This is a genomic window from Mucilaginibacter paludis DSM 18603 (genome assembly GCF_000166195.2).
GTDB lineage: Bacteria > Bacteroidota > Bacteroidia > Sphingobacteriales > Sphingobacteriaceae > Mucilaginibacter > Mucilaginibacter paludis.
This window is the reverse complement of sequence record NZ_CM001403.1, coordinates 2,915,781-3,146,466: the sequence shown is the minus strand read 5'-3', so window position 1 is coordinate 3,146,466 and position 230,686 is coordinate 2,915,781. Positions and strand designations below refer to the sequence as shown.

Below are 230,686 nucleotides of genomic sequence, written 5' to 3'. Positions count from 1 at the left end.
TTAAACGCGCCGGTAAGTTTATTTGCGGCTTTAGGATTTATAGCCGTATTTGCCGGAGCCACCAACACACCTTTAGCCTGTACGCTTATGGGCATTGAGTTATTTGGGGCAGAATATTCGCTCTTTTTTGCTGTTGCCTGTTTTACTGCCTATATTTTTAGTGGTAAAGCTGGCATTTACAGTTCGCAACGCACAGGCGTTTCCAAGTCTCAGAGTTTAACAATGGTGCAGCCCGAAGAAAAAATAATGAGCAATACCGATGCAGGATAACAAACTATATTTATAACTTCACCATCAAACATAACGCGTTTAATCTGTTATAATAATAAGTTTAAAGCAATTGCAGCATGAAATTTCAAAGAGTTTTAATTGGTATCGATGATAGTAAATATGCCGAAAACGCGGCGCAGTATGGTTTTGAACTCGCCCGCCAGTTTAATGCCGAAGTAGCGCTGGTTCATATTGTTGAACCCGTGGTTACTACCCCGCTGAACGACAGCAGCATGATGGGATCGATCATCCCATCATTGAGTGGCGGAGTAGAGGAAGCAGAAGTTATTAACGCCCAGCAGGAATACTCGCGAAAATTGATAAATGACACCATAGACAAATTAGGCAGTGGTTTAACAGTTACCCAGTTTAACGAGATCGGCTCAACCTCGGATACGATTATCGATTGCGCCGCCCGCTTCAGAGCCGACCTGATTGTAATTGGCACCCATAGCCGAACAGGTTTAGACCGTTTTTTAATGGGTAGCGTTGCCGAATCTATCGTGCGGCACTCGCCGGTAGCTGTATTGGTAATACCGATGAAAGAAGAGGAAGCTAAGCCTTGAGCCGGGAGTCATGAGTTCTGAGCCTTGAGCCGGGAGTTCTGAGTCTTGAGCCTTGAGCCGGGAGTTCTGAGTCTTGAGCCACGAGCCCTTAAAGTTGTGAGTCATTAGCAAAGTCCGGCACCGGAATGCGGACGCTGTATTTTTCTATTTAGGACTCCTGACTCAGAACTCCCGGCTCAAGACTTAGAACTCCAAACTACCCAACCTTAATATAACAGCCTGAACTTAATGGTATGTTCGATCTTTTTAAGTTCGGTTAATATTTGCTGATCATAACCTTTGTTAACATCGGTAATTACATAACCAATTTGAGCGTTGGTAACCAAAAACTCACCCACAATGTTGATATTGTGCTTGGCAAACACCTCGTTAATTTGAGCCAGGATGCCGGGCACGTTTTTATGGATGTGGATAAGCCTGTGCGCATTGTTAACACGGGGCGGCTGCAATTCGGGAAAGTTGCAGCTCATGTGCGTTTTACCCTCGTTCATAAAGTCTATTACCCGTTTAGGGATAAATTCGGCATTGCGGGGGTTATGTTTCGGATCGTCAAAAATAATAATTCCGTTTTCACCAGCCGTATCGGCTATTTTGCGGTTGCTTATCTTCCCAAAACAACCTATTACTTTTAATCTGCCCGCCTGCTCCAGTTGCATGGGTGTGGGTTGGTGTGCTTCGTCGCAAAATAATACGCCGGCTTCTTCCAGGTATTTTTCTTCGATGCTTTCACGCTGCCTGATGTTGTAACCCTCTTTGCGCATCATAGCCAGCGCTTCTTCGTCAATATTACCTACAACCAGGCACTTGATCCTGTTTTTGGGATAGGATATAGCCCTCGGCATCTTGTTGATGTACAAAAACTCATCAAAGCTGGGGGTAATATGGTCGGCTTTTTCGGCCACGGCCTTGCGTTCAATATTTTCAGTAAAGGCGAAAAACTTTTTAATCATCCCCGATTCCTTCAATTGAAAATCAGAGTGGCCGTCGCCAATGCCAAAAATCTCGCCGGGCAGATTCAGCTGCCTTAACAGGGCAACCTTGCCGCCTTCCTGCGAAAGTGGATTTTCGGTATCGTAGCCAATGATGTTACCTTCTTCGTCAAACTCAAAAGTGTTGGCGTAGATGTTTTCTTTTTTAATGTGGTATTCGGTAACAACGGGCGTGATAAACTCTTTAAAGCCGCCTGAAACAATCAGAACTTTATCGGCATTCTCTCTAAAAAAATCCTTATTGCGAGAAAACGATGCCGACACCTTCTTTTTTAAATGCTTAACAAGCTGCTTAAGATGGATCTGATCGGCCTGCAACAGCCTTACGCGCGCCTCAAGGCTTTCGGAGAACGACAAGCGGCCCTCCATAGCAGCGTTGGTTAAATTTTCAATCTGTTTAAATATCTTTTCCTTATCTAAACGGTCTTTTAATGAAATACGGGCTAACTCGTCTAAAGCTTCAACCTGTGTAAAAGTGCTATCGAAATCTATGATATAATATTGGCTCATTGAATGCGCGTTAATAATGCAAATGTGCAAATTTTTGCCAGAGCAATCCCATAATAACTACAGATTTTATGGTTAATATGCCTGTATCCAATGATGTAGTTAACCTACCTTTGCCTAAAGTATCCAGCGCGAATGCTAGAACACCAACATCATTCAACGAAGCGCTACCACAGACAAGTTTAAACAGCCACTATGAAGAATGCACCGACAGCGCCAGGCAGATCTGTTTAATGGATAGGCTTAGCGGTTTGAAGGTAATGCCTGTGGCCTTGATGAGCTTAGCATTATCATAATTGAGTTTTTTTGAAGCCGCTTGCGCCGATATTTTATCCACTCCTTTAGGCTTTCCACTCAGTAAACCCCAAACGGCCGAAAATCGCCAGGCTAAGTTAAGCATCCATGATTTAGCTTCGCTTGTGGGTGGCGGCACTTTAAAATTGCGGGCGGTTTCTGTAAACAGGTCTTTATAAAGCCAATTCTCGGCATTAACAATATATCGCTGTTCGGTAATGCCGCTATCCATCAGCAGGATCATGCTTTTGGCAACATCTTCAACATCTACAAAACCGCAACTGCCCGGGGTATAATATTTTAATCTCTTATAAACTGTCTGGAAAATTTTGCCGCTTCCGTTTACTCCAGCGCTGGCGCCAATAATAAGCGAAGGGTTTACAATTACCGCGTTTAAGCCTTCGGCAATACCCCGCCAAACCTCCATTTCGCTTTCGTATTTCGATATCGCGTAGGCGTTTTCGTGCGGAGTTTCTTCGAGGTGATTTTTTTCGCTGATCAACTCGCCCGGCTTGGCCTCGCCAATAGCGGCTATAGAGCTTACGTGTACCATCCGGATGCCATATTGGTTGCACAAATTAACCAGGTTGGCCGTGCCCTCCACATTGGTTTTGATCATCATTTTTTTGTGCGCCGGGTTAAATGATACCCAAGCGGCGCAATGGTAAACCTGTGTAATGCCGGTTAAGGCATCATCCAAAGCAAAAACATCCAATATATCGGCCTCAACCCATTTTATTTGTGTTGTAAAGGGCTTAAGTATATCCGGCACAACTGATGTGCCGCGTTTAATACAAACTAAATTATTGCCTTGAGCGGCTAATTGCTTCGCCAGTTCTGAACCCAGGAAACCTGTTGCACCTGTAACCAGTATCATGCCTTCGATTTTTTTTAAAACGGTGCAATTTAATGCAAAATAAGTTGATATTTGAGCGTTTTATTATAGGCCTATGTCGTTAGTTGATTTTTTGAGCCCCATCGATTTAGAAAAAATAGCCCCCAAGAAGGGCTATTATAGCAGTCACCTTGGCGTGAAAATCAATGTTTATACCGAATCGTTTCCAGATCTGGAAGAGATTAAACCGGGTATTGCCATTATCGGTGTAATGGAAGATCGCAACGCCGTTAATAATTCGGGGTGCGCCCTTGGCCCCGACTATATCCGCGAAAGATTATACGAGCTAAACGAAGGTGCCTATACCACCAATATTGTTGATTTAGGCAACATCCGCCAGGGGGCAAGTATTACTGATACCTATTTCGCGTTAAAAACAGTGGTGAGCGAACTTGTGAAGATGGATATTTTGCCCGTTATTATTGGCGGTGGCCAAGACCTCACCTACGCCCAATACCTGGCCTACGAAAACCTGGAACAAAAGGTAGATGTGGTAGTGGTTGACGCGCAATTTGACCTGGACGACGATGCCTATTACGAAACCATCGAAACCACATCAGCATCTTACTTAAACAGGATATTTTTACACGAGCCAAATTACTTGTTTAACTTTAGTAATTTGGGATACCAAACTTATTTTGCCAGCCAAGATAGTTTGCGGGTAATGGATAAGCTTTATTTTGATGTACACCGCCTGGGCGAGTTAAGCGGCAATATACAGGCTACCGAGCCTATTATCCGTAATGCTACCATGGTAAGCTTTGATATAGGAGCCATCCGTTCATCAGATGCGGTTGGCAACGCCAATGCTACCCCAAATGGACTATACGGCGAGGAAGCTTGCCAGATTTGCCGGTATGCCGGCTTTAACGACAAACTCACATCCATAGGTTTTTATGAGTTTAACCCGGCTTATGATAACAATGGGCAAACCGCCATGTTGCTTGCCCAAATGATATGGTATTTTATTGACGGATTTTACAACAGAAAAAAAGATTTCCCTTTACAGCCCCGCTCACAATATTTGATATACAAAACGAGTTTAAAGCATGATGATCACGAACTTGTGTTTGTGAAAAGCAAAAAATCCGACCGTTGGTGGATGCAGGTGCCCTATCCGTCGGGAGGCTCAAAAAACGAGCGGTCGCATCTGGTACCCTGCCGTTACGAAGATTATAATATAGCCGTATCGGGCGAAATGCCCGACCTATGGTGGCGAACATATCAAAAACTGGTTTAAGTTGATTAATTTATAGTAATGAAAAAAGTATTTTTAATGTTATTGGCAGTAATGCCGACTATCCTATTAGCCCAAACACCCGATAATTATACCATTAAAGGTAAGGTTGGGAGTTATAACCCTCCGGCACGGGCCTATTTGCTTTATGAACGTGGTGGCAAAAACATTACCGACTCAACAACAATTACCAATGGCGAATTTAAATTCCATGGTAACATTGCCGACCCGGCATCCGCCTATATTGTGATGGACCCTACAGCTATGGGCCTGGCTAAATTACAGCAAAGCAGAGGTGGAATTGATGCTTTGAATTTTTATATTGAAAAGGGGAATATTGTTTTAACCGATGCCGATTCGGTATCAAAAGCCAAAGTAATCGGATCAACGCTGAATGAAGATAACAAAAGGTTTATGGCTATGTTAGAGCCCTTCAACCAGCGTGCACAAGCCCTCAATAGCGAAATTAAGTCGACACCGGATGCCCAGCAAATTAGCCCGGCTTTCCAGGATACCATGCAGGCCCGGTACAGGCGCTTACAAAATGAGCAAACCGCCGCTGTAGAGAAATTTATACTGGGTAACTCTCAGAGCTTTATCAGCCTCATCGGTATGCGGGTGTTAATTAAATCGGGCATGGACTTTCTGGCGATAGAACAGTATTACAATGCCTTGTCGCCCGAGGTTAAACAAACCGAGCTTGGCAAAGGTTTTAGCAGTGCTATTAATGAGTTAAAGGTAACCGCAATAGGATCGCCAGCGCCAGATTTTACGCAGAATGATGTTAACGGATCACCTGTAACGCTGTCGTCATTAAAAGGCAAATACGTTTTAATTGATTTTTGGGCATCGTGGTGTGGCCCCTGCCGCCAGGAAAACCCGCACGTTGTTAGGGTGTATGATCATTATAAAAGCAAAAACTTCACAATCCTTGGTGTATCATTGGATAAAGCCGAAGAGAAGGCTTTATGGCTAAAAGCGATTAAAGATGACGGACTGGCCTGGACACAGGTATCCGACCTGAAGTTTTGGGCAAACGATGCGGCCGCTTTATACAAGGTAAGTTTTATCCCTCAAAACTATTTGATTGACCCTAACGGGAAAATTATAGCCAAAAACCTGAAGGGTGCCGACCTGGATAGCAAACTGGCAGAGATATTTAAAATGTAATTTTTAATTCCGGCTGGTTTTAATTCCCGGTAAAAACAATGGCCACATCATTTGATTTTGATGCGGGCCTTTGTTTTAATGTAAAATATCTGAATCGGATTGGCATTTTACGGCTTCAGTTGGATTAAAACCCAACCGGGTTCAATCATAAACGCTAAAGCTTAAGCGCCTTATATCAAATCAAAGCCAATATCTTTCCTAAAGTAAACGCCGTCATAATAAATTCTGGCGGCATCGGCTGTGGCGTGTTGCAAGGCTTCAAATAAATTATCCTGCAAAGTACTAACCGCCAAAACGCGGCCACCTGTGGCTTTAACTACATCGTTAACCAGTTCTGTTCCGGCATGGAAAACGATCGAATCGCGTACGTTATCAATACCCGTAATCTCTTTGTTTTTGAGGTATTCGCCGGGGTAGCCACCAGCCACGCATACAATGGTAGCTGCCGTTTTGCCTGATATGGTGAGTGTTTTAGTTTCCAGATCTTCGTTGGCAACGCCCAACAGCAGGTCAACAAAGTCCGACTCGATGCGCATCATCACGCTTTCGGTTTCCGGGTCGCCCATGCGGCAATTGTATTCAATGGTATAAGGGTCTCCGTCGCAATTCATCAATCCGATAAAAATAAATCCTTTATAAGGGATGCCTTCCTGCTTCAACCCTTCAACAGTAGGTATAACAATACGTTCTTCAACCTTGCGCATAAAATCAGCGTCAGCAAACGGAACCGGCGATACCGAGCCCATACCACCGGTATTTAAACCGGTGTCGCCCTCGCCAATGCGTTTATAGTCTTTGGCTTCGGGTAATATTTTATAGCTCTTACCATCGGTCATTACAAAAACCGAAAGCTCAATACCCTGCAAAAATTGTTCTATAACTACTTTTGAACTTGCCTCGCCAAATTTAGCTTCTGTAAGCATCTCTACCAGTTCTTGTTGAGCTTCCTGTAAGGTAGTACAAATCAACACGCCTTTACCTGCCGCTAAGCCGTCGGCTTTCAATACAATGGGTAAACCCGCGGTAGTCAGATAATCCAACCCCTGCTGCAAAGTTTCTTGTGTAAAAGTGTGCGAAGCAGCCGTAGGAATGTGATGCCTGAACATAAACTGCTTTGAAAAATCCTTACTGCCCTCCAACTGTGCACCATGCCTTTGCGGGCCTATTACTGGGATAGATCGCAGCATTTCGTCCGACAGGAAAAAATCATGAATCCCCTTTACCAATGGCTCTTCAGGCCCAACCAAAACCAGGTTAATGCCATTGGACAAAACAAAACTGCGGATCCCTTCAAAATCGGTAACCTTCAGGTTTACGTTTGTACCATACTGGCCTGTACCGGCATTACCGGGAGCAATAAATAACCGGCTGCATTGCGGGCTTTGCGAAATTTTCCAGGCAAAAGCGCTTTCTCTGCCACCCGAACCTATGATGAGGATATTCATGAGGCAAAGATAAAATTATATGAATGTGATTGTTTGAAGAATATTAAAATTTAGGCCGGCCGCATCTGGTATCGAAAAAGATAACAACCGAATTATACCTGGTACGATTTTAGCAGCCTGGTTGCCTATAATTGTTACAATGATTCACTTTTACGTAACTGTATAATTTTGAAAAACTCTTGTAAATAGCCATATTTGATTATTCCACTTATAGTGTCGTGTACTGTTACAATACAACCGGCAAATTTAAATTTTGAGCTTTGAAAAATACCTACGCTTACTTTTGTATTTTAATTTTAGCACTAATAATTGCCTCGTGCTCACCCAAAGGCCCTTATGCCGCTACCAATAAAGTGTATCAGCATCAGGTAGACTCTTTTGCCAGGGTTCTGCAATTGCAGCAACCAGCCATGCTGACAGATTCATCGGGTATGGCTGTACCTTCCGAATGGGTAGGCACCGTTAACCTGGGGATGCGCAAACCCAATTATGTAATTATCCATTATACCGCCGAGGGCTCCATTGGGCAAACCATACATACTTTTACCGTAAAGCGTACCCAGGTTAGCGCGCATTATGTGGTAGCTAAAGATGGACAAGTGGTACACATGGTGAACGATTATCTGCGTGCACAACACGCCGGCCTTGGCAAATGGGGAAGCGTAATTGATATGAACAGCATTTCTATCGGTATAGAAATTGATAATAACGGCAACGAACCCTATACCGATGCCCAGATTAAAAGTTTATTGGCCTTATTAGACCGATTGAAAAAGGCTTATGCCATACCCGCGGCTAACTTTATCGGTCACCAGGATTTTGCGCCGAAGCGCAAGCCTGATCCTGGTCCGTTTTTCCCATGGAAAAAACTGGCTGAAAAAGGATTTGGCTATTGGAGCGATGATGTGCTTGAACTGTCTCCCGAAAACTTTGATTACGCTATTGCGCTACGGCTGATTGGCTATGACACCTCTGATTTAAATGCTGCTGTTGTTGCTTTTAAAAGGCATTTTGTACAAACGGATATTAAACCCAAGCTAACGCAGCTGGATTTGAATATCCTGTATAACGTATATCAGAAGTATTAGGGATAGAACTTTATATGGGGCTATCATGTTCCGGAAGCCCTATATGGTTTGTTTTTCTACAGAGCGGCATAGAGAAGGAAACTTACTATAATTCAGTTTAAGTTGCTGATTTTCAGAGTATTTTTTTGCTATAATAATCAGTATTCTCAATTTACAGCATCGGCCCGCTCAGTCGCGGCGTAAAGGGCTCGTCTTATCTCCAACGCCATTCTCACCCCATCGTCATTGCGAGGAACGAAGCAATCTCTACATCAGCAGAGCCACTTTGCAAGGCCGCCCGTTTATAGAGATTGCTTCGTTTCTTATAACGATATCTTCTTAAGTTATTAATTATCAGCGTGTCTGTTTTTACTCCAATAATCAGCATTCTCAATTTAGAGCATCGGCACGCTCAATCGCCGCGTGAAGGGCTGTTACTTTTGTCTTGACACAAAAGTAACCAAAAAGTCAAGACTGCCCGATCCTTCCACCCACAGGCCAACACCCGGCCCGGCGTGCAGTCAGGCCTTTGCGCACTTTTGCCTGTCCACCGGAGTAGAACACGAAGCCCCAAACTTTATCCCTGTTTTTCTCCTATTGGCCGGCTTCGTTACTTATAAAATACAAAGATTATTTACGCTTTGTACAAAAGCACTATTGCTTTACAAACTTCACCTGGAATAACTTATCCCATTTTTTCCCGGTGACAAACAGACGCTTGCCTTTTTCGTCCCAGGCTATCCCGTTCAGTACGTTATTAGCCGGATCACTTTTAACGCTGTAAGGGCGGCTATCCATCGGGTACAGGTTTTTAAGGTCTACACTTTCTACAACGGCTCCGTTTTTAGGGTCAATTACAATAATGGTATCGGTGGTGTAAATATTGGCGTATATCTTGCCATCAATATACTCCATCTCGTTAATCTGGTTTACCGGGCCCTTATCGTCGTAAACATCCAGGTAGCCTTGGGGCATGTAGGTATCTTTATTTAATAACCAGATGCGGTTGGTGCTATCGTTATGCAATAGATTTTTGCCATCATACGTCATTCCCCAGCCTTCGGGAGCCCAGTTAAAATTAAAGGTGCTTAATATCTTGAAGGTATTTTTATCATATACAAAGCCCTTTTTTTCTTTATAAGTAAGCTGGATAATTTTATCGCCTACTACCGCTATACCTTCGCCAAAATACATCGGATCCATTTTTGCCTTCTGAACCACCGTGCCTGTATTCAGGTCAACCTTGCGCAGGCTTGAGTTGCCGTAATTGCCGGCGCTCTCGTACAAAAAGCCGTCCACGTATTGCAGGCCCTCGGTATACGAGCTGGTATCGTGCGGAAATACTTTTTCTATTTTAAAAGTATAAACCGCTGGTGCTTTAGGAGCCAGCAACATTACATTAGTTGATACTTCGGCCGGTTTTCCACCCGAAAATACGCGGGCCGTAATTAGCTTGGAGCCGAGCTTCATCGAGTCGGTTTTTATTTTAATGCTGAGCGTATCCTTGCGGGATAACACCCTGACAGAATCAACCAGGTATTGTACCGAATCGGCTTTGGTATCTGTCGGTACCGAAACGCTTACGGGAATCTGGTCGCCCAGTTTATAACTTGTACCTGCCTCGGGGCTGACGCTAAGGACAGCCGATTGTTTTTTTGTAAAGCAGCCTGCTACAGTTGTAGTTATTAAAGCAACGGCTATAATTCTATATTTCATTGGGTATTGTTAAATAGATGACGATGGCCAAAAGGCATCTTCAATATGTTTTAGTGTATGATTGTTTTGACGGTTAAACAAAATGGCAATAATGTCAAACCTTGCTTCGCCCTGATGATTCATCAGGTAAATATATTCATCTGCCGCTTCAGCTAATAATTTTTGTTTACGATTATCCACAAAATCTTCCGGCTCGCCAAAACCATTGCCACTTCGGGTTTTTACCTCTACAAAAATGATCGTTTGGTTGCGGTAGGCTATCAAATCGATCTCCGCTTTGCCGTAGGTCCAGTTTTCGTCGATAATTTCGTAACCCGCTTTTTCCAGGTAGGTTTTAGCCAAAGCTTCGCCCTGGCGGCCCAGATCGTTATGCGTAGCCATTATTTGGTAATTACAATGCCTAAATAATCGGTAATACTTTTTTCCACCTTTTTCATGTGTACAAACTGGCTCAGCAATATATCCTCGTCGTCGGCACTCTGGGTAGTTTTAAGCTGATTGCGGATATCCGCCAGAATTTTACCCACCTTTTGCTTTTTGAGGTGAAATATAGCGCCCAGGATGGTGGCCTTCATATCCTTCTCCTCGTCTACTGTGGCAATTTTATGCATATCGTACCAGTTGGGGCTCAACACATATTGCGACATTAAAATATTGATGGCAATATCCGTGATCTGCTTATCAGCATGGTTAATGTAAAACACCTCTTCGGGTAAATTACCTTTCTCGAGCTCCTGGTGGTAAATGGCAACAAAGTGCTTATACAGCGGCGTTTCAAACTCTACGTCGCTTAGTTCGGCAATAATAAAGGGGCCTATATAGGTATTGGCTATTCCATCCCAATTAATAATGCGGTTGCCATACATAATCAGCAAGCGCACAATTTCTTTTTCCTGGGTTTCGCCGGTCTCGCTGGATACGCGTTCAATTTTTTCGTCAACAAACAAATCGTCGGGCGGTAAATCTGCCCAGTCTGGTTTGGCCTGTTGCTGATGATGTTGCTGCTGGTAGTCTTTTTTGTGCTTAGCCTGCCGTATTTTGTTGAGCTCGGTGTTTAGCGATCGCTCTTCTATCTGCAGTAAAGTGCTGCACTCGCGGATAAATACGGCAGCCTTAATAGAATCCGGAATTTTGGCGATGCTCTCCACAATTTCCCTGATCACCTCTGCTTTCCTGATCGGATCATTACCGGCTTCTTTAAGCAGGATATTGGTTTTGTACAGAATAAAGTCTTTCTTATTCTGGTTAACATAGTTTTTAAACCCGGTGCTGCCCAGCAAACGCACGTACGAATCCGGGTCGTGCCCGTCGGGGAAGGATACTACTTTTACATTGAGGCCCTCCTCGAGTATCATATCCAACCCGCGAAGCGATGCCTTGATACCGGCGGGATCGCCATCGTATAAAATGGTGATATTTTTAGTTAGGCGGCCAATCAGCCTGATCTGCTCAACGGTAAGGGAAGTGCCTGATGATGCCACTACGTTTTCGATACCCGACTGGTGTACCGAGATCACATCGGCATAACCTTCTACCAGGTAACAATTATCCTCTTCGCGGATGGCCTTTTTGGCAAAGTTTAACCCGTATAAAACGTTGGATTTATGATAGATTTCCGACTCGGGCGAGTTAACATACTTGGGTACATTTTTATCGCTTTTGAGCGTACGCCCGCCAAAGGCGATGATCCTGCCAGTGAAATTATGAATCGGGAACATCACCCGGCCGCGATAACGATCATACAGGGTGCCGTTATCCCGCTTAACCGATAAGCCGGTTTCCTCTAAAAACTGTTGCTGGTAGCCATCCTTTAAAGCCTGGCTGGTAAAGGCCTCCCATTGATCGGGCGAATAGCCCAACTCAAATTTTTTGATAATTTCGTCGCGGAAGCCACGCTCTTTAAAATAACTCAGGGCAATGCTTTTGCCGGCATCGGTTTCCCATAAACTCTGCTGAAAAAACTTAGCCGCGTAGCCGGTAACTATCAATAAGCTTTCGCGATGATTTTCCTCTTCCCGGTTTTCAGGTTTGTCGTTCAGCTCCTCAACCTCGATACCGTATTTTTTGGCCAGCCATTTTAAGGCTTCGGGATAGCTGATCTTTTCGTGCTCCATCAAAAAGGTAACGGCCGAGCCGCCAATACCCGATGAAAAATCCTTGAAGATGCCTTTAGCCGGAGATACGGTGAACGATGGTGTACGCTCGTTAGCGAATGGCGAGAGGCCGATGTAATTAGCTCCCCGCTTTTTTAAAACCACAAACTCGCCTATCACCTCAACAATATCGGTGGCCTCCATTATGCGGTCGATGGTAGGTTTGGTGATCATAGCAAATACAAAGATAGATAACTGAAGCAAGATGCAGGTACGATACCCATTAAACGCATTAAAATATTTAAGTGCTGATTAAATAATGGGAGGTGGTGTAAGGAAAAAAAATGCTAATCCAGAAAACATTAGACCCATTTTTTACTCAGGGATCCGGACTTTTTGCTCCGGACTAATCGCAGTAAATTTTGATATAGAATAATCCGGGCGGGGTAGTTAAGCATTATTGATTATTCTTCAGCATCATCCACGCGGGCATCTTTTTAAAAATGTAAATCCAATACCTGCCAATACAAGCATACCGCCCAATATCTCGCGGATGTTTACAGCTTCGCCTAATATCCACCAGGCTAACAAACCCGTAGCCACGGTTTGGCTGAGCAACGCAATAGATACCTGGGTAGAATCGATATGCCTGATGGCGTAGTTGATGGTGATCCAGCCGAGCAGCTGGCAAAGCAGGCCCAGGCCAATGAGCAACAACCAGGTACGTGCCGAAAAGCCTGTTAAGGCGGCATGGCTGCCCAGGCTAAGCAGGCCTAAAAACAAAGCGGCAGCCAGCATATTGTAAAACATAAACACCAGCGTATCCACCCTTTGCAATATACCCCGGGTGGTGAGGATGTAAATAGCATAAAACACACTCGACATTGCAGCGAACAGTATTCCCGGATTGAGCCGAAGGCTCAAAAGGTTGCCGAGCCCTAAAAGTACAACCATGCCGCATAGCGCTATCAAAGCACCCAGCCAAAAACTGGCTCCAGGTTGTTTTTTATAAAGCACCAAGGTTAACAAACCCACCCATAGCGGCGTAAGGTTGGCTATCAGGGTGGCAATAGTTGCGGTTGATTGCTGGATGGCCATATTCCACGAAGCAATATCCAGCGCGAATACCAGGCCCGCCACGGTGGCTATCAACAGATCTTTTTTACCAATGCGCAGGTTTTTTGCCAGCAAACAGTATGGTGCCAAAAACAGCCAGGCAAACAGCAGCCTGTAAAAAGCAGCGGGTATTGCGGCCAAAGGCATTAGCTTGATAAATATCGGCGAAAACGCGATACAGATAATACCTATGGCCAGGCTTGTTTTGGGATTCATATCAATGAAATTGGCCCCGCAAACATATGAATGATAAGCCGACTGCAAAACATCAACTATTAAAATGCAAAGCAAACATGGCCGATACCTAAATAATTGTAATTTTGCTACTTAATAAATATAGATTACAATGAGTAAAAGAACTAAAATTAAGGCACTGTTAACCGGCGAACAAACCGGTATGGAGGTAACTGTTATGGGGTGGGTACGCGCATTCCGTCAAAACCGTTTTATAGCTTTAAATGATGGTTCTACCAATAATAACATCCAAATTGTAGTTGATTTTGAAAATACCGACCCTGCCTTACTAAAACGGATTACCGTTGGTGCGGCCATTAGTGTAAGCGGGATACTCAGCGAATCTTTAGGCCAGGGCCAAAAGGTGGAAATACCCGCATCGGTGATCGAAGTATTGGGCGACTGCGACCCCGAGAAATATCCGCTGCAATTAAAAAACCGACCAAGTTTGGAGTACCTGCGCGAGATAGCACACCTGCGTTTCCGTACCAATACCTTTGGTTCGGTATTCCGCCTGCGTAATGCCTTATCATTCGCGGTACATCGTTTTTTCCAGGAACGCGGTTTTGTTTACCTACATACGCCTGTGATTACCGCTTCGGATGCTGAAGGGGCCGGCGAAACCTTCCGGGTAACTACTTTAGACCCTGCCAAGCCACCACTTACGGAAAGCGGGGAGATTGACTTTAAGCAGGATTTTTTTGGCAAGGCTACCAACTTAACCGTATCAGGCCAGTTAGAGGGCGAGCTTGGCGCGATGGCGCTGAGCGATATTTATACCTTCGGCCCTACCTTCCGCGCCGAAAACTCCAATACTACCCGCCACCTGGCCGAGTTTTGGATGATTGAGCCCGAGATGGCTTTTTGCGATCTGGCCGAGAATATGGATACTGCCGAGGCGCTGTTAAAATACGTAATCAGCTATGCTTTAGAGCATAACCGCGAGGATATTGAATTTTTAAGTCAGCGTTTGCTGGAAGAAGAAAAATCGAAACCGCAGCAGGAACGTTCGGAGATGAACCTGGTTGAGAAGCTTCAGTTTTGTCTGGATAATGATTTTGAGCGCTTAACTTATACCGAGGCGATTGAGATATTGAGGAACTCACCTCACAACAAAAAGAAGAAATTCCAATACCTGGTGGAGGGCTGGGGAACCGACCTGCAAAGCGAGCACGAGCGCTACCTGGTTGAAAAACATTTTAAAAAGCCGGTGATATTAACCGACTACCCTAAAGAGATCAAAGCTTTTTACATGCGCCAGAACGACGACGGTAAAACGGTACGCGCCATGGATATCCTTTTCCCCGGTATTGGCGAGATTGTAGGCGGATCGCAAAGGGAAGAGCGCCTTGACAAGCTGGAACAACGGATGGACGAAATGGGCATCCCTAAGGATGAGCTTTGGTGGTATTTGGATACCCGCCGCTTTGGCGCCTGCCAGCATGCCGGTTTTGGTTTGGGCTTTGAGCGTTTGGTGTTGTTTGTGACCGGTATGGGCAATATCAGGGATGTGATCCCTTTCCCGAGGGCACCTAAAACAGCGGAATTTTGACCACTGATTTTTAGATGATTTTTTTGATTACACTGATTTTTTGAGCGCATTTTATGCGCTCATTTTTTTTGATGTGGGGCAGGGTAGGTTGTTGTTACATAATTGGATGATATTTAAAGATTTAAGTATTTGTAGCCATTGATTATAAACAATTTTCGTTTTATTTTTCAGAAGCTTTGGTCTCTTTCCCCGGGGGGCAGCTAAAACGGGAATTCGACCACTGATTTTGAATGTTTTTTGATTGCACTGATTTTTTGAGATCCATAGTGTCATGTCAAGATGAAATTGTTGGATAAAGGCATTTGAGTTTAATTCTTGCATCGTCATTTGTAAATTTCCAGTTAATGATAGCTTCTTTATTATTCCTGTGTATTTGCCAGGCCAATAGTTCTTTTTGCATCTTTTGGATATTGTCAATTCTCCCCATCAAAACATTTAACTCTATTTCAGGCATATTCAACCACCTGCCATTTTTGGGGGTATAAACAAATTCAAGATTGTCTCTTATGCGTTTGGCTTCTTTCGGCTCAAAGACCCTCATACAACGCAGCTGGTTTATGTGTGCCCAGGTTATTTTTGTGGCTTCCCCGTACCATTCGTCGGCTATTTAACTCGTTTTTTTACCACCTTTCTTATCGTTTCATAGGAAATATCTTCAACATATTTCGACTCTACCATTTTATCAGCCAATAGCCGTAGCGACCATTTTGAAAAACTTTCTGAGGCTTTCCCACAACTTATGCTATTAAATGTGCCTCGGCTTCACCGTCTATTTTTTTAGCTTTTGTTTTGATTATCGGTTTGCGGTCCAGGCAAGCTTCAAAACCGTCTTCGACAAAACGTTGCTTAACCCGATCTATCATCCGCATGCTTACTTTTAACACACGGCTAACTTCTTCGTTGATGATCTTTTCCCCAAGTCCACTTTCATCGCAATTCAATAAAATATAAGCATTGCGATATTGTTGGGCTGTGTGAGAACCCTTACTGATTATTGCAGTTAGCTATCCCCGTTCTGCTTCTGTTAAGGTTGCCTTATACTTTATCATATCCGTTTTGGATGATAAAGGATAATATTATACGACGATATCAAATTGACGTGACCCTATTTGCATAATCCGTTTCAAAATGTATAAATTGTGATGCTAAAGCAATTATCTGATTTTGAAAGTATTTCCGGAGAACATAAAATTTAAATATAGTTGGCGAAAATATCAGCAGCGCGTTCTGGACGGGCTTGATCAACACTTAAAAAATAATCATCTCCATGTTATTGCTCCACCCGGTTCCGGTAAAACCGTGTTGGGCATAGAAGTTGCCATCAGGATTAATCAGCCTACCCTGATTTTGGCGCCCACAATCGCCATCAGAAACCAATGGATCCAAAAACTTTGTGACCTGTTTCTACAAACCGGGATGGTTCCTGATTGGGTTTCGCGCGATATACGCCATCCCGAGTTCTTAACAATAGTAACTTATCAGGGGCTGCATGCTGCCTGTAACGATCTGAAAGTTGAAGAAAGTGAAACGGATATTGAAGAAGAAATTACGGAAAACGAAATTGGCGATTCATCCAATTACAACCTGGAAAACATTATAGCAGGGCTGAAAGAAAAACAAATCAAAACTATTGTGGTTGATGAAGCACATCATTTAAAAAATGAATGGTGGCAAACACTTATTAAAATTAAGAATAGCATTAAACCGGTTATTATCGGCTTAACGGCAACTCCTCCTTATGATGTTACGCCAAATGAGTGGCAAAGGTATCTTGAATTGAACGGACCGATTGACGTTGAAATTTCTGTACCTGAATTGATTATTGAAGGCGACTTGTGCCCACATCAGGACTATGTTTATTTATCGCATCCGACAGAGAATGAATTTCAGCAGATAGCGCAGTTTAGAGAAGGAATTGAACTGCTTTTCGAAGAAATAAAGAACGACGAAACCTTAAGCAGAGCGATCGAAAGCCATCCGGCTTGGATTAATCCCGGAGAAAATTTAGAGTGGATTTACAACAACCTTTCATCTTATTCTGCCTGTTTGATTTTTTTAAATACAATGGGAAGAATAATTCCGGAAACGCAAATTGAAATTATAGGCGACGCAACAATTGAGATACCGGATTTTGATTATAGTTGGGCCGAGATTTTGTTGGCATTTTATTTACTGAAGGAGAAAACCCATTTTAGAGCCTTTGAAGAGCATCAAAAAAATATTGAGAATAAGTTGCGAAGATTTGGTGCCATCGACAAACGCCAGATTAGTTTTTCACAAAATAAGCGAATTACCAGTGCATTAACATCAAGCATTAGTAAGTTAAACAGCATTAAACAAATAGTTGATTTTGAACATCAACAACTTGGGCAAACGCTCCGCCTTGTAATCTTAACGGATTTTATCCGAAATGAGTTTTACGCCGACAAACTTGAAAACACGTTCGAACTGAATAAAATTGGTGTCATCACCATTTTTGAAAAATTACGCCGCGAAAATAGTGACGCTATCAAAATTGGCGTTTTAACAGGTTCTGTAGTCATTATTCCACAAACTGCATTCAATCTGTTTCACGAAAGGGCAGAGCATTGTGGCTTAAGCAATATTAAACATACGCCGGTTCCGTTTGATGGTGATTATATCCTGATAGAAGAGTGTGAGCAACTGAAAAATGACATCGTTAATATGATTACTGAAGTGTTTCAACAAGGTGAAATACAGGTATTGATAGGCACAAAATCATTATTAGGCGAAGGCTGGGACGCTCCTGCCATTAACTCTTTGATTTTAGCAAGCTTTGTTGGCTCATTTGTGCTCTCCAATCAGATGCGCGGAAGGGCCATCAGAACTCAAAATGGCAATTTAAATAAAACGGGCAATATTTGGCATCTGTGCTGTATCGACCCAACATCTGCTACTGGTGGAGAAGATTTTGATATGCTCAAAAGAAGATTCAAAAGCTTTGTCGGTATCTCAGTAAAAGACGACTTTGTGATTGAAAATGGCATTGGCAGACTAAATATTTCCGGTGGCCTGCAACGGAAAGAAAACATTGCCAGTAAGAATGCCGAAACCATCCAATATGCCGGCAATAGACAAGCGCTGAAAGATTACTGGAGAAAAGCTTTGGAGAATGGTGTGAATTTAACGGAAGAGATTAAAATACCATTTGGAGAAAATCGGGAGTATAGGGCGGCCAAAAGCCTTTATCTTAACAAGACTATTGCGAATTTATTAACTGCGCTGGGCTTCGGTTTTTTAGAATATGTTTTTGAAATGCTACAATCTCTTTCCAAGAATGCCAGGTATATGAAAACGCTTGACGACTTGTATATTTATCTTACAATATTTGTTGTTATTGGCATTCTGATTTTTGGCCGTTTGGCATTTAAAGCATTCAGGCTGTACATTAAATACCGGGACATTTCAAAAGATATACAACAAATTGGAAACGCGTTGCTATACACGATGATCAATGCGAAAGTGATCAGAACCAATCCCCAGGAACTAAATGTAGAGGCATCTGTTGATGATTACGGCTCGGTTTATTGCCATCTGGACGGAGGGACGGCCTTTGAAAGATCAGCGTTTATCGGCATGCTGCAAGAGATAATCGAACCCATTGACAATCCAAGGTATGTGATCATCAGGAAAAACCTATTGATGTATTTTATCAAACAACGCGATTTTCATTCGGTGCCCGAAATTATCGGTCGCAACAAAACCCTTGCTCTTTATTTTGAGCAGGAATGGGCAAATCATGTTGGGCCATGTGAACTAATTTTTACACGGACGATTGAAGGACGGCAACTATTATTAAAGTCGCGGATTAAATCATTGGCCTCGCAGTTAGATAACAATGCAGAGCGGATTAGTAAGTGGAAGTAACCTACATCCCCGCTTCTACTTCACCAACCTCTCCGCCCTGAAAACATTATCGGCAGATTGCAGAATTTTAGCTTTTAGCTTCGGATTATAATTAGGGTTGTTAGCTAAAAACTGCCGGATAGTTGCCGCTGCCGACGGGGATTGGTACCAGTTAAACGTAGACTGCAACCAGCTTTGCGGAAAAAATATATCACCGGTGAGTTGTATCTCTGCTAACAAATTAAGGCTTTGCGGCAAATATTTCTCGGAGGCTTCGGTACGTAAAGGATGGTGCAGGTACGAAAGTGCTGTTGTTACCCAGGCTTCTTTACTTCGGTTTTTAGCTTCTTTTAACGTCTCGAAAAAGGAATCGCGCTCGGCTACGTTATTGGATAAGGCCGGCATTAAAAACTGCAAGCGCAATTTCCTGTCGGGATTTTGTATCCGGGCAAGCTGTTCATTTAATATCTCCTGGTAACCGGCATAATTACGGATAGCCAGCGTGGTTGCTAAACCAATATAATCATCTTCGGTTAACTTGATATCGGCGGGTTCCTGCTTTTTTTTCCATATTTCAAAAAGCCTGTCTTGCGCGGTTGGGGTCAGCGCTATACTGCTGTAGGTTTTAAAGAGCTGCTTTTTTACATTGGCGGTATTGGCCTGTTGCATCGCCTGCCATAAAGCGCTTTCAATACCGGGCGCCTGGCCGTTCCATTGGGCTCGTGGTGTAAAGCGCCAAAAGGCCGAGCTGAGCTGATCGAGTAAAATATTGATGTTCAATTCTTCAGTTTCCTTTAGTAGCGCATCCTCGTCAAATTTTAATAAACCAGCCGGGGATATGGCCAATCCGTTAAGCATATTTTCGTAGAGGTTGATATAGGCCGAGGCACGGCTGAGCGAACTTTTAAGCAACGGCAAACCATCAATCGATTTTTTATCTACCGGAAATACGCCGTAACCTTCGCCGCTGGAGTTAAATAAAACAGCTGCAGGAGCCGGTTTTCCCTGTGCTATTTTGAGGTTCACACTTGCCTGGTTCATGTTAACCGGCAGCACTTCCATATGGTCGGCATAAACCAGGGTTATTTCAAAATACTGGGGCCACACGCGGTTGCTGCCATCCTCGCCTTTCTGATTAATTACCAGGCTGGCTATTTTTTGCCCGCTGGTTTTAAGCTGATAGCTAAACAGCGGCCTGCCAGGTTGGTTTACCCAAACCTTGTTCCATGCTTGCAGATCTACCGGTGTACGGGCATCAAGTATAGCAATCAAGTCGGGCCAGGATGCGTTACCGTAAGCATACTTTTTAAGATATTCGCGCAGGCCATCCTTAAAAGCTTCGGGGCCCATCAGGCGTTCCAATTGGCGCATCATAATAGGCGCTTTGTGGTAAATAATATTACCGTACATGGAGCCCGCATCCTGTAAGTTATCCAGTTGTTGACGGATCGGGTTAGCACCGGTTGTGCGGTCAACACCATAGGCGGCGGGATAATGGTCGGTTAAAAATTTAAGGTCGTAATTATTGTTTTTCAGGGTGATGTTGCCAATCTTATCTGCCATAAAGTTGGCAAACACCTCTTTCATCCATACATCGTTAAACCAGCGCATGGTTACCAGATCGCCAAACCACATGTGCGCCGTCTCGTGCGAAAGTAAGTTAGACCGGGCAATCAACTGATCCTGTGGCGCACTTTCGTCTAAAAACAAGGTAGATGCTTTATACTGAATGGCACCTACGTGCTCCATACCACCGTATTGAAAATCGGGAATACCGATACAATCAAACTTTTGAAACGGATACTTGATCTGGGTATAGCTCTCCATAAACTGAATAGCGTCAGCCTGGATATTAAAAACCGGGTTAATGCTGCTTTTTAGTTTCGCAGTATCGGTTTCGCGGTAGTAAAAGTTGATGTCGCGGCCCTTTACCTGTTGTTGCGTGTGGAAAAACTTACCGCCCACAAACGAGAACAAGTAAGTACTGATTTTATCTGAAGGCGAAAAACGGTACGTTTTGCTGCCGTTCGCTTCCGTTACCGAATCCTTTAAGGGGCCGTTGGCTACCGCTTGCCAGCCACCCGGAACGTTTAAAGTTAATTTGAAAGTGGCTTTCAGGTCTGGTTGATCAAAGCACGGAAAAACCGTACGGGTACGATCTGGCACCAAAAGTGTGTATAAAAAATCGTTGTTACGGTTTAATGACGAACTACCCGCCATAAAAGCCACATGGATTTGATTGGTCCCTTTGCTAAGGTATTGTGCCGCGATAATTAAATGCTCATTACTATGGCTAACCGGTATCTGTTTTCCGTTTACGGTAACCTGTTGTATACGGTCGGCTTTTTGCTTAAAATCTATTTGTAAGCCACCGGATACATCGCTTAGCTTAAACTGCAGATCTTCCGAGGCGGGGATCAGTTCGCTCTTATCCGCCGGAATAGTAAATTTTAATGCATAGCTAACCTCGCTCAAAACCTGGGCCCGGTAAACAGCAAGAGCCGACGAAACCCCGTTTTGTACCGGGATGATGGTATCAGGCTTGCTTTGTTGCGCATAATTTAACAGCGGGAAAAGCACAAGTAACGCACTTATTTTAGATAACTTCATTTGTAAAGCCAAAATAGCGGTTTAAAGGGAAATAGTGAATCTTTTTTTGGCGACAGTGCAGAAACGAGCCATGATCCCACTGGTAGTGTTAAGTCACGAGTACTTAGTCCGGAGTCTTGAGTCAAAATTCGGCATTCCTAATTGATCATTAATAACTTTAGCTCAACGATATCCGACATTTATCGTTGACACGACAGTAGCACATTCATCCGGCTGGCCGAATTGCCGCCTTCCATTACTTCGGCAGAAACAATTTCAGGCAGCCACCATCGTAGCCCCAATTTAAATTCAATTTCACTACCCATATATTTTACAATCTTAGTCGTACATGTTTTTTCTCAAGTACCCCAGCCAGCCAAACCATCAGGAAGGCAAATATGAGGCATTTGATGAGTCCGCCGGTACCGTGGGTTAAAAAATCGGGGTAACCTATATCGGTCATTTGGTACAAGGGGTAAAATAAAAAGGGTAGCAAGTAGCAGGTTAAAGTGCTGGTTCCGGCGGGTTTAATGGCATCGAACCAGCCAGTTTTGCCTTTCATATCCATCAGGAACATAAATGCCCCATAGGCTATGATATTGATAGCGGTACAGATCATCACCCAGGATGGGGTATCGTTAGCCTTTGAAATACCTCCGCTGAAAAACCGGACTATAAAGCCCATATTGAACAGGATGATAGACAGCAGGAACAGCGCCACCCAGATAAGCTTGGGCTGCCGGTTATGGGTAAAGCGGTTATACAGCACAGAAATAACCAGCCCCGAAGCCGTAAACGCCTGCATGGCCCCATTACCGGCCAAGCCGATATAATTTTGTGTGCCGTTTAAAAAGTTAAGCCAGCCGAAATGAAAGTCGAGGTTAAAGAGCAGGAAAAAGATCCATGCGGCAACCAATACATACAGTTCGCCATCCGAGTAAAGGTAAATAAGCGCGCACATCAGGTAGGCCCAGCCTATAAGCCCTAATATACCCCACCATGTAAAGTGCAGCCAGGTGGGCGCTTCGGCGGTACCACCTTTATACAGTGCGCACATCACAATCAACAATATAAAACCTGCGCCGCGTAAACTATAGCTCAGCAGGCGCGGGGTATGTTTAGGATAATCTATCCATATTAAAAAGAAACTAAGCGTGATCTGGATCTCCCACCAGGGCTGGGCTATTACGGCAGTGTCGCTGTAGGTTTCCATATTGGCGTGGATAAAGCCGATGAAGATGAGCGCTAAAGCACGCATAACGATATATGCAGCTATTTTGGTTTTGCTATCGCCGCGGCTGATGCGGCTTTGGATGGCATGAGGTATGGAAAGGCCTACGATAAACAAGAAAGCAGGGAAAACAATATCGGCTAAACCCAGGCCATCCGTTCGTTCGCCTGCATGTTTAATCCATTCTGGCACCCCGGGAACGCCGTCAATGTCGTTCACAAAAATCATGAGAAACATGGTAACGGCTCTGAAAATATCAATGGAGTGAACGCGATTTATAAATTTTGAACTCATTAGTTAACTTTAATATACTATTTGAGGCAATTGTTTTAACTAATATGCAAGAACGACGAAAAAGTCAGTATAGTGCCGAAGAAAACAACTTAATAGTGAAGATTTTTTTAAGGGTAGGCTGTTTTTTTTTAATTTGACAGGTAGGCGAAGACAGATGATCCACTCCTCACAAGCATGCAAAGGCGCAAATAAGTGGCCGAAAATCAATAATATAGTGGGAAGCAAAAGCCTAACTGCGGCTACAACGCCATCAACTTAGGAATGGCTTGCTATAAAAATGGCAATGTGCTCACGCAAAGGCACAAAATGCTAACCATGAGGATAAAACACTTTGTACCTCTCCGTGAAAAAATCTATTTAACGTAATGGCATTATTTCAGGCCCGGTAAAAATCTAATCCCTGTCTCTGCTCAATTTGGCGTATACCAAAGTATTTTCTTGTAACTCGGCTGATTCCCTGCGGTGTTTTACAATATGAATAGCAGAAAACAAAGCCTCACGGAAAGAAATTTCGGATGCTTTGTTTTTTCCGGCAATATCGTAGGCCGTGCCATGGTCTGGCGAGGTACGCACAATGTTAAGGCCAGCGGTAAAATTAACACCGTTCTCAAAAGCTATTTGTTTAAAAGGAATCAGGCCCTGATCGTGATACATGGCCAATACGGCATCAAACTTTAAATAAGAGCCATTGGCAAAAAAGCCGTCGGCAGCATAAGGGCCCATAGCGAGTATGCCCAGGGCTTGGGCCTCATTAATGGCAGGGGTAATAACGTTCTGCTCTTCAGATCCAATCAGGCCGTTATCGCCGGCGTGCGGGTTAAGGCCCAATACGGCTATCTTGGGTTTTCGTATCCAGAAATCTTTTTTCAGGCTCTCGTTCATCAGCTTAAGCTTAGAAACAATGCCATTGATATTAATCTTCTGAGCAATTTCGCCTACGGGGATATGGCCGGTAACCACGCCAACCTTTAAATCGTCACTTACTAAAAACATCAACGAATCCTGGCCGCCTGCGCGTTCCTGTAAATATTCGGTATGGCCGGCAAAATTAAAGCTGTCGCTTTGGATATTGTGCTTATTAATGGGCGCGGTAACCAGGGCATCAATACTGCCTGCAACCAAATCGGTAACGGCTTTCTCTAACGACAGGAAAGCATATTTACCACCGTTTGCGGTTGATTGGCCCAGTTCTATCTTAACATCCTCTTCCCAGCAATTAATCAGGTTGGCGCGTTTGGGGTTAACCTGGTCGGGCGCGGCCACCACGTTGAAGCTAAAATCACTCAGGTTTAAGGCCTTGCGGTGAAAAGATGCTACCTTGGTATGGCCGTAAACGATGGGAGTGCAATAATCTAATATTTTAGGATCAGAAAGCGTTTTAATAATCACCTCAAGTCCTATCCCGTTTACGTCGCCTATGCTGATACCTATTTTTAATTTCTCGCTCATGTTGTTTATGATATATAGATGATTTCACTATTGTATTGTGATTTCACCGATTATATTTAATTATGATTTCACCGATTGCGTTGTGATTTCATCAATGATTTGTACGCTGTATTTGGCATAGCCGTAACCTCTCCAAAATACAAATAAAACATTTTTATGCCCATTATCTGAACAAAGCACAAATATGACGTTATTTGCGTTAAGTTTAAAAATTAATAATGAGCATCGTAAGGGCGAAAAAACATCTTGGTCAGCACTTTTTAACAGACAAAAACATTGCCGAAAAGATTGTGAACAGCCTTAAACTGCATGGTAACTACACACAGGTGCTGGAAGTTGGGCCTGGAATGGGCATCCTGTCGGACTTTTTGCTCCAAAAAACCGATTACCAAACCTACCTGATCGATATCGATACGGAGAGCTACCAATTTCTTCAGAAAAAATACCCGCAACTGGGCAGCCGGTTAATCAATGCCGATTTTTTGGAGATGGATTTCGGCAAAACCTTTACCAGCCCTTTTGCCATCATCGGCAATTTCCCTTATAACATATCTTCACAAATTTTATTTAAGGTGCTGGATAACCGCCAGCAGGTTTTAGAGGTTGTGGGCATGTTTCAGAAAGAGGTAGCCGAACGCTGCTCGGCTAAGCCCGGCAGTAAGGAGTATGGCATCCTCAGCGTATTTTTGCAGGCCTATTATAAAGTTGAATATTTATTTACCGTAAAGGCCGGTGTTTTTAACCCGCCGCCTAAGGTACTTTCGGCTGTGATCCGTTTAACGCGGAATGATACACCAGAGCTTAACTGCGACGAGAAACTTTTTTGGCAACTGGTGAAAGCCGGGTTTAACCAGCGCCGCAAAACATTAAGAAACGCCATATCATCGGTAATACCCAAAGAAAAAATAACCGACGACCCTTTGCTTGATCTCCGCGCCGAGCGATTAAGTGTGGCTGATTTTGTTACGCTAACCAACAAGGTGAGCGCCGAAAGATAAAGACCGTTTCAAAGTTTTCTTTTAAAAGCTTTTTTTTTGTTGAGCACCATCTAAAATTTGAATACCGCTTCGATATACTGAGGTCCCTTTAAATTCGCTTTTTTTTGCAGAAGCTTTAAGGTGCTGATTGCAGAATTATTACCATAAAACCGAACAAAGTATAGCTGCATTTTTTTAAATGCCGTATCGGGTTTAAAGTTGACGGCACTATCGCCCACGGTATAGGTACCGGGTTGCTCCTGTTGAAAATCTTTCATAGTAGTATCGGCAGGCATACTGTAAACCGGGAACAGACTTTGCCAGGCATCGCGCGTAAGCGTATCCTTTTTAAGTTGCTGCAATGCAGCGTAATCTAAGCCGCGGATGTAAACACTTTGAGAATCTTTACTCAGGTGGATGGTAAATGGATTAGGCGGCGTTGCCGATGGGCTATTACAGGCGGCGCAACCTAACAGAAAAAAACAAAGGTAAAGCCACCGCATATAATAAAAGCTTTTACTAAAATTGTAGTCTCAAATATACAACCATGAAATTTATACTCGAAATATTATTAACCGGGCTGGCCATTGTAATTGCTGCCCATATTTTACCCGGCGTACATGTTAACGGCTATTTTACTGCAGTAGTTGCCGGCATTTTACTGGCCTTAGTAAATGCCACTATTGGTTTGGTATTACGCGTATTAACCTTTCCGCTTAACTTTTTAACACTCGGGCTAATATCGTTTATTATCAGCGTATGTATGGTATTACTGGTGAGCCACCTGTTAGATGGCTTTTACGTAAGGGGCTTTTTTAGTGCAGCACTATTCGCCATTGTGTTAGCGGTATTGAAAATGCTTTTCCATACGGTGGAGAAAAATTAGTTGGATTGGTTTGGAGTCGGGAGCACTGAGTCTTGAGTCAAGAGTCAAAAAATAATGAGTTAGTTCTGAGTCTTGAGTCGTCAGCCACGAGTCAAGACTCAAAAAATGACTCATGACTCCGGGCTCGAGACTCCCGGCTCAGGGCTCCCACCTCAAACACCTTATTTTTCGGCCAGTAAATCGTCGTTCAGTTTTTCAAACTCGTTAATAAACTCGGCGTAGTAATTACCGGTACCGGGGCCGCTAAAACCGGTGTGTATTTTACGTACGTCGCCCTTTTTATCAATAATGATAGTGGTAGGGAAAGCTAAAAAGTTAGCCAGCATGGGCAGGCTTTTAGCCGGTTCGCCTTTATCATTGGTATAGCCTGTTACCAGGATGGGGTAAGGAACATTAAAACGGGCTTTTAATGATGACAGGCTTTTCTTTGATCGCTCAAAATCGGTAGTACGCTCGTAGGCCAGGCCAATTACTTCAACCCCTTTGGGCTGGTACTTTTTATAAAAGTTAACCATATAGGCGGTTTCGTCCATACAATTGGGGCACCACGATCCCATAATTTGCAATATCACCACTTTGTTTTTAAAGCGCGCATCGCTTAGGCTCACCTTTTTGCCATTCAGGTCGGTAAAGGTAAAGGCAATCTTTTTGTAGCCGGGCTTCAACGCCGTTAACGAGTAGGCATCGGGCAATTTGGCATTATCGTTTTTGTTGGCAAACCACTGGTCTATCCCGCTATAACCTGCATAAAACTTTCCACCGCTTAAAGTATGGTTATCGTTTATTTTGGCAGTAAATAAAAAAGCGTGTCCGCCGTCAAAGCACGATAGGTATAGGCTATCGGCAGCAACAATGCCTTCCAGGTAGCGGTAATCGCCGGTGGTGGTTAAAAAGGTGCCGGTTAAACGGGCGCCCTGCTGCTTCAATTCGGCTACGGTAGTATCGCCGCTGGCAAATATGGCCGACCAGCGCCCCTCAATATTAAACAATGGCTTTGCCGGGTTTTTAATCATGCGGTAGCTTTCGCCGGGTTGCGCGGCAAATTCGAGCTTTAAATCTTTTTGGGGCAGATGCCTTATCCAATAGCCTTTTAGGTTGGCGCCGTCAAAAGCCAGCCTCAACTCCGAATCAAACAGCGGCAGATGCACCAATACCGAATCCGACTGGATTTTTACGTCGGGCACTTGGAAATGCTCATCGCCATTTAAAATAGCCATTTGCTTTTTATCAACTCCTTTGATCTCAAAATTAAAAGGGATTAATTTTCCGGATGCTGTTTTAATGGATGCATGCCAGATGCCGTTAAGCAGTTTGCCCTGGGCGAAGGTTATTTGAACGCTGATGATCAAGAAGGCGATGATGGCCAGTGATTTTTTCATGTGTGATAAACAAAATATTAAAAAATGGTCGAAAATTAATCCTGCTGTGCTATGCAAAGTGTTTTACTGATCAATTTTAATGTTAACTGCTCTATTAATTTATAACCATGAAGATAGGCCAAAGTGCGGATTAACAATTCGTTTTAATGTAATAAAATACTACGGCATGGGGAATTTGTTTGCTTTGCTGAAAAAGATGAATGGTATATTATTCTTTCATGAATAAATTTTAAATTCCCCTGGAAATACCAGATGCAATGAGCGAGCTGAAACATAAATAAATTATTTATAGTATTACAATGAAAATATGCAGATACATTTTGTTCTTTATCGGAGCCTTTTTAATCAATATCACCATTGCAAGGGGACAGGGACAGGACTCCAGTCGATATATTAGTGAAAATGATACCACAGTTGGTATTCCGATTACTAAGGTTGAATTTGATAATAAGGTATCAAATTATATTAAACAAATGAGCGATTGGGCGAAGTTTACACCAAGTGATTATGTGGAGATGGTACGGATTTTTAATACTATTGGAGACTCACATCTTATAAAAATTGATTACTATAGAATGTATTACCATGTTTTTATGGTTATGTACATTAAAATTGCAGGTAAAACTTTGGATACTAAAATGATGAAGGGACTCTCATTATATTCAAAAAAATACAATCTTTGGATAGGTGACCGGCCTTTTGGCAACAATAATAGCGAGTTCAGGATAAATAAAAATAACTAATTATTCAGCCCTTTTGGTTTTTCTTCGATTGACTAACACTAAATCAATCATTCAAAACTCAATCAATAACCAGCGTTAGCGATAGAAGCGGATACCGGCCTTGTGGCTAAGGCCCTGCGCTGTATGAGCGGATAGCGCGGGCCGGAGGCAACGCCCCAAAAAGAAAGCGAGACTTTTAGATTTGGCAACTTTTAAAAAGTTGCCAAATCTCTCACCGCCGGGTATGCCGTATAGCCCCTCTCTTCAAATGCTAAACAATTACCTAACAGACAATTCCTTTACAATGCGCTAATACACGAGCAATACCAGGCAATTATATTTGTGTAAATAATTTAAGATGCACACAGCAATGTTTTGCCTTAAGCACCAGAGATTAATTGTAATAAGCCTGCTGCTGGTGATGATCGGCCAGGGCGCTCACCCTCAGAATATTCCTTTAGCCAACGCCTTCGCCCATAACGATTACTGGCACAAACACCCCTTGTACGATGCCCTGGATAACGGCTTTACACAGGTGGAGGCCGATATTTATTTAAGGCATGGCAAGCTGATTGTTGCCCATATTTTGCCGGTGCTTACCCGCAAGCGCAATTTGGAGGGCACTTACCTTAAACCCTTGCAGGATTTTTTTAACGGTAATAACAAAATGATTAGCACGGTACCTTACCCGATGTTGCTGATGATTGACATTAAATCGGGCGCGGAGAAAACCTATGCGCAGTTGCAGGTACTGCTCGAAAAATACCGCCCTATGTTATCGGGTTACGAAAACGGAAAGTTTACCCAGCGGCAGGTAACCGTGGTAATTACGGGGCACAAACCTTACGATACCTTAAAGGCGCAGCAAAGCCGGTTGGCATTTATTGATGAGGATTTAATGCAGGTTAAGCAGGATACGCTAACCGCCAATGTATACCAGACGGCCAGCTGCAAATATTCGCGCCTGTTAAAATGGACGGGCAAGGGCAATATCCCGTTCAACGAGCGGCAGCGTTTATGCGGTTACGTGATGCTTGCTCACAAATTTGGTAAAAGGGTACGGTTATGGGCTTCGCCGGAGAACCCGGTGGTTTGGAAAGAGTTGCTGGATTGCGGTGTCGACCTGATTAATACCGATCAGTTAGCTGAGCTTAAAAAGTTTCTGCTTACCGAACATCAGAATTACGCTAAGGCGGATTAGCGCATGCAGGCCAAATAAAAAACGCCCCCGGAGCTGCCCCGGAGACGTTGATCTGAGATATAGATGAGGTTAATCTGCTGCCAGGCTGAAATTTACCGGTACGGTATATTGTACCCGAACGGGTCTGCCGTTTTGTATCCCCGGCGACCAATGTGGCGAGCTTTTTAACACCCGAACGGCTTCTTCGCCCAAGCCGCTGCCCGGGTCGCGTAAAATTTTCATGTCGGTTAGGCTGCCATCTCGCTCTACCACAAACTGGATAAATGCGCGGCCCTGTACGCCGTTTTCTTTAGCTATGGCCGGGTAGCGGATGTGGTTTTGTAGAAATTTACCGAATGCGGCTTCGCCGCCTGGGAATGAGGGGTTAACTTCTGTAGTGATAAATATTGTTTTCTCATCCGAAGCCTCTGTAACACCCTCCATTACTTTAGGGCCAACTTTTTCGTCAATTACAATATCGGCTCCCGGGTTGCCTTTCATGGTTTGCGGGCCGGGATCGGTATCAATCAATTTGGTATCTGTTGGCGGTTCATCGCGTGCTTCATTGTCTGGCTTAACAATTGGCGGCGGAAAACGCACCATATCGTGTTGCGACTGTACTATTTTTTGCTGCACGGGTGGCGGTGTTATTTGTTGCTCTATTGGCGGCGGCGGCGTTATATTAACTTCTATGCTGCGATAAGGTGGATCGGCTTTGGGGATAAAGCCGCTGATGATATTAACAATAGTGGGTACAGATAGCACCAACACAAATACCGATGCGGCAATCAATAATGCCTTGTTGGTATTGCGTGAGTTTTCGCGGCGTAACTCGTAGGCGCCGTAGGCCTGGTTTCTGTCTTTAAAAACGACATCTATCCACTGTGAGCGCATGATGTCGATATTTGATCCTAACATGATTTTGATGTATTAAGTGATAAATTTTTGTTTACTAATTATGCAATTGAGGGCCTGTAGCGCATCTATAGCTTAAAGGCGTTGGTTGATGCTTTCAGGTATCATTATTAATGCGAATTGGTGTGCTCATATTGGCTGCTGTTTGTAATTAAGATGCAGGCCGAAAGCCGATTTCCATAAGCCATAAAAAAAATATATTTTACACCTCAACATGAAGTTTTTAAAAAGCTCCAGAAAACCGGTTGAAGCAGATGATGATACACTGCTGCGGAACTATCGCGAAACCGGCGATCTGGCTGTGCTTGCCCGTTTGTATGAGCGCTACATGAGCCTGGTTTACGGGGTGTGCCTTAAATATTTAAAGGACGAGGAGCTGAGTAAGGATGCTGTAATGCAGATATTTGAGGAGCTGCTGGCCAAGGTTAACCGCTACGATATTAAACAGTTTAAAAGCTGGCTGTATACGCTTAGTCGCAACTACTGCCTGATGCAATTACGCTCGGAAAAAAAATGGGAACAGGAAAGTTTAGATGGCGTTATGGAATTGGCTGTAGATTTGCATCCTGAATATGAGGCCCTGCAAGACGATTTGGCTGCGCTGGAGCGTTGTAAAGAAAAACTGCCCCCGGCGCAAAAATTAACGGTAAATATGTTTTACCTTGACGAAAAGTGTTATAAAGAGATTGCAGAGCATACGGGCTACAGCTTAAACGAGGTAAAGAGTTATATACAAAATGGCAAAAGAAATTTAAAGATCTGTTTAGAGAAAAATCGTGAGCGTTAATAAAACCGACATATCGCAGCAAATTAAAAAGTATCTTAACGGCGAGCTTAACGCTAAGGAGATGCATGCGCTGGAAAAAGAGGCGCAGAACGATCCGTTTTTAATGGACGCACTGGAAGGGTATGATATAATAGGTGCAGATCAGGAGGCCAATCTGGAGGAAATTAAGGACCTTTTTAATGAACGGGTTAACCCAACCGAAAGGCGCAGCCTGGTTTTATGGCGCATATTGCCTATTGCCGCATCGGTATTAATTGCGCTGAGCATCGGTTTGATTTGGTTTTTGCCGCGGAATGATGAGCCAAAGGCGCCTATAGCCCAAACACTTCATAAAATTGAAAATGACAAACCTGTTGTTGATAAGCAGCAACAACCAGCCAGCCAGGCAAACACACAGATAGTAAAGGAAATCCAAACAGAAACAGCACCTGTAAAGGAAAACCCGGCAGCAACGCAGCGTATTGCGTCCCATCAGCATAAAACAAAACTGAATGCTAACGGCGCAACTGCGGGTCATGCAGAAACCACTGATCAGCCTGCACAAACGATAGCACAGGTGCTTGCCAACCGAGCGCAGAGCCTGGAGATACAGAACACAGCACCAGCGGTGCCGGTTAAGCCCGTTGATAAAAAGATCAGCGGTATAATAACCGACCCAACCGGGCATGCCTTATCGGGTGTTAAAATTGCGGTAAAGGGAACGCCGCTTACTGCTGTCACCGATGCCAATGGCGCATTCACCATTACCGAACTACCCGCACAAGGCACTTTAAGTATTGCTTACGCGGGATACGAAACCAGGCAGGTACCGTTAAATAATACCGATAGCATTAAGGTGGTACTGAAAGAAAGCGCTACCGAACTGGCCACGGTATCTGTTCCGGGATATGTGGACGACGACAAGCCCAGCCATCAGAGTCACCCCTTAATGGGATGGAAAGCATTCCGCGATTATTTAAGGAAGAATGCCGTAATGCCTGATGGCGAAACCGGCCGCGTGAAACTGGCTTTCAAGGTAAGTGCCGACGGCAGCATCAAGGGCATCCGGGTGATCAGGGGTAAAAGCGATGCCATGAACCAAAAGGCGATGGAACTGGTTTTAAACGGCCCCGAGTGGAAAGGAATGGATGAGAGCAAGGAGCTGAAGCTGAAGATAAGGTTCCGCCGGGCGAAGAGTGTTTAGGGGTGTATCTTAGGGAGGTGGTATGATCACCTTAATAATCAAGCTCGAAAAAAATTGCCATCTCGAAATTTTGTCATTTTTCCAAAGTTCGTCGCAGGGCGAAACACACCCCCGCAGCCGCACTGCCGAGCCCGCCCCCTCTCAAGAGGGGAGCCCAATAAAAGCACTCATTATCAGTAAAATAAATAAAAAAAAGCGATGGAAAGCGCGATTCCCCTCTTGAGAGGGGCGGAGGGGTGTGTTCTATGCGAGCGACTATAAAGTGCAGTATTACCACCTAACGCCCCCCCTCACTCCACCCCCTTTACCAAAGTAGGCAAAACATAAACCGACTCGGATGCCGTAATAAACAAGACTGATCTATCCCTGCCGCCAAAACAAATATTGGCCGTCCATTTAGCCGGGATGGGGATGTGTAATATCTTTTGCCCGGCGGGGTTGTAAACTGTTACCCCGTTACCGCACAGGTAAACATTGCCGTGGTTATCCAGCGTCATCCCGTCCGATCCCTGGTTGGTAAACAATTGTTTATCGCTTAGCTCGCCGTTGCGCTCAATATGGTATTTATAAGTTTTATTGGCTCCAATATCGGCAACGTATAAATATTGTCCGTCGGGTGTACCTACAATGCCGTTGGGTTTAACCAGGTCGGCGGCAACAACAAGCAGCTCTTTTTTCCCTTTGGGCAGGTAATATACCTTTTCGCCAGCCAGCTCAGGCGCTTGCCTTTGCCAGTAGGGGCGCTGATAATATGGGTCGGTTAGGTAAATGCCGCCGCGGCGGTCAATCCACAAGTCGTTGGGGCCGTTCAGGTGCTTGCCTTTGTACAGGTCGATCAGTACCTTGATTTTGCCTTTAGGGCTAATGCTCCACAGCTGGTTATGCTCATCGGCGCAGGCTATCAGGTTGCCTTCCCGGTCAAAATAAGTTCCGTTGGAGCGGCCTGCCGGGTCTAAAAAAATAGAGAGTTTGCCGTTGATATCATACTCCCAGATCTTGTTGTTAGGCTGGTCCGTAAAAAAAATATTTCCTTGCCGGTCAACCGCCGGGCCTTCGGTAAAGCTAAATTGGCTGGATATCAACCGGGGGGCTGCACCGCTGGCCAGGATGCTATCGGCATGGAGCGCGGTATCACACCCGTTGTGATAAGCGGATGCCGTATTGGCCGTAAGGCAAAAAAATAAGAGGCCAATCAGGCGGAGGTATTTATTCATGGTCTTTTGCAGATGCTGTATTGCTAAGCTACAACAGAATATTTATACTTGCTAAAATCATCAGGATAATAATATGACTACTAACGGAGAAATAAAAAGATGGATTGTTTTGGAAGAAGAGGATGTATCGCCAAGCCCCTGGTTCCCGATACTACGCCACAAGGTGCAATTGCAAAACGGGCATATTATTGACGACTACTTTTTTTCTCCGCTGGGCGATGTAGTGATGATCATCGCCCTGAACAGCAAACACGAAGTAGCCCTGGTTAAACAATACAAACACGGCCTGAGCGATATTTTACTGGAAATACCCGGCGGCATGCAGCAAAAAGGCAAAAGCGTGATCGACTCGGCCCTGAACGAACTGGAAGAGGAAACGGGTATTAAAGTTACTGCCGATGACCTGATCCCCTTAGGGAAACTGGCCAACAACACTACCAAAACCAAGCAGGTTACCTACGGATATATTGTATTTAACGCCGAGGTTAACACCGTGCAAAAGTTTGACGTTACCGAATGTATTGAAGTAGTTAAAGTGCCGGCCACCAAAGTATTGCAAATGGTAAAGGACGGGGAGATCTGGACGGTGGATAGTTCGGCGTTTATTTTAAAGGCCGCTTTGATGTATCCGGAGGTGTTTGGGGTGTAAGGGCGGGATTATAAAAAATTGTCATTTCGACCAGAGGGAGAAATCTTTTGCAATTGTTAAGTCTGCACGCGATATTAAAATCAGACATTCCTTGCAAAAGATTTCTCCTCGTACCTCGTCGAAAAGACATGAGAGTGGATACCCCCCCGCTTTTTAAAAAAACTTAACCGCTACACCAAACTGCCAAACCTGGTTGTTATACTGCGGAATGTCAGACACGCCATTGATGGTTGTGCTTTGCAGGTCGATATAGTACCGGGCCCGTAATTCCACATTGGGGCTTACCTCGAAACCTACGCCTAATACACCGCCTATCAGGGTTTTGTTGTAGCCATCGGTGGCTTTGTTGTACACATCCTGGGTGGTGGTGCTGTAGCCGTTGTTAAAGGTGTTTTGGGTTGACAGCAGGAACGATACCTGCGGGCCCACTACAAAATTAAAACCTGGCACTACCTTAACCTTTAACAACAAAGGCAGATCGATCCAGTTGGTGCGCTGGCTAAACTGGCCCACCGGCGTGATGGCACTGTAGCCTTTGCCCGAATAAAGCAGCTCCGGCTGAAATGCAAACGGGTAGCTGATGGGCACCTCTAAGCTAACACCGGCGTTTAGCCCGGCCCTGGTACCTGTTGAAAAATTGGCATCGTTGGTGTTGATAATATTGGATACGTTAACGCCGCCAACTATACCAAATTTAATGGTGTTAAAATCGTTTTGAACCGGCCGGCGGTGATTAGGCTGAGGGCGGTTGCGAGGATAGTATCGGCGATGTTGCTGGGCACTAACCGACCCAGCTACCAATAACAAGCATATCGCTGTAAAAAGAATCTTTTTCATAGTTGAAAATTTTTGTTTAGTGATATAGAGTGGCGGTAGCGGCAAAGGTTTTACTGGATGGGGCATTTTAACAAATATTAACAATTGGATGATAAAAGTTGTAGGTCAATAAAACGAGTCAATAGATCTATATTATTAGCCCGAAAGATTTAGATGAGTGAAAATATATAGCAATTAAATGTCTATCAGGGAGTTATATGAGAGTTAACTCAAATCTCCAAAAAGCAGAATAATTATAATAGTAATTAGTAAAATTTTTAGTATTTTTGGAGCTTATCTTATTTGTTACAATATAAAGCACCTAAAAAATATACTCACGCTGTTGAGCTTGCTTAAGTTATCGCTAAGCCCCTCAGCCGGTAAAGCTTTTTAAGACCAAAAAGGTTGAGTAATCCTTTCCTGATTAGGAGAAAAAATATCAGAAAAGTGCGCCAAAGGACGCAGATTTAAGCTTTATGTCTCAAAAAGATAAAAAAGAAGAAGATGGTTACTACATTTACAGAATGACAATTACCGTAAAAGGAAAAGTAATTCGTAGAGCAAACGGTAAACCCTTCAAAATACTGATTAAAAACTAAGCCCCCCAGCATGGTTATTTCTCAGTAATAGAGGTGTTGGGTCTGGTCAACTCGACCCTCTTTTTTTATTCAACAAATTAGAGATGTCAAAGTTTTTCAATAATTTCTATTTTAAATTGTTCGTTATCACTAAAGGTTAAATCTATCCAAACAAATAATTCAATCATTTTTTCGTTGAGCCAATTTGTGCCTTCTACTTCTCCATTGTCCTCATTAAAGTAACATTTGAAGCCATAGATTTTGGCTATATGAGTGTATGATTTCATTATTGATTCCTCCAATAAAAACACATATTGTATGTTCTTCTATTAATTAAAACGAAATAGAATGCAGGTAAATTGTATAAAGTTTGCAAAATATATTCCCTTTAAAAAGTCCGCAAAGATAAGTATTTTTTATTTTATGCGCAAAGTTTATTTTACACATAAAATAAACTTATTGTATGTTTTATACGTAAATAAACCTTGTGTAAGTTACAGTTATTTTGATAAAAAAAAATTTTTTAACCCCTTTTTTTTTTACATGCTTTAGATGGCCCTTTGTCGTGGGTTTCGCACCAAGACTATACCTGTTGTTTGGGGTTGAAAACACAAAAACCCTTAGCTAATTAAAGCTAAGGGTTTTTCTATATTATAGAACCTATCGCATCGGCTATTAAAATTATGCGGAGCAGGTTACACAGCCTTCTTCCATCGAGCAAACCGGCCCGTCGGGTATTTCGTCAACTACGGCTACACCGTTTTCCGGTATTACAGGTTCCATTGATTTGCCTCCCTGGCTCTCAATGGTAAACTTAACCGCTTGCGATGCCGCTTGGGTGCGCAGGTAGTACATACCTGTTTTCAATCCCTTTTTCCAGGCATAAAAATGCATAGAGGTTAGTTTCGACGCGTTTGGCGAGCTGATGAACAAGTTAAGCGATTGCGACTGGCATACATAAGCGCCACGGTCGGCAGCCATATCTATAATGGTACGCATCTTAATTTCCCATACGGTTTTGTATAGTTCCTTGATTTCGGCAGGGATTTCAGGAATATCCTGTACTGAACCATTGGCGCTGATGATCTGGTTCTTCATGTCGTTGTTCCATAAGCCAAGTTCAACCAAATCGTGCAGCAGGTATTTGTTTACCACCACAAATTCGCCGCTTAATACCCGGCGGGTATAAATGTTGGAGGTATAAGGCTCAAAGCACTCGTTGTTACCCAATATTTGGGACGTAGAAGCCGTAGGCATAGGGGCAACCAGTAAAGAGTTACGCACACCGTGGTTCATCACGTCGCTACGCAGGTCTTCCCAGTTCCAGCGGCCACTATCAGGTGTAACATTCCACAGGTCGAACTGGAATTTTCCTTGCGATAAAGGCGAGCCTTTAAAGGTTTCGTAAGGGCCGTCTTGAATAGCCAGATCCTTCGAAGCCGTCATGGCGGCAAAGTAAATGGTTTCAAATATTTCTTTGTTCAGCTTTTTGGCCTCATCGCTTTCAAAGGGCAGGCGCAGGCGGATAAAGGTATCGGCCAAACCTTGCACGCCTAAGCCGATAGGGCGGTGGCGGAAGTTGGAGTTGCTGGCCTCAACCACCGGATAGTAATTATGATCGATGATCTTGTTGAGGTTCAGCGTTACCTGGTAAGTAACTTCGTAAAGTTTCTGATGGTCAAATACACCGGCTGTAATATACCTTGGTAACGCTAACGAAGCCAGGTTACACACAGCTACCTCATCGGCAGATGTATACTCGATAATCTCGGTACATAGGTTAGAACTTTTAATAGTGCCCAGGTTTTGCTGGTTTGATTTGCTGTTGGCGGCATCCTTGTATAACAAATAAGGTGTGCCGGTTTCAACCTGCGCATCTAAAATGGCAAACCAAAGCTCCTGAGCCCTGATGGTTTTACGGGCGCGGCCTTCGGCTTCGTATTTAGTATACAAAGCTTCAAACTCCTTACCCCAGCACTCATGTAATCCCGGTGCTTCGTGCGGGCAAAACAGGCTCCACTGCCCGTCTTCTTCCACACGTTGCATAAATAAATCGCAGATCCATAACGCGTAAAATAAATCGCGGGCGCGCATTTCTTCCTTGCCGTGATTTTTACGCAGGTCTAAAAATTCAAAAATATCGGCATGCCATGGCTCCAGGTAAATAGCGAAGGCACCTTTGCGCTTGCCGCCGCCCTGGTCAACGTAACGGGCGGTATCGTTAAACACCTTCAGCATAGGGATAATGCCGTTGCTGGTTCCGTTTGTGCCGCTGATGTATGAGCCTGTTGCGCGTACATTGTGTATGCTCAGGCCTATGCCGCCGGCGCTTTGTGATATTTTAGCGGTTTGTTTCAGCGTATCGTAAATACCATCGATGCTATCGTCCTGCATGGTGAGTAAAAAGCACGACGACATTTGCGGTTTAGGCGTACCCGCGTTAAACAGCGTTGGCGTAGCATGGGTAAACCAGCGCTCGCTCATCAGGTTATAGGTTTTGATAACGCTGTCGATATCCTCTTTATGGATGCCTACCGAAACACGCATAAATAAATGCTGCGGACGCTCGGCAATTTTGCCGTCTATTTTAAGCAGGTATGATTTTTCGAGGGTTTTAAAACCGAAGTAGTCAAAGCCAAAATCGCGGTCATAAATAATGGTGCTGTCTAACAGTTCGGCATTGGCTTCAATGGCCTGCCAAACATCATCGGCTATAAGCGACGCGTTTTTACCGGTTTTTTTATCAGTATAAAGGTAAAGGTTGCGCATCGTTTCGGAGAACGACTTAATGGTATTTTTATGCAGGTTTGATACCGCTATGCGCGATGCCAGTAAAGCGTAGTCGGGGTGCTTGGTAGTTAACGAAGCCGCGGTTTCGGCAGCAAGGTTATCCAGCTCTGATGTGGTTACTCCATCATACAGGCCTTCAACTACCTTTTTGGACACATCTATAGGGTCAACCAAGGATGGATTTAAGCCGTAGCACAGCTTCTCAATCCTGGCCGTAATTTTATCAAATTTTACTGTTTCTTTTTTTCCGTCGCGTTTAATTACAAACATAAGGTGAGGAGTTAAGGGTGAAGTGTAAGTTCATTAGGCAATGTATATTGTGTGTGTTTAGGGTAAAATAGAATTAATAGAGCCTTGAGGGCCATATTAACCGGAACAGCCAAAGCCGTTCTTTTTAACTGTAGTGATAAGGTGGTTTTTTCTTCAACAAGGTACCACACTTTCCGGCACAATTTTTTTAATAATTGTGATACCGGGGCATAAACAGCCGATGTGGTATAACCTGATTGTAAGAACATATATTAAAAACGATGAAAAATTAACAAACTATAATGGACAATTGTTATTTAACTAAGCTCTGCTGACAATTGACCAGGCTGTTAGGTCAGCTATAATTAGCAGTTAGCTCTAAGCCAAGGTTGATTAGTGAGGTAGTTAGCCTAATTGGCTTAACACTCCGGACTAAGTACGCTCAACTAACATTCGCCATCTAAAAATCTTCGTCCATTGAAAACGCCTGCGATTTGGCATCGTTGTTCAATACACCGCTTTTTTGATAATCACCTACCCGTTTCTCAAAGAAATTGGTTTTCCCTTGCAGGGATATCATTTCCATAAAGTCGAACGGATTGGTAGCATGATATAATTTATCGTAACCAAGCTCCTGCAACCAGCGGTCGGCCACAAACTCAATATACTGGCTCATCAGTTTGGCGTTCATGCCAATCAGGTTTACCGGTAAAGCATCGGTTACAAACTCTTTTTCAATTTCAACGGCATCGGCAATAATGGTGGTTACTGCCTCTTTGGATAATTTATTGCTCAACATACTGTACAGCAGGCAGGCAAATTCGCAATGCATACCCTCGTCGCGCGATATTAACTCGTTGCTGAACGTTAGGCCAGGCATTAATCCGCGTTTTTTGAGCCAGAAGATAGAGCAAAAACTTCCCGAAAAAAAGATGCCCTCTACAGCTGCAAACGCAACCAGGCGCTCGGCAAAGGTGCCGTTCTCAATCCACTTCAGGGCCCACTCGCCTTTCTTTTTTACACACGGAACGGTTTCAATGGCGTGGAACAAACGGTTTTTTTCGGTAGTATCTTTAATATAGGTATCTATCAGTAAGGCGTAGGTTTCGGAGTGAATGTTTTCCATCATAATCTGGAAACCATAAAAACAACGGGCCTCGGGTAATTGCACTTCGCTCATAAAGTTAACGGCCAGGTTTTCGTTAACAATGCCATCGCTGGCAGCAAAAAATGCCAATATATGTGATATAAAATGTCGTTCGCCGTCGTTTAAATTATTCCAGTCTTTCATATCGTCAGAGAGGTCGATCTCTTCGGCTGTCCAGAAACTGGCTTCGTGTTTTTTGTACATTTCCCATATCTGGGGATAATTGATCGGCAGAATAACAAAGCGGTCCTTGTTTTCTCTCAGCAATAATTCGTTTTCCTGGCTCATTCTTGTTACCGTGTTTACTTTTTTGTATTTCGTATTGATGGCAGATAGCAAATCCATTCTCTTTAAAAAGAGCACAGACTACAGACTTTCGTCAAATACTTTTTAATTGTGGTGGCGTTCAATCAAACTCAAAGTGATATGTGGCTTGAGTTTATAGTTCATTAGTAGCCTTTGTTTAACCGGGTAGTTATCCTGCTGATATAATAGATTAATATACAGCTAATTAGCTACCTTGTTTATGATCGGGACCGGCATTGTAAATTAATACACACAACCTCAATGTCATCATAAATGTTAATTTATCATGAATTTAATAATATGTTTGAAAGAACGTTCGTCAAAGTTACGGACTAAAGTCGATAGGTGAGTGTCATTTTTTATGCACATTCCAGTAAGTTTTAAACAGTGTGTTGATAGAAAAATAAGGAAAAATTGTTAGTTTATTATTATCGTTTTTTATCTGCCAATTAATTTTAATTACAAATAGTTTAACAAATAAATAGAAATTTTTTATTGTTAACATAGGCTTAACAACCAATCGTTTAAGGCAACCGTTTAAATTGGAAAATAAATAACAAACTATGAAATTTAACAAACTACTTATTTTCCCTTTAGCCGTAGCAGCCATGCTGGTTTCCTGCTCAAAGGAAGGGTCGGCACCAGCGTCTGATCAGGCTTTAACACCGTTTTCGGTTGAAAGCCCTACCGGCGGAACCATGCGTATCAGCGCCATTACGCAAACCTTCTCCGAAACTTTTGAATCGGGAAGTAAAACCGCTTATGCTGCGGCCGATGTAACTTTTAGCAGCGGCAGTTGGAATTTAAGCAACGCCCTGGTAGGTACCAGTACCTCGGATGCTAAAAACGGAAGTAAATCCGTTCGTATCCAAACCACAGGGGTACTGAGTATGAATTTTGATGTAACAACTGGTGCATCAACGGTTACTGTAAAACATGCCGCTTTTGGCAGCGATGGTTCTTCAACCTGGGGCTTATGGATGTCTGCAAATGGGGGGAGCTCTTATACGCAGGTTGGCTCAACCATCACCACTTCATCTACTACATTGGCTACGGCTACTTTCACGGTTAATACCAGCGGTACGCTCCGTTTCCAGATTCGTAAGGCTACCGGATCATCAACGAGGATCAACATTGATGATTTTACCATTAACAGTTATGATTCGGGAAGCGGCGGAACCGGCGGCGGCGCGGGTTCTACCGGCGATAACAGCAATATGTTGCTGGGTAATCCAAGCAACGCTACCACCAGTATTGTAACCGACTATAATAATTACCTGTACGACCATACCTACTATACCCAGAGCTACAACCGGGATAAAGGCGAACCTAACTGGACATGCTGGTATGTGGGCAGCACAAGCTTAGGCTCAACAGCACGGCAGGATGATTTTAGGGCCGATACCAATTTGCCTTCCGGATGGTACCAGGTTGGGGCTTCGAGTTACTCGGGCTCTGGCTTCGACAGGGGGCATAACTGCCCTTCGGCCGACCGTACATCTACCGTGGCGGCCAACCAGGCTACTTTTTTAATGGATAACATGGTGCCGCAAGCACCCAATAACAATCAGCAAACATGGGGCAACTTAGAAGACTATGGCAGATCATTAGTAAATGCCGGAAACGAGATTTACGTTATCATGGGTTCGTACGGAACAGGCGGAACAGGATCAAGCGGGAGTGCCAATACTGTTGACGGCGGCCACGTTAATGTGCCGGCGCATATCTGGAAAGTGATTGTTGTATTGCCTAACGGCGATAACGATTTAAGCCGTATTACCACTTCAACACGCGTAATTGCAGTTGATACTCCGAATATCAATACCGTGAGCAGCGATTGGACCCAGTACATCACCACCATACAAAGCATTGAAAATGCCACCGGCTACACCTTATTATCTGCCCTGCCCACATCGGTACGCACGGCTTTAGAAACCAAGGTAGACGCGGGGGTGGTCAATTAAGAGGCAAGATGTAAGAGGCAGGAAGCAAGAAGCCAAAGCGACTAATTGCTTCTATCCTGGTTCTTTCGGGCAAATTACTATGAAACAAACGCTGGGTGTAATAGCCCGGCGTTTTGCTTTTTATAGCTCAATGCTGATTTTTCAACAAATCATTAACGTTCTTTCCATTTTTTAAGTTTACGGATGTATTCCGTTAGTTCGGTAGCTATCATGCTATGGTCGCCCATATCGGGGTGATCATTGCATCCCGAGGTATAGGTTTTGGTGATGCTGTATGGATGCACTTTGGTGTCTCCGTTGGCTTCCATATAATCGCTGATGCCAACTACATAACGTTTCATGGCTGCGTTTAACCTGACATCGCCGGTGGGTATGTTGAGGCAAATGATTTCCGAGCGGGGGTAATACCTTCGCAAATCGTTTATAAAATTAACGTATGCGCCGCAAAAGGCCGTCGAGTCGAGGGCTGTAGCGCCATCGCTCTCGCCAAGGCAAATGCTAACCACATCGGGCTGGTAGGCGCTGAAGTTCCATTGCAGGCTATCTGTACGCATGCTGATCTTGTCGAAAGCCTCGGGCATGATGGGAATATTGCAGCAGCTGTTGGTAAGGCCGATACCAGATATAGCTGTGATTTGCCATTCGGCACCCAGGTTACGCGCGGTTACCGCCCCGTAGCTCATATAGGCGTTATGGTGTGCATACCACTCACCAAAATTGCATGGGTATAATGATCGGTCCAAATCGGCGCCACAGGTAATCGTTGTACCTATAAATTCTATTTTACGCTTGGGCCTTGCTGGCATGGGTAACAATTTTTCGCATTTGATGCCCACAAATTCAAGGTAGCCAATGCCGGCTTCGGTATCTTTACAAATGGTAATAATGTGCGGCTTATCGCTCAGGTTACCACCAATTTTAAAGTTGTCGGTTAAATCGGTTGTTTGCACGCGATAAGGCTTTTCATCGTCAACCGCGATGTTGATATAGTTGTGCGAATTGCCGTACAGCATTTCATCATTCACGGTAATTTCGCACCCTTTGCCCTTGAAACGCATTTTAATGTATACACCCGACGACCAGAAACGTGGTTTTAATTGGTCGGAGTAATCTATCCGCCCGGTGTATTGGATATACTTGTTGTTGGCTGGGTAAAATTTTAAGGCAGGCGCTGATGGCACTTTAGCCGAGGCTAAAAAACAACCCGTACAGATCAAAACAAGCAAAATAAAAAGGTGTTTCTTCATAACAAAGTAATGAACATGCCGCAATTTATAAAACTTTGGCTTGTTATGGTAAAATTAGACATTGGGGGCAAATTATTTGATGTTTTTTTTAATTACTTGCCATAAGCGCCCCAAAAGCCTATAACGCGGTAATTTGGCTCATAAATTGCAGGGGCATTATTTAAGCAATACAAACTATGAGTATAACATCAACTAAATCCGTACAGTTTAAATTTCCGCTGGTAACGCTTGCTGTTTTATTTTTTTTTAACATCATAAACCCGCACATGGCTTACAGCCAGATTGATTATTTTTATAAAAAGAATAACAGTGGCTTCAGGTTAGGCATAGGAGGTGGTATCACCACCTTAAAAACGCATTATTATGGTAAGCCAGTCAAAGGGGCTTTTGTTGGATCGTTGGATTATGACGTTAATCCCTATTTCTCTTTCGGCGGTGAGGCTCAATCTGGAATTTTAGAGGGTGTTGATAACAGCCACCGATTTTACTACAAAACCAGTACGGATAATTACCTGGCTGCCAACCTGAACGTGAGAGTGGCGCTGGGCCAATTTTATCACTACTTTTCGCGGAATAAACTTAACGACGCGATTAAGAGACTGTACATTGGTACGGGGATTGGTGCAATACATACCAGGATTAAATTTACTTATAACGACGATCTGGCCTATACTGTATATGGGAGTCCGATCACCAGTTCCAACTCCATTTATTTCCCCTTGAACGTGGGCACCAATATTGACTTGCCAGGCATTTTAGGTCGCGATAAGTTAGCAATTAACCCCAACTATCAACTCAACTATGTAAACTCGCTATACACCGATGGTTTCAGAACATCCCCGCAAAGCCACCTCAGGGGATTTTACAGCCTGGTATCGGTGCGGCTTAAATATAAATTTTGAGTTTGGTTAATGGTTATTGAGTTAATGGTTATTGAGTTATTGGTTATTGGGTTATTAAGTTGCTGGAATTGCTTTGAGCTATTGGTTATTAAATTACTGGTTAATGGAGTTTAGGTTATTGTTATACTGATAACTAATTGATGATCAGGCAAAAAAATCACTTCCTACCTGTCTCCAAACCCAATAACTTACTAACTTAATAACCCAATAACTAACAAACCAACCTACTGTTGCTGCTGTTGTTGCTGCTGAATCATCTCCAGGTATTCGCGGTAGCTGTTTCTGGCAACAGGTTTTGCTGCTTTGGTTACGGGCGGTTCTTCGTGCAGTACACTTTCATAGTCAAAGTGTTCCTCGGCATCATCGGGGCTCCCTACAGATACCGTAACTTCCAGTTTGTGATCACCTGCGCCTTTGTACACGCCTTTTACCGGCGAACAGTCCGTAAAATTACGACCAACAGCCAGGCGCACATGATTTTCGTTCGCTATGATATTGTTGGTAGGATCGAGGCCCAACCAGCCATAATTGGGGATGTACGCTTCGGCCCAGGCATGCGTTGCACCTTCGCCACGCATACTGCTTTTTGATGTACAGATATAACCGCTCACATACCTTGCCGGTATATTGGCCACACGAAGCATCTCCATTAAAATATGGGCAAAATCCTGGCAAACGCCTGCCTTTAATTTCCAGATCTCATCCAGGGTAGTTTCAACGGTGGTAACCCCTTTAATATATTCAAAGTTTTCGTATACGTATTTGCAATACCGGGATGCTGTTTGGTAAGGTGTTTCGTTAACTTGTTTTTCGGCCTCTACTACGGATTTCATTTCGTTTAAGCCCGCAAAATATTCCTGCCTTAAAAAATCGATATAAGGCACCTGGTACCGCAGGCTCAATAAATCGTTCCACTGGTGTTCCGCAAACATATCGTCTACCGGGAAGGGTCTGTGTGTGGTGCTCACCTTAATTTTCGAAGATATTTCCAGTTGCAGGTGTGGCTCGATATAAGTAAAACTGCCAATTTCGTTACCGTAATAATCGGTATGGATATCAACTATCGGGTCGCCGCTTATTTTAAGGTCATGTTTAATTACCTCCTGAAATTGATCTTTAATCGGGAAAAGAATAATTTGATTGGCGCTATCTCGCACCACGCTTTCGTAGGTGTATTTGGTAACGTGGTGAATTTTAAATTCGGGCATAACAAATTTTTTGCAACATTAAATTAATAAACAGGAACGCAAGAATAGGTTTATGATTACGAATAAGCAAAATAATGTTCATTTAACATATTTCCGATTTTAAACAGTTCATTACGGATATTGGTGAGATATTCGTGCAGGCCCTCTTGCTGGATAGTTTTTACCGAGCTGTATTTGATGCTGCTTTGCAGTCGGCCTATCAGGAACGATAATTCGCGAAACTCATCGATGTTGCTTTCGCTTTTGAGGCGTTCAAAGTAACGTTGGATATGGTTAACCGAGTAAAGAACCGAGCGCGGAAAGTCATTATTAAAAACCACCTGCTCTAAAACGTTTTCGGCCTCAAAGCCTTTGCTCCGGTAGGTTTTAAGATAAATCTCGTAGCCGCCGAGCGATAGCAGCAAATGCTTCCAATAGGTAGTATCTGTAAGCAGGTCGGGATCGTCGTCAATAGAGCCAAACTTGGTGTCTAATATATCGACTGACTGGATGCCGCGCTCCAGATAATGTCCGATATTCATAAAGCTGCGGCCCTCCCCACGCTCCATGGTTATTTCCGTGGTGCCATAATAGAGCATCCCTTGCCTGATCAGGATATCGAGCGCCGTAATGGGGTCATCCTTTTGAAGCCAGAAGTTGAGCTTAGGATCACGTACGGCATGGTAGTATTCGTTTAAACACTGCCATAAATCCTTAGTGATATGCTCTTGCACACCGCGGGCGTTTTCCCTGGCCTGGGTAATGATATTCAATATCGAGTTGGGATTATCCCGGTCCAGCACCATGTATTTTAAAACCGAGCGGCTATCGTTCTCCAATACTTCAATTTCATCATCCTGTACACCGGCAAATATCCTGATCACCGGTTCCCAGGTAAACTTTTGAATTGTATCCTGCGACGATGCGTAATTAATTTTCAGCATCCGCAATATACCGTCACTGCGCTCAATGTAACGGCTCATCCAATATAAACTTGATGCTACCCTGCTTAACATGTATGTATAATGTTGTTCAATAGTACAATTAATTAAAGTAAAACCCAGGTATCTTTACTACCGCCACCCTGCGAGCTGTTTACCACTAACGATCCCTCGCGCAAGGCCACCCTGGTTAATCCGCCCGGAACAATCTCTATTCCGTCAGGCCCGCACAGGGCATATGGCCGCAAGTCGATCCGTCGTGGCGTGAGTGAACCCTGCATATAGCACGGCGCTGCCGAAAGGCTGATGGTTGGCTGCGCTATAAAATCGCGCGGGTTTTTAAGAATCTCGTTTTTATAATCCTCGGTTTCGGCTTCAGTTGCTGCGTGGCCCATCAACATACCATAGCCACCACTGCCGTTGGTACGTTTTACCACCATTTTATTGATGTTTGAAAAAACGTATTCCTTCTCGTCGGGGTTGCCTAACTGGTAAGTGGGTACATTTTTTAACAGGGGTTCTTCGTTGAGGTAATAACGTATCATGTCTGGCACATATGAGTAGATGGCCTTATCATCTGCAACACCATTGCCTACTGCATTTACAATGGCCACGTTACCCTTCCGGTAAGCGCCCATAATGCCGGCCACACCTAATATGCTTGCCGGGTTAAATTCCAGCGGATCCAGATACTCGTCATCAACACGGCGGTAAATTACATCAACCTGCTGCAAGCCTGTAGTTGTTTTCATGTATACCTTGTGGTTATCAACAACCAGGTCGCGGCCTTCCACCAGCTCAACACCCATTAAACGGGCAAGCGTAGTATGCTCAAAATAGGCCGAATTATAAATACCCGGACTAAGCAAAACAATAACCGGGTGAGGTATTTGCCGCGGCGATAACGACAAAAGATTTTTATACAGGATGTTTGGATACTCGGTTACGCTGCGCACTTTGCATTGCGGGAGCAAGTCTGGGAACAGCCTCTTGGTAATTTCGCGGTTCTCCAGCATATAACTCACACCCGATGGGGTACGCAGGTTATCTTCAAGTACATAAAATGTTCCCTCGTGGTCGCGTATTAAATCAATGCCGGCTATGTGTACGTAAATATCGTAGGGTACTTTTACATTATACATTTCCCGCAAAAAGTGCGGGCACGAGTAAATAATATCGATGGGTACAATGCCATCCTTAATAATAAACTGGTTGCTGTATACATCCTTTAAAAACAGATTCAATACATGAAGGCGCTGTTTAATACCTTTCTCTACAAAGGCCCACTCATCCCCGGTGATGATGCGGGGAATAATATCGAACGGGAAAATTTTTTCTATCCCTTCGCCGCTGCTGTAAACGGTAAAGGTGATACCCTGGCTCATAAATAAGCGCTTGGCCAAATCCTCTTTCTTGTTTAGTTCATCAATTGATTCGCGGGTTAAATACTGAATAACCTTTTGGTAGTGGTCGCGGATTTTTGAATCGGAGCCAAACATTTCATCCCATGTACCAGGTGTTGGATGATAATTATTAAAATAAGCTGAATCTTGCATTGTTTAACCCTCCTTTCCGGTAATGATCTTTATCTACGGTTTAAAAATTGTAATTTATAAAGTAATTTTTAATAAAAAAAGAACCTATAATCAATAATGGTTATAAAATTTGAAAATTTATGCATTTAAAATGCATAAATTTTAAATAAAGGTCATAATTAAATACGGCTTCAATAATTTTAATTGAAATTATAAAATTTTCAATTCAATTACACAAAAAAAGGGGGCGTGAAATTAACACGCCCCCTTTTTTTAGATGGATAAATTTACTGATTATATTGTCCCGGTGGATTATTTGGAGCCCCTGGTTTACCCTGATCTTCTGGTACGCCTACTATTTTGTAGCTTGTTGATGTACCATCAGAAATTTCCTCGTAATAAACATCGTCAGGCGATACGAAGTATTTTTTACCTCCTATGTTTACGGTATGGCAGTCAGGCGGTAACTGAGCAACAATATCGCCAACCTGCGGCGGGGCTGGAGCTTGTGCCTGCCCGGTGTTTAATACACCATCCTTACCAACAATCTGGTAGCCTTTGGTTCCATCCTGATGAGCTACTTCTTTATAATAAACTCCGTTTAAAACATAGTACTGCTCATTGTTAATCATGATGGATTTGGCTTTAGCCGGAAGTTTTGGAACTTCGGCGCCCAGAGGTGGTGCTACAACCTGGTAATTGTCGTCATATTGCCTGTAATAAATTCCATCGTAACAGTAATACAGATCGGAGCCGAAATAAAACGGTAAATAGCCATAGGGTAAATAACCGATACTTAAGCCAATAGACGGATAGCCGTATCTGTAATAGCCACCCCAAAACGGGCGATAGCCAAAACCGATGCCTCCACGGAAACCAAAGCCAGGGCCACCGCGAAATCCGCCTCCACCCCTCATGCCGCCGCCACGTGGCCCTGGGCCCGCAGCGCTCGCGGCGTCAATAACCAGTAATGACATCGCCCCGATACAGAGCGCGGTCATGTTTTTTATAAAATGTTTCATGGTCTTAATCCTTTAATGCTGTTAACATTTATTTAACTAAAATATTGTTGCTGTATATGGCCTAAACGCACTTTTTTAATCTCGGTTTAATGTTGACACCTCTTTGCCGGAATTTCAACCGAAATGTTACAAAATTTCGGCCTTTTGGCCCTGTAGAATAAGGTTTTGCGCTGTTTGAGTAAGTGCAATATTATACTCGTTAGTTAAAGCGGCTTTGGAAAAATGTTGTTTTAAGCACAACAGGAAATTTTGTATAGCCGGGCTTTGCTTGCAGGTTGCCGCATACCAGGTGCGCCGGGCTATCGCTCTTGAAATGGGTATGGCTACTATATCCTTATGATCCAGGTATGGCTTCACAATCCAGTCGGCCATTACACCTATACCCAGCTCCGCGTTTACCATTTCAATGGTGGCATCGGTATAATGTATGCGGTGCAGGTTTTTTAATTTAACCTGTTGTATTTGTATCAAATGTTCTATCAAGGGGGTATCCTGGTACGAAGCATCGTACGACGGCATAATGAGTTCGGTATTTTCAAAATCTGATATCTCAAAAAAAGCCTTTTCGGCAAGCGGGTTGTTTTTAGATACCACCACCATTAACTGATCATCAAATACGGGTTCATAAAAAATATGCATGTTGGCCATTTGCGTGCGTACAATAGCCACGTCAAGATCTCCGCGAAGCAGGTACTCCAAAGGGCGCTTAGAAGCCTCGGAAACAATGTGGATATTGATATTTGGCGACGAGGTTTTATAGTTTTTAATAATGCCGGGTAGCCAGTGGTAAGCGGTATAACATTGGGTGCTGATGTTTAATTTGCCGGTTTTACCATTCTTTGAATTGCTGATATCCTCTTCTAATGACTTGATTTCGGTTAGTATTTTCTCTGCACTTTGTAAAAATCTTGTGCCAATATCGGTCAATTGCATCCTTTTACCCATCCGCTCAAATATTCTGGCGTCCGTTTCGCTCTCCAGCTCTTTAAGCTGATGGCTCAACGCAGATTGCGTTAAATGCAGCGCCAGGGCCGATTTGGTGAGTGTTCCTTCCTTCGAAATAGTTTCTATCAGCTTAAAATGATGGAGTGCAATATTCATTATGAATTTTATTAATAGTTTTTACAAATTTAATTCATTTCTTTCATACTTACACCAACTATACATTTGCGTCGTCAATCCGAAAATAATTTATTCTGCATGTTAAAAAAACGTAATATATGTTTAGCTGTCGTATTAATGCTTTGTGGATTAACGGCAAGCAGCCAACAAAAAGTACTCACCTTAAAAGATGCTATCCAAACCGGGTTAAATAACTACGGTACTATCAAGGCAAAGGCCAACTACGTTAGTGCGTCGGTATCAAATGTTAAAGAGAATCGCCGTGAGCAACTGCCCGATCTTAACATCTCCGCCCAGCAGGATTACGGAACCATTAACAGTCAGTTTGGTCCATCCTATGGTTACCGCGGTTTGAGTGTTTCCTCATCAGGGCCTACGTTGCCCAACCAAAATTGGAACGCCGCTTTTGGTTCATTATACCTGGCCAATATCAACTGGGATTTTTTCTCGTTCGGTAAAGCGCGTGGTAAAGTTAAAGTAGCGCAGGCTTCGTTGAATCGTGATCAGGCCGACCTTACACAGGAGCAGTTTCAGCACGAGATACGGGTATCTACCGCTTACCTCAATTTGTTAGCGGCCCAGCAGCTAAGCCGGGCGCAGCAAAAAAATCTGGATCGGGCCGGCGAAATACTAAAGGTGGTTGTATTGAGGGCCAAAAACGGCCTGAATGCGGGCGTAGATTCATCCTTGGCTAATGCTGAAGTATCGAGCGCCAAAATTGCCCTCACAAATGCCCGCGATTTTGAACAGACGCAGGCCAGCCAGCTGGCACAGCTGTTGGGCATCACGGCCCAGAATTTTAACCTGGACAGTTTATTTGTCACTACGATACCTAAGGCGATTGATCCGCAATCGCGCTTCAAACCGGAAGATCATCCTGTACTGAAGTTTTATCAAAACCGGATAAACTACAGCGACGCCCTTGCTAAGTACTATAAAACATTCAGCTATCCTACTTTCTCCGTCTTTGGAATTATGCAGGGGCGTGGTAGCGGCTTTGGATCGGGCTACGGGGTAAACAACCTTAACGATTATAGCTCAAACTATGGCGCCGGCGTAAACCCTACAAGAGGCAACTATTTATTTGGCATCGGGATGATATGGAACTTAACCAGCCCTTTGCGGGTACACCAGCAAGTGGAAGCCCAGCAGTACAACTCCTTAGGTTTAAAAAACGAGTACGATGTAGTTGATCAGAATTTGAGAAACCAGGCGCTGCTGGCAGAAACCAGGATAGAAAACGCGCTTAGAAATTACCGCGAGGCACCGGTAGGTTACAAAGCCGCATCGGATGCGTTTTTACAGAAAAGCGTACTCTATAAAAATGGATTAACCACCATTGTAGATGTTACGCAAGCTTTGTATGCCCTTAACCGTGCAGAAACAGATCGTTATATAGCCTACAATAATGTTTGGCAGGCCTTGCTTTATAAAGCGGCCTCAAACGGCGATTTCGGGATATTTATTAACGAATTTTAGTGTTTGGCCCTGGGCCGCTAATCCTTACATTTTGAGTATTTAATAATATGGGTTTAATTAAAAGTGCATTAAGAAAGCCAATTACCATACTGGTTATTGTAGCGGGGGTATTCTTTTTTGGTATAAACGCCGTACGCAATATTAAGGTAGATATTTTCCCCGATCTCAATCTGCCGGTAATTTACATTTCGCACCCTTACGGCGGCTATACACCCAACCAGATGGAGGCTTACTTTGGTAAGCAGTACGTTAACTTGCTGTTATATGTGTCCGGCGTTAAAAGTATCGAAACCAAAAACATTCAGGGTTTAACTTTAATTAAACTCACCTTTTACGAGGGCACCAATATGGCGCAAGCCTCGGCCGAGGTAACGGCATTTTCTAACCGGGCGCAGGCCATATTCCCCAATGGCTCCAATCCGCCTTTTATTCTGCGCTTTGATGCATCAACCCTCCCGGTAGGGCAATTGGTACTGAGCAGCCCCAAACGAACGAACAACGAGTTGCTCGACCTGGCTAACGTTTACGTTCGCTCCGGCTTTACATCCATCCCCGGCTTAATAGCACCTGCGCCATTTGGCGGTAATACCCGGGCGGTGGTTATTAAGGTTGACCCTCAATTAATGCGGTCGCATAACCTTACCCCAGATCAGATTGTTACCGCTATACGGGTTAATAATCAAACCTCGCCGGCGGGTAACGTTCGCGTTGGCAACCTTAACTATTTTACACCCACCAACACCACCATTAAAAATGTAAAGGATTTTGAAAACATTCCGCTGTTTAAAGGGGGCATTCAAACTTTGTTTTTAAAGGATGTAGCCACTGTTGAGGATGGTGCCGATATCACCAGCAGTTATGCCCTGGTTAACGGCAAGCGTTCGGTTTATCTGCCCATCACTAAGTCGGCTGATGCCTCAACCTGGGAAGTAGTTCAAAATCTAAAAAAAGCAATCCCCCGTTTCCAGGCTTTATTGCCCGATGATGTTAAACTCTCGTACGAGTTCGACCAATCAGTATACGTAATTAACTCGGTGAAGAGTTTAATTACCGAAGGTGCCATTGGCGCTATATTAACCGGTTTAATGGTATTGCTGTTTCTGGGCGACAGGCGCGCGGCTTTAATTGTGATCATCACCATACCTATCTGTATCATATCCGGGGTGATGTTTTTATACCTGTTCCATCAAACCATCAATATCATGACATTGAGCGGACTTTCGCTCGCCATCGGTATCTTGGTTGATGAATCCACGGTAACTATCGAAAACATCCACCAGCATATGGACATGGGTAAACCCAAGGCCCTGGCCATTTGGGATGCCTGCCGCGAGATCGCTTTCCCCAAATTGCTTATCCTGTTTTGTATCCTGGCGGTGTTTGCACCCGCCCTAACCATGAAGGGTATCCCCGGAGCTTTGTTTTTACCCTTGGCCCTGGCCATTGGATTCTCCATGATCACGTCGTACCTGCTTTCGCAAACCTTTGTGCCTATTATGGCCAACTGGTTAATGAAAGACCATAATGTAGATGCACAGCACCAGGAGAAGGATTATGTGCTTGATGAAGGACACGATAGTGCCGAACAAAAATTGGCCGCTTTAAATAGGGCAGAACATGAACCCGAAGAAAAAAAATCACGATTCGAGAGAGTTCGCGAACGCTATTTGGTGTTTGTAAGCCGTATTATTGTCTATAGCAAAAGTATTGTAACGGTTTATATCGTGGCAGCAACTGCCTTAGCCCTGTTATTGCTTTTAACTATCGGCCGCGATGTATTGCCTAAAGTAAATGGTGGCCAGTTCCAGGTAAGGCTACGTGCACCCGACGGTACGCGGCTTGAACGTACCGAAGTAGATATGGTTAAAACCCTGCACGTACTGGAAGAGCTGGTTGGCAAAAAAAACATTGCTGTTACATCGGCTTTTGTTGGGCAACACCCCGGTCAGTTTTCTACCAGCCCCATCTATTTGTTTATGGCTGGCCCACAGGAGGGGGTACTACAAGTTAATCTTGATGAAGATTATAAGGTTAACCTCGACGATTTGAAAGAGCGTTTCCGCCGCCAGATGAAAAAGGAATTGCCCGATGTTAAACTTTCTTTTGAGCCGATAGAGCTTACCGATAAAATATTGAGCCAGGGATCGCCAACACCTATAGAGGTGCAGATATCCGGCAAGAATAAAAAGTTACTGGCGGCGTATGCCGATACCGTAATTAACCGAATGGATAAAATTAAATACCTGCGCGATGTGCAGCTGGGTCAGGCCATCAAGTATCCGGCTATCAATATCAACATCGATCGTACCAGGGCAGCGCAATTGGGTGTTGGGGTTGATGATATTTCGCGCTCCCTAATAGCCTCCACATCCTCATCCCGCTACACAGAAAAAAACGTGTGGATGGACGAGAAGATAGGCTTAACTTATAACGTGCAGGTAGAAGTGCCCGAATATAACATGGCCAGCGTAAATGATATTGGCGAAATACCTGTATTAAGTAACTCAACAAGGCCGGTGCTAAGGGATGTTGCCGATATTAAGCGCGATACAACCTATGGCGAAAATGACGACTTAGGGGCTTTGCCCATTATGTCGGTAACGGCCAATTTAAACAACATGGATTTAGGTACCGCTAACACCGATGTGCAAAAAGCCATTAAATCTATTGGTAAACTACCCCGGGGGTTAAATATAGAAACCAAAGGTTTAACTACAACACTAACAGAAACACTGGATAGCCTGCAAAACGGTTTAATAGTGGCTATTATTGTGATATTTTTAATGCTGGCAGCAAACTTCCAGTCGTTTAAAGTATCGTTGGTGGTTTTATCAACTGTACCGGCGGTATTGTTAGGCTCGTTGCTGCTGCTGCGGTTAACCGGATCAACCTTAAACTTACAATCGTATATGGGGATGATCATGTCTGTCGGGGTATCTATTTCTAACTCCGTATTGCTCATTACCAATGCTGAGCAGTTGCGGATGCATAGCGGCAATGCTATTGAGGCTGCCAAAGAGGCCGTTGCCCTAAGAATGCGACCTATTGTGATGACCAGTTTGGCCATGATAGTAGGTATGATACCGATGGCATCCGGCTTAGGCGAAGGTGGCGATCAGGCATCACCCTTGGGCCGCGCGGTTATTGGCGGTTTATTTATGTCAACCATAGCCGCATTATTTGTTTTACCACTTGTTTTTGCCTGGGTACAGAGTAAAACAACCACACAATCAGTTTCTTTAGATCCAGAAGATAAAGAAAGTAAACACTACATTCCATCGCATCATGATCATAACTAATTTAAAAAGAGCATCCGTTTTTACAACAATAACACTGTTAGCCATTTCGGGCCTGAGTTCATGTGGGTCGAAAGATAAAGGCAAGGAGGCCGCTGACCAGCAAACAGACTCTATCCCGGCGCTTGCCGTTGTGCCTTTGCAGAAAGGTATATTATCTTCGGAATTAAAAATGCCTGGCGAGCTTACACCTTACCAACAGGTTGACCTGTATGCTAAAGTAAGCAGCTTTGTAAAAAAAGTTTATGTTGATGTGGGCTCCGAGGTAAAGCAGGGGCAATTGCTCATCAGCATGGAAGCACCCGAAATAAACTCGCAGCTGGCGGAGGCAAAATCTAAAATAGCTACCCAGCAAGCAATTTATATGGCCAGCAAAGCCAATTACGACCGCTTGTTTGAAACCAGCAAAACCCCCGGAACCATATCCGGTAACGATCTGGACCAGGCCGCTGCTCGTAAAAACTCCGACCAGTCGCAATTGGAGGCCGCCAAAGCCGCTTACCAGGCCGTTGCCGCAAACTTGTCTTATCTAAACATCCGTGCACCGTTTGATGCTGTGGTAAGTGCCCGTAACACCAACCCTGGGGCTTATGTAGGCCCAACTGGCAAAGGCTCGGATATGCCATTGCTGGTATTACAGCAACAAAAAAGGCTGCGTTTGGTGATCTCCGTACCCGAGGCCTATTCGGGTATTTTAAAGCAGAAAAACAAAGTAAGCTTTACGGTACGCTCTATGCCGGGGCAAAAGTTTCAGGCTACGGTTAACCGGATGGCGGGATCGTTAGATATTCGCCTGCGTTCTGAGCGATTGGAGATGGATGTGTATAACAATGATAAAACACTGTTGCCAGGTATGTATGCCGAAGTAAGCATGGATATGCCTGCTAAAGACAGTACGTTTATTGTTCCGCGGACAGCGTTGGTGATGTCGACCGAAAAAGTTTTTGTAATCAGGGTGGTTGATAATAAAGCCGAATGGGTGGATGTACAAAAAGGCCGCGAGGCCGATGGCAAAGTGGAAATTTATGGCGATTTAAAACCCGGCGACGAGATAATTACAGCTGCCAACGATGAAATACGTGATGGAGAGCCGGTGCGTAAGCGGAAAAAATAAACTAAATTGTTAAATAAGCCCTATCAGGTATAGGGTCAGGTTTTATTATTTTTATAGAGTACCAGTAAAGGTGAGTTAACCTATCCTCTATCATAATACGGCAGTGTTAGTTTTCTACAGAAACGTCAAATTCCGACGATTCGCGTATGAAAAGCTCCGTATCGAGCATCCTGGTTTCAAATTCGGTAACCGGGTATTTGCTTTCAATCAGTTGGATAAGCATTTCGGTGGCTATCTGTCCTATTTTAAAAGCCGGTTGGCGTACCGTAGTCAGCGCGGGACTAAACAGTTCCGCATAATCCGAATTGGTAAACCCGGCCATAGAAATGTCAGACGGTACCTTTAAGCCGTGTTTTTTAAGTGATATTAAACAGCCTGTACTCAGCCTGTCGCCTGCTACAAAAACAGAGTCGGGGCGATCTGGTAAAGTAATCAACCGTTTAACCGCCACTTCAACTTCCTCCTGTATCATCCCCCCGTGCATACAGTTTTGCAGATAGTCAGGGTTAAAAGGGATTTTGTACTTGGCCAGTGCCGCCTTATAGCCCTCAAGCCGCTCTATACTAATAGACAGTTGCGGCGAACTGGTTAGGTGGCCTATGCGGCGGAAGCCCGCCTTAATTAAATGCTCAGTGGCCGAAAATGCCCCTTCGTAATTATTGGCAATTACCTTGTGTGTGTCAATATCATTGGTTACCCTATCGAAAAACACCATAGGCAGCCCCTTTTCATGTAAATATTTCAGATGCGAAAGATCCTGCGTTTCTGATGAGAGCGAGATCAGCAACCCGTCTACAGAGCGGGATGCCAAATGTTGCACGTTTACCACCTCGCGCTCGCTTGATTCGTGTGTTTGAGTAATAATAACGTGATAGCCCCGGCTATAAGCAATGGATTCGATGCCATTAATAGCCTGCGAAAAGTAATTGTTGGCAACCTCGCACACCACCACGCCTATAGAATGGCTGCGGCGCTCCTTCAAACTCAAAGCTATCGGGTTAGGATGGTAGTTTATTTTTTCGGCGTATTCGAGCACCAGTTTTTTTGTTTCAGCGCTTATTTCGTACCCGCCCCTTAATGCCCGCGACACTGTAGAAGTTGAAAGCCCGAGTGCCTTTGCAATATCTTTTATGGTTATAGGCTCAAACATATTTTCTATTTAACTACTCAATATATGGACAAAAGGTTAAAAGCTCAAAATTCGTGCCTGGCAAATATAATATCAATTTTTTAAATAAACCCGGCAACGTTGCCGGGAACGATTGCACAAATAATTATGCATGCATTGCAGTTTTATTCAATTCAAGAACTATAATTTAGAGCTATCAATTTAAACAAACCCGATAATTAATAACCAATTAGGCTTAAGCTGTAACGGCTGAGTTGTTTTTATACCTTACAAAGACCAAATGAATGATGGATCTGAGCCCTGGAATCAAATTGTTTTGGATATAATTCAACCGATTGCAAAATTGTATTAACTGGTATTTTTATTAAAAAATAAATTGTAACCTAATATTCTAAAGCTCAACTTAACCACTTGTGCTGATGTTTGAATGCGTTTTGTTTATAAACTAAATTTTAAATTAATGAGAAAAGTTTTACTTCTTTTTGCGGCGTTATTTACATTGCTTTTAGTAAAAGCAAATGCCCAAACCCGGCAAATTACCGGTACCGTAATTGAAAACGGAACCAATGAACCCGTAATTGGTGCGTCCGTTTTAGTAAAAGGTACGTCGAACGGAACGCAAACCGATGTTGATGGTAAATTTAAACTATCGGTTTCCTCCAAAGGCGATATCACCTTAATAGTACGCTTTATAGGGTACAAAACTCAGGAAATTGCCCTGGCTGGCCGTTCTGCTATTAAAGTTACGCTTCAAACCGATGCTGTCGAACTAAACGAAGTTGTAGCTATCGGCTTTGCAACAGTTAAACGCAGGGATTTGGCAGGCGCCGTTTCATCGGTTACAGCAAAGCAGCTACGGGATATCCCGATTAACTCCGCAGGCGAGGCTTTGGCGGGCAGATTGGCCGGGGTCCAGGTAACCAAATCTGAGGGCTCTCCTGATGCTGATGTTCGTATCCGGATTCGTGGAGGAGGATCAATAACCCAGGATAATTCGCCGCTGTATATTATTAATGGCGTGCAGGTGGAAAATGGCCTGTCGTCGTTATCTCCACAAGACATTGAATCAATTGACGTTCTGAAAGACGCCGCATCAACCTCCATATATGGTGCACGTGGGGCCAACGGTGTTGTTATTATTACAACCAAGGGCGGCCACGAAATGCCTACAACAGTTAGTTATAACGGGTTTGTCGGCGTTAATACCTTAGCAAAGGAACTTAAAGTATTAAACCCGTATGATTTTGTGGTTTATCAGTACGAAAGAAACCGTTTCACCTCTGACAGTACAAGCTTTATCGCCGACTACGGCCCAACGTTCAGCGGCCTATCTGCCTATCAAAACGTACCTTTTGTTGACTGGCAAAAAAAGGCTTTAGGCCGCCACGGGTTTCAGCAAACACATAATATCAGTATAGCAGGTGGTACAAAAACCACTCAATTTAATGTGAGTTTTACTAATAATGAGCAGGCAGGTACTGTGGTTAATTCAGATTATTCCCGTAACTTGTTAAGTTTCAGGTTTGATCACACTGCAACCGATCATTTTAAGTTCGGCTTCAACGTGCGCTACAACAACCAGGTGGTAAACGGAGCCGGTACATCAAATGCCGGGAGCTCCACCTACAATAATTTAAGAAACAGCGTAAAATATCGCCCGTTTGATGTTCCAGGTATTCCCGATGATGTGATTGATCCCAATTATCTGGCCGAAACCAACGCTGCGGGTAATAATGTGGGTGTCTTAAATCCAATTGTAAACTCGGCAGCCCAATACCGGAAAAATACCACTACGGTAACAAATTTAAATGGATATGCCAATTATACCTTTAATAAATACTTGTCATTCAAGTCCACCCTTGGTGTAGATTTTAATGATCAGAAACAAAATGCATTTGATGATGTAATCACATTCAATGCACGTATTAATGGTGCCGGTTTGCCTATTGTAACCCTCACAAATTTAAACTTAAATACCTTAGATCTGTCGAACGTTTTGTCTTTTTCAAATGCGGCCAACAATCCTAAACACCACGATATCACTGTTGTATTAGGTAACGAGTTTTATAACCAGCATGCCGAGGGCTTAAGTTATACTTATAAAACTTACCCCAATGGCATATCTGCCACAGATGCTATCAATCAGCCTAATTTGGGTATTTTATCTCCGGGTAACCCAGTACCCACCAATTATACCAATCACTTACTGTCATTTTTTACCAGGTTAAATTATACATTAGATAAAAAATACCTGGCTCAATTCACCATCAGGGCCGATGGTTCATCAAAATTTAGCGATGGCAACCGCTGGGGATATTTCCCATCAGGCTCGCTGGCATGGAAAGTAAGCGACGAAGACTTTATGAAGGATTTTAAAGCCTTGTCGAACATTAAGTTAAGACTAAGCTATGGAACATCGGGTAATAACCGGATCAACGACTATCTTTACCAGACCGCATTTGCCGCTAATGCCATCTATCCCTTAAACGAAAATACATCTAACATAGGCTTTAGTTCGGCAACCCTGGCAAACTTAGACCTGAAGTGGGAAACCACCGTATCCAAAAACATAGGCGTGGATTTTGGGATACTGAATGACCGGATCCAGGTATCTGTTGATGCTTACAGAAACGTAACTAAAGACCTGTTACTGAGTGCTAATATCCCAACAAGCTCCGGTTACCAAACCCAGTATCAAAACGTGGGTAAAACATCCAATCAAGGGATTGAAACCCAGATTAATGCGACAGTGATCAGGAAAAAGAATTTTAACTGGACCGCCAACTTTAACATATCTTACAATACCAATAAAATTTTAGCGCTTGCATCCGGACAGGATTTTTATCTGCAATCATCCGGTTATGGAGTTTCGGGTACGCCTGCCGATTTTATCGTAAAGGTAGGGCAGCCGGTTGGTACTGCTTATGGTTATGTTGCCGATGGTTTTTACACCACCAACGATTTTACCTACGATGCCGCCACCAGAAAATATACCCTGAAATCGGGCGCGGGTTATGTTGACCCTTCTAAAATCATCGGAACACCAGTGCCCGGAATGGTTAAGTTTAAAGTTACATCGGCTAACCCTACCTACAATGCAAATGGTAACCCGGTGTTATCTGACGCGGACAGGACCGTGTTGGGCAATACCAATCCTAAATTTACAGGTGGCCTCAATCAACAGTTTACCTACAAAAACTTTGACATGAGTGTTTTCCTCAATTTTCAGGCAGGTGGAAAAGTATTTAACGCTAATAAAATTGAGTTTACCAACGGATACACATCAAATACCAATTTACTTGCCAGCGCAGCAGGCCGGTGGAAAACCATTGATGCTAACGGCAACCAGGTTGAAAATATAGCGAACGCCACCGGTGTTCCTCTTGATCAACTTGCAGCAATTAACGCCAACGCCACAACTTCTATTCCGGTTACAGGCAGCGCGGCCTTTTATTTAACATCCGATTATCTGGAAGACGCCTCATTTATACGTATAAACAACGTAACCATTGGATATACCTTTGCAAACCAATTTTTGAAAAAAATAAAAGTAAGCAAGCTTAGAGTTTACGCCACCGGAAATAACCTCGGCATTATAACAGGGTACTCCGGCTATGATCCTGATGTAAATACCAGGCGTTCAACCGGTGTTACACCTGGGGTTGATTATGCGGCTTACCCTCGCAGCAGGTCGTACATTTTTGGTGTAAATCTAAGTTTATAACATCCATCAATTTGATTCAAATGAAAAAGAAATTAATATATAGCATGCTCATGATAGCTGTTACGTCAACAGTATCCATGATAAGTTCATGTAAAAAATACCTGACTGAGACGCCTGCTGCCGCTTTCTCAACTGCCGCCGCGTTCAGTAACGTGGCTATGGCTACCGATGTGGTAATGGGAGTTTATGCAAGATTGTCTGGCGATTCTGGTTACGGTATCAGGTTGAGCATGTATTTTCCCTACGATAATGATGAAATGCTTGGAGCATCAAGCAATACTTCGCCCGATGGCGACAGGAGGGATATTGCCCGCTACGGTGCCACCCAAACCAACGGCCAGATAGAAGGACCACTCGAAAACTTATATACTGGCATTGAAAGAGCCAACATTTGTATTAAATACATCCCATTAATGAGCCAATATACCAATGGCAGCTCAAGCGACCAGGCCACGTTGAAAAGATTGTATGGCGAAGTATTAACACTAAGGGCGCAGTTTTATTTTGAAATCATCAGAAACTGGGGTGATATGCCCGCCCAGTTTATCCCATCTGCCGATATGCCTACATTGGTCATTCCTAAAACCAATCGCGATGTAATTTATGATCATATCCTGGATGACTTGCTTACCGCCGAGCCATTGGTACCCTGGAGGACGGATGCCGGGGTTACCAGAGACGAGCGTATTACCAAAGGAGCGGTAAAGGGGTTGAGGGCGAGGATAGCTTTATTTAGAGGAGGCTATTCTTTAAGAAACGATTCAAAAATAATGGAACGCCGGTCAGACTATTTGAAATATTACCAGATAGCCCTGAGCGAGTGTGCCGATGTGATTGCAAGTAATGCTCATGGCTTAAATTCGAGCTACCAGGCCTTGTTTAAAAATTATGTGGATGCACATACGCTTGACCCTACCGGCGAAATTTTATTTGAAGTTGCCATGGCTGGCGGAAGCGGTACTGCAGACAGTAAACTGGGTTATTATGATGGCCCGCGTTTGGTAAACGGATCAAGCAGCTACGGTAATTCAAGTATATATATTTTACCAACCTATTTTTACGCGTTTGATCAGAATGATACCCGCCGCGATGTAACCGTAGCGCCTTATTATGTAAATATTGATGGCACAAAAGTTTTGCAAAAGTTGGTATCGTTAACTACCGGCAAATTTAGACGCGACTGGATAACTAATCCTGGATTTGTTGGGCTGGCCTACACTGGTTCACAGTATTTTGGTATCAACTGGCCTATACTACGTTATTCGGATATCCTGCTGATGTATGCCGAGGCGGATAACGAAATTAACCAGAAACCAAGTGCAACCAGCATTCAATATTTTAACCAGGTACGTGCGCGTGGTTTTGGCGGTAACACGGCTTTAATAGGAACCACACCAACCACTTATGATGCGTTTTTTACCGCGATAATGAACGAAAGGTCGTTCGAGTTTGGTGGCGAAGGAATACGTAAATATGATTTGATCCGCTGGAATAAACTTTACACCAATATTTTAGCTACAAGGGCAAATTTAACTTTGATGATGAACAAACAGGCGCCTTATAATAACCTGCCACAATCCATGTACTATCTTACCGGCCAGCAGTCTATTGTGTACAGCAACTCTTTATATGCCCCTACGCCATCAGCAACACCTACCGGTTATACCAAAATAGGTTGGGTAAGTTCGCTTACCAATACAGGTACCATACCCTATATTGATTATGTTGCTAAGTTTTTTACGCCTAATAACGGTGAGCTATTACCCATCCCGCAGGCAACAATGCAAGCTAATCCCTTACTTTCGGGCCAGCAAAATCCCGGATATCAATGATAATATTACATAAAAGGCCGCTTTTTTGAAGCGGCCTTTTTTTAATTTTAGATCGGCAAAATAAAACCTGTCTTAAGTTAACTGTCCCATGAGATCACCCCTGTTTAAAATCATCCCCGCCTTGCTGTTATTATCGTTGGTATCTTTCACTGCCAGTCAGCAAAATAATATCAAAGTTTACCTCATCGGCGATTCTACCATGGCTAATAAGCAGGTAAAAGCCTATCCTGAAACAGGCTGGGGAATGCCCTTCGTTTATTTCTGGGATAGTACGGTTACGGTTGATAACCGTGCTCAAAATGGGCGCAGCACCAAAACCTTTATTAACGCTAAGCTGTGGGAACCCGTTGAACGCGATTTGCAGGAAGGCGATTATGTATTGATCCAGTTTGGCCATAACGATGAGGTGCCCACCAAAGGCAGTTATATTAATGAGGAAGGTTTTAAAACGAACCTGGTTAAGTTTGTAACCGAATCCAGAAATAAAAAAGCTATCCCGGTGCTGATTACGCCGGTTGCCCGCCGTAAATTTAACGCCGCCGGTAACATTGAAGAAACTCATGCCGTATATGCTGAAATTGTACGCCAGGTTGCCGCCGAACAGCATGTGCCTTTGATTGACCTGGATAAGGAAAGCCAGGAAGTATTGCAGAAATTAGGCCCGGATGCGTCAACCTTATATTATAACCACCTGGCTCCCGGCGAAAACCCCAATTACCCGGATGGCAAAATAGATGATACCCATTTTAGTGAATTAGGTGCCCGCAAAATGGCCGAAATTGTTTTGGCAGATATTAAAAGTTTAAAGCTTGAACTGGCCGCCAGAATATGGAAACCCGAAGTTAAACCTGTAACCAAGTAATATGCAACATCTATTAAAAAAAAAGCTTAACAGGTTATCCGTTTTAAGTTTGTTGTTGCTGATGTCGTTCAGCTTGCCCGAGCCCCCCAAAATCAAGGTATACCTTATCGGCGATTCAACGATGTGTTTGTATAAAGGCAAACAACTCCCGCTAACGGGCTGGGGAATGCCTTTTGCCGATTATTTTGATAGCGGCGTTAGTATTGATAACTGCGCCAGGGGTGGCCGCAGCACTAAAACCTTTGTGGCCGAGAACCGCTGGAGGCCTATAGCCGACAGCCTGAAAGAAGGCGATTATGTGATGATCCAGTTCGGCCATAACGATGAGGCTAAAACACCTCAGCACCCGGAACGATATACACCGGTACCCGATTATAAAAATTACCTGGTTGGCTTTATTAACGATGCGCGTAAAAAAAAGGCAAACCCAATACTGATTACCCCGGTAAGCCGCCGCAGTTTTGATAAAGATGGCAAGGCGCTTGAAACCCATGTTGAATACTCAAAGGCGGTATTAGAAGTAGGTGAGCAATACCACGTAGCGGTAATTGACCTGGACAGAAAGAGCCGTGAGCTGTTTCAGCAATTGGGGCTGGTTAAAACGCAGATGCTGTTTATGGACCTGGATACGGCCGAGCACCCTAATTACCCGTTGGGACGAAAAGATAATACTCATTTTAACGAAACAGGCGCCCGTATGCTGGCTCAAATTATCCTGAATGACCTAAAGGAAAAAAAGATAGCCCTGGCCGATCATATTGTAAAAGGCAACAATAAGCCAACCGTTAACCCCCAGGCAAAATGAAAAGGTTTATGCTGATAAGCGTTGCGCTGGCATGCTTTGCAGGGGCAAATGCGCAAAGGCGTTTAACCGTTGCCCAGGATGGCAGCGGCAACTATCAAACCGTGCAGGCAGCTCTTGATGCCATCCCGCTCAATAATAAAAAGCCTTTGGTGGTGTATATAAAAAACGGCTTATATAAAGAAAAACTGCATCTCGATTCGGGCAAAAATTTTGTCACCTTAACCGGCGAATCAAAGTTTAATACCATCCTTACTTATGATGATCATCCCGGCAAGGTATCCGCCAGGGGCGATAGTATTAACACCCGGACGTCATACAGTTTTTTGGTGGCGGCCGATAACTTTAGCGCCAGTAACATTACTTTTAGAAACGATGCCGGTTTTACCGCCGGGCAGGCCGTAGCCGTTGAAGCACGGGGCGACAGGGCCGCATTTACCAATTGCCGTTTTATTGGGAACCAGGATATTTTATTTATGAACGGCGAAAACAGCCGCCAGTATTATAAGGATTGCTATATAGAAGGTACCACCGATTTTATTTTTGGTGCAGCAACAGCCTGGTTTGAGCAGTGCCACATCCACAGCAAAAAAAACTCGCATATTACGGCCGCTTCAACCCCACAAAACCATGCCTACGGTTATGTGTTTAACGATTGTACCCTAACCGGGGACAGTACGCTGCATGCGGTATCCTTAGGCAGGCCGTGGCGACCTTACGCCTGGGTAACTTATATACATTGTTACATGGGCCAGCAGATAAAGCCCGAAGGCTGGTCGAACTGGAACAAAACCGAAAGCTTTAAAACCGCCCGGTACTTTGAATATCAAAACTATGGTCCCGGCGCTTCGGCATCGGGCAGGGTATCGTGGTCGCACCAGTTAACACCTGCCGAAGCTGGTAAGCTCACCCTAAAAGCGGTGTTAGGCGGAAAAGATAACTGGAACCCTGGGTTAACCAATTAACATACATCACTCATCATAAATAGATCTAATGAAAAAATTACTGTTTATTTCTTTTTGTATAGCAGCATGCGGCCTGGGTGCCCAAGCCCAAACTGCAGGCCCATACTCCTGGAGCAATTTGCCTAAGGCGGCAGTTCCCACGTTTAAAAAAGATACTTTCAACATTATTAAATACGGCGCCGTTGCCGATGGCATTACGCTAAACACCAAAAGCATCAACAATGCTATTGACGCCTGCAGCAAAAACGGCGGCGGTGTAGTATTGATTCCGCAAGGTTTATGGATGACGGGGCCTATCGTACTAAAAAGCAATGTCAACCTGCATATCGACCGTGCAGCCATGGTGCAGATGACCGACGATAAAAGCCAGTACCCTTTGGTAGAGGGTAATTATGAGGGCCACGCCGCGGTGCGTAATCAATCGCCGGTATCGGGCACCAATTTGGTGAATATTGCTATTACCGGTGGCGGTATTATTGATGGCAATGGCACCGGGGTATGGCGTGCCATTGGCAAAGACAGGCTCACCGAAAGCGAATGGAAGGAACTGGTAGCATCGGGCGGTGTGGTTAGCGAAAACGGCAAAAGCTGGTACCCATCACAGAGTTACGCTAAAGGCAATGCCATTAAGGATGTAAGCTTGCTTAAACCCGGAAAAAGCCTGAGCGATTACGAAGAGTATAAGGATTATTTCCGCCCCAATATGGTGGTTTTAACAGGCTGCAAAAAGATCCTGCTAAGCGGCACAACTTTCCAGAACTCGCCCAACTGGTGCCTTCATACTTTGTTGTGTGAAGATTTAACCTTGCAGGATGTGCATGTAAGAAACCCCTGGAACGCGCAGAATGGCGATGCGATAGATGTAGAATCGTGCAGGAACGTATTGGTGGAGAACAGCACTTTTGATGCGGGCGACGATGGTCTTTGCATTAAGTCGGGCCGGGATGAAGAGGGCCGTAAACGTGGTGTGCCAACCGAGAATGTAGTAATGCGCAACAATATTGTTTACCGTGCCCATGGCGGCTTTGTAATAGGCAGCGAAATGAGCGGCGGTGCCAGGAATATCTTTGTAAGCGATTGTACCTTTATAGGTACCGATATAGGCCTGCGTTTTAAAACCGCGAGGGGCCGGGGCGGTATTGTAGAAAATATCTACATCAAAAACATCAGCATGCGTGATATTTTGCACGAGGCTATTTTGTTCGATATGTACTACATGTCGAAAGCCGGATCAACGCTGGGTTTAAAAACCTTTCCGCCGGTAACCGAGGCTACACCACAGTTCCGTAATTTTTATGTGAGCAATGTGGCCTGCAACGGTGCCGAAACCGGGATTTTTGTGCGCGGCCTGCCCGAGATGAGTATCAAGAACATTTATCTTGAAAACATGGTGTTAAAGGCCGATAAAGGTGCCGAACTGATTGAAGCGAATAACATCAGCCTGAAAAACATCACCCTCGAAAGCAAAAATACCAAACCGCTCATCAATATCGAGAACAGTACACAAATTAAACTGGATAATATTAAATATACCCATGCCGAGCAGCTTTTAACCATCCAGGGCGAAAGATCGGCGCAGATCCAGCTGATCAATACCAATACATCGAATGCCAAAACTAAAGTTGAGTTTACTTCTGGTGCTGAAAGTAAGGCTCTGATAAAATAATACGGTAATGAAAAAGATATCGCTCTTTACTTTATTGCTGTTCGTATTTGCCCGTTTAACAGCTCAGGGTCCGGTTTACCCCAAAGAGTTAACCGTGGCCCCCGATGGAAGCGGCAATTATAAAACTATACAGGAGGCAGTTAACTCGGTAAGAGACTTTGGCCAGCGCGTGATTATCCATATCAAAAAAGGAATTTATCACGAAAAACTGGTTATACCGGCCTGGAAAACACAGATCAGTTTAGTTGGCGAGGATAAGGTAAATACGGTGATTACCAACAACGATTATTCGGGTAAGCCCAACCCCGGAGGTAAGGATGCCTTTGGCAAACCAGAGTTTACTACTTATACATCGTACACTGTATTGGTGCAGGGCGATGATTTTACTGCCGAAAATCTAACTATAGAAAACACTGCGGGGCGGGTTGGGCAGGCCGTGGCACTGGATGTGGAGGCCGACCGGTGTAAGTTTATCAATTGCCGGTTTTTGGGCAACCAGGATACGCTGTACCTATCCAACGAAAACAGCCGCCAGTACTATCAAAATTGTTATATTGAAGGCACTACCGATTTCATTTTTGGCGAAGCCACCTGCGTGTTTCAGAGCTGCACCATCAAAAGCTTGACCCCATCTTTCGCCACAGCGGCATCAACCACCGCAAGGCAAAAATATGGCTTTGTGTTTTTTGATTGTAAGCTGATAGCGGATACATCGGTTCACCGGGCTTACTTAGGCAGGCCGTGGCGCTCTTATGCCAAAACGGTTTATATCCGTACGGAAATAGGCGGTCATATCGCCCCTGAGGGCTGGAACCCGTGGAAGGGCGATGCCATGTTTCCGGATAAATTTAAAACGGCTTATTATGCCGAGTACAAAAACACAGGGCCCGGGGCAGATACTAAAAAAAGGGTAGAGTGGGCGCATCGGCTAACCGATAGGGAGGCTAAGGAGTACACGCTTGCTAATATATTTGCAGGTAACACGCCATGGGACCCTTTAAATCATTAACAATTACATTTTGCACAATGATTTTTGTATTTTGGGTTTACAATCATTTTTACATTTCATTGAGTTAAATATTCCGAATGATGATCAAAAGATGCCTAGTAGCAGCATGTACAGTTTTTACATTTGCGGCAACAGCCCAGCAAAAATTGGCAAAGCCAATTCCATCGGCTACGAATTACGTGTCGAAGGTTTGGGTAGCCGATCAGGGAAACGGAACCTATAAAAACCCAGTATTAAATGCTGATTATTCCGACCCGGATGCTATCCGCGTAGGCGATGATTTTTACCTGGTATCCTCCAGTTTTGAAGATATGCCCGGTTTGCCGATACTGCACTCAAAGGATCTGGTTAACTGGACGCTGATTGGCCATGCTTTACTCAGGCAGCCACCCTTTGATCATTTTGCCAAACCACGCCATGGCGATGGTGTTTGGGCGCCAGCCATCCGTTACCATAATGGCGAGTTTTACATTTATTACCCCGATCCGGATTATGGCATTTATGTAATTAAAGCCAAAAACGCGGCGGGCCCTTGGACTAACCCCGCATTGGTTTACGGAGGATCAGGATTGATTGACCCCTGCCCTTTGTGGGACGAGGATGGCGCCGTTTACCTGGTACATGGCTGGGCCGGTAGCCGCGCCGGTATTAAAAGTATCATCAGCATCAATAAACTTAACGCGGATGGCACCAAAGTAACTGATGAAGGGGTGATGGTTTTTGACGGACACGATACCGACCCTACCGTTGAGGGGCCTAAACTATACAAGCGCAATGGCTACTATTATATTTTTGCGCCTGCGGGCGGCGTATCTACCGGTTGGCAGCTGGTGCTGCGTTCTGAAAATATCTATGGCCCTTATGAGCGCAGGGTAGTGATGGATCAGAGTAAATCAGCGGTTAACGGTCCGCACCAGGGCGCCTGGGTTGATACAGAAACCGGGGAAGATTGGTTTTTGCATTTCCAGGATAAGGGGCCTTATGGCAGGGTAATGCATTTGCAGCCTATGAAATGGATAAACAACTGGCCGGTAATAGGCACCGATCCGAACCACACAGGGAAAGGGGAACCGGTACTGACTTATAAAAAGCCCAATGTAGGCAGGGTTTATCCCATCCAAACCCCGCCGGAATCCGACGAGTTTAACGGTATCAGCCTCGGTTTGCAATGGCAGTGGATGGCTAACCCTAAATCAACCTGGTATACCACAACCAACCTGGGCTATTTACGATTGTTCAGTTACCTATCGCCGGACACGGCAAAAAACCTTTGGCAAGCGCCTAATGTGCTGCTGCAAAAAATGCCGGCCGACGAGTTTATGGCCACCACCAAATTCACGTTTAAACCAAATGCTAAATTAGAGAATGAGCGCGCCGGTTTAGTGGTAATGGGCTTTAGCTATGCAGGCCTGACCCTGCAAAGCAAAAAGGATGGTATTTACCTCACTTATATTGATTGCAAAGATGCCGAAAAGGGAAAGCCGGAAAAGGCAGAAACCTTGATGAAGCTGGTTACCCCCACGGTTTATTTCCGAGTAAAGGTAACAGCAGGAGCCAAATGCCGGTTTAGCTACAGTTTGGACGGGCAGCAATATACCGATGCCGGACAGGAATTTCAGGCCGAGGTTGGGCGTTGGATTGGTGCCAAAGTAGGGTTGTTTTGCACCCGTACTACGCAAACAAATGATTCTGGGTATGCTGATTTCGACTGGTTTAGGGTAGAGTTGGTTAAATAAAAATCCAACCAGTAATGCCGCGTCTATTTTTTCCGGCTGTCGGGATCTGCTTATAATGATGGTTTATTAAGCTGTTGATTTATTAGTGCGCAACACATCACCTCCATGTCATCCCGACCGGAGGGAGGGACCTTTTGCGCGCGGTACGTATACAATATATAGGGTACGCTGATTGTCAATAGGCTTATTTTGCATTAATAATCAGTAGTACTTAACTTATAACATCGGCCCGCTCAATCGCCGCGGAAGAGCTTGTTCGTTATTCACTTGTGTTTGTTTTTGGTGTGAATGATTGCTATCGCAATTTTGTCTTGATACAAAAAGTAACCAAAAAAATCAAGACTGCCCGATCTTCCGCCCACAGGCCAAACCCGGCCCGGCGTGCAGTCAGGCCTTTGCCCGCTTTTACCCCTTGCGCCGAATAGATTCACGAGTTTCAAACGTCATCTCTGTTTTTTCCGGCCGTCCGGATCCTTACCCAGTATTACGCGCCCTTTTTTTGTGCGCGAAAGCTGTCCTCCTGAGCCTGTCGAAGGGCGTGCGGCATGGCCCTGTACGAGGTGTTTTTTGATGCGGAATTCATGAACACCTTGAAAAAACAAACAAAAGGTGAATAACGTCAATCCTCCCTGATCCTTCTCCCCGCGAGGCCAGCTCCCGGCCTCGCAGTTCGGGCCTCTATGCACTTGTGCGCTACTTTAGATCACGAAGTTCCATACATCATTCCCTCTTTTTTTCCGGTTGGTCGGGTCCATTACCTATAATGATATGTTAAAACACCCAAGTTGACTCCATGTAAGGTACTCACGACTTAGCAAGGTGCTTTTCGCCCCTCAATAACTCATCCTATTAACTTCAGGTTGATTGGCCCGTCGGGCGTCGGCCTATTGTGTGTAAACAGATAAATACTTAGCTTTAAACAGAATAGATCATTAAACCATTATTAGTTTTCCTGTCTAACCGTAAATCTTCATTTGTGAAAAACATGTTTACCAAGTCACTCCTGTTCCGGTTCTTTGTCTTTTTTAGTTTGGTTTGTACGGGCGCAATGGCCCAGGCCCCGGTTAGCGGCATCAATTCGCTCATATCCAAAATAAGCACCTATAACGCGGCCATGCCTACCGAAAAAGTGTTTATGCACTTTGATAAACCTTATTATTCTACCACTGATACCCTGTGGTTTAAGGTTTATTTAACAACAGAGGCCATTAATTATTCGCCACTAAGCAGCAGGTTATATGTAGAGTTATTAAATGATAGCAGCGCAGTTATTAAACGCTTTGTTTTTCCAGTGGGCGTTGGGCTTACCTGGGGCAGTATCCCTTTAGATGCAAGCTATGTGCATGAGGGTACATACACCATTCGCGCCTATACTAACTGGATGCGCAACTTCGGTGATGATTATTTTTTTAAACAAACATTTTACATCAATAACCAGGGCGAAAACACCTGGCTGGTGAATGTGCACCCCACTTTAGTATCTTCAGGGGGGAAGGATGACGTTAAATTATCATTAAAATTTGCAGGTCTTGATGATAAGGCTGCAGGCATGCGCGATATGCAACTCAAAGTGGTAAATGGCAAAAAAGTGCTGTTACGCAATACGGCCCAAACAGCGGCCGATGGGACCATGAATGTAGATTTCAACCTGCCCGCGCAAACTGCCTTAAAAAATCTAAATCTTGTTGCCCAGGATAAACTGGATAAATCGCGCAAGGCGATGATCCCGATTATGGTTAACCGCCCCCAGGACGTGGATATACAATTTATGCCCGAGAGCGGTCAGTTTGTTACCGGAATACCGGCGCACATCGGCTTTAAGGCTATTGGTGAAGAGGGCAAGGGCATCAGCGTAAGCGGAACAGTATACGATAATGACCATAACGAGATAGCCGCCATCAATACACTTCGATACGGTATCGGTACTATTGATATCACCGCCCAGCCAGGTAAGCTTTATACCGCCGAAATTAATTTACCCGGCGGATTCAAAAAAACGGCGCCCTTACCTGTTCCCGAAAAAACAGGAATTGTTTTAAGAGTACGGAACGCCATTGACCGGGATACCCTGTCGGTTTCCGTTTATAACACTACCGACCAAACCGCTAATAAATATTACTTGTTGGCTATGGCCAGGGGAGTGGTATGTTATGGTGCAACAATAGCCTTTAACAATAACTATTTCTCTACCCGAATCCCTAAAAACTTATTCCCAACCGGTACGGTGCATTTTATTCTGCTCAACCAGGCTCAACAGCCCATCAATGAACGGCTTACGTTTGTCAATCGTAACGACAACTTAAAAATAGAACTTAAAACAGATGCTCAATCTTTCGCGTCGCGTGATAGTATCCCTGTACATATTACTGTAAAAGATGAAGAGGGAAAGCCGGTAATAGGTAGTTTTTCGATGGCGGTAACGGATGATAACCAGGTGAAACCCGAAAGCGCTTCTGATGATAATATCCTATCGCACCTGTTGCTGGCTTCGGACCTGAAAGGATATGTGGAAGATCCTACCTATTACTTTCAACAAAACGAGCAGGCCTGGAAGGCTCTGGATGCTCTGCTGTTAACACAGGGCTGGGTTGGCTATGATCTGAAAAAAATAAACCAGCCCGTAAAACCTGCGTTTGATGCCGAAACCGAGTTTATGGTTAAAGGAACGGTAACTAATTTGTTTAATAAACCGGTTAGCAACTCCAATGTGATGTTATTATCAAAAGGTACACAAAACTTTTTTATGGATACCACCACCAATAAAGAAGGAAAGTTTGTGTTTAAAAGATTCCCGAGAATTGATAAAGCCACCTTCATCATCTCAGCCAGAAACGCAAAGGGCAAGGTAGTTAATGGCGGAATCAGCGTTGATGAGAAAAACCAATTGCCGGTAAGTGCCGGGCCCCCGATGCTTTTAAACCCTTGGAATGTAAATACCGATACAACCGTTTTAAACTATGTTAAGGCTAACAAAAACTATCATACCAGTTTAGATAAAGCCTTATACGGCACCACGGGCAGGCTGCTTAGAGGGGTTGATATTAAAGACAGGGCCGTGATTAAAAACTCGCAGAACTTAAACGGCGCAGGCGAATCGGACCAAACGCTTACCGAAGATGTGTTGGTAAACGCCGGGAGGGTGAGCCTGTTGGATGTGTTATCAAGTAAAATAAAAAACTTTCACTCCAGCTTTCATAAAGACAGTGCCAAGAACATGAACCTGGAGTATTTTATCAAGGATAAAAGGGTAAGATTTGTGTTTGACGGCGTAGACCTCGACCGGTTTTATGAACCCTTCGGCGGACAACCCAACGAGCATTATGAATATCAAAAACAATACCTGGACTATATATCTGCCGAAGATATTTTGGGCGTAGAAGTGATTTACAGCAACAATGGCCGGTATAATGTAGTCAACCTAACCAATACCGACGATCTGCTGGCTGCCACACCGACAGGCCCGCGCGGGTCTGATTTCGCCTACCTTGAAATTACTACCCGGGCAGGCAATGGGCCCTTCATCCAACGCGCCAATGGTATTTACCTGTACAAGCCGCTACCGCTTGCCGAGTATAAACAGTTTTACCGCCCGCGTTATCCCGTAAAGGATAACCTGAAAAACTTTGCCGACCTGCGCTCTACCATCCACTGGGAACCTAATGTAGTTACCGATAAAAACGGCACATCAACTGTATCATTTTATGCTGCCGATAAGCCTACCCATTATACCATTATGTTTGAAGGCAGCGATATGCGGGGCAGAGTGGGTTATCAAACCAAGCAGATTACTATCGGGGCTAATACGCATTAGGGAAGTATAAGGAACTTACAAGCCGTTACCGGTAGTGCTGTTAAGGCTCTGCCGGTAACGGCTTTTGCTTTTTAGATTCGCCCCACCTGAAGTATAATGCATTAACGAACAGGCCCAAGCAGCCGAGCATATCCAACGCTGGTGCGCGCGTGTCGCGTGTTCCCCCAAGGAACTTCCCGGCAATGTTGTTAATCATACCGTCAACCGGCGGAATTTCAACTTAATTCAGTATCCTGCTCACTTAAAAGGTTTTGGACATATTGCGGAACGCGCGACACGCGCGCACCAGCGATGGGGAACACCAACTTATTACAAACATTTCAAGGTGCCAAATTGGCTTCTTGAAATAGGATAAGCTCGATAAAAACACTTAATTTTAATTTTATGAACAATGATCAAATTATTATATATCAATTAACAGGTAGCGATGCAAAAATAGATGTACAAATTGCTGAAGAAACAGTTTGGCTTACCCAGCGTCAGATGTCAGAGTTATTTGGTAAAGATGCAGATACAATAGGTCTACACATTAGAAATATATTTAGAGAAGGGGAATTAGATGCAGGAGCAACTACCGAGGAATCCTCGGTAGTTCAAGAAGAAGCAGGTAGAAGAGTAGTAAGAAAGTTAAGGACATATAACTTAGATGTAATTATATCAGTAGGTTACAGAGTAAGATCACAAAGAGGAACACAATTTAGGATATGGGCAAATGCTATTCTAAAAACCTATCTAAAGAAAGGCTATGCGATTAATGAACGAAAGCTTAAGGAGAAAACTGAACATTTGGAAGAACTAAAGCAAATAGTAGGATTACTTGCTAAAGTACTAAAAAACAAAGAAGAACTTACAACGGATGAGGCTAATGGCCTACTAAAAGTAGTAACAGATTACAGTTATGCTTTAGATATATTAGATAGGTATGATCATCAGCAATTAGTACTTGAGGGGACACAAGATAATCAATTATTTGTGGCTACTTATGATGATGCTATTCAGGCGATAAAATACTTGAAAGATAAGTTTGGGGGAAGTTCTTTGTTTGGCAACGAGAAAGATGATTCGTTTAAAGGTTCTATAGGAACGATCTACCAATCTTTTGGCGGCGTAGAATTTTATCCTACCAGGGAGTGTAAACTAAACTGTGTCAACTAAAAATAAACTTGTTATTGTTTAAGATGTTGAAATGTGGGAAACTCCTTCAGTTTCCCACATTTCAACATCTATCCGTTATTTAGGTGACCAGCTATCCTATCGCCAAACATAATGTAAAGTTGAGATAAAGTCAAACTCCAGTTGTGCATTGGCATTGTCCATTTCTCAGAGATATTCTGGACTACCAGATATACCAGCTTTAACAAGGCTGTATCTGATGTGAATGCGCCCTTTGTTTTAGTTACTTTGCGTACCTGGCGGTGAAAGCCCTCAACCGCGTTAGTTGTGTAGATCACTCTGCGAATGTGTGCATCATACTTAAAAAAAGTTGACAGGTTTTCCCAGTTATTGTACCACGACCCGACCGGAACCGGATACTTTTTAGCCCATTTTTCATCCAGGGAAATCAGATTTTCGTAGCCCTGTTCTTTATTAATGGCTTGGTAAACCGGCTTAAGATCAGCCATGAATTTCTTCTTGTCTTTCTCGGCAATATAGCGCAAGCTATTACGGATCTGATGAACAACGCAGGTCTGTATCTCCGTTTTTGGAAAGATGGCTGCTATGGCCTCGGGAAAGCCTTTTAAACCATCTATGCATGCAATTAGCATATCCTGCAAACCACGGTTCTTTAGATCGGTCAAAACCGATAGCCAGAACTTAGCGCCTTCGCTTTCTGATAAATACATGCCTAACAGATCCTTTTGCCCACGAAGGGAAACACCAAGAATATTGTAAACAGCCCTGGTAATTACGCCGTTGCCTTCACGTACTTTATAGTGCATACAGTCCAGGTATACAAATGCATAAACCGATTCCAGTGGCCGCTGCCGCCATTCGTTCATGGCTGGGATAACTTTGTCTGTAATAGAGGATAAGGTAGTTGCAGAGATATCCATTTGATATATTTCCATGATATGTTTGGAAATATCCCGTGTGCTCAGGCCAAGCCCATACAAGCCGATTACCTTCTCTTCCAGTTCTTCGGTTATAATCACTTGTCGCTTTGGTAACACTACAGGTTCAAAGCTGCCAGACCGGTCCCGGTTGCTTTGCAGATCAAATTCGCCCGAAAGGCTCTTAACTCGTTTCGTGATTTTACCATTAAGGCGATTGGATAAGCCTGCGGCTTTTTCTTCCTGTAGATGGGTTTCTAGCTCGCCCTCAAGCGCTGCTTCTAAAAAATGTTTCAGTAAAGGCGCAAAGATGCCCTTTTCTCCGTTAAGGGGTTTACCAGCGTACATCCCCTTGATCGCCTCTCGTTTGAAACTTTCAAAATCGAAATTGTTGTTTTTGTTCATTCTACTATGTCTAAGTTAAAAATTCTATCCAAATTTTTAACTGACACAGTTCATTTTACAGTCTCTCCTACCATTGAAGATAAAGCAGCAAACCTGTTATACTTTGTGGTCAAAAACCATTCATTTTCTGATGGCAATAAGCGGATTGCTGCCTATTTATTCGTTTGGTTCATGGAAAAGAATGGTATCCTGTATCGCGAAGATGGCTCGAAAAGAATTGCAGATAATGCTTTAGTTGCACTAACCTTAATGATTGCAGAAAGTAGGTCGGATGAGAAAGATATAATGGTTAAAGTCGTCGTTAACCTTATCAATCCCAAAAACTAACGTGATTTAAAACAGATTCTAAGATAGCTTTTGGATTTAAAATCAAAAGTTAAAAACTTGAATCCCCACCTGGTGCGCGCGTATCGCGCGTTCCGCCCAAGCCAGTTTAACGAATTCTATAAAATAAACCTTCCTGTAACAACGTTAATCACCCCGGCAATCAGCTGAATTTCAACCCAATTCAACCTCCCGTTTCACTTAAACACAAGCAAAACATCGCCCAATCACACCATATTATCCACCCCAATAATCCTATTCCTCTTCATTAAATCCCACAAAACAATACCATATTTTAATAAAAAAAGGCGTTTGATTAAATAAATTATACTTATCGCCCCAAAAACATTGAATTTTTATCAAATGTTTAAATCTAATTTGTTTAATCGTTTAAACAAATTAGATTTACTTTAATTAACCAAGGGACTAACCATCATGACAAAGGTTTTACTTCGCGATGTGGCTTTAAGGGCAGGTGTATCTACCGCCTTGGTTTCTTATGTGTTAAATAATCAGAAAGTTGGCCGCATTAGTAAGGATGCCGAACAACGGATCAGAGCGGCTGTGAAAGAGCTGGGCTATCGCCCTAACCAGCTTGCGCAAAGCCTGAAGCGAAACCGGACGTTTAGCATCGGCCTGATTGTTGCAGATATAGCCAACCCATTTTCGTCGGCCCTGGCACGCATCATCAGTGATGAGGCCGAGCGGGCGGGCTATACCTTGATTATTGGCAGTTCGGACGAAAGCAAAGAAAAGTCGGAAAAACTCATCAATAACTTCCGCGACCGTCAGGTTGATGGCTTTATTATAGCCGCCGCCGAGGGCACAGAAGATACGATCAAGGCTTTACACGAGCAAAATATCCCATTGGTGTTAATTGACAGGCTCTTTCCGGGCATGGCGGTTCATAGTGTAACGGTAGATAACTATGATGCATCCTACAAAGCCGCTCAATATCTGGCTCGTTCGGGTAAGCAAAGGATTGGCATTGTTGCTTATGATACCTCGCTGTATCACTTGCAAGAACGTGTGAGAGGTGCCAACGAAGCGCTCGTTAATGCCGGGTTTAAGCAATCACAAATGATTACGGTTGCGGTAAAGGCTCAGGAAGTGGAGAGCGATATGCGTATGTGCATAGCGCAACTCAAAAATGAGCGGGTGGATGCCATATTCTTTACCAGCAACAAACTGGGTGTAGCGGGCCTGCGTTATCTAAACGCTTATCAATTGCACGTTCCTGAGGATGTATCCGTTGTGATGTTTGATGACAGCGAGGCATTTGAATTTTTCCCGGTAGCGTTAACCTTGATACGACAGCCATTGGAAAATATGGGGCAGACGGCGGTAAAACTGCTGCTCGATCAGCTTGGCGAGATGTCTGCGGCGCCGGTACAGCTGATGTTAGAAACTGTGTTCGTTACCGGCGAGTCGGTCTCATTTGCTAACTCCAAAAACAAATAAATTTTTATTTAACATATTGTTTAAACGTTTAAACAAGACCAATTATGATGAATCAACCTAAAATAGTTTGCTACGGCGAAGTTTTATGGGATATTTTCCCTGACGGAGAAAAGGCAGGTGGAGCCCCCTTTAATGTGACTTATAATTTAAAAAAGCAAGGAATTGACAGCCGCATCATTAGCGCCGTTGGTTACGACGAGTTGGGCGACCGGCTGCTGGCCCAAATAAAGGACTGGAATATTCCCCTGGATGAATGCCAGCGGTACCACAACATCCCGACGGGAACCGTAATGGCTACCATCGACGAAAAAAACGAAGCACATTATCAAATAGTTGAAGATGTAGCCTGGGACAATATAGCCTGGACACCCGAAAATGATGCCCTGGTACGCTCGTCCGACGCATTTGTATATGGCAGCCTGTCGGCACGTAACGAAACCTCAAGAAATACCCTTTGCCGGCTTATTGAGGCTGCACCTTTTAAAGTATTCGATATCAACCTCAGGCCTCCGTTTTATAATCCCGAACTCCTTTCCTACTTAATTAGTAAAGCCAATTTGGTAAAGCTTAACAAAGCCGAGCTGAGAGAAATATTAGACATCTATAACAAGCCATACATATCCGAAGAGGAGAGCCTCCGTTTTCTGAAAGAAAAATTTAATACCGACGAAATATTGCTTACCAAAGGTAGCCGTGGCGCTATACATTACAGCAAGGGCATAGCCACACCTTGCGATGCCATTACCGTAACGGTTAATGATACCGTAGGTAGCGGCGATTCGTTTTTGGCCGGATATCTTGCGGCCAGGGCAAGTAATGCATCCGTCGCCGAGGCGCTGTACAACGCTGCTGCAATGGGGGCGTTTATAACCACCAGGAGTGGCGCTTGCCCTCCGTACCAATTGGAGGATTTCGAAAAATTCAAACAGCAGAACCTTCCGCAGGCTCCATTTGATAAAACAGCTTAAAAAAACCAAACCCAATAATCAATTACTTAACCTTAATCAATTTATATATGGCAATGATGTCTGGGGCAGCGGAAACAAAAATCCGCCCCCTGCAACCCACCAACGCAAGCCTATCGGGTACAAAATTTTATATTTTCCCGCTTATACTGATTACCTGCCTGTTTTTCCTTTGGGGTATGGCTAACAACCTCAACGACATCCTTATCCGGCAGTTCAAAAAAGCGTTCGAACTTTCTGATTTCCAGTCAGGCCTCGTTCAGTCGGCATTTTACCTCGGCTATTTTGTGCTGGCCTTACCCGCGGCTTATGTGATGCGCCGCTTTAGCTACAAAACTGGCATTGTAATAGGCTTGGTTCTTTATGCTGCCGGAGCCTTTCTTTTTGTGCCTGCGGCTGATAGTGGTACTTACGGCTTTTTTCTGTTCGCCTTGTTCGTCATCGCGAGTGGTTTGGCTTTCCTGGAAACAGCGGCCAACCCTTATGTATCGGTTTTAGGCACGCCCGAAACGGCAAGCTTCAGGCTGAATCTGGCACAGGCTTTTAACCCGATAGGTTGTGTTACTGGCATTGTTGTGGGGCAACAGTTTATATTTTCGGGCATCGAGCACTCAAAGGAAACCTTGGCCCGGATGACACCGCAAGCCCTTAAAGCCTATTATTTATCTGAATCTTCGGCGGTAAAAATCCCTTATCTGTGTATCGGCATCGTGGTGATATTGTTTGCCGTGCTTGTGCTGCTAACCCGTTTCCCGGTAGTTAAGGACGAGGAGGAGGAAAGCGAAAACGCAAAATCAGGCGAAGGCAAGTTCGGTATATTAAAGATCAGGCACTTCAGGCTGGCCGTACTGGCGCAGTTTTTTTATGTAGGCGGGCAAGTATGTATCTGGAGCTTCCTGATCAGGTATATCCAGCATAACCTGCCCGGCACTCCCGAAAAGGCAGCCGCTAATTACCTCATCATTTCGCTGGTTATATTCACCGCTGGCCGGTTTGTGGGGACTGCGCTACTAAAAAAAGTGAAGGATCACCTGCTACTGGCCATATACGCCATAGCCAGCATGCTTTTGGTAGCCTTAGCGGTACTTTTACCGGGTACCATTGGGCTTTGGGCCCTGGTGCTCACCAGTTTTTTTATGTCCATTATGTACCCCACTATTTTTACGCTTGGCATTAGTGGCCTTGGCCGCCAGGCAAAACTTGGGTCGTCGGTAATTGTAATGGCTATTATCGGTGGTGCCGTGCTAACGGCGCTGATGGGTAAACTATCCGATGTTACCGGCATAACCACTGCTATGGCGATACCGTTGCTGGCATTTGCCGTTGTTGCCTTTTATGGCTTAAAAGGGTATAAAAAAACAGCGTAAACTTAACGCGTTGAATGGCTGAACAGGCTGAACAAAAAAGCCTGTTTAGCCACCGCTTTGCTTTAACCGAAACCATTTTTGATGATGAAACGATACCTTTTATTGATTAGCTTTTGCTTTATGGCGTGCATGGCACACGCGCAAATAGTCATCACCAACCAGTCTTTCTCCATGGGGACCACCGGGCGGATAGGCTCGGGCATATCGCCCTCCATACCTGGGCACACTGGCCGGCAGCTAAACCTTACCGGGCAGGGATCGTTGGGCAGCAGGCTTGAGCAGGGAGACTATATAGATCTTTTGCCCTCCTTCCACTTTACGCCGGTAAATGCCAATAAGGATAGCACCCGGATTGATTTCCAGGCCAGGCTGGCCTTTTACTCCACCAATGGCACCTTTTTGGGCAACGTGAATTCAAGCTCTATCGGTGGTATGGTAAGCAGCCTGCCCGAGGCTTTTGTTGAAGCGAGCAACATTGTTGGCAGCCATTGGAGCGTTTGGGCCGGGGCAAGGTATATGCGTTATGACGACATCCATATTTGCGATTATTTTTATTTTGACGATCACTCTTCGCAGGGCTTTGGCGTTAAATACAAAAACACGTCCTTCTCCATGTTTTTTCCTGCGGCTATCGATACCTCCTCATCTGGCATATTACCCTATTCGTATGAGAATATCATCTCCGGAAAAAAATCACTCACTTACCGCCAGCGCGAGATCTTTGTTTTGGAACACAATATCCGTAAATGGCCGGGGAACGATATTAAACTTTTGGGCGAATTTCATCTCGTTGCCGGATCTGCCGCCAGGGCAACCCCTTACTACCCCGAAGATAAGGGCTGGGTTGCGGGGATAAAATGGTCGCACGACATTAAAACCGAACAAAAAGGTTCGTTTAATCAATTCGCCATACGTTACGGCACAGGTGTGGCTAACGGCGGCGATAACGGCAACACGCAAACCTGGCGTACTTATGGCGCACCAGATCCCATAACCGGGCTTTATACCGGTGCTTACTCATTTACCGCGGTCGAACATTTTTTGCTCAACTGCTCCAATAAGTTCAGCTTGAACGGCTACGCGGTATATATCCAAAGCAAGGGTGGCGGCACATCAATAAACGAGGCCCTGGATTATTACGGACGGCTGATACCGAACTATAAAACAGATTTTGTAACCGGGGCACGGGGCATTACCTACCTCACTAACTGGTTTCACCTGATTACCGAATTGCACTATGCCCAGAGGCAGGATGGCCAGAACCCCGATGCGCAGATGTGGAAGTTCATCATCGCTCCAACCATCGTTCCAACCGCCGAACGCAGCGTCTGGGCACGCCCGCATATCAGGCTGATTTGCTCATTTGCCCGCTATAACCATTATGCCGCCGAAAACGGGTACTCGGATTTTTTGCAACAGGCAGGCAACCAAAGATGGGGCACGTATTTTGGAGTAAGAACAGAATGGTGGATTTTTTAAACCTTATATTACAACGATGAAAACACAATTTGGAGCCTCGCTACTATCGTGGGCATTACCGTCGTGGACGGCTGAGAGCGGCAACTACGCGATTATGAAGACCGCAGCCGCGGGATTCGACCTGCTGGAAATATTGCTTCCACCATCAATGGAGCTGGATGCGGATACGGTTAAGCAACAGCTCCGCAAGCATCAGTTAGGTGTGGTTTGCTCGCTCAACCTGCCGGCCTTTGCCCATATTCCATTCTACCCCAAAGCGGCAGCAGAGCTGATCAAAAAAGCCCTGGAGAAAACAGCCGCGCTCGACGCCAGCTTTTTAGGCGGAGTGCTGCATGGCGGCATCGGCGTATTCTCGGGCCATCCGCTCACGCTGGAGGAAGAAAACCGGGTTTGCGAAGTTTGGGCCGAATGTGCCGGTTATGCCCAAACACTCGGCATCACCATCGGTGTAGAGCCGATTAACCGTTACGAGAGCTATGTGTGTACAGCGGCTTCGGATGTGTTGAGAATCATTGCCAGGGTAAATGCACCCAACCTGGGCCTGCACCTCGATACCTTCCACATGAATATAGAAGAGAATGGATTTTACGAACCCGTGATTAAAGCAGGAGATTTGCTGAAGCACCTGCACATAACAGAAAGCGACCGAGGTATGCTGGGCGAAGGCAATGTGCGCTGGGACGACCTGTTTAGCGGACTGGCAGCCATCAACTACACTGGGGCGCTGGTGCTCGAGAACTTTTCGTCATCGATACCCGGCATGGCCGAGGCTGTATCCCTGTGGCGGAAATCGCCTTACAATGCCGAAGATCTGGCCAAAGACAGCCTGGCATTTATGAAAGAGAAGGCCGCTATGGATGGGCTATTATAGGTACTGGACCCGGCCAGCCGGAAAAAAATAGGTATGACGATGAAAACTTATAGATTACCAAGTGCAAGAACAAAGCTGGCAAGGGCCCCGACTGCACGCCGGGCCGGGAGCTGGCCTTGCGGGCGGAAGGATCGGGCAGTATTGATGTTATTCACCTGTTGTTTGTTTTTTAAGGTGTTCATGAGCTTCCTCCGGTCGGTTTTGGTTTTTTTGTGTCAAGAGAAATTGCGTTAGCAATCATTCGCACCAAAAACAAACAGCAGGTGGATAAGGTAACAGCCACGCGGCGATTGAGCGTGCCGATGTTGTAAATTAAGAATACTGTACATTAGAGCAATAGTGTACATAATTGACAATCAAAAACTTAACCAGGTAAAATGATAAGCCGCATCAAAAAACACCTCGTACAGGGCCATGCCGCACGTCCTTCGATTACAGAGCCTGACGAAGTATAATGATGACCGCTTTCGCGCACAAAAAAAGGACGTGTTATACTGAGTAAGGAGCCGGCTATAAATTAAGAATATTGATTATACAAGCAAAATAAGAATGTCTGATAATCAATAACTTAAGTGGGCGTCATTATAGGCGCCTTTAACTTTCAATACCTGTAGCGCGGCTACTTAATTTACCTTGTGTTTTTATATTGAGTAGTCGCGGGGTATTGACAGTTTATTTACTTTACTTGGTTTTTGTATTCCTCGACCTATGCACTTGTTTTATGCGCATTCGATCAGTAATGATGTGTAGCAGCTTATTTGTAGATAAGCTGGTTTGCCCGATTGTATTTAGAATTGGCAGGTGCATCACTAATCACCTTGGTAACGCTATAGCACCACCATAGGCTGAATAAGGTTTACCCTGCCTTGTAAATCTACCCGTTGTTATCCCAGATGCTCGGGCATGCCGTTGGGGTCCATCCACATAAATTCCCAATGATGGCCGTCCAGGTCTGCAAAGCTGTGCTGGTACATAAAGCCGTAGTCGCTGGCCGGATTCGGTATTGTGGCGCCTGCTGCTTCTGCTTTGTTTACTATTTCGTTAACGGCATCTTTACTGTCGGTAGATATGCAAATAGCGCACTCTACAGCTTTGTGAGCATCTACAATTTCTTTTGTAGTAAAAGTCTGGAAGAAAGTTTCTGTCAGCAGCATGATGTAGATGGTATCGCTTACAATCATGCAGGTGGCTTTCTCGTTGGTAAATTGTGGGTTAAAAGTATAACCGAGTTTGGTGAAAAACTGTATAGATCTGTCGAGGTCTTTAACCGGGAGGTTCACAAAAATTTGAGTTGCCATAAATGTTTTTCTGATTTAGTTTTTTCAAAGGTACAGCAATGCCACCTACATACGCGTGTGTAAAAAGGACAAGTTTAGGGGGCAATTGCGACTTGTGGGCGGATATTGGTCTGGACGGGGGAGGGGGTGAATAACAAGGATAGTACCACTTAATATCAATTTCGAGGCCCACCAACTCATCCTTGCATCCTATTTAAAAGATAAAGAAAAAAACTTCCAACACTCCTGACATACTGCTGTCACACCGCCCTATTACTTTTGCCTAACACAATTAATTAAACGGCAATACCATCATGAAATTAACATCTTTAAGAATTATAACTGCTGAAATTAAACCTTTAGTTTGGTTTTTTGAACAAGTAACCGGATTGCCGGCTCAATGGTACACTGATGACTTTGCAGAAATCACTACCCTTACGGCTACCCTGGCCATAGGAAGCACCAGAACAATGAGCTTATTTGGCGAGGGATTAGTAAAGCCAGCCAGTAACCATAGCGTAATTATCGAGTTTCGCGTGGCCAATGTTGATGATGAATTCGAAAGAATCAGAGATTTTATTAAAGACATTGTTCAAGTACCAACCACAATGCCTTGGGGCAATCGTTCATTGTTATTTCGAGATCCGGATGGAAATTTAATTAATTTTTTTACGCCGGTTACAGCCGATGCGATCCGGAAATTTAGCTAACAAAAAAAAGTATTCAATAGGTGGCTCTCCTGTTGTAAATTTAGAGTTTCAGATTCGCTTGGCTATTGCTGCAGGCAAAGTATATAACTGGATTTAGCTCAAACATCAACGAGGGAGGCATTTTTTTAATAAACTTAATACACCATCTTTCGGCTTTCCTTATAGTGTAGCACATTCGTGAAAATTTGAGCGTATGTTATATGTTTTACCTGCTGATTTTTAGATTGTCAGACGAGTCTTTATACCTGTTTTTAGTCCGGTTTATCGATATACATACTATTACCTCTAAACCACTGATTTTCCGTCGTCCTGCTTTCATTTATTGGAGTGTCTTGTTTTTTCCGGTCCAGCCTAAACTGGTGTGGTTAAAACTATCATTGTATTTTAACCCGTAGCCAAACATACGGTCGAAAGAGGAATGCGCGAATAATAGTATTCCGAGCGAGATCATTATCTCCTGGTGCAGTAAAAAGCCCGCCGCAGATAGCAGCAAAGCCAGGCCGCGATGGTGGAACAAGTTATAAGTAAGAGCACCTACACGGTTATTAAATAGATAACCCAGCATAGAAAGGTCTGGCATTAAGAATAAGGGTATCCAAACCCAGAACGAGAAACCCAGGCTATGCCGTGTTAAAAAATAAATGGCAACGCCAGTGATAGCGACTTCTTCGAATTTAAGATTTAAGGCCATCGGTTTGGTAAATGGCTCTTGAGGTTTATTTTGATCGTTCATGAATTTTGTTTTTTTTCAAAGATGCAGTGTAAAATGCCGTCTCGTTCTTAAAAAATCAAAAAACTATAGTTTTCCTATCCCATCATTTCATTTGCTCCGGGTTTACTTAATTGCTTTAACATAAAAGCAGGCGCAATCCGGCTCATTATTAATACTCTGAAATCGTTACCCTGTATCGGCGATCGATTTCTTGAGTGGCATCAACGTAGTTACCTACTTTTGCTTATTATTGGTCACCCAAGTAGGTACTCAGCCTCTTCGTCAGTTAGCCTCAACCCTGCCCTTTTTTTGTTTTTAACCATTTTGTTTTAAGCCATTCACGCATGGGTTCATCATACCATTTCAAGCAGGCATAAGCTATGGTCACTGCAACGATCAATAACAGGGAGCCAACGGCAAGGCCCATAGTTATTGGAACTTTATGACTAACCACCCAGGCGGTATAAAGATAAATCAAGGGATAATGAGTAATGTAAATAGGGTAGGAGATGTCCCCCAAAAGCCGGCACAGTTTATTGGCATAAAAACCGTTTAATGTGCCGCCAGCGCCAATTGCTATCACAACCGGGAAAACAACAATAATTACCAACGATTCATATAGCCCATTCATCCATAAATGCTGTTCGTCGCCTATGCGTGGCATACATAAAACAATGGCGACGATGAGGCTGCAAATCATAAATGCACCTTTGATGTGTATCAGCTTATCCATACGCGATAAGAGTACACCGGCAAAAAAGGGATAGAGCATGCGTGTAAAACCAATATTGAGCTGATCGCCATTTAACGACCAGCCGCCAATTACATCGCCGCGCGGCCCCATCACCGTATAATGGATCAGTAAACATGCCGCCAAAAGCACAAACACGGCCAGTGCTTTTTTAGAAAACTTGCGGATAACCAGCGCGTATAAAATATTAGCGATGTACTCGAAAAAAAGCGACCAGGCCGGCCCGTTCAGCGGGTGCATTTCCTGCCAGCCCCTGATATCCATCGATACCGGTAGCGGTATAAGGGTAAAGCCAACTAACATTACCAGCAGCATTTGCCAAAGCGGTGTTTGGGCAATTAAGGCAAAAACCTCACTTGCCTGGAAATAAAATAAAACAGCCCCTATGATAGTGCCTGCAATAAGCATGGGTTGTAAACGTATAATACGGCGCTTATAAAAATCCCACACACTCATTTTGGCCCAGCGGTCATCATAAGCGTAGGCCACTACAAAGCCCGAAAGCAGGAAAAAGAAATCTACAGCTAAATAACCATGATTAATAATCTGCTTAAAACGGTTGCCATCGGCAAAAGCCTCCATGATATGGAAAGCCACTACCAATAAAGCGGCAACACCGCGCAGGCCATCTAAAATTTGGTAATGGTTTTTGGGTTCAATAAGGCCTGTTGTTTTACTCATGTTATTAAGTATTGGTCCGTATTATTGGTAATGATGTAGCCGGTGTCATGTTAATCTGTTACGCCGACTAAAAAAGCCGGCTTATTTTACAGGAAGTAAATATGTTAAAAAAGTTTTACTTTATGGTTGCTTCTGAGCCCACGCTATCCGAAGTTTCTACCTTCGGATCACGATGCCCGTAGATCATCTGATGTTTTTTAGTAAAAGTACCTGTACATCAATCTTATTCTTTATTTTTTTAACGCTTGGTTTCGAATACGGCTAAGCGTTTCTTTAGTAATACCCAGGTAGGAGGCAATGATGTGTTGTGGAAAGCGCTGAAGGAAATCCGGATAGTTCTGTATGAGCTCATCATACCGGTATTCTGCTGTATAATTGATTGAAGAATGTAACCTGCGCTGCATGGCCATGTGATGGGCATCATCAAGCTTTTTTCGCAATTCACAAAATGCAGGAATGGCATTTACTTTATCGTACCAACCCTCTGTTTTGGGCAGCATCAACACTTCGGTTTCTTCCCAGGCATCTATGTTATAGATCGAGGGCGTTAATTTGTGATAGCTTTCCCTGTCGGATGTCCACCAGTTCTCTATACCCAAATTCAGCACATGTTGGTTTCCTTTATCGTCTACGGTATATTGGCGCACTGCCCCTTTTACGATAAACGAAATGTATTTGCATACCTCACCTTCCCGTAACAGGAATTGCCTTTTTTTAAACTGTTTAGGTACAAACGCTTTTTGGATCAACTGTATGTCTTCCTGAGAAAGAGGTATAGACGACTGCTTGCTAAAATAGTTAAAAAGAGATATGAACATTTACAAAGCTAAAAAATACCCCGCCTATTCCCATTGTCATACATCGCGAAGTCAACCATGTTAGCGTTCGTTGATGGACATCAACAATTTTACTATCGGCGATCATCGTTTAGCGCTTACCACCCGCCTAAATTTGTAAATTAAGATAGAAGAAATGCTCGAGTTCATAAAAAAGGGGGATTAACTCTAATTCTCCGCAGGTGCCATAAAAGCATATAAATGTTTCACTTTTTCATTTTCAATCAGAAAAAAGTCCATGCTGTTTAACATTCCTCCGCTGGTTTGGATATGCCCGAAAAGCCTTGCACTGTTCTGAAGTTCCTCAATTGGTTTGGCTGCGGAAAAATTAAATGCCGGATCCTCAGCAATAAGCTTTCCAATAAAATCCGACACTGCTTTTAAACCGTCAAGAATGAATTCTTTATCGTACATTTTAATGTCGTCTGAATAAATCTTTTTAAGCAGTTCATCCCGCTTCGCCCCATCTTTTTCATTCCAGGCGGCTACATGTATTTCTTGCAGTTCGCTAAATAATTTATTTGCCATTATAGTTTGCTTTTTTTCGGGAATTAACTGATATCATTATTGGGTAACAATACCCATAAACAAATTTACGCTCCCCATTTTAAAATCAAGTTGATGTATATCAACAAATGATATCAGCATGCGAAAATTTACGGTATAAACCCCAATAGCCGAAGTTTCTAACTTCGGATCACTCCCTGTCGGCTTCTTTTTGTTGTTTAGCTGTAAGCTTAACAGGAAAAACAAACGATTCGGCAAGTGCTTCGGGGGTATGCTGCTTTAACAATTTCTTATAACTTATATCTCGTATGTGTTAATCAGATAAATAAATCTGCTGTCCGGCTGGTTTGTACAACAACGGACTGACACATTACCAGGCCAAGCTGAATAGCCCTTTTCACTGGTAAGCATAGCCGTTCGTCGGAGACATTCGGACAACAGACTACGGATAACTGGGCATTGTAGAAATCAATTCAGATGGCAAGACGATTACTCCTTTCTGCAATAAGTATATCCATCAGTTGATAAGAGGCTCTCTAGAACTACTCACTGATAACTCACGTACTTGGAACAGTGGTTGATAAAAATTTCATCAACCTACCTAAAGGATTACAACAAGAAATTGATCCTTAATTTAAAATAACAAAAAAAAACACTTATGAAAAGATTCTAATCATAGTTATGATACTTGGATATACGGGTACAATTTCAGATATTACACGTCCGGAAAATAACCATATTCCCCAACTACTATGCTTAAAAACGACCAACTACAATCTGTTCTTAGTACCGCAATAGAAATTGCTCAGGCCGAAAACGCTGATCATATTCTGCCGCTACTTACTAAGGCAGAGTTGAGTATAGAGCAAACTGGGTATAATAACTGGAATAATGGCACCGATTATTTTACCATTTTTGTGACAGTCGACGTAAAGTCTTACGTTTCAGTTAAAAGCAACTTGAAAGCTATTGAGGATGATCTCCTACAAAGATTTACAGAAACCATACGACGATCCGAAAGCGAAGAACTTGTCCAAGTCAATATCATTCCGAGGGCCTCTTCGACTATCCCTGAAATGAATGTACACCGGCCACTTTCGGAGGCGGAACTTGAACGGAAGGCACTCTTGATTGGTTATCTTAACCAGGCATCCGAAGACGATCTTATCGGCGAGATCTTAATGCCATTATTCCGGTACATGGGTTTTCAACGCATTACTATAGCCGGTCATAAAGATAAAGCCCTCGAATATGGAAAAGATATTTGGATGAGATATGTACTGCCGACGCAAAATGTGCTTTATTTCGGGATACAGGCGAAGAAAGGGAAATTAGATTCCGCAGGTATGGGAAAGCCCGGCAATGCAAATATTGCTGAAATACATAATCAGGTGACGATGATGTTAGGACATGAAGTATTTGACCACGAATTGGGGCGAACTGCGCTCGTCGATCATGCTTTTATCATTGCGGGAGGTGAAATAACGAAACACGCCAAAAACTGGATCGCCCACGAATTAGACAGGTCAAAGCGGAGCCAGATCATGTTTATGGATAGGGAAGATATTTTAAACCTATTTATTGTAAACGGTATATCGCTTCCGCCAGCGGCGTTCCCGCCGATAAAAGACAACTCGGCTGACGACCTACCATTTTGATCATACACCAGATGATGACAACTGCCTTTTTTGAACTGCTTCTATCGTCGCCCGAAAGCAACACCTTGGATTTTAAAGAAAAAAGCTATAGGTTTGACCTGAACAAAGATACCGAAGACGCCAAGTTCGTTAAGGATCTTTTGAGCTTTGCCAATACGGTACGTGTTGTTCCTGCTTATATTATATCAGGAGTCAGAAGTAGTGAAGGTCAAAATTTCCCGGTAGGTATTGATTCTTTTACCGACGATGCTATTCTACAGCAGAAAGTAAAAGGAAAGATTGGCCCAGCAATTAATTTCCTAAGTTACACTTTCAGTTACCGAAATCTGCTTTTTGGCATTATCGAAATTCCGATCAAGTATTACCCAGAGCCTTTGTCTGCGACGTTGAAACTTAAAGGAATAGATGCCGGAATTATTTACATCCGTCGTGGGTCGTCAAACTCAGAGGCGAGCGGTAGAGAAATTCTGGAAATTGCCAACTGGATGAAATCCTTAATGATTAAAAATGATCTTGAGCCAGTACAGGAAGAAATATCCGCTTTGATACAAGACTTTTCGGATCACAAAATCCTTCTTTCTACCTCTTTTAATAAGACATTCAAACTATTAAAGAAGGTTCAACAGTCCGAATTACAGGAGTTTTGTATTAAAGAAATCACGGGGTACAAAAACGAAGAGGCCGAAGCAATGGACACGGCAACATACAGAATGGGATTAGTAATTGTAAGTCCCTATGAGGTTGAGCCGTCTTGGATTGGCTTTAGAACAAGCGATCAAGTAATCGATGAAATGAAAAGATCGGATGGCTTTCAGGATATGAAACTTTTTTTCAACCAAACCCTGGTTGAATTGGAAAATAAAATTAGATCGATGAAAGAGAAAAACAACCAGGCCGTGGCTACTTTTTCCGATAGCTCCAAAAAAATATTTCCTCACATGGATACGATGCCCGACGGCACCATTTTCGTCTACATAGGATTGGCTTCTTTTTTAAATGTTTACGAGGGTATCAGAAAGGCGGCAATTAAACGCCTTGTAAACTTACAATTAACCCTGAACTAAATGAATATCAGGAGAACAATTGAAGAATATCAAGACCTCGAAAAAGGTGACGTTTTTCTGTCAGTAGATTTTTTTAGCAACTCATTCGATTATATAACCCCGATAGCCGAAGCTTCTTAACTTCGGCTAACTCCCCTGTAGGTTTCTCTTTGTTGTTTAGGCGTGGGCTTAACAGGAAAAACAAACGATTCAGCAAGTTCTTCGGGTGTATGCTGCTTTAACAATTTATTATAACTCAGATCTCGTATGTATTAATCAGATCAATAAATAAACCTGTTGTTCGGCTGGTTTGTACAACAACAGGACTGACACATTACCAAGCCAAGCTGAATAGCCCTTTTCACACGTAAGTATAGCCGTCCGATTTCGGAGACATTCGGACAACAAACTACGGATAACTGGGTAAAGTATTATCTACAATATTTATATTAGATTTATATATTGCCTCAATAGTTATGGAAGTACAAATTCAATTATACGATAAGAGAGAAAAAGTTCTTACAACTACATGCGTGGAGAAATTGACCGAAAACAGATTCAGGATGGCTGAAAATGATATTTTTGATTGTCGGCTCACCAAGGGGACAGAATTCGAGACGCGGTTAAATCAGGATGGCCAGCATGTGATCGTTAGAGTCATCAAAAATTCTGAATATGTTACCCGAAGATTCCTGCTTCCAATTAATTTCAACGTTAATGACTACCGAATGCTTGGCGACGAACTTGGAAACCGCGGAGGATTTTGGCAAGTGGATTTTGGCGGATTCTTAACTATCAATATACCAAAGAATTTCGAGTTCGATATCGACTCCGTAATTAAGGAGTTCGAATTGAAAGTGTCGGAAATCAGATAACGGACATAATTGCCACTCTATCCGAAGTTTCTTAACTTCGGGATAGGATGAAAATCTAACCTCCTAACCCATAGACGAACGGGCCATTGTTGTATTTAATTACACCTATTATCGGGCTGGTTTGTACAACAACAGGACTGACACATTACCAAGCCAAGCTGAATAGCCCTTTTCACTCGTAAGCATAGTCGTCCGAAGTCGGAGACATTCGGACAACAAACTACGGATAACTGGGCAAAAAATCTCGGTTAACGAAGCTAATCTCAATGTATTTCAAGACAAGTATTCTCATTTGTACTGCATGTATGCTATAAACAACAGGATAGCACATAAGACTCACAGATTTAACGAAAGAAATATCAAATTTGGCGAATCAGCCATGTGAATCAAAAATCCGAATGTATTTATTGAGTGGCTTAAAACGGCGATTGCAAAACTGGATCAGGATTGCAAATATATATGCCTGTAATTTATTATAATGAGGAAAGCCGGCCAGCTAAATTAATTGGTATAAGGAAAGTCACCACAATAATCTGAATAGATAGTAACGAGGAGTACGCATAGTATTTAAAACTTAGTAACAAGAACAATAGGAAGAACAAGAAGAAAAAGAAAAACAGAAAGAACAGGAAATGCAACGAAACCAGCAAGAGCAACAAGAAAATTAGTTCCAAATGTTTCACTTTGAAACATTTTGTTATATCTTTGCTCAAGAAGAGTTAAGAGAAGTTAAGAAGGATTTCAATTATCAATAGTAACGAAAGTAAATTCTTCCTTCAAAGAAGATGCTATAGCAACAGTACAAATAGTATATACAGCAAAAAGGAAGAGAAAAACATAATTTGCAATTGCCAATATGGGAATTGAGAGGATACCGGTCTATCAAACAAGTGAACACTCCCAACCCCGTCCAAATGGCTACGTATTAACTGTCTTTACAGTTATATGCAAATATAAGCAAATAACCCTGAAGCTACAACTTTGGGGTTCTTTGTTTAAAAACATTCTACATATAACGGATCAAGTGACATAATGGGGGGGGTAAAAAAACTAAACCAGGTCATTCCACACTTCAAACCTTATGAATTATTCACCCTATCAAATTCAGTTCACCAAGAACCATATTATTTTATTCAATAACTTTTATAAAGTTATAAACTGGCAATCTTTCTTTTCTGATTTATATTGAAATGTTCATTTTATTTGGGGTTACCAGTGTAATTAATTGCCAGAAAATCCACCATCTCCTTTTGTAACTAATATCAAATCTTCTAAAGAAAACCAATCTTCTCGATGAATTGCCTCTGCACCACTAAAATGAGAGCACTTTGCTTGAATTCCATTTTCATGTATTTCAAGAACACTCATTTGTAATCCACCATTTATTGTAGGATTAATGTGTCTAACATAGTCACCTTCTTCTATGTGATTTTTCATATTATACTGATTGTTATATTGGTAAATATAGACAAAAATAATTTCAAAGATAGTGATAAGCCCCCCCGCTATCCGAAGTTTCTTAACTTCGAATCACTATGCTCGTAGTCTCCCTCCCCAAAACACAAAAGCCGCTCTACTTTCGTAAAGCGGCTTAGTAGCCCGTAGGGGAATCGAACCCCTGTTTCTAGAATGAAAATCTAACGTCCTAACCCCTAGACGAACGGGCCATTGCTTTTTCTGAGTATTTAGTACTGAGTCTTTAATCTTCGTATTTTCCCAAAGCCTACTCATTTGCTTTGGACTGATGATGATCAACTTATTATTTGTAGCCCGTAGGGGAATCGAACCCCTGTTTCTAGAATGAAAATCTAACGTCCTAACCCCTAGACGAACGGGCCATTTTTGTATTTGATTACTCCAATGGCGCTGCAAATTTTAATATCAAACTTGCAAACATTAAAAAGAACACCCTTATTTTGGGATTGCAAAGATATAAGTTTAAAAATAATTTAAAAATTTTATCTTAAATTTTTTATCAGTGTAATATCATAGTTTATTTTCAACACATTATTGGCTACCCTAAAACAAAAAAAGCCTCCGTTTCTTTCTTATAACAGCGCAGGCTTAGTACCCCGTTAATTACTTATGCTGATTGATAAAAGCGGCGCAAATAAATTCACCCCAATTATTTACTATATTCATATCATCAAATCAACCTTTATGAAAGCAGTTTGGAACAACCAGGTTATTGCCGATAGCAACGATACCATTGTGATAGAGCGTAACCATTATTTCCCCGAAAACAGCATCCGCAAGGAGTTTTTTAAACCTTCTGCCACACATACCACCTGCCCCTGGAAAGGGTTGGCTTCCTATTATACCTTGGAGGTTGACGGTGAAACCAACCCCGATGCCGCCTGGTATTACCCGGAACCCAAAGAGGCGGCCGCCGAAATTAAAAATTATGTGGCCTTTTGGAAGGGAGTAAAAGTAAGCGAATGAAAATTTACGACGCTATAGTAATTGGCTCCGGCCAGGCTGGCACGCCTTTGGCAAAAAAACTGGCCATGGCCGGCAAAAAAACGGCTATCATTGAAAAACGCATGGTGGGCGGCACCTGCATTAACGATGGCTGCACACCCACCAAGGCCATGGTAGCATCGGCAAAAATGGCTTACCTGGCCGGGCATAGCGATAACCTGGGCGTGCATATTAAAAATTTCACGGTTGATTTACCGCAGATCCTTAAACGGAAAAACGAAATTGTTAAATCGTTCCAGGGCGGCGCACAAAAGGGATTGGAAGGTACTGCTGGCCTCGACCTGATATTTGGCGAGGCCGTTTTTACAGGCCCCCAAGCCATCATGGTAAAGCTAAAAGATGGCGGTACCGAAGAGATGCAGGCCGATTTGATATTCATCAATACCGGGGCCAAAACCGCAATACCCGATGTGCCGGGTTTAAGCGATATCGATTACCTCACCTCAACCTCTATCCTGGAGCTCGAAACCGTGCCCCAACATCTGCTTATCATCGGCGCAAGCTATATCGGGATGGAGTTTGGGCAGATGTTCCGCCGGTTTGGCAGTAAGATCACTATGCTCGAAACTTCGCCGCGCGCGCTGCCTAAAGAGGATGAGGATATCGCCGAAGAGATCGTCAAAATACTGGAGGCCGAAGAGATTACCTTTCACGCCGATGCCAAAGTGACTAAAGTAAGCAAAAAGCCCAATGGCGATTTGGAGGCCGAAATAACGGTGGTGGGCGAAACCAGGCTTATAAGTTGTTCGCATATTTTGGTGGCGGCAGGCCGTAAGCCCCAAACGGAGGCTTTGGGGCTGCAAAAAGCCGGCGTTGAAACAGATGATAGAGGCTACGTTAAGGTGAATGATAGGCTGGAAACCAACATACCCGGCGTTTATGCCCTGGGCGATGTTAAGCCCGGGCCCGCCTTTACGCACATTGCCTATAACGATTATACCATTGTTTACCGCAATTTAATTGAAAAGGCCAACCTGAGCATTAAAAACAGGCTGGTGCCTTACTGCATGTTTACCGATCCGCCGCTGGGCCGTGTTGGTATCACCGAAGCAGAAGCTAAAAAGCAGGGTTTGAATTATAAAGTGGCCAAGCTGCCCATGCAGTATGTGGCCCGTGCCATTGAAGTTGGCGATACGCGGGGCTTTATGAAAGCCATTGTGGATGCCGATACCAAAAAGATATTGGGCGTGGCTATACTGGGTGAAGAAGGCGGCGAGATTGTGTCGGTAATGCAGATGGCCATGGTAGGCGGTATTACTTATCCCGAAATCAGGTATATGGTGTTCGCGCACCCTACCTACTCCGAATCGTTAAACAATTTATTCATGAAGTTGGATAGCCTCACCCAACCCTCTCCAAAGGAGAGGGCTTTTTAAAGCGGTGAATTTAGGGTAGCGGGACAGGGCGGCCTCACCCAACCCTCTCCAAAGGAGAGGGCTTTTAATGCGGTGAATTTTGGGTGCCATCTTTTTAAAGCAGTGAAGTTCAAGTCCTCTCCTTTGGAGAGGATTTAGGTGAGGCATTTATTTATTACTATATGATAGCCGTTAAAAACTTAAGCAAACATTTTGGACAGGTAAAGGCGGTTGATGATATTTCGTTCGGGGTGAACGAGGGCGAGAACATGATTTTGCTCGGCACCAGCGGCTGCGGCAAAACCACCACGCTAAAAATGATCAACCGTTTAATTGAGCCTACAAAAGGCGAGATCTCGGTGAACGGCAAAAGCGTTTATGAGCAGTCGCCCGAGGTGCTGCGCCGGGGCATAGGCTACGTTTTGCAGAATAACGGCTTATTTCCGCATTATACCGTTGCCGAAAATATGGCCATTGTTCCGCAGCTTTTAGGCTGGGATAAAAGCCGGATTGCCGAAAGGATTAACGAGCTGACCGGCAAGCTGCACCTGCAACCGGAGCAGCTTGCCGTATATCCCGATCAGCTAAGCGGCGGACAGCAGCAAAGAGTGGGCCTGGCGAGGGCGCTGATGGCCGATCCGCCGGTGTTGCTAATGGATGAGCCTTTCGGCGCGCTCGACCCCGTAACGCGCTTTAAAATACGCCGCGAGTTTAAGGAACTGGACGAGCTGAAACGCAAAACCATCATCATGGTGACCCACGATGTGCAGGAAGCCTTTGAAATGGGCGACCGGATCTGCCTGATGGACCAGGGCCGCATCGTGCAAACCGGAACACTCGCGCAGTTGCTGTTTAAACCGGCTAACAGTTTTGTACAGGAGTTTTTAAAAGAGCAGCGCCTGCAGCTGGAGTTTAAGGCAGTAACGGTAATGGATCTGTGGGATACCCTGCCGGATGATCTGTCAACGTCCGCAACCGGGCTGATCAATCCAAACTTTACCGTTTGGGAAGCGCTGGAAGTATTAACCGGCCGCCCTCAAAAAACGGCCTCCGTCGCTCATCCCGGCAACGGCCAATCAAAAACCCTGACTTTTGAGGGTCTGATGGCGGCTTTTTATCACTATCAAATTACGGAGGCTAAATGAAAGAAGGACAACAAAGCTTACTTGACTTTATGCGCCAGGAATCGGATAAAATAGCCGGGCAAACCTTAACGCATATCGGCTTAACATTTACCTCGCTGTTCATCGCCATCCTCATCGGTTTACCGCTGGGCATTTTTATCGCCCGTAAAAAACAATTTTCGGGTGCCGTTTTAGGCTTTGCCGGGGTAATGCAAACCATTCCGAGCATCGCTTTATTAGGTTTTTTGATCCCCATTTTAGGCATCGGCGCCAAGCCCGCCATCTTCGCCTTATTTTTATATGCATTGCTGCCCATCATCCGCAATACCTATACGGGCATTACCCAGGTTGATGCTACCATTAAAGAAGCGGCCAAAGGCATGGGCATGAGCTATAGTCAAATTTTATTAAAGGTGGAGCTGCCCCTGGCTATGCCGGTTATTCTGGCCGGTATCCGTACGGCTACGGTAATTAATGTGGGGGTGGCTACGCTGGCATCGTTAATTGCCGCGGGCGGCCTGGGCGAGTTTATTTTTGGCGGCATCTCCCTAAACAATACCAACATGATTTTGGCCGGGGCCATACCATCGGCACTGCTGGCCATTGTTTTTGATTTTTTGCTTTCGCGGATCCAGAACATCAACTTTAAAAAAATGAGGTCGGGTGCCTGGGCTGTACCTGCCGCTATTTTGTTCCTGGCCTCGTTTTACCTCATCCCCTCTGCTTACGGCGGCAAACTCACTGCCGGTTTCACGCCCGAGTTTATGGGCCGGAAGGATGGCGATCTGGGCCTCAAACAAAAATACGGCCTTAAAATCCATACGGTGGTGATCAGCGATGCCGTGATGTACAAAGCCGCTTACGAGAAACACCTCGACGTGATTAGCGGTTACTCTACCGATGGGCGCCTTAAAGCTTTTGATCTGGTGGTTTTAAAAGATGATAAAGGCATCTTTCCGCCCTATTATGCTGCGCCTATCGTATCCGGAACGGCGCTTCAAAAATTCCCAAAACTGGAAGCTACGCTCAATTTACTTTCGGGCCATATCACCGATTCCATCATGACGGAGCTCAACTACCGGGTTGATTACCTGCACCAGAGCCCCGAAGCCGTGGCTAAGGATTTTTTAGTATCCAAGGGCCTGTACAAACCGTCGCGCAATGGCAGCGCGGGCACGGTGCGCATCGGCTCAAAAATTTTTGGCGAGCAATACATTTTAGCGGGCATGTACAGCTTACTGATTAAAGGCAATACCGATTATGATGTAGCCACTAAAACCGGCCTGGGTGGTACTAAAATTTGCTTTGACGCGCTAACCAACAACCAGATTGATTTTTACCCCGAATATACCGGCACCGGTTTATTGGTGATGTTGCAGGCAGACAGCAAAACCATCGACTCGTTAGCTGGCGATAAACAGAAAGTTTACAATTACGTGAGCGGACAGTTTAAAACTAAATACGGTATATTGTGGTTAAAGCCTATAGGGTTTAATAACGCTTATGCGTTGATGATGCGAAGAAAACAGGCCCAAAGCCTGGATATTAAAACAATTTCGAACTTAAAACGATACCTGGATAATCAATAGAATGATGAGTTTAGCCGACTGTTATAAAAAAGTACGCCAATTAAGTGTCCGCATTTGCAGTCCGCTGCAAATTGAAGATTACGTGGTACAGCCGGTAGTGGATGTTAGTCCGCCCAAATGGCATATAGGCCATACCACCTGGTTTTTTGAAACCTTTATTTTAAAGCCCTATTTTATGGGCTACCAGGAGTTTAATGCCGATTATAACTATGTATTTAACAGTTATTACGAAACCGTAGGTAACCGGGTTATCCGTACCGATCGTGGTAACCTGAGCAGGCCCACCGTAGCCGATATTTACAAATACCGCACTTATGTGGACGATGCGATGGAAAACTTTCTGCGGGAGGAGCCTTCGGCAGCCATCAGGGAGTTGATGATCCTGGGCTTAAACCACGAGGAGCAGCACCAGGAATTACTTTATTACGATATTAAATACATTTTGGGCCATAACCCTTTGTTCCCGGCTTATGATGAAACCTATAGGCCACAGGTTTTTGAGCAACCAACTGCCCAATGGATCAGCATGCCCGAAGGTATTTACGAGGTTGGTTTTGAGGGCGAAGGCTTTTGCTTTGATAATGAGCTGAACCGCCATAAAGTTTATTTAAACAGCTACCAGATTAATACGGCCATGGTTACCAATGCCGAATACCTGGAGTTTATCAACGATAACGGCTACCACGACTTCCGTTTTTGGCATGCCGAAGGCTGGGATTGGGTAAAGAATAACCATGTTGAAGCCCCGCTTTACTGGCACCACATTAACGGGCAATGGTTTAACTATACCTACGCGGGCTTGAAGCCTGTTGATTTGGCCGCGCCGGTTTGCCACATCAGCTATTACGAAGCTTACGCATACGCATCGTGGAAAGGGATGCGCCTGCCTACCGAGTTTGAATGGGAAGCGGCAGCACATCAATTTAAATGGGGCAAAAGCTGGGAGTGGACCGAGAGTGCCTACCTGCCCTATCCCGGTTTTAAAAAAGCCGAAGGAGCTATTGGCGAGTATAACGGCAAATTTATGGTTAGTCAGAAGGTTTTACGCGGCTCATCCGAGGTAACATCGCCGGGGCATGAGCGCGTTACCTATCGCAATTTTTTTCATCCCAACTTACGCTGGCTTTTTTGCGGAATACGCCTGGCCCGATAATATACCATTGAAAAACATGAACACGCAAACATCACCGGTAACGCTAAACGGTTCAACCTATAACCATACGGCGGTTAATCATTTTTATGAAGATGTGCTTAAAGGGCTAACGGCAAGCCCCAAGCATTTAGATTCCAAGTATTTTTATGATGCCATAGGCGATCAGCTTTTTCAGGATCTGATGAATTGCGAGGAATACTATCCAACCAATTGCGAACTGGAGATCTTCTCGCAAAAAACCGAGGCCCTGGCAAGCGCCATCATAGGCGATAACAACGATGAGTTCGACCTGATCGAATTAGGTGCGGGCGATGCCATGAAATCAACCTACCTGTTAAAGCACCTTTTAGATCGGGGCGTAAACTTTACCTATCTTCCTATTGATATTTCGGCCCACGTAATTGATCAACTGGATGTTGAGCTAACCCAAAATTTGCCGGGTTTAAAGTTTGAAGGGCTCAATGGCGAGTATTTTAATATGCTGAGTAAGGCTGCCACGCTATCCAATAAACGCAAGGTGGTTTTATTTTTAGGCTCCAATATTGGCAATATGCCGGTTGCCGAGGCCGAAAGTTTCTGCGCCGAACTGCGCAACCACCTTTCGCCGGGTGATATGGTGCTCATTGGCTTCGACCTGAAAAAGAATCCTAAAACTATTTTAGCAGCCTATAACGATAAGGAAGGCATCACCAAAAAATTCAACCTCAATTTACTCCACCGGATCAATCAGGAGCTGGGCGCCGATTTTGTAATCGAACAGTTTGATCATTTCCCGGTGTACGATCCTGAAACAGGCGCGTGTAAAAGCTACCTCATCAGTACGGCCGATCAAATGGTACATATAGCCGATCATAACCAGTCGATCCATTTCCAGAAAGACGAATATATTTTTATGGAGATCTCGCAAAAGTTCACCGTTGAGCAAACCCGCGATATGGCTGCTAAAACCGGCTTTGATGTTGTTAACTACCTGTTTGATGATAAAAACTGGTTTGCTGATGCGATCTGGAAAGTTCGATAGTTATCGCTTATGCCCGATGGTATAGCTACAGTGTTATTTAAATTTTTTTATGTTGAAGAAGGCTAACCTATGCGAGGCGAAGTATTAAGGCTGATGTTTTTTATCAGTAGAGTTTGATAAATTGTTATATTTAACAAACTTAACTTTCACTTCATGAAGAAACCCATACTCGTCGTTTTAGTGAGCTTGCTATCGGCCAATGCCTTTGCTCAAACCACCTCAAAAGCCGAAGTGGCAAAAAAAGCTGAGGCCATCGAGAAAAAAGTAATAGGCTGGCGCGAGGATTTTCATGAGCATCCGGAATTAGGTAACCACGAGGTGCGCACTTCGGAGATTATCGCCAAACATCTGGAATCCTTAGGGATTACCGTTAAGCGGGGCGTAGCCACTACCGGTGTGGTTGGCTTGTTAACCGGCGGCAAGCCGGGACCTGTTGTTGCCCTGCGGGCCGATATGGATGGCTTGCCGGTCACAGAGCGTACGGCGGTACCCTTCGCCTCTAAAGCGACTACGACTTATATGGGCAACCAGGTGGGGGTAATGCATGCCTGCGGGCACGATTCGCACATGGCCATATTGATGGGCGTGGCCGAAGTATTAGCCTCCATGAAAAAGGACCTGCATGGCTCCGTTAAATTTATATTTCAGCCAGCCGAAGAGGGCTTGCCCCCCGGCGAAAAAGGCGGTGCCGAGCAAATGGTGAAGGAGGGCGTTTTAGAGAATCCGAAGGTTGATGCGATCTTTGGTTTGCATATCCAATCCTATCAGCCGGTTGGTACCATAGCCTACCGCCCGGGTGGCGACATGGCAGCGGTGAACGATATGCAGATCATCGTAAAGGGGCGTTCCTCTCACGGGGCCTATCCATGGTCGGGCGTTGATCCTATCGTAACCTCGGCCCAGATTATCAATAACCTGCAAACCGTGGTTAGCCGCAATTTACATATTACCGCCAATCCGGCGGTGGTTACTATTGGCGCTATTAACGGTGGCAACCGCTCCAATATCATCCCTGAATCCGTAAGTATGCTGGGCACTATCCGTACCTTTAGCGCCGAAGATGAAAAGCTGATTATCGAAAGGGTAAAGCAGATAGCCACCAAAACTGCCGAAGCCAATAACGCCATCGCCGAAGTGAAGATCCCCTACAGCAACCATTACCCGGTTACTTATAACAACCCTGCACTGGTAGCCAAAATGTTGCCCACTTTACAGGCCACAGCGGGGGTAGATAACGTAGTACTGCGGCAGGGAGAAACAGGTGCCGAAGATTTTAGCTTTTATGAGGAAAAAGTACCGGGCATATTTATTCATTTAGGAGGACTGCCTAAAGGTGGCGATCCGCTTAAGGCTCCGGCTCATCATACGCCCGATTTTTTTATTGACGAAAGTGGATTTACCCTGGGCGTAAAAGCCTTGTGTAATTTAACGCTGGATTATATGGGAATGGCAGCTAAGGGGAAGTAAAACGAATACATCAATGGCAAATACTCAATTTTTAACTTTCCGGAAATTTAATCAATTACCCTTGTCGGAGCATCTTGTTTCTACCCTCATCGCAAATCATATTGAATACGAGGTGGAGGATAATTCGATGGTATTTAACCCTTCGTTTATCAATAGCGCAGATGATTTATCTAAAGAATACCTGGTGAAGATTAAGCCGGAAGATTTTGATAGCGTAAATGAACTACTGGTTGAAGAAGAAGCCAAACATATTGACGAAGTAGACCCGGAATATTACTTATTCGGTTTTACCGATGATGAGTTAATGGATATCCTGATCAACTATAACGAATGGAACGCGTTTGATTTCGCACTCGCCCGCAAAATATTGAACGGGAGGGGACATGTTATAGACGACCAAGCCATTAAAACCATACAGGCAAACAAGCTGAAGATCTTAAAAGAACCGGAAAAAACTGAATCCGGATGGATCATAGCCGGTTACCTGACGGCTTTAATGGGCGGCCTGTTTGGCATATTTATAGGGTGGTATTTATCGACCGCGAAAAAAACCTTGCCCAATGGCCAACAGGTTTACACCTTTTTAGATACTGACCGGAAGCACGGAAACAGAATTTTCTTCATCGGTATCGTTGTTTTAGTTGGGGAGATGGTGTTGAGGATATTGCATGTATAGGCCCACACGCAACCAGACATGAAAATTGCGCTGTACCCGATTATTTGTTTTTTGATAGCTTGTCAACCACATCAAGCCGGTGTAGTACTAAGGCAGGCGGCAAGTAAATCAGATACTATAGAACATCTTTCGGAAATTAAAATTAATGGAGTAATAAATTTTATCGATAATTATAAAAGGGTTGTTGAAATTTTAGGTAGCCCCGATAGTGTTGTTAAGCCCCAGTATAGGAGTACGTCTTATTACCATCGGCCTTTCAAATATTGTTTTTTTAAAGATATTGTATTTGAAAAATATAATGACACGCTGGTACTGCTCAGTATTGATTTTAAAAAAAAGGCTAAAATATTTTTGTCGGCCAATAACATGGTTAAATTTGATTCTTTCACATCGTTAAAAAGCCTAACCCAATACTTTCCTAAGTCAGTAAAATATAAAGAGTTAATCAGGGGTACAGATATGGATAGCTTGCGGGATATATCTATTGAAGCTGAAAATTCTGTTGATCAATGGGTTTTGTATTTTGATACCGATAGCGAACGGTTATTGCGAATATATTATTGGGTGAAAGAAGAATAGATTTTTGTTGTAATGCTTTGAAGTTCAATGCTAAAATGACTCTCGTTGCTTCGGCATAAACTGACAATTGCTGCTTTTACAGCATCTCGACTTATCATCGTATCCTCTTCAATCGCCCTCATTCCCCAACCTTCTCCCAAGTCCTTGAGATCATAAAATCTCCATAAAAAGTTTTAGACTTTAAAGGCCGGTACCTATACTTAACAAACTGGGCTTCAATATTGGGCATTTTAAGTGTTTCAATACGGCATACTATTTTAAAAAGCAGGTACATGGTTTTGAGCATTACCTTTTGCCACAAACCGCCGGTTATTTGAAAGTCGGCACAGAGCCATAAACCTTTGGGCTTAAGCTGGTGGTGCATATGGCTGAATGTTTTTTGCAGGGTGTCTTCGGTAAAGTTATCCAGCAGAAAGGGGGTTATCAACACATCATACAAGGTATTTAAAGTGGTGTTCTCAATGGCTTCGTTAATATAGGTCACTTTGTTAATTCCGGTAAACCTTTTTTTGGCCAGGGCCGTCATCTGGGACGAAATTTCAACATAGGTAATTTGTAAGCCCGAATAATGAATGGCAGACAGTTCTTCCAATATCCACCCGGTGCCGCCGCCTACAATCAATACTGAAGAGTTGGGTGGTACAAAGCGCAACAAATAGATCTGGGCTTTGACTAAGGCATCGCCAAACACGAGCCGCGAAAGGCGGTCGTAAAAAATAGCCGAATTATCGTAGTTGGAAGTCATGGGCTATTCAGATTAAATGAAATGCGATCAGGATAAGGTATTGCAAAATAAGCACCCCATCCATTAAAAAAAAGTAATAGTATTCATTCTTTTCCCATTCCGATTTAAAAATGAGCCAGCCCATCAATAAGCTGGTGAGGCCAAGGGCAAAAAAGTCGCGGTTAAAGCCATTGCTTCTAAAAACAAACAGCAGCACTACGTAGCCGACCAATAGCAACTGGCAAAACAGGTAAGCCTTTCTCTCGCCGAAAACTACGGGGATGGTTTTTAAACCCAATTTACTATCCTGGAAAAGATCTCGGATATCAAACGGTATAGTAAGTGCAAAAATGAAAAGAAATCGCTTGGCGATCAGGATAACGGCATCAGTGTACGAAACAAAGGCCAGGTGGTGGCTTTCCGCTTCAAATATAGGTAGCAATACGCAGCTGAGGGTCCAAACCAGGGTGATCAACAATGATTTGAGGCCCGGAATATTACGCAGGCCGAACTTTTGAGTTCCTGACGAGAAGATGGGCAAGCTATAGCCAACCGATAGCACTGATAATACGATAAGCAACAACCTTGACTTTACCGAAAGCATCAGGAATAAAGGCAACAAGGCAGCTACCGATAATAAGGTAAAGGCAACCATGAGCCGGTTATTTTTAAAGAACCAGCGGATACGCCTGAATGAAGACTTTTGCGGATCGCGCGGTTTACTTAAAAAGATGCTGAAGTTGTAAAGGCAAAGCGTGGACGTAAATAACAGGCCCAGCAAGGGATAAACCGGCTTGCTGCCTATCAATTGCAACGTTACCATGGCCTGCGCTACCGAGCACAGCGCCATAAACAGGTTGCTGAATAAGATGCAATCAAGAAATGACCGATAGAGTTTACTCATTTAAGCAAAAATGGGCCCTGCCGGTGCTAAATTGTTGGTTTAAGATATGTTGTTTTTTAAAGCAGGATCGGCAGTTGCTTTAAGCGTAAATATCGTTATTTCGGGCAATATTCCAACCCTGCCCGGATAACCTAAAAAGCCATAGCCGGTATTTACATAAAGCTGCTGATTACCTTCGCGGTACAGGCCCGACCACTCTTTGTATACGTACTCGATAGGGCTCCACTGAAACTCGGATGTTTTAACGCCGAACTGCATACCGTGAGTATGGCCGGCAAACATCACGTCAACCTGCGGGTAATTTAATACCTGGGCACGCCAGTGCGAGGGATCGTGCGATAGCAATAATTTTACGGGTAGGTCATCCGTGTTTTTAACCGCCAGGTCAACCCGGCCATATTTGGGGAAGCGGCTAAAGCTGCCCCAGTTTTCAACCCCTAAAATTCCAATTTCTTCGCCATCAACTTTTAAACTGCGGTTGCTGTTCAAAATCAAATCCCAGCCCATGTTTTTGTGGGTGGCCTTTAAATCGTCCAGGTTTTTCTTTTTTGCTTCGGGGCTTGGCCATTCGGTGTAATCGCCGTAGTCGTGGTTGCCCAATGATGAGTATACCCCCAGTGGTGCTTTCACTTTGGCAAAAACATCCTGGTAATCTCTCATCTCGCTGCTTATCTTATTCACCAGGTCGCCGGTAAAAAATATAAAGTCGGCTTTTTCGCGCATCAGCATCTCAACGCCACCCAACACCGCTTTTTTATTGTAAAAACTACCCGAGTGAATATCAGATATCTGCCCCAGTTTAATGCCATCAAATGCCTTGGGCAGGTTAGGCAAGTATAGCGTATGGCGCTCAACGGTATAATCGTAAGCGCCCGAAGCGATGCCGTAAGTAAGCGAAGCAATGGGCAATGCACCGGCCAGCAAACCGGCTTTGATTAAAAATTCCGAACGGGGAATAGCATCCGGTGCAGGTTGTGCTGATACAGGTTGAAGTTGCTGCAGCGCCGTGTTTTTTTGCTTCCGGGCGGCGAACCACCTGCGTATGTCATCGGCAAATACAAAAGGCAGAAACAGGATTTTGCCCATCCAAACCAAAAAGAACACCAGTAAAAAAGCGCCTTTTGCACCGATGGTCATTTTGCAGTAAATACAAATATAAAGTCCAACCAGTAGCAGCACAGAAAACACCCAATAGGCTATTTTGAAACCTTTTTTATGAGGAAATTTCCATTTTTTTGAAGCTCCGCGCAGGCCGGATAAAACATAAAAATCGGCCGCAATAAGGCCGACTGTTATGGCTAACATAGTGATGAGCTGTGTATCCATTAATACAAAGGTATAAAATTAATAACGGTCGTCCTCAATATCGTCATCATCATCTGGCTGAAGGTTAAACAAACTGTTAAACATATCCGAGAAGGCGAAGCCGTTATCTAAAAAGCCCTTGTTCAATTGCGAAAACTCGGCCAGGCCGTGCAAAACAAACTCCATGAGCAAGAGCTGCTGATTTTCGGTTAGCTTAGGATGCATTTGTTTAACAATATCCTTTAAACCGGTAACCGAGTTTAACAGTTTTTTATATTCCTGGAATGGTAACCCGTCAATAACCGCAAGTGTATTACCGCTGCCAAACCAGTTGATGATTTCGACATATGGGTTTTTGGCCTTAGATTTTTTGGCTTTTTCAGGATCGGGGAAATACTGTAATAGCATGGTTTTGATAGCCTTGCCAACCAAAATATTGGCCACTTTGGCCGGTCCTTCCAGTTCACCCTCGTAAACCAACTCTATTTTTCCGGTAATGGCAGGTATTACACCTAAAAAATCGGAGATGCGTACAAAGGTACTTTTCTCTTTATTGATAATCATCCTGCGCTCGGCATTACTGATCAGGTTTTCGTAAGCAGATATGGTTAAGCGTGCTGAAACCCCGGATTTTTTGTCGATGTACTCGGAGTTACGGGCCTCAAAAGCAATTTGCTCCACCAAATTTTTAACCAGTCCGTCGGCCTCAACAGCGGTTTTTTGTTGTGGCGATAAGGAAGCTTCCTGCTGGGTTATTTTACGCGAAATTTCTACGCTGCGCGGATAGTGCGTTAATATCTGGCTCTCAATACGATCCTTTAACGGTGTAACGATTGAACCACGATTGGTATAGTCTTCGGGGTTAGCGGTAAATACAAACTGGATATCGAGCGGCAAACGTAATTTAAAGCCGCGGATCTGGATGTCTTTTTCTTGCAGGATGTTAAACAGCGATACCTGGATACGTGCCTGAAGATCCGGAAGTTCGTTAATTACAAAAATTCCCCGGTGTGCGCGCGGTATCAGCCCGAAGTGTAATACCCGTTCGTCCGAATAGGTAAGCTTAAGTGTGGCCGCCTTAATAGGGTCAACATCGCCAATTAAATCGGCAACGGTAACGTCAGGCGTGGCCAGCTTTTCGGTATAACGTTCGGAACGGTGTATCCACGCTATAGGGGTAGCATCGCCTTTGCTGGTAACCTCGTTATGGCCAAACCATGATATGGGTGCCATTGGGTCGTCAAATAATTCCGACCCTTCAATGTAGGGTACGTATTCATCCAGTAAATTAATTAGCAGGCGGGCAATGCGGGTTTTGGCTTGTCCGCGTAAGCCCAATAATAAAATGTTGTGGCGCGATAGGATGGCGGTTTGCAAATCGGGTATAACGGTATCCTCGTAGCCAATGATGCCTTCAAAGCCTCCTTCCTGTTTTTGCAACTGCGTTATCAGGTTTTCGCGCAGCTCATCTTTTACCGACCGGCTGATGTAGCCACTTTGTTTTAGTTCGCCTAATGTTGTTATGTTGGGTGTGCTCATTGTATAATGAAATTCTTTTTTTTAATTTTTTATTTTAGTCAATTTCGATCAAGATGCGTATAATGACATCTTGTTAAGTTGTTGATTATTAGTGCGTATATTTTTGCTTTAAAAATCAGTATTCTTAAATTATAGCATCGGCACGCTCAGTCGCCGCGTGAAGGGCTGTTACTTTTGTCTTGACACAAAAGTAACCAAAAAGTCAAGACTGCCCGATCCTTCCGCCCACAAGGCCAGCTCCCGGCCCGGCGTGCAGTCGAGGCCTTTGCCCACTTTTGCCTCTACACCATAAAGAAAACGGACTAAAGCCTTACTTGCCTCCCCGGTAAGGCAGGCTTAAAAAAAATCTCCCCTACCGGGGGAGATTTAGAGGGGGCTTAACGTACGGTCCTTCTGCGGTTACGGATATAATCTTCAAAAATATATTCGCCTAAGCCATTCAGCGAGCTGTAAAAAGCTTTACCGCCGTTTGTTTCGGTAAATGTACGTACAAACTGCTGCAGGTAAGGGTCTTTGGCTATCATAAAAGTAGTGATAGGTATTTTTAAACGCTTACACTGCGCGGCCATGTTGAGTGTTTTGTTTACCACTTTACGATCAAGCCCTATGCTGTTTTTATAATACTTGGTACCCTCTTTTAAGCAGGTAGGTTTACCATCGGTTATCATAAAAATTTGTTTGTTGTGTGTTTTACGTCTCCGCAATATATCGGTAGCCAGCTCTAAACCTGCGTAAGTATTGGTGTGGTAGGGGCCAACCTGCAGGTAAGGCAGGTCCTGCAAACTAATGGGCCAGGCATCGTTGCCAAAAACAACAATATCCAGCGTATCCTTAGGGTATTTGGTTTTAATCAGTTCAGCCAAAGCCATCGCTACCTTTTTGGCTGGGGTTATGCGGTCTTCGCCGTATAGGATCATAGAGTGCGATATATCGATCATCAGCACGGTAGAAGTCAGGGTTTTAAAATCCATTTCCTCTACTTCCAGATCACGTTCCGTTAAGTGGAAATCATCGATACCATGATTGATCTGGGCGTTATGAACAGATTGTGTCATGTCGATCTGGTCGAGGCTGTCGCCAAACTGGAACTCCCGCCGTTCCGAATTTTTTTCGTCGCCCTGGCCGGATTGCGGCGTACGGTGATTGCCTTTCCCCGACTTTTTAAGCTTGCCAAAAATCTCCTCTAATGCAGACTGGCGGATGCTTTGCTCGGTTTTAGCGGTGATATTCATATCGCCGCTTTGCTGATCCTCATTCAGGTAACCTTTATTTTTCAGGTCATCAATAAAATCGCCCATGCCATACTGGTCGTTGGTTAATTTATATTGCTTATCCAGCTCATTCATCCATTGCAGAGCTTCGCCTGCATCGCCCGCTGTGTAGTTGAGCAGCTCCAAAAATAACTTTAACAACTCATCGAAACCGCCCTTATTGATTTGCCGGGGTGTGTACTTTGAAAAACCAAAACCGCGCATAATATCCCTTTCAAATTTAATTAACGTTAAGGTAAGGCATATAGTTTGATAGTAAAACGTTTTGAGTTCTATTTTGCCTGATTATGACATGAGATTTACACCTGGATATCAACAAGGCTGTTTTAAGCCTCTAATAGCTTTGCAATGCCAGGCTCATCAACAGTATGTTTTAATTTAGGGGAATGATGCTTTCCTGTTTATTGATAATCTCACTAATTTCCGCTTCATCATAAACCGGGTTAGCGCCGCGGCGGCTGGTTACAAAGGCACCAATAGCGCAGGCTTTTTCAAGTACTTTATCCATCGGGTGCTTATTTAACAGCCCGGCAATAAAAGTGGCTAAAAAAGCATCGCCCGCACCAACGGTATCCTCAACCTTTACGGTATAGCCTGGGTGTTCGTAAAATTTTTCGTTATGCCAAATCATGGCACCGTTTTCACCGCGGGTTACACAGATGGTTTGACAATGAAATTTTCTCTGGAATTCGATGATCTTGTCCTTTAGGGGCTCATCGTAAGCACCTATCAGCAGGTTGGCTTCCTCTTCGTTCATTTTGATCACATCGGCCATCGCTGCCAGCGTTTCTATCGTTGATAACTGGTAGTGCGGCGGCCTAAGGTTAACATCAAATATTTTTAACAGCCTGTTTTCAAACAGGTTCAGCAACGTATTGCGGCTGGTTTCGGTACGGCAGGCTAAACTGCCAAATACAATTACATTTGTTTTCCTAATTTTCTCTAACAAAGGAGCCTCATCGCGGATATTATCCCACGACACCGGCTGAGGTATGGTATAGGTGGCCTGCTGATTTTCATCCAGCTTAACGGTAACCTCGCAGGTAGGCAGCTTTTCGTCCGTCTGTATTAAATCCGAATAAAGTTTGTTCGCCTTCAGAAACTCAACCAGCTTATTCCCCGAAGCATCGTTACCCAGGCGGCTTACCGGTAGCGCGGCAATACCCTGCTGTACCAGATGGAGAGCCACATTCATGGGGGCGCCGCCTGCTTTTTTTTCTGTGCCGAAAGTATCCCAAAGTACCTCGCCGTAACATAGAACTTGTTTTTTCATTTTTAAAGCTTTTAGCAGATTACGCAAAGCTATAAGCTTTATGTTAGCAATTTGCTTATTTATGTTTTATTTGATGTGAACCTTAAACGCACTACAAGATAAAGCTGCCGGATATTTACTATTTTTATGGGATGAAGAAGCTTTTTTTGTTTTGCCTGTTGCTCATTTGCTTTAGCTGTTGCTTTGCCCAGCGCGATAAGCAAGCCATTTTAAAGGTATTGGATACACAGAGCCATGCCTGGAACAGGGGCGATATTGACGCGTTTATGCAGGGTTATTGGAAATCGGATTCGCTGTTGTTTGTTGGCAAAACCGGCCCTAATTACGGCTGGCAAACCACGCTGGACCATTATAAAAAAGGATACCCGGATAAAGCCGCCATGGGCGAGCTTACCTTCCATATTTTAAAGGTTGATTTATTGGATGCTACCAATGCCTTTGTTTTAGGCGGATGGAATTTGAAACGGGAAAAAGACAGCCCCGGCGGATTTTTTACCCTATGGTTCCGGAAGATTAAAGGTGAATGGAAGATTGTTTGCGACCATACCAGTTAGAGTAGATTAGTCCGGAGTCTAAAGTCAGGAGCCTTGAGTCTAAAGTCGGGAATCTGAGTTTATGGGTAAATACTCAGCACTCCCGGCTAAATAATTAATAAGGTTTCCCCGCTTTCAATTCCCTGTTTGCCCATTTGATAGCTAACTCTTCGCGGAATTTGGCATAGCCTGATTTCAAGGTCATTTTTAAAACACTGTCTATCCCGCCTTTAACGGCCAGGTTATATAAGCTTGCTGCCTTACGGCTCAACGAGGCATCCCAGGCGCGCAGGCTCAACGAGTACGATCCGTCGAGGTATTTCATCCAGTGCCAGTATCCAGTTGGCATAAATAAGGTATCACCATGCTCCAGAAAAACCTCCTGGCCTTGCACGCCTTCCAGCGCCGGAAATTTTTTGGTATCGGGGTTCAATACATCATAATCTTCCAGTGCGTAAGTAGCATTGGGGATACAATATAAACGGCGTTTCCATTTGTTTTCAAACAGGATGACATGTTTGCGGCCACCAAAATGGGTATGGAAAATATGCGGCAGATCGATATCGTAATGTAAAAACGTAACCGAATTTGATCCTCCAAAAAACATCGCGGGCATACTCTCTAAAAAACCGCCCATCAGGTCCTTCGGCATCACAATATCGTTCAGCAACTCGGGTGCCTGCTTAAATATATTAAAAAAGAAGATGCGTAATTCAGTTGGCTGCGATTTGATCAGATCGATATAATCTGTAAACGGCATATGCGTGGTGGCCGAATTAATCGGCTTTGCCGGATCGGCCTTAGAGTTATCATACAAAGGCACCACCTTATCGCCCACTACCTGCTTCAAATATTCGGGTGTCCACTTATCGCGCGCGGGCCAGGTTTTGGTAAGCCCCTTGATAACCAGCGGGCGACGAGGGTTTAAATAGTTTTTGGTAAAATCGGCAGCACTTATAGTATCTACAGTATCTATTGACGAAAGGATAAAGCTCATTGATTAAATTGTTATACGGCACTATCAATATCTTAGGTATTTACCCGGCAATAGTTAGAAGTACCGAAGCCGCTAAGATAAACCATTTTATAAACAATAGTAAGAAACGTTGATTGAGGATAATTATTACTTCGAAAAGGTGTTGCATTAGCGCGTTACTAAATCCTAAATGCCTTTTGAAATTTACCGGCAATAAAAAAGCCCGGCGCTTAAGCAGCCGGGCCATGTTTACATTGTTTATCAGGGGTGGGGAGTTACTTAGGCATTAACACGGTATTAACCACATGGATTACGCCATTTTTTTGATTAACATCGGCTATCGTGATCCATGATTTTCCGCCTTTTTCGTCAACCAGGTAAATCTTTTTACCTTGCATCATGGCAGTTAAAGTACCACCGCTTACTGTTTTAAACTCGGCTTTACCCATACCGGCTTTAATTTTGGCGGCAATTTCTTTCGAGCTTAATTTACCTGCAACAACGTGGTAAGTTAAAATTTTGGTTAAGGTTGCCTTGTTCTCTGGCATCACCAATTTATCAACGGTACCGGCGGGTAATTTGTTAAAAGCCTCGTTAGTTGGGGCAAATACGGTGAACGGCCCTGCACCCTTTAAGGTTTCAACCAAGCCTGCTGCTTTAACAGCTGCAACAAGGGTGGTATGGTCCTTAGAGTTAACGGCGTTATCAATAATGTCTTTGGTTGGATACATTGCTGCTCCACCTACCATTTTGGATTGAGCGTAAGTTTTTGGCGCTGTTGCAAAAGCTACTAATGCAAAGGCGGCGATGATTAATTTTTTCATGAGCTGATTTATATTTCAATTTGATTGAATTACGACACCGCCCTGACTTTGGATTTTTGATATTTTAATTTCTTATTAAATATCAATATATCAGTTGTTTATAATTAAATTAATCCGGTTGAAAGTAGTAAGACTTAAAAGAATAATTCGGAAGCGATATGGTCCGCGTATAGTTTTCCTTCCGCACTGAGCGTCAATATTTGTTCTTTCCGGTTGATCCAGCCTTTCTCAAAAAACTCTTCGGCTGCTTTTAATAATTGTTCGCCCGAGTATTTGCTGATGCTTTCGAGCTTTTGGATATCAAGCCCCCAGATGGTACGGAGCGAAGTCATGATATATTCGTTCAGGCGGTCCTTTTCGCTTAGCTCCTCCCGCTCGGCAGGGATGCTGTTGAGGCTCAGTGCCTGGATGTATTTGGCATTGTTGGCGATGTTCCACTGCCGGGCCTCGCCATTAAACGAGTGGGCCGAAGGGCCTATACCCAGGTATTTTACGCCCTTCCAGTAGTTTGAATTGTGCCTGGAATAATGGCCCGGAAGGCAAAAGTTTGATATTTCATATTGCTCATAGCCTTGCTGGCCCATCTCGTTGAGCAATACCAAAAACTGGTCGGCACTTTGAGATTCACTCATCGGGGCGAAGAGCTTTTTTTTGATGAAGGATGCCAGCGCCGTTTTAGGCTCAACCGTCATGGAATAGGCCGAGATATGCGGGATGTTTAATTTAAAAATCTGCTCCAGGTTATGCTTCCATTTTTGATCGGTAAGCAGCGGGTAACCGTAAATTAAATCGGCGGTGATGTTGCTGAAGCCCGCATCCTGTACCCGCTTAACAGACGATTCAGCCTCCCTGCTGCGGTGGGCGCGGTTCATCCAGAAAAGATCCTCGTCAAAAAATGATTGGATGCCGATGCTAAATCGGTTAACCGGCGTTTGCCGCAACGCTTTCACCTTTTGCTCATCCAAATCATCCGGATTAGCCTCAATAGTGATCTCGGCGTCCGATGCTACGGTATGGTGCCGGGTAATTATATCGATCAGTGAATTAACCTCGTCGCCCTGTAACAAGGAGGGCGTACCGCCGCCAAGGTAAATGGTTTCGATAGTTTCATTAGCCAGGTAATCTTTTTGTAAACGGATCTCATTGGCAAGAGCCTTGAGCATGTCGCCTTTGTATTGCAGCGATGTGCTGAAATGGAAATCGCAGTAATGACAAGCTTGCTTGCAAAAAGGGATATGGAGATAGATGCCGGCCATGCTTTTAAGAGTGTATAATCCGGAATAGAACAGGACAGATCAATATATTTAATAACTTGATTATAAGCATATAAATTCAAATTCGCCTTTTTTATTCTTTCGTTTTTAATTTTGTTTGATGTTATTTTGTTACTCAGGTGCTACTATTCAAATTCAACGAGTATCAAAAGTAACAAATCCAAGGTGATTGATAATCATGGTAACCGTCAGACATAAAAGGCAAAGTACTGGCAAATTTAGTGCGTATTTAGATGTCTATTCTAATAATGGTGAGGCAAAGGTAAACGCAACTGCGAGATTCTTAAGATTTGTGCCTGAATGGTGAAGCCTATAATTTCTGGCTGGTTAGGGCGCTTTATACTGAAGTGTGTAATACCATTGAAACAAAGATAGCAAAAGATCCGAAGGGCTTTATAGATAAGGCTGAAAAAGAAATGGCCAAACAGCGGGCGACCGCTGCTGCTAAAGCAGTAGCAGTGATCGCTGAAAAAGATTAAAGGAGGTTAAGCGAAGGCTGAAAAAAGTTAAGGCAACTGAGCGGCGAGAATTGACAAGCAGGCCACGTTGCCCTGAAGAATCTGGTTTTCGGCGAGCCTCTCCAGGTCGGCTAAATACTTGACAGAGGCCCCGTCATCGGGAAACCTTTACTGAAATTCAAATAGCGATAGACTTTTAAATTGTTGCTCTATATACTCAATATTGCTAATATATTCAGCATTTAACAACCACCTAATTCAATATTTTATTTGGCAGCTACATTTTTGCTTCAGGTAATATGGCCAAATATGAAGAATTGGTTACTGTATTCTTTTCAGAAAAGGGATTTTTATGATTTTCAAAAAGCTGGAGTTTAGGTGTTTTTCCAGGTGGGTGTCAATGCCAAAAGTTATTTCGGTTGCAGGCAGGCTGTTATAATAAGTATTGAATAATCTATCCCATATACTTAACACATCGCCGTAATTACGATCTGTAAAAGGTAATTGGTAATGGTGGTGAACATGGTGAAGGTTTGGCGTAATAAAGACCCAGCTGATGATATTATTAGCTCTTGTGGGTAGTTTAAATTGAGTATGAGAGGTAATATTGGCAACAGTTTGTATCGTTTGGCGCAATAGCAATACTCCGAAAGAAGCGCCGAGTAAAAACACCCAGATAATTAAAAAACACATCCTCAGAAAAGTTTCTACCGGGTGCTCACGTACTGTTGTAGAAACATCTAATTCAAGATCGCTGTGATGAACAAGGTGAAAATTCCAAAGAGGCTTAACCTTATGCATAATTACATGATACAGGTATTCACAAAAATCAAGTAATATAAAGCCGATCAAATATTTCACTACAAAGCTGCCTGAGTGCGGAAATAGGAAAAGCATCCCGCAGTGATGCTTAACAGCCCATAAAGACACCATGAGTACAAAAATTGTCATCAATAACTGTACAGGTAAAGCCGTTGCAATGAACCATAAATTGGTAAGTGTATGCTTCCATTTGTCTTTCCATGAAGTTGCCAGCGTTGTTACTTCGATTAACCACAAGGTTAAAATTATTACAGCGTATAAGGCTACCTGTGTAGATGATGGGTTGTTCAAAAAGAAATTGTTGATGTGCTCCATAAGGTTAACTGTATAACTGCAATGTTACCATTTAAAACATTAATAACGAATCTGCCTTTTAGTATGCCGGTAAGCCAAGCATAAAAAAATTAGCGTTTGGCTTTCCCTGTGTAACATTAGTTGGTATTTAACTGGCCAAACTGTTATATTTATCTGAAAAAGCATCATAATTGAATCTGAAAAATAGAAACCAAACTATTTTCCCCCCGTATTCATTACTACCGTACTTATAAACTTCAACAATCAGATTTTTCTTTTCAGAGGCCCATTTTCCGATAATCCGATCCCCATCTGGTTTTTGTGCCGATACGCCCCATACACGAGCAATCAGCATAGCTAACCATACTAAAATCTTTCCGGTCTTTTTGGGCGTGTTCATTTTATATAGCTTATTTAAACCCCAGATTTAACGAGACCACATCAGATACAAGGCCTACATTTTGTTTATAATGCCCGTACCTTATCTCTAACTCATGTAGGCTTTGCCAGCCCAGTACCCCCTTGGGCGGTGCTATCCTGAAGCCCGCCCCAAAAAACTGACTGTTGAATTTTGCATATTCATAATTACTGGTAAAATAAGTTTGCGAAGGGCTGGCTGCTTCGTAAGGCGCAAAATATTTAGCCGCCGTTTGTGTATAATACCTGTAAAAGGGCGATACGGAGAAAAAAGGAGAAATTTTATAGGTAAGCTCCAGGTTTGCCGTGTTTGATTTACTACCCCAACTGTCGGTATAATAGCGGTAATAGGAACGTAATATCATATTATCACCCAGGAAATAGTTTGCTCTAAATCCCAGTGGTAGTTTAAACCGCGAAGATGGCAGCCGCTCTATCGTATCTTTTCCATTAGAAAAATATACACGGTGAAAAGGCAGACTCAAATAACCGTGCTGGGTTACCAGATCGGCCAGGAACATGATTTGTAACCTCGAATTGATGATCTGCGAATAAGAAAACGAAGCAGTATAGGTATTTCTTGGGCTTGTTGGGATATTGGCCTTTGAACTCCCGTCTGAACTTAGTACCGAATTACCACTGGCAGTGGTTACATAGGTTGGTCCGGTTGAAACCGTTGACTTAGGAATAAACTCCGAAGGGTAAATTAAAGTAACATGATCAAAGTATCCCTGTAATTTTATACCAAATTCGCCCATTTTGTTGGGGGTTTTTGCAGAGAAATGAAGATCAGCTCCAACGGATTTATAATTGTATTCGCCCGAATAATAAGACCCGATGCCAAAGCTGATCCCTTTTTTATCATTCTGGATTGTCCAGTCCAATGAAGGGTAAATCCGGCTTCCGCCGGTTTTTGATGCTCCGGTTGTTGAAACATAAGCCGCCGAAGCCGAAGTATGATGATCGATACCAAGACCTATGGACAACGTATTTTTATTAAGGGAGTTGTTCAGCCACGCCAGCTTAAGATCTAACCCGTTCGAGAAATCGTTCACCTTTTCTGTGCCTATACCTCCGGTAACGGCAGAATGATTCCCGTTTTGATTATAATAGCTGGAAACCAGGTTTATTTCTTCAAGGCGTAACCTTCTCGGACGATAAGTGACCGTATCCTGATCGGGCGTAGTGGCCAAACTAAAGCCTTGTGGCAGTGTGCGTATAGTACTGTCTTTGGAGACCTGTGCATAGGTATGCATCCCACATACCAGGTAAAACCCCACTACGGTTAAATATATCTTTTTCATGATTTATGAGGGTCTGAATGAGGTATTAATTGCAACCACAGCCTCCGCCGGTTTTGCCGGCATTGGCACCTGAAGCACTTTCACGGTACGACTGGAAATTGAGTTCGTTTTTCTCCACCTTCCGGTTGCTCAATGCCATTTCAGAATCGTTGATCCTGTTTTTTTGATACTCTTTTAACTGCACACACGACGTAAAACACGCTGCCATTAACAGGCAGCCGGTTACTTTAATCATTCGTTTATTCATTGTATAGGGGTATTAAGTAATATTTATATTTCTGGATGTATACAGGCGGTCATGATCATCAATAAGTATGGCTTCAATATCCTTCATCTGGTTAATCATATCCAGGCCTGCGTGCACCCCCATAATGGTAACCGGTGTAGCCATAGCATCGGCTATTTCGGCATTGGTAGTAATTATGGTTACGCTCTTGATTCCCCTAACTGGTAGTCCGGTGCGGGGGTTAATGGTATGCGAGTATTTTTTACCATCGATCATAATAAATTTTTCATAGTTGCCCGAGGTGGCTACAGCCATTTCAGACACATTGAGGTAAGAAAATATCTGATGGGAGGCATCGGGGTTTGCAATACCGATGGTCCACTTCTTCCCGTTTGGCTGAAGGCCCCAGGCGGTTAGATCTCCCGAGGCATTCACTACCCCGCTGGTAACCCCTTCTTGTTTCATAACCAATTTGGCACGTTCGGCCGCATACCCTTTACCAATACCTCCAAAGCCAATACGCATACCCTTTTCTGCTAAAAAAACACTGCAATCGGCCTCATTTACCAGGATATTACGGTAGTTGATAAGCCGCACCATTTTCTGTGCGGTTTCCTTATCCGGCAGGGCCGTCATCTGCTGATCGAAGTTCCACAAACGTTTATCAATAGAACCGTAGCTGATATCGAATGCACCCTGGGTTACTCTGGATATCATCAGCGAACGTTTAATAAGCTCTAAGGTTTCCCTGCTTACCGCAACCGGTTTAATACCAGCATTACGGTTTACCTGATTGGTTTCACTCTCATCGCTAAAAGTGGTTAGCAGCCGCTCAATCCTTTTTATTTCTTCTACGCCTGTATCAATCCGCTCGTTTGCCCAGGCTTCATTTTCGGCAACTACACTTAACTCAAAACGATTGCCCATCAATTTACAGCTTCGTTTAAAAATTTGATAATCGGCAATCTTCATAGTCAAGCATTAAAAATCAGGTATTTTATAATCTCTTTTGTTAATACAAGGTTAGCTGTAAATTCTGTAGCTATCATGAAATCTGGTTTGTTCTTACCATATTAATATTATTTAACACATTAACAATCAATAGCTCTACGCTGTTACCATATGTTTTTTTGCTGCCAGGTAACGCTCCGCATCAATAGCCGCCATACAGCCACTTCCCGCCGCAGTTACCGCTTGCCTGTATATATGATCCTGGGCATCGCCACAACAAAACACCCCTTCAATATTGGTTATTGTTGATCCGGGGGCGGTTTTAATATACCCGGTATCGTCCATATGGATGATGCCTCTAAAAATATCAGTATTGGGTTTATGGCCAATGGCAACAAAAAAACCTGTGATGTTTAACGTTTTCTCCTGCCGGGTTTCGTTATTAATAACCGTTACGCCGGTAACGCTTTGCCCATCGCCAACTATCTCTTTTGTTTCGGTATTGTAAAGCAGCTCAATATTAGGTGTATTTAACACGCGCTGTACCATTGCCCTGGATGCGCGAAACTCATCCCTGCGCACAATCATATATACTTTGCGGCATAGTTTAGCCAGGTAGGTAGCTTCTTCGGCAGCTGTATCACCGGCACCAACAATGGCAACATCCTGGCCTTTAAAAAAGAAGCCATCGCAAACGGCACAGGCCGATACGCCAAATCCGCTGTATTTTTGTTCGGATGCTAAGCCGAGCCATTTAGCTGAAGCCCCTGTAGATATGATGACCGTATCTGCCAGTACGGTTTTAATACCATCTATCATTACCTTATGGGGAAGGCTCGAAAAGTCTACCGCGCTTACATAACCAAAACGAATATCGGCCCCCAGGCGTTCGGCCTGCTTTCTGAAATTCTCCATCATTTCCGGACCGGTAATCCCCAGGGGATAGCCGGGGTAATTTTCTACATCAGTAGTTTGTGTAAGTTGTCCGCCGGGAGTCATACCTGTATACATCACCGGGTTAAGGTCCGCTCGCGACGCGTAAATTGCGGCCGTATAACCTGCCGGGCCGGAGCCAATGATAAGGCACTTCACATGCTCTGTTTGTTGATCCATAATATTATTTGACACGGTTATTTGATTGTGAAATTCCGCTGTTTAAAAAACTTATATAATTTCCCGCATCATAATCAGCACCTTGCGGGGTAACCAATACGTCGCCGTTACTGTTTACAATCACATAAAATGGCTGCGAGTTGGTATTAAATTTTGATGCCTGGAAATCGCTCCATTTGCCACCGAGCGTAGTTATTTTTTTACCGCTGTAGGTTGAAGTGAATTGGTCGGCTTTGTCAAGCTCTGTTTTGTCATCTACGTAAAGTTCGGCCATGATAAATTTATTCCTCAATAGCTTAAGCACTTCAGGGTTAGTCCATATCGTGCTTTCCATTTTGCGGCAGTTCACACAATTCCAGCCTGTAAAGTCAATTAAAACAGGTTTGCCTTCTGTTTTAGCTACCTGCAATGCCTGGTCATAATCATAAAAAGCTTCCAGTCCCAGTTTGCTGCTTGGTGCGCGGTGAAAAACAGCCTCGTATTTTTTTACTCCTTTAAAACCTGTAGTTGATGCCGTGCTACTGCTATTGCCTGCATTTAACTGGGCCGAAGTATAAAGATCAAAATCCTGGGTTGATGATGGAGGCAGAAATGCGCTGATTGATTTTAATGGCGCGCCCCACATTCCCGGGATCATATAAACCACAAACGATAGTACAATGATGGCCAGGAAAGTACGTGGTACTGAAACATAGGACACATCACTATCATGAGAAAATTTGAGCTTGCCAAGCAGGTAAAAACCCATTACAGCAAATATCACTATCCAAAGTGCCAGGAATATTTCCCGATCAAACCAGTTCCAGTGGTAGGCCAGGTCAACATTCGATAAAAACTTTAAGGCAAAGGCCAGTTCAAGTAAACCTAAAACCACTTTGACGCTATTTAACCAGCCGCCCGATTTTGGTAATGATTTCAATGCCGATGGGAATAATGCGAATAGTGTAAAAGGGATGGCCAATGCCAGGGAGAAACCAAACATACCTATTGCCGGCCCAAGACGCTCGCCTTTTGATGCTGCTTCAACCAATAATGTTCCGATGATTGGGCCTGTGCAACTAAAGGATACAACCACCAGCGTGGCGGCCATAAAAAACAAGCCGGTTAGCCCGCCTTTATCTGAATTTTGATCCAATTTGTTGGCTAAAGAATTGGGCAATGTTATCTCAAAAGCACCCAGGAAAGAAATACCAAATACGATTAACAATAAAAAGAAAAAGAAATTAAAGATGCCGTTTGTTGACAAGGCATTTAACGCGTCGGATCCGAATATCAGGGTTATAACCAATCCCACCAATACGTAAATTACAATGATGGAAAGGCCGTACAAGGATGCCTGCCCCGCGGCTTTAGCCTTGGTTCCTCCCTTTTTGGTAAAAAAACTGACGGTTAAAGGCAGCATCGGGAAAATACAGGGCATGAGTAAAGCGGCAAAGCCCCCGATAAAGCCAGCTATGAAAATTTGCCAAAGCGTTTTATGTTCTTTGGCTTTTGAGTTTACTACCGGCTTGGTTAAAACAGGCGGCTTAGCCATTGCCTTAGCTGCGGCAATACTATCTGCGGCGGTTGGTATCGGCGTAAAATCAATGCCGCTTGTTGATACGGTATCTGGTTTTGATTTGCCTTGTGCCGCCTGGCCCGGTTTAGCAATGAGCAAAAAAGCCAAAAATATTGCAGGCACAAGAAATAGCGCGGATTTAAATAGTTTCATTATAGGTTTGCTGATTATTTAACTTCGATACTAAAATCCAGATCAGATGGCGGTAAACATTTATGATCGTTACAGGTCATATATTCCAGGCTGCCTTTAACGGTTGCTTTGCCCGATTTTAGTTTGATCTTTTGCTGAAAAACAACCGATTTTTCAAAGTAACTCACATCCATACCAAATGACTTTTCGAAATGGGTAACCGGCACCGGCTCTTGTGTTTTGCCATTTAAGCTGTATGACTTTGACGCCGGAAATGTAAAACTTGTTTTAACAGGCCCGCCATCCTTGACGTTTTGAGAATAAATATGCCACCCGCCATCGATTGTTGCTTTAATAAAAACCACCGCTTCTTTATCATTTATTTTTTTTGCTGCATATGCCCATTTTACAGGTGTTTCGATTTGGGCGGATAGCTTTTGAAAAGACAAAAGCGTGGCTATAACAAAGATGTACTTCATTTCAATAGTATTTAGGGTATGTGTTATTTGCTTTTAAATCAAATGCTTACTTAAACTTTAAGGCAAGGGTTAGGTTACTACATCGCTGTTAATTACAGCCTCAGCCGCCACCACTTTTGCCGCCATTACCACCAGAACCGCCCTCCCTATATAACTGAAAGCTTTGTTCCAATTTTTGAGATTTCCGGGCCGAAAACTCCATTCCGGAGTTATTTAACCTGTTTTTTGATACTGTTTAACAGACATACATGACTGCATAGCACCGCAGAAAAAGAGGACTACTATCGTTATTCAAACTAACCGGGGAACTTTTTCATATCGGGAGGATTAAAATCTAAAATAGCATTGTTGATTAATTACCGGGATTAGCAGATCCCGCGATCTGCGCTACAAATTGTTCCGGCGATTCGTTGGGGAAACCGTCCCAGTCTTTTAAAACTTTTCCGTGCTCATCAACCAAAATCGTATAGGGAAATTTGCCGTCAGGGTTGTATTTATCCGCAAGCGCCTCGTTAAGTTTAATTTGATCTTTACTTAACTGGTTTTTCTTCTGTCGCGGAAAGTCAGCCCGAACCAATACCAGGTGATCTGAGGCGTAATTTACAAAAGCATCACTTTCTAAAATTTCTTTTCTCTCTCTTATACATGGCCCACACCAATCTGAGCCCGAAAAGTTGATCAGGATAAGTTTATGAGATTTGGATGCTTCGGTAGTAGCCTGGTTAAAATCACCCAGCCAGGTAACATTGGCAAATAAGCCTGCGATCAAGGATATAAATAATAATTTCATGTTGTTTTAATTTATATGATATACCGGTTACTATAGTTTTACAGTTAGTAAGGTTACTTCGGGCGGGTTAATTCAATAAGTCAACATTTGTGCACGCATTGGTTGATGCACTTGGTCCTTTGCCCGAGTTTTTTGAACATCCAAGGCAACTGATAACCACCGTACATATGGCGCTTATTCCCATTATTGATAAGAAGTTCTTCCCTGTCCATACGCTTCTCCCTGATTGTTAATAGTCTTTACAATAACAATATTACAGGTACATTCTGTAGTTAGTATGAAAATGGTTTTTTTTAGCAGTTTTTAACAGTCGCGCTTTGTTGTTTATTCAGGGACTGACCCCAAAATCGTTGTTACAACACTAAAGCAACTCTGAATATTGAAGCAACTCTGGAGCGTAGGTCTCCCTTTTTTACGGGCCAAGGACGGGCCCAACTTTTTTAACATTGAAAGCTATAGAACTATGGGGGTTAGAAATATACTTAGGTTTGATCGGTTAAAATAACCTTTACTTGGTTACATGATAAGTAAATTGGCCAACCAATCGCTAATTGAGAGCTTTAATTATTATATGTTCTTACTGGCTGAATTTAAAACGTTGAACCCTTACTTTTAAATAGGCTACTATTTCCGTATCTGAGTCAAAACGGTCGCCAATGTTTACAAAATGTTTTGCTAAAAGATCATAACGTTTGCTCAATAAATAGATTGAAACCATCATGAAATCAATTTTGCAAAAAACTACTGCACCATTACTGCTATAATTGGTAATTGTATCCTGAAAATATTGAGGGTGCTCTGTCCAGTGCATGGTCTGTTTTAGATGATGGGAAATATGGTAACCATCATTCCAGCACTGCCAATTGTATTTGCTGTTAATGCAGGTTATGCTGTTTTTATAGGAATTTCCCGGATCAGCAGGGTCAATAAATGCATGTTGTGCCCAATTGCCAAACATGGCAACAAAGCGATAAAAGAAATAAGGAAAAATAAAAACGCATAAGCCTGCTTTCCAGTTTATTGAAAACATGATAATACAAAAAAGGACGATATATAGCTGCCCTTGCAGAGCACTGTACATTAATTTTTTTCGGTTTCTTATCCTAAAATATGCGGCCAATTTATAAATTCCGGTTAGCATAAACTGGCTGTAATAAAGTAAAAAATCCTGAATGGAATCCCTTTGATAAGGCATCGTGGTGCTTTCATCATCTTCCAAATTATTTTCAGCATGGTGCATACCCACGTGATGAGAATAGTAGGTATCCGCCATGTGGCCAAAAAATGGAGCTATAAAGTACGGCAGGAAATAATTCAAATAATTAAATTCCTTTTTAAATAAGGTTCGGTGAGTAGTGCAATGAAACATCAAAGCAAACTTTCCGATAAAGAACACCACATTGAGCGCTATGTACAGTGAAGCGACCAGCCACCATACCCAGCCTGATAAAATGGGCGTAAATAATAAAACTGCAAATGGAATTAAAACAAAAACGATCTTTAGTATAAAATAGATAAAAGGCAGATCACGTTCATCACGAATAAATTTTAATAAGAACTGGTCGAATTTGTTATAGTTAACACGTTTTGAATATACCGGATCGGTAATATCTTTTGGTAATGATTTCATGCGATTGCATTTTTGATTTAAAGCCACCCACATCATGGGTACCCGATAGATGGTATTTCTTTATAAAATCTTCGCAGGTCTGAGCAATCAGAATGAGGTGAGAGTTTATATCATCTATAGAAGACTATAATTCGGATTTTGTTCTATTATACTAAAAGTATATTAGCGGGACGGGGATTGTTTTGAACACGTACCGTTACACAATTTGGACATTCTGAGGTGATTGACCATCTCATTCCGGAATAGCAAAAAGTTAACTCCGGAACGCTTTGACCATATTAATTTATTGTTTATTAATTGCGATTTTTCTTGCTTTATACGCATTTCCATGCTCCAAAGCGCACGGAATAGCCTTGTCAGGTATGCCGGAATATCCAGGTATATTGCATCTGGGTTTAAATTCGAGTTGTTCCAATTCAACAGAACTGGTTGTTTAATAAATCTTCAATATTGATCTGTAATGGCATGTTGTAGAAGTAAGCCGGAATGTTATAGTAATTTATGGCTGAAATATGTATTCCATTCAGGCGCGGGCAGATAATTAGCCTGGATATCCATCAGAGGTATACTGGTTTGAGCCCGGTTTGTGGTAAGGGCTTTTGCTATAATTTATTAAATGAAATGATTTTGTTTTTAATGGCGTTTATTGGTAAATAGTACGATAACACTGATCCACAAACAAACGCCGGTAATAATATTGAAGCAATCGAGATGTTTTTTGGGGTAAACGGGATGGCATAACAAAAAAATATTTACTGATAACGAAATGATCAGGATTGTTACGATGAGATAGGGTAAACTTTTCATTATGGCCAAAGAAATTCAGATGAAATGTAGTTTGTCGTCATGTCTTTTTGATTGCGATTGAACTGTTTTACTATCATACCAGTGTACATTAAAAAATCCGTCCTGTTGGTAAGTTGTGGTGCCATCAGTGATTAACCAAAAAATCAATCAGCACCGTTGTAAGGGCCACCAAAATGATGGCCCATATCCATTGTTTATTTGATCTTGTTAAAGCCATTGGTGGAATTTATTGATAAACCAGTTTTTAACGAGTTGTGTAAGCAGGCAGTAAGCAACCAGTATTCCGATTAGCCAAGGGAAATAAACCAGGGGAAGTGCCTGTAGGTTTAAAATATGGGCAAGGGGCGAAAAAGGTATAGCGATACCTAACAGCATGATCAACGACGTTAAGGCTACAACGGGTGTCGCCGCCCAGCTTTGTACAAATGGTATTTTGCGGGTACGGATCATGTGGACGATCAACGTTTGCGACAATAGACCTTCAATAAACCAGCCGCTTTGAAACAGGCTCTGGTGAGCGGGCGAATTGGCTTTAAAAACAAACCACATCAGCGCAAACGTGGCATAATCGAAAATGGAGCTGATGGGCCCGATAAACAACATAAATTTACTGATTCCCCTGGCATCCCATTTTTGCGGTTGCTCGATGAAGTCCTCGTCCATGCTATCCCAGGGAATAGAGGTCTGCGATATATCGTAAAGCAGATTTTGTACCAGCAGCTGGATAGGCAACATAGGTAAAAAAGGCAGCAAGGCGCTTGCACCCAACATGCTGAACATGTTGCCAAAATTGCTGCTGGCCGTCATTTTAATGTATTTGATGATGTTGCCAAACGTACGGCGGCCATAAATTACGCCTTTACGCAATACCATCAGGTCCTTTTCTAACAAAATAATGTCAGCACTTTCTTTGGCAATATCAACGGCGGTATCTACCGATATCCCCACGTCGGCATCGCGCAGTGCTGCGGCATCGTTAATGCCATCGCCCATAAAACCAACAGTATGCCCTTGGGCTTGCAACAATTTAATCACCCTGGCTTTTTGAATCGGACTTAACTTGGCCATAATACTGGTTTCATCCAGCATGCCAGTGAGTTCGGCATCTGTTAACAGCTCCATTTCGCTACCTAACAGTACGTGATTTACCGGGATGCCCACATCACGGCAAATCTTCTTGGTCACCACATCATTGTCGCCGGTTAGTACCTTAATACTTACGCCGAGTTTCTGTAATCCTTCGATTGCCGACTTGGCTGATGGTTTTGGCGGATCTAAAAAGCCGATGAATCCAGTCAGCACCATATTGGCTTCATCTGCAACCGAATAATTCAGCGGGCGCTCATCGTACTCCTTAATGGCCACCAGCAGTACACGTAAGCCTTCTTCATTTAATTTTTTTGAGGTGCTTAAAATAATGCGGCGCATGGCATCATCCATGGGTACTATCTTATCATTCTCAATATGTAGCTGCTTATCTTCTCCCGGGTCAAAAGCAAAAGCGCATTGCTCCAGCATCTCCTCTACAGCGCCTTTACAAATCAGCAGGTGCTTGCCACTTTTTTCTTCCAGGATGACGCTCATCCTGCGTCGCTGAAAATCGAAAGGGATTTCGTCAATCTTTTTAAAGTGTTCCTCCGCATTTACACAACTGTGTATTTCGGCATGTTCCAAAACGGCAACATCCAATAAATTTTTCAAACCGGTTTGGTGAAAGCTGTTGAGGTAAGCCCATTTCATTACTTCATCGTCCTCATCGCCAAACACGTTGAGGTGCCTTTCAAGCACAATCTTATCCATGGTAAGCGTACCTGTTTTATCGGTACACAGGATATCCATCGCGCCGATATTTTGTATAGCATTCAATCGTTTAACAATTACTTTCCGCTTGCTCATGTTTAAGGCGCCTTTGGCCAGGTTGGCGGTAACAATCATGGGCAGCATTTCGGGCGTTAAACCCACCGCAACCGAAATAGCGAAAAGCAGCGCCTCAAACCAGTTCCCTTTAGTTAATCCGTTAATTAAAAAAACCAGGGGTACCATTACCAGCATAAAGCGTATCAAAAGCCAGCTCACTTTGTTTACGCCCCTGTCAAAACTGGTTTCGTTGCGTTTCCCGGTAATTGCTTTGCCTATGGTTCCAAAATAGGTAAGGTTGCCTGTGGTAACCACTATGGCCGTGGCGGTTCCGCTTACCACGTTTGTACCCATAAAACAGATATTCTCTAAATCCAAGGGCGAACGCTGGTCGGCATCCGGTATCCCGTGTTCTCTTTTTTCGATGGGTAATGATTCGCCGGTTAGCATGGCCTGGCTAATAAATAAATCTTTAGAATACAATATTCTGCAATCGGCCGGTATCATATCACCCGCGCTTAGATAGATCACATCTCCCGGTACCAGGTCTACAATGTTAACTTCGGTACGGCCGGTTTTCTGGCGCAAAACCGTGGCGGTGGTTTTAACCATGCTCTTCAAAGCATCAGCGGCACGGTTGCTGCTAAACTCTTGCCAGAACCGCAATAGTGAGCTAAGAATAACCATAACGCTAACCACAATCACGGTTTTATAATCCTGTTCGCCGGGAGCAGCCATCATCACATCCAGCACAAAAGATACACTCGCCAAAATGAGCAATACCGCAATAAACGGATTTACAAAAGCCTGAAATAGCTGCACATACCAGGCCGCAGCCTTTTCGTGCTGTATCTCGTTCAGGCCAAACTTTCTTCGTTTTTCTTCAATAACGGCGCGGCCTAAGCCACCTTCGCCGCTTTCAAGCATGGCATAAATATGAGCCGATTCATTAGCCCCGGAGATATTTCTGAGTTTAGTAGCTGCCGCATCATCAAAACCGAAAGTAGCTTTGTTAGGATTTTTGGAGATGATTTTATCTGCTGTTTGTGTTATCATCAGTTGTTAGTTAATTATTTGATATTGTTTTTCCGGAAATATATTTTGTTTGTTTTGAGTTCAGCCTGTTATCTTCCGGCGTGTGTGTAGGCTCTATTGTTGGCCGCTTAACCAGTTTTTAAAGCTGAACTGTGCTTAGCCACAGCAATGATCTGTACCAGCTCCAATACAGCACATGGCAAGCGCGGCCCCGTTGCTGACAAATGAAAAACTCAAAATTTTTGCCGGAATGGCCACCATACCATTAAAATCGTTTTTGCGTTCAGCAGAACCCCGGAGTTGGAAAGATTGTACGAAAGTGGGGCGGCGAATATCCTGGAAATTGCTGCCGTTTTTTTTCTTTTTATGCATAATAATTTCATTGTTCCGTAAACCGGAACTGCATAAAAATGAGTACCAGGTTAACAGGAGGTGTATAAAACTTGATGATTTTGACTCGGGCCAGTATCCATATTTAATGTTTAAACAGATAGGTTATTGAACCTTTTTGAACGCGACAAAAGTAGCTTTCCTGCTGGTGTATGGCTGTTAGAGAACCTTTAGAATACTATTAGAATTTCATTAGAAAAATGCTTTACCGGCAGATAGCATGCTTAGAGGTGCAAAAATTCTACCGTGAATGTGGTGCCTGAGCCTGGGCGGGAGGATACGGCTATATTCCCCTGGTGCAGTTCTACAATTTTTTTGGTGAGGGATAAACCTATGCCGTTGCCTGCAACAAGCTTTTTGTCGCCGCCGCGGTAAAATGGATTGAATATCTTTGATATTTCTTCTTCCGATATCCCGATGCCCTGGTCCTGGAACCGTAAAAGGGTTTTATTTTGAAAATAGCTGATGGCTACGGATGCCTCTTTCGGGTCTGAAAACTTACACCCGTTTTCCATCAGGTTCATAAAAGCTACTTTCAGTAAATAGGCATTAGCCGAAATGGAGATGAAATTGTCATCCTCAATTTCCTGTTCAAAAATGATGCTGATCCGGTAATCCGGATGATCGTGCATGACATCATTGCGGGCATCTAATAATACCTCGTCCAACCGTGTGTCTCTAAATGATATTTCGGTATGATCGTAGTTTGCTTTCGCAAGGTCAAGCAGGCTGTTTGATAAGCGGACCAGCTTCTGGGTATCGCTGATGGCATGGTGAATAGCTTCCTTATAAAATTCGTTGCTTCTTTCTTTCTCAACAGTAACTTGTAATTCGGTGAGCATGGCCGTAATGGGCGTACGCAATTCATGCGATATGTTAGATACAAATTCCTTTTGGGCATCAAATGATTGTTCAAGCCGGTTCAGCATGGCGTTAAAGGTAACGGCCAGTTCGGCAATCTCGTCTTTACCGTTCCCCTCGTGAACACGTAAGTCAAGATTGGTAGCAGTAATGATGTCTACTTCGTCGATGAGGTCTGAAACGGGCTGTAAAGCCTTACTTGCAAAAACATGCCCCGCCATGTAGATGAGGACGATGGCAACAAAAAAAGAAATGATTAGCGTATATCGCAGGTTTCTGAGCTTGGCGTAACCACTCTGGTCGTTGGCGGCGGATGTAATCACATAATCTTTATGGTTATGGTGATACAGAATACCAACGGCCTGCATTTGTCCCTGGTAAAATTTGATCTGTTTTTTTGCGACGATCTCATCAATCATCTGCCGGGTTTCTTTCACTTTATCAATTTCAACTGCGTCATGGTAAAGTAAATGGAAAGAAGTATCGTAAATGGCTACCTCCTCCTGAAAAAAAGAATTCGGCGAGTTTTTGTAGATCAATTGCAGCACCCCTGGCTGTACCTTGGCATCCAGTAACAAATTGGCCTTAATAATGGCTGTATGACGTAATGAATTATAATATTCTGTCTCGCGGTTTTCAGAAAAGGAGAAATAAATAACGAAGGCAAATGCTAACAACAACACGGCAATAACGCCGCTGAACAGGAAGGTTAATTTATTGCGGATAGTCATTTTTCTATCGTGAAAATAAATCCAAGCCCAGGCCTGGTATGGATTAATTTGTCGGAGAAATCTTTATCAATTTTTTTCCGCAGATAATTAATGTAAACATCGATAAAGTTGGTGCCGGTATCAAAATGCGTATTCCATACTTTCTCGGCAATTTCTGCCCGGGTTAACACCCGGTCGGCATGTTGAACCATATATTCCAGCAATTTCAACTCTTTGGGTGTAAGTGCGATAACCTTACCTGACCTTGTGACGGACTTGGTTTGGTTGTTAATTTCCAGATCGGCATATTTGGTAACCGGGCTAATAGAAGCACCTGTTCCGTTCTTGCGGTTCATAACCGCGCGGATCCTCACCAATAACTCCCTGAAATCAAATGGTTTAACAAGGTAGTCATCCGCGCCGGCGTCAAAACCCTCAACCTTGTCGTCTGTAGTACCTAAGGCGGTAAGCAGGATAACCGGCAATTCGGGCTTTGCCATCCGGATTTCCCTGCATAATTCAATACCGCTTAACAGCGGTAAAATAATATCAGAAATCAACAGGTCATAATCGTGCTGTAACGCCAGCTTTTTCCCGGCCATGCCATCATAAGCTACAGCAACTATGTGCCCCTGCTCCTCAAGGCCTCGTTTTACAAGTAAGGCAATGCGTGCCTCATCTTCAACAATCAGTATTTTCATGACGGTGATAATGCACAAAGATAGTATTATACCAGGCGTAAGGTGGTATAAGAAGTACGGCTAAGGATATATTGATATAAAAACCTGGTGCCTCCTCTATTGTCTATGATAATAAAAGTAACCGGCATAGTATTTCAGCAAAATGCAAGAAATCAGTTTTAACTGTGGGGTTCGGCCTTTCACCTTTTCGGTCTTATTCTATCTTTACTATATCGTTGGGCTTAAATCTTTGTAAAGCATCTAATTGTTCTTTACTCGTAATTTTAAAGGCAAGGCCAACCAATCCTTTTTCCAGCGATGAATCAACATACTCAACTGAACTAATTTCCTGATTATGATCACCGTCCTCAGATTTTAGTGTCATCCCTTGTTTTACATAGCCATCTATAACCTTACCGGCCATAACGAACCAGTTTTTTGACTCGAGAATGAATGTATATACAACATTAAATTTCGCGACCATTTCTTTATTATAAAATCCGCAGCACCAGCGAATCTGACTTTAAAACTCAGCTATCGTTTGCGTGCCTCGCCACTCTACTTTACTTTCTTAAAATCGTAAGGGGTATACTCAATTTCGTCATCAACTTTTACCCTTACACTGGTTACCCTGCCATTTTGTACGGTAAACGGAAATACCGCTCTCCCAAATTCCGGATCGGAGAAGGTGACGTAAAAGCGGTTATTCCCTATCGACTGTAGGTGAGCATACATTTTAGGATGATGCTCAAACCGCATTTGCAAATCGTTATTTTCGCCGCCTTGCTCAATGGTCATGTTGCCATACAGATCGCTAAAATACTGGCCGGCATATGCTGAGAGGGATAAAGCTGGGCGCAGGTTAAGAGCTACCGAGTCGCGCAGTTTTTTATCTTTCAATTGCTCTACCGCGTTATTGTTCTTAAAGCGCGCTAAAAAGGTATCGCTGTAATCGCGATAGGGCATTTTTAAGTAGGCATCGGTAATTTCCCAACGCAGGGCATCGTAAAGCGCATTCTGATCGTTATTGGTGAGCACTATAATGCCCAGTCGCAGGTCGGGTATCAGCGTTACCGACGATAAATATCCATTTACAGCTCCGTCATGCATTACCATACGGTGGCCGGCATAGTCCTGTAAAAAGAAACCCAGCCCGTAAAGTTGCACACTGCTCCATCCGTTAATGTGGTGTACATCGCCTACAATATCCTGTGGCTGCCGTGTGGCACTAATGGCGTCGGCTGCAATCACTTGCCTTGGGCCAACTTTGCCGTTATCCAATTGTGCCATTGCCCATTTGCTCATATCATTAACAGACGAACTCATGCTGGCTGCCGGTGCCAGGTTATCAATTTGGCAAAAAGGGATGGCAATCAAGCGGCCGTCGGCAATGGTATGGGGGGCAGCTTTATTAATCACCATCGGGAAATCCTTACTCAGTGCCAGTGTGCTCCCCATCCCCAGGGGGGCAAAAATCCGGTCTTTTACAAACGACTCCCAAGATCGATCGGTTACTCGGGTAATAACTTCGCCCGCGGTTAAAAAAGCGGCGTTGGTATAACCCCATTTCGCCCTGAAGGGATATACCGCTTTTACGTGTGCCATTTTCTCAATTACCTCCTGGCGGCTCAGGTTGCTGGTCCAGTAAGTGAAATCGCCCTGAAAAGTTTGGAAACCCAATCGGTGGCAAAGCAAGTCGCGTATGCGGGCATCGTCGCCTGCCAGCTTATCGTTCAGCTTAAATGAGGGGATGTATTTAGTCACCTTATCATCCAGCGAAAGCTTATGCTCGGCCTCTAACATGGCTAAAGCTGTTGCAGTAAAAGCCTTGGTATTGCTCCCTATCATAAACAAAGTGTTAGGGTCCACTTTGTTATTCAGGCCAAGCTCTTTAACGCCGTAGCCCTTCATTAAAATAATCCTTCCGTCCTTAACTATACAAACAGCCGCGCCGGGTATTCTCCAGTTGGTTAATGCACGGTTAATATAAGCGTCAATACTGTCTTTAAAAAAATTATTACGATTTATATTTTGTGCAAAAAGTTGTCCTGTTGATAATATAAAGCATAGAGATAATAATTTTACAGTTTTTGTCATTACAGATAAATAAATAAATTTACGCACTAACGGTTTACTTAGAAACGTAAAACTAAGCGTAAACGGGTATACGCCCAAAATAATAATTCAAAACAAATAGATAACTGAATGATAATTAAAAATTACCAATTTAAATTTGCACTGTTAGTAACTGTTGTGCTGCTGTTTAAGCAAAGTGCCTCGGTAGCGCAAGGCGGCACCACAAGTTGGGCCACCGATGGATATCAATATTACGTGGCCCGGGATGGCGGCATTGCCGAGCTTGATACGCGCGATGCATCAAAACAAACCCTTGTTGTTAGCTCTGCCATGCTTACGCCCCAGGGCGGGAGCCCGATACGTGTGCGGCGGTTTGCTTTCTCCGGTGATGGAAAAAAGATTTTAATCAATACCAATACCCGGAAAGTTTGGCGGTATGATACCCGCGGCGATTATTGGGTTTATGATTTGGCTGCGAAAACTTTAAAACAGGTAGGTAAAAACCGGCCCGAATCGTCGTTAATGTTTGCCAAATTATCTCCCGATGGGTTAAAAGCTGCTTATGTAAGTGAGCACAATATTTATGTGGAGGATTTGGCAAGCGGAGCGGTAAAACAGCTAACGGGCGATGGTACTAAAAAACTGATTAACGGCACTTTTGACTGGGCCTACGAAGAGGAGTTTGATTGCCGGGATGGTTTTCGCTGGTCGCCTGACGGTAAATCTATTGCTTATTGGCAGCTCGATGCCAGCAAGACAAAGAATTACCTGATGCTGAATACCACCGATTCTGTATATCCCTACGTTGTTCCGGTAGAGTACCCCGTAGCCGGGCAGGATCCAAGCTTATGCAGAATTGGAGTAGTTAATGCAGATGGAGGAAATACAACATGGTTAAAGGTTCCAGGTGATGCGATACAGCATTATATACCCAGGATGGAATGGGCAAACGCCAACGAAATTATTTTACAACAATTAAACCGGGCACAAACCGAAAGTAAAGTTTTGCTGTGCAATGCAAAAAGCGGAGAGGCACGGGCGGTTTACGGTGAGAAAGATAATGCCTGGATAGATACCAAATCAAACTGGAACGGTGGATCGCCGATGGGATGGGAATGGATTGAAAAAGGAAAAGCCTTTGTATGGGCCAGCGAAAAGGACGGCTGGAGGCATTTATACCGGGTGAGCCTTGATGGTAAAGAAACCTTGATTACCAAAGGTAATTATGACGTGATAAAAATTAATTTGATTGATGAGGCCGCAGGGTATATCTATTTTATCGCATCGCCCGATAATCCCACGCAGCGCTATTTGTACCGGGTTAAAATAAGCGGCGGTACAGCACAACGGATAAGCCCGGCCAACGAACCGGGCACACATGGTTATGAAATTTCGCCTAATGGAAAAATAGCCATTCATAATTTTTCAAATAGTTTTACTGCTCCGGCGCAAGAAATGGTTAGCCTGCCCGCCCATAACCATTTAAGCGGCGAGGCTATTGTAGTTGATGCGGCTAACAAACCCAAAGGCTCGCCCGAGTTTTTTAGAGTTAAAACAGCAGATGGTGTTGAGCTGGATGGCTGGATGGTTAAGCCCACTAATTTTGACCCACATAAAAAATATCCGGTTTTATTTTACGTGTATGGCGAGCCTGCATCGCAAGTGGTTACAGATACGTATGGGGTGGGCATAAACAGGCTTTACATAAGCAATATGGCCGACGATGGTTATATTTATATGGCTGTTGATAACAGGGGAGCACCAGCCCCGCGCGGCCGCGAGTGGCGTAAATCTATCTACCGCAATATTGGTACCCTTAACATTCGCGATCAGGCTATGGCTGCCAAAGAAATATCAAAATGGGCTTATGTTGACACAAGCCGCATAGCGGTATGGGGCTGGAGCGGCGGCGGATCGTCTACCTTGAATTTGATGTTCCAATATCCCGAAATTTATAAAACCGGTATTGCTGTGGCTGCAGTAGGCTGGCAGTTATCGTACGATAATATTTACCAGGAACGTTATATGGGTGTTCCCACTGATGAAGAAGGCCGATCATATTTTCTAAAAGGCTCGCCGGTTACTTACGCCAAAAACTTACGCGGCAATTTATTATACATACATGGTACCGGAGACGACAATGTGCATTACCAAAATGCCGAGCTATTGATTAACGAGTTGGTTAAGTATAACAAACAATTTCAGTTGATGTCTTATCCTAACCGTACGCATAGCATCTCGGAGGGAGAGGGTACTGGGCTCCACTTATCAACCTTGTTTACCCAGTATTTAAAAGAACACTGCGCGCCGGGAGGCCGATAAAAACAAAGCCTCCCGGAGGTTGGTACCGGGAGGCTTTATTAAAATTTATAATTGGTTAGTATTAATAAGGTGAGTTATCTATTCCGGTGGTGCCATCCTGGTTGATAGCATCGGTAGTCTTTATGTCATCGCTTTCAAAATCTGTTTTTCGGCCCAATAAAGTAAAGTTTTCGGCAACAACCTCAGTGGTGTATTTTTTTATTCCTTCTTTATCTTCAAAAGCCCTGGTTCTTAGCTTTCCTTCAATATAAACAAGCTTTCCTTTCTGTAAAAATTTAGCGGCTACATCTGCCAGCCCGCGCCACATTACAATGTTATGCCATTCAGTTTGTTCAATTTTACGGCCATCCTTATTAAAAGTTTCAGATGTTGCCAGCGGAAAGCTTGCTACAGATACCCCTCCGTCAAGGTAGCGAATATCAGGGTTTTTGCCTAAATGCCCCACCAGTATTACCTTATTTATTCCAGACATATTTATTTGTCGAATGTATATTAGAATTTAAAAAATTTATTTAAAAATAGAAAAATTATTTTTGGAAGTGCGAAACTATTTAAATTTTTGACTTCTGCGAAAAAAAATGTTGATTTTAATTTAAATTTATTTTGTTCTAAGCAAATGTGGTAAAATCTGGCGTGGATATGCTGATGGGTAAGAATATGCTTCTGAACCGGATATATTTCAATAATTTGAGGAATAATACCAAACAAGGAAACAATATCGGGAGATGAAAATAATTGTTCGGGGCTCCATAATTCGTTTGTTTCTATCATGGGCAAATCATACATGTTTGCCCAGATATCGTTATCGCCCCTTTTGTTTAATAACACCTCATCGTTGCTGCTGATTAAAAAATAATTGAAGTAGCGGTTTTTTATTTTAACGGTTTTAAGCTTAACCGGCAATTGGTTAACCTGGTTGTTTTGATAAGCGTAACAACCCGCTTTAACAGGGCATATACCGCAGTCCGGGTTTTTAGGCCTACACTGCAGGGCCCCAAACTCCATCATAGCCTGGTTGTGCATGGCCGGTAATTGCTGGTTAAGTAATTCGTTTGCCAGCTGCTGGAACAACTTTTTACCGGCAGTGCTGTTAATGGGCTCGCTGATGCCGAGGTAGCGCGCAATCACTCTGCTTACATTACCATCAACCACGGCCTTAGCCTGGTTAGCCGCAAATGATGATATGGCGGCGGCGGTATATTCGCCTATTCCCTTTAAGGCAATCAGGTCATCATACCGGTGGGGGAAATTGCCGTTAAATTTTTCCTGTACAATCCGGGCAGTTTTAAGCATGTTTCTGCCCCTTGAGTAATAGCCCAGTCCTTGCCAAAGTTTCAATATCTCATCTTCGGTAGCGGCGGCAAAGGCGGTAACTGTTGGGTAAGCTTCTGCAAAGCGGTAAAAGTAAGGCATGCCCTGGTCTACCCGTGTTTGCTGTAAAATAATTTCGGATAACCAGATAATATAGGGGTCAGTAGTGTTTCTCCAGGGCAAATCGCGACGGTTTTTGTTGTACCATTGCAGCAGGTTATCAGTAAAATTCATTGTGAACAAAAGTACATGGTTTTGCTTTATTGTGGCTCAGAAAGTTAAAAACCTACAAAATCAAAAATTATCATCTTTTATTTTTCTGTTTCATTTTAAACCAATACTTTTGCAACCCCAAAACAGTTAAGTATTTACAAAAATTAATAAAGAAAAACAGGTATGACTAAGGCAGAAATTATCGCTGAAATCTCAACTAAGACAGGTATTGAGAAAATTGACGTTCAGGAAACTGTTGAGGCATTTTTTAAAGTGGTAAAAACCTCTATGGTAGGTGGCGAAAATGTATATGTTAGAGGTTTCGGTAGCTTTGTTGTTAAAAAAAGAGCTAAAAAAACTGCTCGTAATATATCAAAAAACACTGCCATTATTATTCCGGAGCATTTTGTACCCAGCTTTAAACCAGCCAAAACTTTTGTTGAAAAAGTTAGAACCGGCAACAAAGTTAAAGCTGTAAAATAATCGCCATGCAAAAGAAGCAAATAGTTGTGATAGTGATAGTAGTTGCTATAATGGGCTATTTGCTTTCTTTGCCCGTTAAGGGTTTGGTAAAGCCTAAAGAGGCGCGCGCCAGTAACGGCGCCAAAATTACCGAAGCAAGATCGGTTAGTAACAATGCAAACGTTAATGCGGAGTATGTTTCCGCACCTGCAAAAGTAGCCATAGGTAATGCCTTATCGGCAGAAATTACAGCGCTGGAGAATAGCCTGAAGAATGCCGGCAATAATGCCGAAAAACTTCGCTTTCAAACAGCCCTGGCAAAAAAATGGGACGATGTTAACCAACCCGCACCGGCTGCTTTTTACTACCTGGCCCTTGCCAGGGAACAAAACAGTTACCAGGATTGGCTTAACGCCGGCGATAGGTTTAACGATGCTTATAAAACCACGCAGGACACTATTGCACAACCCGTTTTTGTAGTGAATGCAGTTGAAGCTTTTCAAAGCGCTTTGAAATTAAAGCCCGAAAGTTTAGATGCTAAAACAGGTTTAGGTATTGCCGATGTTAATGGCGGTGCCGCCAGCCCCATGGAAGGGATTGGATTGTTACTGGGGGTTGTTGCCAAAGATCCGAACAACCGCAAGGCAAACCTTAGTTTAGGCTTGTTTGCGATGAAATCTGGTCAGTTCCAAAAAGCGGTAGATAGGTTTAAAACCCTTGTAGCGCAAAAGCCCGAACTGGAACCCTATTTTTACCTTGCTGAAAGTTACAAGCAGCTGGGCATGAAAGCGGAGGCGATTGATGCTTACCAGAAATGTAAAAGCATGATGCCCGATCCGGTGTTTGGGCAACGCATTGATGAATATATCAAAGAATTAAAGAATTAACATACATTTAAAAAATTACTATTATGCCAAGCGGTAAAAAAAGAAAGAGACATAAAATGGCTACCCATAAACGCAAAAAACGTTTAAGAAAAAACAGACATAAAAAGAAGTAAGCTATAGTATAGTTTATTAATCATAAAAAATGCTCACGAAAATGGTGAGCATTTTATTATTGTTTATACCTTCATGTTATTAATTACGGCCTTATGTCGTTAAAAGAAATGGAGTAGCCATTGGTAAAAGAATTAATTATCGATGCGACCCCCGGTGGGGCTACTATTGCCTTATTACAGGATAAACAACTTGTAGAACTACATAAAGAGCAAATCAGCAATAATTATGCTGTAGGCGATATTTATCTTGGCAAAATCAAAAAGATTATGCCTGGGTTAAATGCTGCGTTTGTGGATGTAGGTTATGAGAAGGATGCTTTTTTGCATTATCTTGACTTGGGGCCACAGGTGTTGAGCTTATTAAAGCTCTCAAAGCAGGTGCGCGGGGGAAGCTATCAATCTAAATTACTGGATAATTTTAAACTCGAAGAGGAAATAAACAAGGGTGGAAAAATATCGGAGGTTTTAACTAAAAATCAGCTCATACCTGTACAAATAGCTAAAGAACCGATATCAACCAAAGGCCCGCGTTTAAGTTCGGATCTTTCTATTGCCGGCAGGTATGTTATACTGGTGCCTTTCTCCGAAACGATATCGATTTCGAAGAAGATAAAAAGCAATACCGAACGCACCCGCTTGCGTAAGATTATCGAAAGTATCAAGCCTAAAAATTTCGGAGTTATTATCCGCACCGTATCCGAAGGGAAAGGTGTTACTGAGTTACAGCAGGATCTGATCGATCTGATCTCTAAATGGGAATCATTTATTACCCGTTTACCATCTACCGAGCCTGCAAAAAAGATATTGGGCGAAATTGACCGTACCTCTACCATTTTGAGGGATCTGTTAAACCCTGATTTTCAAAATATCTATGTAAACGACAGCAGCATTTTTGAAGAAGTACGTACCTATGTTCATCAAATATCTCCCGACCTGGAAAGTATTGTAAAAATGCACAAACACAAGGAGCCTATTTTTGAGCATTATGGTATTGATAAGCAAATTAAAGGTGCATTTGGCAAAACAGTAAACCTGGCCGGTGGCGCCTATTTGGTTATTGAGCATACCGAAGCCCTGCACGTTATTGATGTAAACAGCGGTAACCGCACCGCTAATAAAGAAAACCAGGAAACCAACGCTTTCCAGGTAAATAAAGAAGCGGCTAAAGAAATTGCCCGTCAGTTGCGCCTGCGCGATATGGGCGGTATTGTGGTGATCGATTTTATCGATATGCACAAACCCAATAACCGGAAGGATCTGTTTGATTACCTGAAGGAGGAGATGGCCTTAGACAGGGCGAAGCATACCATTTTACCACCGAGTAAATTTGGTTTGGTACAGATAACACGCCAACGGGTGCGCCCCGAAATGAATATCGTTACCAGCGAGGTTTGCCCAACTTGTAACGGTACAGGCACCATCAGACCTACTATTTTGTTGCTGGATGATATTGAAAATAACTTCAATTTTATTTTAACAGAACAAAACGAAAAAAACATTACACTTTGTGTACACCCGTACATCGAAGCTTATATTAAAAAGGGGATCTATAACCGCCAGATGAAATGGTTCTTTAAATATAACCAATGGATCAAGGTCACCAGTAACCCATCCTACCAGATCACGGAATTCCACTTCCTGTCGTCAAAGGGCGAAGAGATTAAGTTGTAAGTGTGTAAATTTTTCTAATATGCAGATGTGCAAATGTTTTGATTAGCATTTGCACATTTCTTTTTAATTTTTCTCTCCCGGAGGACCACTTGAAGATTTTTCGGATGGTGGCAGTTCCTTGTTGATGAGATACGTACAGGATTTATGATATTTTAATATCACGTTATCTAATGATGTGCCTTTAATATAGATAGCCTTGTAACTTACATTCGAGGCAAAAGGCAGTCTGTTAAGAAGAGTAAATATTTTATAGGTGTCTTTTTCTAAATATGGAGATTCAATTATGGCGTTATCAATTGTGTTGTCCCTATGAGTGCAACTGATAAAATAAGGTGATCCGGCATAATGGCCTTTAAGCTCTTTATTGGTTTTTAGATATGATCTTAATTTCTGTTTGTCGTTGAAAATCAAATTTAACCTTTCTATCATCGAGTCAGGTAGTAAATAAGTAGTATCACTAATGCCTTTATATAATTTTTCAATAACCTTAACCTTGCCGTTATTTATTTCCCTGTAACTCGTAATATTTATTTTCTTTCCTGAAGAATCTAAGTCATAAGATACAGAAATCAATTTGTTAAATTGCAATTGAGGTTTCTGTGCGTAAAGGCAATTCTGGAGAAATGAAATTACTAAAACTATAATTATTAAGTGGCGCATCTGTTTTTTTGGAGAAATATACATAATCTTTGTTAATTAAATTGGCTAATATAATTAGCATTTTTTAATTAAAATCTGCACATTTGCACATACACACATTCGCACATCCAAACACACTTGGCCAAAACAAAAACATCCTATTTCTGCCAGAGCTGCGGCTACGAATCTGCCAAATGGTTGGGGAAATGTCCGTCTTGCAATCAATGGAATACCTTTGTTGAAGAAATTATTGAGAAGCCCAATGCCGCCGTGCCCAACTGGAAAGCGAGCACTACGGCATCAACATCTATGCAGCGCTCTAATAAGCCTGTGCTGGTTTCTGATGTGGTATTTGAAGAAGAGAACCGGCTGCTAACTCCCGACAAGGAGTTTAACCGGGTACTGGGTGGAGGCATTGTGGCCGGGTCCTTAGTGCTGATTGGCGGCGAGCCCGGCATAGGTAAATCAACCCTAATGTTGCAATTGGCCATGAATATGCCGGGGCTCAAGGTATTGTATATCTCGGGCGAGGAAAGCGAGATGCAGATCAAGATGCGCGCCGAGCGGTTGGCGCCTAACGCGGGTAAATCCGGAGGAGGCTGTTATATCCTCACTGAAACATCAACACAAAATATATTTAAGCAGATAGAACAGCTACAGCCCGACCTGGTTGTGGTTGATTCGATACAAACCCTGCATTCGGCCCACATCGAGTCGACGCCCGGCAGTGTTTCGCAGGTGCGCGAATGTACGGCCGAGCTATTGCGCTTTGCCAAGGAAACATCCACCCCTGTTTTTTTGATAGGCCACATCACTAAAGACGGCATGATTGCCGGGCCCAAAATATTGGAGCACATGGTTGATACGGTTTTACAGTTTGAAGGCGACAGGCACCATGTATATCGTATTTTACGCGCTATTAAAAATCGCTTTGGCTCGGCCTCCGAATTGGGGATCTATGAAATGCTTGGCGAAGGTTTGCGCGAGGTTTCCAATCCATCAGAAATATTATTATCGCAACGCGATGAACCACTGAGTGGCATTACCATATCTGCCACCTTAGAGGGCCTTAGGCCGATGCTGATTGAAACACAGGCTCTTGTTAGTACTTCCGCTTACGGAACACCTCAGCGCTCTGCTACGGGCTTTGATACCAAAAGAATGAATATGCTGTTAGCTGTACTGGAAAAACGCTGCGGCTTTAGATTAGGCACCAAAGATGTTTTCTTAAATATCACCGGCGGCATCAGGATCGAAGATCCTGCCATCGACCTGGGCCTCGCCGCGGCCATCGTATCCTCCCACGAGGATATACCAGTACCTTTCAAAACCTGCTTTGCCGCCGAACTTGGCCTCTCGGGCGAGATCCGCGCGGTGAATCGCATTGAGCAGCGCATTGCAGAGGCGCAAAAATTAGGGTTCGAGCAGATATTTATCTCCAAATACAATATGCCCACAGGAGGGAAAGCTAAGAAGCTCGACCTATCGCGCTATACCATCGAAATTAAACCTGTAGGTCGTATAGAAGAGGCCTTTGGTTTGTTGTTTGGGTGATAATATATGTTTCGGTAGTTATGCAGTTTTGTTTTGATCAAAATTTCTTTTGTACTTCGTCTGAATAGCATTTCTTTACCCAGAGCTTCCGCCATGTCATTCCGAGTGTGCGGTCCGTCAGCCGTAAAAAAAAGATGATATTTAAAAAACATCTTAAACTATGTCATTGCGAGGAACGAAGCAACCGAACGGAAACATGTCCACTCTGTATAGTTCGCGATTGCTTCGTTCCTCGCAATGACACTCTTTTTTGCATTGTTTTCAATAACTAAGAGGCTTTCATGATATGGTACCAGGAGCTTTGGCGTGCGATAAGTATACAACAAGCCGCTCTGGAACAGAAAACTTTTCGCTATGGCTCAGGAGATAGTTCTTCTCTTTTTTAAAACTTCGTTACATCAACAAACCACATCACCTGGCAGCCAGCCCAGTGCCATAAGGGAAAAATGTATTAACACTAACCGGTAACTTACCGGTTGCTTTAGCTTGCCCCGTTAAAACCTTTACTGCCGATCGCTGCATTTCGTCGCTCATCTGGTAACCCATCAGCAAAGTTCCGCACTGCTCAATACCGGGCAAGCCGGCTATAGAATAAGGGTTGGCAAATACACTGATGGCAGTATTGTTGTGCGAGGCCATTTCGGCGATAAACATTTTAACATCACTGGTATAGTCCAATTTACTACCCGGGCGCAGGCGGCTGTCATGAACCCCAATAATTACTTTATCAAACCCTTTCAGCGTTTCTATGATTTGTTTCAGCTCTGTAACTGAGGCATTTTTAGCCAAGTTAAACATTGTGCTGTTAGGATACCACTGGTTAAGCCCTTGCTGAAATACAGTTGTTTTGGCTATGCCGATACTGATAAGGGCTACTTTGGGGTTTATTTTAACTAATGGAGCTGCAGTATCGTTCTTTAACATGGTGATGGCCGAATCGCACAACTGCTGAACCAGGGCTTTAGCCTCCGGTCGGTTCAGGTCTTCAGCCAGATGTGATGTTGATACTTCGGTTGGCTGGCTTAAACCGGCCCAATATTTGGCTGTTAATACTTTTTTTACCCGGCGCTCAAACTCTTCCTTCGGGATCTCGTGTTTATGAATAGCCTTCTTGATCATCTTTACCGCGCGTACTGTATTTTCTGATAGCTCCAGAATATCGTTCCCTGCAATAAAGGCGCGTACATCAGCTTCGCCTTTCGGGAAAAATTTGACTACGCCTTTCATCTCCATAGCATCGGATACAGTTAAGCCTTTAAAGCCCAGCGAATCTTTTAAAATACCGGTGATAATAGGTTTAGATAAGGTGGATGGCAGGTTCTTGGTCGAATCTAATGCCGGGATATTCATATGCGCTACCATGATGCCGCTGATACCGGCGGCAATAGCCTCCCTAAAAGGATATTCTTCTAACGAATCCAGCCTTTCCCTGTTAAAAGTGAGCTGGGGTAAGTCAAAGTGCGAATCCACGTCAGTATCGCCATGGCCGGGGAAATGCTTGGCTGTAGTTAAAATACCATTGTTCTGCATGCCCTGCATGTAGGCTATTCCTTTTTTGGCCACGTTAAACTTATTATCGCCAAATGATCGGTAGCCTATCACCGGGTTGTTGGGGTTGTTGTTTACGTCCATATCCGGCGCAAAATTCATTTGCATGCCCAGGCGCTTAAAATCATTAGCCACCTCTTGCCCCATTTTGTAAATAAGGGTATTATCCTGTATGGCACCCAGGGTCATCTGGTAAGGGTATGACATTGTTGAATCCAATCGCATAGCCAGTCCCCATTCGCCGTCCATGGCAATTAACAGAGGTACTTTAGCCAGCTTTTGATACCGGTTTGTTAAAACCGCCTGCCTTTGGGGGCCGCCCTGAAAAAAGACTAAACCGCCAATTTTTTCTTTTTTAATCACATGGCCTATCGAGTCTTCAAAAGCCTGCCCTCTGTTGGTATGTGCACGTACCATAAATAACTGGGCTATCTTTTGTTTTTTGCTCAGCTTATTAAATACCGAATCAACCCAATGATTTTGCTGATTTAATGATTTTATAAAGCTTTCTTTATTTTGCGCTGATACCTGTGTGGTAATTGAGATTAATAAAAGTATAGGTATGCTTTTAAAAGTGCCGGAAAATGCCATAAACCAAAACTATTAATTATGCGCCTTAATCTGAAATAAGCACTAATAAATTGTGCGCTTCAACTGTAAATTTTCAATTACTGTACATTAATTTATACAGTTTCAGGGATTTTGTACTATTTAACTATTACTTAACTTTAATTTGTAAAACTGGTTATTAATGTAACTGGCCCTATTTGTTGGTTAAATTATTTTCGCCGTAACCCCGGTGCGTTTTAATGGCACATTTATTTCATACAACCGTACAATCAAGTATAAATCAAAATGAAAAAAATCATATTCTTAGTTGCAAGCCTGTTTATTGCAGGGGCAGTAAACGCGCAGGTTAAGTTGGGTATTAAGGGTGGACTTGACGTATCCAACATCATTAAAACAAACGACGATAACTTTAGTACCAGTTACAAAGCCGGCTTTAATGCTGGCGTTACAGTAGAGATTCCGATTGTGAGCCCGCTATCGATAGCTCCGGAAATTGTATTTGCCCAAAAAGGATACAAGGCCAAAACCAGCATCGGCGATTTTACCCAGACCACTAATTTTATAGACATCCCGATTTTAGCCAAAGTAAAATTGGCCGAAGGGTTGAATGTGGTGATTGGTCCGCAGGTGTCCTTTTTAACCTCAACTACCAACACTTATACTAACGGATTTTCAACCACTATACAAAAACAGTATAACGATGATTCGGACAATTTTCGGAAAAACCTGATTGCCGGTGTGGTTGGTTTAAGCTTTGATCTCAGTAAATCTGTTGATTTTCATGCCCGCTATGCGCTGGATTTACAAAAGAACAACGAGAACGGAACCTCCCAAACTCCACAATACCGTAACCAGGTATTCCAGTTTGGCTTAGGGTTTAAAATTTATTAAGATTTTTTTTGAGTAATAGTTTTTTTAGGAGCCTTCTTCCGTTAGGGAGAGGGCTTTTTTATTGATTATCGGGAGGAGGAAACTTAATGTCGTTAGTTTTAACCCATCCTTTAAACAGATCAAAATTTAGCGAGTGATTAGTCCGCGCCAGTTTAGTTAATGTATAACTCCGCAAATAAGTGTTAAATACAGATTCAACACTATCGGTTAATCCCGACGGGCTTGCTGATATGTATTTGGTATTGTTGCTGTATTTTATGATGACATCCCAGTGAGGGCCGTCCGTGCTTCGCTCTTGATAAAAATTACGCAGTTGCTGATAATGTATCTGCTCGAATCGCATATTAAGGGTATCCCAAAAGCCCTGCGATACTTTACCGGTGAAATATCCTTGTTTAAGAGCGTAGCGGCCTCCATGGAATTTATAATTCAACAAACTATCGATACTGACGATGATTTCCGGACATTCACCCATACACATGCCTGACCTGAGTTGTACTTCGCGAATTGAATTAAGCCTCACTTTGGGTTCGCCACATGAAACTCCAATTATCATCACAAAAAGAAAGAGAAATTGGTGACTAAAATACCGATGCATCCTTGGTACAGAATTATTATTCTGTTAATCAAATATAGCTTCTATAGCAAAAAAAAACCCGGCGTTAAACCGGGTTTATTATTATTTCATCATCTCTACAAAATCGTCAAACAAATAGCGTGAATCGTGCGGACCGGGAGATGACTCAGGGTGATATTGCACCGAGAATGCTTTTTTTCCTTTTACACGTATACCTTCTATCGACTGATCGTTCAGGTTAACGTGAGTAATCTCAACCTTGTCTGATGCTCTCACGGCTTCCGGCACAACGCCGAAACCATGATTTTGCGATGTTACTTCGCAGTGGTTTTTTATAACGTTTTTAACCGGATGGTTTAAGCCCCGGTGACCGTTAAACATCTTTTTTGTTGGTATATCATTAGCCAAAGCCAACAACTGGTGGCCCAGGCAAATGCCGAACATGGGTTTTTCGGAAGCTAAAATTTCTTTTACGGTGTGGATAGCGTAAGGCATAGCCGATGGATCGCCGGGGCCGTTGGATATAAAGTAGCCATCCGGGTTAAATGCTTCCATTTCTTTAAAGGTGGTTTTGGCCGGGAAAACTTTGGCATAAACATCCCTTTCAGAAAAATTACGCAAGATGTTTTTCTTTACGCCTAAATCCAAAACCGCCACACGCTTGCTGGCATTCTCGTCGCCAAAGCTATAGGTTTCGGTGGTTGAAACCTGCGACGAAAGCTCCAGGCCATCCATCGATGGTACTTCGGCCAGTTTCTTTTTCAGCTCTTCAATGTCGGTTATTTCTGATGAGATGATGGCGTTCATGGCACCCTTATCACGGATATGGCGAACTAATTGGCGGGTATCAATATCTGAAATGGACACGATGTTTTGCTCCTGGAAATAATCCTGGATAGATTCGTCGGCCTGTTTACGGCTGTAAGCGATGTTATAATTTTTACAAACCAAGCCGGCTATCTGGATATGCCCAGATTCAACTTCCTCTTTGCGGATACCATAATTGCCAATGTGGGCGTTGGTGGTTACCATGATCTGTCCGAAGTAAGAAGGATCGGTAAAAATTTCCTGATAACCCGTCATGCCGGTATTAAAGCAGATCTCACCGGTGGTGGTTCCAATTTTTCCGGCGGCTTTGCCATAAAATACAGTCCCGTCTGCCAGTAACAATATGGCGGGTAATTTAATTAGATAACTCATCTGTAAAAAATCTTTAAAATTGAAAAAAAGCGGTTAAACAGGGTAAAATTCCGCGGAGATTGGATAGAAAATAGGAAGTATGGAACTTCTGGATTCACAAAAGACAAAGGTAAATGTTTATTTGGAATTTTTTAGTGTTGTTTTTCTTTTTTGATGGAGATTAGATGATGCGGCAAGGTAAGTCAAAAGTACGGAGTCGGAGCCTTGAGTCAATTCGCCGTTTTAATTCGTCATCAATTACTTTAGTTCAGGATTAGCCCGCATTTTATAGTTGTAAAGGGGCCTAAGTTTCCCGAAAATAAATCCGAAATTGAACATCTGATATTCGGAAATCAAATAACCTAAATCTAAAATAATCCTAACTTTGACGCGGTTATAAAAAAATATCATGTCGGTACATAAAGAAATCAAGAAGATTACCACTAATACCTTGCAGGCGATGAAACAGCGCGGCGAAAAGATAGCGATGCTGACGGGATACGACTACTCGATGGCTACTATACTTGATGACGCGGGCATCGATGTGGTTTTGGTAGGCGATTCGGCATCTAATGTAATGGCCGGGCACGAAACTACTTTGCCCATTACGCTTGACCAGATGATCTATCACGCATCATCCGTTGTACGCGCCGTTAACCGTGCTTTGGTGGTTGTGGATCTGCCGTTTGGATCGTACCAGGGAAATTCCAAAGAAGCCTTAAATTCGTCTATCCGGATTATGAAAGAATCGGGCGCGCATGCCGTAAAAATGGAGGGCGGTTTAGAAATAGCCGAATCTGTGAGCCGTATTTTGGCTGCGGGAATACCGGTGATGGGCCATTTAGGTTTAACCCCCCAATCTATTTATAAATTTGGAACCTATACTGTACGGGCAAAGGAAGAAGCGGAGGCTGACAAGCTACGTGAAGACGCCATTAAACTACAGGAGTTGGGCTGCTTCTCGATAGTGCTGGAAAAGATACCCGCTAAGCTGGCCCAGGAGGTAAGCCAAAGTTTATCCATACCAACTATAGGCATAGGCGCCGGGCAGTATTGCGATGGACAGGTATTGGTAATTCATGATATGCTGGGGATTAATAAGGGTTTTCGCCCGCGTTTTTTAAGGCAATATGCCAGTTTGTATGATGTGATGAACGAGGCTATCCAGGCGTATATTAAAGATGTAAAAGCAAAGGATTTCCCGAGCGAGAAAGAGCAGTACTAAGAGCCCCACCTAAATCCTCCCCGGTAGGGAGGACTTTTAAAAAAAATAAAACGTTGAAAGAATTTACAAATAGAAAGTTCAAAGTCTCCCCTTCCGGGGGAGATTTAGAGGGGGCTGGCGGTGACATTACGGATAAGGATGTTCTTTATGAGGACAACCACCTGATTGCGATTAATAAGCGGGCGGGCGATATTGTTCAGGTAGATGATACCGGCGATGAATCGCTTGATGAGAAAGTAAAAAAATACATCGCTAAAAAATATAACAAACCCAATGGCGCTTTTTTAGGCGTGGTGCACCGTTTGGACCGCCCCGTAAGCGGCGTTATTATGTTTGCTAAAACAAGTAAGGCGCTTGAGCGTATGAATGCCTTGTTTAAAGGCCGAGAGATTCATAAAACCTACCTGGCGGTGGTGCGTAACAGGCCAGTGCCTGAGAGCGGCAACCTGGTGCATTGGCTGATTAAAAACCCACAAAAAAATGTAACCAAACCCTACGACCATGAGGTGCCGGGCAGTTTACGATCTGAACTGAACTACCGGTTAATTGGCGAGCTAAATGGTTACTATTTAATTGAGGTTGACCCTATCACCGGCAGGCCACACCAAATCAGGGTGCAGCTATCCACGCTGGGATGCCCCATTGTGGGCGATAACAAATATGGCTATCCGCGCGGGAGCCTTAAAAAAAGTATTTGCCTGCATGCGCGCCGCATCCAATTTATACACCCCATCAAAAAAGAACCTGTTGATATTTATGCCAAACTACCAAAAGATGGTTTTTGGGATAAATTTGAGCCTTTGGCGGCTATTTAAAACGGGCCTTTGGGGTATGTTACAAGGCTTTTAATGCGGTGGTTGGTTACTTGTCCGGTTTTTAAACTGCGCTGCGGAACACCTTTGCCTATAAACCCATAACCGTAACTAATAAGCAAATAGCTACCTTTGCATCATCATGATTGACGTTGTACTAAAAAAAGGTAAAGAGAAAGCAGTTCTGCATAAACATCCCTGGGTATTTTCGGGCGCGATAGAAAAAGTGAAAGGCAAACCTGCAAACGGGGAAATTGTACGTTTATTGAATATCAAAGGCGAATTTATGGCCTATGGTTTTTATAACGATCAATCGCGCGTGGCTCTGCGCTTACTGGAGTGGGATGAGCAGGTAACCATTGACGAAGCCTGGTGGAGAGAAAAAGTTGGCGTAGCCGTGGCAGCGCGAAGCAGTATTTTGGAGGAAGGTGTTACGGATACCTGCCGCTTAATCTTCAGCGAGTCCGATTATCTTCCCGGCTTAATCGTTGATAAGTATGCCGATCATCTTTCCCTACAAATATTAACATCGGGTATGGAAAACATCAAACCCGTTATTATTGACGAATTACAGAAGCTGCTGAACCCGGCCAGTATTTTCGACAGGAGTGATGCCTCATCGCGCGAGCATGAGGGTATGCAACCATCATTTGGTATTTTAGCAGGTAGCCCGCCGCCCGAACTGGTAGAGGTAGTAGAGAACGGCATACGGTATGGAATCAACATCGCCGAAGGGCAAAAATCGGGCTTTTACTGCGATCAGCGCGATAACCGGCGTATACTGGCCGATTATGCCAACGGAAAAACCGTGCTCGACTGTTTTAGCTATACGGGGGGATTTACCCTCAACTGTTTCCAGAACGAAGCTAAATCGGTAACCAGTGTGGATAGCTCGGCCCTGGCTATCGAGACCTTAAAAAGTAACCTTGAACTGAACGATTTTGAGCAGCCCGATCACCGCGCCATACAATCTGATGTGAACAAACAGTTGCGCAAGTTTCGTGAAGAGGGTGAAACTTTTGACATTGTAGTACTCGATCCACCCAAATATGCGCCTTCGCGCTCAGCCTTAGAACGTGCCTCAAGAGCTTATAAAGATCTGAACCGTTTAGGAATGCTGATCCTGAAACCGGGTGGCTTACTGGCCACATTTTCATGCTCGGGAGCAATGGACATGACTACCTTTAAACAAATTATAGCCTGGGCCGCTTTAGACGCCGGGAAACAAGTTCAGTTTATCCACCAGTTTTGCCAGCCTGGCGATCATCCCGTAAGTGCCACTTTTCCGGAAGGGGAGTATTTGAAGGGATTGTTGTGCAGGGTTTTGTAAAAAGGGGTGTTTTAATTGCTTGAATATATTGGTTGTTTCAGCACAGCCAATATATTCAACTATGCTACTTATAAATCTCCTTCAGCGCATCTTCCACGGTAATATATCTAAAATGGAAGCCAGCTTTTTCGATTTTGCCGGGCGAGGCTTTGGTACTGCCTAAAACTACCGTACTCATTTCGCCTAAAAAAAGCTTTAATGCAAAGGCGGGCACCTTGGGTAGCCATAATGGTTTATGTAATTGCCTGGCTACCGCCTGGGTAAAGTACTCATTGGTTACGGGTACAGGTGCAACCATATTGTAAACGCCAGACAGCGATTCGTTTTCAATACTGAGGATATACATATCTATTACATCTTGCAGGTGGATCCAGGGTATCCATTGCTGGCCGTTGCCTAATACAGTGCCAAATCCGAATTTGATAGGCAGAGCCAGTTGAGGCAGGGCACCCCCTTCGGTGGTTAAAACCACCCCGGTTCTGAATTTTACAACACGCAATCCTAACTTTGCGGCTTCGTCAACGGCTTGTTCCCACTTAACGCAACATTCGCCCATAAAATCTGCAGACGGCGAACTTTCTTCCGTCAGCAGTTCATTGCCCCGATCACCATAATAGCCAATACCCGACGCGGAAATTACGCTGCTAACCTTGTTCGGTTTGGTTTTAAGCAAATCGTAAATAAGAGCTATTGATCTGGTTCGGCTCTCTATCAGTAATTGTTTACGCTCAGAAGTCCACTTTTTATCGGCTATGCCGGCACCGGCCAGGTGCACGATTAAATCAACACCTTTGATACAATCGGCGTCGATAGTGCCTTTAGCCACATTCCATAAATAAGTTTTTACTTTAGCATCGGCATTATTATTCTGACGGCTTAAATGGGAAACACTATAGCCTTTTTTTAGGAGTGCGGCTGTTAGTTGCTTACCAAGTAAACCCGTACCGCCGGTTATTAAGATATGTTTGTTCATTTTTTTGTTCAGTCCATGGTCGATAGTCCATAGTTAAATTAATGACTATTTTTTTGCTTCATAACTAACATTCAATTCTCATTATCCTTCTCATGAATGGTTAATGAAAATATTTTTGACCATGGTGGACGGAGCATCGACTATGAGGCATCGACCATGGGTCAACTCGCTATATAACTTTCTAATTGCTGAATGGTTCGTTTTTGATCTTCAATAATGAATTTCACCACATCACCAATAGACACCATGCCCGTTACCCTGTTATTGTCAATAACAGGTAGGTGGCGTATTTTGTAGGTGCTCATCATTTCCATGCAATGATCTATGGTTTCGCTGGGGGTTATAGTAAACAAGTTTGCAGTCATAATCTCGCCTATGGGTGTCTCCCTGGATGATCTGCCCATCAACACCAGTTTGCGCGCATAGTCACGTTCTGTAAAAATGCCTTTCAATACTTCATTTTCCATGATGAGCAGAGAACTGATGTTTTTTTCCATCATCATGTGTAAGGCATCATAAACAGATGTTTCCGGAGAAACAGCGTAAACCTGATGTCCTTTGTTTTCGAGAATGTTCCTGATTTTCTTCATCGTAATTACATTTTGAAAATGAATAAATGAGCAACTATGTGAGTGGCTTATCCTATATTTTGCGCCCCGCACAAGTTATTCGTGAGTTTTTTTAGAAGTTTATATTTGGTTAGCTAATTTAGTATTTGTTTTGCTAACATCAAAAATAAATTCAGGCAATCAGGTGTTTATGTTTAAAACTGATGATCTCGTTAGCCATTCCCTTAAAAATAAATAAATGGAAAGGCCACATCAAATACCAATAGGCACGGCCCCATAAGCCGTTGGGCCTAAACGTGGCTACTTCGCTCAAATAATTTTTTCCGTCCTTTTTGCAGATCTTAAATTCCAGCCAGGCTTCGCCGGGCAATTTCATTTCCGCATAAAGCAGCAGGCGTTTATTTTTTTTGTCGGCCAGCAACACACGCCAAAAATCAAGCACATCGCCGGGCGAGATATTGATGTTGCTGGTACGGCCACGGCGCGAACCTACGCCTCCAACAATTTTATCGATAAAACCGCGCAGGTTCCATATCCAGTCCCAATAATACCAACCCCGGTTACCGCCTATGGCCCAAATATTGTTGAGTACCTCTTCACTATCTTCCTCAAACGGGATATTAACTTTAAACTCAACCGTGCCATTTTGCGGTACTTTAATCTGGTCCATAAAGTCGGTATGCAGGTAACCCAGGTTAAGGGCATCTTTCCAACTGGATACAATGGAGTTTTGTTCTATCTTAACAAAGGCCAGGTTAAGCGCTTCCTCATAATGTAAACACTGGCGGGGTACTATATCATTGATCCGGTTATCGTGTGCAATAGTTTCGTTCTTCATGCTGTCTACCAGGCTTTGCGCTAATTGATAGCTGGTAGAGGTTACAAAGTATAACCAGTAGGATGATATTTTGGGTGATAAAAACGGCAGGATGATAATTTTACGGTCAAGCTTGCGCACTTTGGCATAAATGAGCAGCATATCCTTAAAGCTTAAAATATCTGGCCCACCGATATCAAAAGTTTGGTTGTATGATTTTTCGTTCAGCAAAATCCCTTCCAGGTAACCTAATACATCACGTATAGCAATTGGCTGCGAGCGCGTGTTAAGCCAGCGTGGCGCTGTCATTACAGGCAGTTTTTCGGCCAGGTCTCGGATGATCTCGAACGATGCGCTGCCAGATCCGATAACTATCGCCGCCCGTAAAACAGTTAGTGCAGCCCTGGCTTCGCCTAACACGGTTTCCACATGCTGGCGCGACAGTAAATGCTTAGACAATTGATCATCGTTGGCAATGCCACCTAAAAAAATAATTTGCTTGCAATTGGTTTTATCCAGCGCTTGTACAAAATTATGGGCAGAAAGCGCCTCCAAATTAGAGAACTCCTTATCATCGGCCATAGAATGTACCAGGTAATAAGCTGCATCAATATCTGTGGGGAATGCTTCTATAGACTGCTCTTTCAGCAAATCGCCTGTAATAATACTTACCTTGTCGCCAAAATCACTTTTCTCTTTAAATCGTCGCTTATCCCGCACAAGACAAACAACCTCATGGCCTTTTTCCAGCAAAACCGGAAGCAGCCTTGTGCCGATGTAGCCGTTAGCACCTGTTATCAACACTTTCATGCTTATGCAACAAGGAAAGGGGTGGGGTGTTTTAATGAATTGGTTTAATCTGTAATATTAACCTTACTGCCATTTTGGGGCTTGCCCCCACCCGGTTTTACGTTTAGTAAAGATAGGGCGTTGAAGGATAATTTTGTAGTGTAAGTTGTTTTATCCATGTCAATGAGGTTATCGTATGATGCTAAGTATTATTCAATAAAAAGTCTTCAACATTGTCTGGAGTAATAACTAAGGTTTTTGATCCTGCATAGTTATCTGTGAAAGTTTGTGGGAACCGTGCCTTCGACTTTGAACTCCATTTAAATTCATACGCTGCCAGTTGTTCGCCTTCATCTTCAATTAAATCAATTTCCTGTTGTTGGTTAGTACGCCAAAAATATTGGGTAGTATCGAGGTTATGGTATCGCAGATGTTTCATGCGTTCGGCAATGATATAGTTTTCCCATAATGCACCAGTATCGGTTCTTGAATTTAGCGGTTTAAAGCTATTGATGATGGCATTACGGATTCCACAATCATAAAAATAAATTTTTTTTCCTTTTTTTATTTCATTGCGAACGTTCCGGCTAAAAGCTGGCAGGCGAAATACAACATAAGTTTTTTCAAGTAGGTCGATATATTTATCAATCGTCTTGCTATCACTTCCAATAGTTTGCGCCAATTCGTGATAACTGATCTCGCTGCCAACTTGCAAGGCAAGTGCTTTTAATAATTTTTCGAGGATTAAGGGCTTTTTTACCTGTTCAAGCATGAGCAGATCTTTATAAAGATAACTACCCGCCAGCAGTTTTAACAGTTCTGCTTCTTCCCCCGGCTTGGTAACAATTTCGGGGTAGTAACCAAAAATCATCCGGTGTTCAATCATTCGTTTTTCCTGAATCAGGTTTGTATGCTGCACTAATTCGTTAAAACTCAACGGAAAAAGCATAAATTCATATTTACGGCCTGTGAGTGGCTCGTTAACCTGACTTGAAAGTTCGAAAGCGGATGAGCCGGTTGCAATTACCTGCACATCTTTAATCTGATCGGTAAACAATTTTATAGTTAAGCCAATATTGGTAACGCGTTGTGCTTCATCGATAAACAGTATTTTCTTATTTCCTATAATCGTCTTTAGTTTAGTGGCGGTAGTATTGGTGAGTATATCACGCACATCCGCATCATCCCCATTGAGATATAAATGATCCTTATTATTCAAAATAGCTTCAATAAGAGTTGATTTACCTACTTGCCGCGGCCCAAAAATGAGCAAAGCCTTACCTTTAAAAAGTCGTCTTTCTATCGCTGTTTGTAAGCTTCTTTTAATCATATCAAAGTTAAATCCCTAAAATACATAGTGAATTTGGATTTCAATCCAAAAATATCATAATGAAACAGGATTCGCAAGCAGATATTATAATTCTAATTGTATCTATCGAGCCTTGCCTTCTACTAATACGCCAGCAAAACATGCGGCTTAAACGTATCTGTATTCACCTGTGCTTTTAACTCATGCAGTATATTATACAAACCGAAATTGGTACGGTTTACATAAATAAAATGCTTTACACCGCGGGCTTGTTTAAACTCGGGCATGCGGGCTATTTTTTCGCCGAAGCTATACAGGTTATCAAAAAACTCGTTTTCGCCAAAATCAAATTTCCCTGTCATGTAAGGCTTGGCAAAAAGGCCTATCATTTCTTTATACTGGGTATAATAAAACTCCACCTGTTGCGGGTTATCCTTGGCATGTATCATCTCTAACTGGCGGAAGGCCTTGATGGTTTCTTCCTTGTTTTCCAACAGATCGGTAGAGGTGGTGGAGAAGAAAGGGTAATAAAAATCATCAGGCATTTCTTTAATACAGCCAAAATCAATAATTCCTAATTTGCCATCTGGAGTAATCAGGAAGTTGCCCGGATGCGGATCCGCATGCACCGCGCGCAGCTCATGCTGTTGGAAATTGTAAAAATCCCACATGGCCTGCCCGATAGTGTTGCGCAACTCCTGTGATGGATTAGTTTGTAAAAACTCCTTTAAGTGCATCCCCTCAATCCAGCTCATGGTGATTACCCGTTTGCGGGATAGCTCGGGGAAATATTCAGGGAAAACCAGGTTGTCCAGGTTAGCACAAGCTTCAGAAAACTGTATCGACCGGCGTACTTCCAGCTCATAGTCCGTTTCTTCAACCAGGCGCTCTTCAACTTCATTCATGTAAATGTCCAGTTCCCGCTCGCTCATACCTAATAAGCGGAACGCAAAGGGCTTTACGAGTTTTAAATCCGACGAAATGGAATCGCCTACGCCGGGATACTGGATTTTCACGGCCAACTTTTTACCATTCAGTTCGGCACGGTGTACCTGGCCGATGGATGCGGCGTTGGTTGATTTTAATTCAAATTTGTCGTAAATCTGCTCCGGGCTTTTGCCGAACAGTTTTTTAAATGTCTGAACGATCAGCGGGCCCGACAAGGGTGGAGCGTTATATTGCGACAGGGAAAACTTATCGGTATACGCTTTGGGAAGCAGGTTTTTATCCATGCTTAGCATTTGCGCTACCTTTAAGGCGCTGCCCTTCAGCTCGCTTAACGATTCGTAAATGTCGCTCGCATTATCTTGGTTTAACTCGTCTTTATTTAAATCCGGGTTAAATAATTTTTTAGAATAGTGCTTGATATAGTTACCGCCGATTTTAAAACCGGTGGTAACAAATTTGGCCGAACGCTGTACTTTGGTAGTTGGTATGCTGTTTTGCTCTTTGGGTTGTTCGCTCATGTTTTTTTTGGGGGCCATAGTCTATGGTCCATAGTCCATAGAGCCGGTTAATTTATACTTCCGTAGCAGCCATGGAATATTAGCCACGTACCATAGGGATTTTTCTGATGTATTTTTCAACGATATTTAAGATCGTCATTCCGAGGCCACCATGAACTGTCAACCATGGGCCATGGACTTTTTCCTCAAAATCCCATCTTCTCTTTAATGCCGCCGTTTTTAGCCAAAAATTTGCCGTAATCAAGCAGGTTATCAATAGGCGAACGTTGAAAAAGGTCGAAGGTTACATTTATCCCTTTCTCAATAGCTTCGTCGGTTTTTTCAAAACCGGCAGACATGTCATTGGTCCAGAAGTTGAGTACAAATACAAATTGTATCCATAATGCATCTTTATACTTATCGGCAAAAAATTTCCGGTCGGTTAGTTCACCACTTTCAATACCATCTTGCAAAATTCCGGTACTAAATATTTCAAATTCATTTTTTAAGCCCTGCCAAACTGTTGGTGTAGCAAAGCCTCTGTTTATTTTATTAGCACTATAGGTTGCAAAGCTGCGTTTGCTTTTGGCAAATTCAAAAAAGCTGTAAAAGAACGATAGTGCCTTCTCGCGCGATGTATACCCCGACCAAACTTCCTGGGTTTGAATTTCGGCGATGGTTTTCGCAGCCATATCCGTCCATATACTTTGTTCAATCGCATTAAACGAGCCAAAAAAGTTATAAAACTCTTCTTCGGCCATTTCATTTTGTTTAGCAAAAATATAAACCGACTTAGGTTGTTCGCCTACTGTCAACACATAATCGATGTAGGCGTTTTGGATGCTTTCTTTAGTAGCCATGATTTTTGTTTTTTTATTCAGTTTACTTATTCCTATTATTGTTAACCTTTAACCGGGCCCGGATATTTCTTAAAAAGCGAGGTTTAGGATTTTGGCAGTACAAATCTAACAAGTATAACGTTATTATACGTACGTTGTGTTCATCCGGATGAGCAATATTGTCAAAGTTATGTTATATTAAAAGTGAGCCCTAACCAATGGCTTTTTGTTACAATGGTTTTTGATAGAACAAGCTGCAAAAGCGTGCTAATGTTGAGAAGATGTCAAATATTGCAACAAACCGTGCAGAAAAAATAAATAATTTGCAATTTTACATAAACAAACCTTTCTTTGGTTTATTGGCAAGGTTACAACATGAGTGAAAAAACGATACTGGTTTGGTTTAGAAACGATCTTCGCATACACGATAATGAAATTTTAGTAGAGGCCCTTCGTAAGGCTGACAAGGTTTTGCCCGTGTTCTGCTTTGATAATTTCTATTTTAAAATCACCCGTTACGGCACGCGTAAAACCGGAGATTTCAGAACTCGTTTTTTGTTAGAGGCTGTAGCCGATCTGCGTAAAACGTTACAGCAACATGGTGCCGAACTGATCGTCCGTTCGGGCGATCCCGTAGACATCATCCCACAGTTAGCCGAAGAGTATCATGTATCCGAGGTTTATCATCATCGTGAGGTAGCCTTTGAAGAAACCGATATCTCGGCAAAAGTTGAGGCTGTACTATGGAAAAAGAAACTCAATTTAAAGCATTTTATCGGCCACACTTTTTATCATAAAGAAGACTTACCTTTTCCGATTAAGGATATTCCGGATGTTTTTACCACGTTTCGTAAAAAGGTAGAACGTGATAGCAGCATTCGGCCGTGTTTTGAAACACCGGGGAACATTAGTATTCCGCCTATCGATCATCCGGGCGAAATCCCAACGTTGCAGCAATTAGGGTTTGATGAACCTGTTGACGATAGCCGTGCTGTATTGCATTTTAAAGGTGGAGAAACTGAGGCTTTGAAACGGCTGCACGAATATTTCTGGGAAAGCGACTGCCTCAAAACATATAAAACCACCCGTAATGGCTTGTTAGGCGCAGATTATTCGTCTAAGTTTTCGCCCTGGCTTTCTGTGGGATGCTTATCTGTAAGGCAGGTTTACTGGGAGGTAAAGCGTTATGAACAAGAGCGCGGTGCAAACGACTCAACCTACTGGTTGATTTTTGAATTGCTTTGGCGCGATTATTTCCGCTTTATGTTTAAAAAATACGGTAACCAGTTTTTTAAAGCCGGTGGTTTTAAAGGCCAGGCGCCTGAGGTTGTACCCCATGAGGATGAACTGTTTGAAAAATGGAAAGCCGGCGAAACCGGCGTGCCGTTTATTGACGCCAATATGCGCGAACTTAATGCCACAGGCTTTATGAGTAACCGCGGAAGGCAAAATGTAGCCAGCTTTTTGGTGAAAGATTTAAAGGTAAACTGGACAAAGGGCGCTGCTTATTTTGAGGAAAAACTGATTGACTATTCGCCAGCCAGCAATTGGGGCAATTGGGCCTACGTTGCCGGTGTAGGGAACGATCCGCGCGAGAACCGCCACTTAAACGTAATTAAACAAGCCATAGAATACGACCCCAAAGGCGAATATGTGAAAACATGGATCCCCGAATTAACCATGATACCCGCCAAGCTTGTGCAAACGCCGTTCTTTTTAACCGAGGCCGACCTTAAGCTTTATAAAGTTGAATTGGGGGTTAACTATCCAAAATTGATCATCAACCTGGCGGTCACGTCAATAAATGACAAGGGCGCTACACTATTTGCTTAAGCCCGGCGTTTTAATATAAATACAACAAAACAGGCCATGAATTCCTTCGAAGAGTACACCCTGATCATCGGTTTAATAGCTGTCGCTATTGAGGGCATATCTTTACTCACTCAGTATATTCGCAATATATTTCACCACCAATAGCAAACAAATATTGCTGCATTGCTATTTAATGTGTTATCTCATTTTAGGTTTTGTATTCGGCTGTTCATTTTTTTGATTGGAGCAAATGGTCCGTTCTTAATCCTTGCTTGAAAACAATTGACTTAAATGAAAGATATTTCCTTTTTGTGGCTTTTATGTTTTAATTTTGCACTGTTTTACTGATTTATATTTTCATGGATCGTCTCACTTATCTAAATAGCGGCAACGCGGCCTATATCGACTCACTTTACGAAGCATATAAGCAAGACCCGGAATCGGTTGATTTTGGCTGGCAAAAGTTTTTTGAAGGTTTTGATTTTGGCAAAAGCTCTGAATCTTGCGAAGTTAGCACAAGCGCGCCTGCGTCGGGTAACGAAACTCACGAACATTTTTTAAAGGAAATTAACGTGCTTAACATGATCAATGGCTACCGTGCCCGTGGTCATTTGTTCACTAAAACCAATCCGGTACGCGAGCGTCGTAAATATTTTCCGGGTAAAGAGCTTGAAACATTTGGTTTAAGTGATGCCGATTTAGATACTGTATTTACAGCTGGTGTTGAAATTGGACTTGGTGCCGCCAAATTGCGCGACATCCGCGATATGCTGGAACAAACCTATTGCCAGTCGATAGGGGCCGAATACAGGTATATCCGGAACCCTATAAAAATGAAGTGGTTTGAGGATAGGATGGAGAGCGTACGTAATACGCCTAATTTTTCTGTCGACGAGAAAAAACGGATTCTGAATAAGCTCAACCAGGCTGTTGTTTTCGAGAACTTTTTAGGAACCAAATTTTTGGGCCAGAAACGTTTTTCGCTGGAGGGTGCTGAAGCCTTGATCCCCGCCCTGGATTCTGTTATAGAAAAAGGTGCCGACTTAGGTCTGGAAGAGTTTGTAATTGGTATGGCTCACCGCGGACGTTTAAACGTGCTGGCCAATATCATGAAAAAATCATACAAACAGATTTTTTCTGAGTTTCAGGGCAAAAGCTACGATGCTGATTCATCCTTTGGTGGCGACGTAAAATATCACCTCGGTTATTCTAACGATATTGAAACCTTAAACGGTAAAAAGGTTCACCTGAGCCTTTGCCCTAACCCATCTCACCTGGAAACGGTTGATCCGGTGGTTGAAGGCTTAACCCGTTCAAAAATTGATTTTAAATACAATGGCGATTATAAAAAGATCGCTCCTATATTAATACACGGTGATGCCTCTATTGCAGGCCAGGGCATTGTTTACGAAGTGCTGCAAATGTCTAAACTTGATGGCTATCGCACAGGGGGGACTATCCATTTGGTAATCAACAACCAGATAGGTTTTACCACTAACTATAAAGATGCCCGCTCAAGTACTTATTGTACTGATGTAGCCAAAACAGTATTATCGCCAGTGCTTCACGTTAATGGTGATGACGCCGAAGCTTTAGCCTTCGTAATCAACATGGCTATGGAGTACCGTCAAACTTTCCACGACGACGTATTTATCGATATTTTATGCTATCGCCGTTATGGCCATAACGAGGCTGATGAGCCTAAGTTCACCCAGCCATTGTTGTACAAGGCTATCGAATCGCACGCTAATCCGAGAGATATCTATAACCAAAAATTATTAGATCAAGGCAGCGTGGGTGCTACTTTTGCTGCGGAGTTGGAAAAGACTTTCCGAGCACAATTGCAAACCATGCTTGACGAATCGAAGGCTGAGGAACACTTTACCGAAACAAAACCGATGTACGGCGGTGCATGGCAAGGCTTACACATCGCTAACGAAAAAGAATTGGCTTTGTCGCCTGATACATCCGTATCAGAAGCAGAATTACTGGAAATAAGTAAGGGTTTAACAAATTTACCTGGCGATAAGGAGTTTTTCAAGAAGATAGAGAAGCTGTTTGAAGAGCGTAAAAACATGGTTGAGAAAACACATGTTTTTGACTGGGCCATGGGCGAATTAATGGCTTACGGCTCTTTACTGAAAGAGAATCATCGGGTACGTTTAAGCGGCGAGGATGTTAAACGGGGTACCTTCTCTCACCGTCATGCGGTATTAACCCTTGTTGATTCTGAAGAGGAATATACTCCTTTAAATACCTTGGGCACCGAAGCCCAGTTTGATGTTTATAACTCACTACTATCAGAATATGGTGTTTTAGGTTTTGAATATGGTTATGCCCTTGCCGACCCGAACGCTTTAACCATTTGGGAAGCTCAGTTTGGCGACTTTTTTAACGGAGCACAAATTATAGTTGATCAATATATTGCCAGTGCCGAAACCAAATGGCAACGCGGTAACGGCTTGGTGATGCTACTACCTCACGGGTACGAAGGTCAAGGCCCGGAGCATTCATCAGCCCGTATTGAACGTTTTATGGAGCTTTGCGCTGATAGTAATATCCAGGTGGCTAATTGCACAACGCCGGCAAACTTTTTCCATGTGTTGCGCCGCCAGCTGCACCGCGAGTTCCGTAAGCCTTTGGTTATATTTACACCCAAAAGTTTATTGCGTAACCCGCAATGCGTATCCCCTTTAGAAGAGTTTACACAAGGCAAATTCCGCGAATTGATAGATGATACCTTTGTGAGTGAGAAAGATGTTAAGCGCGTACTTTTCTGCTCGGGTAAAATTTATTATGATTTGTTAGAGAAACAACAAACAGATGCCCGTAAGGATGTGGCCATTGTTCGCGTAGAGCAATTATACCCTACACCAGTGCAGGCGATGCAGAAAATAAAGGCCAAATACAGCAATGCCAAAGAGTTTATCTGGGTTCAGGAAGAACCGGAAAACATGGGCGCATGGCCGTATATGTGCCGCAAATTCCGTAATAACGATTTGCAGTTAGATATCATCTCCCGTAAGGAAAGCAGCAGTACCGCTACTGGTTATGCTAAGCAACATACTTCGCAGCAATTGTACATTGTTGGAAAAGCATTTAGCGTTCCTGCCGGAGAAGAGCAAAAAAAATCAATCAAAAAGACCACCGAAAAGATGGCCGAAACCAGCGCCGATTAATCTGTCACACTAAATAAAATTATGAGTTTAGAAATCAAGGTTCCGCCGGTAGGCGAATCAATTACAGAAGTTACTTTGTCACAATGGATCAAAAAAGATGGTGACAGGGTTGAAATGGATGAAGTGATTGCCGAATTAGAATCAGATAAGGCTACATTCGAGCTAACTGCCGAAAAAGCCGGAACTTTAAAAACTATTGCTAAAGAAGGTGATGTAATACCTGTAGGAGGTGTTGTATGCTCTATAGAGGATGGTGGTGCCGCATCGGCTCCCGCACCGCAAGCTGTGGCTGCTTCAAGCGCACCGGCAGCTCCTGTGGAAGAAAAGCCTGAGGCATCCGCTCCCGCAGCTCCCGCCGCAGAAGCAAAATCTATTGAGGTTAAAGTGCCGCCGGTTGGCGAGTCGATCACCGAGGTTACCTTATCTCGCTGGATTAAGAAAGATGGCGATACTGTTGCCATGGACGAAGCTATTGCCGAACTGGAATCAGACAAGGCTACATTTGAATTAACTGCTGAACAAGCCGGTACTTTAAAAACATTGGCTAAAGAGGGTGATGTATTACCAATTGGTGCTGTTGTTTGCAGTATTTCAGGTGGTGGTGCAACTGCTGCTCCTGCTGCTTCCGCACCTGCCGCTACAAATGCTGCACCTGCTTCGCAAGCTGTAGCTGCCGATAAAAACACTTACGCATCAGGTACGCCCTCACCGGCTGCCGGAAAAATATTGGCTGAAAAAGGCATTGATGCTAAAGGTGTGAACGGTACCGGAGTTGATGGCCGTATCACCAAAGAAGATGCCCTGAATGCTCAGAAACCTGTTGCCGCACCGGCTCCAAAAGCTGCTGCTCCGGCACCATCTGCTCAGCCAATTGCTGTTTCTGGTTCAAGGGTTGAGCGTCGCGAAAAAATGACTTCGTTGCGTAAAACCATTGCCAAGCGTTTAGTTGCTGTTAAAAACGAAACAGCCATGTTAACTACCTTTAACGAGGTAGATATGGCGCCAATAATGGAACTGCGCGCCAAATACAAAGATAAATTTAAAGAGAAACATGGCGTAGGCTTAGGCTTTATGTCGTTCTTTACCAAAGCGGTTTGTGAGGCTCTGAAAGATTGGCCGGCCGTAGGTGCCCGTATTGAAGGTGAAGAAGTTGTTTACAGCGATTTTGCCGATATTTCAATCGCGGTATCTGCTCCGAAAGGATTGGTGGTTCCAATTATCCGCAACGCCAGCAGCATGAGCCTGGCCGAAATTGAAAAAGCGGTTGTAACGCTTGCTGGTAAAGCACGCGATAATAAACTGACCATTGAGGACATGACCGGCGGAACATTTACCATTACCAACGGTGGTATCTTTGGTTCGATGATGTCGACCCCGATTATCAATTCGCCACAGTCGGCTATATTGGGTATGCACAATATCATTGAGCGCCCCGTGGCTGTAAACGGACAAGTGGTGATCCGCCCGATGATGTACCTGGCCCTGTCATATGATCACCGGATTATCGATGGCCGTGAGTCGGTAAGCTTCCTGGTAAGGGTTAAGCAATTATTGGAAGATCCTGCGAGGTTATTATTGGGCGTATAGGGCCCTAGCCCCCTGAAGGGGGAATGATAAAATATATAAACCCGGTTTATCCGGGTTTTTTTATGGGGTAAGAAATAGCTTTGATATTAGTTTTGACAACTCTTTAAGAGTTGTCAAAACTGTTTGTGTTAAGATGAGATGATCAATAAAAATAAAGAAAGCCCGTTTATCCGGGTTTTTTTTGCGGCGAGATTTTATGTTGTTTTGTTATATTTGTTTATGGGAAAGATAATCGAGGTAAGTAAAAAGATAAGCCGCGAGGATTTGGATAAAGAGTTGAGCAAACTCACCAAAAAACGCAAGCCAATTGATTTGGATAAATATGCGGGTAAGATTGACTTTGGAGTAGATGGCTTAACATATCAGTTAAAGATAAGAGATGAATGGCAATAACATTGTTATTGATACTTCTATAATCATTAACTTGTTTAACGGGAATGATGAGATAAAGCCATTAATTAATAACCGTAATCTTTTCGTATCAGTTATTTCTGAAATAGAACTTTTAAGTTTTCATAGTTTAACTATTGACGATAGGAAATTACTGAGAGATTTCCTATCTGAATGTTATATCGTAGATATTGAACCTCAAATTAAAGAATTGACGATTGATATCCGTTCTAAGAATAGGATTAAACTTCCGGATTCGGTAATTGCAGCCACAGCCATTTACTTTGATTTGCCTCTTTTAACTATGGATAAAGGTTTTAAAAGAATACCTGATTTAGATGCTTTGATTCTTTCTATGTGAGTTATAAAATCATATGGATTGCTACACCAGCTTACTCATGGCAATTACCGTCCCGATATGCAGGCCCTCATGAAAAGGCAAAAATGCCACAGCTTCGTTAACGTTGCTTAAATCTGCCCCGTAACGTGTTGTCCAAGCAGGGTAATTGGCAAATATATCTGTATTCAAATCAGCTTCCAGTTGAGTAAGGGTTGACGAGAACAAGCCGGTAATTTTTTCAAGTTCTGCGGCATCTAAAAACTGTTCGGGTTTTGACCCGGGTTTATACCTGTTGAAAAAGGCCTCGTCCACTATGGTATCTAAGCCGGCACGTTTATAGCAGATCCCTTGCTGTGCAGCAATCATGTGGCCCAGGTTCCAGATGATGTTATTGTTGAAGCCGGCTGGTATAACGTTGAGTTGTTCTATGGTTAATGGCTGTATAATTTCTAAAACTTTAATGCGTGGTTTTACTATAATTTGTATGGCCTGATTCATGTTTTGTTGATTAGCTGCCGGCAATATTACATAAATAGTACGAAATCTTTGTGCATAGATCTGACATTGATACCTATGCATTATTGTTGACTACAGGGGATGAATAGCGTTGAGTTTTCTTAATGTCGTTAAAATGCCGTTAATATGCCGTGTTGCCATATTAACCGGATAACCTACTTTTGCATCATTAATCACCCCTCCATGAAAACTTTAACTCCACAACGTTTAAAAGAACTACGCCTCAATTTAGGTTACTCGCAAAATGATTTGGCCGATAATGCCAAACTCAACTTAAGAACAATACAACGCATAGAAAACGGCGAAACAGTACCTCGGGGTGATACCATGAAAAGGCTATATGGTGCGTTAAATATAACACCCGAAGACTTGGAGGATGGTCTCGGAGAACCCGATAACTCATCCTTAGCATTGCTGAATTTATCGGCCCTGAGTTTTATCGTGTTTCCGATATTGGGTGGTATTGTTCCGCTGATATTATGGACGATTAATAAGGACAAGGTAAAAGGGCTTTACGATGCCGGCAAGCAACTGCTGAGTTTCGAGATTACCTGGTGCCTGTTCCTTTTGGTAACCTATGCAGCGGCCCTTATCCTTAAAATTGAGCATATCGGCTTCCGCCTGTTCGGTGAGAATAGCTTTGATATCTTGTTTAAATTATCCCTTATTTTATATGTTTACCATGTTATCGTTATTGTAATCAACGCTATCAAAATTCGATATCAAAAACCGGTTAACTACTTTATAGCGATCAGGTTTTTAAGATGATTTTTTTATGCTATGCGGCTTTTATTACCTTTATTGAAAATTTGCCGCATTAATGCCAGATAATACCCCACTCAATCTTCACCGGTCCAACAAACCCATTTGGTATTTCCTGCTGTTCTGGACGGTGCTTAACGCCGTACAGTCATACACGCTGGAGGTACATGGCGATGAGGCTTATTACTGGGTATATTCCCGGTTTTTAGATTGGGGATATTTTGATCACCCGCCCATGGTAGCTGTTTTTATCAGGATAGGTGATAGTATAATGCACAACGAATTAGGATTAAGGTTATTAACCGTATTCACTAATTCATGCTCCCTATACCTCATCTGGCTAATTTTAAAAAAGTACGCGGTGGATGCCAAATGGTTTATCCTGGTGGTATCTGGCTTGTTTATCTTCCACATATATGGGTTTACTACCACGCCCGATTCGCCTTTGCTTTTTTTTACCGTATTGTTCTATTTTGTTTACCAGCGGTATGTTGAAAAAGATAGCTGGCAATTGGCCCTGTTGCTTGCCCTGATAACGGCATGTTTGCTGTACAGTAAATATCACGGCATATTGCTGATTGGTTTTACCGTATGCTCCAACATTAAATTGCTTGGCCGTAAAAGCTTTTGGTTAATTGCCATGTTAGCATTGGCATTATATGTTCCGCATATTTACTGGCAGGTTCAGCATGGATACCCCTCGCTCAAATATCATTTGTTTGATCGGTCGGCAGAGCAGTACGATCCGGCTTTTACCTACCTATATCCTTTGGGACAATTGGCCATGGCTGGGCCCTTTATAGGCTGGTTTTTATTTTACGCCGCTTTTAAGGTTAAAATAAAGGATGTTTTTATGCGCGGCCTGGTGGTTAATTGCATTGGCACTTTTTTGTTTTTTATGGTTACCACGCTCAAAGGCGAAGTACAGATGCACTGGACACTGATCGCTTTTGTTCCGCTACTGATGCTGGTGCTCATCAGTTTCAGGCAATCCCTTACTCCGCCTAAATGGTTCTATACCGTGGCGGTAATCAATATCGTTTTTATTGTATTCATCAGGGTGGCGCTTTTATTTCAGTTTCCGTTTGTGATGAATGTCGGGCAACTGGAAAGTTATTTCGGTTTCCGCTCCTGGACGCGGCAGGTAGAGCGTATTGTAGGCAATAACTACCTCATCATCAGGGATGGTTTCCAGGATCCGTCAAAGTATAATTATTATAGTAATTCCGCCAGATCTATGTCGTACGATTCACGGTATTACCGCAAAACCCAGTATGACAGCTGGCCCATTGAGGATAGTTTGCAGCATAAACGGGCCTATTACATGCAGGATACTAAAGAGCCTGGCTTCACTACCGATTCGGTTATCGATCAATATCACCGCCGGTGGTATACGGTATGGGTTAATGATGTGCGTACCTATCAGAAGGTAATTATCGAAGTACCCAAACAAAAGCTCAAACTATCGCCCGGCCAAACTGCAACCTTTAATTTGACTTTACAAAACCCATATTCACACGCCATTACTTTTGCCGACAGTGGATACACGCACAAAGCATTAATGGAAGCCTGCTTTTTTCAGAAAGGGGATTTAAAATTGGCACAAAAAGCAGATATGGGTTTTAACCGGATCAGTTTGTTGCCAGGCGCAAAGGCTGGGTATGCTTTTAAAGTGACGGCTCCTGCTGTGCCGGGAAAGTATGATTTACTGTTTTCTATCCGGACTACACCTTTCCCAGGGTCCAGAAACAGCTCGGTGATTAATCTGGTTGTGGAATAACCTTTGGGAAGCTAAAATCAGACCGCTTTATTTTTAGAAAAAAAAGCGGGAACCGATTAGATCCCCGCTTTAATGTGCATCATATCGTGTCGTATCAACGATAAAATGTCGGTATCATTTACACAAAGTCATTAATACTCAACCAGGATTCCGAATTTTTGACTCAAGGCTTCAGACTCAATAGTCTTGACTTAACATTAGTGATCTACAACCTGTGAATTTCTCCCGAACCGTGCGAATCGCTCGAAATCTGCTTGGCCTCGCCAGTGTATCGTATATCGCCAGAACCTGAAACTGAAGCGTCAATTTTTTGACTGGCATTGACAACAGCATCACCAGAGCCACTTACACGTACCGCTGTACTTGCAGTAACCAAATCGCGCGCCGAATAATCTCCGGAGCCTGACAGGCTAACAGCCGCGTTATCGGCCCGGCCAGAGAGTTTAACATCGCCCGATCCGGATATGGCGGCTTCCAAGGTTTTTACATTGAGCTTACCCAATACATCGCCCGAGCCTGAAACTTTGATTTTGAGGCTCGGGGCAGTAATTCCATCTTTGAAAAATACGTCTCCGGATCCCGAGATTGAAATGCTGTTGAGGTTGCGGACTTCAACATATACAACCATTTTTTTATGTCCGTTAAGGTTCCACCCGCTCCAGCCATGTTCGCCCTTGCTATAGATCTTTAAAGTCCCACTTTGAACTTCGGTAGCAATATGATTGATAATATCATCAGGTGCCTCAACCTTTACCGACTCGCTGCCGCCCTGCGTAATATAAACATCATACGATGCCGAAAGCTGTATCGCGCTAAAACCGGTGAGGTGCCTGTCTTGTACGGTATAGGCAAAACTATTTTTTACAAAAAGCAGCAACGCAGCTGCAAATAAAATTCTGGTCAGTGATTTCATGGTTTACTATATTTTAAATTTAAGACGCCTATTTAAAACAATAAGTTACACAAAAAACACAAATAGCTTATTTTTAATCTATTAGCACACCAATGTAATAATTAAAGGTATCCACTTCCAGGTTTTCGCGGGTTAGGCCGGGCAAGGCTATTGGACCAAAAGCGGTAGTTGGGTTGATGAATTGATATTCGCCACCTTTGGTTCTAATTTTCACCGGCATGGTAAAACCATTGACATCGGCAATCCAGCGGCATAAAACCTGGCCGTTGTTAAACATAAACTCCAGGGTCGGGATATTTTTATAGCGCAAATACTGGTCGAAGATACTGGTGAGATTGATGCCCGATTGCTGGTTAATATAGCCTACCACATCTTCGGTAGTTACGGTTTGGTGATAAAAGGTTTTATTTAAGCCCCTTAATATTTGTCGCCATTTGTCGTCATCGTTAATAACGGTACGTATCATGTTCAATAAGTTCCCCCCTTTGTAGTACATATCGGCCGAACCTTCTTTGTTTACGTTATAAGTACCGATGATGGGTTCGTCATTCTGAATGGCGCGGCGGGTTCCGTGTACATATTCCTGTCCGGCTTGTTTGCCATAATAACTTTCTGTAAACAGCGATTCTGAATAATTGGTAAAGCCTTCGTGGATCCACATATCAGCCGGATCCTTATCGGTAATATTATTGCCAAACCACTCGTGCCCGCTCTCGTGTACTACAATAAAATCCCATTTCAGGCCCCAGCCGGTACCCGAAAGATCTCGGCCCAGGTATCCGTTTTGATATTTATTGCCATACGCTACCGCGCTTTGATGCTCCATGCCCAGGTGTGGTGTTTCTACCAGCTTGTAACCATCCTCGTACCAGGGGTAAGGGCCAAACCAATGCTCAAAAGATTTAAGCATTGGCTTTACATTTTCGCCAAATTGTTTTTTGGCTTTGGCCACATGCTCGGGCAATACCCAGTAATCTAAAGTCAGCTTTCCCTTTTCTCCATCGTAGCTGTCGCTGATGTGCTGGTAATCGGCAATATTGGCCGCCACATCGTAATTATTAATCGGGTTGGCTACAAACCAATCGAAACAGGTGTAACCATCTTTCAGTTCGGTTATTTTGCGTAAGCGACCGTTTGATACATCTTTTAATCCTTTGGGTACACTAATGCTGATCAACATACTGTCCACCTCGTCGGCTACCTGGTCTTTATTAGGCCACCAAACACTGGCACCCATGCCTTCGCAGGCGGTAGCTACCCAGGGTTTGCCCAACGAATCCTGTGCAAAAACAACGCCGCCGTCCCATGGGGCGTGTTTGGCAACGGTTGGGTTGCCGGAGTAGTAAACGGTAAACCCTGCTTTGCTGCCTTTGGTAATGGTTTTTGGGAAGGTAATAAATACCGAGTTAAATTCGCGCGTGTAGGGCAGGGGCTGGCCGTCGTAGATCACCTTTTCCAACTTTAAATTGGCAAACAGATCGAACTGTAATTTCTTAAAATCCTGCGTAGCCGTAAATTGAAACAAGTTGCTGCCGCTGATTGATTTTTGATCGATATTGAACTTAATATCCAAGTGGTAATAGTTAATATCGTAACAGTTTCGGAAGGGCGATAGATTGCTGCCACGTAAGCTATCAGCCCGGGTAAAGGTTGTTTTGGGGGTGAGGAGTTGGGCGTGGGCGGAAAGGGAAAAGGCACAAAAAAAAACAGGTAAAAATTTGGCGTATCGCATTTTAGATATATTATATAATTTCTTTGATTAAATATTTTTCAATCGTATTAATTCTTCGTCCAGTCCTTCATCATGGCGAAAGAACCTGTTTCCAATTTTTCGCCATTTCTTAGAAAAAACATTATACTGAAACTTATAAATCCGGGTTCCCCAATTGGGTGACACGATAGATATTAGCTGATGTTTTTTAGAATTTATTAACCATGGAAACCATAACATTTGATTGCTCAAATATTCATCTTTCTTAAACCCCTTGTCACCTTGAATGAAATAGCAATATTCCGGGCCTACATCTGCCGGAATATTATATTTAATAGCGAAATCTTCTTTGCCATCAAAATTAAAGTCGGCTATTACAATGTCTCCGTAATCCCCATCTAATATTTCAGTCTTCATGTTTTGCCCGGTGATATATGAGCGATCGTCTGAACATTTACTAAAGACGTTTGAAAGGCCAATCCCTTCTGTTTTAAATTGAATTTTTTGAAATAACTTTTTATCGCTTTTTTTATAAAGTTCAATAATAATTTTTGACTCTCGCGCAAAGCCATCAGCATCCTTATGATCAAGTCTAATAACCTTATAATCAAATTTTCTTGATAAATCGGTATGCAAACAACACTGTCCTTTCGCATCAAAAAATAAAAGCACGAATATCAAAAACATAAAGTATTTCATATTCGTGCTTTTTATCAATATTTGCTCGATTATTATCTTAAATTACTGCAAGATCGTAACCTTGACATTAGATAACGCTGTATCATCATGATATATTCTAATGGTTGCTTTCTGGAAATCAGAATCTTTGGCTTTATAAATATCGATAAACTTTTGTGGATTACGGTCGGCCAGCGGGAACCACGAACTTTGCACCTGGATCATCATCCGGTGCCCTTTTCTAAACGTGTGCGCTACATCGGGCAGGTTATATTTAATCTCGGTAATTTGGCCCGGTACAAAAGCTTCAGGTTTTACAAACGAGTTACGGTAGCGTCCGCGGAAAATCTCGCCACGCACCAGCATCTGGTAACCGGCCAGCGTAATGTTTTTTGGATTAGGTACCGGCGCAGGGTAATCATCCGGGAAAACATCGATCAGCTTAACTACGTAATCGGCATCGGTGCCTGTGGTCGACGAAAATAGATCCGCCATTACCGGGCCGGTTAAAGTGATGTCTTCGGTTAGGGCGTCAGTCTGGTAAGTTTTTACATCGGGCCTGCGCGAGGCGAAGCGCTGGTCGTCTATCATATACTCCCGGGTTCTTCTTTCCTGAATACCATCCTGGTAAGGGACAGGGGTATTGGGGTCGCTTACGTATTCATCAAAGCTATTGGCCGATTTGGATGGCGTAAAAGACAGCTTGCCATCGGCCTGTAAATACAAAGTTTTTTCGGTCGTGTTTTTGGGTGGCCAGGTGTTAAACTTTTTCCATTGGTTGCTGCCGGTTATAAATATGGTGGCTTCGGGTAAGTCCATCGCGCCTTTATCTTTAAGATAATAGTTAAAAAAAGGCAGCTCTATATTTTCGCGAAACCATGCGCTGGTTTTCTGGCCAAAATCCTGGTCGCCAAAGTAGTCGCCATCGCCGCGCTCCCAGCCGCCATGGAACCAAGGGCCCATCACCAGCATGTTTTTGTGCGACTGCGGGTTTTGTTTTTCGAGCGCATCATAGGTGCGTAAAGCGCCAAAGCAATCCTCGGCATCAAAAAAACCGCCAACTACCATGGTAGCCGGTTTAATATTAGTTAAATGCGGCCGAATGTTCATCCCCTGCCAAAAGGCATCATAGTTGGGATGATCCATCATGTTGTTCCAAAACTTTACAGAATCGCCCAGGTATTTCTTTTTAAAATTAGGCAATGCGCCAAGGTCCAGGTAAAATTTATAATTGTCTTTTTGTGTGTATTTAACCGCGTTGTTAAACTCTGCCGGAGTAATAGGCTTGGGGCGGGGCACGCCGAAGCTGGTTAAAAAGGCAAAGGCGTCCATTTGGAAAAATGCCCCGTTATGATGGAAGTCGTCGCCGATAAACCAATCGGTAACGGGTGCCTGCGGCGATACCGCTTTTAAAGCAGGGTGAGCGTTAGGCAATGATGCTGTTGAGTAAAAGCCGGGGTAGGAGATGCCCTCGATGCCTACGCGACCGTTGTTATTGGGCTGGTTTTTTACCAGCCAGTCGATGGTGTCGTAAGTGTCGGTACTTTCGTCAATATCGGTATTGCCTTTTTTATGATCAATCTGGGGGCGCACATCTACAAAGTCACCTTCGCTCATCCAGCGTCCGCGTACATCCTCGTAAACAAAAATATAGCCTTCCCTGGCTAAAAGCATATTCTGGCCTAGTGCTTTTTTAAACTCATTGGCGCCATAAGGGGCAACGGTATAGGGCGTCCGCGTCATCATGATCGGATACTTTTGTGTCTGGTCCTTTGGCAAATAAATGGAGCAGAATAGTTTTTTACCATCGCGCATGGTAATGTACTTTTCCATTTTGGTATAATGCTCACGTATGTAAAGCGAATCGGCCGACTGCTGGGCACAGGCGCTTGCAAAGCAAAGAGCAAGGCAAAGAGACAGTAAAGTTTTTTTCATGTTAACACGGTCAGTTTAAAAAGCTAATTTAAGTAAAGCGCGCAATACAACGTAACTTATATAAAAATGACGTGCTTGTACCATAAACTGTGTCCCTTTTTACTTCATATTGCTTAACTTTGCCGCGCCTTAAAATTATATATTATGCAATATGATGTGATTGTTATTGGTTCGGGCCCTGGTGGGTATGTAGCCGCTATACGTTGTGCCCAACTTGGTTTAAAAACTGCCTGTATTGAAAAATACCCAACCTTTGGCGGCACCTGCTTAAATGTAGGCTGTATCCCCTCAAAAGCTTTGTTAGATTCATCTGAGCATTACCACAATGCTGCTCATACTTTTGAAACACACGGCATCCAGCTTAAGGATTTAAAAGTGAACATGCCGCAGATGATTAAACGAAAAAACGAGGTTGTGGCATCAAACACGGCGGGTATCACTTATCTGTTTAAAAAGAACAAAATAACATCATACCAGGGTATGGGTTCATTTGTAGATAAAAACACCATCAAAATTAAAAAACCTGATGGCAGCGAAGAAACCATTACCGGTAAAAATGTCATCATAGCTACAGGCTCAAAGCCATCCGCATTACCGTTTTTACCTATCGATAAAAAACGCATCATCACATCAACCGAGGCTTTAACCTTAACAGAAGTGCCTAAGCACATGATATTGATTGGCGGCGGTGTTATCGGTTTGGAATTAGGTTCGGTTTACGCGAGGCTTGGTGCCAAGGTATCTGTAATTGAATTTATGGATGGCATTATCCCTACCATGGATAAAGGTTTGGGTAAAGAGCTGCAAAAAGTATTAACCAAATTGGGTATGGAGTTTTACCTGGGCCACAAAGTAACCGGCGCCAGTGTAAAGGGCAAAGAGGTAACCGTAAACTTTGATAACCCTAAGGGCGAAAAGATGGAGCTGAAGGGCGACTATTGCTTAGTTGCCGTTGGCCGTGTGGCTTATACCGATAGTTTAGGTTTAGAAAATATTGGCCTGACGGTTGAAGAACGTGGCCGCAAAATAACTGTTGACGAGCATTTAGAAACATCTGTTAAAGGTGTTTACGCCATAGGCGATGTAGTGCGTGGTGCCATGCTGGCGCACAAGGCCGAAGACGAAGGTACTTTTGTAGCCGAAACCATTGCCGGGCAGAAACCGCACATCAACTACAGCCTTATACCGGGTGTAGTATATACCTGGCCCGAAGTAGCCAGCGTAGGTTATACCGAAGAGCAACTGAAAGAAAAAGGCGTAAAATATAAAACAGGGTCGTTCCCGTTCAAAGCCAGTGGCCGCGCTAAAGCCAGCGGAGATACCGATGGTTTTGTAAAGGTATTGGCCGATAGCACCACCGACGAGATTTTAGGCGTACACATGATTGGCCCACGCGCTGCGGATATGATTGCCGAAGCGGTTGTGGCGATGGAGTACCGTGCCAGTGCCGAAGATATTTCGCGCATGAGCCATGCCCACCCTACCTATACCGAAGCCATGCGCGAGGCTTGTTTGGCGGCGACTGAGAATAGGGCGATACATATTTAATTCGGATTACGAATTAAGATTTCGGAATTGTAGTTATACATAAAAAGGAGAACGATAAAGTTCTCCTTTTTATGTATTCGGGTTGTTGTTATAGATGTAATTAATCATTAAATTTGATTATGGAAACGTTAATAATTCATCCGGTTGATGAAGCGCAGCAAAAAGCTTTACAAGCTATTTTAGATGGCCTTAAGGTTCCGTATGATACGGAACCAGTTATGGATGAAACAGATTATTTAACTTCTACCAAAGCCAACAAAGAAAGCTTGGATGAAGCGTTGAAGGAATACAAAGACGGCAAAGGGACGGCAATTAAGGTTGATGACCTTTGGAAATAGAGGTTATATTTCTTCCAAAAGCCCAGGCGGATTTATTTCATTGGAAAAAATCCGGTAATAAGATTATACAACAACGCATTGCTAAACTAATTCAGGCAATAATTGAAACCCCATTTGAGGGAATTGGTAAGCCTGAGCCTTTAAAATATGATTATACTGGTTGGTGGTCAAGGAGGATTAATGAAGAGCATCGTATAGTTTATAAAGTTGAGGCAGACAAAATTGTGGTTGCGAAGCTTCGCTTTCACTATTAATCCTATTTATGAGTGTTATCATCAACATTATAATCACTCTCTTCACCATCGCAGGGATGGAGGTCTTCTCCTGGTTTATTCATAAATATTTGTTTCACGGGCCATTATGGTTTATTCATAAAACGCACCACCAGGAGCGGCACGGATGGCTTGAACTTAATGATGTGTTTAGTATCGGCTTCGCGGCTTTGTCGTTATTGTTGATGTGGTTGGGCCATTTCAGTTTTGATTACCGGCTATGGATAGGACTTGGCATCAGTATTTACGGTATGATCTATTTTATATTTCACGATTGGTTTATCCACAACCGGTTAAAGGCTTTTAAAACCAGTAATAAATATTTGCTCAATATCCGCAGGGCGCATAAGGTTCACCATAAATCGATGGAAAAGGAACCTGCCGAAGAGTTTGGTTTGTTGGTGACGGAGAAGAAATATTTTTGATAAAAGATGTTGTGGTAAATCTTATTTAAATGGATTTATGATTCTAAGCCGATTTTCGATAAGTTGGTTATGTTGCATGTCTTCAGAATATAGAATTTTTGCATCGCTCTCTATCGCAGAGGCTATTATAAGGCTGTCGTAAAAAGAGAAATGGTATTTATCGGCAATGGTACAGGCCAATAACACTGTTTCTTGAGTATTGATATACACAACGTTATTGTAAGCGATATCCTTTAAAGTTTCAATTATAAGTGCCCAGGGAAGCTTTGACTTTTTATGGAAAACGTTAGCAGTTTCTTGCAACACTTGAGTGCTTATAACTGTATTTTGACTGGTAATGATATTTTGTGTTACATTTTGCTTGATCAGGTCAACATCCGAATGGGCATAAATAATAATGTTGGTATCTAAAAATATCCTATCGCTCATTAGCTTCGCCACGATTGAATTTGAAATCCTGATCAAGATGGATAATATTAAATCTGGGTTGCTTTTTTATGATAGCGTTGTTGTTTAAGCCCTCATCTTTGGTAAATGCGATAATTTCCAACACCTTTCCGATGTAGTTCTCAGGTATCTGAAAAGAAACTTCTTCTGTTTCTGCAATTATTTGTGTGCGTATCATAACAAATTAGCTTGATAAGTCGATAAAATACAACTGATCTTAAAGTAACGATCGCCGCTTTCGACATACTCAAATATACAGTATTAAAATTGTTGACTGAAATAACTTGTTCAATAATTCTGCTGAAGAGTTTGTTTCCCGGTGACGAGGTAGAGGAAGCTTTAAACAGTATGGGTTTGGATGATGTTTATTCAATCAGTAACTTTACATTAAACCGAGCGCTATGGAAACAATTATTAAAATAAGTCCGTCTGAACTTGATAAGAATTTGCTTGATAAGATCAGGGCATTTATTGGAACCAAAGAGAACGTTGATGTGACCATTTCAATCAGGGAATTTAATGATGATTATGCCGATGCGCTCGACCAGTCTATAAACGAAGCAGAAAACACGCTCAGTCTTGTATCTTTTACGATGGATGATTTTATGGCTTACAGCCCGTCAAAAACTCAATAATGCGAAATGTAGCCTTTACTCCTATAGCATTTAAAGAATACAATTATTGGTTTGAAGTAAACAAACAAATAATAGAGCGCATTAAAATACTGATCAGAGATATTGATAATAGTCCCTTTAAGGGCTTAGGTAAGCCAGAGCCATTAAAAGGAAATTGGAGTGGTTACTGGAGCCGGAGAATAGATCAGGAACATCGTTTAATATACAAAGTGAATGATACCGGAATTTTAATTGCGAAATGTAAAGGACATTACTAACGTGTTTGCATCTCTTAATCATCTACCTTTGCCTTCATGAAAAACGTAGCCCTCATCGTTCACACTTGCGACAGGTATCAATTGTTATATCCCGGATTTGCGTACTTTTTTGAAAAGAATTGGCCTTACCAGGATGTTGCGATTAGCTATTATTTTTTGACGGAGGAGATCGATTATCCATCCGATATTTTTACCAATATTAAAACAGGTAAGGGCGAATGGTCGGACCGGCTATTAAAAGGATTGAAGCAAATCCCGGAAGACTATGTGATCTACCTTCAGGAGGATATGTGGCTCAATAAGCCCGTTGATGCCGATACGGTTTTAAAAGCAATTGAATTTGCTTTAAGTAAGCAAGCCAATTTATTGAAGCTTTCCAGCAATAGCGTAAATCAAACTACGCCGGAGGGAGCATACATTAATGGATTATCTGTAGGTATTTTAGATAACGCTAAGAGCGAGTACCTGATGTCGCACCAGGTTTCGATGTGGAAGAAAAGCTTTTTGATGGAGCAGCTCAAATACAAGGAGCATCCCTGGCGCAATGAGCGTAAGGGTACCAAGCGGTTAAAAAAGCTTAACCCCGTTATTTATCACCTGGATCTTTTTAGCGAGAATGAGGAGCAGCCTGTTAACGCTAATACGGTTACTTCGATGATAAGCGCTTATTATACCGTGTCGAAAAATGCGCAGCTACGTCCCTATGCTCATCCATTCATCAGCGAAATGAAACTGGCCGATGATGCCGCCATCCGCGAATATGCCTTAAAGCTCGATCATCACTTAAAAAATGGCCTTACACACGACGGGCAGGGCAAGCCACGTAAAGAAGATTTTTTTAAAAAACTGAAAAACTATTTATCAGGGCGTTAACAGTATTGCTGCAGGGCAAACGCATTAAAAAAGATAAGAAGGGGGCACCTACGGAGCCAAAGACAGGTTAAAAGCATTTTTCCTATAAACAGGCGACTCCGTTGGAGTCAAAAACAAACCGTTAAAGAGCTCCGGTAGGAGCTACCTGTTTATAGGACAAACAAAAAAAGAAGTTTTGGCTCCGTAGGAGCCTCCTTGTCAGCAGTTTTTCCTTTTTGCGTCAATAAAATCAAATGAACTTTTTAATGCGTTTGCCCTGAGTATTGCTGTTTGTAAATCTGCGTTATATTTTAATTTCTCTATTTTTGGCTCTTGATTAATTAGAATTAATTAGAACTTGAACAAACAAAAGCATTCCGCGCCTATTCCCGCTTCTGTTCTGCAATCCGGTACAGGATTTAAGGATCTTTTATCGGCTGATAAGCGGCCCTTTTTGGTTGTACTGCTATTGGGCATCATCATCAATATTGCTGGCATCAGCACCCGTTTTTTTACGAACGACCCAAGTTTATACGGGATGATTGCCAGAACCATGATTGAGAACCATAACTATACCGACCTGATGTACCACGGTAAAGACTGGCTGGATAAACCGCACTTCCCATTCTGGATGACTGCCTTGAGCTTTAACATTTTCGGCCCCACAACTTTTGCTTATAAATTACCTGCTCTGCTGTTTTATTTTATGTCGGTGGTTTATACCTACAAGCTTGCCAAAAAGTTGTACAGTTTTGAAACCGCGCTGCTTGCAGTGCTGGTCCTGTTAACATCGCAGCACGTGATCATGTCGAATACCGATGTGCGTGCCGAGCCTTATATTATGGGTTTGCTGATGGGGAGCGTATATCATTTTTATCAGTTGAAGTTGAGGTTCAGCATAGCTGATTTGGTACTGGCAGCATTATTTGCGGCCTGCGCGGTAATGACGAAGGGCATCTATTTACTGATCCCGATAGGCAGCGCCATTATTGGCGACTATATTTTTAAAAAGGATTTTAAGGGCCTGTTTCAATGGCGATGGTTAATGGCCGTGCTATTGGTGGCGGTGTTCACCCTGCCCGAAATTTATACCCTCTACGTTCAGTTCGATCTGCACCCCGAAAAAATGGTTTTTGGCCATCATGGCGTATCCGGCATCCGGTGGTTTTTGTGGGACAGCCAGTTTGGCCGCTTTAACAGCAGCAGCTATATTGTACGCACCGATGGCGATAAGTTTTTCTTTGTACATACCCTTTTATGGGCATTTGCGCCCTGGGCCCTGTTGCTTTATTATGCGCTGTTCATCAGCAGCAAAAAAATAGTAAAGGGTATTGCCCTGCCAGAGTATGTTACTTTATCCGGGGCTTTTTTAATGTTTGTTATTTTTTCTGTCTCGCAGTTCCAACTGCCGTTTTATACCAATATCCTGTTCCCCTTCTTCGCCATCATTACGGCGGTATTTGTGCAGCGGGTTAGCGTAAACAATAATGCCCGGCTGTTTAAAATAACTCAATATATAATTACTGGCGCATTAATCTTATTGATTATTGTACTTGATTTTATTTTTGCGCCCGAACGGTCCCTTATTTTTATACTATTGATATTGGGCCTAATTGGTATCAGCGTTTATATTTTTAAAAGCAGGCTTCCTGCCATTCAATCCTTGTTTTTATTTACCTGCTGTGTTGCCGTTTGGGCCAACGCTTATGTAATAGCTATTGTATATCCGGATTTGTTAAAGTATAAGGGCGACGTACATGCTGCCGAATATGTTAACCGGTATGTGGATAACGATAAGCAGGTTGTAGCGATATTTGAGGTGCCGGATGCCTTTGAGTTTTATACCAACCGTAAGGTTAGCTTTGAGCGTGCCGATGCCGTTATAGCCGCCAAAAACAAAAATCAGGTTGTTTTGGTTGAAGATACGTTGATGGCACACCTGGTTAAAAAGAACATTCCGTTTAAGCTGGTGCAAAAATTTGACAACTATCCTAACGAAAACTTAACCCTGCCTTTTTTAATAGAAAAGCAACGTAATACAACATTGAACCATTACTTTTTGATTACCCTGTAAATATGCTCCAGATTCACGAAAACGTATCGCTTAAAAACTTTAACACGTTTGGCATTGATGCTTCCGCGCGTTATTTTGTAGAGATAAATCACGAGGATGACCTGGTTGAGCTATTTATGGACCCGCAGTGGAAAACCACAGAGCGTTTAATTTTAGGTGGGGGTAGTAATTTGCTGCTCACTCAAAATTTTAATGGCCTGGTTATCCGGATGAATATCCGGGGTATTGAACACCGCGTTAACCACCAGGATGTTTTTATTGAAGCCGGCGCAGGCGAGGTTTGGAACGATCTGGTTAACTATGCCGTACGCTGGGGATTTGCCGGGATGGAGAACTTAAGTTTAATACCCGGATCGGTAGGTGCATCGCCCATACAAAACATCGGCGCTTACGGTGTGGAACTGAAAGATGTATTTGAATCGTGCAAGGCATTTGAGATTGCATCGGGTACGTTTAAAATATTCGACAAAGAAGCCTGCCGCTTTGATTATCGCGATAGCATATTTAAGCAGCTTAAAGGGCAGTATATTGTGGTAAGCGTTAAATTTCATTTATCGCTCATACCGAATATTAATACCCGCTACGGCGCTATTGAGCAGGAGTTAGCCCTCCGCCATATTTCAGAGCCTACAATAAAAGATATATCCCAGGTGGTATCGCACATCCGGGTATCCAAACTTCCAGATCCATCTACCATTGGCAATGCCGGGAGCTTTTTTAAAAATCCGGTTATTACCTTGGCCGAGTTTAAGGAAGTTCAGGAAAGGCATCCAGAGGTGGTTAACTATCCCGCTGGCGATGGTTACATTAAATTAGCCGCGGGCTGGCTTATTGAACAATGCGGCTGGAAAGGGAAAGTGGTTGGCAATACAGGTACATGGAAAAACCAGGCTTTGGTATTGGTTAATCATGGTGGCGCTACCGGGCAGGAGGTGTATGCACTGTCGTCGCAAATCATAGACACTGTGTACAGAAAATTTGGCGTTATGCTGGAGCGCGAAGTGAATGTGGTATAATTAGTAACAAGTGTTTAAAAAAGGATACATTTTTAAATAAGCCTTTTTCGGGGCCGATTGCCTTTAAAATTTACTTTTTTTATTTAATAGTTAATTGTCATTAAACTGTCTGATAGACTTATAGGGAGTTTTTATACCGATCTGTTAATTGGTATAGCCTGAGTTTGACGGATTTTTGGCGCGCTCTTATCTGCAAAACTCAATGGGGCAACCAAAGCGGTACTATGTTTGTCATAATGTGAATCACAAACATTAACACTATGACAAAGATTGAGTTTAACACAATGGTACTACGTCAGGCAGGTTCTTTGAGGTCTTATGCACTTCACTTTACACACGACGCGGACGATGCGAACGACCTTGTTCAGGATACAATGTTAAAAGCCATAACTTATTACAATAAGTTTAAAGAAGGCACCAATTTAAAAGGATGGTTATATACCATCATGAAAAATACCTTCATTAACAATTATCGTCGTTTTGTTAAGATGAGCACATTTGTAACCAAGTCTGACGAGATCTCTTCTCCAAACCTGGTTTTCAGCTCAACCAAAAATCAAGGCGAATCAAAATTCGTTATGGACGATATTAAGAGGGCTTTAGACAAATTACCTGAAGATTATTTTGTTCCGTTCACGATGTATTTCGACGGACACAAATATCACGAGATAGCCGATCATTTGGAGATCCCTATCGGAACAGTTAAAACCCGTATACACGTGGCACGCAAACTGTTGAAAAAGAATTTAAAGGCATACGATAATGGAGTTAAAAAACCTGTTTACGCCGAAGAAGATTAATTAGCATATAAACTCAACATATATATAGAAAATGGCCCTTTTTTGAGAGGGCCATTTTTGGTTTAAGCAGTAGTCGGCCCCTTTCAGTAGTCGGTGGGGACACCGACACTAGATCCCCTTGCCGTAATCGGTGTCCCCACCGACACTATAGGCAAACTCTTTCGAGTTTAAATCCTATTTCTCCACCCATCAGTCGGTGTTCCCACCGACTACTTTATGCAAACTGTTTTCGAGTTTAAATCCTATTTCTCGCCTTTCATTAACTTAATGGCCTCTTTGGCAGCAACCTGCCCCGAAATGAGCGAAGGTGGTACGCCCGGGCCGGGTACTGTTAACTGGCCGGTGTATAACATGTTTTTTATTTGTTTAGCCTTCATGGCAGGTTTAAAGAAAGCTGTTTGCGCCAGTGTATTGGCCAGGCCGTAGGCGTTGCCTTTATACGAGTTATAATCGCTTTTAAAGTCGTTCAGCGCGTAGCTTCTTTTTACGATGATGGCATCTCGTATACTTTCGCCGGTGAGGCTTTCAAAGCGGTCTACCATAATGTTGAAGTACTTTTCCCTGATCGCTTCCTCGTCGTGCAAGTCAGGTGCGATAGGCATCAGGAAGAAGAGGTTCTCGCAGCCTTCAGGAGCTACTGTATCATCAGTTTTTGAGGTACAAGATACATAGAACAAAGGTTTATCAGGCCATTTAGGGTTGGTGTAGATATGATCGGCATGGAGGTCGAAATCCTCGTCAAAAAATAAATTATGATGCTCGATGTTTTTTAATTTTTTGTTAAGGCCGATGTAATACAACAAACTTGATGGCGACATGGTGCGGCTATCCCAATGTTTTTCGTCGTAGTTGCGGTGCGGCTTTTCAACCAGGTGCTGGTCCACATGTTTATAGTCGGCCCCGGCGATAATGAAATCCGCAGTAAATGTCCCGTTATTGGTTTCAATACTTTGGGCGCGTTGGTTGCTTACGTTTATTTTGGTTACCTCGGTATTCAGTTTAATCTCTACGCCTAACTCTTCGGCAACGCTAACCATCGCTTTAACAATTTCGTGCATGCCGCCCATGGGGTACCAGGTACCTAAGCTTAAATCGGCATAGTTCATCAGGCTGTACATGGCCGGGGTATTTTGCGGTGTGGCCCCTAAGAACAATACCGGGAACTCCAGCAGTTTAACGAGTTTGGGGTTTTTAAAATATTTACGTACATGTTTGCTCATGCTGCTCAGCATTTGGATGCGCAGGCTTTCGCGAATGAGGCGTATATCAATAAATTCGGTAATGGAGTGCGAAGGGCGAAAAACGTAATCGCCCATGGCAACCTCGTATTTGTATTTGGCTTGTATTAAAAATTGTTGCAAAGCTACGCTGCTGCCTGGTTCAATCTGCTCGAATAGCTCCTCCAGCTTGTCCATCTGGGCTGGGACATCCATCACATCGTCGTCGCCATAAAATATCCGGTAACCGGGATCAAGCCGTTTTAAATGGTAATAGTCTTCAACCTTTTTACCAAATAAGGCAAAGTAGTTTTCAAATACGTCGGGCATCCAATACCAGCTCGGCCCCATATCAAACATAAAGCCGTCTTTTTCCCAGGTACGGGCTCGACCGCCGGGCTGATTGTTTTTTTCAACAACGGTAACTTGATAACCTTCTTTAGCCAATGCCGAGGCTGCCGATAACCCAGCAAAGCCGGCGCCTATCACGATGATGTTTTGAGATTTGCTCATGGTTAGTATAGACAGCCAAATTAAACAATTTGTTGATTGCCATCAGTAAAAACTCATCACAAACTTACCGGTACCTCACTGGGAGTAATATTTTGATGCGCAGGCAAAGCCGCATAAGGTGCTAAGAATACTTAAATGCTTTAAAATCCTTAAATATCAATGTTGTGCAGCAACAGGTGCCGGTTTATTGAGCGCGAATCGTTTGCTGATGACTGCTAATTGCTCATCATTCAATTTAGAACTTGCCTTAATTACCTTGGCAAAGTAAGCTACTTCGTTTTCGCTTGCCGGGCAGCCAATGCTTTCGCCGGGGGTATCCATCGGTGCCCCCGCCGGGCGGATCTGGCTGTCGGCTAATAAATTTCCTTTGGCATCCAATATCACCCAAAATGGCAGGCCTGCTTTTTCGCCTTTGTATTTTTTAAGTACCTCTAATGCTCCGGGGTTTTCCAAATTAGCTTTGGTGGGTTGCTCCATTACATCAAGGGTAGTGATCACGTAATTATCGTCGAACATTTTTTTGCAGGAAGGATCGTTCAAGCTGGCCTCCATTTTTTTGCACCATCCGCACCAGGAGGCATGGAATATCAGGATGATATTTTTATGCTCGTTATTGGCTTGTGCATAAGCCTGTTTAAACACAGTTTCTGCCTGCGGCATAACGTTCTGCGCCACAGCGATGGAACTAACTGTAAAAATAAAAACAAGTATCAGGAGCAGTTGCTTTTTCATAGAGTACTATTTAATGATGCAATTTATAAAAAATGCTTGTAAGTGTACAGCGATGTACGGTGTGTTTACAGATTGCATTCATCCTGATAGGTTTAAATGCAGCACATTGAGCCCGGATTAACATTAAAGATAGTATTTGATATATCGAAACAATTAAGACGTATATTTTGTAATTTAGCTATGATTATGAAACTGGGCCTTTAATGGATCTATATACCGAAACCTGCTTTGAGTGCAGTAAAGTAATAACCAACAAATATAGTACATCGTTTAGTTTAGGAATTAAAGCCTTTGATAAACGCTTTAGGTATGCTATTTATGCCATTTATGGTTTTGTGCGCTACGCGGACGAGATTGTAGATACTTTTTATGATTACAACCAGGCTCAGCTGATCTCAGATTTCCGGAAGGAAACATTTCTTGCTATAGAGCAGGGTATCAGTTTAAACCCGGTGCTACAATCGTTTCAATGTGTGGTTAATCAATATCATATCGAGCGCGATTTAATAGAGGCTTTTTTACACTCCATGGAAATGGACCTACAGCAAACTGCTTATAACAAAGAGGGGTATCAGATGTATATTTATGGTTCGGCGGAGGTAGTGGGTTTAATGTGCCTTAACGTGTTTTGCGAAGGCGATACTGACTTGTATAAAAAACTGTTACCCATGGCGCGTAGCCTTGGGGCCGCTTTCCAGAAAATTAATTTTTTGAGGGACATCCGGTCAGACTTTGAAGAACGCGGCCGTACTTATTTTCCGGGAGTTGATTTTACCAGGTTTACCGAAAACGATAAACAAAAAATAGAAGCCGATATTCAGCACGACTTTGATAATGCCCTTAAAGGCATTAAACAATTACCTGGCGGAACAAAACGCGGCGTATATGTGGCTTATACTTATTACCTTCAGCTTTTTAAAACAATCAGGAAAACACCGGCCAATGTTATTCTGCAAAAGCGCATCAGGGTTTCTGATGTGCGCAAAAGCGCACTTTATTTAAAGGCTATTTTAAAGCAAAAGTTAAACGCCATATAGGTATGCGAGTATTTTTTTTAGCCCTTGCCATGTTATTTTTATGTAATTGGAGCCTTGCCGGTGATGGATCGCCGGATTTAAAGGCGCTGCGTAAAAAACTAATCCAGGCCATAGATAGTCAGCATACTACCGATTCGCTTTATACTATGCTCGATAGATTACATCAAAAAACACCGCTCACAACAGCCTACCTGGGGGCGCTGGGGGCCTTAAAGGCCAAGCATACCTGGAATCCCTATTTTAAAATAAAGTACCTCAACCTGTCGGAAAAATTGATGCAGCAAGCTGTTGACGAAGAGCCGCATAATATCGAGATTTTGTTTATGCGCTTTTCCATTCAGCATAACGTGCCGGGTTTTTTAGGTTACGCCAAAAATTTGGTAACCGACCGTGAGGAGATGATCACTCAACTGAGTCGGAAAAATTATGGCACAGCTGATAGGGAACTCACCATCAGCATCATTAAATTCCTGATCGATTCGCGCCGCTGTACCCCGCAGGAAAATGTTAAATTGGATAAACAATTAGCCGCCTTATAGTGAAATACACGTACCTGTTAATTAACCTGTCAACCCTGTTTTTCCCGGTGGTGCTATCGTTCGATAAAAGGGTGGCCTTTTATAAAAGCTGGCGGTATATATGGCCCGGCATGGGTATCACAGGCTTATTGTTTTTAGTATGGGATGTGCTTTTTACCATTAAAGGCGTATGGAGTTTTAATGCCGGTTATATTTTAGGGATCACTTTTTTTAAATTGCCGTTAGAGGAGATCTTGTTTTTTTTAACGGTACCCTTTGCCTGTGTTTTTATTTATCAGTGCCTTAAATACTATGTTAAATGGCAACCGTCGGACTTTGTAATCAACCTGGTATGCAGTGCTGTTTTAGTTTACGGTATTTTAAACTGCTGTTTTAATTATCACCACCTGTATACGCTGGTTACCTTTGGTACGCTGGTTCCTTTGCTTATTTATGTGCAGTTTTTTTTAAGAGCACCATGGCTCAATCGCTTTTTTATGGCTTATGCCGTTACGCTGATACCCTTTTATATCGTAAACGGATTTTTAACTTCAATACCGGTTGTGTTGTATAACAATGCCGAAAACTTAGGTAAACGAATTGGCACCATACCGGTGGAAGATCATTTTTATTGCATGGCTTTACTGCTGATGAATATCGGCTTTTTTGAATTTTTTAAATCGAGAAAAATTGTTGCACGGTAAGTTGTTAAATTGTAACTGATGAGAATCTATGTCCACGCCCGATCAAATTTTGCCTATCTATACCAAATCACAACTGGCCCTACGCAACGGGCAGGACAGGCCGGAGATATGGGTAGCCTATTTGGGCCTAATTTACGATGTAGGCTCGAGCCGCCTTTGGCGCAATGGCAAACATTACGAACATTGGGCCGGGCAGGACTTAACCGACGAATTGAAGGATGCACCACATACCCATGCCGTATTTGAAAAATTTACTGCTATTGGAAAATTAGCTTAAATTATTTGTTCACCATACTCATGGCCGCTTCGGTATAACGCGGGCCGGTGTTAGGGTGTTTTTTCAAAACATCTTCTATTGCCGAAAAATCCGAATCATTTAAATGGATATCAACAGCGCCTGCATTCTCCCGTAAATACTTTGTTTTTTTGGTTCCTGGGATGGGGATAATCTCATCGCCCTGCGCCAAAACCCAGGCTAAAGCCAATTGAGCAGGGGTGCATCCCTTGTCGGCAGCCAGTTTAGCAAAATCCTCAACCAGTTTGTTATTATTCTCCAGGTATTCACCCTGAAAACGCGGTATGGTATGCCTGAAATCGTCGGCCTTTAAATCCCTGGCATCTGTTGGTAAGGTAGCCGTTACCAATCCCCGTGATAGCGGGCTAAACGGAACAAAGCCAATACCCAATTTGCGGCAAGCCGGAATAATTTGATCTTCAGCATCGCGTGTTAATAAAGAGTATTCGCTTTGCAAAGCTGCTATCTGATGAACTTGGCAAGCTTTGGCCAGTGTTTCAGCAGATGCTTCCGACAGGCCCAGGTAACGTACTTTACCCTCTTTAACCAGCTCGGCCATGCCGCCTACCATCTCTTCTACCGGGATATTAGGGTCAATGCGGTGGGCGTAATACAAATCAATTACTTCTACATTCAGGCGCTTTAAACTGGCCTCTACAGCCTTCTTTGCATAAGCTGGGGAGCCGTCAAAGCCACGGTTGTAGGTGCCTGCCTGTGTAAAGCCAAATTTGGTAGCTATGAAAACCTTGTCGCGGTTAGGAGCCAGTACTTTGGCAATGAGCTCTTCGTTGGTATGCGGGCCATAAATATCGGCGGTATCCCAAAAGTTGATGCCCAGATCGAGCGCTAAATGCAAAACCCTGATCGATTCCTCATCGTTGCGGTCGCCGTAGGCATGTGTCATGCCCATGCAGCCTAAGCCTATCGCCGAAAGTTTTTCACCTGTATTACCTAATTCCCTGTATTTCATCAGCAGTGCAATTTTTGTAGATGTAACAAGCAAAGCCCCTGCGGGTTTGCTTGTTGCCATAAACCAGCTTAAGAAATGATATTAAATGACGACAGGCTTACAAATTCCTGTATACGGGCTTTAATATCATTCTCAGTTAAGTGTTTTAAGCGTTCGGTGCCAAATTTCTCCACACAGAAAGATGCCAGGGCCGATCCGTAAATAATAGCGTTCTTCATGTTGTTAAAGTTTACGGTGCCAACCTTAGCCAGGTAGCCTATAAAGCCACCTGCAAAAGTATCTCCGGCGCCCGTAGGGTCAAAAACATCAGCTAAAGGGAGGGCAGGTGCGGCAAAGATCCGGTCTTCGTTAAAAAGCAAGGCACCATGCTCGCCTTTTTTAATGATCAGGTATTTGGGACCCATAGCCAATATTTTCCGTGCGGCCTTTACCAGCGAATATTCGCCGGACAGTTGGCGCGCTTCGGCATCGTTAATGGTTAATACATCTACCAGCTTAATGGTTTCCAGTAAATCGTCCATTGCTATATCCATCCAGAAATTCATGGTGTCCATCACAATCAGCTTAGGGCGTTTGTGTAAACGCTTAATAACCGTTTGCTGAATTTGAGGGGTGAGGTTACCCAGCATTAAATATTCGCAATCCTGGTAGCTTTCCGGAATAATAGGATCAAAATCTGCCAGTACATTGAGCTCGGTCACCAGGGTATCACGGCTATTCATGTCGTTATGGTACTTGCCCGCCCAGAAAAACGATTTTTCGCCAGTTTTAATTTGTATACCTTCGGTGCTAATGTGGTGATTATGAAAATCTTCTATTTCTTGCTCCGGAAAATCGTCGCCTACAACGGCTACAATTTTAACTTGATCATAGAAATAAGAAGCAGCCAGGCCGGCGTAAGTAGCGGCCCCGCCAACAATTTTATCTGTCTTACCAAAAGGCGTTTCAATAGCGTCAAATGCCACAGTACCAATAACAACTAAACTCATGTAAAAATATTTTAAATTTTTTTTCTACAAATATTGTGAAATTAGATGGATAATCATACTTTTGCACTCTCTCAAACGGGAAAATAGTCCTGAGTAGCTCAGCCGGTTAGAGCATCTGACTGTTAATCAGAGGGTCGCTGGTTCGAGCCCAGCCTCAGGAGCCTGAAAATCAATGATTTAACCCAACTCTGGCGAGTTGGGTTTTTTTATTCTCACACATTTCTCACACAATTTCGCAAAAAACACACAAACAACATAGGATTGCCAGGTCTGAATTGGTTTGACAAATAGGGATATTAAGTAACTTTGCTCAACTACATACTACCTATTATGCAACACTTTAAAGAATTTCTGACCCGTATCCAAACATTTGATCTGCGCATCATCGAGGATGATATTCACATGGAATGGGGAACGAATGAAAAAAAGCATGTTAAGGTCTACGACCTAAGCCATCAGACCCAATACTATGACAGTTTTTCTTACCGGAGCGAATTACGGGTATTGAAAGATATGGCCTTTATCGATCTGATGGCGTTAGATAAAGAGCGAATCAAGTTACAATTGGAAGAACTCGCCAAAGTCCGGGAACGTTTTAAGGAATTTTGGAGAAATTACCACGACCACCATTCGGAAATGACACAGGTCTATGAACGCCACTTTATTTTTTCCGTCAACCTGGAATATTTATTTATTGTTAACGGCCTGCAATCCACCAACGCAGAAATCGAAGTAAGTAGCAAATTTGCAGAAGACCTTGGCGAATCGGTCAAGCTGCGGGAAAAGTTTTTAAGGGAACTGATATATTCTACTGAAACAGCCATTAAGCCAAAGCGATCTGAAGCCGAATTTAAAGAATGGCTGGATGCCGAAAGAGAGAAACAAAAAGCGGCAACGGCTGAAACTACTAACGAGACTATAATAACTCCTAAATCCGAAGCACCCGGCGTACCGGAAACAGTGGCGGTTCAGGCAGCACCCATCGAGCCTGAACTAAGTGAAGAACAGTTGGCTACTGCTAAATTAGTGGGATACTATCCGACCTTTAAGGAGGGAGCAGCCGGGCAACTATTTGACTTATTGAAAACCTATTTTGTTCCTGAAGAACATTCTTCGCTGGAAAAATTATTATTAAATGACGAGGCCCCTGCCCATCCTTTGTTATTCCGTGGTTCCGCCACCCAATTGGCCGATGCTTTTAAACAACTCAAAGAAGCCAACCTGATTGTAGGCTGCCGTATGAGCGACCTCGAAAGATGGATAGCCCCAAAATTCCTATATCTATCCCCGCAGTCCCAGCCCCGCGAACTACCCGAGGACTATCTCAATGGATTGATGTCAACCAAAGGCCGCCCCTGCAAGTCTCCCATCCTAAAAATTGAACAAAAGGAAGACAAATTTTTTATTCTGCCCGCTCCTTCCGCAAAAAATAGCAAGAAAATGAGGGGGTAAGCGCAGGGTTACTGCTTACCCTCTTGTAACCCTGCAAAACAAGCCCATACCATTGCAGCATTAAACAAAATTAATGCGCAATGAAAGATACACTCACCTTTGACCAGTTACCCGATGCGGTAACCAAAATTCAAGAAAAGCTGGACATCATAGAACGGCTTTTAATTCAACGGCATGAACAGTTGCCGGAGCAGGATGAAATTATGCCCGTTAGCAAGGCTGCAATATTTTTAGACCTCGCTGTTCCGACTGTTTACAGCAAAGTATGCCGTAAAGAACTTCCTGTTAATAAGCGTGGAAAGCGCCTTTATTTCTATCGTTCGGAACTCACCGAATGGATCAAATCAGGCCGTAAGAAAACGGCGGACGAGATCAGGGAAGAAGCAGTAAAACATCTGGCAACCAGCAGTAAAAAAGCTAAATCATTTTAAAGACTATGGAACGCACCAAAGATGCTTGGTTCAACTATAGCGATGCCATTGAATTAATGCCCTTACAGACGACATTAAGCCTGTCAAAAAGCCAACGGCTTTTTGAATACAGACCGATATACCCGCCCTAAAAGGGCGGCGTAACTGTAAGGTACCGATGGTGCCATCGGCAAAAAAATCGGGCAGATCAGCCATACCGCAAGCGGTACGCTGAAACACCGAACACCCGCTCACGGGTGTTGAACAGCACGGCGGCAGGCCGCCGGAAAGAACAGGCGGCACCTTTGGTGCCACCGTTAAACAGCCCGATAATCGCTATATCGATTATCGGGGGACCGCGAAAGCGGCAAGCCGCTTTTGGCGGGGCAGCACCAAGGTGCTGCACAAACAGCCTCTGTATATATGGCTATCGCCATATATACAGATAGCGGAACAGGCCTTTGGCCTGTAAGCGGAGCCAGCTATGTTTCGGCCATGCCGAAACTTGCTGGCCCCCGCTCATGCTATCGCATTCGGGGGGATTTTTTTGAGCATTTTTTAACGAATTAAAGCTTATGGAAAGTGAAGTTAAAAAGAAAATAAGTACAAAAGACCCGGCCCCGTTGGGCCGGGTGAACCGGGGCGGCCGCCCGAACGTACCACATAAACGGCGCAGCAGCGTGAGCGTAATGTGTACGCTCATCGAGAAAAAGATCATTGAAGCCAACGCTAAACGAGTAGGCATGAACCCGTCAGTTTTCTTGCGAAACCTGGGGTTGAATACGCGAATAGAAGTTAGGGTCAAAACACTACCAAAACCTGTTTTGGAATTGCGCGGTATGCTAAATCATATCGCCGCCAACCTCAACCAAATTGCAAGGAGACGGAACCGGGGCGATGACCTGAATGCGATGGAAAGAGCTTTGCTCGACCAGGATGTGCGCAGCCTGCGGGGCTTGGTGAAAAATATTAATACCTATGTATCATGATCGGGAAAGTTGGCATAGGCAAAAGTTTCCGAGGCGTACTACATTATCTCTTTGAGGGCAGGCGGCAGGAAAGCAAAGAGCTGCAAATGCAGGAGCTTGAAAAGAAACAGGTGGAGGTGATTGCTTATAACCAATGTTTCGGCACTCGTTTAGAACTGGTGCGGGAAATGATCGAAGTAGCCAAGCTAAACCCTGATCAATCAAAGCCTGTGTTTCACTTTTCGTTAAGCTTCGCCCACGGCGATGCCGGGAAGTTAGGCTTGCAGGATAAGATCGAGATGATAGAAAAGCTGGCCGAAAAATTTGATTTTAAAGACCACCAGTATGTAGTAGTAGCGCACAAAGATACCGATCATGAACATTTGCACATTGTCGCCAACCGCATTGGGTTTGACGGCAAAACGGCCAGTGACAGCAACAGCTATAAGCATGTGGCCGAGTTCGCCCGGAAGATGGAACTGGAATACAAATTAGCACAGGTGCTAAGTCCGAATAAGTTTTTGAAGCCGGAGCAAAGGGTTGGACAAAGCCAGCGTTTAGACAACCGCAAAGAGGCTTTAAAAAAGCACCTGCAAACAGCAATCAAACAAAGTAATGATGTGCAGCAGGTTAAAAAGTATATGGAGCAGCGCGGCTATGAAGTGGAGTTAGGCCGGGGTATCGCTTTTACCGATGCGCAGCATGTACGCTTCAAAGGCAGTCAAGTTGGGTATGCCCTGATGGATATTGAGAAGAAGCTAAAACAGGAACAGCTTTTACAGCAACAAGAACAAAACAGGCAGGCGCAAGTATTACGGCAACAGCAGGAGGAATTGAAGAAACAGCAACAGCAGGAAAAGGAAATACAGCAAACACGGCAGCATACGCCAAGTATAGGCAGATGACTATGCGATTAAAATGAACAGAATTATTAAATTTTAAAATAACATCATGAAACCAAATGAAGAAACCCCAATTGATGAGATCACCTTAACATCCGTGTTGAACGAGCATGCGACTGATTTAAAGGAGATCAAAAACTTTATAAAAGAGCAACAGCAGCAGATCGATCAAAAGAATGCGCTTATTGCTGAAAAGGATAATCATACGCAAAAACTGATCAGCAGCTTTGAACAAAAATACCAAAAGATCGAGGTAACGGTACCTGCACCAAGTATTTTACCAATTTCCAAGATTGCCAGTGATGGAATGGCCGCTACGAGGACAGCCGTTATACAGGTGTTACATGAGTTGTTTTCCAAGAACAGAGTTTTAGTATTGCCGGAAGATGCCGGGAGGGGCTTTTTAAAAATTATGGCTAAACGCAGTATGTACCTAACTGCTTTGGCTATTATCGTTGGCCTTGTTAGTTGGTTCGGCTTCCATAATTGGTATAAGAACAGTCAAAACAGTCGCTATCGTACAGCGTGGTATTGGAACTACCTAATTGCAGATCCTACTAAAAGGCAGAAATTACAAAGCCAACTGGATAGCCTGAATATATCCGCTATCAATCAATACCGGACGGACAGCATCGCACGTTACCTGGAATTTCAGGCAACGGAATTGAAGATTAAGCAATTAGAAAGGGAGGCAGACAGTTTGAGGAAAATGAAGGGTAAGCCCTGAAATGATAACCCTGAAAAATCAAATTGAAATCAAGTAAAAAACGTTCAAAGTGGTTTATCAGCTACACGACTATTACAAATTACTATTTTTGAAAACTAATTATTCCTGATAATACCATGAATTTAGAACGCTATCCATATATCAATAGTAATGACTTCCAAGACTATGAGTTTTATAGTGACGGGCCAAAAGGACGAATTAAAAAAATTGTCATGTTTACAAAAATCCCCAATTCCGAACCGCCAATTTATAATTTAGGGTTTGGCGATCAAGACCCGCACTCAGGAGAAACAGATGATGTTGTGGTTAGTAATAACGAAGACAGGGACATAGTTTTGGCTACAGTGGCGAACACTATCGTTGAATTTTGCAACCACTATGGCAATCATTATATTTATGCAAAGGGCAGCACAACTGCACGCACCAGACTATATCAAATGGGGATAGCTGGTTTATGGGAGGAAATTAGTAAGGATTTTGACGTGTATGGATTAAAAGATAATGACTGGCATTTGTTTAAGCCCAACACTATCAATTACGAAGCTTTTTTGGTAAGACAGAAGTAATTAATTATATTTGAATATTACGATATGAAAGGAGTAAGTATGCCTACTGTAGAGAAAAAATTAAAAACTATAAAAGGTTTTGGGCCGGGGATCGTTAGCGAAAACGTTAAAAGTCACGCCAATGACCCGTTTTTTATCAAAAAATTAGAGGAGGCTACACAAACTCTTCAAAGGGTGGGTTTGCCTGGCAAAAAAAAGGAATAAAGTAATTGAATGATATGTGAAAGGCTGGGTAATTAAATCCGGCCTTTTTCGGTTTTAGCATTCATTATTGGATTAAAGTACAAATAGTCTCCATATTTAGTAAACAAACAAAACACCTGTTACTTTAAAGCTTAAATTTATCGGTTAGGATATAAGTAAATTTTTATCATCGAATAGGAATATTGATTGTACTCTTTGATATTTATGCCAAGCTTTTTTATTAACCCGAATATATCTCCAACTTTTCCGAAAATCTTATAGCTGGAGCGGTATTCATAAGCTAAAACGGAGCCGTTGGTATTATAAATTCCATCAAAATAAGAACATGAATTGCAGCCACCATAACCATTTATAACCACAAACACACCTTTCTTTGATTGGATTATTCCTAAATAATTAATAACATCTTCCAACATCTTCATTTTTTTATTATTTGAAACCCTTTGAACAATGCTTTTTACTGGATAATCAAATACTTTCAAAAGTTTTTGGTTATGATAAAAAATAACTTTTTGACTTACGCATATAGGATTAAATAAATTTGGCTCACTTGATATTACTGAATCTTTTATAAAATGACTGATGACCTTAAAACAATAGCCTTTGTAATAAATTGAAGCTTCTTCGCTGAAATTATTTTTGGATAATTTTATTCTTTTTATTTGAGTACTATCAAAACGAACTTTATTAGCATTTGTAGTATCATATAGAACGTAATCTTTAGGATCTAACAGGGTGACCTTCTTTTTAGTTGTATCAGCTGGGAAAGAATGCGATTCTGCTCTGACAACCGTTGTCCAAATTAGTAGAATTATAAATATTATAAACCTCATATCTTTTATGGTTTCACAACTCCATTTAATGTCGTCCCTACAGGTAAAGCAATTATACTGTTGCCATTAAGTTCATTTGAAACATTCTTTTTAAATAGTTCCTCAACCTTTTCAACCGTGTTTGAATGGAACTGCGTTTGAGGCCCTGGTAAAGAACGCCATTCACCTCTTAATTTTAGTATCATAGCGCTAACATCACCCGACATAACTTCCTTGCCTGCATTTCGCTCTTCCTTATTAAAAATTTTATTTAAAACCCATTTATCTTGGTTTTCGGGTGAAAAGCTTTTACTCGTTTTACCCCATGACGCTTTCATGATTTGATAAGCTCCTGCCGCTGAAACTTTCCCGTTGTCGGGATTTGCACCTGGGTGATGAGCATAAGCTTCTGGATCATCGTTGTAAGAATCATTTGTAAAAACCATAGGCTTCCCCTTTTTAAATCCATTCCAAGAATTATAAGCTAAAGGTGCTTCATTATGATTTTCATTCTGCCTTAATGTACTCATAAACGCCCTTGTGTTAAGTTCAGCATTATTCATACCTACATATTTGCTATTGGCATTCAATTGATCGAGACTATTATTTCCACTATGTGCGGCGGTCATCATATTCCTTGCTTGCGCTATGGTCACATTATTACTGATTAACATTACTCTTGTGTCATTAGCAAGACCCCTTCCAATTAATGTTCCATTACCAACATAATAATATTCCAATCCATCACGGTCAATGCCTGAAATAGGGCTATTGCTTGCAAATTGGTAGGGAGTTAATTCCGGATATTTTTTCGTTATGGGGTCTACACTTAAAAATCTTAAAAGTCTATCGTCGGTTAAAATGCGTTTTTGAAATATGGAATCCTTGGCGTTCAAAAGTTTAACTTCGTGTTTTTCAAAATCAATTTCGAGAAATTTTATTTCACTATTCGTATCTGTATTTTTAACCCGATAGACATCTTCTTTTGAATCGGTAAATATTGCTTTTGGTTTGTATCCGAAAATAGCATAAGGATTATCCTGGCTAAAGCAATATGAAAAACAAAAATTAAATATTATAAATAGTGAAATTTTTTTCATGACCACATTTTAATTTAATTACTTTTAATTAAACCCCGTTTTTTCTTTTCATTCTCCATTCCTTGTAGAAACGCCTTGTAGGATTCAGGTGTTTCAGATTTATAACCCAATCCATCAACTTTGGCTTGCGTTTCTTTGTATGATGCAACGTTGGCAGCAATATAATCTTTGTTAGGTGAAGGCTTTTTATTCTCACTTTCGACTAACTCCCTGCAACAATCCAGTTTAAGGCAGTACAGTGGAATACAAGTTGGAAAATTACGTATAGCGGTGTTAACAATATCCAATACAAATTTGTCTGTACCATATTGAAAATTATATGTTTCAGCTAAATCAAACATCGTAAATGCTATACATTCTTTTTCCGATAACGGTGCCATATATGCCCCCGATTTTATTGCCTCAATTGGAATATCCATTGATTTAATAATCCATTGATCACGTGTAATACTACCACTCGTTAGTTCCAAATTAGTCCATTGCCCATTTTCATCGATATGTTTAATATAAACATGATTTGGTCCTAACGCCAAAGATGCCTTTGCACCTATTTGCTCACATAAGATTTTGTAAAGAAAAGGTAACGAGTGACAATTTCCGGTGTGCGTTTTTATTAATTTGGTAATGAACTGTTTTGTCCAATCTTTATCACCCATAAAGTCGTCGAAGTCATATCTGTAGGGTTTGAAGTTATTTACGGATGAACTATCTGTCATGTAAGCAAATGCAGCCCAATTACCTGCTGTTTTATACTTTTCAATCCCTTTTAGCTTAATCATAAGCTTAAGCTTTGTACCGATATTTGAAATATCCGTACAATACGCTTGATAATTCAATTTACCCTTGTAATAGGAATTTTCTGTCAGAAAGACAGCTCTTTTAAAATCGATTGGCTTTTCGCCTTGAATCATTGCTAATTGCTCTCTATAAGCATCAATAAAATATTGCTTACCATCTTGCGAATAAGCACTTAGGCTAAAAAGCGTAATAAGAGGGATGAGTAATTTGCATATTTTCATATAAATAGGTGTAAGTTTTAGGAGTTTAAATTTATATAAAAATATTTACAAATAATACATGCATCATTTATAAAATTATTCTATTTCAAGCGATTGGATGGAAATCTTTTGCTATTAAACTTATTTCTTATCTTTTAATAAATCAAGTTTCTCCTTCTCGCTGGCTAACAAACGTTCGTATAGCTTTTTATTTTCCTCTACCATTTCCAATAATTTATCCAATGGATTAAAAGTGCAATGATAAAAAGGGCCATGATTGCTACCATGAAAAGTATTATTAAAATAATTGACCACAGCGTCTTCGGAAAAATTATCAATAGCTTCTTTAGAAACACCTAAAATTTTAGCAACCTTTTCTAAAACATCATCTTCAATGGTTTCGCTTTGCTCCATGCGCGAAACAGTTTGTTGACTCACGCCTAATTCAGCAGCAAGCACTTCTTGTTTAATACCGCGTAGTTCACGGATACGACCGATTTTCCTACCTATATGATTATTTGATGGTTTAGCAGATGTTTCCATGACCAAATATACAAAGATTTTATAACGGTAAAGATAACACCCTTATGAGTAAAATACGCTTTGTTTGGGTTCGGCACACAACTTAGACCACTGAATTTTGATTAAATCTTTAATTAAAATTCAGAAAATATGAATGTTATTAATTTTTCAGGTGGAAGACTGATATTGAATATTTCCGGAATGGATACTGACGGCCTGACCGTCTCCAATATTAGCATGGGTTCAGAAAACCTTACTGAATCTTTATACAAACGGCTGCTACAGGCAGAACGTGAGAAAGGACAAACGCTTAAAGAAGCCATAGATAAAAAATTCCCATTAGAGGAAATTGTCTCCGACTACTACATGTCGGAAGAACAATCTAAAGAGATGTCTGCGTTAATTGAGTTACTCGCTCAAAAATTTGATCTAACGCATGTTTTTTGCTTTGCCCATAAAGGGACAATAACTAACAACTTCAGCAAGTTCGGAGAGTTTTCCTCTTACATTGACCTGCATTTCTTTTTTCTATTTATTACCAAAGGCAGCGAACGAGTAGAACACGAAATACAAGATTACATCAACTCACATTATAAGAGCTTTAAGGTAACAGCTATATCGCACAGCCTTGAAAATGTTCGTCTGGCCGTGGCGCAAGGCAGCAGATTCTTCATTGCAGCATGTTTAGGCGGTTTGGAAATGTACCATGATAAGCTTAACCACCTTGACGTAGTGTTTCCAACGCTAAACCCAGCTAATACACTTCAGAAAGCGGAAAAACGTTTTCATGACCACATAAAAATGTCAACCGGATTTTTATATAGCGCGGTTAATTGTATTCGTATTGAGGAATACCCTGAAAACGGTGTTTTTTTGCTTCATCAGGCGGTTGAACAAGCCTGTATCGCACTTATTAAAGTTCACATGGGTTACCGGATCGATTTGCATAACCTAACCCGTCTTTTAAACCTCTGTAAATGTTTCTCTGATAAACCCGCAGAACTATTTTTAGCGGAAGATGAAGAATCCGTCAGGTTATTTAAAATACTTCGCGAAAGCTACGGAGACACTCGTTATGCGGAGAACTTCAGAGTTGACAAGAATATTGCTATTAAAATATTGGAACGGGTTGATGCCTTTGTGAATTTAGCCGAAAACCTTTGTCTTGATTGGATTAATGCCTTACGCACAAAAGTTGGCGAGGCTGCAATCGGAAATGTTTATACCGTAAATGAGGAAAAGGATTAACAATGGCTGCCAAAAAAATAAAAAAGGAGGCTGTTATTATTTGGTGTGACCCCAAAAAGTTGGACAGTTTACAAAATTAAGTTTTTTGTACGAGAGCTCGGTATTCCACCGGGCTCTTTCCATTTAACCTGTTTTTTATTCTTTCATTGTTATAGTAATGAATGTATTCTTTTAACGAAGTTATAAATTCTTCCGCAGTTTCAAAGCTCTGTTTGTACAGTAATTCTGTCTTTAAGATCCCAAAGAAGCTTTCGGCCAAGGCATTATCCAAGCAGTTTCCCTTTCTGGACATGCTTTGAATAATTCCATGTTTTTCCAAAGCCTTTCTATATCCATAATGTTGATATTGCCACCCTTGGTCAGAGTGAAAAATAAGTCCCCTTATATCTTTCACTTTATCAAAAGCCTCATATAACATTTCATCTATCATCTGCATATTTGGAGATTTTGAAATACTATAAGAAATGACTTCCCCGTTGAACATGTCAATTATAGGAGATAAATAGATCTTCTCCCCTTTAATGTTCATCTGAGTGACATCCGTAGCCCATTTCTGATTAGGCAGATTTGCCTCAAAATCCCTTTCAAGTACATTAGGGGCAATTTTACCAACCTCACCTTTGTATGAGCGATAACTTACTTTCCTGATATTGCATTTTAGGCCTAATGTTCCCATCAATTTTTGGACAGTCTTGTGATTTATGCTATAACCCCGGTTCTTCATTTCGGCGGTGACCCGCCGATAACCATATCTGCCTTTATGCAAGTGGTATATACTTGCGATCTCTTCTTTTTCATGCTTGTATTTATCATCATTTAGGCGCTTGCGATGATAATAAAATACAGAACGAGCCATCTGTTTGCAATCCAATAGAATTGAAACATCATGTTCGGGCCTTAGTTCTTCGATGGCTTTTGCCCACTCATGCGTTCGCGGGCTTCTTTTTCCTTGACTAAGGCCGTGACTTTTTTTAATAGTGCGTTCTCCGCCCGCAAACGGCTATTTTCCGCCTGGAGCTTCTCTACTTCTGTTTCAGGTTCAAGCTTCTTTGATCTTCCCATGCATTTAGGTGGTCGTCCAGGATTCTTTTGCTGGTATAGTACTGCATATCCCTCAACCCGTACTGATCTTACCCAGCGCTCTAAAGCAGTCTTGCTTAATCTATATTCCAGAACAACCTGATTTAAAGGTACTTTTTTTTCTATGACAAGCCTTACAACTTCTTCTTTGAAATCAGGCGTGGGCTTGACGTTAGGTTGTTTGAGCAGCCCACTTTCGCCATAAAGATCATATTTCCGAACCCATTCCAATATCATGCCTTCACGGATATGGCGTTCGCGGGATATCCGTAGAATCGGCTTTCCCTTTCTTACTTGAGAAACTACATCAAGTTTCTCTTCAAATGTGTGCTTTGACATAAATAATAAACCCCAAAAGTTTTTGTCTAACTTTTGGGGTTCACTTCAAATTGAGACGGCCATCTTAATCAACTAACTAACTAACTAACTATAACTGTCTTGTAAGAATTGACCTTGACGAAAAAACTAACTCCCATCGTTAACAATTAAATAAATTATTGTATAAGATGCATTATTATTTTCGATAAAAGATAAATTGACGAACACAGACACTTTTATTCACAAAACTAATTCAAAAGTAATCACCTGTAGGTGTCAATTAACGTTGGAATTTATCCTAACATAGCAACCATTTGACCATATTTAATGATACTAACTGCCTTTAATATTCAGAAGCTTGACCCCATGAGGTGGCACTTGAAACAACACAGTGCCGACATTTTTTTTAACGTCCTTTTGAATCCATAAATCCCGTATAATATTTACCGGGTGTTTTCTACGCGTTAAACGTAAGGTATATCGGCAATATTTATCATTCAGGTTAAAAACGCCTATGGCAAGTCCGCCATCCGAAAGCTTTTTTTCCCATACTTGTACACCGCCAATATTAACAGTTCGGATTGCCTGCTTTCCAAGAGTGTCCTGATCTAATACTATTACCTCCTTGTTTTTCAGCAAATTCAAGGTAAAGGCATCGAGTTTACTCAAATCGCACCCGATTAGCAATGGAGCCGATAGCAGGCTCCATAAACTGATGTGCGCATATTGTTCATAGGGCGTAAGGTTAGAAGAATGAAGGTTTTCGCCCCAGCCTACCTGCCCCACAATCAGCATATCCGGATCATTCCACCCCCCGGGCTAGCATAAGGCGATTTGTCGGCCTGGCTAAAACCAATATCACGCAAACTTTCCCAGGTATCAGTGATATCTTCAGTCGTTCGCCATAGGTTGCCATCCATAGTTCTTCCCCATTTCCACACGTCGTGAATTCCATATTGGCAAATGCTGTAAACCATATCCCGGTGTTGCTGTTTCAGCGCATCGCGCATAACCATATACGGTTTTTGCTGCGCAAAAAGAGTGGTATCGCCAGCTGTATTGTCCGAGTAACTGCAAAGATCATATTTCAAATAATCTACACCCCAGGCAGCATAAGTATCGGCGTCTACTCTTTCATGCCCTAGGGATCCTAAAAAGCCGCCGCAGGTTTTAGCTCCGGGAGATGAGTATATACCAAATTTTAAACCAGCCCCGTGCAGCAGGTCGCCGAGACCTTTCATGTCAGCAAATTTTGAATTTGGTAATAGCTTCCCTGAGGGTGAACGTTCCGGCGCTTGCCACCCATCGTCCACATTAACATAATTCCAGCCATAATCTGCCAGTCCGTTAAGGATCATTTCCTTAGCAGAACTTTTTACTTTTTCTTCACTTACATTTAGGCCCCAGCAATTCCAACTGTTCCAACCCATAGGCGGCGTAAGTGCTAACCTAGTGCCTAACATTATTGTAAGATCTTTCTTATCGCTTCCCTTAGTATTTTTTGCACGCAAAATCACCTTATAGTTTCCGGCCTTATAAATAGTGCCGGTTAAAATCCCGCTCCGTGGATCAAAAGACAAACCGGCCGGAATATTGTCAACGGCATAAATCATTGGTTTTAGACCGCTTGCCGGGATTTTATAAATTATTGGCGAACCGGGATGCGCTCCTATGATTTGCGGACCATTTACGATAGGTTTAAGCGGCTCAACAGGGGTAAGCAGGTATGGTGCTACTTCGGTAAATGACTTTGTCTTACCAGAGGACGATTCTCTAAAATCATAAATTACCCTTATTTCCTCCCGGTGGGGAAGAGACAATATCAAATTTTTACTTTCAAATGGATTGAGCTTTATCTTTATTGCTTGAATGTTTATAATTTTTCGGTACAATTCGTCAACCACCTGATAATGAAGGTCGCCTGAAATTACAGTATTAAACCTGTTGATAAGGGACAGGGTTCTTTTTGCTTTCTTGCCCGGTAAAAATTGAATTGCAGATATGTTAAATTCAATCCCGTCAAACTTTTCGAGCATATCAATAAACGGGCTACCCATAAAAATGCCACCTGATCCACCGCCGTCATAAACCTTTACCGCGATAACGTTTTCACCATCCCATTTTATCAGCGGATTACTTGACGCGATACAATAATTTCTTACAGCCGGCCATTTACTGATATACCCCCCTTTATCATTCGGGAACCCACCTGTTTTTCCGATTAAAGTGCCATTAAAATAGGTTTCATCGACATCGTTAACGTGCGCCAGAAAAAGGCGGATACTATCCTTCCAGACCGCATTGGTTTTTAAAGCAACGGGAATATTTACATGGATGCGATACCATGCAAATCCATGGTAGTCGGGAAAGCCTTGACTTTGCCATACTTCCCCCACTTAGACATCTCGCCACTTCTGGTCGGCAAAGTCATTGCTTTTCCATTCTGGATCGTCACCAGTAGAAAACTTGGCGTTATTTAAGCTTATATACTTCCCATTCTGAGCGTTGACCCTTACAAAAAAGCACAGTAGTATAATAGCGAAAGCATTTTTTTTCATTATATTATTTATTGTTTCTTATACTATTTTAAGATCGGAGCGCTGTTTTATCGCTTGCACTGATAAGATAGTAAACCGGTATACCAGCCACGGTAATGATTAACCCAGGCCAGGTATACGCAGGCTTATACTTAATGAGGAGCAGGCAAAATGCAAGGCCCAAAACCATCTAAACAACAGGCAAAACCGGGTAACCAAATGCTTTATATGGACGGTCGGCATCAGGCATTTTCTTTCGCAGTATAAATATACCGGCTATGGTAAGTACGTAAAACATGACTACAACAAATGAAATCATATCCAGCAAATCTCCATACTTGCCACTGAGACTCCATAAACAGGCAATAATGCATTGTAGCCACAAACCAAACGCCGGTACGGCATTTGCATTAAGCGTTCCTACACGTTTAAAAAACAAACGGTCTTTGGCCAAAGAGTAATATACACGCGCGCCAGACATGATAAGTCCATTATTGCACCCAAAGGTTGATACCATGATCAGCAACGCGATAATAACTGTTCCGGAACTGCCAAAAATTTTTTGTGAGGCCAGTACCCCAACCCTGTCTTTATCAGCAGTAGCTATTTCATGAAGTGACAGCACACTTAAATACATTAAATTTGTCAGGATATAAATAACAGTTACGATGATTGTTCCCAGCGCAAGACTAAGCCCAACGTTCCTTTTAGGATTTTTTATTTCGCCCGCAATAAAAGTGACACTATTCCAGGAATCGCTGCTGAATACAGAACCCACCATAGCCGATGCAATAGCGCCAAGAGCAGCAAGGGTAGTGTAAGATATGATAGACCCATTGGCCTTTAAATTACCTATTCTCCAAGGCATTTGCCAATTGCTATCCCAAAGTGATGCTTTTGCAGCAAACAGTCCGAAGACGATTAAGCCCTTGAGGCTTAAGAGTTTAGCTACTGTAAAAACAGTTTGTACAATTTTTCCGCTTTTTACGCCTTGCGTATTGATAAAAGTTAACAAAACGATCACAACTATAGATAACAATTGAGCAGGCGATAGGGCCAAGCCTGCAAATTTAACTACAATGAAATCTTCACTAAACTTCGGAACCAGATATGCAGCGAATTTTGCAAAGACAACTCCTACAGCCGCAATAGTTGCCGTTTGTATAACGATGAAAAAGCTCCATCCATATAAAAAAACCAACTAACGGTCCATATGCTTCTTTCAAGTAAACGTACTGCCCGCCCGCTTTTGGAAACATGGCGCTTAATTCACCATAGCTTAAAGCGGCCGTAAGTGTCATAAATCCAGTTAAAAGCCATACTAATAGTAAACCTCCGGCACTCCCAACATTTCTGGTTATATCAGCGCTGACAATGAAAATTCCGGAACCTATCATACTACCGGCAACAAGCATTGTTGCGTCGATAAGCCTTAGGGAAGGTTTAAACGTTTTATAATTATCCATCAGAGAGGGTATAGGAGTTAAGAAATATTTTAGTTATTTATTTTGCCAAGTCGTAAAATCGCCAACTGGTTATAAAATTCTTTGACAAATCCTGATTGGTTAATGTTGCCCTTACTATTTCTACCGGAATCAAGTTTTCTTTGATAACAGCATCATGAAATTGCTTATAGCTCATCGTACCTTTATCAACAAGTTCTACCTTTAATGCAATAAGCTGAAGGCCACCGACGAGATACGCAACCTGGTATAACGGGCTGTATCCGCCTTCAAATGATCGTCTGACTTCGCCAACTGCATTAGCTTTTTCATGGCCAACCCGGTCAATTAAAAAAGTAATACATTGTTGTGGCGTCCAGTTACCGAGGTGGTAGTTTAATGAAAATAGGATCCTGGCGCAGCGGTGCATCCTCCAGAACAGCATTCCAACACGCTCTTCAGGAGTTTTTGCAAATCCCTTATCGTACAATAACAATTCCCAATACAACGACCAGCCTTCGCCGGCAAATGGGGTTGCAAAATCCTGCCTGTATGTTTTATACCTGTTGTTTATAAAATATTGTAATTGTGACCCGGAATAAGTTCATGCTGAACTGTCGCCCTCGAAAAGTAAGGGTTATTTCCTCGCATACTCATCAGTTTATCCGAGGCTTCCATCGTATTGGCCGGATAAGAAACACTTATTTCCTTCCCCCCTGTAAAAAAGGGGTTAATTAATTGTCGTTCTGGTGACATCATCACCATTCCCCAGGATTGTTCCGCAAGCGATGGAATGGTGATTAAATCTCGTTGTTTAATAAAATTCAAGGCATCGTTATACAGCTTTATAATTAGTTCTGGCTGATGGCCGACGGGGACATAACTGTTTTTTACTTTTTCCAGGGCTTTTTTCCAGTCATCACCAAAACCCATTTCGCGCGATGCTTTCAACATTTCAGCATCGCACCATGCGAATTCCTTAGTAGCAAGTTGTATTAACTCTTCAGGCGTATAGGGAATCATCTCTGCCTGGAGTTGTCTAATCAATTCAGTCCTTCCTATAGGTACTCCCTTTATCCCGCTGCTATCTGGTCTTTGAGCGGAGACTAATCTGCCTTTCGTTAATGCATAATTGCTGTAATTGGTCAGCGATCTATTCAGCGCCTGATAGGGTTGCGGCACCCACCAGGTAAATTCCGGGTCATAGGTATTATAAAAACAAAAAAAATCCTTTAATCTTCCAATTAACCCGGTTAGCGCTTTTTGCGCAAGCTGTGCTAGCGGAAGATCGATAGAAATTATTTTTGAATATGCAGCAGAATCTATTTTAAGCGCCTTCTGTATTAAGACCATTTCCTCCGCTACCTGTTTGCCATCAAGAAAATCGCCACGGCGACGCTTACTTTCAAGACTGTAAATTTTATCAGAGAATTTAAGATACTTAGCTATTTTCAGATAATCGCCGTCCTCCTTTTCGAGATCATATAAATCGTATTTGATTTTCTTCTTCAGTAAAATATAATCGACCTTCCCATAAATACTTAAGGATGCAAAATCAAATTCTTCCAACTGCCTTAGATAGTTATAGCATGACCCGATTAACTTTTCCCTTTGTTCGGGAGAATTAAGTACGTCTAATTTAGTTTGATCTTCGCTGTGTTCATTTATAATAAAGGGGGAATAGAAACCTTTGATAGCTTTCATGTCCTGGCTATATTGAACCACCTTCCCGGTTAATTCGCTGGCCTGTTCAAACATGAGTCTCGATGGTGTATTGCTTTGCGCTTTGCAAATTGTAGGTATCAGAAGCAACGAGATAATTATTAAATAAGTTAATTTTTTTTTATAATACGTTGAATGAATCACTTAATGATGTTTTTATGTAAAAATTAGCTTGACGAAATCAACTGGCTGTACGATTTAGTATGACAATGTTATTATGATAATTATCCAGATAAACCTTTGGGGTTACGCCAATAACCAGTTTAAATACCCTGTTAAAATTTGTTATGCTTTTGAACCCACATTTATAGGCAATCGAATTTATATTTTCAAACCGGTGTGTGATTAGGTTTTTACACGCCTCGTTGATCCTTACTTCATTTAAAAAAGACACAAAAGTATGCCCGGTATGCTTCTTGAAATACCTGCAAAAGGATTCAGGAGTCATAAATGCAACCTTCGCAACATCCTGTAATGTTAATTCATCTCCATAATGCATCATGATGTAATTATAAATACCCCCTATACGAATCCCCTCATGGTCTGTGATAGCCGGCAGATTACCATATGTCGATAATGGATCGAGTTTAGTTTTTATATTGGTGATTGTTCCTATAAGATTAAAAAACGCGACCAACTGTTAAACACCTGTTTTATGCTGTAAATTGATCATGGAATCCGATACCTTTTCCTTGATATAATTAGGGAATTTAAAACCCTGTGTATGTTGCTGTATAAAGGATGCAGATTTTTTCATTTCCGGTAGACAAAAGATACTTGGCAAAGTTACATCAGCACTGAAAAAAATTGTGAGCGACTCTACTCCTTTACCTGAATCAGCAACAAAATATTCGGGGTTACTCTTAAAAACATGGGGCATGTTGGCACCGATAAGAAACATATCACCGGATACATATTCATGCATATTATTTCCCGCTATCAAAGTACCTTCACCTTTTTTAATCCAAGTTAATTGAATTTCTTTATGCCGGTGCAGGTAAGGATAATGGTACGACTGACAGACAGTTTCGACAATAACACTTTTGTCATAAGGGACAGGGATAGTAAATTGTAATACTTTCATAAAAGTTTATCATTGATTGTTTAATTTACACTTATTAATAAACCCAAAGCAAATTTTAATTCATAGGAGATAAATTAAGGGGGTAATGGGTTAAAATATGATTATGTTTTTATGTTTCCGTGGAAGTAATTAATGAACTTCCCTTTTAAATGTAATTATCACACTTATAAAAATTACGCTTAATAGAAGGCAACCTCGGAAATTACACTGACAGCAAGAATTTGCTCTTATACATTCCAAGTTTAAATTCGGTTTACCCGAAATATAATTCTGTTAACTTACACGAGCATCAAGAAAGTCTTCGCTAAACGCACTGATCAATCTGTTCATTAGTCACCGGTAATAATCAATAAATTTTAATGTTAGAAACTATAGATGATTTGTGGATTGCAGTTGCTCAAATTTCGGTTTTAAAGAATCAACCGAAATAGACTTTATGACAGTAAAGAGTAATAGATAATACAATAATTTAAGGCTTAGCGAGAACTAACGTTTCTATTTAAAATCCAGAAATAATTTGCTGCACCAGTAACCCGGTCGCCTGGCCTAATTCCAGGCTCATCATTCCGTGGTCCAGTAGGTATAACCAGGTTACCGAACATATCAATAAGGCTGATGTAATGCAGTCATCAGCAAATTGAAGGCCGAACCCAAACGAGATTTCTTTTTAGTCAGGCCTCCCTATTTTAGCGCCGAGATATTTTGGTATCGATTCTACAATACCCTTAACTTAATTCAGATTAATATGAATGTCGATTTATACAGCTCCTTGGTAATTGCGTACCGCAAGCAACCTTTAATCGGGGTAATGGTAACTGAGGCTACGGCCAACAAGGTAGGAATTTCCATAGCTTGAGCTGGCTGCTTTACATTAAACAAATAACATTTACCCTACAATCAATGACAGCAAATATTTTAATTTCGATACTACGCTGGTAACTATGTTCCAAAAGCAATAAGGACTAATAAGTAAAGTAAATACGACGACAAACCGATAAATCAAAAACATTAGACCGACCAGTGTTTGGTAGTCAAAAAAAGCGATACTATAATCGTATTTTCTTATGAGGGTGTGAAGTGTATCTGTCGATGTCAATTTGAAAGTCGTAAACACCGTATCTCCCTTGCGCGACACTACTGTTTTTGTTTTGTTAACAACAGGCTTTCTCTTTATAACTTTTGTACTATAAGGCGTAATAATTGTTTCAGTACTATCCGTAAGGATGTGACGAATTCGAATAGTAGAAGCTGACGTGTTGGAGATATTTTTTGAAAATGAATTTCCTTCCTTCTGCGTTTTACACCCCATTGCGAATATAAAAACCGTCAATATAACTGTTAATTTACAAATCTTGTTCATGATTTTTTCATTATTGATTAAATATAAAATGTTTTCATCTATTGTAACAACCATATTCAATTATCTGCCAAAGGCAAACATGAGCCAAACTTTCGTATGGCAGTTTTAAGCGAGGTCTTTTCTGTCTTTTCCTTCTGTTTCAACGTCAAATTCCATCAGACATCTAACATTACATTCTATTATAGAATCATGCGTGTTTTTATTCCGATGAATAATATTCCAATCAAGTATAAAGCAATAAGGTAATTTGTTTCCGTTAGATACTTTTGGGGTGTTGCCTATCATCCAATCAAATTTGGTTTCCGGTGATACAACGATTGACTCATTAAGTCGGTAGTCTACAAGTTCCGTGGAGATGTGTTTAATAATCATAAAGTAACTTATGTTTAACGTGAGTTCGGGATAAGAGGAAGTGTTTTAGGGTAATAATTAATTATTAACTATTTGAATATCAATGGGTAAGTATATTTTGTTATATTTAAGTGACTAATTTAAAGAACAACAATCTATGCTTACTCCTGATAAAATTATCGAAATTTTCGTTAAGGTTGATGACTTCTGCAAAGAATATGAAGTCGAAATAGTTAAACACCAATTAGATGCAGGCCCTTATAAGGTTAGGAACAGGAAAGCATCCCTCGCCGACAGCGAGATCATTACCATCCTGGTCGCTTTTCATAGCGGATATTTCACTAACCTTAAGCATTTTTACCTCGAACATATCTGCCGCCATTACCGGGGGTATTTTCCCGGGCTGGTTTCTTACAACCGCTTTGTTGAATTGCAGTCAAGGGTAGCTGTACCCATGATGCTGTTTCTGAAAACTTGTTGCATGGGGCGCTCAAGGGGTATTAACTTTGTTGATTCGACCCACATTAAAGTCTGCCATAACAGGCGCATCCATAACCACAAGGTCTTTGCCTCGGTAGCAGAAAGGGGCCAATGCTCCATAGGATGGTTCTATGGCTTCAAATTACACCTGATTATCAATGACAAAGGCGAAATACTGTCATTTTACCTCACCAAGGGCAACGTAGACGACCGGGATATAAAAGTAATGACATCGATGACACAGGATATCTTCGGTAAATTGTTTGGCGATAAGGGGTACATATCAAAGGCTTTAGCAGAGCTGCTTTGGGGCAACGGCATTCAAATGATTACCAAGCCACGCAAAAACATGAAGGAATTCAATATCTCTCAGGCCGATAAGATTATGCTCCGGAAAAGGGCTATAATCGAGTGTGTAAATGATGAACTGAAGAACATCTGCAAACTCCAGCACACACGCCATCGATCCGTCAACAACTTTTTAATGAATACAATGGGAGTGTTGTGCGCCTACCACTTCTTCTCTAAAAAACCATCCCTTAATATTATCTTTGATGAGAGCGACAATCAACTTTTATTGGCCGCTTAACCCGAACTCACGTTATGTTTAGTATTTTGATTATTCATTAATTAGCTGTGACCAACTTTGATGTTGACCACTCATCGTTATAAGCTTGATTTATCGAGATTCGATTTTGATTTGTGGATCGATAATAAACTGAACCATACCGAGAAATATAAGTAAATTTATTTGGTAATTTAGGTGAGACAGACCAATGAAAGTCACTAATCACGCCGTTATAATAGGTTACAGAATTTCCCGTAACTACAGAATATGTTGTAGTTGTCAATTGAGCCCGTGGCCTCGCTAACAGACGAAATAAATTTCACAATAGGAAGATCCTCAACTTGAGGCTCGCTGCTGATTGTTACGGTTGCTGAACATTGAATTGAAATGATGTTTGGGGTAAGCAGACACTGAAATTTGTGAAAGATTGTCGTTAACTCGCAACGAACCACGCTTCACGATTAGCAAATTTGATTTTTTTTGTCCCTAAATCTGTCGTGATAGTTACTGTTCTGTTGGCTATATTGAAATACAGTTTTCACTTGATTACTTTTTCGCTTTTTGATTAACTATCAATAGTTTGGTTTTGTCAGCAGATTTTTTGCATCCAGAGAGATAAAAAGCTGCACCAACAAGTAAGAATAGAATGTATTTATTCATGTTAAATGCGATAGGATTTTAATCAAAAACAATATTTTAATAAATATTTAGTTTTCACAATATCATCCTTTTAAGTTTTTTACGAGGTCAGATGCTTTTCTTAACTATGTTGAAATAAAAGCCGGGTTGTTTGCTCTGGACCAATCATGTAAAGGCTAAATCTTGAGGTCCGGCTAAAAGCTTTAATTATTTACTTACAGTTGATGTGATTCTTAAGCCTCAACTTCGGTTAGTTTACCCCAGCTGCCAACAGGCAATTCAGGGCGAACGGCCAGTGCATCATTGATGATTTTTAACACTTTGGTACGTTCTTCGCCAATTAAGTGCAAACGTGGTGCGCGTACATTTTCGGTACCTATGCCGGTTGCAACTTCGGCCAGTTTAATGTACTGAACCAGTTTTGGATGAATATCAAGCTCTAATACCGGTAAAAACCAACGATATATAGTTAAAGCTTCGGCAATTCTGCCTGCTTTTACCAAACGGTAAATAGCAACGGTTTCTTTAGGGAAGGCATCAACCAAACCTGCAACCCAGCCATCGGCGCCCATGACAATGCTTTCCATAGCCAGCGGGTCAACACCGGTAAATATAGCATAGCGGTTGCCAAAACGGTTAAACATTTTGGTAATGTTTGATACATTGCGGGTTGATTCTTTTACCGCCTGGATGTTTTTATAAACCGATAGTTTTTCAAACATATCCAGGGTAACTTCAATTTTATAATCAACAGGATTATTGTAAATCATAATAGGCAGTTGGGTACTTTCGGCAACCGCGCCTATATACGCAAGGGTTTCGCGCTCTTCACTGTTATAGCGCATTGGCGGTAATAACATTAAACCATCGGCACCAGTATCAAACGCTCTTTTGGCACAAGCTACGGCTGCTTTAGTGGTTTGCTCGGCAATGTTCAGTATTACAGGCACTTTGCCGTCAACATAATCAATAGTATGTTTTAACAACGAAAACTTTTCATCATCGCTCAGCACGCTGGCTTCGCCTAATGAACCGCCTAAAATCAAACCATCAACGCCAGCTTCCAGCTGCGCGGCAAGGTTTACATCAAAAGCATCAAAATCCAATTCGTCGTTATCGGTAAACTTGGTGGTTACCGCAGGGAATACGCCTTTCCAGTCAAAAGTTATCATTTCGTATTGTTTTCACCAAAGTTATACTGATACTGCGCCCATTGTTTGATGAAATTACCGAACTATGGTTACATATTACCAAAATGTTTACATAACTTAAAATGCATTTCAAAAAAGACTCATGAAATATCAATCTAAAAATTAATTACTATAGCGACTGCTGTAGTTAAATTTAAACAGGATAATATCCTGCTATCTATAGCAAAGTATTTAAAATATAGGATCATAATGTTGGAGTAACTTGGTTGCTTATTATGAAGATGCGTATAAAGTAAACTGTTACTATAATGAAAAAGTGGCTAAAATTAAATATTTTTATTCTTTCTGGCTGTATTACAGCCAGTTCCGTACTTGCTCAATCGTATGTGCCGGAATGGAAAGACAAGAGAATTGTAACGATGTCTCGAACCGAGATCAAAGCCTACACTTTTAATTTAAAAGATGTAAAATTACTTAACAGCCCCTTTAAACAGGCTATGGAGGTTGATGCCGCCTACCTGCTATCAATTGAACCTGACAGGCTTTTATCGGGCTTTCGTGCCCACTCTGGTTTAAAGCCTAAAGGCAAAATGTATGAAGGATGGGAATCATCCGGTTTGGCCGGTCATACCCTTGGCCACTACTTATCGGCAATATCGATGCACTACGCAGCAACCCGCGACCCCGAATTTTTAAAGCGGGTTAACTATATCGTTAAAGAATTAGGAGAATGCCAGGTGGCGCGTAAAACCGGTTATGTAGGCGCTATACCGAAAGAAGATACGGTTTGGGCCGAAGTAGCGAAGGGCGATATCCGTTCGCGTGGGTTCGATTTAAATGGGGGCTGGTCGCCGTGGTACACTGTGCACAAAGTAATGGCAGGATTACTGGATGCATTTTTATATTGTAACAGCACACAGGCGCTTCATGTATGCAAGGGTATGGCCGACTGGACCGGCGAAACCCTTAAAAACCTTGACGACGAGAAACTGCAAAAAATGCTTTTGTGCGAATACGGCGGCATGGCAGAAACCCTTGTTAACTTATACGCGATAAATGGAAATAAAAAATATCTCGACCTATCATACAAGTTTTATGACAAGCGCATATTAGATCCATTGGCCAACCAACAAGATATATTACCAGGCAAACACTCTAACACCCAAATACCTAAAATAATTGCCAGCGCCAGGCGTTATGAACTTAACGGCGATAAAAAAGACAAGGCCATAGCCGAGTTTTTTTGGGAAACCATTGTAAACAACCATTCTTATGCCACCGGCGGCAATAGCAATTATGAGTATTTAAGCGAACCCAACAAGCTAAACGATAAGCTTACGGAAAACACTACTGAAACCTGTAATACTTATAACATGCTTAAACTCACGCGGCATTTGTTTGCGCTTGAGCCATCTGCTAAGTTAATGGACTATTACGAAAAAGCCTTATATAACCACATCCTGGCATCGCAAAACCATGAAACAGGTATGATGTGCTACTTTGTGCCATTAAGAATGGGCGGCAAAAAGGAATATAGCAGTCCCTTTGATACTTTTACCTGCTGCGTTGGCTCGGGGATGGAAAACCATGTTAAATACAACGAAAGCATTTACTTTAGGGGTGCCGATGGCAGCTTGTATGTGAATTTATTTATTCCATCAGTATTAAACTGGAAAGAAAAAGGGTTGTCTATAACACAAGAAAGCAACTTACCCCAAAGCGATAAAACAACGCTAACGGTGACAACCTTAAAACCTGTTGCCATGGCCATCCGGGTGCGTAAACCTAAATGGGCCGACAATACAACTGTAGGAGTAAACGGGAAAAAACAACAGGTGACTGCAGATGCACAAGGATACCTGGTTATAAACCGAAAATGGAAGAACAACGATAAAATTGAATTTATCATGCCCGAGAATATTCACACCGAAGCCATGCCCGATAATGCCAACAGGCGCGCAGTATTCTATGGCCCTGTTTTACTGGCCGGCATTTTAGGTAATGCCGAACCCGATCCGCTTAAAGGTGTGCCCGTAATTGTCACCAGCGAAACCGACCCTAATAAGTGGCTGAAAATGGTGGATAAAAAGCAATTGAGTTTTGATGCTACAGGTATTGCTAAACCAACCGATGTTAAGCTAATTCCTTTTAACCAAACCAAAAATGAATACTACTCGGTTTATTGGGACGTATTCACGCCACAATCATGGGCTGTACAACAAAAAACTTATGATGAGCAACGCAAAAAGCTACAGGAACTGGAGGCCCGTACCACAGATATTTTACGCATAGGCGAAATGCAGCCCGAACGCGACCATAATTTTACCGGCGAAAACGCTATCACCGGCGAGGATCACCAGAAAAAATGGCGGTCAACCGAAAATGGCGGATATTTACAGTACGAGATGAAGGTTGATGCCAACAGCCAAAACACCCTCATTAATACCTACTGGGGCATGGATAACCGGGGCCGCACATTTGATATCATGATAGATGGGATCAAGCTATCAACCGAAGATTTGAACCAATACAAGGAAAGCCGTTTTTATGATATCAGCTACGTTGTCCCTATCGAGCTAACCAAAGGCAAACAAAAAGTAACCGTGAAACTATTACCAAAAAAAGACAACAGCGCCGGCCCGGTTTATGGTTGCCGGGTGGTTAAAAATTAAACATTCAAGAAACTATATGATGATAAAAAAAAGAAAAGCAGCTGGTTTGCTATTATCTATGATAGGAATAAGCAGCATGGTGTTTGGGCAACAAAAAGATTACCCTATACAGCCCGTGGCATTCACCAGTGTACATGTAAATGATAAATTTTGGGAACCCAAGATGGAGGTTAATGCCAATGTAACCATACCCTATGTACTTGCACAGTGCAAAAAAAATGGTCGCATGGATAACTTTTTACGGGCAGGCAAACAGCTGGATGGCGATAAGCTAAGCGAGTTTCCGTTTGACGATACGGATGTTTATAAAGCTATTGAAGGTGCCTCCTACTCTATGCAAAACAAAAAGAACCCTAAGCTGGATAGATATATTGACACCCTTATAGGCATTATTGGCGCCGCCCAGGAGCCGGATGGCTACCTGTATACTTTTCGTACTGTGCACGCTAAAAAACCCCACGAGTGGATTGGCGACAAGCGCTGGGTGAACGAGGAGATATTGAGCCATGAATTGTATGATTGTGGTCACCTGTATGAAGCTGCCGTTGCCCATTACCAGGCTACCGGCAAGCGTACGTTTCTAAACATCGCCATAAAGAACGCCGACCTGCTGGTAAAAACCTTTGGCCCGGGCAAAATTGAGGAATATCCTGGGCATCAAATTGTGGAAATAGGCCTTTCAAAAATGTACCGCGTTACCGGTAAAAAGGAATACCTTGACCTGGCCAAATTCTTTTTAGATGTACGTGGACCTAAAGGCGATGCTTATAACCAAGCCAATAAAAAAGTGGTTGACCAGCACGAAGCCGAAGGCCACGCTGTACGTGCAGCCTATATGTACACAGGTATGGCCGATATTGCCGCGCTAACCGGCGATACCAAATATTTAAACGCCATTGACGATATCTGGGGCGATGTAGTTAATAAAAAACTATACATCACCGGGGGCATAGGTGCAACCGGGGCCGGCGAAGCTTTTGGCGATGCCTACCAGCTGCCTAACATGTCGGCGTATGCAGAAACCTGTGCGGCTATTGGCAACGTATACTGGAACAACCGTATGTTTTTACTGCACGGCGATGCCAAATATATCGATGTATTGGAGCGGACGCTTTATAATGGACTGTTATCGGGCGTATCTTTAAGCGGAGATCGTTTCTTTTACCCTAACCCACTGGCATCTATGTTTCAGCACCAGCGCAGCGCCTGGATCAGCTGCGCCTGCTGTATCAGTAACATGACGCGCTTTTTACCATCCTTGCCAGGCTATGTTTATGCCAAAAACAAAAACGACCTGTATGTAAACCTTTTTATGAGTAACTCCAGTAATATCAAACTGGCATCGGGAAATGTAAATATTGTTCAGCAAACAGATTATCCGTGGAAGGGGCAGGTTGACATGACCATTAACCCTGTAAAAACAACCGACTTTACTTTAAGGGTACGCATACCGGGCTGGGCCAAACAACAACCCGTACCGGGTAATCTGTACAGCTTTATGGATAAAACGCCGCTGCCGGTAGTGATATACATAAACGGTAAGGCAACCTCATTTGTAACCGAAAAAGGTTATGCTGTTTTAAAACGCAACTGGAAAAAAGGCGATAAGGTTTCGCTGGCTTTACCTTTAGAAACTGAAAAGGTTTTGGCTAATGACAAAGTAAAGGACGACAGGGGTCGTTTTGCATTTGAACGCGGGCCTATAGTGTATTGCCTTGAAGGACCAGATAACCGTGACAGCCTTGTTCAGAATATTTTAATTGATAAAAATGCGCTCACTGAGGCCAATTATAAGGCAGACCTGTTAAACGGCGTAGATGTGATAAGTACAGATGGTAAAAGCACCAAAAGGCAGTTAAACAGCGATAAGCTGATAGAAACTGATCAAAAGGTAAAAGCTATCCCTTACTACGCCTGGGCAAACCGCGGCCCAAGCGAGATGACCGTTTGGGTACCTTACGAAGCATCGGCAGCAAGCCCTAAACCAGCGCCTACCATTGCCAGTACAAGTACGGTAACATCATCATTAAGAAATTCGCGCATGTATGGTGCCATTAAAGACCAATACGAACCCGGTAGTTCTGGCGATACCAACTACCCATACCTGCATTGGTGGCCGGCACATAATACCAACGAGTTTGTTCAGTATAACTTTAATGCCGAACATACGGTAAGCGAATCGAAAGTGTATTGGTACGATGATGGACCCTGGGGCGGCTGCCGCGTACCTGTATCATACAAAATACTTTATTTAAAAGACGGCCAATGGATACCAGTAAAAAACACCTCGCCTTACACAGTAAGCAAGGATACTTTTAACACGGTAACCTTTGAGCCGGTAAATACTACAGCTTTGAAAATGGAGATTCAACTGCCTGTTGATAACTCTACTGGCATACACGAATGGGCTGTTAAATAATACCCTCAACTAACCTGGCCTCTTGTATTGATATCCCGTTAAAATCTTTTAGATTTTAACGGGATATTTTTTTAAACTTAAAAATTCAATGGTTACCGGGCATTGGGCCAATGATTTTAGCCTTTATAACTCCTAATTAGCAACCTATTAAAACTAATCTTATGAAAATTAAGTATTTGGTAATTCTCATTGCCATAACGTCAATTGGAGCATTATTGGCATTCAAACGTTCTTCAATTGAACGCGAGTCACTACAAATATCCAATCACGAATGAAAAAGAAATAAGTACGCCCGCCAAAACCATCTATTATCCTGCCAATGTCTGGATGGTTGCCGACAATAATGATTACAGTAACAAAAATAGTGAATTCAGCAATTTTCATAAATCGGAATCAAATGATGTGGCCATGTTTTGGGGCAAAGAGTATGGAAATGATGCCACAATTAATCAGGACGCTTCCCAGAGGTTCAATCCCAACACTTCGATAACAGGATTAGAAAGATTTTATACCTGTTATCGTGACACCCTAAAATTTGTACAAAAAGGACAATCGTTGACTGATCAATATAAAATGTTAACGTACGTATTTTACAGCACTACCGACGGCACTGCCTATGGTGGTGGAGTCGATAATAAAATTGGCGTCTTGTGGCCCCCCGCAGTACGGATTAACGCTACTCGTTACGGAGCTTTGGCACATGAACTCGGCCATTCATTTTAATATATGGTTCATGCGGATGGTGCCTGGGGATTTACCTCCACGCCGGCAGGAAGCAATAGTCAAACTATTTTTGAAATGACATCCCAGTACATGTTGTTCCAAGTATATTTGGGATGGATGACCTTCGAAAACTATCACATGGTAAGTTTTATGCATCAAACCCACCTCTCCTTTTTGCACGAGGACAATCAATATCATTCTCCATATGTTTTAGAGTACTGGTCTAATAAACGTGGCAGGGACTTTGTAGGAAAAATATGGCGAAATGCGACCCAGGGAGAGGATGCGGTGATGACCTATAAGAGATTAACCGGATTAAGCCAATCGCAGTTTAATGACGAGATGTTTGATGCTGACCGAAAATTTATAACCTGGGATTTGGCCCGTATTGCGCGAGCCGCAAAACCTTATGCAAATCAACATCTTGCAACTTTAAACAACGCTGGAAATGGCTGGTACAAAATAGCAGAAAGCAACTGTCCGCAAAACTACGGTTATAATGGAATTAAATTAAAAGTTCCAGCTTCGGGAACCACTGTAACACTCCAGTTTCAGGGAATTGCAGGCGCTACAGGTTAAAGGACGGTACCCGCGTTTACGGAAGCGTAAATTCCAGTTCAACCGGGACCACCAGCTTTGTGGTTCCTGCCAATACAACCTACCTGTGGCTTATTGTAACCGGTGCTCCAACGCAACATTGGAAGCATTTAAATGACGGCAACGCTTCAAATGATGAAGAATGGCCATATCAAGTTAAATTAACTGGAACCTCACTTGATGATGCTGTGATCAAATGATTTCAGGTTAGCAAAAAAATATTAGCTGCGTGCATCGTTATTTAACCGGCCTTTATCCGCTTTAAAATAACGGAGTTTTTTTCACAGCCAATCGGCAGCTTAACATTTACTGATCCATCAGCCGCACCTTTACTCTTAAACAATAACTTACCATTTAGGATAAGTTTATAACCACCTTTTATTCCTTCAAACAAAACATCAACATTATGTGGTTCCGGAATCCGAGAGGTTATGGAAAAGGCTATATTTTTTCCATATCTGTCAATTACAACAGGAACGCTTTCTAAAAAACCGTCTGAAGATAGTTCTATGTCTATTTTCTGTCCGAAAGCACGGTAATAAAACCTGCTGCCCAAGCCATCTCATGGTATCACTTTAAGCTTGTTTCCATCCCGCTTTAAATTTCCACCGTAAGCCACAAGGCCAAAAATATCGTCATTAGTGATCACCGTAGCAGCCATCCTTGTAGCTCCGCCATATCCTATATCTGCTTCTCCATCATAAAACCATGGCCCCCTGCCCTGGTTTTTGTTTATCCAGTTTCTTGTATATTGCTGCGGCTCAAATGCCCAACCCGAGGCGCCGTCATTTTCCTTGCTTGGGTACCAAAAACCATAATTACTATTTTTATTTCCGGTATTCATCAGCGCAAACGAAGACAGGTAGGATGCATAACCCAAGCGTATAAAATCGCTGGGATGCCTGGCGAAGTTTAAACCATAATCCAATATCCCCCAGCCTCCCATTGGCGCCATATAAGTTAGCGTGAAGGAATCACTTTTACCCCTAAAATCGCTGCCCAGGTAATAATACGCAGTTTCAAGCCATCCTCTTGAAGCCATGTTGGCTGCAATTTCCCTGTCCATAAACTTCCGGCCATCTCCAGCGCTGATATGAGCATGAGAATACCACTTTTGAGGTTCTTATCATACCACAAATTACTATCGGCTTTAAGCTTATTGGGTACGGCATAACGGGCTATGGCATGTGTTGATTCATAAGCCGTGGCATCAACAGCATACTCGGATCGAAACGGATAGGGATCATCATACAAAAAGTACTTTACTTTTTTCTCCCACTCGCCTTTTAACCAATCAGCATCGTCATTAAAACCTTCTTTTCGCAAAGTCGCCATTAAATCTATCAACACAACTTCGTTATAGCAGCCCCACTTATAGGTTTCATACCAGGGTAAAATTTCGTAAGGATAAGTAAAATATGCTTTGGCTGTTTCTTTGGCCCGTTTTAAATACGCCGTGGCATCCAAATAATGAACCATGCCAGGATACCTTTTTGCCAGTTGATACATGTTATAATAAAGCATGATAATATGCGGGTAATCATATGACCTCCAAACATGATCTTTGTCCAGGTTAGTTTTTGAGATCTTCTTGCGTAATATAGAGTCCCTGTCTACATGCCAGTCTGGAGTTGCATAAACGCCGTAAGGATGCGGACTTTCGGTATCCGTTTTTTGTAGCTTACCCCAAACAAAATTTTTAATGTAATATTCTACAGCATCTATTTCTTTTTGATTTGGATAAAACACATTTTTAGCGGTCAGAAAAGGTGCTTTACCCAGCGTCGGATCATCTGATGCCAATACGTAAGCTAACGACCCCGTAAAGCTGTCCCCGTTATCCGGTCCGCGGAGAACCTGATTTTTCATATCCCAAACAGAAAATAAGCCATTATACCATTTTGATGAATCAAGATGCTGCTGGTGGCTTACCAAAAAGCCGGCCGCTTTTTATATAAAGTTTCCAACGGTTCGGTAACAAAGAACTCCAGGTAGGTATGATAATTTGCACCATGAGTTATGGATATCCTGTTTTCACCCAGGTGTGAAAAACGGATATCATAAAAATTTTAACGAGCGTGATGGCTAACCCGCTTTATAATAGTCGTACCTGGAAATTCTGCTTCAACCTTTTTTATTTCCCTTTTAGTGCTTAGCAATAATTCAACCGTTAAATCGGTTGGTATAGTCATGCCAGGCAAAACCTGTATGTCTACCATTCCTTCCTGAATTAGGATATCCCTTATCCCCTGATAATTGGCCGCCCACCTGAATTTAAATCCATAGTTAACCGTAGCACCCGGCAAAATAGCTGCCGAACTAATTGGTTGCCGCCAGGTACCTCCTGGTTTTGTGGATGATGTATACCTGGCGTGGATATAAGTTTTAAAATCACCATCACTGTTAGTGTCAAAATATTCCAGTTGGTTCCAGGCAAAGGTATCATAACAAGGTAAGTACCTTTTCCCGTCGGCCTTTCCCAAAAAAGGAAAGAGTTATTTCCAGAAATAAAATGATGTTTTATTACATGTTCTTCAAATATCTACCTTGAATTTTCGCCTCCCTGGTTGTTATAGGCTATAGGGATAGCAACATCCTGTAAATTGATAGTTACATCCTGTATATTCTTGATAGAAGACTTCCAGTAAAGTGCTTCTGAAGTCAATTGATAGGCTTGCGACAATTGTAACAACCGCGATTTGGTCTGGGGATGCCAACTGCCTTTAAGTATATTATCCTGTATAAATTCTGATTCGCCGCCGGCTCCCGTCAGTGAATCAATATGCCCTGTTTTATCCTTATAACGTATCAATAAGTCAGTAAATTTTCGATCATGACCCACATAGTTTGTTTTAAAGCTATCGTGATGTTTAAACATAACCGAGATACCAGAGCCAGAAAGCTAACGTCAAATGCCTGATTCGAGATATTGAGCGTATCTGATTTTTGGGCCATTACCCATGTGTGTAAAGCTATTGAAAGTGTTAAAAAAAGAAGATAAATTCTACGCATGGGCAAAGTATGAAGGTATATTGCGTAATGCTTAAGAGTTTGGTAACAGGCATTGCAACCTATAGAACTAAAATCTACAGTAAATCAATAAATATAAATTAAAAAGGCAATGGTACTTAAATTCACACCGCTATAAATCAGCCTCATTTATTATATCCATTATTTTATCCGGCTCAACCCCATTTTGAATAGCCATTTCAGATAGTATTTTCAATTTAGCTTTTTTAATGCGTAAAAATTGGGGAACAATAAATAGCGCTCTTATCATTAAAATACCTACGAGGAAGGCAATAAAATAACCTATAAGAGTCAATATTATTGTTACATAGTAATAAGCCATAAACTTTATATGTTTAGTTTGTAAATCATTGTTTTTTTTAATAATGGACTGAAATATTACCTTTTGGATGTATTGTTATTCAAATTCTTTCCATAATATACATCACCAGGAATATGATGGCCTGCATAAACTTTATCAAGAATATTATACAATACAGGATCATAAGCTTTCAGGTCGTCTGGAGACTGGATACGCATACCTCCATCGTAGAATTCAATATTAGACCAAAACCACCACTGCGTACCTTCTGCCCAGTATTCTGCAACTGTGTTAATGGCATATTGCCCTTTATAAAGGCCCTTGTCCTTAGCATTTTCATAAGCGGCGTTAATTTGTTTGATCATGTCTGCATCTATCGTTTCTAACACGGCCATGATATTGTGGCTGAATTCATGAACCATAATATTTTCGCCAAAATAGCGGGTGCCTGGATACCCAAGCAAATTCTCTTCTGCACAAGATGTTTGTATCCCGCCCATTCCTCTCGCCCGTTGATCCCAATATCCGTGATCCGTCATACTTGCAATCCCGCCTGGTTTGTAATAATTTTCTCTTTCTCCTGGAGTCAACCGGCCATCATCATAAGTGGGTTTCTTCCAATCATGGCATTCTGGAAGATCGGTTTGCATTTCCGACTTTCCAATAATAGATAATCTCGCACCAAGTTTAATCATTCCAGCACGGATGTCGGGCCGTTTTAACAGCATATAGTTGATGATATCCCGAGCAATCAACAGCGCATCATCAGATACCTTCTCTGATGAAATAATTGGGATTCCGAAAGCGTCAGCATATTTTTTATAGAAGGGGTTAAAGCCGTAGCTTACAGGTGGTGAATTAACTATAGCCCTATCGAAACTAATTATTAAAGGCTGGCCGGTAGTTTTATCCTGCGCAATACAATAAACCTGGGACAAAAGAAGGACGATCAGCCCAACTGAAAGCTGTTTAAGTTTTAAAGGAATTAATCTTTTTATACAAAACATATGCATCATTAATTTTAACAGTTTTAGAAAAATAAAATTCTTAATAAAAAAATGGATTTTTAAATAGATATTTTCCAATTGTAACTATATCTTATCTCATAATTCATGCGCACCTGAGTTTATTAGAAACCCAACGGTCCGAAAACGATGTGCTGTATCTCGATGTTGACAGAAAGGTATCCATTGTTTCAGAAAATAATGATGATCAATTCTCTGCTGATTCGTGGTTGATTTACCAACATTCTTGATTATTTTGGAAAGACAGGGCGGTATCTTGTCGCTGGAAATAATAGGCTATCTAATATTTGAATCTACATTGATTTACTCAGATGTCGAAAAGCACGGTAGGAGTTGAGAATAATACAATAAGCCAAATCGTATCAGTATTGACATCGATGTGGCTAATATATTGTTATAATTTGTTAATATCTCCAAAACATCTCAGCATATGGTTCTTAAATTTGTTTATTAGGCAATTAGACATGGCCTACCCAAAAGTAACCAATTAAATACCAATATGATATACACCAAGTATTTTGTACCCCTCGTTGCTATGGCATCGATCACCGTTATAGTGGCATGCAAACGCTCCGCTACTGATGTCGAATCGCTTAAAGTATCAGACACGGCGAAAAAAGAATTAAATGCTGCAAAAACTATTTATTATCCTGCTAATGTTTGGCTTGTGCCGGCAAACAACGATTACAGTAATAATAACAGTGAATTCAGCAATTTCCGAAAATCTGAATCAAGTGATGTAGCTATGTTCTGGGCCAAAGAATACGGAAACGATCCTACCGTCAATCAGGACGCTACCCAAAGATTCAATCCAAACACATCGATAACAGAATTAGAAAGATTTTACACCTGTTACCGAGATACACTGAAATTTGTACAAAAAGGACAATCACTGACTGACCAATACAAAATGTTGACATATATATTTTACAGCACTACCGATGGTAGCGCTTACGGTGGTGGCGTTGACAATAAAGTTGGCGTATTATGGTCGCCTGCTTTACGAATTAATACTACTCCTTACGGAGCTTTGGCACATGAACTCGGCCATTCATTTCAATATATGGTTCATGCGGATGGTGCCTGGGGATTTAACTCCACGCCGGCAGGAAGCAATAGTCAAACTATTTTTGAAATGACATCCCAGTACATGTTGTTCCAAGTATATTTGGGATGGATGACCTTCGAAAACTATCACCTGGTAAGTTTTATGCATCAAACCCACCTCTCCTTTTTGCACGAGGACAATCAATATCATTCTCCATATGTTTTAGAGTACTGGTCTAATAAACGTGGCAGGGACTTTGTAGGAAAAATATGGCGAAATGCGACCCAGGGAGAGGATGCGGTCATGACCTATAAGAGATTAACCGGATTAAGCCAATCGCAGTTTAATGACGAGATGTTTGATGCTGACCGAAAATTTATAACCTGGGATTTGGCCCGTATTGCGCAAGCCGCAAAACCTTATGCAAACCAACATCTTGCAACCTTAAACAGCGCCGGAAATGGCTGGTACCAAATAGCAGAAAGCAACTGTCCACAAAATTACGGTTATAATGGAATTAAATTAAAAGTTCCAGCTTCAGGGACCACTGTAACACTCCAGTTTCAGGGAATTGCAGGCGCTACAGGTTACAGGGCTATCAATATTGATAAAGCGGGGTGGCGATATGGATTTGTAGCCTATAAAAAAGACGGCACCCGCGTTTACGGAAGCGTAAATTCAAGTTCAACCGGTACTGCCAGCTTTGTAGTACCGGCCAATACCACCTACCTGTGGCTTGTCGTAACCGGTGCCCCAACACAACATTGGGAGCATTTAAATGATGGGAATGCTTCAAATGATGAAGAATGGCCTTATCAGGTTAAATTAACAGGGACCACACTTGATGATTCTGTTATAAAATAATTCCAAATTAGAAAAATTCCCGAACGCTGCAGGTACATTTTATGAGTATCCGTAGCGTTCGGAAATATTTAAGAAAATTAAACAAGGATCATCAATATATAATAGGTTATTCTTTTAGTGCGCCCTTCTTTTTAATGGCAGATACATTCTCCATACCTGCCAAATCTGATATTTTATACCATGTCGGCATACCGCGCATTTTATCGGTTATCAATTTTCCGTTAATACGAAGATTTTCAACAACTTCAGATACAATGATAGCAATTAAAATACCGGGATATATCAAACGGATGGTAGCTATTCTGGATCGCAAAAAAAATCAACAAAAGCCTGTTCGTCTTAGCCAGGTCATATTGAACGATCATGCTGATAATACACTTCAAATATTTATTACGGTGGTATCACAATTCCGGGGGTAATGGAGTGTTTCCAAATGACGGGTTGCAGCGACTTCCTATTGCGCATTGCCACACGTCATATGGAAGAGTATAGTGAGTTTTTTAGTACCAAGCTAGCTAAACTGCCGTACATTACTACGGTACAAAGTTCCTTGTGTCTTGTCATAAGCTAAAAGCGATACCGCTTACCTTTTATAATATAAAAAAATAGAGATTGAAAACAACGTTATCATTATTAAAGGGCGAAAAGATGCAGGGAATCTTCCTATGCGAATAGAAATATCAAACCTGTTACTGAAAGTAGAGCCGCCCCAGTTATCATAGAAGTCCCGTGCCTATTGTGTAACGAGCCGTATTAGAAACCACCAGCCCGGGCAAGGACTTCGGATTGGTAGGCGAATATTAAACGGCTCGTACTTTGATGATAGCTTTTCCTAGCGATGTTATTTAAGGGTTTTAAAGGACATGGTTTTTATAGATCTGATGGCGTTAGATTGAGAGCATATCCCGCTACAATTGGCCGAACTTGCTAAAGTCCAAGAACGTTTTAAGAACGTTTTAGAAAAACTGATTGCGTTGACCCCTCTTTGCCAATTTACTTTCTTCCACCTAAGATCTGAATTTAAGCACTAAAGGTGGTCATTTTAAAATTGGCCAATTTGTGCGATTTAATATACTATTAAAATATTTTGCAGATTAATTGCTAAGGAAATGTTGTTCCCGATTGTCGTAATCATGAAAAGTTTTTTCGTAGGCATTAGGACGTACTAAATATCATTGACCGATCACCGTTTTATGGCCCCAGGGTGAGTTAATAGAGTGTTAAAGTAATACTCAAATCGAATTTATAAAACATTGCAACACTCTAAATTCTGGCATGCAAAGGTGCACATTCGGCGTTTGGCAGCACTCCAGATGTGCGTAATCAGGCTTAATGACAAAGTACCGCAAAATAAGAGTGATGGATATTTTGCGAAGTTATTCTGCAAATTTTCTGCGAATAAAAAAACCCAACTCGCCAGAGTTGGGTTAAATCATTGATTTTCAGTGCTCCCCAGAATGGACATAATTCGGACCAAATGGTAGAACAATTAAAAATTTTGAATGAATTGAATGTGGTTTAAAGTGGCTCGATTCTCCTTCGGAATCAGGTTATGATATAGATCTACATTTCGAGTACTGGGTGCCGGCAATGCAGTAAACGACGAGAAAGTTAGTAATGTCGAAAAATGATTTTTAATATCTCGTATCTTGCAGAAACTTTAAAACCATGAAACTTATCATCGAAAAATGGCTGGACACGCAAACGCTGCCGCTGACCGCCGAACCATTACTTGCGGACGCGATCACCTGTTATAAATCGGGTGCTTACAGAGCATCAATGCTTATGTCTTATTTGGGCTTTCTAATGATTATAAAAGACCGCGTTATGAACGGGGACCGGCCGGCAATGTTGCCACTTCATAAATGGAACGAGAAGCGTACTCTGCTTCAAAACGAAGACAAATGGGAGGCCGAAATAAATTCCGCGTTGCAGAAAAAAGAGGAATTTACGGGATCTGGCCCAAGCAAGACTAAAACAGAAGACCCATTCTTTTACATCAGTGAAGGCTTACGACAACAGCTAACCTATTGGAAGGATCGTCGGAACGATTGTGCTCACAATAAAGAGAATATTATCATTGGCGCACATATCGAGGCTTTTTGGGCTTTTATGATTAGCAATTTACCGAAGATCACGCTACAAGGTGGCATGGCAACTTTGTTACAAAAGTTGACTTCCTATTACGACCCGACGCAAACCCCATCTGGGACACCGTTGATGCCGATATTGGAACTGATCTCTTCATCAGTTGAGACTTCGAAATTAGATGAATTTTGGAATCAGGCTTTTACGGTAATCGATTAAACAGGCGACTGGTTTTTCGAACGTCAAAATCAATTCATTTTCCAAGCGCTGAAGCTAAACGATGAAAACGTAAAACGATCGCTCCTAGTGTTATGTTAATCGTGTAATGACGGATAAAGTCTTTTCAGTTTTATTCGCGCATCTTTATTTTCGAACTGCCAGTTAATTTTGCTGTTCTTATTATTTCTGTTGTGTTGCCATGCCGCTACCTCTTCATTGATCTTCAGCATTGTTGAAATATGCCTGTTTAGGCATTGCCCATTCAATACATGCAATTCTATCTCGGCCATATTGAGCCAGCTTCCATGCTTGGGCGTATAAACAAACTCAAACCTATCCCATAGCCTTTTGGCTTCGGCTGGTTCAAATGTCTCGTAAAATGCAGAGGCCGAATGGGTTTTAAAATTGTCCATTACTAAAGTTATTTTTTTCGCTGTCGGGTACCATTCATCTGCTATTCTTTTTACGAATAAAGCCCAGTCCTTTTTGGTTTTAAACGCCGTAATTTCTACAAAGCGCTTGCCCCTCAAAGGCTCGTTGGCCATAAATATATTGACTACCCCATGCCTTATGTACTCGTAATCTACTCTTGCCTCCTGGCCAGGCTTCATGGCTTGAGAGGGCTGCCCTTCTTCTATCAATTGTTTTGGCGACTCATCCATACATACAACCGGAAATTCCTCATCATAAGGTTTTTTGTATACATCCAATACGCGTTCCATATTGGCTACAAATTCGCTGCTTTTTTCCGGTGGTATTACCCAGCCCTTTACTTTCCAAGGCTTAAGTTCGTTTTTTTAAGCACACTTCTTACTGTTACATGCGAAATACTTTCTACATATTCCAACTCTACCATTTTATCGGCGAGTAGCCTTAATGACCATTTAGCAAACCCCTCAGGCGGCTCGCTGCAACACAAGGCAACCAGCTTCGCTTCTACATCGCCATCTGATTTTGTTTCATAAACACGGCTGGTGGGGCGACGATCTAAAACACCTTCAAAACCCTCTTCAATAAACTTTTTCTTCACCCGGTCTATCGTTCGCATCCCTACTTTCAGGACTTTGCTGATCTGTTCATTTGTTATTTTCTCCGCATATTCCCCTTCATCACAATTCAATAGTATATAGGCTGTCCGGAATGTTTGAGAACTATGGGAGCCCTTGTTGATTATCGAGTATAACTCTCCAACCTCCTCTTTTGTAAGTTTTATCGTATAACGTACCATCTGTAATTTGTTTTACAAATATACGCTTTTATACGTCATATTATATTTAACTTAACACTATGAATAATTATTTAAAAATATTTGCGTCAATGCTGCGTAATAAACTTATACCTGATACGGAGGTGGCTGAGGCAATCACGCTTTTTGTAAGCAAAAAGGAATTCGTGAATGACCCGGTCGATCGCCAAGCATTGATCGATAATGGATATGACAAGGAGTTATATAAAAAGCTATTTGTAGAGCCCAATAGAGAATACTATAAAGTTTGGGAAGAGATTAACAGCTTTTCTGGCACCTATCGCCAATACATAGAATTTATGCCCTTGACTAAAGAGGTAGTTGAATTCGTATGCACGGAGTTAGCCAAATCGTATAATCCATATTTCCTTGCGCAAACTTTGGAAGACTTGTTTACCAAAAATATGGTGAAGAAACAGGAATTTAAAGATATTGCGGCAGCAGAAGGAATAACGTTACCGTCAAATCTTCCAAGTTTAGCATAGTTTTAAAGCGGTAAGGGTTGGCTTTACCGCTTCTTGTTTGACCCCTAATTTCCTTCCCCAACTCCAACGACATTTGCAATCTACCCCAACAATCCGCCTATTATTGATTCAAAACAACGAACCATGGAAATGAAATCATTCATTTTCCACAAAATCCGCATATGTTCAGTAAATTGATTTGATAACCACAAACTCAAGAAAGATAAGCAAATCCTATAAGGTTTGCTCCAGATTGGACATAATTCCAATCATTTGGTAGAGTCACTTTATTGAAATGCTGAGTTACCCAAAACATAAGCAAAAATTCCGTTGATTCTTCAACGGCAAGATGTCTTTTTGTAAGACAAAAAGTCTCTTGCCCTCCGGGGGAATTGAAAAAACTCGCAACTCGTTTTTTTTATGGTTGATCAAGTAAATCCAATGGAAGTCATTAAATGCAACAATGGGAAACGATCCAGTTCGTTTTTGAAATGAATAAGTGAAATGTAACTATGGAACAATATAACGTAGAAACAATATATCTATGCCACGATAACGATAATGCCTTAGGATTTGAATTTAAAAACGGGTTATATAAATATAGTGATATTGATTTATAAAACTACAGAGTGATAAAGTTATAACGATAGGTTGTTAATCAGATCTAAAGATATTTGGAACTAAAGTAATTAGATAGGTAGTTATGCTGTTGCACCGCGATGTCGATCAACAGTTACAAAGCTTCACCGTTACGAAGATCCTCGGTTATACTGTTATATAATCTAAAATTCTACTGGAACATCAATAATCAGTTGGCGATTATAAAATGCCACCACCTGTATTAAAAAAAATAAAAAAACTTTGTCAGGTTTGGTCGAGATATGTTACTAAGGGTTATAACAACTCTAGTCCAGGCTTGAAACGAGTAGGGTTCGTACATCAACTTCTAATACTTTCGCAATATCAAACAGCGATTCAACGGTTGGTTGAATGTCGTTAGTACACCATTTAGATACAGTCGTTTTGTTCCGATCCAATTGTTCAGCTAACCAAATGTTAGTTTTCCCCCTTTCTGCTAATACCGCTTTTATTCTATTGAAATTGCGTTTCTCGGCCATTTTAATTGCTTTTATCACTATTTACTGCAAGATAAGCAGCAATTACGAACTCGGCTTTTACATAAAATAGCTTATTTATACATCTTAATTGCTTTTTTATATTTTATAGTTGCTTTTAAATACACTTTTAATTAATTTTACTTTTCTTAATTAAGTGTTTATGAGCATTTATTCATTTGACAAGATCGAAGAGATGACTGAGTTGAATTTTCAACTCACTTCAACGAGCGTTACGGTATTTATTAATTCTATTAATAAAGAGTTGATGTCATATGGGTTGAAAATTTTAAAAAATGAATTTGCAATTGAAAACATCGTTCAAGATGCATATTTAAAATTATGGAATTTTAAAGACACTATCACTGATAGAGGTCATGCTGTAGCCTTTCTTAAACAAAACATCAAATGGGGTTGCCATTCCTATTTCCGTAGTAAAACGACCCGCTTTCATCGCCAGATGATTGAACTGGATTCATTGGAGTCTTACGACGCTATTTTATTACCCAATGCGGTTTTCCATAACGACGAAGAAGTTGACGATAATCTTCAGAATGATCGTTTACGATCCACCTGGACTGCTATTTCGCATATCTTTTATGGTAAAGAAAAAGAGGTTGTTGAGTTATATTTTAAAAACGACCTAACCCATAAACAAATTGCTCTTCGCTACAACCTGTCGGTTACAACAGTAACAATGATACTTGATAAAAGTAAGGCGAAATTAAAAACTATGCTGGTTTCAGCGCCGGAAAAGATGGGTACTAACAATAAGCCAAATCAACTGCCTTTGCTAACTTCTATCAACAGGCCGGACGAGTTTGATGGCTTGAACCATGATCAAAAGCAAATTTATTATTTGCGAACAATCTCTAAATACAGTTTTGAGCGAATAGCCACGGAATTAAAACTGCCTGTTTCCTACGTTCAAAGGGAATACGTAAGAGCCTGGCAAGCGGTGAGCTGTCAAAAAAAAGAAAAATTAACCGCCGCCAAATGGCGAAATCAGTCCGCCAAACAATACACACCCATAAGCGCCTGATCTATGGCAAAATCAATGCATATAACAAGAAAGGTTCAGCTATTGATCAATAGCGCCGACAAGGATTTTGTTTATGAATCTATCGGCAAATTGATGAAATGGCAAAACATCTGCTTTAAATGCGCCAACTTAATCTACACGCATCATTTTTTGCAGGAACAGATCGCCGAAATGGTCTATCTCGCTGAAGGTACAAGGCTTAAATTGACGGATCACAATAAGGATTCAGATGGAATGCTGGTTTCATCCCGAACTAATTCAACCTACAAAATACTAACTAATAAATTTAAAGGACAGATACCAAGCAATATTTTCAATAACCTGAACAGTCAGCTGGTTGCCACCTTTATTAAAGAAAGATCGCTCTACTATGAGGGCGAGCGTTCGATTAAAAATTTTAAACGAACCATCACACTGCCTTTCAGCGCAGAATGCATCCGGCAACTCAGCGAACATAATGAAACCGGTAATTTCACTTTTACCTTGTTCGGAATACCGTTTAAAACCTATCTCGGAAATGGCTTTGATGAGAAACGCGATCTGTTTAAACAAGTAATAACCTCCAATCTTAAGATGGCGACAAGCTTTCTTAAAATTGAACAAAAGAAAATTTATCTCCTCGCCACTTTCGTACAGGAACAGCAAACTTATTTATTGAATGAAGAAGTGATTGCTGAAGCGTCACTATCTCTTGAAATTCCATTATTGGTCAAAGTTGGACGGGTGAGTTTTTCCATCGGCACCAAGGAGGAATTTCTTTACCGGAGACTTGCCATACAAACTGCCCGCAGCCGCGTGCAAACATCAGTTAATGGTAATCGCTCCGGTCACGGCAGGAAGCGCAAACGCAAGCCATTGGAACATTATCTGCATTTGGAAAGAGATTATATAGATCATAAGCTGCACGTATACAGCAGGCGGCTGATAGACTTTTGTTTAAAACACCGTGCAGCTACGCTTATACTAACTGATCAGCAAGAGAAAGAGGAAGCTGCTAAAGCCGAGCCGTTCCTACTTAGAAACTGGAGTTACGGTCAATTCAAAGATAAGATTGCTTTTAAAGCGGCAAAAGTCGGTATAAATCTGATTGTTGAATAGTTTTAAATATTTGAGGCTGCTTGTACAGCCGTAAGGTGAATCTTTAAATGCCTCACTAAGCAGGGTTAAAGTTTAGTAACCTCGCTTACAACGCGTCCTCTTATCGTGTTTTCACCACAATAATGGCAGGGCTAATGAATAGGGTTTCATCGAATGTCTTAACCACTGAAGTGATATTTTATAACTCATATTATTAGATAGGATTAAATATTGGAGGCTGCTTGTACAGCCGTAGGGTGAGGCTTTTTTACCTCACTAAGTAACGGTGAAAGTTTACGATGACCTTACCCGCGCATACAACGGCTCGCTTGTCGTATTTAATTGGCAAGTTGATTTTATAAAATATAGGAATTAGAAAAATGTCGCAGACATGCTCAAGTGACATTTCCTATAACCTATAGTAATAATTTATAACTATAACGAGTAGGTGCTTTTACGAAAAGCCCGTATTGTTGTATTGTGTCGCCATCAC

205 protein-coding genes, 3 tRNA genes and 3 pseudogenes (1 of these 211 running past the window's edge) are annotated in these 230,686 nt (G+C 42.5%); 100 read left to right on the top strand and 111 right to left on the bottom strand.

What is annotated here, in order from left to right:
- Together MUCPA_RS13210 and MUCPA_RS13205 are read left to right on the top strand one after the other, a co-directional pair.
- Positions 1-270 carry the 3' end of a voltage-gated chloride channel family protein gene (locus tag MUCPA_RS13210; protein WP_008506981.1) on the top strand. It extends 1,068 nt beyond the left edge of the window, so 270 of the gene's 1,338 nt are visible here — the last part of the coding sequence; its start codon lies beyond the left edge, outside the window; it ends in the stop codon at positions 268-270.
- A gap of 77 nt (positions 271-347) precedes the next feature.
- Positions 348-836: a universal stress protein gene (locus MUCPA_RS13205; protein ID WP_008506980.1), complete on the top strand. Its 489-nt coding sequence runs from the start codon at positions 348-350 to the stop codon at positions 834-836.
- Between the two features lie 206 nt (positions 837-1,042).
- Here MUCPA_RS13205 and MUCPA_RS13200 read toward each other — a convergent pair whose 3' ends face one another.
- Both MUCPA_RS13200 and MUCPA_RS13195 read right to left on the bottom strand, forming a co-directional pair.
- Positions 1,043-2,335, bottom strand: coding sequence for an HAD-IB family phosphatase (locus MUCPA_RS13200; RefSeq protein WP_008506979.1), 1,293 nt, complete (start codon positions 2,333-2,335; stop codon positions 1,043-1,045).
- 190 nt (positions 2,336-2,525) lie between these two features.
- Entirely contained in the window at positions 2,526-3,503 is a 978-nt protein-coding gene (locus MUCPA_RS13195; RefSeq protein WP_008506978.1) for an NAD-dependent epimerase/dehydratase family protein, read from the bottom strand.
- A 73-nt stretch (positions 3,504-3,576) separates the two neighbouring features.
- Here MUCPA_RS13195 and MUCPA_RS13190 point away from each other — a divergent pair, with 73 nt between their 5' ends.
- The gene (locus tag MUCPA_RS13190; RefSeq protein ID WP_008506977.1) at positions 3,577-4,761 is read left to right on the top strand and encodes a formimidoylglutamase; all 1,185 of its coding nucleotides are present in this window, start codon (positions 3,577-3,579) and stop codon (positions 4,759-4,761) included.
- Between the two features lie 18 nt (positions 4,762-4,779).
- Positions 4,780-5,928, top strand: a complete 1,149-nt coding sequence (locus MUCPA_RS13185) for a TlpA disulfide reductase family protein (protein ID WP_008506976.1) — start codon at positions 4,780-4,782, stop codon at positions 5,926-5,928.
- 170 nt (positions 5,929-6,098) lie between these two features.
- On the opposite strand, the gene purD is transcribed toward MUCPA_RS13185, so the two are convergent.
- Positions 6,099-7,373, bottom strand: coding sequence for a phosphoribosylamine--glycine ligase (purD, locus tag MUCPA_RS13180; protein WP_008506974.1), 1,275 nt, complete (start codon positions 7,371-7,373; stop codon positions 6,099-6,101).
- 260 nt (positions 7,374-7,633) lie between these two features.
- Between purD and MUCPA_RS13175 the strand changes: the two genes are divergently transcribed.
- Positions 7,634-8,461 carry an N-acetylmuramoyl-L-alanine amidase gene (locus MUCPA_RS13175; RefSeq protein ID WP_008506972.1) on the top strand — a complete coding sequence of 276 codons (828 nt, stop codon included), beginning with the start codon at positions 7,634-7,636 and terminating at the stop codon, positions 8,459-8,461.
- 633 nt (positions 8,462-9,094) lie between these two features.
- Here the strand turns inward: MUCPA_RS13175 and MUCPA_RS13170 are convergent.
- The 4 genes from MUCPA_RS13170 to MUCPA_RS13155 form a co-directional block, all read right to left on the bottom strand.
- Positions 9,095-10,156: a glutaminyl-peptide cyclotransferase gene (locus MUCPA_RS13170; RefSeq protein WP_008506970.1), complete on the bottom strand. Its 1,062-nt coding sequence runs from the start codon at positions 10,154-10,156 to the stop codon at positions 9,095-9,097.
- A 9-nt stretch (positions 10,157-10,165) separates the two neighbouring features.
- On the bottom strand, positions 10,166-10,537 hold the full coding sequence (locus MUCPA_RS13165) for a YraN family protein (RefSeq protein WP_008506968.1): 372 nt from the start codon (positions 10,535-10,537) through the stop codon (positions 10,166-10,168).
- A complete protein-coding gene (gene dnaG / locus MUCPA_RS13160) occupies positions 10,537-12,483 on the bottom strand; it encodes a DNA primase (protein WP_008506966.1) in 1,947 nt (648 codons plus the stop codon). The genes MUCPA_RS13165 and dnaG overlap by 1 nt, the downstream gene beginning before the upstream one ends.
- 243 nt (positions 12,484-12,726) lie before the next feature.
- Complete coding sequence (locus MUCPA_RS13155; protein WP_040627450.1) at positions 12,727-13,581, bottom strand: DMT family transporter; 855 nt, start codon at positions 13,579-13,581, stop codon at positions 12,727-12,729.
- A 130-nt stretch (positions 13,582-13,711) separates the two neighbouring features.
- Here MUCPA_RS13155 and asnS point away from each other — a divergent pair, with 130 nt between their 5' ends.
- Complete coding sequence (asnS, locus tag MUCPA_RS13150; protein ID WP_008506963.1) at positions 13,712-15,151, top strand: asparagine--tRNA ligase; 1,440 nt, start codon at positions 13,712-13,714, stop codon at positions 15,149-15,151.
- 274 nt (positions 15,152-15,425) lie between these two features.
- On the opposite strand, the pseudogene MUCPA_RS37005 reads toward asnS, so the two are convergent.
- Positions 15,426-16,146, bottom strand: a pseudogene (locus MUCPA_RS37005) (helix-turn-helix domain-containing protein).
- 169 nt (positions 16,147-16,315) lie between these two features.
- Here MUCPA_RS37005 and MUCPA_RS13130 point away from each other — a divergent pair.
- Positions 16,316-19,039, top strand: coding sequence for a DEAD/DEAH box helicase family protein (locus tag MUCPA_RS13130; RefSeq protein WP_008506961.1), 2,724 nt, complete (start codon positions 16,316-16,318; stop codon positions 19,037-19,039).
- Between the two features lie 15 nt (positions 19,040-19,054).
- On the opposite strand, the gene MUCPA_RS13125 is transcribed toward MUCPA_RS13130, so the two are convergent.
- The 4 genes from MUCPA_RS13125 to pdxA form a co-directional block, all read right to left on the bottom strand.
- Positions 19,055-21,628, bottom strand: coding sequence for a M1 family metallopeptidase (locus MUCPA_RS13125; RefSeq protein ID WP_008506959.1), 2,574 nt, complete (start codon positions 21,626-21,628; stop codon positions 19,055-19,057).
- A 179-nt stretch (positions 21,629-21,807) separates the two neighbouring features.
- Positions 21,808-21,933 carry a hypothetical protein gene (locus MUCPA_RS39230; protein WP_008506957.1) on the bottom strand — a complete coding sequence of 42 codons (126 nt, stop codon included), beginning with the start codon at positions 21,931-21,933 and terminating at the stop codon, positions 21,808-21,810.
- Between the two features lie 5 nt (positions 21,934-21,938).
- Complete coding sequence (locus MUCPA_RS13120) at positions 21,939-23,132, bottom strand: DUF5009 domain-containing protein (protein WP_008506955.1); 1,194 nt, start codon at positions 23,130-23,132, stop codon at positions 21,939-21,941.
- Positions 23,133-23,525: 393 nt separating this feature from the next.
- A complete protein-coding gene (gene pdxA / locus MUCPA_RS13115; RefSeq protein ID WP_008506952.1) occupies positions 23,526-24,581 on the bottom strand; it encodes a 4-hydroxythreonine-4-phosphate dehydrogenase PdxA in 1,056 nt (351 codons plus the stop codon).
- A gap of 218 nt (positions 24,582-24,799) precedes the next feature.
- Here pdxA and rsmA point away from each other — a divergent pair, with 218 nt between their 5' ends.
- Positions 24,800-25,579 carry a 16S rRNA (adenine(1518)-N(6)/adenine(1519)-N(6))-dimethyltransferase RsmA gene (gene rsmA, locus MUCPA_RS13110; RefSeq protein WP_008506950.1) on the top strand — a complete coding sequence of 260 codons (780 nt, stop codon included), beginning with the start codon at positions 24,800-24,802 and terminating at the stop codon, positions 25,577-25,579.
- Positions 25,580-25,629: 50 nt separating this feature from the next.
- Here the strand turns inward: rsmA and MUCPA_RS13105 are convergent, their stop codons facing one another.
- Positions 25,630-26,061, bottom strand: a complete 432-nt coding sequence (locus MUCPA_RS13105; protein ID WP_008506948.1) for a hypothetical protein — start codon at positions 26,059-26,061, stop codon at positions 25,630-25,632.
- Positions 26,062-26,105: 44 nt separating this feature from the next.
- On the opposite strand from MUCPA_RS13105, the gene MUCPA_RS13100 reads away from it, so the two are divergent.
- Positions 26,106-26,444 (top strand): phage holin family protein, encoded by a 339-nt coding sequence (locus MUCPA_RS13100; protein WP_008506946.1) that lies wholly within the window; start codon positions 26,106-26,108, stop codon positions 26,442-26,444.
- 161 nt (positions 26,445-26,605) lie between these two features.
- Here MUCPA_RS13100 and MUCPA_RS13095 read toward each other — a convergent pair whose 3' ends face one another.
- Entirely contained in the window at positions 26,606-27,823 is a 1,218-nt protein-coding gene (locus tag MUCPA_RS13095; RefSeq protein WP_008506945.1) for a TlpA disulfide reductase family protein, read from the bottom strand.
- 299 nt (positions 27,824-28,122) lie between these two features.
- Here MUCPA_RS13095 and MUCPA_RS13090 point away from each other — a divergent pair, with 299 nt between their 5' ends.
- Together MUCPA_RS13090 and MUCPA_RS13085 are read left to right on the top strand one after the other, a co-directional pair.
- Complete coding sequence (locus MUCPA_RS13090; RefSeq protein WP_008506944.1) at positions 28,123-28,566, top strand: hypothetical protein; 444 nt, start codon at positions 28,123-28,125, stop codon at positions 28,564-28,566.
- 337 nt (positions 28,567-28,903) lie between these two features.
- Complete coding sequence (locus MUCPA_RS13085) at positions 28,904-29,746, top strand: phosphatidylinositol-specific phospholipase C/glycerophosphodiester phosphodiesterase family protein (RefSeq protein ID WP_008506943.1); 843 nt, start codon at positions 28,904-28,906, stop codon at positions 29,744-29,746.
- Positions 29,747-29,815: 69 nt separating this feature from the next.
- On the opposite strand, the gene MUCPA_RS13080 is transcribed toward MUCPA_RS13085, so the two are convergent.
- A complete protein-coding gene (locus MUCPA_RS13080) occupies positions 29,816-30,643 on the bottom strand; it encodes an energy transducer TonB (protein ID WP_008506941.1) in 828 nt (275 codons plus the stop codon).
- Between the two features lie 211 nt (positions 30,644-30,854).
- Between MUCPA_RS13080 and MUCPA_RS13075 the strand changes: the two genes are divergently transcribed.
- On the top strand, positions 30,855-31,427 hold the full coding sequence (locus tag MUCPA_RS13075) for an RNA polymerase sigma factor (protein ID WP_008506939.1): 573 nt from the start codon (positions 30,855-30,857) through the stop codon (positions 31,425-31,427).
- Positions 31,417-32,610, top strand: coding sequence for an energy transducer TonB family protein (locus MUCPA_RS13070; protein ID WP_008506938.1), 1,194 nt, complete (start codon positions 31,417-31,419; stop codon positions 32,608-32,610). The genes MUCPA_RS13075 and MUCPA_RS13070 overlap by 11 nt, the downstream gene beginning before the upstream one ends.
- A 290-nt stretch (positions 32,611-32,900) precedes the next feature.
- Here MUCPA_RS13070 and MUCPA_RS13065 read toward each other — a convergent pair whose 3' ends face one another.
- Positions 32,901-33,824 carry an SMP-30/gluconolactonase/LRE family protein gene (locus MUCPA_RS13065; RefSeq protein ID WP_008506936.1) on the bottom strand — a complete coding sequence of 308 codons (924 nt, stop codon included), beginning with the start codon at positions 33,822-33,824 and terminating at the stop codon, positions 32,901-32,903.
- A gap of 73 nt (positions 33,825-33,897) precedes the next feature.
- Here MUCPA_RS13065 and MUCPA_RS13060 point away from each other — a divergent pair, with 73 nt between their 5' ends.
- Positions 33,898-34,473 (top strand): NUDIX hydrolase, encoded by a 576-nt coding sequence (locus MUCPA_RS13060; RefSeq protein ID WP_008506935.1) that lies wholly within the window; start codon positions 33,898-33,900, stop codon positions 34,471-34,473.
- A gap of 153 nt (positions 34,474-34,626) precedes the next feature.
- Here the strand turns inward: MUCPA_RS13060 and MUCPA_RS13055 are convergent, their stop codons facing one another.
- The 5 genes from MUCPA_RS13055 to MUCPA_RS13030 form a co-directional block, all read right to left on the bottom strand.
- Positions 34,627-35,310 carry a porin family protein gene (locus MUCPA_RS13055; protein WP_040627448.1) on the bottom strand — a complete coding sequence of 228 codons (684 nt, stop codon included), beginning with the start codon at positions 35,308-35,310 and terminating at the stop codon, positions 34,627-34,629.
- 664 nt (positions 35,311-35,974) lie between these two features.
- Positions 35,975-36,154, bottom strand: coding sequence for a hypothetical protein (locus MUCPA_RS38240; protein ID WP_008506932.1), 180 nt, complete (start codon positions 36,152-36,154; stop codon positions 35,975-35,977).
- Between the two features lie 394 nt (positions 36,155-36,548).
- Positions 36,549-38,927, bottom strand: a complete 2,379-nt coding sequence (locus tag MUCPA_RS13040; protein WP_008506930.1) for a ribonucleoside-diphosphate reductase subunit alpha — start codon at positions 38,925-38,927, stop codon at positions 36,549-36,551.
- An 11-nt stretch (positions 38,928-38,938) separates the two neighbouring features.
- On the bottom strand, positions 38,939-39,175 hold the full coding sequence (locus MUCPA_RS13035) for a hypothetical protein (RefSeq protein WP_008506929.1): 237 nt from the start codon (positions 39,173-39,175) through the stop codon (positions 38,939-38,941).
- Positions 39,176-39,366: 191 nt separating this feature from the next.
- Positions 39,367-40,341, bottom strand: coding sequence for a ribonucleoside-diphosphate reductase small subunit (locus MUCPA_RS13030; RefSeq protein WP_040627447.1), 975 nt, complete (start codon positions 40,339-40,341; stop codon positions 39,367-39,369).
- Positions 40,342-40,922: 581 nt separating this feature from the next.
- Here MUCPA_RS13030 and MUCPA_RS13025 point away from each other — a divergent pair.
- A complete protein-coding gene (locus MUCPA_RS13025) occupies positions 40,923-42,323 on the top strand; it encodes a DNA/RNA non-specific endonuclease (protein WP_008506923.1) in 1,401 nt (466 codons plus the stop codon).
- Positions 42,324-42,475: 152 nt separating this feature from the next.
- Here the strand turns inward: MUCPA_RS13025 and MUCPA_RS13020 are convergent, their stop codons facing one another.
- Complete coding sequence (locus tag MUCPA_RS13020; RefSeq protein WP_008506922.1) at positions 42,476-43,570, bottom strand: SGNH/GDSL hydrolase family protein; 1,095 nt, start codon at positions 43,568-43,570, stop codon at positions 42,476-42,478.
- 176 nt (positions 43,571-43,746) lie between these two features.
- On the opposite strand from MUCPA_RS13020, the gene MUCPA_RS13015 reads away from it, so the two are divergent.
- Positions 43,747-44,472, top strand: coding sequence for a hypothetical protein (locus MUCPA_RS13015; protein WP_008506920.1), 726 nt, complete (start codon positions 43,747-43,749; stop codon positions 44,470-44,472).
- Positions 44,473-44,696: 224 nt separating this feature from the next.
- On the opposite strand, the gene MUCPA_RS13010 is transcribed toward MUCPA_RS13015, so the two are convergent.
- The 5 genes from MUCPA_RS13010 to MUCPA_RS12990 all read right to left on the bottom strand — a co-directional run bounded on the left by MUCPA_RS13010 (position 44,697) and on the right by MUCPA_RS12990 (position 50,258).
- Entirely contained in the window at positions 44,697-45,680 is a 984-nt protein-coding gene (locus MUCPA_RS13010) for a transglutaminase family protein (RefSeq protein WP_008506916.1), read from the bottom strand.
- A 56-nt stretch (positions 45,681-45,736) separates the two neighbouring features.
- Complete coding sequence (locus tag MUCPA_RS13005) at positions 45,737-46,675, bottom strand: alpha-E domain-containing protein (protein ID WP_008506914.1); 939 nt, start codon at positions 46,673-46,675, stop codon at positions 45,737-45,739.
- Between the two features lie 32 nt (positions 46,676-46,707).
- On the bottom strand, positions 46,708-48,156 hold the full coding sequence (locus MUCPA_RS13000; protein ID WP_008506913.1) for a circularly permuted type 2 ATP-grasp protein: 1,449 nt from the start codon (positions 48,154-48,156) through the stop codon (positions 46,708-46,710).
- A gap of 266 nt (positions 48,157-48,422) precedes the next feature.
- Positions 48,423-49,157 carry a DUF6515 family protein gene (locus MUCPA_RS12995; RefSeq protein ID WP_008506912.1) on the bottom strand — a complete coding sequence of 245 codons (735 nt, stop codon included), beginning with the start codon at positions 49,155-49,157 and terminating at the stop codon, positions 48,423-48,425.
- A gap of 126 nt (positions 49,158-49,283) precedes the next feature.
- On the bottom strand, positions 49,284-50,258 hold the full coding sequence (locus tag MUCPA_RS12990; RefSeq protein ID WP_008506911.1) for a LysR family transcriptional regulator: 975 nt from the start codon (positions 50,256-50,258) through the stop codon (positions 49,284-49,286).
- Between the two features lie 138 nt (positions 50,259-50,396).
- Here MUCPA_RS12990 and MUCPA_RS12985 point away from each other — a divergent pair, with 138 nt between their 5' ends.
- Genes MUCPA_RS12985 through MUCPA_RS12975 form a run of 3 tightly spaced genes read left to right on the top strand, consistent with a single transcriptional unit; the run spans position 50,397 to position 56,168 of the window.
- Positions 50,397-51,758, top strand: a complete 1,362-nt coding sequence (locus MUCPA_RS12985) for a TolC family protein (RefSeq protein WP_233276868.1) — start codon at positions 50,397-50,399, stop codon at positions 51,756-51,758.
- Between the two features lie 47 nt (positions 51,759-51,805).
- Complete coding sequence (locus MUCPA_RS12980; protein WP_008506909.1) at positions 51,806-55,057, top strand: efflux RND transporter permease subunit; 3,252 nt, start codon at positions 51,806-51,808, stop codon at positions 55,055-55,057.
- On the top strand, positions 55,044-56,168 hold the full coding sequence (locus MUCPA_RS12975; RefSeq protein ID WP_008506908.1) for an efflux RND transporter periplasmic adaptor subunit: 1,125 nt from the start codon (positions 55,044-55,046) through the stop codon (positions 56,166-56,168). Before MUCPA_RS12980 ends, MUCPA_RS12975 begins: the two co-directional genes overlap by 14 nt.
- 106 nt (positions 56,169-56,274) lie before the next feature.
- Here MUCPA_RS12975 and MUCPA_RS12970 read toward each other — a convergent pair whose 3' ends face one another.
- Positions 56,275-57,318: a LacI family DNA-binding transcriptional regulator gene (locus MUCPA_RS12970; RefSeq protein ID WP_008506906.1), complete on the bottom strand. Its 1,044-nt coding sequence runs from the start codon at positions 57,316-57,318 to the stop codon at positions 56,275-56,277.
- Between the two features lie 439 nt (positions 57,319-57,757).
- On the opposite strand from MUCPA_RS12970, the gene MUCPA_RS12965 reads away from it, so the two are divergent.
- From MUCPA_RS12965 to MUCPA_RS12920, 10 genes are all read left to right on the top strand, one after another.
- Positions 57,758-61,021 (top strand): SusC/RagA family TonB-linked outer membrane protein, encoded by a 3,264-nt coding sequence (locus MUCPA_RS12965; protein ID WP_008506904.1) that lies wholly within the window; start codon positions 57,758-57,760, stop codon positions 61,019-61,021.
- A 20-nt stretch (positions 61,022-61,041) separates the two neighbouring features.
- A complete protein-coding gene (locus MUCPA_RS12960) occupies positions 61,042-62,853 on the top strand; it encodes a RagB/SusD family nutrient uptake outer membrane protein (protein WP_040625909.1) in 1,812 nt (603 codons plus the stop codon).
- Between the two features lie 88 nt (positions 62,854-62,941).
- Complete coding sequence (locus MUCPA_RS12955; protein ID WP_008506900.1) at positions 62,942-63,715, top strand: rhamnogalacturonan acetylesterase; 774 nt, start codon at positions 62,942-62,944, stop codon at positions 63,713-63,715.
- Position 63,716: 1 nt separating this feature from the next.
- Positions 63,717-64,520 carry a rhamnogalacturonan acetylesterase gene (locus tag MUCPA_RS12950; RefSeq protein WP_008506898.1) on the top strand — a complete coding sequence of 268 codons (804 nt, stop codon included), beginning with the start codon at positions 63,717-63,719 and terminating at the stop codon, positions 64,518-64,520.
- Entirely contained in the window at positions 64,517-65,482 is a 966-nt protein-coding gene (locus MUCPA_RS12945; RefSeq protein WP_008506896.1) for a pectinesterase family protein, read from the top strand. Before MUCPA_RS12950 ends, MUCPA_RS12945 begins: the two co-directional genes overlap by 4 nt.
- 28 nt (positions 65,483-65,510) lie before the next feature.
- The gene (locus MUCPA_RS12940; RefSeq protein WP_008506894.1) at positions 65,511-67,148 is read left to right on the top strand and encodes a glycoside hydrolase family 28 protein; all 1,638 of its coding nucleotides are present in this window, start codon (positions 65,511-65,513) and stop codon (positions 67,146-67,148) included.
- Positions 67,149-67,155: 7 nt separating this feature from the next.
- Positions 67,156-68,157, top strand: coding sequence for a pectinesterase family protein (locus tag MUCPA_RS12935; RefSeq protein WP_008506893.1), 1,002 nt, complete (start codon positions 67,156-67,158; stop codon positions 68,155-68,157).
- Positions 68,158-68,234: 77 nt separating this feature from the next.
- The gene (locus MUCPA_RS12930; RefSeq protein ID WP_083839332.1) at positions 68,235-69,893 is read left to right on the top strand and encodes a glycoside hydrolase family 43 protein; all 1,659 of its coding nucleotides are present in this window, start codon (positions 68,235-68,237) and stop codon (positions 69,891-69,893) included.
- 985 nt (positions 69,894-70,878) lie between these two features.
- Entirely contained in the window at positions 70,879-73,704 is a 2,826-nt protein-coding gene (locus tag MUCPA_RS12925) for a carboxypeptidase-like regulatory domain-containing protein (RefSeq protein WP_008506891.1), read from the top strand.
- Between the two features lie 384 nt (positions 73,705-74,088).
- Complete coding sequence (locus MUCPA_RS12920) at positions 74,089-74,859, top strand: virulence RhuM family protein (RefSeq protein ID WP_050982099.1); 771 nt, start codon at positions 74,089-74,091, stop codon at positions 74,857-74,859.
- A 68-nt stretch (positions 74,860-74,927) separates the two neighbouring features.
- Here MUCPA_RS12920 and MUCPA_RS12915 read toward each other — a convergent pair whose 3' ends face one another.
- The gene (locus MUCPA_RS12915) at positions 74,928-76,160 is read right to left on the bottom strand and encodes an IS256 family transposase (RefSeq protein WP_008504193.1); all 1,233 of its coding nucleotides are present in this window, start codon (positions 76,158-76,160) and stop codon (positions 74,928-74,930) included.
- A gap of 6 nt (positions 76,161-76,166) precedes the next feature.
- Here MUCPA_RS12915 and MUCPA_RS12910 point away from each other — a divergent pair, with 6 nt between their 5' ends.
- The 6 genes from MUCPA_RS12910 to MUCPA_RS12885 all read left to right on the top strand — a co-directional run bounded on the left by MUCPA_RS12910 (position 76,167) and on the right by MUCPA_RS12885 (position 82,627).
- Positions 76,167-76,487, top strand: a complete 321-nt coding sequence (locus tag MUCPA_RS12910; RefSeq protein WP_217220485.1) for a type II toxin-antitoxin system death-on-curing family toxin — start codon at positions 76,167-76,169, stop codon at positions 76,485-76,487.
- A gap of 432 nt (positions 76,488-76,919) precedes the next feature.
- Positions 76,920-77,945, top strand: a complete 1,026-nt coding sequence (locus tag MUCPA_RS12905) for a LacI family DNA-binding transcriptional regulator (RefSeq protein ID WP_008506889.1) — start codon at positions 76,920-76,922, stop codon at positions 77,943-77,945.
- 44 nt (positions 77,946-77,989) lie between these two features.
- Positions 77,990-78,913 (top strand): carbohydrate kinase family protein, encoded by a 924-nt coding sequence (locus MUCPA_RS12900; protein WP_008506887.1) that lies wholly within the window; start codon positions 77,990-77,992, stop codon positions 78,911-78,913.
- A gap of 47 nt (positions 78,914-78,960) precedes the next feature.
- The gene (gene fucP, locus MUCPA_RS12895) at positions 78,961-80,277 is read left to right on the top strand and encodes an L-fucose:H+ symporter permease (RefSeq protein ID WP_008506886.1); all 1,317 of its coding nucleotides are present in this window, start codon (positions 78,961-78,963) and stop codon (positions 80,275-80,277) included.
- A gap of 81 nt (positions 80,278-80,358) precedes the next feature.
- Entirely contained in the window at positions 80,359-81,756 is a 1,398-nt protein-coding gene (locus MUCPA_RS12890; RefSeq protein ID WP_217220483.1) for a carbohydrate porin, read from the top strand.
- Between the two features lie 16 nt (positions 81,757-81,772).
- Positions 81,773-82,627 carry a sugar phosphate isomerase/epimerase family protein gene (locus MUCPA_RS12885; RefSeq protein WP_008506882.1) on the top strand — a complete coding sequence of 285 codons (855 nt, stop codon included), beginning with the start codon at positions 81,773-81,775 and terminating at the stop codon, positions 82,625-82,627.
- Positions 82,628-83,511: 884 nt separating this feature from the next.
- Here the strand turns inward: MUCPA_RS12885 and MUCPA_RS12880 are convergent.
- Positions 83,512-83,925, bottom strand: a complete 414-nt coding sequence (locus MUCPA_RS12880) for a VOC family protein (RefSeq protein ID WP_008506881.1) — start codon at positions 83,923-83,925, stop codon at positions 83,512-83,514.
- A 293-nt stretch (positions 83,926-84,218) separates the two neighbouring features.
- Between MUCPA_RS12880 and MUCPA_RS12875 the strand changes: the two genes are divergently transcribed.
- The gene (locus tag MUCPA_RS12875; protein WP_008506880.1) at positions 84,219-84,614 is read left to right on the top strand and encodes a VOC family protein; all 396 of its coding nucleotides are present in this window, start codon (positions 84,219-84,221) and stop codon (positions 84,612-84,614) included.
- A 319-nt stretch (positions 84,615-84,933) separates the two neighbouring features.
- Here the strand turns inward: MUCPA_RS12875 and MUCPA_RS12870 are convergent, their stop codons facing one another.
- The 4 genes from MUCPA_RS12870 to MUCPA_RS12855 all read right to left on the bottom strand — a co-directional run bounded on the left by MUCPA_RS12870 (position 84,934) and on the right by MUCPA_RS12855 (position 88,122).
- Complete coding sequence (locus MUCPA_RS12870; RefSeq protein ID WP_008506879.1) at positions 84,934-85,347, bottom strand: DUF4260 domain-containing protein; 414 nt, start codon at positions 85,345-85,347, stop codon at positions 84,934-84,936.
- Positions 85,348-85,618: 271 nt separating this feature from the next.
- Entirely contained in the window at positions 85,619-86,758 is a 1,140-nt protein-coding gene (locus MUCPA_RS12865) for an acyltransferase family protein (protein WP_008506877.1), read from the bottom strand.
- 230 nt (positions 86,759-86,988) lie between these two features.
- Complete coding sequence (locus tag MUCPA_RS12860; RefSeq protein ID WP_008506875.1) at positions 86,989-87,576, bottom strand: Crp/Fnr family transcriptional regulator; 588 nt, start codon at positions 87,574-87,576, stop codon at positions 86,989-86,991.
- 186 nt (positions 87,577-87,762) lie between these two features.
- Positions 87,763-88,122, bottom strand: a complete 360-nt coding sequence (locus MUCPA_RS12855) for a hypothetical protein (protein ID WP_008506874.1) — start codon at positions 88,120-88,122, stop codon at positions 87,763-87,765.
- A gap of 731 nt (positions 88,123-88,853) precedes the next feature.
- Here MUCPA_RS12855 and MUCPA_RS38670 point away from each other — a divergent pair.
- The 3 genes from MUCPA_RS38670 to MUCPA_RS12840 all read left to right on the top strand — a co-directional run bounded on the left by MUCPA_RS38670 (position 88,854) and on the right by MUCPA_RS12840 (position 91,677).
- The gene (locus MUCPA_RS38670) at positions 88,854-89,759 is read left to right on the top strand and encodes a hypothetical protein (RefSeq protein WP_008506873.1); all 906 of its coding nucleotides are present in this window, start codon (positions 88,854-88,856) and stop codon (positions 89,757-89,759) included.
- A gap of 65 nt (positions 89,760-89,824) precedes the next feature.
- Positions 89,825-90,823 (top strand): ATP-binding protein, encoded by a 999-nt coding sequence (locus MUCPA_RS12845; RefSeq protein WP_169316169.1) that lies wholly within the window; start codon positions 89,825-89,827, stop codon positions 90,821-90,823.
- Between the two features lie 455 nt (positions 90,824-91,278).
- Positions 91,279-91,677, top strand: a complete 399-nt coding sequence (locus tag MUCPA_RS12840; protein WP_008506868.1) for a hypothetical protein — start codon at positions 91,279-91,281, stop codon at positions 91,675-91,677.
- Between the two features lie 1,221 nt (positions 91,678-92,898).
- On the opposite strand, the gene MUCPA_RS12835 is transcribed toward MUCPA_RS12840, so the two are convergent.
- The 3 genes from MUCPA_RS12835 to MUCPA_RS12825 all read right to left on the bottom strand — a co-directional run bounded on the left by MUCPA_RS12835 (position 92,899) and on the right by MUCPA_RS12825 (position 93,515).
- Positions 92,899-93,114, bottom strand: coding sequence for a hypothetical protein (locus tag MUCPA_RS12835; protein WP_008506867.1), 216 nt, complete (start codon positions 93,112-93,114; stop codon positions 92,899-92,901).
- A gap of 158 nt (positions 93,115-93,272) precedes the next feature.
- Positions 93,273-93,344 (bottom strand) — tRNA-Glu (locus MUCPA_RS12830).
- 99 nt (positions 93,345-93,443) lie between these two features.
- Positions 93,444-93,515 (bottom strand) — tRNA-Glu (locus tag MUCPA_RS12825).
- A 247-nt stretch (positions 93,516-93,762) separates the two neighbouring features.
- On the opposite strand from MUCPA_RS12825, the gene MUCPA_RS12820 reads away from it, so the two are divergent.
- From MUCPA_RS12820 to MUCPA_RS12780, 9 genes are all read left to right on the top strand, one after another.
- Positions 93,763-94,119, top strand: a complete 357-nt coding sequence (locus MUCPA_RS12820; protein WP_008506866.1) for a DUF427 domain-containing protein — start codon at positions 93,763-93,765, stop codon at positions 94,117-94,119.
- Positions 94,116-95,534: a mercuric reductase gene (locus MUCPA_RS12815; protein ID WP_008506865.1), complete on the top strand. Its 1,419-nt coding sequence runs from the start codon at positions 94,116-94,118 to the stop codon at positions 95,532-95,534. Before MUCPA_RS12820 ends, MUCPA_RS12815 begins: the two co-directional genes overlap by 4 nt.
- A gap of 161 nt (positions 95,535-95,695) precedes the next feature.
- Positions 95,696-96,658: an ABC transporter ATP-binding protein gene (locus MUCPA_RS12810; protein WP_008506863.1), complete on the top strand. Its 963-nt coding sequence runs from the start codon at positions 95,696-95,698 to the stop codon at positions 96,656-96,658.
- Complete coding sequence (locus MUCPA_RS12805) at positions 96,655-98,226, top strand: ABC transporter permease/substrate-binding protein (RefSeq protein ID WP_008506862.1); 1,572 nt, start codon at positions 96,655-96,657, stop codon at positions 98,224-98,226. Before MUCPA_RS12810 ends, MUCPA_RS12805 begins: the two co-directional genes overlap by 4 nt.
- 1 nt (position 98,227) lies before the next feature.
- Positions 98,228-99,379, top strand: a complete 1,152-nt coding sequence (gene egtB, locus MUCPA_RS12800) for an ergothioneine biosynthesis protein EgtB (RefSeq protein ID WP_233276867.1) — start codon at positions 98,228-98,230, stop codon at positions 99,377-99,379.
- A 16-nt stretch (positions 99,380-99,395) separates the two neighbouring features.
- Positions 99,396-100,400: an L-histidine N(alpha)-methyltransferase gene (locus MUCPA_RS12795; RefSeq protein ID WP_008506860.1), complete on the top strand. Its 1,005-nt coding sequence runs from the start codon at positions 99,396-99,398 to the stop codon at positions 100,398-100,400.
- A 153-nt stretch (positions 100,401-100,553) separates the two neighbouring features.
- Positions 100,554-101,867 carry an amidohydrolase gene (locus tag MUCPA_RS12790; RefSeq protein WP_008506858.1) on the top strand — a complete coding sequence of 438 codons (1,314 nt, stop codon included), beginning with the start codon at positions 100,554-100,556 and terminating at the stop codon, positions 101,865-101,867.
- A 13-nt stretch (positions 101,868-101,880) separates the two neighbouring features.
- The gene (locus tag MUCPA_RS12785) at positions 101,881-102,543 is read left to right on the top strand and encodes a hypothetical protein (RefSeq protein WP_008506857.1); all 663 of its coding nucleotides are present in this window, start codon (positions 101,881-101,883) and stop codon (positions 102,541-102,543) included.
- 18 nt (positions 102,544-102,561) lie between these two features.
- On the top strand, positions 102,562-103,122 hold the full coding sequence (locus MUCPA_RS12780; protein WP_008506855.1) for a hypothetical protein: 561 nt from the start codon (positions 102,562-102,564) through the stop codon (positions 103,120-103,122).
- 118 nt (positions 103,123-103,240) lie between these two features.
- Here MUCPA_RS12780 and MUCPA_RS12775 read toward each other — a convergent pair whose 3' ends face one another.
- The 6 genes from MUCPA_RS12775 to MUCPA_RS12750 form a co-directional block, all read right to left on the bottom strand.
- On the bottom strand, positions 103,241-103,867 hold the full coding sequence (locus MUCPA_RS12775) for a class I SAM-dependent methyltransferase (RefSeq protein ID WP_008506853.1): 627 nt from the start codon (positions 103,865-103,867) through the stop codon (positions 103,241-103,243).
- A 7-nt stretch (positions 103,868-103,874) separates the two neighbouring features.
- Positions 103,875-104,750 carry a UbiA family prenyltransferase gene (locus MUCPA_RS12770; RefSeq protein WP_040625898.1) on the bottom strand — a complete coding sequence of 292 codons (876 nt, stop codon included), beginning with the start codon at positions 104,748-104,750 and terminating at the stop codon, positions 103,875-103,877.
- A gap of 39 nt (positions 104,751-104,789) precedes the next feature.
- Positions 104,790-106,076, bottom strand: coding sequence for a metallophosphoesterase (locus MUCPA_RS12765; RefSeq protein ID WP_008506850.1), 1,287 nt, complete (start codon positions 106,074-106,076; stop codon positions 104,790-104,792).
- A gap of 18 nt (positions 106,077-106,094) precedes the next feature.
- Positions 106,095-107,594, bottom strand: a complete 1,500-nt coding sequence (locus MUCPA_RS12760; RefSeq protein ID WP_008506847.1) for a sigma 54-interacting transcriptional regulator — start codon at positions 107,592-107,594, stop codon at positions 106,095-106,097.
- Between the two features lie 377 nt (positions 107,595-107,971).
- Complete coding sequence (locus tag MUCPA_RS12755) at positions 107,972-109,069, bottom strand: vWA domain-containing protein (RefSeq protein ID WP_008506845.1); 1,098 nt, start codon at positions 109,067-109,069, stop codon at positions 107,972-107,974.
- Between the two features lie 169 nt (positions 109,070-109,238).
- Positions 109,239-110,138, bottom strand: coding sequence for a carbohydrate kinase family protein (locus tag MUCPA_RS12750; RefSeq protein ID WP_008506844.1), 900 nt, complete (start codon positions 110,136-110,138; stop codon positions 109,239-109,241).
- A gap of 131 nt (positions 110,139-110,269) precedes the next feature.
- On the opposite strand from MUCPA_RS12750, the gene MUCPA_RS12745 reads away from it, so the two are divergent.
- Positions 110,270-110,692, top strand: coding sequence for a YybH family protein (locus tag MUCPA_RS12745; protein WP_008506843.1), 423 nt, complete (start codon positions 110,270-110,272; stop codon positions 110,690-110,692).
- Positions 110,693-110,786: 94 nt separating this feature from the next.
- Here MUCPA_RS12745 and MUCPA_RS12740 read toward each other — a convergent pair whose 3' ends face one another.
- The 3 genes from MUCPA_RS12740 to hemW all read right to left on the bottom strand — a co-directional run bounded on the left by MUCPA_RS12740 (position 110,787) and on the right by hemW (position 113,727).
- Positions 110,787-111,668 (bottom strand): cupin-like domain-containing protein, encoded by an 882-nt coding sequence (locus tag MUCPA_RS12740; protein WP_008506841.1) that lies wholly within the window; start codon positions 111,666-111,668, stop codon positions 110,787-110,789.
- Positions 111,669-111,922: 254 nt separating this feature from the next.
- The gene (locus tag MUCPA_RS12735; protein ID WP_008506839.1) at positions 111,923-112,471 is read right to left on the bottom strand and encodes a fasciclin domain-containing protein; all 549 of its coding nucleotides are present in this window, start codon (positions 112,469-112,471) and stop codon (positions 111,923-111,925) included.
- Between the two features lie 134 nt (positions 112,472-112,605).
- Positions 112,606-113,727, bottom strand: a complete 1,122-nt coding sequence (gene hemW, locus MUCPA_RS12730) for a radical SAM family heme chaperone HemW (RefSeq protein ID WP_008506836.1) — start codon at positions 113,725-113,727, stop codon at positions 112,606-112,608.
- Positions 113,728-114,035: 308 nt separating this feature from the next.
- Here hemW and MUCPA_RS37710 point away from each other — a divergent pair, with 308 nt between their 5' ends.
- The gene (locus MUCPA_RS37710; protein WP_157543891.1) at positions 114,036-114,224 is read left to right on the top strand and encodes a hypothetical protein; all 189 of its coding nucleotides are present in this window, start codon (positions 114,036-114,038) and stop codon (positions 114,222-114,224) included.
- Between the two features lie 300 nt (positions 114,225-114,524).
- Here the strand turns inward: MUCPA_RS37710 and MUCPA_RS12725 are convergent, their stop codons facing one another.
- The 17 genes from MUCPA_RS12725 to MUCPA_RS12650 form a co-directional block, all read right to left on the bottom strand.
- Positions 114,525-115,340, bottom strand: coding sequence for a sterol desaturase family protein (locus tag MUCPA_RS12725; RefSeq protein ID WP_008506835.1), 816 nt, complete (start codon positions 115,338-115,340; stop codon positions 114,525-114,527).
- Between the two features lie 127 nt (positions 115,341-115,467).
- A complete protein-coding gene (locus MUCPA_RS12720; RefSeq protein WP_008506834.1) occupies positions 115,468-115,719 on the bottom strand; it encodes a DUF2147 domain-containing protein in 252 nt (83 codons plus the stop codon).
- A 10-nt stretch (positions 115,720-115,729) separates the two neighbouring features.
- Complete coding sequence (locus MUCPA_RS12715; protein WP_008506833.1) at positions 115,730-117,040, bottom strand: DUF3570 domain-containing protein; 1,311 nt, start codon at positions 117,038-117,040, stop codon at positions 115,730-115,732.
- A 25-nt stretch (positions 117,041-117,065) separates the two neighbouring features.
- Positions 117,066-117,287, bottom strand: coding sequence for a DUF4266 domain-containing protein (locus tag MUCPA_RS12710; RefSeq protein ID WP_008506832.1), 222 nt, complete (start codon positions 117,285-117,287; stop codon positions 117,066-117,068).
- Positions 117,288-117,299: 12 nt separating this feature from the next.
- Positions 117,300-118,238, bottom strand: a complete 939-nt coding sequence (locus MUCPA_RS12705) for an FAD:protein FMN transferase (RefSeq protein ID WP_008506831.1) — start codon at positions 118,236-118,238, stop codon at positions 117,300-117,302.
- A gap of 135 nt (positions 118,239-118,373) precedes the next feature.
- A complete protein-coding gene (trxB, locus tag MUCPA_RS12700) occupies positions 118,374-119,330 on the bottom strand; it encodes a thioredoxin-disulfide reductase (RefSeq protein WP_008506829.1) in 957 nt (318 codons plus the stop codon).
- Between the two features lie 4 nt (positions 119,331-119,334).
- A complete protein-coding gene (locus tag MUCPA_RS12695; RefSeq protein ID WP_008506827.1) occupies positions 119,335-121,041 on the bottom strand; it encodes a protein-disulfide reductase DsbD family protein in 1,707 nt (568 codons plus the stop codon).
- A gap of 14 nt (positions 121,042-121,055) precedes the next feature.
- Positions 121,056-121,499: a protein-disulfide reductase DsbD domain-containing protein gene (locus MUCPA_RS12690; protein WP_008506826.1), complete on the bottom strand. Its 444-nt coding sequence runs from the start codon at positions 121,497-121,499 to the stop codon at positions 121,056-121,058.
- Between the two features lie 100 nt (positions 121,500-121,599).
- The gene (locus tag MUCPA_RS37000) at positions 121,600-121,701 is read right to left on the bottom strand and encodes a DUF4266 domain-containing protein (RefSeq protein ID WP_008506824.1); all 102 of its coding nucleotides are present in this window, start codon (positions 121,699-121,701) and stop codon (positions 121,600-121,602) included.
- A 150-nt stretch (positions 121,702-121,851) separates the two neighbouring features.
- The gene (locus MUCPA_RS12685; protein WP_008506823.1) at positions 121,852-122,289 is read right to left on the bottom strand and encodes a thioredoxin family protein; all 438 of its coding nucleotides are present in this window, start codon (positions 122,287-122,289) and stop codon (positions 121,852-121,854) included.
- Between the two features lie 577 nt (positions 122,290-122,866).
- Positions 122,867-123,919, bottom strand: a complete 1,053-nt coding sequence (locus MUCPA_RS12680) for a fatty acid desaturase family protein (protein WP_008506820.1) — start codon at positions 123,917-123,919, stop codon at positions 122,867-122,869.
- A 1,014-nt stretch (positions 123,920-124,933) separates the two neighbouring features.
- On the bottom strand, positions 124,934-127,639 hold the full coding sequence (mgtA, locus tag MUCPA_RS12675; protein WP_008506816.1) for a magnesium-translocating P-type ATPase: 2,706 nt from the start codon (positions 127,637-127,639) through the stop codon (positions 124,934-124,936).
- Positions 127,640-127,774: 135 nt separating this feature from the next.
- Entirely contained in the window at positions 127,775-127,990 is a 216-nt protein-coding gene (locus MUCPA_RS12670) for a hypothetical protein (RefSeq protein WP_008506815.1), read from the bottom strand.
- Between the two features lie 242 nt (positions 127,991-128,232).
- Positions 128,233-129,600, bottom strand: coding sequence for a sensor histidine kinase (locus MUCPA_RS12665; RefSeq protein WP_008506813.1), 1,368 nt, complete (start codon positions 129,598-129,600; stop codon positions 128,233-128,235).
- Positions 129,597-130,280, bottom strand: coding sequence for a response regulator transcription factor (locus tag MUCPA_RS12660; protein ID WP_008506810.1), 684 nt, complete (start codon positions 130,278-130,280; stop codon positions 129,597-129,599). Before MUCPA_RS12660 ends, MUCPA_RS12665 begins: the two co-directional genes overlap by 4 nt.
- Positions 130,281-130,473: 193 nt before the next feature.
- Positions 130,474-130,683, bottom strand: coding sequence for a hypothetical protein (locus tag MUCPA_RS12655; protein ID WP_008506808.1), 210 nt, complete (start codon positions 130,681-130,683; stop codon positions 130,474-130,476).
- A 134-nt stretch (positions 130,684-130,817) separates the two neighbouring features.
- Positions 130,818-132,356 carry a serine hydrolase gene (locus MUCPA_RS12650; protein WP_040625892.1) on the bottom strand — a complete coding sequence of 513 codons (1,539 nt, stop codon included), beginning with the start codon at positions 132,354-132,356 and terminating at the stop codon, positions 130,818-130,820.
- 108 nt (positions 132,357-132,464) lie between these two features.
- On the opposite strand from MUCPA_RS12650, the gene MUCPA_RS12645 reads away from it, so the two are divergent.
- The gene (locus MUCPA_RS12645; RefSeq protein ID WP_008506803.1) at positions 132,465-134,657 is read left to right on the top strand and encodes a S9 family peptidase; all 2,193 of its coding nucleotides are present in this window, start codon (positions 132,465-132,467) and stop codon (positions 134,655-134,657) included.
- Between the two features lie 61 nt (positions 134,658-134,718).
- On the opposite strand, the gene MUCPA_RS12640 is transcribed toward MUCPA_RS12645, so the two are convergent.
- Together MUCPA_RS12640 and mutY are read right to left on the bottom strand one after the other, a co-directional pair.
- Positions 134,719-135,129, bottom strand: a complete 411-nt coding sequence (locus MUCPA_RS12640) for a single-stranded DNA-binding protein (RefSeq protein ID WP_008506801.1) — start codon at positions 135,127-135,129, stop codon at positions 134,719-134,721.
- 20 nt (positions 135,130-135,149) lie between these two features.
- Complete coding sequence (mutY, locus tag MUCPA_RS12635; RefSeq protein ID WP_008506800.1) at positions 135,150-136,202, bottom strand: A/G-specific adenine glycosylase; 1,053 nt, start codon at positions 136,200-136,202, stop codon at positions 135,150-135,152.
- A gap of 162 nt (positions 136,203-136,364) precedes the next feature.
- Here mutY and MUCPA_RS12630 point away from each other — a divergent pair, with 162 nt between their 5' ends.
- From MUCPA_RS12630 to MUCPA_RS12620, 3 genes are all read left to right on the top strand, one after another.
- Positions 136,365-136,664, top strand: a complete 300-nt coding sequence (locus MUCPA_RS12630) for an HU family DNA-binding protein (protein WP_008506799.1) — start codon at positions 136,365-136,367, stop codon at positions 136,662-136,664.
- Positions 136,665-136,669: 5 nt separating this feature from the next.
- A complete protein-coding gene (locus MUCPA_RS12625) occupies positions 136,670-137,530 on the top strand; it encodes a tetratricopeptide repeat protein (protein WP_008506798.1) in 861 nt (286 codons plus the stop codon).
- A gap of 233 nt (positions 137,531-137,763) precedes the next feature.
- Positions 137,764-139,314 (top strand): Rne/Rng family ribonuclease, encoded by a 1,551-nt coding sequence (locus MUCPA_RS12620; protein ID WP_008506792.1) that lies wholly within the window; start codon positions 137,764-137,766, stop codon positions 139,312-139,314.
- A gap of 63 nt (positions 139,315-139,377) precedes the next feature.
- Here MUCPA_RS12620 and MUCPA_RS12615 read toward each other — a convergent pair whose 3' ends face one another.
- Positions 139,378-139,998 carry a hypothetical protein gene (locus MUCPA_RS12615; protein WP_008506790.1) on the bottom strand — a complete coding sequence of 207 codons (621 nt, stop codon included), beginning with the start codon at positions 139,996-139,998 and terminating at the stop codon, positions 139,378-139,380.
- A gap of 93 nt (positions 139,999-140,091) precedes the next feature.
- Here MUCPA_RS12615 and radA point away from each other — a divergent pair, with 93 nt between their 5' ends.
- The gene (gene radA, locus MUCPA_RS12610; protein WP_008506788.1) at positions 140,092-141,507 is read left to right on the top strand and encodes a DNA repair protein RadA; all 1,416 of its coding nucleotides are present in this window, start codon (positions 140,092-140,094) and stop codon (positions 141,505-141,507) included.
- 411 nt (positions 141,508-141,918) lie between these two features.
- Here radA and MUCPA_RS12605 read toward each other — a convergent pair whose 3' ends face one another.
- Positions 141,919-143,646 carry a glycoside hydrolase family 3 protein gene (locus MUCPA_RS12605; protein WP_008506787.1) on the bottom strand — a complete coding sequence of 576 codons (1,728 nt, stop codon included), beginning with the start codon at positions 143,644-143,646 and terminating at the stop codon, positions 141,919-141,921.
- A gap of 264 nt (positions 143,647-143,910) precedes the next feature.
- Between MUCPA_RS12605 and MUCPA_RS12600 the strand changes: the two genes are divergently transcribed.
- A complete protein-coding gene (locus tag MUCPA_RS12600) occupies positions 143,911-144,516 on the top strand; it encodes a porin family protein (RefSeq protein WP_008506785.1) in 606 nt (201 codons plus the stop codon).
- A 58-nt stretch (positions 144,517-144,574) separates the two neighbouring features.
- Here the strand turns inward: MUCPA_RS12600 and MUCPA_RS12595 are convergent, their stop codons facing one another.
- On the bottom strand, positions 144,575-145,072 hold the full coding sequence (locus MUCPA_RS12595) for a DUF6438 domain-containing protein (protein ID WP_157543890.1): 498 nt from the start codon (positions 145,070-145,072) through the stop codon (positions 144,575-144,577).
- 123 nt (positions 145,073-145,195) lie between these two features.
- Complete coding sequence (carA, locus tag MUCPA_RS12590; protein ID WP_008506783.1) at positions 145,196-146,293, bottom strand: glutamine-hydrolyzing carbamoyl-phosphate synthase small subunit; 1,098 nt, start codon at positions 146,291-146,293, stop codon at positions 145,196-145,198.
- A gap of 388 nt (positions 146,294-146,681) precedes the next feature.
- On the opposite strand from carA, the gene panB reads away from it, so the two are divergent.
- The 3 genes from panB (at position 146,682) to MUCPA_RS12575 (ending at position 149,639) form a co-directional block, all read left to right on the top strand.
- Positions 146,682-147,497, top strand: coding sequence for a 3-methyl-2-oxobutanoate hydroxymethyltransferase (gene panB, locus MUCPA_RS12585; RefSeq protein WP_008506782.1), 816 nt, complete (start codon positions 146,682-146,684; stop codon positions 147,495-147,497).
- Positions 147,498-147,622: 125 nt separating this feature from the next.
- On the top strand, positions 147,623-148,312 hold the full coding sequence (locus MUCPA_RS12580) for an RluA family pseudouridine synthase (protein WP_040627425.1): 690 nt from the start codon (positions 147,623-147,625) through the stop codon (positions 148,310-148,312).
- Between the two features lie 139 nt (positions 148,313-148,451).
- The gene (locus MUCPA_RS12575; protein WP_008506780.1) at positions 148,452-149,639 is read left to right on the top strand and encodes a class I SAM-dependent rRNA methyltransferase; all 1,188 of its coding nucleotides are present in this window, start codon (positions 148,452-148,454) and stop codon (positions 149,637-149,639) included.
- 64 nt (positions 149,640-149,703) lie between these two features.
- Here MUCPA_RS12575 and MUCPA_RS12570 read toward each other — a convergent pair whose 3' ends face one another.
- The 6 genes from MUCPA_RS12570 to MUCPA_RS12545 all read right to left on the bottom strand — a co-directional run bounded on the left by MUCPA_RS12570 (position 149,704) and on the right by MUCPA_RS12545 (position 156,401).
- A complete protein-coding gene (locus MUCPA_RS12570; RefSeq protein WP_008506779.1) occupies positions 149,704-150,612 on the bottom strand; it encodes a TIGR01777 family oxidoreductase in 909 nt (302 codons plus the stop codon).
- A 161-nt stretch (positions 150,613-150,773) separates the two neighbouring features.
- Complete coding sequence (locus tag MUCPA_RS12565) at positions 150,774-151,202, bottom strand: CBS domain-containing protein (RefSeq protein WP_008506778.1); 429 nt, start codon at positions 151,200-151,202, stop codon at positions 150,774-150,776.
- A 151-nt stretch (positions 151,203-151,353) separates the two neighbouring features.
- Entirely contained in the window at positions 151,354-152,808 is a 1,455-nt protein-coding gene (locus MUCPA_RS12560) for an SDR family oxidoreductase (protein WP_008506777.1), read from the bottom strand.
- A gap of 181 nt (positions 152,809-152,989) precedes the next feature.
- Positions 152,990-154,117 (bottom strand): ATP-binding protein, encoded by a 1,128-nt coding sequence (locus tag MUCPA_RS12555; RefSeq protein ID WP_008506775.1) that lies wholly within the window; start codon positions 154,115-154,117, stop codon positions 152,990-152,992.
- Between the two features lie 122 nt (positions 154,118-154,239).
- On the bottom strand, positions 154,240-155,580 hold the full coding sequence (locus tag MUCPA_RS12550; protein WP_008506774.1) for an ABC1 kinase family protein: 1,341 nt from the start codon (positions 155,578-155,580) through the stop codon (positions 154,240-154,242).
- Between the two features lie 167 nt (positions 155,581-155,747).
- Entirely contained in the window at positions 155,748-156,401 is a 654-nt protein-coding gene (locus MUCPA_RS12545; RefSeq protein ID WP_008506773.1) for a TetR family transcriptional regulator C-terminal domain-containing protein, read from the bottom strand.
- A 354-nt stretch (positions 156,402-156,755) separates the two neighbouring features.
- Here MUCPA_RS12545 and MUCPA_RS12540 point away from each other — a divergent pair, with 354 nt between their 5' ends.
- From MUCPA_RS12540 to MUCPA_RS12520, 5 genes are all read left to right on the top strand, one after another.
- Positions 156,756-158,213, top strand: coding sequence for a DASH family cryptochrome (locus MUCPA_RS12540; RefSeq protein WP_040625886.1), 1,458 nt, complete (start codon positions 156,756-156,758; stop codon positions 158,211-158,213).
- A gap of 338 nt (positions 158,214-158,551) precedes the next feature.
- Complete coding sequence (locus tag MUCPA_RS12535) at positions 158,552-161,371, top strand: 2-oxoglutarate dehydrogenase E1 component (RefSeq protein ID WP_008506770.1); 2,820 nt, start codon at positions 158,552-158,554, stop codon at positions 161,369-161,371.
- A 21-nt stretch (positions 161,372-161,392) separates the two neighbouring features.
- Positions 161,393-162,958 carry a 2-oxoglutarate dehydrogenase complex dihydrolipoyllysine-residue succinyltransferase gene (odhB, locus tag MUCPA_RS12530; RefSeq protein ID WP_008506769.1) on the top strand — a complete coding sequence of 522 codons (1,566 nt, stop codon included), beginning with the start codon at positions 161,393-161,395 and terminating at the stop codon, positions 162,956-162,958.
- A 219-nt stretch (positions 162,959-163,177) separates the two neighbouring features.
- A complete protein-coding gene (locus MUCPA_RS12525; RefSeq protein WP_157543889.1) occupies positions 163,178-163,351 on the top strand; it encodes a hypothetical protein in 174 nt (57 codons plus the stop codon).
- Positions 163,338-163,709 carry a type II toxin-antitoxin system VapC family toxin gene (locus MUCPA_RS12520; RefSeq protein ID WP_008506767.1) on the top strand — a complete coding sequence of 124 codons (372 nt, stop codon included), beginning with the start codon at positions 163,338-163,340 and terminating at the stop codon, positions 163,707-163,709. The genes MUCPA_RS12525 and MUCPA_RS12520 overlap by 14 nt, the downstream gene beginning before the upstream one ends.
- Positions 163,710-163,730: 21 nt before the next feature.
- Here MUCPA_RS12520 and MUCPA_RS12515 read toward each other — a convergent pair whose 3' ends face one another.
- Complete coding sequence (locus tag MUCPA_RS12515) at positions 163,731-164,186, bottom strand: DinB family protein (RefSeq protein WP_008506766.1); 456 nt, start codon at positions 164,184-164,186, stop codon at positions 163,731-163,733.
- A 201-nt stretch (positions 164,187-164,387) separates the two neighbouring features.
- On the opposite strand from MUCPA_RS12515, the gene MUCPA_RS12510 reads away from it, so the two are divergent.
- Both MUCPA_RS12510 and MUCPA_RS12505 read left to right on the top strand, forming a co-directional pair.
- Complete coding sequence (locus tag MUCPA_RS12510; RefSeq protein WP_050982097.1) at positions 164,388-164,972, top strand: helix-turn-helix domain-containing protein; 585 nt, start codon at positions 164,388-164,390, stop codon at positions 164,970-164,972.
- A gap of 52 nt (positions 164,973-165,024) precedes the next feature.
- A complete protein-coding gene (locus tag MUCPA_RS12505) occupies positions 165,025-166,746 on the top strand; it encodes a glycosyltransferase family 39 protein (RefSeq protein WP_008506764.1) in 1,722 nt (573 codons plus the stop codon).
- A 205-nt stretch (positions 166,747-166,951) separates the two neighbouring features.
- Here the strand turns inward: MUCPA_RS12505 and MUCPA_RS12500 are convergent, their stop codons facing one another.
- The 4 genes from MUCPA_RS12500 to MUCPA_RS12485 form a co-directional block, all read right to left on the bottom strand.
- Positions 166,952-167,659, bottom strand: coding sequence for a head GIN domain-containing protein (locus tag MUCPA_RS12500; RefSeq protein ID WP_008506763.1), 708 nt, complete (start codon positions 167,657-167,659; stop codon positions 166,952-166,954).
- A gap of 73 nt (positions 167,660-167,732) precedes the next feature.
- Positions 167,733-169,391 (bottom strand): M1 family metallopeptidase, encoded by a 1,659-nt coding sequence (locus MUCPA_RS12495; RefSeq protein WP_008506762.1) that lies wholly within the window; start codon positions 169,389-169,391, stop codon positions 167,733-167,735.
- Positions 169,392-169,418: 27 nt separating this feature from the next.
- Complete coding sequence (locus tag MUCPA_RS12490) at positions 169,419-170,069, bottom strand: hypothetical protein (protein ID WP_008506761.1); 651 nt, start codon at positions 170,067-170,069, stop codon at positions 169,419-169,421.
- Positions 170,070-170,111: 42 nt separating this feature from the next.
- A complete protein-coding gene (locus MUCPA_RS12485) occupies positions 170,112-171,983 on the bottom strand; it encodes a CocE/NonD family hydrolase (protein WP_008506760.1) in 1,872 nt (623 codons plus the stop codon).
- A gap of 144 nt (positions 171,984-172,127) precedes the next feature.
- Between MUCPA_RS12485 and lpdA the strand changes: the two genes are divergently transcribed.
- From lpdA to MUCPA_RS12465, 4 genes are all read left to right on the top strand, one after another.
- Positions 172,128-173,531: a dihydrolipoyl dehydrogenase gene (gene lpdA / locus MUCPA_RS12480; RefSeq protein WP_008506758.1), complete on the top strand. Its 1,404-nt coding sequence runs from the start codon at positions 172,128-172,130 to the stop codon at positions 173,529-173,531.
- A 119-nt stretch (positions 173,532-173,650) separates the two neighbouring features.
- Complete coding sequence (locus MUCPA_RS12475) at positions 173,651-173,869, top strand: DUF2683 family protein (RefSeq protein ID WP_008506756.1); 219 nt, start codon at positions 173,651-173,653, stop codon at positions 173,867-173,869.
- The gene (locus MUCPA_RS12470; protein WP_008506755.1) at positions 173,860-174,123 is read left to right on the top strand and encodes a Txe/YoeB family addiction module toxin; all 264 of its coding nucleotides are present in this window, start codon (positions 173,860-173,862) and stop codon (positions 174,121-174,123) included. The genes MUCPA_RS12475 and MUCPA_RS12470 overlap by 10 nt, the downstream gene beginning before the upstream one ends.
- Before the next feature lie 8 nt (positions 174,124-174,131).
- The gene (locus MUCPA_RS12465; RefSeq protein ID WP_008506752.1) at positions 174,132-174,566 is read left to right on the top strand and encodes a sterol desaturase family protein; all 435 of its coding nucleotides are present in this window, start codon (positions 174,132-174,134) and stop codon (positions 174,564-174,566) included.
- 21 nt (positions 174,567-174,587) lie between these two features.
- Here MUCPA_RS12465 and MUCPA_RS12460 read toward each other — a convergent pair whose 3' ends face one another.
- Together MUCPA_RS12460 and MUCPA_RS12455 are read right to left on the bottom strand one after the other, a co-directional pair.
- Positions 174,588-174,995 carry a PIN domain-containing protein gene (locus tag MUCPA_RS12460; RefSeq protein ID WP_008506749.1) on the bottom strand — a complete coding sequence of 136 codons (408 nt, stop codon included), beginning with the start codon at positions 174,993-174,995 and terminating at the stop codon, positions 174,588-174,590.
- Entirely contained in the window at positions 174,985-175,191 is a 207-nt protein-coding gene (locus tag MUCPA_RS12455) for a hypothetical protein (RefSeq protein WP_008506748.1), read from the bottom strand. The genes MUCPA_RS12460 and MUCPA_RS12455 overlap by 11 nt, the downstream gene beginning before the upstream one ends.
- A gap of 223 nt (positions 175,192-175,414) precedes the next feature.
- On the opposite strand from MUCPA_RS12455, the gene MUCPA_RS12450 reads away from it, so the two are divergent.
- From MUCPA_RS12450 to MUCPA_RS12425, 6 genes are all read left to right on the top strand, one after another.
- Positions 175,415-175,648 (top strand): hypothetical protein, encoded by a 234-nt coding sequence (locus tag MUCPA_RS12450; RefSeq protein WP_008506747.1) that lies wholly within the window; start codon positions 175,415-175,417, stop codon positions 175,646-175,648.
- The gene (locus tag MUCPA_RS12445) at positions 175,648-175,905 is read left to right on the top strand and encodes a Txe/YoeB family addiction module toxin (protein WP_008506746.1); all 258 of its coding nucleotides are present in this window, start codon (positions 175,648-175,650) and stop codon (positions 175,903-175,905) included. The genes MUCPA_RS12450 and MUCPA_RS12445 overlap by 1 nt, the downstream gene beginning before the upstream one ends.
- 36 nt (positions 175,906-175,941) lie before the next feature.
- Positions 175,942-176,778: a hypothetical protein gene (locus tag MUCPA_RS12440; protein ID WP_008506745.1), complete on the top strand. Its 837-nt coding sequence runs from the start codon at positions 175,942-175,944 to the stop codon at positions 176,776-176,778.
- Between the two features lie 337 nt (positions 176,779-177,115).
- Positions 177,116-178,831 carry an ArnT family glycosyltransferase gene (locus tag MUCPA_RS12435; RefSeq protein ID WP_008506744.1) on the top strand — a complete coding sequence of 572 codons (1,716 nt, stop codon included), beginning with the start codon at positions 177,116-177,118 and terminating at the stop codon, positions 178,829-178,831.
- 2 nt (positions 178,832-178,833) lie between these two features.
- Complete coding sequence (gene murB / locus MUCPA_RS12430) at positions 178,834-179,847, top strand: UDP-N-acetylmuramate dehydrogenase (protein WP_008506743.1); 1,014 nt, start codon at positions 178,834-178,836, stop codon at positions 179,845-179,847.
- Between the two features lie 260 nt (positions 179,848-180,107).
- Entirely contained in the window at positions 180,108-180,647 is a 540-nt protein-coding gene (locus tag MUCPA_RS12425) for an RNA polymerase sigma factor (protein ID WP_008506741.1), read from the top strand.
- 242 nt (positions 180,648-180,889) lie between these two features.
- Here the strand turns inward: MUCPA_RS12425 and MUCPA_RS12420 are convergent, their stop codons facing one another.
- Both MUCPA_RS12420 and MUCPA_RS12415 read right to left on the bottom strand, forming a co-directional pair.
- Positions 180,890-182,377 (bottom strand): phytoene desaturase family protein, encoded by a 1,488-nt coding sequence (locus MUCPA_RS12420; RefSeq protein ID WP_008506739.1) that lies wholly within the window; start codon positions 182,375-182,377, stop codon positions 180,890-180,892.
- A gap of 156 nt (positions 182,378-182,533) precedes the next feature.
- Entirely contained in the window at positions 182,534-183,109 is a 576-nt protein-coding gene (locus MUCPA_RS12415) for a thioredoxin family protein (RefSeq protein ID WP_008506737.1), read from the bottom strand.
- 203 nt (positions 183,110-183,312) lie between these two features.
- Here MUCPA_RS12415 and MUCPA_RS12410 point away from each other — a divergent pair, with 203 nt between their 5' ends.
- The 4 genes from MUCPA_RS12410 to MUCPA_RS12395 are packed head-to-tail and all read left to right on the top strand — an operon-like array spanning position 183,313 to position 185,645.
- The gene (locus MUCPA_RS12410) at positions 183,313-184,146 is read left to right on the top strand and encodes a phytoene/squalene synthase family protein (protein WP_008506736.1); all 834 of its coding nucleotides are present in this window, start codon (positions 183,313-183,315) and stop codon (positions 184,144-184,146) included.
- Between the two features lie 2 nt (positions 184,147-184,148).
- Positions 184,149-184,685: a hypothetical protein gene (locus MUCPA_RS12405; RefSeq protein ID WP_008506735.1), complete on the top strand. Its 537-nt coding sequence runs from the start codon at positions 184,149-184,151 to the stop codon at positions 184,683-184,685.
- Positions 184,685-185,368 carry a lycopene cyclase domain-containing protein gene (locus tag MUCPA_RS12400; RefSeq protein WP_008506734.1) on the top strand — a complete coding sequence of 228 codons (684 nt, stop codon included), beginning with the start codon at positions 184,685-184,687 and terminating at the stop codon, positions 185,366-185,368. The genes MUCPA_RS12405 and MUCPA_RS12400 overlap by 1 nt, the downstream gene beginning before the upstream one ends.
- A 28-nt stretch (positions 185,369-185,396) precedes the next feature.
- Positions 185,397-185,645 carry a cytochrome b5 domain-containing protein gene (locus tag MUCPA_RS12395; protein ID WP_008506733.1) on the top strand — a complete coding sequence of 83 codons (249 nt, stop codon included), beginning with the start codon at positions 185,397-185,399 and terminating at the stop codon, positions 185,643-185,645.
- Position 185,646: 1 nt separating this feature from the next.
- Here the strand turns inward: MUCPA_RS12395 and MUCPA_RS12390 are convergent, their stop codons facing one another.
- Both MUCPA_RS12390 and MUCPA_RS12385 read right to left on the bottom strand, forming a co-directional pair.
- Entirely contained in the window at positions 185,647-186,693 is a 1,047-nt protein-coding gene (locus tag MUCPA_RS12390) for an aldo/keto reductase (protein ID WP_008506732.1), read from the bottom strand.
- Positions 186,694-186,701: 8 nt separating this feature from the next.
- Entirely contained in the window at positions 186,702-187,622 is a 921-nt protein-coding gene (locus tag MUCPA_RS12385; protein ID WP_008506730.1) for a PfkB family carbohydrate kinase, read from the bottom strand.
- A gap of 87 nt (positions 187,623-187,709) precedes the next feature.
- Here MUCPA_RS12385 and MUCPA_RS12380 point away from each other — a divergent pair.
- From MUCPA_RS12380 to MUCPA_RS12370, 3 genes are all read left to right on the top strand, one after another.
- A tRNA-Asn gene (locus tag MUCPA_RS12380) sits at positions 187,710-187,783 on the top strand.
- Positions 187,784-187,952: 169 nt separating this feature from the next.
- Positions 187,953-189,074 (top strand): hypothetical protein, encoded by a 1,122-nt coding sequence (locus MUCPA_RS12375; protein WP_008506727.1) that lies wholly within the window; start codon positions 187,953-187,955, stop codon positions 189,072-189,074.
- 80 nt (positions 189,075-189,154) lie between these two features.
- Positions 189,155-189,505, top strand: coding sequence for a helix-turn-helix domain-containing protein (locus MUCPA_RS12370; RefSeq protein WP_008506725.1), 351 nt, complete (start codon positions 189,155-189,157; stop codon positions 189,503-189,505).
- 30 nt (positions 189,506-189,535) lie between these two features.
- Here the strand turns inward: MUCPA_RS12370 and MUCPA_RS38235 are convergent, their stop codons facing one another.
- Positions 189,536-189,700, bottom strand: a complete 165-nt coding sequence (locus tag MUCPA_RS38235; protein ID WP_169316168.1) for a hypothetical protein — start codon at positions 189,698-189,700, stop codon at positions 189,536-189,538.
- A gap of 359 nt (positions 189,701-190,059) precedes the next feature.
- Between MUCPA_RS38235 and MUCPA_RS12355 the strand changes: the two genes are divergently transcribed.
- The 5 genes from MUCPA_RS12355 (at position 190,060) to MUCPA_RS12335 (ending at position 192,851) form a co-directional block, all read left to right on the top strand.
- Complete coding sequence (locus tag MUCPA_RS12355; RefSeq protein ID WP_008506722.1) at positions 190,060-190,473, top strand: plasmid mobilization protein; 414 nt, start codon at positions 190,060-190,062, stop codon at positions 190,471-190,473.
- On the top strand, positions 190,470-191,357 hold the full coding sequence (locus MUCPA_RS12350; protein ID WP_008506721.1) for a relaxase/mobilization nuclease domain-containing protein: 888 nt from the start codon (positions 190,470-190,472) through the stop codon (positions 191,355-191,357). Before MUCPA_RS12355 ends, MUCPA_RS12350 begins: the two co-directional genes overlap by 4 nt.
- Before the next feature lie 46 nt (positions 191,358-191,403).
- Positions 191,404-192,081 (top strand): hypothetical protein, encoded by a 678-nt coding sequence (locus tag MUCPA_RS12345; protein WP_008506720.1) that lies wholly within the window; start codon positions 191,404-191,406, stop codon positions 192,079-192,081.
- A 116-nt stretch (positions 192,082-192,197) separates the two neighbouring features.
- Entirely contained in the window at positions 192,198-192,647 is a 450-nt protein-coding gene (locus MUCPA_RS12340; protein WP_008506719.1) for a DUF6934 family protein, read from the top strand.
- A 24-nt stretch (positions 192,648-192,671) separates the two neighbouring features.
- Positions 192,672-192,851 carry a hypothetical protein gene (locus MUCPA_RS12335; RefSeq protein WP_008506718.1) on the top strand — a complete coding sequence of 60 codons (180 nt, stop codon included), beginning with the start codon at positions 192,672-192,674 and terminating at the stop codon, positions 192,849-192,851.
- 137 nt (positions 192,852-192,988) lie between these two features.
- Here MUCPA_RS12335 and MUCPA_RS12330 read toward each other — a convergent pair whose 3' ends face one another.
- The 4 genes from MUCPA_RS12330 to MUCPA_RS12315 form a co-directional block, all read right to left on the bottom strand.
- Positions 192,989-193,684, bottom strand: coding sequence for a hypothetical protein (locus MUCPA_RS12330; protein WP_008506717.1), 696 nt, complete (start codon positions 193,682-193,684; stop codon positions 192,989-192,991).
- A gap of 5 nt (positions 193,685-193,689) precedes the next feature.
- Positions 193,690-194,763, bottom strand: coding sequence for a hypothetical protein (locus tag MUCPA_RS12325; RefSeq protein ID WP_008506716.1), 1,074 nt, complete (start codon positions 194,761-194,763; stop codon positions 193,690-193,692).
- Positions 194,764-194,777: 14 nt separating this feature from the next.
- Positions 194,778-195,782, bottom strand: coding sequence for a hypothetical protein (locus MUCPA_RS12320; RefSeq protein ID WP_008506713.1), 1,005 nt, complete (start codon positions 195,780-195,782; stop codon positions 194,778-194,780).
- Positions 195,783-195,902: 120 nt separating this feature from the next.
- On the bottom strand, positions 195,903-196,304 hold the full coding sequence (locus MUCPA_RS12315) for a helix-turn-helix domain-containing protein (RefSeq protein ID WP_008506711.1): 402 nt from the start codon (positions 196,302-196,304) through the stop codon (positions 195,903-195,905).
- 129 nt (positions 196,305-196,433) lie between these two features.
- Here MUCPA_RS12315 and MUCPA_RS12310 point away from each other — a divergent pair, with 129 nt between their 5' ends.
- The gene (locus tag MUCPA_RS12310; protein ID WP_008506709.1) at positions 196,434-197,531 is read left to right on the top strand and encodes a HEPN domain-containing protein; all 1,098 of its coding nucleotides are present in this window, start codon (positions 196,434-196,436) and stop codon (positions 197,529-197,531) included.
- Between the two features lie 76 nt (positions 197,532-197,607).
- Here MUCPA_RS12310 and MUCPA_RS12305 read toward each other — a convergent pair whose 3' ends face one another.
- The 9 genes and pseudogenes from MUCPA_RS12305 to MUCPA_RS38860 all read right to left on the bottom strand — a co-directional run bounded on the left by MUCPA_RS12305 (position 197,608) and on the right by MUCPA_RS38860 (position 205,714).
- Positions 197,608-198,507 carry an IS3 family transposase gene (locus MUCPA_RS12305; protein WP_157544057.1) on the bottom strand — a complete coding sequence of 300 codons (900 nt, stop codon included), beginning with the start codon at positions 198,505-198,507 and terminating at the stop codon, positions 197,608-197,610.
- A complete protein-coding gene (locus MUCPA_RS12300; protein ID WP_008503751.1) occupies positions 198,429-198,950 on the bottom strand; it encodes a helix-turn-helix domain-containing protein in 522 nt (173 codons plus the stop codon). Before MUCPA_RS12300 ends, MUCPA_RS12305 begins: the two co-directional genes overlap by 79 nt.
- 312 nt (positions 198,951-199,262) lie before the next feature.
- Entirely contained in the window at positions 199,263-199,724 is a 462-nt protein-coding gene (locus MUCPA_RS36995; protein WP_050982096.1) for a hypothetical protein, read from the bottom strand.
- Positions 199,718-201,325: a putative Ig domain-containing protein gene (locus tag MUCPA_RS36990; RefSeq protein WP_050982095.1), complete on the bottom strand. Its 1,608-nt coding sequence runs from the start codon at positions 201,323-201,325 to the stop codon at positions 199,718-199,720. Before MUCPA_RS36990 ends, MUCPA_RS36995 begins: the two co-directional genes overlap by 7 nt.
- Before the next feature lie 190 nt (positions 201,326-201,515).
- Positions 201,516-202,932, bottom strand: a pseudogene (locus MUCPA_RS12290) (APC family permease).
- A 37-nt stretch (positions 202,933-202,969) separates the two neighbouring features.
- Entirely contained in the window at positions 202,970-203,416 is a 447-nt protein-coding gene (locus MUCPA_RS39545) for a DUF885 family protein (protein WP_394330559.1), read from the bottom strand.
- A gap of 62 nt (positions 203,417-203,478) precedes the next feature.
- Positions 203,479-204,666: a DUF885 family protein gene (locus MUCPA_RS39540; RefSeq protein ID WP_394330558.1), complete on the bottom strand. Its 1,188-nt coding sequence runs from the start codon at positions 204,664-204,666 to the stop codon at positions 203,479-203,481.
- Positions 204,667-204,811: 145 nt separating this feature from the next.
- Positions 204,812-205,129 (bottom strand): helix-turn-helix transcriptional regulator, encoded by a 318-nt coding sequence (locus MUCPA_RS38865; RefSeq protein WP_262493006.1) that lies wholly within the window; start codon positions 205,127-205,129, stop codon positions 204,812-204,814.
- A gap of 141 nt (positions 205,130-205,270) precedes the next feature.
- Positions 205,271-205,714, bottom strand: coding sequence for an AraC family ligand binding domain-containing protein (locus MUCPA_RS38860; protein ID WP_233276866.1), 444 nt, complete (start codon positions 205,712-205,714; stop codon positions 205,271-205,273).
- Between the two features lie 1,868 nt (positions 205,715-207,582).
- On the opposite strand from MUCPA_RS38860, the gene MUCPA_RS12265 reads away from it, so the two are divergent.
- A complete protein-coding gene (locus tag MUCPA_RS12265) occupies positions 207,583-208,494 on the top strand; it encodes an IS982 family transposase (RefSeq protein ID WP_008506705.1) in 912 nt (303 codons plus the stop codon).
- 851 nt (positions 208,495-209,345) lie between these two features.
- On the opposite strand, the gene MUCPA_RS12260 is transcribed toward MUCPA_RS12265, so the two are convergent.
- On the bottom strand, positions 209,346-210,284 hold the full coding sequence (locus MUCPA_RS12260) for a dihydrodipicolinate synthase family protein (protein ID WP_008506704.1): 939 nt from the start codon (positions 210,282-210,284) through the stop codon (positions 209,346-209,348).
- A 287-nt stretch (positions 210,285-210,571) separates the two neighbouring features.
- On the opposite strand from MUCPA_RS12260, the gene MUCPA_RS12255 reads away from it, so the two are divergent.
- The 4 genes and pseudogenes from MUCPA_RS12255 (at position 210,572) to MUCPA_RS39535 (ending at position 216,874) form a co-directional block, all read left to right on the top strand.
- On the top strand, positions 210,572-212,935 hold the full coding sequence (locus MUCPA_RS12255) for a glycoside hydrolase family 127 protein (RefSeq protein ID WP_008506703.1): 2,364 nt from the start codon (positions 210,572-210,574) through the stop codon (positions 212,933-212,935).
- 16 nt (positions 212,936-212,951) lie between these two features.
- Complete coding sequence (locus tag MUCPA_RS12250; protein WP_008506702.1) at positions 212,952-215,354, top strand: glycoside hydrolase family 127 protein; 2,403 nt, start codon at positions 212,952-212,954, stop codon at positions 215,352-215,354.
- 327 nt (positions 215,355-215,681) lie between these two features.
- Positions 215,682-216,656: pseudogene (locus MUCPA_RS38855) on the top strand (DUF6055 domain-containing protein).
- Positions 216,587-216,874 carry a DUF6055 domain-containing protein gene (locus MUCPA_RS39535; RefSeq protein ID WP_394330570.1) on the top strand — a complete coding sequence of 96 codons (288 nt, stop codon included), beginning with the start codon at positions 216,587-216,589 and terminating at the stop codon, positions 216,872-216,874. The pseudogene MUCPA_RS38855 and the gene MUCPA_RS39535 overlap by 70 nt, the downstream one beginning before the upstream one ends.
- Before the next feature lie 41 nt (positions 216,875-216,915).
- On the opposite strand, the gene MUCPA_RS36070 is transcribed toward MUCPA_RS39535, so the two are convergent.
- The 7 genes from MUCPA_RS36070 to MUCPA_RS38665 form a co-directional block, all read right to left on the bottom strand.
- Positions 216,916-217,230, bottom strand: a complete 315-nt coding sequence (locus tag MUCPA_RS36070) for a hypothetical protein (RefSeq protein ID WP_050982094.1) — start codon at positions 217,228-217,230, stop codon at positions 216,916-216,918.
- 6 nt (positions 217,231-217,236) lie between these two features.
- Positions 217,237-217,629, bottom strand: coding sequence for a hypothetical protein (locus tag MUCPA_RS36065; RefSeq protein WP_050982093.1), 393 nt, complete (start codon positions 217,627-217,629; stop codon positions 217,237-217,239).
- A gap of 5 nt (positions 217,630-217,634) precedes the next feature.
- A complete protein-coding gene (locus MUCPA_RS36060) occupies positions 217,635-218,543 on the bottom strand; it encodes a DUF5695 domain-containing protein (protein WP_050982092.1) in 909 nt (302 codons plus the stop codon).
- Positions 218,544-218,743: 200 nt separating this feature from the next.
- Positions 218,744-219,157, bottom strand: a complete 414-nt coding sequence (locus tag MUCPA_RS36055) for a DUF5695 domain-containing protein (RefSeq protein ID WP_050982091.1) — start codon at positions 219,155-219,157, stop codon at positions 218,744-218,746.
- 59 nt (positions 219,158-219,216) lie between these two features.
- Positions 219,217-219,552 carry a hypothetical protein gene (locus MUCPA_RS36050; RefSeq protein ID WP_008506701.1) on the bottom strand — a complete coding sequence of 112 codons (336 nt, stop codon included), beginning with the start codon at positions 219,550-219,552 and terminating at the stop codon, positions 219,217-219,219.
- A gap of 264 nt (positions 219,553-219,816) precedes the next feature.
- Positions 219,817-220,026 (bottom strand): hypothetical protein, encoded by a 210-nt coding sequence (locus MUCPA_RS12235; RefSeq protein ID WP_008506700.1) that lies wholly within the window; start codon positions 220,024-220,026, stop codon positions 219,817-219,819.
- Between the two features lie 56 nt (positions 220,027-220,082).
- Positions 220,083-221,090, bottom strand: coding sequence for a glycoside hydrolase (locus MUCPA_RS38665; protein ID WP_211339648.1), 1,008 nt, complete (start codon positions 221,088-221,090; stop codon positions 220,083-220,085).
- Between the two features lie 439 nt (positions 221,091-221,529).
- Between MUCPA_RS38665 and MUCPA_RS12225 the strand changes: the two genes are divergently transcribed.
- Positions 221,530-222,942 (top strand): DUF6055 domain-containing protein, encoded by a 1,413-nt coding sequence (locus MUCPA_RS12225; protein ID WP_008506697.1) that lies wholly within the window; start codon positions 221,530-221,532, stop codon positions 222,940-222,942.
- Positions 222,943-223,048: 106 nt separating this feature from the next.
- On the opposite strand, the gene MUCPA_RS12220 is transcribed toward MUCPA_RS12225, so the two are convergent.
- Positions 223,049-223,255 (bottom strand): hypothetical protein, encoded by a 207-nt coding sequence (locus MUCPA_RS12220; protein ID WP_147425556.1) that lies wholly within the window; start codon positions 223,253-223,255, stop codon positions 223,049-223,051.
- Between the two features lie 72 nt (positions 223,256-223,327).
- On the opposite strand from MUCPA_RS12220, the gene MUCPA_RS39530 reads away from it, so the two are divergent.
- Together MUCPA_RS39530 and MUCPA_RS12215 are read left to right on the top strand one after the other, a co-directional pair.
- Positions 223,328-223,513, top strand: a complete 186-nt coding sequence (locus tag MUCPA_RS39530) for an Lrp/AsnC family transcriptional regulator (protein ID WP_394330569.1) — start codon at positions 223,328-223,330, stop codon at positions 223,511-223,513.
- Positions 223,514-224,610: 1,097 nt separating this feature from the next.
- Entirely contained in the window at positions 224,611-225,249 is a 639-nt protein-coding gene (locus MUCPA_RS12215; RefSeq protein WP_008506693.1) for a hypothetical protein, read from the top strand.
- A gap of 95 nt (positions 225,250-225,344) precedes the next feature.
- Here MUCPA_RS12215 and MUCPA_RS37705 read toward each other — a convergent pair.
- Positions 225,345-226,477, bottom strand: a protein-coding gene (locus MUCPA_RS37705; protein ID WP_233276784.1) for an IS630 family transposase whose coding sequence is annotated in 2 segments (ribosomal slippage) — positions 225,345-226,048 and positions 226,048-226,477 — 1,134 coding nt in all. Because the reading frame shifts where the segments join, the coding sequence is not laid out codon by codon here.
- A 59-nt stretch (positions 226,478-226,536) separates the two neighbouring features.
- Between MUCPA_RS37705 and MUCPA_RS12200 the strand changes: the two genes are divergently transcribed.
- Positions 226,537-226,980, top strand: a complete 444-nt coding sequence (locus MUCPA_RS12200) for a hypothetical protein (protein WP_040625877.1) — start codon at positions 226,537-226,539, stop codon at positions 226,978-226,980.
- Between the two features lie 884 nt (positions 226,981-227,864).
- On the opposite strand, the gene MUCPA_RS12195 is transcribed toward MUCPA_RS12200, so the two are convergent.
- Positions 227,865-228,077 (bottom strand): helix-turn-helix transcriptional regulator, encoded by a 213-nt coding sequence (locus tag MUCPA_RS12195; RefSeq protein WP_008506690.1) that lies wholly within the window; start codon positions 228,075-228,077, stop codon positions 227,865-227,867.
- A gap of 160 nt (positions 228,078-228,237) precedes the next feature.
- Between MUCPA_RS12195 and MUCPA_RS12190 the strand changes: the two genes are divergently transcribed.
- Together MUCPA_RS12190 and MUCPA_RS12185 are read left to right on the top strand one after the other, a co-directional pair.
- Complete coding sequence (locus MUCPA_RS12190; RefSeq protein WP_008506689.1) at positions 228,238-229,116, top strand: RNA polymerase sigma factor; 879 nt, start codon at positions 228,238-228,240, stop codon at positions 229,114-229,116.
- A 93-nt stretch (positions 229,117-229,209) separates the two neighbouring features.
- On the top strand, positions 229,210-230,214 hold the full coding sequence (locus MUCPA_RS12185; protein WP_217220480.1) for a hypothetical protein: 1,005 nt from the start codon (positions 229,210-229,212) through the stop codon (positions 230,212-230,214).
- The last annotated feature ends 472 nt before the right edge of the window (positions 230,215-230,686 follow it).

Excerpts from the sequence above, each read along its gene's own strand:
- MUCPA_RS13205 (WP_008506980.1), top strand. The coding sequence starts at position 348 with ATGAAATTTCAAAGAGTTTTAATTGGTATCGATGATAGTAAATATGCC.
- MUCPA_RS13200 (WP_008506979.1), bottom strand. The coding sequence starts at position 2,335 with ATGAGCCAATATTATATCATAGATTTCGATAGCACTTTTACACAGGTT.
- MUCPA_RS13195 (WP_008506978.1), bottom strand. The coding sequence starts at position 3,503 with ATGATACTGGTTACAGGTGCAACAGGTTTCCTGGGTTCAGAACTGGCG.
- MUCPA_RS13190 (WP_008506977.1), top strand. The coding sequence starts at position 3,577 with ATGTCGTTAGTTGATTTTTTGAGCCCCATCGATTTAGAAAAAATAGCC.
- MUCPA_RS13185 (WP_008506976.1), top strand. The coding sequence starts at position 4,780 with ATGAAAAAAGTATTTTTAATGTTATTGGCAGTAATGCCGACTATCCTA.
- purD (WP_008506974.1), bottom strand. The coding sequence starts at position 7,373 with ATGAATATCCTCATCATAGGTTCGGGTGGCAGAGAAAGCGCTTTTGCC.
- MUCPA_RS13170 (WP_008506970.1), bottom strand. The coding sequence starts at position 10,156 with ATGAAATATAGAATTATAGCCGTTGCTTTAATAACTACAACTGTAGCA.
- MUCPA_RS13165 (WP_008506968.1), bottom strand. The coding sequence starts at position 10,537 with ATGGCTACGCATAACGATCTGGGCCGCCAGGGCGAAGCTTTGGCTAAA.
- dnaG (WP_008506966.1), bottom strand. The coding sequence starts at position 12,483 with ATGATCACCAAACCTACCATCGACCGCATAATGGAGGCCACCGATATT.
- MUCPA_RS13155 (WP_040627450.1), bottom strand. The coding sequence starts at position 13,581 with ATGAATCCCAAAACAAGCCTGGCCATAGGTATTATCTGTATCGCGTTT.
- asnS (WP_008506963.1), top strand. The coding sequence starts at position 13,712 with ATGAGTAAAAGAACTAAAATTAAGGCACTGTTAACCGGCGAACAAACC.
- MUCPA_RS13125 (WP_008506959.1), bottom strand. The coding sequence starts at position 21,628 with ATGAAGTTATCTAAAATAAGTGCGTTACTTGTGCTTTTCCCGCTGTTA.
- MUCPA_RS39230 (WP_008506957.1), bottom strand. The coding sequence starts at position 21,933 with ATGGGTAGTGAAATTGAATTTAAATTGGGGCTACGATGGTGGCTGCCT.
- MUCPA_RS13120 (WP_008506955.1), bottom strand. The coding sequence starts at position 23,132 with ATGAGTTCAAAATTTATAAATCGCGTTCACTCCATTGATATTTTCAGA.
- pdxA (WP_008506952.1), bottom strand. The coding sequence starts at position 24,581 with ATGAGCGAGAAATTAAAAATAGGTATCAGCATAGGCGACGTAAACGGG.
- rsmA (WP_008506950.1), top strand. The coding sequence starts at position 24,800 with ATGAGCATCGTAAGGGCGAAAAAACATCTTGGTCAGCACTTTTTAACA.
- MUCPA_RS13105 (WP_008506948.1), bottom strand. The coding sequence starts at position 26,061 with ATGCGGTGGCTTTACCTTTGTTTTTTTCTGTTAGGTTGCGCCGCCTGT.
- MUCPA_RS13100 (WP_008506946.1), top strand. The coding sequence starts at position 26,106 with ATGAAATTTATACTCGAAATATTATTAACCGGGCTGGCCATTGTAATT.
- MUCPA_RS13095 (WP_008506945.1), bottom strand. The coding sequence starts at position 27,823 with ATGAAAAAATCACTGGCCATCATCGCCTTCTTGATCATCAGCGTTCAA.
- MUCPA_RS13090 (WP_008506944.1), top strand. The coding sequence starts at position 28,123 with ATGAAAATATGCAGATACATTTTGTTCTTTATCGGAGCCTTTTTAATC.
- MUCPA_RS13085 (WP_008506943.1), top strand. The coding sequence starts at position 28,904 with ATGCACACAGCAATGTTTTGCCTTAAGCACCAGAGATTAATTGTAATA.
- MUCPA_RS13080 (WP_008506941.1), bottom strand. The coding sequence starts at position 30,643 with ATGTTAGGATCAAATATCGACATCATGCGCTCACAGTGGATAGATGTC.
- MUCPA_RS13075 (WP_008506939.1), top strand. The coding sequence starts at position 30,855 with ATGAAGTTTTTAAAAAGCTCCAGAAAACCGGTTGAAGCAGATGATGAT.
- MUCPA_RS13065 (WP_008506936.1), bottom strand. The coding sequence starts at position 33,824 with ATGAATAAATACCTCCGCCTGATTGGCCTCTTATTTTTTTGCCTTACG.
- MUCPA_RS13060 (WP_008506935.1), top strand. The coding sequence starts at position 33,898 with ATGACTACTAACGGAGAAATAAAAAGATGGATTGTTTTGGAAGAAGAG.
- MUCPA_RS13055 (WP_040627448.1), bottom strand. The coding sequence starts at position 35,310 with ATGAAAAAGATTCTTTTTACAGCGATATGCTTGTTATTGGTAGCTGGG.
- MUCPA_RS38240 (WP_008506932.1), bottom strand. The coding sequence starts at position 36,154 with ATGAAATCATACACTCATATAGCCAAAATCTATGGCTTCAAATGTTAC.
- MUCPA_RS13040 (WP_008506930.1), bottom strand. The coding sequence starts at position 38,927 with ATGTTTGTAATTAAACGCGACGGAAAAAAAGAAACAGTAAAATTTGAT.
- MUCPA_RS13035 (WP_008506929.1), bottom strand. The coding sequence starts at position 39,175 with ATGTTCTTACAATCAGGTTATACCACATCGGCTGTTTATGCCCCGGTA.
- MUCPA_RS13030 (WP_040627447.1), bottom strand. The coding sequence starts at position 40,341 with ATGAGCCAGGAAAACGAATTATTGCTGAGAGAAAACAAGGACCGCTTT.
- MUCPA_RS13025 (WP_008506923.1), top strand. The coding sequence starts at position 40,923 with ATGAAATTTAACAAACTACTTATTTTCCCTTTAGCCGTAGCAGCCATG.
- MUCPA_RS13020 (WP_008506922.1), bottom strand. The coding sequence starts at position 43,570 with ATGAAGAAACACCTTTTTATTTTGCTTGTTTTGATCTGTACGGGTTGT.
- MUCPA_RS13015 (WP_008506920.1), top strand. The coding sequence starts at position 43,747 with ATGAGTATAACATCAACTAAATCCGTACAGTTTAAATTTCCGCTGGTA.
- MUCPA_RS13010 (WP_008506916.1), bottom strand. The coding sequence starts at position 45,680 with ATGCCCGAATTTAAAATTCACCACGTTACCAAATACACCTACGAAAGC.
- MUCPA_RS13005 (WP_008506914.1), bottom strand. The coding sequence starts at position 46,675 with ATGTTAAGCAGGGTAGCATCAAGTTTATATTGGATGAGCCGTTACATT.
- MUCPA_RS13000 (WP_008506913.1), bottom strand. The coding sequence starts at position 48,156 with ATGCAAGATTCAGCTTATTTTAATAATTATCATCCAACACCTGGTACA.
- MUCPA_RS12995 (WP_008506912.1), bottom strand. The coding sequence starts at position 49,157 with ATGAAACATTTTATAAAAAACATGACCGCGCTCTGTATCGGGGCGATG.
- MUCPA_RS12990 (WP_008506911.1), bottom strand. The coding sequence starts at position 50,258 with ATGAATATTGCACTCCATCATTTTAAGCTGATAGAAACTATTTCGAAG.
- MUCPA_RS12985 (WP_233276868.1), top strand. The coding sequence starts at position 50,397 with ATGCTTTGTGGATTAACGGCAAGCAGCCAACAAAAAGTACTCACCTTA.
- MUCPA_RS12980 (WP_008506909.1), top strand. The coding sequence starts at position 51,806 with ATGGGTTTAATTAAAAGTGCATTAAGAAAGCCAATTACCATACTGGTT.
- MUCPA_RS12975 (WP_008506908.1), top strand. The coding sequence starts at position 55,044 with ATGATCATAACTAATTTAAAAAGAGCATCCGTTTTTACAACAATAACA.
- MUCPA_RS12970 (WP_008506906.1), bottom strand. The coding sequence starts at position 57,318 with ATGTTTGAGCCTATAACCATAAAAGATATTGCAAAGGCACTCGGGCTT.
- MUCPA_RS12965 (WP_008506904.1), top strand. The coding sequence starts at position 57,758 with ATGAGAAAAGTTTTACTTCTTTTTGCGGCGTTATTTACATTGCTTTTA.
- MUCPA_RS12960 (WP_040625909.1), top strand. The coding sequence starts at position 61,042 with ATGAAAAAGAAATTAATATATAGCATGCTCATGATAGCTGTTACGTCA.
- MUCPA_RS12955 (WP_008506900.1), top strand. The coding sequence starts at position 62,942 with ATGAGATCACCCCTGTTTAAAATCATCCCCGCCTTGCTGTTATTATCG.
- MUCPA_RS12950 (WP_008506898.1), top strand. The coding sequence starts at position 63,717 with ATGCAACATCTATTAAAAAAAAAGCTTAACAGGTTATCCGTTTTAAGT.
- MUCPA_RS12945 (WP_008506896.1), top strand. The coding sequence starts at position 64,517 with ATGAAAAGGTTTATGCTGATAAGCGTTGCGCTGGCATGCTTTGCAGGG.
- MUCPA_RS12940 (WP_008506894.1), top strand. The coding sequence starts at position 65,511 with ATGAAAAAATTACTGTTTATTTCTTTTTGTATAGCAGCATGCGGCCTG.
- MUCPA_RS12935 (WP_008506893.1), top strand. The coding sequence starts at position 67,156 with ATGAAAAAGATATCGCTCTTTACTTTATTGCTGTTCGTATTTGCCCGT.
- MUCPA_RS12930 (WP_083839332.1), top strand. The coding sequence starts at position 68,235 with ATGATGATCAAAAGATGCCTAGTAGCAGCATGTACAGTTTTTACATTT.
- MUCPA_RS12925 (WP_008506891.1), top strand. The coding sequence starts at position 70,879 with ATGTTTACCAAGTCACTCCTGTTCCGGTTCTTTGTCTTTTTTAGTTTG.
- MUCPA_RS12920 (WP_050982099.1), top strand. The coding sequence starts at position 74,089 with ATGAACAATGATCAAATTATTATATATCAATTAACAGGTAGCGATGCA.
- MUCPA_RS12915 (WP_008504193.1), bottom strand. The coding sequence starts at position 76,160 with ATGAACAAAAACAACAATTTCGATTTTGAAAGTTTCAAACGAGAGGCG.
- MUCPA_RS12910 (WP_217220485.1), top strand. The coding sequence starts at position 76,167 with ATGTCTAAGTTAAAAATTCTATCCAAATTTTTAACTGACACAGTTCAT.
- MUCPA_RS12905 (WP_008506889.1), top strand. The coding sequence starts at position 76,920 with ATGACAAAGGTTTTACTTCGCGATGTGGCTTTAAGGGCAGGTGTATCT.
- MUCPA_RS12900 (WP_008506887.1), top strand. The coding sequence starts at position 77,990 with ATGATGAATCAACCTAAAATAGTTTGCTACGGCGAAGTTTTATGGGAT.
- fucP (WP_008506886.1), top strand. The coding sequence starts at position 78,961 with ATGGCAATGATGTCTGGGGCAGCGGAAACAAAAATCCGCCCCCTGCAA.
- MUCPA_RS12890 (WP_217220483.1), top strand. The coding sequence starts at position 80,359 with ATGATGAAACGATACCTTTTATTGATTAGCTTTTGCTTTATGGCGTGC.
- MUCPA_RS12885 (WP_008506882.1), top strand. The coding sequence starts at position 81,773 with ATGAAAACACAATTTGGAGCCTCGCTACTATCGTGGGCATTACCGTCG.
- MUCPA_RS12880 (WP_008506881.1), bottom strand. The coding sequence starts at position 83,925 with ATGGCAACTCAAATTTTTGTGAACCTCCCGGTTAAAGACCTCGACAGA.
- MUCPA_RS12875 (WP_008506880.1), top strand. The coding sequence starts at position 84,219 with ATGAAATTAACATCTTTAAGAATTATAACTGCTGAAATTAAACCTTTA.
- MUCPA_RS12870 (WP_008506879.1), bottom strand. The coding sequence starts at position 85,347 with ATGAACGATCAAAATAAACCTCAAGAGCCATTTACCAAACCGATGGCC.
- MUCPA_RS12865 (WP_008506877.1), bottom strand. The coding sequence starts at position 86,758 with ATGAGTAAAACAACAGGCCTTATTGAACCCAAAAACCATTACCAAATT.
- MUCPA_RS12860 (WP_008506875.1), bottom strand. The coding sequence starts at position 87,576 with ATGTTCATATCTCTTTTTAACTATTTTAGCAAGCAGTCGTCTATACCT.
- MUCPA_RS12855 (WP_008506874.1), bottom strand. The coding sequence starts at position 88,122 with ATGGCAAATAAATTATTTAGCGAACTGCAAGAAATACATGTAGCCGCC.
- MUCPA_RS38670 (WP_008506873.1), top strand. The coding sequence starts at position 88,854 with ATGCTTAAAAACGACCAACTACAATCTGTTCTTAGTACCGCAATAGAA.
- MUCPA_RS12840 (WP_008506868.1), top strand. The coding sequence starts at position 91,279 with ATGGAAGTACAAATTCAATTATACGATAAGAGAGAAAAAGTTCTTACA.
- MUCPA_RS12835 (WP_008506867.1), bottom strand. The coding sequence starts at position 93,114 with ATGAAAAATCACATAGAAGAAGGTGACTATGTTAGACACATTAATCCT.
- MUCPA_RS12820 (WP_008506866.1), top strand. The coding sequence starts at position 93,763 with ATGCTGATTGATAAAAGCGGCGCAAATAAATTCACCCCAATTATTTAC.
- MUCPA_RS12815 (WP_008506865.1), top strand. The coding sequence starts at position 94,116 with ATGAAAATTTACGACGCTATAGTAATTGGCTCCGGCCAGGCTGGCACG.
- MUCPA_RS12810 (WP_008506863.1), top strand. The coding sequence starts at position 95,696 with ATGATAGCCGTTAAAAACTTAAGCAAACATTTTGGACAGGTAAAGGCG.
- MUCPA_RS12805 (WP_008506862.1), top strand. The coding sequence starts at position 96,655 with ATGAAAGAAGGACAACAAAGCTTACTTGACTTTATGCGCCAGGAATCG.
- egtB (WP_233276867.1), top strand. The coding sequence starts at position 98,228 with ATGATGAGTTTAGCCGACTGTTATAAAAAAGTACGCCAATTAAGTGTC.
- MUCPA_RS12795 (WP_008506860.1), top strand. The coding sequence starts at position 99,396 with ATGAACACGCAAACATCACCGGTAACGCTAAACGGTTCAACCTATAAC.
- MUCPA_RS12790 (WP_008506858.1), top strand. The coding sequence starts at position 100,554 with ATGAAGAAACCCATACTCGTCGTTTTAGTGAGCTTGCTATCGGCCAAT.
- MUCPA_RS12785 (WP_008506857.1), top strand. The coding sequence starts at position 101,881 with ATGGCAAATACTCAATTTTTAACTTTCCGGAAATTTAATCAATTACCC.
- MUCPA_RS12780 (WP_008506855.1), top strand. The coding sequence starts at position 102,562 with ATGAAAATTGCGCTGTACCCGATTATTTGTTTTTTGATAGCTTGTCAA.
- MUCPA_RS12775 (WP_008506853.1), bottom strand. The coding sequence starts at position 103,867 with ATGACTTCCAACTACGATAATTCGGCTATTTTTTACGACCGCCTTTCG.
- MUCPA_RS12770 (WP_040625898.1), bottom strand. The coding sequence starts at position 104,750 with ATGAGTAAACTCTATCGGTCATTTCTTGATTGCATCTTATTCAGCAAC.
- MUCPA_RS12765 (WP_008506850.1), bottom strand. The coding sequence starts at position 106,076 with ATGGATACACAGCTCATCACTATGTTAGCCATAACAGTCGGCCTTATT.
- MUCPA_RS12760 (WP_008506847.1), bottom strand. The coding sequence starts at position 107,594 with ATGAGCACACCCAACATAACAACATTAGGCGAACTAAAACAAAGTGGC.
- MUCPA_RS12755 (WP_008506845.1), bottom strand. The coding sequence starts at position 109,069 with ATGCGCGGTTTTGGTTTTTCAAAGTACACACCCCGGCAAATCAATAAG.
- MUCPA_RS12750 (WP_008506844.1), bottom strand. The coding sequence starts at position 110,138 with ATGAAAAAACAAGTTCTATGTTACGGCGAGGTACTTTGGGATACTTTC.
- MUCPA_RS12745 (WP_008506843.1), top strand. The coding sequence starts at position 110,270 with ATGAAGAAGCTTTTTTTGTTTTGCCTGTTGCTCATTTGCTTTAGCTGT.
- MUCPA_RS12740 (WP_008506841.1), bottom strand. The coding sequence starts at position 111,668 with ATGAGCTTTATCCTTTCGTCAATAGATACTGTAGATACTATAAGTGCT.
- MUCPA_RS12735 (WP_008506839.1), bottom strand. The coding sequence starts at position 112,471 with ATGAAAAAATTAATCATCGCCGCCTTTGCATTAGTAGCTTTTGCAACA.
- hemW (WP_008506836.1), bottom strand. The coding sequence starts at position 113,727 with ATGGCCGGCATCTATCTCCATATCCCTTTTTGCAAGCAAGCTTGTCAT.
- MUCPA_RS12725 (WP_008506835.1), bottom strand. The coding sequence starts at position 115,340 with ATGGAGCACATCAACAATTTCTTTTTGAACAACCCATCATCTACACAG.
- MUCPA_RS12720 (WP_008506834.1), bottom strand. The coding sequence starts at position 115,719 with ATGAACACGCCCAAAAAGACCGGAAAGATTTTAGTATGGTTAGCTATG.
- MUCPA_RS12715 (WP_008506833.1), bottom strand. The coding sequence starts at position 117,040 with ATGAAAAAGATATATTTAACCGTAGTGGGGTTTTACCTGGTATGTGGG.
- MUCPA_RS12710 (WP_008506832.1), bottom strand. The coding sequence starts at position 117,287 with ATGAATAAACGAATGATTAAAGTAACCGGCTGCCTGTTAATGGCAGCG.
- MUCPA_RS12705 (WP_008506831.1), bottom strand. The coding sequence starts at position 118,238 with ATGAAGATTGCCGATTATCAAATTTTTAAACGAAGCTGTAAATTGATG.
- trxB (WP_008506829.1), bottom strand. The coding sequence starts at position 119,330 with ATGGATCAACAAACAGAGCATGTGAAGTGCCTTATCATTGGCTCCGGC.
- MUCPA_RS12695 (WP_008506827.1), bottom strand. The coding sequence starts at position 121,041 with ATGAAACTATTTAAATCCGCGCTATTTCTTGTGCCTGCAATATTTTTG.
- MUCPA_RS12690 (WP_008506826.1), bottom strand. The coding sequence starts at position 121,499 with ATGAAGTACATCTTTGTTATAGCCACGCTTTTGTCTTTTCAAAAGCTA.
- MUCPA_RS37000 (WP_008506824.1), bottom strand. The coding sequence starts at position 121,701 with ATGGAGTTTTCGGCCCGGAAATCTCAAAAATTGGAACAAAGCTTTCAG.
- MUCPA_RS12685 (WP_008506823.1), bottom strand. The coding sequence starts at position 122,289 with ATGAAATTATTATTTATATCCTTGATCGCAGGCTTATTTGCCAATGTT.
- MUCPA_RS12680 (WP_008506820.1), bottom strand. The coding sequence starts at position 123,919 with ATGAAATCATTACCAAAAGATATTACCGATCCGGTATATTCAAAACGT.
- mgtA (WP_008506816.1), bottom strand. The coding sequence starts at position 127,639 with ATGATAACACAAACAGCAGATAAAATCATCTCCAAAAATCCTAACAAA.
- MUCPA_RS12670 (WP_008506815.1), bottom strand. The coding sequence starts at position 127,990 with ATGCATAAAAAGAAAAAAAACGGCAGCAATTTCCAGGATATTCGCCGC.
- MUCPA_RS12665 (WP_008506813.1), bottom strand. The coding sequence starts at position 129,600 with ATGACTATCCGCAATAAATTAACCTTCCTGTTCAGCGGCGTTATTGCC.
- MUCPA_RS12660 (WP_008506810.1), bottom strand. The coding sequence starts at position 130,280 with ATGAAAATACTGATTGTTGAAGATGAGGCACGCATTGCCTTACTTGTA.
- MUCPA_RS12655 (WP_008506808.1), bottom strand. The coding sequence starts at position 130,683 with ATGGCCGGTAAGGTTATAGATGGCTATGTAAAACAAGGGATGACACTA.
- MUCPA_RS12650 (WP_040625892.1), bottom strand. The coding sequence starts at position 132,356 with ATGACAAAAACTGTAAAATTATTATCTCTATGCTTTATATTATCAACA.
- MUCPA_RS12645 (WP_008506803.1), top strand. The coding sequence starts at position 132,465 with ATGATAATTAAAAATTACCAATTTAAATTTGCACTGTTAGTAACTGTT.
- MUCPA_RS12640 (WP_008506801.1), bottom strand. The coding sequence starts at position 135,129 with ATGTCTGGAATAAATAAGGTAATACTGGTGGGGCATTTAGGCAAAAAC.
- mutY (WP_008506800.1), bottom strand. The coding sequence starts at position 136,202 with ATGAATTTTACTGATAACCTGCTGCAATGGTACAACAAAAACCGTCGC.
- MUCPA_RS12630 (WP_008506799.1), top strand. The coding sequence starts at position 136,365 with ATGACTAAGGCAGAAATTATCGCTGAAATCTCAACTAAGACAGGTATT.
- MUCPA_RS12625 (WP_008506798.1), top strand. The coding sequence starts at position 136,670 with ATGCAAAAGAAGCAAATAGTTGTGATAGTGATAGTAGTTGCTATAATG.
- MUCPA_RS12615 (WP_008506790.1), bottom strand. The coding sequence starts at position 139,998 with ATGTATATTTCTCCAAAAAAACAGATGCGCCACTTAATAATTATAGTT.
- MUCPA_RS12605 (WP_008506787.1), bottom strand. The coding sequence starts at position 143,646 with ATGGCATTTTCCGGCACTTTTAAAAGCATACCTATACTTTTATTAATC.
- MUCPA_RS12600 (WP_008506785.1), top strand. The coding sequence starts at position 143,911 with ATGAAAAAAATCATATTCTTAGTTGCAAGCCTGTTTATTGCAGGGGCA.
- MUCPA_RS12595 (WP_157543890.1), bottom strand. The coding sequence starts at position 145,072 with ATGATAATTGGAGTTTCATGTGGCGAACCCAAAGTGAGGCTTAATTCA.
- carA (WP_008506783.1), bottom strand. The coding sequence starts at position 146,293 with ATGAGTTATCTAATTAAATTACCCGCCATATTGTTACTGGCAGACGGG.
- panB (WP_008506782.1), top strand. The coding sequence starts at position 146,682 with ATGTCGGTACATAAAGAAATCAAGAAGATTACCACTAATACCTTGCAG.
- MUCPA_RS12575 (WP_008506780.1), top strand. The coding sequence starts at position 148,452 with ATGATTGACGTTGTACTAAAAAAAGGTAAAGAGAAAGCAGTTCTGCAT.
- MUCPA_RS12570 (WP_008506779.1), bottom strand. The coding sequence starts at position 150,612 with ATGAACAAACATATCTTAATAACCGGCGGTACGGGTTTACTTGGTAAG.
- MUCPA_RS12565 (WP_008506778.1), bottom strand. The coding sequence starts at position 151,202 with ATGAAGAAAATCAGGAACATTCTCGAAAACAAAGGACATCAGGTTTAC.
- MUCPA_RS12560 (WP_008506777.1), bottom strand. The coding sequence starts at position 152,808 with ATGAAAGTGTTGATAACAGGTGCTAACGGCTACATCGGCACAAGGCTG.
- MUCPA_RS12555 (WP_008506775.1), bottom strand. The coding sequence starts at position 154,117 with ATGATTAAAAGAAGCTTACAAACAGCGATAGAAAGACGACTTTTTAAA.
- MUCPA_RS12550 (WP_008506774.1), bottom strand. The coding sequence starts at position 155,580 with ATGGCCCCCAAAAAAAACATGAGCGAACAACCCAAAGAGCAAAACAGC.
- MUCPA_RS12545 (WP_008506773.1), bottom strand. The coding sequence starts at position 156,401 with ATGGCTACTAAAGAAAGCATCCAAAACGCCTACATCGATTATGTGTTG.
- MUCPA_RS12540 (WP_040625886.1), top strand. The coding sequence starts at position 156,756 with ATGAGTGAAAAAACGATACTGGTTTGGTTTAGAAACGATCTTCGCATA.
- MUCPA_RS12535 (WP_008506770.1), top strand. The coding sequence starts at position 158,552 with ATGGATCGTCTCACTTATCTAAATAGCGGCAACGCGGCCTATATCGAC.
- odhB (WP_008506769.1), top strand. The coding sequence starts at position 161,393 with ATGAGTTTAGAAATCAAGGTTCCGCCGGTAGGCGAATCAATTACAGAA.
- MUCPA_RS12525 (WP_157543889.1), top strand. The coding sequence starts at position 163,178 with ATGGGAAAGATAATCGAGGTAAGTAAAAAGATAAGCCGCGAGGATTTG.
- MUCPA_RS12520 (WP_008506767.1), top strand. The coding sequence starts at position 163,338 with ATGAATGGCAATAACATTGTTATTGATACTTCTATAATCATTAACTTG.
- MUCPA_RS12515 (WP_008506766.1), bottom strand. The coding sequence starts at position 164,186 with ATGAATCAGGCCATACAAATTATAGTAAAACCACGCATTAAAGTTTTA.
- MUCPA_RS12510 (WP_050982097.1), top strand. The coding sequence starts at position 164,388 with ATGAAAACTTTAACTCCACAACGTTTAAAAGAACTACGCCTCAATTTA.
- MUCPA_RS12505 (WP_008506764.1), top strand. The coding sequence starts at position 165,025 with ATGCCAGATAATACCCCACTCAATCTTCACCGGTCCAACAAACCCATT.
- MUCPA_RS12500 (WP_008506763.1), bottom strand. The coding sequence starts at position 167,659 with ATGAAATCACTGACCAGAATTTTATTTGCAGCTGCGTTGCTGCTTTTT.
- MUCPA_RS12495 (WP_008506762.1), bottom strand. The coding sequence starts at position 169,391 with ATGCGATACGCCAAATTTTTACCTGTTTTTTTTTGTGCCTTTTCCCTT.
- MUCPA_RS12490 (WP_008506761.1), bottom strand. The coding sequence starts at position 170,069 with ATGAAATACTTTATGTTTTTGATATTCGTGCTTTTATTTTTTGATGCG.
- MUCPA_RS12485 (WP_008506760.1), bottom strand. The coding sequence starts at position 171,983 with ATGAAAAAAACTTTACTGTCTCTTTGCCTTGCTCTTTGCTTTGCAAGC.
- lpdA (WP_008506758.1), top strand. The coding sequence starts at position 172,128 with ATGCAATATGATGTGATTGTTATTGGTTCGGGCCCTGGTGGGTATGTA.
- MUCPA_RS12475 (WP_008506756.1), top strand. The coding sequence starts at position 173,651 with ATGGAAACGTTAATAATTCATCCGGTTGATGAAGCGCAGCAAAAAGCT.
- MUCPA_RS12465 (WP_008506752.1), top strand. The coding sequence starts at position 174,132 with ATGAGTGTTATCATCAACATTATAATCACTCTCTTCACCATCGCAGGG.
- MUCPA_RS12460 (WP_008506749.1), bottom strand. The coding sequence starts at position 174,995 with ATGAGCGATAGGATATTTTTAGATACCAACATTATTATTTATGCCCAT.
- MUCPA_RS12455 (WP_008506748.1), bottom strand. The coding sequence starts at position 175,191 with ATGATACGCACACAAATAATTGCAGAAACAGAAGAAGTTTCTTTTCAG.
- MUCPA_RS12450 (WP_008506747.1), top strand. The coding sequence starts at position 175,415 with ATGGAAACAATTATTAAAATAAGTCCGTCTGAACTTGATAAGAATTTG.
- MUCPA_RS12445 (WP_008506746.1), top strand. The coding sequence starts at position 175,648 with ATGCGAAATGTAGCCTTTACTCCTATAGCATTTAAAGAATACAATTAT.
- MUCPA_RS12440 (WP_008506745.1), top strand. The coding sequence starts at position 175,942 with ATGAAAAACGTAGCCCTCATCGTTCACACTTGCGACAGGTATCAATTG.
- murB (WP_008506743.1), top strand. The coding sequence starts at position 178,834 with ATGCTCCAGATTCACGAAAACGTATCGCTTAAAAACTTTAACACGTTT.
- MUCPA_RS12425 (WP_008506741.1), top strand. The coding sequence starts at position 180,108 with ATGACAAAGATTGAGTTTAACACAATGGTACTACGTCAGGCAGGTTCT.
- MUCPA_RS12420 (WP_008506739.1), bottom strand. The coding sequence starts at position 182,377 with ATGAGCAAATCTCAAAACATCATCGTGATAGGCGCCGGCTTTGCTGGG.
- MUCPA_RS12415 (WP_008506737.1), bottom strand. The coding sequence starts at position 183,109 with ATGAAAAAGCAACTGCTCCTGATACTTGTTTTTATTTTTACAGTTAGT.
- MUCPA_RS12410 (WP_008506736.1), top strand. The coding sequence starts at position 183,313 with ATGGATCTATATACCGAAACCTGCTTTGAGTGCAGTAAAGTAATAACC.
- MUCPA_RS12405 (WP_008506735.1), top strand. The coding sequence starts at position 184,149 with ATGCGAGTATTTTTTTTAGCCCTTGCCATGTTATTTTTATGTAATTGG.
- MUCPA_RS12395 (WP_008506733.1), top strand. The coding sequence starts at position 185,397 with ATGTCCACGCCCGATCAAATTTTGCCTATCTATACCAAATCACAACTG.
- MUCPA_RS12390 (WP_008506732.1), bottom strand. The coding sequence starts at position 186,693 with ATGGCAACAAGCAAACCCGCAGGGGCTTTGCTTGTTACATCTACAAAA.
- MUCPA_RS12385 (WP_008506730.1), bottom strand. The coding sequence starts at position 187,622 with ATGAGTTTAGTTGTTATTGGTACTGTGGCATTTGACGCTATTGAAACG.
- MUCPA_RS12375 (WP_008506727.1), top strand. The coding sequence starts at position 187,953 with ATGCAACACTTTAAAGAATTTCTGACCCGTATCCAAACATTTGATCTG.
- MUCPA_RS12370 (WP_008506725.1), top strand. The coding sequence starts at position 189,155 with ATGAAAGATACACTCACCTTTGACCAGTTACCCGATGCGGTAACCAAA.
- MUCPA_RS38235 (WP_169316168.1), bottom strand. The coding sequence starts at position 189,700 with ATGGCTGATCTGCCCGATTTTTTTGCCGATGGCACCATCGGTACCTTA.
- MUCPA_RS12355 (WP_008506722.1), top strand. The coding sequence starts at position 190,060 with ATGGAAAGTGAAGTTAAAAAGAAAATAAGTACAAAAGACCCGGCCCCG.
- MUCPA_RS12350 (WP_008506721.1), top strand. The coding sequence starts at position 190,470 with ATGATCGGGAAAGTTGGCATAGGCAAAAGTTTCCGAGGCGTACTACAT.
- MUCPA_RS12345 (WP_008506720.1), top strand. The coding sequence starts at position 191,404 with ATGAAACCAAATGAAGAAACCCCAATTGATGAGATCACCTTAACATCC.
- MUCPA_RS12340 (WP_008506719.1), top strand. The coding sequence starts at position 192,198 with ATGAATTTAGAACGCTATCCATATATCAATAGTAATGACTTCCAAGAC.
- MUCPA_RS12335 (WP_008506718.1), top strand. The coding sequence starts at position 192,672 with ATGAAAGGAGTAAGTATGCCTACTGTAGAGAAAAAATTAAAAACTATA.
- MUCPA_RS12330 (WP_008506717.1), bottom strand. The coding sequence starts at position 193,684 with ATGAGGTTTATAATATTTATAATTCTACTAATTTGGACAACGGTTGTC.
- MUCPA_RS12325 (WP_008506716.1), bottom strand. The coding sequence starts at position 194,763 with ATGAAAAAAATTTCACTATTTATAATATTTAATTTTTGTTTTTCATAT.
- MUCPA_RS12320 (WP_008506713.1), bottom strand. The coding sequence starts at position 195,782 with ATGAAAATATGCAAATTACTCATCCCTCTTATTACGCTTTTTAGCCTA.
- MUCPA_RS12315 (WP_008506711.1), bottom strand. The coding sequence starts at position 196,304 with ATGGAAACATCTGCTAAACCATCAAATAATCATATAGGTAGGAAAATC.
- MUCPA_RS12310 (WP_008506709.1), top strand. The coding sequence starts at position 196,434 with ATGAATGTTATTAATTTTTCAGGTGGAAGACTGATATTGAATATTTCC.
- MUCPA_RS12300 (WP_008503751.1), bottom strand. The coding sequence starts at position 198,950 with ATGTCAAAGCACACATTTGAAGAGAAACTTGATGTAGTTTCTCAAGTA.
- MUCPA_RS36995 (WP_050982096.1), bottom strand. The coding sequence starts at position 199,724 with ATGCTGATTGTGGGGCAGGTAGGCTGGGGCGAAAACCTTCATTCTTCT.
- MUCPA_RS39540 (WP_394330558.1), bottom strand. The coding sequence starts at position 204,666 with ATGTTTGAACAGGCCAGCGAATTAACCGGGAAGGTGGTTCAATATAGC.
- MUCPA_RS38865 (WP_262493006.1), bottom strand. The coding sequence starts at position 205,129 with ATGCATTATGGAGATGAATTAACATTACAGGATGTTGCGAAGGTTGCA.
- MUCPA_RS38860 (WP_233276866.1), bottom strand. The coding sequence starts at position 205,714 with ATGAAAGTATTACAATTTACTATCCCTGTCCCTTATGACAAAAGTGTT.
- MUCPA_RS12265 (WP_008506705.1), top strand. The coding sequence starts at position 207,583 with ATGCTTACTCCTGATAAAATTATCGAAATTTTCGTTAAGGTTGATGAC.
- MUCPA_RS12260 (WP_008506704.1), bottom strand. The coding sequence starts at position 210,284 with ATGATAACTTTTGACTGGAAAGGCGTATTCCCTGCGGTAACCACCAAG.
- MUCPA_RS12255 (WP_008506703.1), top strand. The coding sequence starts at position 210,572 with ATGAAAAAGTGGCTAAAATTAAATATTTTTATTCTTTCTGGCTGTATT.
- MUCPA_RS12250 (WP_008506702.1), top strand. The coding sequence starts at position 212,952 with ATGATGATAAAAAAAAGAAAAGCAGCTGGTTTGCTATTATCTATGATA.
- MUCPA_RS36065 (WP_050982093.1), bottom strand. The coding sequence starts at position 217,629 with ATGGCGCCAATGGGAGGCTGGGGGATATTGGATTATGGTTTAAACTTC.
- MUCPA_RS36060 (WP_050982092.1), bottom strand. The coding sequence starts at position 218,543 with ATGAAAAATCAGGTTCTCCGCGGACCGGATAACGGGGACAGCTTTACG.
- MUCPA_RS36050 (WP_008506701.1), bottom strand. The coding sequence starts at position 219,552 with ATGTTTAAACATCACGATAGCTTTAAAACAAACTATGTGGGTCATGAT.
- MUCPA_RS12235 (WP_008506700.1), bottom strand. The coding sequence starts at position 220,026 with ATGGCTTATTACTATGTAACAATAATATTGACTCTTATAGGTTATTTT.
- MUCPA_RS12225 (WP_008506697.1), top strand. The coding sequence starts at position 221,530 with ATGATATACACCAAGTATTTTGTACCCCTCGTTGCTATGGCATCGATC.
- MUCPA_RS12215 (WP_008506693.1), top strand. The coding sequence starts at position 224,611 with ATGAAACTTATCATCGAAAAATGGCTGGACACGCAAACGCTGCCGCTG.
- MUCPA_RS12200 (WP_040625877.1), top strand. The coding sequence starts at position 226,537 with ATGAATAATTATTTAAAAATATTTGCGTCAATGCTGCGTAATAAACTT.
- MUCPA_RS12195 (WP_008506690.1), bottom strand. The coding sequence starts at position 228,077 with ATGGCCGAGAAACGCAATTTCAATAGAATAAAAGCGGTATTAGCAGAA.
- MUCPA_RS12190 (WP_008506689.1), top strand. The coding sequence starts at position 228,238 with ATGAGCATTTATTCATTTGACAAGATCGAAGAGATGACTGAGTTGAAT.
- MUCPA_RS12185 (WP_217220480.1), top strand. The coding sequence starts at position 229,210 with ATGAAATGGCAAAACATCTGCTTTAAATGCGCCAACTTAATCTACACG.